The organism is Shimia sagamensis (assembly GCF_900182745.1).
Classification (GTDB): Bacteria; Pseudomonadota; Alphaproteobacteria; order Rhodobacterales; family Rhodobacteraceae; genus Shimia; species Shimia sagamensis.
Map to the genome: position 1 here is coordinate 115,344 of NZ_FXTY01000003.1, position 223,022 is coordinate 338,365.

235 protein-coding genes and 2 tRNA genes (2 of these 237 cut by a window edge) are annotated in these 223,022 nt (G+C 56.0%); 129 read left to right on the forward strand and 108 right to left on the reverse strand.

All coding sequences use genetic code 11. The features are described from left to right. Nucleotides 1-208, forward strand: the final stretch of a protein-coding gene (locus QOL67_RS08655) for an L-malyl-CoA/beta-methylmalyl-CoA lyase (protein ID WP_283425578.1). Its footprint begins 752 nt before the window's first position; the window shows 208 of its 960 coding nt (coding positions 753-960); its start codon lies beyond the left edge, outside the window; its stop codon occupies nucleotides 206-208. A gap of 78 nt (nucleotides 209-286) precedes the next feature. Here QOL67_RS08655 and QOL67_RS08660 read toward each other — a convergent pair whose 3' ends face one another. Continuing rightward, nucleotides 287-739: an Lrp/AsnC family transcriptional regulator gene (locus QOL67_RS08660; RefSeq protein WP_283425579.1), complete on the reverse strand. Its 453-nt coding sequence runs from the start codon at nucleotides 737-739 to the stop codon at nucleotides 287-289. Between the two features lie 72 nt (nucleotides 740-811). Between QOL67_RS08660 and QOL67_RS08665 the strand changes: the two genes are divergently transcribed. Beyond that, the gene (locus QOL67_RS08665; protein ID WP_283425580.1) at nucleotides 812-1,423 is read left to right on the forward strand and encodes a LysE family translocator; all 612 of its coding nucleotides are present in this window, start codon (nucleotides 812-814) and stop codon (nucleotides 1,421-1,423) included. A 112-nt stretch (nucleotides 1,424-1,535) separates the two neighbouring features. Next, on the forward strand, nucleotides 1,536-2,498 hold the full coding sequence (locus QOL67_RS08670) for an acetyl-CoA carboxylase carboxyltransferase subunit alpha (protein ID WP_283425581.1): 963 nt from the start codon (nucleotides 1,536-1,538) through the stop codon (nucleotides 2,496-2,498). 103 nt (nucleotides 2,499-2,601) lie between these two features. Here QOL67_RS08670 and QOL67_RS08675 read toward each other — a convergent pair whose 3' ends face one another. Next, a complete protein-coding gene (locus QOL67_RS08675; protein WP_283425582.1) occupies nucleotides 2,602-3,294 on the reverse strand; it encodes a COQ9 family protein in 693 nt (230 codons plus the stop codon). A gap of 122 nt (nucleotides 3,295-3,416) precedes the next feature. Here QOL67_RS08675 and rpsU point away from each other — a divergent pair, with 122 nt between their 5' ends. Then, nucleotides 3,417-3,623 carry a 30S ribosomal protein S21 gene (gene rpsU / locus QOL67_RS08680; RefSeq protein ID WP_008207378.1) on the forward strand — a complete coding sequence of 69 codons (207 nt, stop codon included), beginning with the start codon at nucleotides 3,417-3,419 and terminating at the stop codon, nucleotides 3,621-3,623. A gap of 147 nt (nucleotides 3,624-3,770) precedes the next feature. Further along, entirely contained in the window at nucleotides 3,771-4,841 is a 1,071-nt protein-coding gene (locus QOL67_RS08685) for an adenylate/guanylate cyclase domain-containing protein (protein WP_283425583.1), read from the forward strand. A gap of 3 nt (nucleotides 4,842-4,844) precedes the next feature. Here QOL67_RS08685 and QOL67_RS08690 read toward each other — a convergent pair whose 3' ends face one another. Beyond that, nucleotides 4,845-6,896: a DEAD/DEAH box helicase gene (locus QOL67_RS08690; RefSeq protein ID WP_283425584.1), complete on the reverse strand. Its 2,052-nt coding sequence runs from the start codon at nucleotides 6,894-6,896 to the stop codon at nucleotides 4,845-4,847. A 257-nt stretch (nucleotides 6,897-7,153) separates the two neighbouring features. Between QOL67_RS08690 and yghU the strand changes: the two genes are divergently transcribed. Together yghU and QOL67_RS08700 are read left to right on the forward strand one after the other, a co-directional pair. Then, complete coding sequence (gene yghU / locus QOL67_RS08695) at nucleotides 7,154-8,026, forward strand: glutathione-dependent disulfide-bond oxidoreductase (protein ID WP_283425585.1); 873 nt, start codon at nucleotides 7,154-7,156, stop codon at nucleotides 8,024-8,026. 172 nt (nucleotides 8,027-8,198) lie between these two features. Further along, on the forward strand, nucleotides 8,199-8,837 hold the full coding sequence (locus tag QOL67_RS08700; RefSeq protein ID WP_283425586.1) for a LysE family translocator: 639 nt from the start codon (nucleotides 8,199-8,201) through the stop codon (nucleotides 8,835-8,837). Between the two features lie 10 nt (nucleotides 8,838-8,847). Here the strand turns inward: QOL67_RS08700 and QOL67_RS08705 are convergent, their stop codons facing one another. Both QOL67_RS08705 and QOL67_RS08710 read right to left on the reverse strand, forming a co-directional pair. Continuing rightward, nucleotides 8,848-10,431, reverse strand: a complete 1,584-nt coding sequence (locus QOL67_RS08705) for a GMC family oxidoreductase (protein ID WP_283425587.1) — start codon at nucleotides 10,429-10,431, stop codon at nucleotides 8,848-8,850. A gap of 204 nt (nucleotides 10,432-10,635) precedes the next feature. Beyond that, nucleotides 10,636-11,094 (reverse strand): Lrp/AsnC family transcriptional regulator, encoded by a 459-nt coding sequence (locus QOL67_RS08710; protein WP_283425588.1) that lies wholly within the window; start codon nucleotides 11,092-11,094, stop codon nucleotides 10,636-10,638. A 137-nt stretch (nucleotides 11,095-11,231) separates the two neighbouring features. Here QOL67_RS08710 and ald point away from each other — a divergent pair, with 137 nt between their 5' ends. Beyond that, on the forward strand, nucleotides 11,232-12,350 hold the full coding sequence (ald, locus tag QOL67_RS08715) for an alanine dehydrogenase (RefSeq protein WP_283425589.1): 1,119 nt from the start codon (nucleotides 11,232-11,234) through the stop codon (nucleotides 12,348-12,350). Here ald and QOL67_RS08720 read toward each other — a convergent pair. Continuing rightward, nucleotides 12,347-13,222, reverse strand: coding sequence for a LysR family transcriptional regulator (locus tag QOL67_RS08720; protein WP_283425590.1), 876 nt, complete (start codon nucleotides 13,220-13,222; stop codon nucleotides 12,347-12,349). The genes ald and QOL67_RS08720 overlap by 4 nt on opposite strands. Nucleotides 13,223-13,317: 95 nt before the next feature. Between QOL67_RS08720 and QOL67_RS08725 the strand changes: the two genes are divergently transcribed. Beyond that, entirely contained in the window at nucleotides 13,318-13,599 is a 282-nt protein-coding gene (locus tag QOL67_RS08725) for a DUF1330 domain-containing protein (protein WP_283425591.1), read from the forward strand. A gap of 49 nt (nucleotides 13,600-13,648) precedes the next feature. On the opposite strand, the gene QOL67_RS08730 is transcribed toward QOL67_RS08725, so the two are convergent. Next, on the reverse strand, nucleotides 13,649-14,455 hold the full coding sequence (locus QOL67_RS08730; protein ID WP_283425592.1) for a mechanosensitive ion channel family protein: 807 nt from the start codon (nucleotides 14,453-14,455) through the stop codon (nucleotides 13,649-13,651). 159 nt (nucleotides 14,456-14,614) lie between these two features. Between QOL67_RS08730 and QOL67_RS08735 the strand changes: the two genes are divergently transcribed. Continuing rightward, on the forward strand, nucleotides 14,615-15,316 hold the full coding sequence (locus QOL67_RS08735; RefSeq protein WP_283425593.1) for a glutathione S-transferase family protein: 702 nt from the start codon (nucleotides 14,615-14,617) through the stop codon (nucleotides 15,314-15,316). 34 nt (nucleotides 15,317-15,350) lie between these two features. Here the strand turns inward: QOL67_RS08735 and QOL67_RS08740 are convergent, their stop codons facing one another. The 3 genes from QOL67_RS08740 to QOL67_RS08750 all read right to left on the reverse strand — a co-directional run bounded on the left by QOL67_RS08740 (nucleotide 15,351) and on the right by QOL67_RS08750 (nucleotide 18,224). Further along, entirely contained in the window at nucleotides 15,351-16,955 is a 1,605-nt protein-coding gene (locus tag QOL67_RS08740) for a GMC family oxidoreductase (RefSeq protein WP_283425594.1), read from the reverse strand. A gap of 92 nt (nucleotides 16,956-17,047) precedes the next feature. Continuing rightward, nucleotides 17,048-17,500: a YtoQ family protein gene (locus QOL67_RS08745; RefSeq protein ID WP_283425595.1), complete on the reverse strand. Its 453-nt coding sequence runs from the start codon at nucleotides 17,498-17,500 to the stop codon at nucleotides 17,048-17,050. 91 nt (nucleotides 17,501-17,591) lie between these two features. Further along, nucleotides 17,592-18,224, reverse strand: a complete 633-nt coding sequence (locus QOL67_RS08750; protein WP_283425596.1) for a class I SAM-dependent methyltransferase — start codon at nucleotides 18,222-18,224, stop codon at nucleotides 17,592-17,594. Between the two features lie 86 nt (nucleotides 18,225-18,310). Between QOL67_RS08750 and QOL67_RS08755 the strand changes: the two genes are divergently transcribed. Beyond that, complete coding sequence (locus QOL67_RS08755; RefSeq protein ID WP_283425597.1) at nucleotides 18,311-19,201, forward strand: LysR family transcriptional regulator; 891 nt, start codon at nucleotides 18,311-18,313, stop codon at nucleotides 19,199-19,201. Here QOL67_RS08755 and QOL67_RS08760 read toward each other — a convergent pair. After that, nucleotides 19,198-19,632 (reverse strand): GNAT family N-acetyltransferase, encoded by a 435-nt coding sequence (locus QOL67_RS08760; protein WP_283425598.1) that lies wholly within the window; start codon nucleotides 19,630-19,632, stop codon nucleotides 19,198-19,200. The genes QOL67_RS08755 and QOL67_RS08760 overlap by 4 nt on opposite strands. Then, a complete protein-coding gene (gene pheT / locus QOL67_RS08765; protein WP_283425599.1) occupies nucleotides 19,625-22,024 on the reverse strand; it encodes a phenylalanine--tRNA ligase subunit beta in 2,400 nt (799 codons plus the stop codon). Before pheT ends, QOL67_RS08760 begins: the two co-directional genes overlap by 8 nt. A 193-nt stretch (nucleotides 22,025-22,217) precedes the next feature. On the opposite strand from pheT, the gene QOL67_RS08770 reads away from it, so the two are divergent. Beyond that, entirely contained in the window at nucleotides 22,218-23,354 is a 1,137-nt protein-coding gene (locus QOL67_RS08770; protein ID WP_283425600.1) for a DUF2652 domain-containing protein, read from the forward strand. 9 nt (nucleotides 23,355-23,363) lie between these two features. Here QOL67_RS08770 and QOL67_RS08775 read toward each other — a convergent pair whose 3' ends face one another. From QOL67_RS08775 to pyk, 7 genes are all read right to left on the reverse strand, one after another. Then, nucleotides 23,364-23,696 (reverse strand): hypothetical protein, encoded by a 333-nt coding sequence (locus QOL67_RS08775; RefSeq protein WP_283425601.1) that lies wholly within the window; start codon nucleotides 23,694-23,696, stop codon nucleotides 23,364-23,366. A 25-nt stretch (nucleotides 23,697-23,721) separates the two neighbouring features. Continuing rightward, nucleotides 23,722-24,792, reverse strand: a complete 1,071-nt coding sequence (gene pheS / locus QOL67_RS08780; protein WP_283425602.1) for a phenylalanine--tRNA ligase subunit alpha — start codon at nucleotides 24,790-24,792, stop codon at nucleotides 23,722-23,724. A 104-nt stretch (nucleotides 24,793-24,896) separates the two neighbouring features. Beyond that, a complete protein-coding gene (locus tag QOL67_RS08785; RefSeq protein ID WP_283425603.1) occupies nucleotides 24,897-25,964 on the reverse strand; it encodes a Hint domain-containing protein in 1,068 nt (355 codons plus the stop codon). 196 nt (nucleotides 25,965-26,160) lie between these two features. Then, on the reverse strand, nucleotides 26,161-26,526 hold the full coding sequence (gene rplT / locus QOL67_RS08790; protein ID WP_164645948.1) for a 50S ribosomal protein L20: 366 nt from the start codon (nucleotides 26,524-26,526) through the stop codon (nucleotides 26,161-26,163). Between the two features lie 13 nt (nucleotides 26,527-26,539). Further along, a complete protein-coding gene (gene rpmI / locus QOL67_RS08795) occupies nucleotides 26,540-26,740 on the reverse strand; it encodes a 50S ribosomal protein L35 (RefSeq protein ID WP_054000659.1) in 201 nt (66 codons plus the stop codon). A gap of 134 nt (nucleotides 26,741-26,874) precedes the next feature. After that, entirely contained in the window at nucleotides 26,875-27,099 is a 225-nt protein-coding gene (locus QOL67_RS08800; protein WP_283425604.1) for a hypothetical protein, read from the reverse strand. 40 nt (nucleotides 27,100-27,139) lie between these two features. Beyond that, a complete protein-coding gene (gene pyk / locus QOL67_RS08805; RefSeq protein WP_283425605.1) occupies nucleotides 27,140-28,585 on the reverse strand; it encodes a pyruvate kinase in 1,446 nt (481 codons plus the stop codon). Between the two features lie 166 nt (nucleotides 28,586-28,751). On the opposite strand from pyk, the gene QOL67_RS08810 reads away from it, so the two are divergent. The 4 genes from QOL67_RS08810 (at nucleotide 28,752) to QOL67_RS08825 (ending at nucleotide 31,370) form a co-directional block, all read left to right on the forward strand. Then, complete coding sequence (locus QOL67_RS08810) at nucleotides 28,752-29,495, forward strand: N-formylglutamate amidohydrolase (RefSeq protein ID WP_283425606.1); 744 nt, start codon at nucleotides 28,752-28,754, stop codon at nucleotides 29,493-29,495. Nucleotides 29,496-29,594: 99 nt separating this feature from the next. Beyond that, nucleotides 29,595-29,834 carry a DUF6868 family protein gene (locus tag QOL67_RS08815; protein ID WP_283425607.1) on the forward strand — a complete coding sequence of 80 codons (240 nt, stop codon included), beginning with the start codon at nucleotides 29,595-29,597 and terminating at the stop codon, nucleotides 29,832-29,834. A gap of 66 nt (nucleotides 29,835-29,900) precedes the next feature. Beyond that, entirely contained in the window at nucleotides 29,901-30,218 is a 318-nt protein-coding gene (locus QOL67_RS08820) for a DUF1244 domain-containing protein (RefSeq protein WP_283425608.1), read from the forward strand. Nucleotides 30,219-30,368: 150 nt separating this feature from the next. Continuing rightward, nucleotides 30,369-31,370, forward strand: a complete 1,002-nt coding sequence (locus QOL67_RS08825) for a calcium-binding protein (RefSeq protein ID WP_283425609.1) — start codon at nucleotides 30,369-30,371, stop codon at nucleotides 31,368-31,370. Nucleotides 31,371-31,386: 16 nt separating this feature from the next. On the opposite strand, the gene QOL67_RS08830 is transcribed toward QOL67_RS08825, so the two are convergent. Both QOL67_RS08830 and QOL67_RS08835 read right to left on the reverse strand, forming a co-directional pair. Beyond that, nucleotides 31,387-32,154, reverse strand: coding sequence for a FadR/GntR family transcriptional regulator (locus QOL67_RS08830; RefSeq protein WP_283425610.1), 768 nt, complete (start codon nucleotides 32,152-32,154; stop codon nucleotides 31,387-31,389). Between the two features lie 107 nt (nucleotides 32,155-32,261). Next, the gene (locus tag QOL67_RS08835; RefSeq protein ID WP_283425611.1) at nucleotides 32,262-32,720 is read right to left on the reverse strand and encodes a GNAT family N-acetyltransferase; all 459 of its coding nucleotides are present in this window, start codon (nucleotides 32,718-32,720) and stop codon (nucleotides 32,262-32,264) included. 323 nt (nucleotides 32,721-33,043) lie between these two features. Here QOL67_RS08835 and smc point away from each other — a divergent pair, with 323 nt between their 5' ends. Together smc and QOL67_RS08845 are read left to right on the forward strand one after the other, a co-directional pair. Beyond that, entirely contained in the window at nucleotides 33,044-36,499 is a 3,456-nt protein-coding gene (gene smc, locus QOL67_RS08840; protein ID WP_283425612.1) for a chromosome segregation protein SMC, read from the forward strand. 64 nt (nucleotides 36,500-36,563) lie between these two features. Further along, nucleotides 36,564-36,929, forward strand: a complete 366-nt coding sequence (locus QOL67_RS08845; protein WP_283425613.1) for a hypothetical protein — start codon at nucleotides 36,564-36,566, stop codon at nucleotides 36,927-36,929. Nucleotides 36,930-36,952: 23 nt separating this feature from the next. Here the strand turns inward: QOL67_RS08845 and QOL67_RS08850 are convergent, their stop codons facing one another. The 4 genes from QOL67_RS08850 to QOL67_RS08865 form a co-directional block, all read right to left on the reverse strand. Further along, nucleotides 36,953-38,125 carry a lytic murein transglycosylase gene (locus QOL67_RS08850; RefSeq protein ID WP_283425614.1) on the reverse strand — a complete coding sequence of 391 codons (1,173 nt, stop codon included), beginning with the start codon at nucleotides 38,123-38,125 and terminating at the stop codon, nucleotides 36,953-36,955. Nucleotides 38,126-38,190: 65 nt separating this feature from the next. After that, the gene (gene cbiB, locus QOL67_RS08855) at nucleotides 38,191-39,099 is read right to left on the reverse strand and encodes an adenosylcobinamide-phosphate synthase CbiB (protein WP_283425615.1); all 909 of its coding nucleotides are present in this window, start codon (nucleotides 39,097-39,099) and stop codon (nucleotides 38,191-38,193) included. Then, nucleotides 39,096-40,076: a threonine-phosphate decarboxylase gene (locus tag QOL67_RS08860; RefSeq protein WP_283425616.1), complete on the reverse strand. Its 981-nt coding sequence runs from the start codon at nucleotides 40,074-40,076 to the stop codon at nucleotides 39,096-39,098. The genes cbiB and QOL67_RS08860 overlap by 4 nt, the downstream gene beginning before the upstream one ends. A 92-nt stretch (nucleotides 40,077-40,168) precedes the next feature. Continuing rightward, entirely contained in the window at nucleotides 40,169-41,143 is a 975-nt protein-coding gene (locus tag QOL67_RS08865) for a glutathione S-transferase family protein (protein WP_283425617.1), read from the reverse strand. A gap of 211 nt (nucleotides 41,144-41,354) precedes the next feature. Between QOL67_RS08865 and QOL67_RS08870 the strand changes: the two genes are divergently transcribed. Continuing rightward, the gene (locus tag QOL67_RS08870) at nucleotides 41,355-41,708 is read left to right on the forward strand and encodes a hypothetical protein (protein ID WP_283425618.1); all 354 of its coding nucleotides are present in this window, start codon (nucleotides 41,355-41,357) and stop codon (nucleotides 41,706-41,708) included. Between the two features lie 58 nt (nucleotides 41,709-41,766). Here QOL67_RS08870 and QOL67_RS08875 read toward each other — a convergent pair whose 3' ends face one another. After that, on the reverse strand, nucleotides 41,767-42,939 hold the full coding sequence (locus QOL67_RS08875; protein ID WP_283425619.1) for a MalY/PatB family protein: 1,173 nt from the start codon (nucleotides 42,937-42,939) through the stop codon (nucleotides 41,767-41,769). Between the two features lie 111 nt (nucleotides 42,940-43,050). Between QOL67_RS08875 and def (QOL67_RS08880) the strand changes: the two genes are divergently transcribed. Genes def (QOL67_RS08880) through QOL67_RS08895 form a run of 4 tightly spaced genes read left to right on the forward strand, consistent with a single transcriptional unit; the run spans nucleotide 43,051 to nucleotide 45,291 of the window. Next, a complete protein-coding gene (def, locus tag QOL67_RS08880; RefSeq protein ID WP_164645931.1) occupies nucleotides 43,051-43,563 on the forward strand; it encodes a peptide deformylase in 513 nt (170 codons plus the stop codon). A gap of 56 nt (nucleotides 43,564-43,619) precedes the next feature. Continuing rightward, nucleotides 43,620-44,114, forward strand: a complete 495-nt coding sequence (def, locus tag QOL67_RS08885; protein ID WP_283425620.1) for a peptide deformylase — start codon at nucleotides 43,620-43,622, stop codon at nucleotides 44,112-44,114. Nucleotides 44,115-44,137: 23 nt separating this feature from the next. Next, complete coding sequence (fmt, locus tag QOL67_RS08890; RefSeq protein ID WP_283425621.1) at nucleotides 44,138-45,043, forward strand: methionyl-tRNA formyltransferase; 906 nt, start codon at nucleotides 44,138-44,140, stop codon at nucleotides 45,041-45,043. 11 nt (nucleotides 45,044-45,054) lie between these two features. Beyond that, nucleotides 45,055-45,291 carry a hypothetical protein gene (locus QOL67_RS08895; RefSeq protein WP_283425622.1) on the forward strand — a complete coding sequence of 79 codons (237 nt, stop codon included), beginning with the start codon at nucleotides 45,055-45,057 and terminating at the stop codon, nucleotides 45,289-45,291. Nucleotides 45,292-45,294: 3 nt separating this feature from the next. Here the strand turns inward: QOL67_RS08895 and rnhA are convergent, their stop codons facing one another. The 4 genes from rnhA to ispH all read right to left on the reverse strand — a co-directional run bounded on the left by rnhA (nucleotide 45,295) and on the right by ispH (nucleotide 47,986). Then, nucleotides 45,295-45,750, reverse strand: a complete 456-nt coding sequence (gene rnhA / locus QOL67_RS08900; protein ID WP_283425623.1) for a ribonuclease HI — start codon at nucleotides 45,748-45,750, stop codon at nucleotides 45,295-45,297. Then, entirely contained in the window at nucleotides 45,743-46,348 is a 606-nt protein-coding gene (locus tag QOL67_RS08905) for a class I SAM-dependent DNA methyltransferase (RefSeq protein WP_283425624.1), read from the reverse strand. The genes rnhA and QOL67_RS08905 overlap by 8 nt, the downstream gene beginning before the upstream one ends. After that, nucleotides 46,345-46,959, reverse strand: coding sequence for a LysE family translocator (locus tag QOL67_RS08910; RefSeq protein ID WP_283425625.1), 615 nt, complete (start codon nucleotides 46,957-46,959; stop codon nucleotides 46,345-46,347). Before QOL67_RS08910 ends, QOL67_RS08905 begins: the two co-directional genes overlap by 4 nt. Nucleotides 46,960-47,032: 73 nt before the next feature. Continuing rightward, complete coding sequence (gene ispH, locus QOL67_RS08915) at nucleotides 47,033-47,986, reverse strand: 4-hydroxy-3-methylbut-2-enyl diphosphate reductase (protein WP_283425626.1); 954 nt, start codon at nucleotides 47,984-47,986, stop codon at nucleotides 47,033-47,035. Between the two features lie 121 nt (nucleotides 47,987-48,107). On the opposite strand from ispH, the gene QOL67_RS08920 reads away from it, so the two are divergent. Continuing rightward, complete coding sequence (locus QOL67_RS08920) at nucleotides 48,108-48,581, forward strand: c-type cytochrome (RefSeq protein ID WP_283425627.1); 474 nt, start codon at nucleotides 48,108-48,110, stop codon at nucleotides 48,579-48,581. A gap of 59 nt (nucleotides 48,582-48,640) precedes the next feature. Here the strand turns inward: QOL67_RS08920 and QOL67_RS08925 are convergent, their stop codons facing one another. Continuing rightward, a complete protein-coding gene (locus QOL67_RS08925) occupies nucleotides 48,641-49,216 on the reverse strand; it encodes a LabA-like NYN domain-containing protein (RefSeq protein ID WP_164645923.1) in 576 nt (191 codons plus the stop codon). Nucleotides 49,217-49,369: 153 nt separating this feature from the next. On the opposite strand from QOL67_RS08925, the gene folK reads away from it, so the two are divergent. The 12 genes from folK to era all read left to right on the forward strand — a co-directional run bounded on the left by folK (nucleotide 49,370) and on the right by era (nucleotide 58,476). After that, complete coding sequence (folK, locus tag QOL67_RS08930; RefSeq protein WP_283425628.1) at nucleotides 49,370-49,930, forward strand: 2-amino-4-hydroxy-6-hydroxymethyldihydropteridine diphosphokinase; 561 nt, start codon at nucleotides 49,370-49,372, stop codon at nucleotides 49,928-49,930. 75 nt (nucleotides 49,931-50,005) lie between these two features. Next, on the forward strand, nucleotides 50,006-50,359 hold the full coding sequence (gene rpoZ, locus QOL67_RS08935; protein WP_164645922.1) for a DNA-directed RNA polymerase subunit omega: 354 nt from the start codon (nucleotides 50,006-50,008) through the stop codon (nucleotides 50,357-50,359). A 27-nt stretch (nucleotides 50,360-50,386) separates the two neighbouring features. Further along, complete coding sequence (locus QOL67_RS08940; protein ID WP_283425629.1) at nucleotides 50,387-52,522, forward strand: RelA/SpoT family protein; 2,136 nt, start codon at nucleotides 50,387-50,389, stop codon at nucleotides 52,520-52,522. A gap of 18 nt (nucleotides 52,523-52,540) precedes the next feature. Next, nucleotides 52,541-53,197 carry a DUF2062 domain-containing protein gene (locus QOL67_RS08945; RefSeq protein WP_283425630.1) on the forward strand — a complete coding sequence of 219 codons (657 nt, stop codon included), beginning with the start codon at nucleotides 52,541-52,543 and terminating at the stop codon, nucleotides 53,195-53,197. A 109-nt stretch (nucleotides 53,198-53,306) separates the two neighbouring features. Further along, nucleotides 53,307-54,041, forward strand: a complete 735-nt coding sequence (locus tag QOL67_RS08950; protein ID WP_283425631.1) for a pyridoxine 5'-phosphate synthase — start codon at nucleotides 53,307-53,309, stop codon at nucleotides 54,039-54,041. Between the two features lie 16 nt (nucleotides 54,042-54,057). Next, a complete protein-coding gene (locus tag QOL67_RS08955; protein WP_283425632.1) occupies nucleotides 54,058-54,498 on the forward strand; it encodes an ABZJ_00895 family protein in 441 nt (146 codons plus the stop codon). Between the two features lie 8 nt (nucleotides 54,499-54,506). Next, nucleotides 54,507-55,133: a LysE family translocator gene (locus tag QOL67_RS08960; protein WP_283425633.1), complete on the forward strand. Its 627-nt coding sequence runs from the start codon at nucleotides 54,507-54,509 to the stop codon at nucleotides 55,131-55,133. Continuing rightward, nucleotides 55,130-55,441 (forward strand): Dabb family protein, encoded by a 312-nt coding sequence (locus tag QOL67_RS08965; protein WP_283425634.1) that lies wholly within the window; start codon nucleotides 55,130-55,132, stop codon nucleotides 55,439-55,441. The genes QOL67_RS08960 and QOL67_RS08965 overlap by 4 nt, the downstream gene beginning before the upstream one ends. Beyond that, nucleotides 55,438-55,860: a holo-ACP synthase gene (acpS, locus tag QOL67_RS08970; RefSeq protein ID WP_283425635.1), complete on the forward strand. Its 423-nt coding sequence runs from the start codon at nucleotides 55,438-55,440 to the stop codon at nucleotides 55,858-55,860. Before QOL67_RS08965 ends, acpS begins: the two co-directional genes overlap by 4 nt. Nucleotides 55,861-55,929: 69 nt before the next feature. After that, nucleotides 55,930-56,769 (forward strand): signal peptidase I, encoded by an 840-nt coding sequence (gene lepB, locus QOL67_RS08975; RefSeq protein ID WP_283425971.1) that lies wholly within the window; start codon nucleotides 55,930-55,932, stop codon nucleotides 56,767-56,769. A 7-nt stretch (nucleotides 56,770-56,776) separates the two neighbouring features. Next, the gene (rnc, locus tag QOL67_RS08980; protein ID WP_283425636.1) at nucleotides 56,777-57,457 is read left to right on the forward strand and encodes a ribonuclease III; all 681 of its coding nucleotides are present in this window, start codon (nucleotides 56,777-56,779) and stop codon (nucleotides 57,455-57,457) included. Nucleotides 57,458-57,567: 110 nt separating this feature from the next. Continuing rightward, a complete protein-coding gene (gene era / locus QOL67_RS08985; RefSeq protein WP_283425637.1) occupies nucleotides 57,568-58,476 on the forward strand; it encodes a GTPase Era in 909 nt (302 codons plus the stop codon). On the opposite strand, the gene QOL67_RS08990 is transcribed toward era, so the two are convergent. Then, entirely contained in the window at nucleotides 58,457-58,645 is a 189-nt protein-coding gene (locus QOL67_RS08990; RefSeq protein WP_283425638.1) for a hypothetical protein, read from the reverse strand. The genes era and QOL67_RS08990 overlap by 20 nt on opposite strands. 72 nt (nucleotides 58,646-58,717) lie before the next feature. Here QOL67_RS08990 and QOL67_RS08995 point away from each other — a divergent pair, with 72 nt between their 5' ends. Then, the gene (locus tag QOL67_RS08995) at nucleotides 58,718-59,047 is read left to right on the forward strand and encodes a DUF1491 family protein (protein ID WP_283425639.1); all 330 of its coding nucleotides are present in this window, start codon (nucleotides 58,718-58,720) and stop codon (nucleotides 59,045-59,047) included. A 60-nt stretch (nucleotides 59,048-59,107) separates the two neighbouring features. Beyond that, complete coding sequence (recO, locus tag QOL67_RS09000; protein WP_283425640.1) at nucleotides 59,108-59,839, forward strand: DNA repair protein RecO; 732 nt, start codon at nucleotides 59,108-59,110, stop codon at nucleotides 59,837-59,839. Here recO and QOL67_RS09005 read toward each other — a convergent pair. Together QOL67_RS09005 and QOL67_RS09010 are read right to left on the reverse strand one after the other, a co-directional pair. Next, nucleotides 59,826-60,218: an META domain-containing protein gene (locus QOL67_RS09005; protein WP_283425641.1), complete on the reverse strand. Its 393-nt coding sequence runs from the start codon at nucleotides 60,216-60,218 to the stop codon at nucleotides 59,826-59,828. The genes recO and QOL67_RS09005 overlap by 14 nt on opposite strands. Then, nucleotides 60,215-60,775 carry a TetR/AcrR family transcriptional regulator gene (locus tag QOL67_RS09010; protein WP_283425642.1) on the reverse strand — a complete coding sequence of 187 codons (561 nt, stop codon included), beginning with the start codon at nucleotides 60,773-60,775 and terminating at the stop codon, nucleotides 60,215-60,217. Before QOL67_RS09010 ends, QOL67_RS09005 begins: the two co-directional genes overlap by 4 nt. 86 nt (nucleotides 60,776-60,861) lie before the next feature. On the opposite strand from QOL67_RS09010, the gene QOL67_RS09015 reads away from it, so the two are divergent. Then, nucleotides 60,862-61,260, forward strand: a complete 399-nt coding sequence (locus QOL67_RS09015; RefSeq protein ID WP_283425643.1) for a hypothetical protein — start codon at nucleotides 60,862-60,864, stop codon at nucleotides 61,258-61,260. A 3-nt stretch (nucleotides 61,261-61,263) separates the two neighbouring features. Here the strand turns inward: QOL67_RS09015 and QOL67_RS09020 are convergent, their stop codons facing one another. Both QOL67_RS09020 and QOL67_RS09025 read right to left on the reverse strand, forming a co-directional pair. Further along, nucleotides 61,264-61,566 (reverse strand): hypothetical protein, encoded by a 303-nt coding sequence (locus QOL67_RS09020; protein WP_283425644.1) that lies wholly within the window; start codon nucleotides 61,564-61,566, stop codon nucleotides 61,264-61,266. A 254-nt stretch (nucleotides 61,567-61,820) separates the two neighbouring features. Continuing rightward, nucleotides 61,821-63,509 carry an acyl-CoA dehydrogenase family protein gene (locus QOL67_RS09025; protein ID WP_283425645.1) on the reverse strand — a complete coding sequence of 563 codons (1,689 nt, stop codon included), beginning with the start codon at nucleotides 63,507-63,509 and terminating at the stop codon, nucleotides 61,821-61,823. 143 nt (nucleotides 63,510-63,652) lie between these two features. Here QOL67_RS09025 and QOL67_RS09030 point away from each other — a divergent pair, with 143 nt between their 5' ends. After that, the gene (locus QOL67_RS09030) at nucleotides 63,653-64,417 is read left to right on the forward strand and encodes a sulfite exporter TauE/SafE family protein (protein ID WP_283425646.1); all 765 of its coding nucleotides are present in this window, start codon (nucleotides 63,653-63,655) and stop codon (nucleotides 64,415-64,417) included. A 72-nt stretch (nucleotides 64,418-64,489) separates the two neighbouring features. Further along, nucleotides 64,490-65,587, forward strand: coding sequence for an AI-2E family transporter (locus tag QOL67_RS09035; protein ID WP_283425647.1), 1,098 nt, complete (start codon nucleotides 64,490-64,492; stop codon nucleotides 65,585-65,587). Nucleotides 65,588-65,594: 7 nt separating this feature from the next. Here the strand turns inward: QOL67_RS09035 and QOL67_RS09040 are convergent, their stop codons facing one another. The 4 genes from QOL67_RS09040 to QOL67_RS09055 form a co-directional block, all read right to left on the reverse strand. Then, entirely contained in the window at nucleotides 65,595-66,101 is a 507-nt protein-coding gene (locus QOL67_RS09040) for a DUF2478 domain-containing protein (RefSeq protein WP_283425648.1), read from the reverse strand. A 56-nt stretch (nucleotides 66,102-66,157) separates the two neighbouring features. Then, on the reverse strand, nucleotides 66,158-66,610 hold the full coding sequence (locus QOL67_RS09045; protein WP_283425649.1) for a potassium channel family protein: 453 nt from the start codon (nucleotides 66,608-66,610) through the stop codon (nucleotides 66,158-66,160). A gap of 67 nt (nucleotides 66,611-66,677) precedes the next feature. Then, nucleotides 66,678-67,055 carry a hypothetical protein gene (locus QOL67_RS09050; protein ID WP_283425650.1) on the reverse strand — a complete coding sequence of 126 codons (378 nt, stop codon included), beginning with the start codon at nucleotides 67,053-67,055 and terminating at the stop codon, nucleotides 66,678-66,680. 23 nt (nucleotides 67,056-67,078) lie between these two features. Next, nucleotides 67,079-67,849 (reverse strand): DUF6478 family protein, encoded by a 771-nt coding sequence (locus QOL67_RS09055; RefSeq protein ID WP_283425651.1) that lies wholly within the window; start codon nucleotides 67,847-67,849, stop codon nucleotides 67,079-67,081. 302 nt (nucleotides 67,850-68,151) lie between these two features. Between QOL67_RS09055 and accD the strand changes: the two genes are divergently transcribed. From accD to QOL67_RS09075, 4 genes are all read left to right on the forward strand, one after another. Beyond that, nucleotides 68,152-69,093, forward strand: coding sequence for an acetyl-CoA carboxylase, carboxyltransferase subunit beta (accD, locus tag QOL67_RS09060; RefSeq protein ID WP_283425652.1), 942 nt, complete (start codon nucleotides 68,152-68,154; stop codon nucleotides 69,091-69,093). Nucleotides 69,094-69,185: 92 nt separating this feature from the next. Continuing rightward, on the forward strand, nucleotides 69,186-70,466 hold the full coding sequence (locus tag QOL67_RS09065; protein ID WP_283425653.1) for a bifunctional folylpolyglutamate synthase/dihydrofolate synthase: 1,281 nt from the start codon (nucleotides 69,186-69,188) through the stop codon (nucleotides 70,464-70,466). A 278-nt stretch (nucleotides 70,467-70,744) separates the two neighbouring features. Beyond that, complete coding sequence (locus tag QOL67_RS09070; protein ID WP_283425654.1) at nucleotides 70,745-72,667, forward strand: capsular polysaccharide export protein, LipB/KpsS family; 1,923 nt, start codon at nucleotides 70,745-70,747, stop codon at nucleotides 72,665-72,667. Nucleotides 72,668-72,726: 59 nt separating this feature from the next. Next, nucleotides 72,727-74,712, forward strand: a complete 1,986-nt coding sequence (locus tag QOL67_RS09075; protein ID WP_283425655.1) for a CocE/NonD family hydrolase — start codon at nucleotides 72,727-72,729, stop codon at nucleotides 74,710-74,712. A 44-nt stretch (nucleotides 74,713-74,756) separates the two neighbouring features. Here the strand turns inward: QOL67_RS09075 and QOL67_RS09080 are convergent, their stop codons facing one another. The 4 genes from QOL67_RS09080 to QOL67_RS09095 form a co-directional block, all read right to left on the reverse strand. Continuing rightward, nucleotides 74,757-75,182 carry a universal stress protein gene (locus QOL67_RS09080; RefSeq protein WP_283425656.1) on the reverse strand — a complete coding sequence of 142 codons (426 nt, stop codon included), beginning with the start codon at nucleotides 75,180-75,182 and terminating at the stop codon, nucleotides 74,757-74,759. An 11-nt stretch (nucleotides 75,183-75,193) separates the two neighbouring features. Then, nucleotides 75,194-77,827: a TRAP transporter permease gene (locus tag QOL67_RS09085; RefSeq protein WP_283425657.1), complete on the reverse strand. Its 2,634-nt coding sequence runs from the start codon at nucleotides 77,825-77,827 to the stop codon at nucleotides 75,194-75,196. Nucleotides 77,828-77,912: 85 nt separating this feature from the next. Further along, nucleotides 77,913-78,875, reverse strand: a complete 963-nt coding sequence (locus QOL67_RS09090) for a TAXI family TRAP transporter solute-binding subunit (RefSeq protein ID WP_283425658.1) — start codon at nucleotides 78,873-78,875, stop codon at nucleotides 77,913-77,915. 49 nt (nucleotides 78,876-78,924) lie between these two features. Then, nucleotides 78,925-79,791, reverse strand: coding sequence for a MurR/RpiR family transcriptional regulator (locus QOL67_RS09095; protein WP_283425659.1), 867 nt, complete (start codon nucleotides 79,789-79,791; stop codon nucleotides 78,925-78,927). A gap of 111 nt (nucleotides 79,792-79,902) precedes the next feature. Here QOL67_RS09095 and QOL67_RS09100 point away from each other — a divergent pair, with 111 nt between their 5' ends. After that, nucleotides 79,903-80,733 carry a beta-keto acid cleavage family enzyme gene (locus QOL67_RS09100; RefSeq protein WP_283425660.1) on the forward strand — a complete coding sequence of 277 codons (831 nt, stop codon included), beginning with the start codon at nucleotides 79,903-79,905 and terminating at the stop codon, nucleotides 80,731-80,733. Beyond that, nucleotides 80,730-82,052, forward strand: coding sequence for an aspartate aminotransferase family protein (locus QOL67_RS09105; protein ID WP_283425661.1), 1,323 nt, complete (start codon nucleotides 80,730-80,732; stop codon nucleotides 82,050-82,052). Before QOL67_RS09100 ends, QOL67_RS09105 begins: the two co-directional genes overlap by 4 nt. 11 nt (nucleotides 82,053-82,063) lie before the next feature. On the opposite strand, the gene QOL67_RS09110 is transcribed toward QOL67_RS09105, so the two are convergent. The 20 genes from QOL67_RS09110 to QOL67_RS09205 form a co-directional block, all read right to left on the reverse strand. Next, nucleotides 82,064-82,900, reverse strand: coding sequence for an alkaline phosphatase family protein (locus tag QOL67_RS09110; protein WP_283425972.1), 837 nt, complete (start codon nucleotides 82,898-82,900; stop codon nucleotides 82,064-82,066). A 140-nt stretch (nucleotides 82,901-83,040) separates the two neighbouring features. Further along, nucleotides 83,041-84,678 carry an ABC transporter ATP-binding protein gene (locus tag QOL67_RS09115; protein WP_283425662.1) on the reverse strand — a complete coding sequence of 546 codons (1,638 nt, stop codon included), beginning with the start codon at nucleotides 84,676-84,678 and terminating at the stop codon, nucleotides 83,041-83,043. Beyond that, complete coding sequence (locus tag QOL67_RS09120; RefSeq protein WP_283425663.1) at nucleotides 84,675-85,490, reverse strand: ABC transporter permease; 816 nt, start codon at nucleotides 85,488-85,490, stop codon at nucleotides 84,675-84,677. Before QOL67_RS09120 ends, QOL67_RS09115 begins: the two co-directional genes overlap by 4 nt. A gap of 10 nt (nucleotides 85,491-85,500) precedes the next feature. Then, a complete protein-coding gene (locus QOL67_RS09125) occupies nucleotides 85,501-86,457 on the reverse strand; it encodes an ABC transporter permease (RefSeq protein ID WP_283425664.1) in 957 nt (318 codons plus the stop codon). Nucleotide 86,458: 1 nt separating this feature from the next. Next, nucleotides 86,459-88,042 (reverse strand): ABC transporter substrate-binding protein, encoded by a 1,584-nt coding sequence (locus QOL67_RS09130; protein WP_283425665.1) that lies wholly within the window; start codon nucleotides 88,040-88,042, stop codon nucleotides 86,459-86,461. Between the two features lie 364 nt (nucleotides 88,043-88,406). Then, entirely contained in the window at nucleotides 88,407-91,037 is a 2,631-nt protein-coding gene (locus tag QOL67_RS09135) for a nitrate reductase (protein WP_283425666.1), read from the reverse strand. Next, nucleotides 91,034-91,369, reverse strand: coding sequence for a nitrite reductase small subunit NirD (gene nirD / locus QOL67_RS09140; protein ID WP_283425667.1), 336 nt, complete (start codon nucleotides 91,367-91,369; stop codon nucleotides 91,034-91,036). The genes QOL67_RS09135 and nirD overlap by 4 nt, the downstream gene beginning before the upstream one ends. After that, nucleotides 91,366-93,810: a nitrite reductase large subunit NirB gene (gene nirB / locus QOL67_RS09145; protein ID WP_283425668.1), complete on the reverse strand. Its 2,445-nt coding sequence runs from the start codon at nucleotides 93,808-93,810 to the stop codon at nucleotides 91,366-91,368. Before nirB ends, nirD begins: the two co-directional genes overlap by 4 nt. A gap of 3 nt (nucleotides 93,811-93,813) precedes the next feature. After that, complete coding sequence (locus QOL67_RS09150; protein WP_283425669.1) at nucleotides 93,814-95,493, reverse strand: ABC transporter ATP-binding protein; 1,680 nt, start codon at nucleotides 95,491-95,493, stop codon at nucleotides 93,814-93,816. 5 nt (nucleotides 95,494-95,498) lie between these two features. Next, nucleotides 95,499-96,581 (reverse strand): ABC transporter permease, encoded by a 1,083-nt coding sequence (locus QOL67_RS09155; RefSeq protein WP_283425670.1) that lies wholly within the window; start codon nucleotides 96,579-96,581, stop codon nucleotides 95,499-95,501. Nucleotides 96,582-96,744: 163 nt separating this feature from the next. After that, a complete protein-coding gene (locus tag QOL67_RS09160; protein ID WP_283425671.1) occupies nucleotides 96,745-98,109 on the reverse strand; it encodes a CmpA/NrtA family ABC transporter substrate-binding protein in 1,365 nt (454 codons plus the stop codon). 425 nt (nucleotides 98,110-98,534) lie between these two features. Continuing rightward, the gene (locus tag QOL67_RS09165; RefSeq protein WP_283425672.1) at nucleotides 98,535-99,119 is read right to left on the reverse strand and encodes an ANTAR domain-containing response regulator; all 585 of its coding nucleotides are present in this window, start codon (nucleotides 99,117-99,119) and stop codon (nucleotides 98,535-98,537) included. A gap of 252 nt (nucleotides 99,120-99,371) precedes the next feature. After that, nucleotides 99,372-100,115, reverse strand: coding sequence for an SDR family oxidoreductase (locus QOL67_RS09170; RefSeq protein ID WP_283425673.1), 744 nt, complete (start codon nucleotides 100,113-100,115; stop codon nucleotides 99,372-99,374). Nucleotides 100,116-100,131: 16 nt separating this feature from the next. Continuing rightward, a complete protein-coding gene (locus QOL67_RS09175) occupies nucleotides 100,132-101,580 on the reverse strand; it encodes an aldehyde dehydrogenase family protein (RefSeq protein ID WP_283425674.1) in 1,449 nt (482 codons plus the stop codon). Next, on the reverse strand, nucleotides 101,567-103,189 hold the full coding sequence (locus tag QOL67_RS09180; RefSeq protein WP_283425675.1) for an ABC transporter ATP-binding protein: 1,623 nt from the start codon (nucleotides 103,187-103,189) through the stop codon (nucleotides 101,567-101,569). Before QOL67_RS09180 ends, QOL67_RS09175 begins: the two co-directional genes overlap by 14 nt. Further along, complete coding sequence (locus tag QOL67_RS09185; protein ID WP_283425676.1) at nucleotides 103,186-104,007, reverse strand: ABC transporter permease; 822 nt, start codon at nucleotides 104,005-104,007, stop codon at nucleotides 103,186-103,188. The genes QOL67_RS09180 and QOL67_RS09185 overlap by 4 nt, the downstream gene beginning before the upstream one ends. Beyond that, entirely contained in the window at nucleotides 104,004-104,951 is a 948-nt protein-coding gene (locus QOL67_RS09190; RefSeq protein ID WP_283425677.1) for an ABC transporter permease, read from the reverse strand. The genes QOL67_RS09185 and QOL67_RS09190 overlap by 4 nt, the downstream gene beginning before the upstream one ends. A gap of 6 nt (nucleotides 104,952-104,957) precedes the next feature. Continuing rightward, entirely contained in the window at nucleotides 104,958-105,404 is a 447-nt protein-coding gene (locus QOL67_RS09195) for a (R)-mandelonitrile lyase (RefSeq protein ID WP_346770603.1), read from the reverse strand. 26 nt (nucleotides 105,405-105,430) lie between these two features. Beyond that, nucleotides 105,431-106,918, reverse strand: a complete 1,488-nt coding sequence (locus QOL67_RS09200; RefSeq protein WP_283425678.1) for an ABC transporter substrate-binding protein — start codon at nucleotides 106,916-106,918, stop codon at nucleotides 105,431-105,433. A 45-nt stretch (nucleotides 106,919-106,963) separates the two neighbouring features. After that, nucleotides 106,964-108,265: an acetylornithine deacetylase/succinyl-diaminopimelate desuccinylase family protein gene (locus QOL67_RS09205; protein ID WP_283425679.1), complete on the reverse strand. Its 1,302-nt coding sequence runs from the start codon at nucleotides 108,263-108,265 to the stop codon at nucleotides 106,964-106,966. Between the two features lie 147 nt (nucleotides 108,266-108,412). Here QOL67_RS09205 and QOL67_RS09210 point away from each other — a divergent pair, with 147 nt between their 5' ends. The 5 genes from QOL67_RS09210 to ilvD all read left to right on the forward strand — a co-directional run bounded on the left by QOL67_RS09210 (nucleotide 108,413) and on the right by ilvD (nucleotide 112,570). Continuing rightward, nucleotides 108,413-108,946: a PAS and helix-turn-helix domain-containing protein gene (locus tag QOL67_RS09210; RefSeq protein WP_283425680.1), complete on the forward strand. Its 534-nt coding sequence runs from the start codon at nucleotides 108,413-108,415 to the stop codon at nucleotides 108,944-108,946. Further along, nucleotides 108,943-109,734, forward strand: a complete 792-nt coding sequence (locus tag QOL67_RS09215) for a helix-turn-helix domain-containing protein (RefSeq protein WP_283425681.1) — start codon at nucleotides 108,943-108,945, stop codon at nucleotides 109,732-109,734. Before QOL67_RS09210 ends, QOL67_RS09215 begins: the two co-directional genes overlap by 4 nt. A gap of 79 nt (nucleotides 109,735-109,813) precedes the next feature. Next, nucleotides 109,814-110,209, forward strand: coding sequence for a VOC family protein (locus QOL67_RS09220; protein ID WP_283425682.1), 396 nt, complete (start codon nucleotides 109,814-109,816; stop codon nucleotides 110,207-110,209). Between the two features lies 1 nt (nucleotide 110,210). Further along, entirely contained in the window at nucleotides 110,211-110,534 is a 324-nt protein-coding gene (locus QOL67_RS09225; RefSeq protein WP_283425683.1) for a DUF1801 domain-containing protein, read from the forward strand. 182 nt (nucleotides 110,535-110,716) lie between these two features. After that, the gene (gene ilvD, locus QOL67_RS09230) at nucleotides 110,717-112,570 is read left to right on the forward strand and encodes a dihydroxy-acid dehydratase (RefSeq protein WP_283425684.1); all 1,854 of its coding nucleotides are present in this window, start codon (nucleotides 110,717-110,719) and stop codon (nucleotides 112,568-112,570) included. A 141-nt stretch (nucleotides 112,571-112,711) separates the two neighbouring features. Here ilvD and QOL67_RS09235 read toward each other — a convergent pair whose 3' ends face one another. The 16 genes from QOL67_RS09235 to QOL67_RS09310 form a co-directional block, all read right to left on the reverse strand. Beyond that, a complete protein-coding gene (locus QOL67_RS09235) occupies nucleotides 112,712-113,884 on the reverse strand; it encodes a thiolase family protein (RefSeq protein WP_283425685.1) in 1,173 nt (390 codons plus the stop codon). After that, a complete protein-coding gene (locus QOL67_RS09240; protein ID WP_283425686.1) occupies nucleotides 113,865-115,370 on the reverse strand; it encodes an AMP-binding protein in 1,506 nt (501 codons plus the stop codon). Before QOL67_RS09240 ends, QOL67_RS09235 begins: the two co-directional genes overlap by 20 nt. Before the next feature lie 8 nt (nucleotides 115,371-115,378). Beyond that, nucleotides 115,379-115,939 carry a biotin transporter BioY gene (locus tag QOL67_RS09245; protein ID WP_283425687.1) on the reverse strand — a complete coding sequence of 187 codons (561 nt, stop codon included), beginning with the start codon at nucleotides 115,937-115,939 and terminating at the stop codon, nucleotides 115,379-115,381. Between the two features lie 89 nt (nucleotides 115,940-116,028). Further along, on the reverse strand, nucleotides 116,029-116,625 hold the full coding sequence (locus tag QOL67_RS09250) for an energy-coupling factor transporter transmembrane component T family protein (protein WP_283425688.1): 597 nt from the start codon (nucleotides 116,623-116,625) through the stop codon (nucleotides 116,029-116,031). Beyond that, entirely contained in the window at nucleotides 116,625-117,299 is a 675-nt protein-coding gene (locus QOL67_RS09255; protein WP_283425689.1) for an energy-coupling factor ABC transporter ATP-binding protein, read from the reverse strand. Before QOL67_RS09255 ends, QOL67_RS09250 begins: the two co-directional genes overlap by 1 nt. 134 nt (nucleotides 117,300-117,433) lie before the next feature. Beyond that, nucleotides 117,434-118,063 (reverse strand): urease accessory protein UreG, encoded by a 630-nt coding sequence (gene ureG, locus QOL67_RS09260; protein ID WP_283425690.1) that lies wholly within the window; start codon nucleotides 118,061-118,063, stop codon nucleotides 117,434-117,436. 1 nt (nucleotide 118,064) lies between these two features. Beyond that, complete coding sequence (locus QOL67_RS09265; RefSeq protein WP_283425691.1) at nucleotides 118,065-118,475, reverse strand: DUF3995 domain-containing protein; 411 nt, start codon at nucleotides 118,473-118,475, stop codon at nucleotides 118,065-118,067. Next, nucleotides 118,472-119,116, reverse strand: a complete 645-nt coding sequence (locus QOL67_RS09270; RefSeq protein ID WP_283425692.1) for an urease accessory protein UreF — start codon at nucleotides 119,114-119,116, stop codon at nucleotides 118,472-118,474. Before QOL67_RS09270 ends, QOL67_RS09265 begins: the two co-directional genes overlap by 4 nt. Further along, nucleotides 119,106-119,627 (reverse strand): urease accessory protein UreE, encoded by a 522-nt coding sequence (ureE, locus tag QOL67_RS09275; protein WP_283425693.1) that lies wholly within the window; start codon nucleotides 119,625-119,627, stop codon nucleotides 119,106-119,108. The genes QOL67_RS09270 and ureE overlap by 11 nt, the downstream gene beginning before the upstream one ends. A gap of 25 nt (nucleotides 119,628-119,652) precedes the next feature. Beyond that, the gene (locus QOL67_RS09280; RefSeq protein WP_283425694.1) at nucleotides 119,653-119,877 is read right to left on the reverse strand and encodes a DUF1127 domain-containing protein; all 225 of its coding nucleotides are present in this window, start codon (nucleotides 119,875-119,877) and stop codon (nucleotides 119,653-119,655) included. A 130-nt stretch (nucleotides 119,878-120,007) separates the two neighbouring features. Further along, the gene (locus QOL67_RS09285) at nucleotides 120,008-120,595 is read right to left on the reverse strand and encodes a hypothetical protein (protein WP_283425695.1); all 588 of its coding nucleotides are present in this window, start codon (nucleotides 120,593-120,595) and stop codon (nucleotides 120,008-120,010) included. An 11-nt stretch (nucleotides 120,596-120,606) separates the two neighbouring features. Beyond that, nucleotides 120,607-122,319: an urease subunit alpha gene (ureC, locus tag QOL67_RS09290; RefSeq protein ID WP_283425696.1), complete on the reverse strand. Its 1,713-nt coding sequence runs from the start codon at nucleotides 122,317-122,319 to the stop codon at nucleotides 120,607-120,609. Nucleotides 122,320-122,344: 25 nt separating this feature from the next. Beyond that, on the reverse strand, nucleotides 122,345-122,920 hold the full coding sequence (locus tag QOL67_RS09295) for a hypothetical protein (protein WP_283425697.1): 576 nt from the start codon (nucleotides 122,918-122,920) through the stop codon (nucleotides 122,345-122,347). Then, nucleotides 122,920-123,228 carry an urease subunit beta gene (locus QOL67_RS09300; RefSeq protein ID WP_283425698.1) on the reverse strand — a complete coding sequence of 103 codons (309 nt, stop codon included), beginning with the start codon at nucleotides 123,226-123,228 and terminating at the stop codon, nucleotides 122,920-122,922. Before QOL67_RS09300 ends, QOL67_RS09295 begins: the two co-directional genes overlap by 1 nt. An 89-nt stretch (nucleotides 123,229-123,317) precedes the next feature. Further along, nucleotides 123,318-123,620: an urease subunit gamma gene (locus tag QOL67_RS09305; RefSeq protein ID WP_283425699.1), complete on the reverse strand. Its 303-nt coding sequence runs from the start codon at nucleotides 123,618-123,620 to the stop codon at nucleotides 123,318-123,320. A gap of 4 nt (nucleotides 123,621-123,624) precedes the next feature. Continuing rightward, a complete protein-coding gene (locus QOL67_RS09310; RefSeq protein ID WP_283425700.1) occupies nucleotides 123,625-124,506 on the reverse strand; it encodes an urease accessory protein UreD in 882 nt (293 codons plus the stop codon). A gap of 268 nt (nucleotides 124,507-124,774) precedes the next feature. Between QOL67_RS09310 and rpe the strand changes: the two genes are divergently transcribed. Beyond that, complete coding sequence (rpe, locus tag QOL67_RS09315) at nucleotides 124,775-125,464, forward strand: ribulose-phosphate 3-epimerase (RefSeq protein ID WP_283425701.1); 690 nt, start codon at nucleotides 124,775-124,777, stop codon at nucleotides 125,462-125,464. 21 nt (nucleotides 125,465-125,485) lie between these two features. Here rpe and QOL67_RS09320 read toward each other — a convergent pair whose 3' ends face one another. Next, nucleotides 125,486-126,010, reverse strand: a complete 525-nt coding sequence (locus QOL67_RS09320) for an SH3 domain-containing protein (RefSeq protein ID WP_430458945.1) — start codon at nucleotides 126,008-126,010, stop codon at nucleotides 125,486-125,488. A 110-nt stretch (nucleotides 126,011-126,120) separates the two neighbouring features. On the opposite strand from QOL67_RS09320, the gene QOL67_RS09325 reads away from it, so the two are divergent. The 4 genes from QOL67_RS09325 (at nucleotide 126,121) to QOL67_RS09340 (ending at nucleotide 130,983) form a co-directional block, all read left to right on the forward strand. Continuing rightward, nucleotides 126,121-127,107 carry a 2-hydroxyacid dehydrogenase gene (locus tag QOL67_RS09325; protein ID WP_283425703.1) on the forward strand — a complete coding sequence of 329 codons (987 nt, stop codon included), beginning with the start codon at nucleotides 126,121-126,123 and terminating at the stop codon, nucleotides 127,105-127,107. 6 nt (nucleotides 127,108-127,113) lie between these two features. Beyond that, entirely contained in the window at nucleotides 127,114-127,665 is a 552-nt protein-coding gene (gene thpR / locus QOL67_RS09330; protein ID WP_283425704.1) for an RNA 2',3'-cyclic phosphodiesterase, read from the forward strand. A 70-nt stretch (nucleotides 127,666-127,735) separates the two neighbouring features. Continuing rightward, on the forward strand, nucleotides 127,736-129,517 hold the full coding sequence (gene ggt / locus QOL67_RS09335) for a gamma-glutamyltransferase (RefSeq protein ID WP_283425705.1): 1,782 nt from the start codon (nucleotides 127,736-127,738) through the stop codon (nucleotides 129,515-129,517). Between the two features lie 68 nt (nucleotides 129,518-129,585). Continuing rightward, complete coding sequence (locus tag QOL67_RS09340) at nucleotides 129,586-130,983, forward strand: FAD-binding oxidoreductase (RefSeq protein WP_283425706.1); 1,398 nt, start codon at nucleotides 129,586-129,588, stop codon at nucleotides 130,981-130,983. 61 nt (nucleotides 130,984-131,044) lie between these two features. Here the strand turns inward: QOL67_RS09340 and panB are convergent, their stop codons facing one another. Next, a complete protein-coding gene (gene panB / locus QOL67_RS09345; RefSeq protein WP_283425707.1) occupies nucleotides 131,045-131,854 on the reverse strand; it encodes a 3-methyl-2-oxobutanoate hydroxymethyltransferase in 810 nt (269 codons plus the stop codon). Further along, complete coding sequence (gene panC, locus QOL67_RS09350; protein ID WP_283425708.1) at nucleotides 131,851-132,693, reverse strand: pantoate--beta-alanine ligase; 843 nt, start codon at nucleotides 132,691-132,693, stop codon at nucleotides 131,851-131,853. Before panC ends, panB begins: the two co-directional genes overlap by 4 nt. A 182-nt stretch (nucleotides 132,694-132,875) precedes the next feature. On the opposite strand from panC, the gene QOL67_RS09355 reads away from it, so the two are divergent. Together QOL67_RS09355 and QOL67_RS09360 are read left to right on the forward strand one after the other, a co-directional pair. Continuing rightward, nucleotides 132,876-135,383 carry a GcvT family protein gene (locus tag QOL67_RS09355; RefSeq protein WP_283425709.1) on the forward strand — a complete coding sequence of 836 codons (2,508 nt, stop codon included), beginning with the start codon at nucleotides 132,876-132,878 and terminating at the stop codon, nucleotides 135,381-135,383. Between the two features lie 268 nt (nucleotides 135,384-135,651). Further along, nucleotides 135,652-136,734, forward strand: coding sequence for a zinc ribbon domain-containing protein (locus QOL67_RS09360; RefSeq protein ID WP_283425710.1), 1,083 nt, complete (start codon nucleotides 135,652-135,654; stop codon nucleotides 136,732-136,734). 78 nt (nucleotides 136,735-136,812) lie between these two features. Here QOL67_RS09360 and QOL67_RS09365 read toward each other — a convergent pair whose 3' ends face one another. The 7 genes from QOL67_RS09365 to QOL67_RS09395 all read right to left on the reverse strand — a co-directional run bounded on the left by QOL67_RS09365 (nucleotide 136,813) and on the right by QOL67_RS09395 (nucleotide 141,921). After that, nucleotides 136,813-137,211, reverse strand: a complete 399-nt coding sequence (locus QOL67_RS09365) for an EF-hand domain-containing protein (protein WP_283425711.1) — start codon at nucleotides 137,209-137,211, stop codon at nucleotides 136,813-136,815. A gap of 59 nt (nucleotides 137,212-137,270) precedes the next feature. Continuing rightward, nucleotides 137,271-137,609, reverse strand: a complete 339-nt coding sequence (locus tag QOL67_RS09370) for a carboxymuconolactone decarboxylase family protein (protein ID WP_283425712.1) — start codon at nucleotides 137,607-137,609, stop codon at nucleotides 137,271-137,273. Nucleotides 137,610-137,707: 98 nt separating this feature from the next. Then, nucleotides 137,708-138,367, reverse strand: a complete 660-nt coding sequence (locus QOL67_RS09375; protein WP_283425713.1) for a DUF938 domain-containing protein — start codon at nucleotides 138,365-138,367, stop codon at nucleotides 137,708-137,710. After that, nucleotides 138,367-139,443, reverse strand: a complete 1,077-nt coding sequence (locus QOL67_RS09380) for an NAD(P)/FAD-dependent oxidoreductase (RefSeq protein WP_283425714.1) — start codon at nucleotides 139,441-139,443, stop codon at nucleotides 138,367-138,369. Before QOL67_RS09380 ends, QOL67_RS09375 begins: the two co-directional genes overlap by 1 nt. After that, nucleotides 139,440-140,378 carry an aldo/keto reductase gene (locus tag QOL67_RS09385; protein ID WP_283425715.1) on the reverse strand — a complete coding sequence of 313 codons (939 nt, stop codon included), beginning with the start codon at nucleotides 140,376-140,378 and terminating at the stop codon, nucleotides 139,440-139,442. The genes QOL67_RS09380 and QOL67_RS09385 overlap by 4 nt, the downstream gene beginning before the upstream one ends. Nucleotides 140,379-140,673: 295 nt before the next feature. Next, nucleotides 140,674-141,267: an NAD(P)H-dependent oxidoreductase gene (locus QOL67_RS09390; RefSeq protein ID WP_283425716.1), complete on the reverse strand. Its 594-nt coding sequence runs from the start codon at nucleotides 141,265-141,267 to the stop codon at nucleotides 140,674-140,676. Nucleotides 141,268-141,420: 153 nt separating this feature from the next. Then, nucleotides 141,421-141,921, reverse strand: coding sequence for an Lrp/AsnC family transcriptional regulator (locus tag QOL67_RS09395; RefSeq protein ID WP_164645852.1), 501 nt, complete (start codon nucleotides 141,919-141,921; stop codon nucleotides 141,421-141,423). A 218-nt stretch (nucleotides 141,922-142,139) separates the two neighbouring features. On the opposite strand from QOL67_RS09395, the gene trxB reads away from it, so the two are divergent. From trxB to QOL67_RS09410, 3 genes are all read left to right on the forward strand, one after another. Further along, nucleotides 142,140-143,081: a thioredoxin-disulfide reductase gene (gene trxB, locus QOL67_RS09400; RefSeq protein WP_283425717.1), complete on the forward strand. Its 942-nt coding sequence runs from the start codon at nucleotides 142,140-142,142 to the stop codon at nucleotides 143,079-143,081. A 151-nt stretch (nucleotides 143,082-143,232) separates the two neighbouring features. Next, the gene (locus QOL67_RS09405) at nucleotides 143,233-144,915 is read left to right on the forward strand and encodes an adenylate/guanylate cyclase domain-containing protein (protein ID WP_283425718.1); all 1,683 of its coding nucleotides are present in this window, start codon (nucleotides 143,233-143,235) and stop codon (nucleotides 144,913-144,915) included. A 123-nt stretch (nucleotides 144,916-145,038) separates the two neighbouring features. Then, entirely contained in the window at nucleotides 145,039-147,114 is a 2,076-nt protein-coding gene (locus QOL67_RS09410; protein WP_283425719.1) for a bifunctional sulfate adenylyltransferase/adenylylsulfate kinase, read from the forward strand. Nucleotides 147,115-147,188: 74 nt separating this feature from the next. Here the strand turns inward: QOL67_RS09410 and QOL67_RS09415 are convergent, their stop codons facing one another. From QOL67_RS09415 to QOL67_RS09435, 5 genes are all read right to left on the reverse strand, one after another. Further along, nucleotides 147,189-148,973 (reverse strand): amidohydrolase, encoded by a 1,785-nt coding sequence (locus QOL67_RS09415; RefSeq protein WP_283425720.1) that lies wholly within the window; start codon nucleotides 148,971-148,973, stop codon nucleotides 147,189-147,191. A gap of 136 nt (nucleotides 148,974-149,109) precedes the next feature. Beyond that, entirely contained in the window at nucleotides 149,110-150,189 is a 1,080-nt protein-coding gene (locus tag QOL67_RS09420; RefSeq protein ID WP_283425721.1) for a BMP family ABC transporter substrate-binding protein, read from the reverse strand. A gap of 43 nt (nucleotides 150,190-150,232) precedes the next feature. Further along, nucleotides 150,233-151,153, reverse strand: coding sequence for an ABC transporter permease (locus QOL67_RS09425; protein ID WP_283425722.1), 921 nt, complete (start codon nucleotides 151,151-151,153; stop codon nucleotides 150,233-150,235). Then, entirely contained in the window at nucleotides 151,153-152,232 is a 1,080-nt protein-coding gene (locus QOL67_RS09430) for an ABC transporter permease (RefSeq protein ID WP_283425723.1), read from the reverse strand. The genes QOL67_RS09425 and QOL67_RS09430 overlap by 1 nt, the downstream gene beginning before the upstream one ends. Then, complete coding sequence (locus QOL67_RS09435; RefSeq protein ID WP_283425724.1) at nucleotides 152,229-153,776, reverse strand: ABC transporter ATP-binding protein; 1,548 nt, start codon at nucleotides 153,774-153,776, stop codon at nucleotides 152,229-152,231. The genes QOL67_RS09430 and QOL67_RS09435 overlap by 4 nt, the downstream gene beginning before the upstream one ends. A 436-nt stretch (nucleotides 153,777-154,212) precedes the next feature. Between QOL67_RS09435 and QOL67_RS09440 the strand changes: the two genes are divergently transcribed. After that, nucleotides 154,213-156,189: a DUF3604 domain-containing protein gene (locus tag QOL67_RS09440; protein ID WP_283425725.1), complete on the forward strand. Its 1,977-nt coding sequence runs from the start codon at nucleotides 154,213-154,215 to the stop codon at nucleotides 156,187-156,189. A 52-nt stretch (nucleotides 156,190-156,241) separates the two neighbouring features. On the opposite strand, the gene QOL67_RS09445 is transcribed toward QOL67_RS09440, so the two are convergent. The 3 genes from QOL67_RS09445 to QOL67_RS09455 all read right to left on the reverse strand — a co-directional run bounded on the left by QOL67_RS09445 (nucleotide 156,242) and on the right by QOL67_RS09455 (nucleotide 159,942). Continuing rightward, nucleotides 156,242-157,018, reverse strand: a complete 777-nt coding sequence (locus QOL67_RS09445) for an HpcH/HpaI aldolase family protein (RefSeq protein ID WP_283425726.1) — start codon at nucleotides 157,016-157,018, stop codon at nucleotides 156,242-156,244. 142 nt (nucleotides 157,019-157,160) lie between these two features. Then, a complete protein-coding gene (locus QOL67_RS09450) occupies nucleotides 157,161-159,089 on the reverse strand; it encodes a Hint domain-containing protein (protein WP_283425727.1) in 1,929 nt (642 codons plus the stop codon). Between the two features lie 778 nt (nucleotides 159,090-159,867). Next, nucleotides 159,868-159,942 (reverse strand) — tRNA-Thr (locus tag QOL67_RS09455). Nucleotides 159,943-160,029: 87 nt separating this feature from the next. On the opposite strand from QOL67_RS09455, the gene QOL67_RS09460 reads away from it, so the two are divergent. The 5 genes from QOL67_RS09460 to hisD (QOL67_RS09480) are packed head-to-tail and all read left to right on the forward strand — an operon-like array spanning nucleotide 160,030 to nucleotide 163,794. After that, complete coding sequence (locus QOL67_RS09460; protein ID WP_283425728.1) at nucleotides 160,030-160,206, forward strand: hypothetical protein; 177 nt, start codon at nucleotides 160,030-160,032, stop codon at nucleotides 160,204-160,206. Continuing rightward, on the forward strand, nucleotides 160,207-161,475 hold the full coding sequence (murA, locus tag QOL67_RS09465) for a UDP-N-acetylglucosamine 1-carboxyvinyltransferase (RefSeq protein ID WP_283425729.1): 1,269 nt from the start codon (nucleotides 160,207-160,209) through the stop codon (nucleotides 161,473-161,475). Then, nucleotides 161,472-161,954 (forward strand): DUF2948 family protein, encoded by a 483-nt coding sequence (locus tag QOL67_RS09470; protein WP_283425730.1) that lies wholly within the window; start codon nucleotides 161,472-161,474, stop codon nucleotides 161,952-161,954. Before murA ends, QOL67_RS09470 begins: the two co-directional genes overlap by 4 nt. Then, the gene (locus tag QOL67_RS09475) at nucleotides 161,951-162,442 is read left to right on the forward strand and encodes a GNAT family N-acetyltransferase (protein ID WP_283425731.1); all 492 of its coding nucleotides are present in this window, start codon (nucleotides 161,951-161,953) and stop codon (nucleotides 162,440-162,442) included. Before QOL67_RS09470 ends, QOL67_RS09475 begins: the two co-directional genes overlap by 4 nt. Before the next feature lie 50 nt (nucleotides 162,443-162,492). Further along, entirely contained in the window at nucleotides 162,493-163,794 is a 1,302-nt protein-coding gene (gene hisD, locus QOL67_RS09480) for a histidinol dehydrogenase (protein ID WP_283425732.1), read from the forward strand. A gap of 71 nt (nucleotides 163,795-163,865) precedes the next feature. On the opposite strand, the gene QOL67_RS09485 is transcribed toward hisD (QOL67_RS09480), so the two are convergent. Then, nucleotides 163,866-164,636 carry an SDR family oxidoreductase gene (locus QOL67_RS09485; RefSeq protein WP_283425733.1) on the reverse strand — a complete coding sequence of 257 codons (771 nt, stop codon included), beginning with the start codon at nucleotides 164,634-164,636 and terminating at the stop codon, nucleotides 163,866-163,868. A 54-nt stretch (nucleotides 164,637-164,690) separates the two neighbouring features. Here QOL67_RS09485 and QOL67_RS09490 point away from each other — a divergent pair, with 54 nt between their 5' ends. From QOL67_RS09490 to QOL67_RS09530, 9 genes are all read left to right on the forward strand, one after another. Beyond that, on the forward strand, nucleotides 164,691-165,260 hold the full coding sequence (locus tag QOL67_RS09490; protein WP_283425734.1) for a UPF0262 family protein: 570 nt from the start codon (nucleotides 164,691-164,693) through the stop codon (nucleotides 165,258-165,260). A 5-nt stretch (nucleotides 165,261-165,265) separates the two neighbouring features. Then, nucleotides 165,266-165,739, forward strand: coding sequence for an arsenate-mycothiol transferase ArsC (locus QOL67_RS09495; protein WP_283425735.1), 474 nt, complete (start codon nucleotides 165,266-165,268; stop codon nucleotides 165,737-165,739). A 74-nt stretch (nucleotides 165,740-165,813) separates the two neighbouring features. Continuing rightward, a complete protein-coding gene (locus tag QOL67_RS09500; protein WP_283425736.1) occupies nucleotides 165,814-167,577 on the forward strand; it encodes a tetratricopeptide repeat-containing sulfotransferase family protein in 1,764 nt (587 codons plus the stop codon). 132 nt (nucleotides 167,578-167,709) lie between these two features. Continuing rightward, nucleotides 167,710-167,928 (forward strand): translation initiation factor IF-1, encoded by a 219-nt coding sequence (gene infA, locus QOL67_RS09505; RefSeq protein WP_007205486.1) that lies wholly within the window; start codon nucleotides 167,710-167,712, stop codon nucleotides 167,926-167,928. 65 nt (nucleotides 167,929-167,993) lie between these two features. Further along, entirely contained in the window at nucleotides 167,994-168,572 is a 579-nt protein-coding gene (locus QOL67_RS09510) for a Maf family protein (protein ID WP_283425737.1), read from the forward strand. Then, entirely contained in the window at nucleotides 168,569-169,591 is a 1,023-nt protein-coding gene (locus QOL67_RS09515) for a ribonuclease E/G (RefSeq protein ID WP_283425738.1), read from the forward strand. Before QOL67_RS09510 ends, QOL67_RS09515 begins: the two co-directional genes overlap by 4 nt. Beyond that, nucleotides 169,588-169,770: a DNA gyrase inhibitor YacG gene (locus QOL67_RS09520; RefSeq protein ID WP_283425739.1), complete on the forward strand. Its 183-nt coding sequence runs from the start codon at nucleotides 169,588-169,590 to the stop codon at nucleotides 169,768-169,770. Before QOL67_RS09515 ends, QOL67_RS09520 begins: the two co-directional genes overlap by 4 nt. Before the next feature lie 79 nt (nucleotides 169,771-169,849). Next, a tRNA-Phe gene (locus QOL67_RS09525) sits at nucleotides 169,850-169,924 on the forward strand. Nucleotides 169,925-170,089: 165 nt separating this feature from the next. Next, a complete protein-coding gene (locus QOL67_RS09530) occupies nucleotides 170,090-171,286 on the forward strand; it encodes a tyrosine-type recombinase/integrase (protein ID WP_283425740.1) in 1,197 nt (398 codons plus the stop codon). Between the two features lie 523 nt (nucleotides 171,287-171,809). Here QOL67_RS09530 and QOL67_RS09535 read toward each other — a convergent pair. Then, a complete protein-coding gene (locus tag QOL67_RS09535) occupies nucleotides 171,810-172,757 on the reverse strand; it encodes an AraC family transcriptional regulator (RefSeq protein ID WP_283425741.1) in 948 nt (315 codons plus the stop codon). 146 nt (nucleotides 172,758-172,903) lie between these two features. Between QOL67_RS09535 and QOL67_RS09540 the strand changes: the two genes are divergently transcribed. The 8 genes from QOL67_RS09540 (at nucleotide 172,904) to tal (ending at nucleotide 182,839) form a co-directional block, all read left to right on the forward strand. Continuing rightward, nucleotides 172,904-174,199: an ABC transporter substrate-binding protein gene (locus QOL67_RS09540; protein WP_283425742.1), complete on the forward strand. Its 1,296-nt coding sequence runs from the start codon at nucleotides 172,904-172,906 to the stop codon at nucleotides 174,197-174,199. A gap of 116 nt (nucleotides 174,200-174,315) precedes the next feature. Beyond that, on the forward strand, nucleotides 174,316-175,179 hold the full coding sequence (locus QOL67_RS09545; protein ID WP_283425743.1) for a carbohydrate ABC transporter permease: 864 nt from the start codon (nucleotides 174,316-174,318) through the stop codon (nucleotides 175,177-175,179). Next, nucleotides 175,176-175,985 carry a carbohydrate ABC transporter permease gene (locus tag QOL67_RS09550; RefSeq protein ID WP_283425744.1) on the forward strand — a complete coding sequence of 270 codons (810 nt, stop codon included), beginning with the start codon at nucleotides 175,176-175,178 and terminating at the stop codon, nucleotides 175,983-175,985. Before QOL67_RS09545 ends, QOL67_RS09550 begins: the two co-directional genes overlap by 4 nt. 12 nt (nucleotides 175,986-175,997) lie before the next feature. After that, nucleotides 175,998-177,044 (forward strand): NAD(P)-dependent alcohol dehydrogenase, encoded by a 1,047-nt coding sequence (locus QOL67_RS09555; RefSeq protein WP_283425745.1) that lies wholly within the window; start codon nucleotides 175,998-176,000, stop codon nucleotides 177,042-177,044. A gap of 3 nt (nucleotides 177,045-177,047) precedes the next feature. Then, the gene (locus tag QOL67_RS09560) at nucleotides 177,048-178,133 is read left to right on the forward strand and encodes an ABC transporter ATP-binding protein (protein WP_283425746.1); all 1,086 of its coding nucleotides are present in this window, start codon (nucleotides 177,048-177,050) and stop codon (nucleotides 178,131-178,133) included. A gap of 179 nt (nucleotides 178,134-178,312) precedes the next feature. Continuing rightward, complete coding sequence (gene xylB, locus QOL67_RS09565; RefSeq protein ID WP_283425747.1) at nucleotides 178,313-179,767, forward strand: xylulokinase; 1,455 nt, start codon at nucleotides 178,313-178,315, stop codon at nucleotides 179,765-179,767. 48 nt (nucleotides 179,768-179,815) lie between these two features. Then, nucleotides 179,816-181,813 (forward strand): transketolase, encoded by a 1,998-nt coding sequence (gene tkt, locus QOL67_RS09570; protein WP_283425748.1) that lies wholly within the window; start codon nucleotides 179,816-179,818, stop codon nucleotides 181,811-181,813. 75 nt (nucleotides 181,814-181,888) lie between these two features. Then, complete coding sequence (gene tal / locus QOL67_RS09575; protein ID WP_283425749.1) at nucleotides 181,889-182,839, forward strand: transaldolase; 951 nt, start codon at nucleotides 181,889-181,891, stop codon at nucleotides 182,837-182,839. Nucleotides 182,840-183,153: 314 nt separating this feature from the next. Here tal and QOL67_RS09580 read toward each other — a convergent pair whose 3' ends face one another. Next, nucleotides 183,154-183,330: a zinc-finger domain-containing protein gene (locus QOL67_RS09580; RefSeq protein WP_283425750.1), complete on the reverse strand. Its 177-nt coding sequence runs from the start codon at nucleotides 183,328-183,330 to the stop codon at nucleotides 183,154-183,156. Nucleotides 183,331-183,459: 129 nt separating this feature from the next. Between QOL67_RS09580 and QOL67_RS09585 the strand changes: the two genes are divergently transcribed. Continuing rightward, a complete protein-coding gene (locus QOL67_RS09585) occupies nucleotides 183,460-184,392 on the forward strand; it encodes an ABC transporter ATP-binding protein (RefSeq protein WP_283425751.1) in 933 nt (310 codons plus the stop codon). A 37-nt stretch (nucleotides 184,393-184,429) separates the two neighbouring features. Here the strand turns inward: QOL67_RS09585 and dnaE are convergent, their stop codons facing one another. Both dnaE and QOL67_RS09595 read right to left on the reverse strand, forming a co-directional pair. Further along, nucleotides 184,430-187,948 (reverse strand): DNA polymerase III subunit alpha, encoded by a 3,519-nt coding sequence (dnaE, locus tag QOL67_RS09590; protein ID WP_283425752.1) that lies wholly within the window; start codon nucleotides 187,946-187,948, stop codon nucleotides 184,430-184,432. A gap of 136 nt (nucleotides 187,949-188,084) precedes the next feature. Further along, on the reverse strand, nucleotides 188,085-188,279 hold the full coding sequence (locus QOL67_RS09595) for a SlyX family protein (RefSeq protein WP_164644425.1): 195 nt from the start codon (nucleotides 188,277-188,279) through the stop codon (nucleotides 188,085-188,087). A 98-nt stretch (nucleotides 188,280-188,377) separates the two neighbouring features. On the opposite strand from QOL67_RS09595, the gene QOL67_RS09600 reads away from it, so the two are divergent. Beyond that, nucleotides 188,378-189,181 carry a crotonase/enoyl-CoA hydratase family protein gene (locus QOL67_RS09600; protein ID WP_283425753.1) on the forward strand — a complete coding sequence of 268 codons (804 nt, stop codon included), beginning with the start codon at nucleotides 188,378-188,380 and terminating at the stop codon, nucleotides 189,179-189,181. A gap of 240 nt (nucleotides 189,182-189,421) precedes the next feature. After that, the gene (locus QOL67_RS09605; RefSeq protein WP_283425754.1) at nucleotides 189,422-191,449 is read left to right on the forward strand and encodes an FAD-dependent oxidoreductase; all 2,028 of its coding nucleotides are present in this window, start codon (nucleotides 189,422-189,424) and stop codon (nucleotides 191,447-191,449) included. A 129-nt stretch (nucleotides 191,450-191,578) separates the two neighbouring features. Here QOL67_RS09605 and QOL67_RS09610 read toward each other — a convergent pair whose 3' ends face one another. Next, complete coding sequence (locus QOL67_RS09610; RefSeq protein WP_283425755.1) at nucleotides 191,579-192,484, reverse strand: LysR family transcriptional regulator; 906 nt, start codon at nucleotides 192,482-192,484, stop codon at nucleotides 191,579-191,581. A 154-nt stretch (nucleotides 192,485-192,638) separates the two neighbouring features. Then, entirely contained in the window at nucleotides 192,639-193,415 is a 777-nt protein-coding gene (locus QOL67_RS09615; RefSeq protein ID WP_283425756.1) for an IclR family transcriptional regulator, read from the reverse strand. Between the two features lie 126 nt (nucleotides 193,416-193,541). On the opposite strand from QOL67_RS09615, the gene hisD (QOL67_RS09620) reads away from it, so the two are divergent. Further along, complete coding sequence (hisD, locus tag QOL67_RS09620; protein ID WP_283425757.1) at nucleotides 193,542-194,852, forward strand: histidinol dehydrogenase; 1,311 nt, start codon at nucleotides 193,542-193,544, stop codon at nucleotides 194,850-194,852. A gap of 18 nt (nucleotides 194,853-194,870) precedes the next feature. Here hisD (QOL67_RS09620) and cls read toward each other — a convergent pair whose 3' ends face one another. After that, a complete protein-coding gene (gene cls / locus QOL67_RS09625) occupies nucleotides 194,871-196,277 on the reverse strand; it encodes a cardiolipin synthase (RefSeq protein WP_283425758.1) in 1,407 nt (468 codons plus the stop codon). A 317-nt stretch (nucleotides 196,278-196,594) separates the two neighbouring features. On the opposite strand from cls, the gene rpsJ reads away from it, so the two are divergent. The 12 genes from rpsJ (at nucleotide 196,595) to rplP (ending at nucleotide 203,590) form a co-directional block, all read left to right on the forward strand. Continuing rightward, entirely contained in the window at nucleotides 196,595-196,903 is a 309-nt protein-coding gene (gene rpsJ / locus QOL67_RS09630) for a 30S ribosomal protein S10 (RefSeq protein ID WP_044028221.1), read from the forward strand. Nucleotides 196,904-196,915: 12 nt separating this feature from the next. Continuing rightward, on the forward strand, nucleotides 196,916-197,641 hold the full coding sequence (rplC, locus tag QOL67_RS09635) for a 50S ribosomal protein L3 (protein ID WP_283425759.1): 726 nt from the start codon (nucleotides 196,916-196,918) through the stop codon (nucleotides 197,639-197,641). Beyond that, nucleotides 197,638-198,255, forward strand: coding sequence for a 50S ribosomal protein L4 (gene rplD, locus QOL67_RS09640; RefSeq protein WP_283425760.1), 618 nt, complete (start codon nucleotides 197,638-197,640; stop codon nucleotides 198,253-198,255). Before rplC ends, rplD begins: the two co-directional genes overlap by 4 nt. Beyond that, entirely contained in the window at nucleotides 198,252-198,548 is a 297-nt protein-coding gene (locus tag QOL67_RS09645; RefSeq protein WP_164644437.1) for a 50S ribosomal protein L23, read from the forward strand. The genes rplD and QOL67_RS09645 overlap by 4 nt, the downstream gene beginning before the upstream one ends. Nucleotides 198,549-198,675: 127 nt before the next feature. Then, a complete protein-coding gene (locus QOL67_RS09650) occupies nucleotides 198,676-199,350 on the forward strand; it encodes a sulfotransferase family protein (RefSeq protein WP_283425761.1) in 675 nt (224 codons plus the stop codon). A 166-nt stretch (nucleotides 199,351-199,516) separates the two neighbouring features. Continuing rightward, complete coding sequence (locus QOL67_RS09655) at nucleotides 199,517-199,903, forward strand: nuclear transport factor 2 family protein (protein WP_283425762.1); 387 nt, start codon at nucleotides 199,517-199,519, stop codon at nucleotides 199,901-199,903. Continuing rightward, a complete protein-coding gene (locus QOL67_RS09660; RefSeq protein ID WP_283425763.1) occupies nucleotides 199,890-200,585 on the forward strand; it encodes a hypothetical protein in 696 nt (231 codons plus the stop codon). The genes QOL67_RS09655 and QOL67_RS09660 overlap by 14 nt, the downstream gene beginning before the upstream one ends. A 362-nt stretch (nucleotides 200,586-200,947) precedes the next feature. After that, nucleotides 200,948-201,790: a 50S ribosomal protein L2 gene (gene rplB / locus QOL67_RS09665; protein ID WP_283425764.1), complete on the forward strand. Its 843-nt coding sequence runs from the start codon at nucleotides 200,948-200,950 to the stop codon at nucleotides 201,788-201,790. A gap of 3 nt (nucleotides 201,791-201,793) precedes the next feature. After that, nucleotides 201,794-202,072 (forward strand): 30S ribosomal protein S19, encoded by a 279-nt coding sequence (rpsS, locus tag QOL67_RS09670; RefSeq protein WP_058238275.1) that lies wholly within the window; start codon nucleotides 201,794-201,796, stop codon nucleotides 202,070-202,072. A 3-nt stretch (nucleotides 202,073-202,075) separates the two neighbouring features. Next, complete coding sequence (gene rplV, locus QOL67_RS09675) at nucleotides 202,076-202,456, forward strand: 50S ribosomal protein L22 (RefSeq protein ID WP_283425765.1); 381 nt, start codon at nucleotides 202,076-202,078, stop codon at nucleotides 202,454-202,456. Next, a complete protein-coding gene (rpsC, locus tag QOL67_RS09680) occupies nucleotides 202,456-203,163 on the forward strand; it encodes a 30S ribosomal protein S3 (protein ID WP_283425766.1) in 708 nt (235 codons plus the stop codon). Before rplV ends, rpsC begins: the two co-directional genes overlap by 1 nt. Nucleotides 203,164-203,176: 13 nt before the next feature. Further along, nucleotides 203,177-203,590, forward strand: coding sequence for a 50S ribosomal protein L16 (gene rplP / locus QOL67_RS09685; protein ID WP_164644444.1), 414 nt, complete (start codon nucleotides 203,177-203,179; stop codon nucleotides 203,588-203,590). 274 nt (nucleotides 203,591-203,864) lie between these two features. Here rplP and QOL67_RS09690 read toward each other — a convergent pair whose 3' ends face one another. Then, nucleotides 203,865-206,030, reverse strand: coding sequence for a methyl-accepting chemotaxis protein (locus tag QOL67_RS09690; RefSeq protein ID WP_283425767.1), 2,166 nt, complete (start codon nucleotides 206,028-206,030; stop codon nucleotides 203,865-203,867). 203 nt (nucleotides 206,031-206,233) lie between these two features. Between QOL67_RS09690 and QOL67_RS09695 the strand changes: the two genes are divergently transcribed. The 19 genes from QOL67_RS09695 to QOL67_RS09785 all read left to right on the forward strand — a co-directional run bounded on the left by QOL67_RS09695 (nucleotide 206,234) and on the right by QOL67_RS09785 (nucleotide 215,719). Then, nucleotides 206,234-206,854 (forward strand): 2OG-Fe(II) oxygenase family protein, encoded by a 621-nt coding sequence (locus QOL67_RS09695; protein WP_283425768.1) that lies wholly within the window; start codon nucleotides 206,234-206,236, stop codon nucleotides 206,852-206,854. 296 nt (nucleotides 206,855-207,150) lie between these two features. Further along, entirely contained in the window at nucleotides 207,151-207,396 is a 246-nt protein-coding gene (locus QOL67_RS09700; protein ID WP_283425769.1) for a hypothetical protein, read from the forward strand. A 274-nt stretch (nucleotides 207,397-207,670) separates the two neighbouring features. Continuing rightward, nucleotides 207,671-207,916 (forward strand): hypothetical protein, encoded by a 246-nt coding sequence (locus QOL67_RS09705; protein ID WP_283425770.1) that lies wholly within the window; start codon nucleotides 207,671-207,673, stop codon nucleotides 207,914-207,916. A gap of 110 nt (nucleotides 207,917-208,026) precedes the next feature. Continuing rightward, the gene (locus QOL67_RS09710) at nucleotides 208,027-209,034 is read left to right on the forward strand and encodes an AraC family transcriptional regulator (RefSeq protein ID WP_283425771.1); all 1,008 of its coding nucleotides are present in this window, start codon (nucleotides 208,027-208,029) and stop codon (nucleotides 209,032-209,034) included. Between the two features lie 447 nt (nucleotides 209,035-209,481). After that, nucleotides 209,482-209,838: a type II toxin-antitoxin system death-on-curing family toxin gene (locus QOL67_RS09715; protein ID WP_283425772.1), complete on the forward strand. Its 357-nt coding sequence runs from the start codon at nucleotides 209,482-209,484 to the stop codon at nucleotides 209,836-209,838. A 159-nt stretch (nucleotides 209,839-209,997) separates the two neighbouring features. Next, entirely contained in the window at nucleotides 209,998-210,198 is a 201-nt protein-coding gene (gene rpmC / locus QOL67_RS09720) for a 50S ribosomal protein L29 (protein WP_283425773.1), read from the forward strand. Between the two features lie 14 nt (nucleotides 210,199-210,212). Then, nucleotides 210,213-210,443 (forward strand): 30S ribosomal protein S17, encoded by a 231-nt coding sequence (rpsQ, locus tag QOL67_RS09725; RefSeq protein WP_073253018.1) that lies wholly within the window; start codon nucleotides 210,213-210,215, stop codon nucleotides 210,441-210,443. A gap of 99 nt (nucleotides 210,444-210,542) precedes the next feature. Beyond that, nucleotides 210,543-210,911 (forward strand): 50S ribosomal protein L14, encoded by a 369-nt coding sequence (gene rplN / locus QOL67_RS09730; protein ID WP_044050560.1) that lies wholly within the window; start codon nucleotides 210,543-210,545, stop codon nucleotides 210,909-210,911. Nucleotide 210,912: 1 nt separating this feature from the next. Beyond that, nucleotides 210,913-211,224: a 50S ribosomal protein L24 gene (gene rplX, locus QOL67_RS09735; RefSeq protein WP_283425774.1), complete on the forward strand. Its 312-nt coding sequence runs from the start codon at nucleotides 210,913-210,915 to the stop codon at nucleotides 211,222-211,224. Further along, on the forward strand, nucleotides 211,217-211,777 hold the full coding sequence (gene rplE / locus QOL67_RS09740; protein ID WP_283425775.1) for a 50S ribosomal protein L5: 561 nt from the start codon (nucleotides 211,217-211,219) through the stop codon (nucleotides 211,775-211,777). Before rplX ends, rplE begins: the two co-directional genes overlap by 8 nt. A gap of 18 nt (nucleotides 211,778-211,795) precedes the next feature. Then, complete coding sequence (gene rpsN / locus QOL67_RS09745) at nucleotides 211,796-212,101, forward strand: 30S ribosomal protein S14 (protein ID WP_283425776.1); 306 nt, start codon at nucleotides 211,796-211,798, stop codon at nucleotides 212,099-212,101. Between the two features lie 12 nt (nucleotides 212,102-212,113). After that, on the forward strand, nucleotides 212,114-212,503 hold the full coding sequence (rpsH, locus tag QOL67_RS09750; RefSeq protein ID WP_283425777.1) for a 30S ribosomal protein S8: 390 nt from the start codon (nucleotides 212,114-212,116) through the stop codon (nucleotides 212,501-212,503). A 10-nt stretch (nucleotides 212,504-212,513) separates the two neighbouring features. After that, nucleotides 212,514-213,047, forward strand: coding sequence for a 50S ribosomal protein L6 (gene rplF, locus QOL67_RS09755; protein WP_283425778.1), 534 nt, complete (start codon nucleotides 212,514-212,516; stop codon nucleotides 213,045-213,047). A gap of 11 nt (nucleotides 213,048-213,058) precedes the next feature. Continuing rightward, complete coding sequence (rplR, locus tag QOL67_RS09760; RefSeq protein ID WP_283425779.1) at nucleotides 213,059-213,421, forward strand: 50S ribosomal protein L18; 363 nt, start codon at nucleotides 213,059-213,061, stop codon at nucleotides 213,419-213,421. Nucleotides 213,422-213,535: 114 nt separating this feature from the next. After that, nucleotides 213,536-214,102, forward strand: a complete 567-nt coding sequence (gene rpsE / locus QOL67_RS09765) for a 30S ribosomal protein S5 (protein WP_283425780.1) — start codon at nucleotides 213,536-213,538, stop codon at nucleotides 214,100-214,102. Nucleotides 214,103-214,115: 13 nt separating this feature from the next. Beyond that, complete coding sequence (rpmD, locus tag QOL67_RS09770) at nucleotides 214,116-214,304, forward strand: 50S ribosomal protein L30 (protein ID WP_209064855.1); 189 nt, start codon at nucleotides 214,116-214,118, stop codon at nucleotides 214,302-214,304. 328 nt (nucleotides 214,305-214,632) lie between these two features. Continuing rightward, nucleotides 214,633-214,848: a DUF1127 domain-containing protein gene (locus QOL67_RS09775; protein WP_283425781.1), complete on the forward strand. Its 216-nt coding sequence runs from the start codon at nucleotides 214,633-214,635 to the stop codon at nucleotides 214,846-214,848. Between the two features lie 231 nt (nucleotides 214,849-215,079). Then, complete coding sequence (locus QOL67_RS09780) at nucleotides 215,080-215,295, forward strand: DUF1127 domain-containing protein (RefSeq protein WP_283425782.1); 216 nt, start codon at nucleotides 215,080-215,082, stop codon at nucleotides 215,293-215,295. Between the two features lie 211 nt (nucleotides 215,296-215,506). Further along, entirely contained in the window at nucleotides 215,507-215,719 is a 213-nt protein-coding gene (locus QOL67_RS09785; protein ID WP_283425783.1) for a DUF1127 domain-containing protein, read from the forward strand. A gap of 57 nt (nucleotides 215,720-215,776) precedes the next feature. Here the strand turns inward: QOL67_RS09785 and QOL67_RS09790 are convergent, their stop codons facing one another. Beyond that, complete coding sequence (locus tag QOL67_RS09790) at nucleotides 215,777-216,250, reverse strand: SRPBCC family protein (RefSeq protein ID WP_283425784.1); 474 nt, start codon at nucleotides 216,248-216,250, stop codon at nucleotides 215,777-215,779. Between the two features lie 95 nt (nucleotides 216,251-216,345). Between QOL67_RS09790 and QOL67_RS09795 the strand changes: the two genes are divergently transcribed. The 9 genes from QOL67_RS09795 to rpsK all read left to right on the forward strand — a co-directional run. Beyond that, nucleotides 216,346-217,041: a helix-turn-helix transcriptional regulator gene (locus tag QOL67_RS09795; RefSeq protein ID WP_283425785.1), complete on the forward strand. Its 696-nt coding sequence runs from the start codon at nucleotides 216,346-216,348 to the stop codon at nucleotides 217,039-217,041. Between the two features lie 138 nt (nucleotides 217,042-217,179). Continuing rightward, a complete protein-coding gene (locus tag QOL67_RS09800; RefSeq protein WP_283425786.1) occupies nucleotides 217,180-218,304 on the forward strand; it encodes an amidohydrolase in 1,125 nt (374 codons plus the stop codon). A gap of 159 nt (nucleotides 218,305-218,463) precedes the next feature. Further along, a complete protein-coding gene (gene rplO, locus QOL67_RS09805; protein WP_164644468.1) occupies nucleotides 218,464-218,937 on the forward strand; it encodes a 50S ribosomal protein L15 in 474 nt (157 codons plus the stop codon). 108 nt (nucleotides 218,938-219,045) lie between these two features. Then, entirely contained in the window at nucleotides 219,046-220,410 is a 1,365-nt protein-coding gene (secY, locus tag QOL67_RS09810; RefSeq protein ID WP_283425787.1) for a preprotein translocase subunit SecY, read from the forward strand. Beyond that, nucleotides 220,407-220,982 carry an adenylate kinase gene (locus tag QOL67_RS09815; protein WP_283425788.1) on the forward strand — a complete coding sequence of 192 codons (576 nt, stop codon included), beginning with the start codon at nucleotides 220,407-220,409 and terminating at the stop codon, nucleotides 220,980-220,982. Before secY ends, QOL67_RS09815 begins: the two co-directional genes overlap by 4 nt. A gap of 123 nt (nucleotides 220,983-221,105) precedes the next feature. Continuing rightward, on the forward strand, nucleotides 221,106-221,933 hold the full coding sequence (locus tag QOL67_RS09820; protein WP_283425789.1) for a Tle-like phospholipase domain-containing protein: 828 nt from the start codon (nucleotides 221,106-221,108) through the stop codon (nucleotides 221,931-221,933). A gap of 2 nt (nucleotides 221,934-221,935) precedes the next feature. Next, a complete protein-coding gene (locus QOL67_RS09825) occupies nucleotides 221,936-222,370 on the forward strand; it encodes a hypothetical protein (protein ID WP_283425790.1) in 435 nt (144 codons plus the stop codon). Between the two features lie 265 nt (nucleotides 222,371-222,635). After that, nucleotides 222,636-223,004, forward strand: a complete 369-nt coding sequence (rpsM, locus tag QOL67_RS09830; RefSeq protein ID WP_283425791.1) for a 30S ribosomal protein S13 — start codon at nucleotides 222,636-222,638, stop codon at nucleotides 223,002-223,004. Nucleotides 223,005-223,018: 14 nt separating this feature from the next. Continuing rightward, nucleotides 223,019-223,022, forward strand: partial view of a 30S ribosomal protein S11 gene (gene rpsK, locus QOL67_RS09835; RefSeq protein ID WP_283425792.1) — the 5' end (the start) only. 386 nt of this gene lie beyond the right edge of the window; 4 of the gene's 390 nt are visible here — the first part of the coding sequence; the start codon lies at nucleotides 223,019-223,021; its stop codon lies beyond the right edge, outside the window.

Below are 223,022 nucleotides of genomic sequence, written 5' to 3' on the forward strand. Positions count from 1 at the left end.
CCACCCAAAGCAGATCGGGCTTGCCAACGAGGTCTTCACCCCATCTGAAGGTGCTGTGTCCGAAGCGCGTGAGATCCTCGCAGCGATGGAGCAAGCCAAAGCCAACGGCGAAGGTGCGACCGTTTACAAGGGGCGCTTGGTCGACATCGCGTCGATTAAGCAGGCAGAAGTGATTGTGGCTCAAGCTGAGCTCATCGCCTCTAGCTAATTTTAAGTCTCTAATATTAAGCCAAAAAAGCGCCTGCAACCATTTTGCCTGCGGGCGCTTTTTACGCCAAACGTCAGCTTAGGCGCGCTCGTCTTTGGGAGAACCCATCACCACATAACTGGTGATCGAATGCACCTGTTCCACAGTGCCCAGAACTTCGGTGTGAAAGCGCTTGTACGACGGCAAATCGGCCGCCTCAACACGCAGCAGATATTCCACCTGTCCAGTGATGTTGTGACACTCTCGGACCTCCGGCGCCAAAGCCATCGCCCGCTCAAAGGCCAGTTGCGAGTCCTTGGTGTGTTTGTTGAGGCCGACGGTGATGTAGGCGACAAACCCGGTTCCCAACGCTGCGCGGTCCAGTACCGCGCGATAGCCGGAGATGACCCCTGACCTCTCAAGCGCTGCAACCCGCCTCAAGCACGCTGATGGGGACAGCCCAACTTTCTCCGCCAGTGCCAAGTTGCTCATGCGGCCATCCTTGGAGAGTTCGCGCAATATATGTTCGTCAATCTGGTCAAGGTTCGTCATAAGTTGCAACAATACTGAACTCACGCACAAAAACGCAACTCAAATGCGCATGGTTTGCGCCAAACTTTGAGCATGACATATGATATCCTAACCGCTCTTCTCCTGTTTGCCTTTGTGTCTTCGATCACACCAGGACCAAACAATCTCATGCTTATGGCCTCCGGTGCCAACTTTGGTTTTGCCCGCACCATTCCTCACATGCTGGGCGTCGGAATTGGCTTTGTGGTGATGGTCGCCTTGGTGGGTATTGGGTTGATGCAGGTGTTTGACAACTATCCGATTGCCCACACAGTATTGGCAGTTGCGTCTGTCACATACCTTCTCTGGTTGGCCTGGAAGGTCGCTAACGCTGGCGCGCCTGACGAAGGGGAAGGGACGGGTGGCACCCCGATGACTTTTGTGCAGGCAGCTATGTTCCAATGGGTGAATCCAAAGGCGTGGACCATGGCGCTTACCGCCGTCACACTTTATGCGCCGGATCGATCGCTGACAGCTGTTCTTCTAGTGTCTGCTGCTTTTGGAGCTGTGAATCTCCCCTGTGTGTCCAGCTGGACAGTGCTAGGCCAACAAATGCGGCGTTGGTTGACGTCGCCGGCACGACTGACAGCCTTCAACTGGACCATGGCGGGTTTGCTGGTTCTGTCTCTGTACCCTGTGGTCGCACCCATAGTGGCGCAGGGGTAAACTACCTGCCGATCTGAGTTAAGCCAGACCTGCTGTTGGTCACTGCCCCGTTGCAATTCTTGCCAGTCATCGTCATATAGCCTTGTCAAGAAACCAGTGTGTGGAGTGCACAATGACCAACTATCTCGACTTCGAAAAACCGCTTGCAGAGATTGAGGGCAAGGCCGAAGAACTGCGGGCGCTTGCGCAGCAGAACGAAGAGATGGATGTCAAAGATGAAGCCGCAGCGCTGGATCGCAAAGCGGCGGAGTTGCTCGAAGAACTCTACAAAGATCTGACCCCTTGGCGGAAGTGCCAGGTGGCGCGCCACCCGGAGCGCCCGCATTGCCGTGACTACCTCAATGAGCTGTTCACAGATTACACACCACTGGCGGGTGACCGAAACTTTGCCGATGACCTTGCCGTTATGGGCGGTTTGGCGCGTTTCAACGATCAACCGGTTGTGGTGATTGGCCAGGAAAAAGGCCATGACACCAAGTCGCGAATTTCCCACAATTTTGGCATGGCGCGCCCTGAAGGCTACCGCAAAGCTGTGCGTCTGATGGAAATGGCGGATAAGTTTGGCTTGCCGGTGGTGACGCTGGTGGACACGGCTGGTGCTTACCCCGGCAAGGGCGCAGAGGAGCGCGGACAGTCTGAGGCCATCGCACGCTCAACTGAAACATGTCTGCAAATTGGTGTGCCGTTGATATCCGTGATCATTGGTGAAGGTGGCTCCGGCGGGGCTGTGGCCTTTGCCACCGCGAACCGAGTCGCAATGCTAGAGCACTCTGTTTATTCGGTGATCAGCCCAGAAGGCTGCGCGTCGATCCTGTGGAAGGACAGCACCAAGATGCGTGAAGCCGCGGAAGCATTGCGTGTAACGGCGCAGGATCTGGAACAACTGGGTGTGGCAGATCGCGTGATTGCGGAACCAAAGGGCGGGGCGCACCGTGACCGTGAGGCGACCATGCAGAGTGTTGCCACTGCAATTGAGGCTATGCTCGGTGAATTGGGTGAGATGTCTAAAGAGGACCTGGTGGCAAACCGTCGCAAAAAATTCCTCAACATTGGGTCCAAAGGCTTGGCTGCTTAAGGCCACCTCCATACCGCCATGTGCAAAGAATAGCTCCGATGAAGGATTACCTCTGTCGGGGTTTTTTTCCAGGTATTTGCGGGCGCGGCAAAATACGGAGCGCTTAACCGCGCTTCTGCCCCCAATGACCAGGCATATTGCCGGGAAAGGTCGGCGCACGTAGCTTTGACAGGGCGCCAAGTGGGCCAGACATCATCTTACCGAGGGGACTGTTGTTAAACTGCGCTTTGGTTTTTTCAAACTGCATAACATTTTCAATGCGTCGGTCCAAAAACGCCCATGTGGCCGTATGGCCGTCGCTGTCATCTCCCAACCAAAAAAGCACCGTCGCAGAGTAGACCGCAGAAAGAGTCGCGCGTTTGGAGTACCAATTGATGTCTTGCGAGGTGTCGCCAATGGCGTTCCAAATGGCATCCGCTGTGCCCCAGATAAGCTGCGCACCTGCTGCTGCGTGTTGGGGCAGGGCAAAGAGAGTGCTGCCCCGTCGCACGATTTCCCGGTCCGGGCAGAGCTCCAGCCGTGTGCGGACGGCAAAAGTGATCTTTTCGCGGATTTTCATCTCGGAAAGCGCGTCTTCAGTTAGGGCAGAAACCATCTGAGAATCACCCCGCTTGTGGTAGGCGACTGCCAGATCGACCGCCCCACGCGGGCACAGTGCCTTCCCAACGGTTGCGTCTACATCACTGTCATTGACGGCGGCCACAAATGTTGCCTCAGACCAACCATCAAAGGGCACATGCATCTCTGCAGCGTCCAAAAGGCGGGAAATGACGTCTGTCTGCGGTGTCTCTGACATGGCGGGACTCGCTTTGCGATGAGGGTGTTTTGCCCATACTAGACAAAGTGCAGGGGAGTTGCTATACGCGCGCTTCCTGCAATTTCATTGCAACTCAAACTTAGAAAGGTGGTGAAAACCACATGCAGGTTAGTGTTCGTGACAACAATGTCGATCAGGCGCTCCGCGCTCTGAAGAAAAAGCTGCAGCGTGAAGGCGTATTCCGCGAAATGAAGCTCAAGCAACATTTCGAGAAGCCGTCCGAGAAAAAAGCACGCGAAAAAGCTGAAGCGATCCGCCGTGCCCGTAAACTGGCACGTAAGAAAGCACAGCGCGAAGGTATGCTCTAAGCACATCTTTTCCAGCTTTGGACACAAGAATTGACACCCCCATGGCCCGGCCATGGGGGTTTCTCTTTTGTTGTCGCGACAGATTTTGTGCTTACATGCGTGTAACCACCGAGCAGAGGCTCACAAGAGAGCAGGACAGGAACTAAAATGAAGCGCACCTTTGGTTCGTTTGTGTTTGTGTTGGTCGCAGGCGCCATCATAGGAGCGCTCTACGGCCTCATGATGAATGAAATTCTGGACCGAAATTGGGGGCTTAAGGCGCCCATTCGTGGTGCGGTCCGTGGCATGGTCGTCGCGTCGGTCGCGGTCGTGCTTGAGGTCTGGATCAGTAACAGTGCCATCGGCCGGTGGCAGCGCAGCGTAAAATTCCGCCGCGGCGTGGCTTTGCGCGTGATCATCACCTGTTTGATCATTTATGTCGCTTTGGCAGGATCGCACCTTGTGTTGATCGCCGACAAGGAAATCTACGTGCAGTGGATCCAAAGCGGGTTTGCACCAGATTTCCTGTTTGCTCTGGGTGCAGGGGTGGTCATTCAGGTCATGTTACAGGCGCGACGTTTGATCGGCGGGCGTACACTGACCTATTTTCTGTTGGGACGATATGCGCGGCCGACAGAAGAACGCCGGATTTTTGTGCTGGCTGACCTCAAGGATTCAACATCCATAACGGAGAAGCTGGGTGATCAGAAGGCGCTGGAACTCATCACAGGGGTGTTTTTGGATATTGACCCCGCGATCAAGAAACACCGTGGTGTGATCCACAACTACGTGGGTGACGAGATAATCATGAGCTGGTTGGATCGTGGGCCAGATGGGAACATGCGGCTGCTCAAATGTATCGATGAGATTTTTCAAACTTTGTCGGTGCGTCAGGCACATTACCTTAAGAAATATGGAGTGGCGCCAACACTGCGCCTAGGGATTGCTGGCGGGCCTGTTGCTGTGGGCGAGTGTGGCTGGGAAAAACGTCAGGTGGTCTACATTGGTGACACAATCAACAAGGCCAAACGTATGCAGGAAGCCTGTAAGCGCCACGATCTCTCGGTCATTTTGGATGCGGAAACGGCGCGTGGCATCACCATGCCAATGGGCATCGGTATTGATGTGGTGGAAGAGGCCACCCTGCGTGGCCGGGCCGAGGCTACAAAAATGCTGACTCTTACCGGGCCAGACGGGACCGCTTTAGAAGCGCTCCCGTCGATGTCTGCTGCTGTCTAACAGTTATTTGCCAGACTTACCTTTGGCCGCTGCTGCACGCGCCTTGTTCTTCTTGCTGTTACTTTTGCCTTTAGGGGGCGGTGGACCTTTTTGCGCGCGAGCGGGCTTGGCTTCGCTCAAGGCACCGTCAGCCATGGCCTTGCGGCGCGGGGCTGCATCGCCACCTGGTTTGGGCTTGCTAAATTTTGCGGAGGACTTTGGCTTTTTGAAGCGCGGGGCCGCATCGTCGTTCCAGTCTGTGGGTGGAGTGGATTTCCCACGCTTGGCACCGCCAGCGGGCTTTTTGCCCTTATTATCGCCAAATTTTTCCGATTTTGGCTTGTCGTAAGTAGGCCGATCGTCCGATGATTTCCCGCGATAAGGGCGGTCCGAGTTGTCCTTTTCGAACTTACCGCCGCCGGGATGTTCTTTGCGTGGACCTTTGCTCTTGTTGTAAGGCTTGCGATCGCCACCCTCGCGTGGGGCACGAGCAGGTCCACGATCAAAGACTGGATCGCTGTTCATTTGTGCCAGTTTGGCACCCTCTTCCAACGTCATGTCTGGGCCAACTGCAGCCAAGAAACCCGCAACACTGCTTTCGAGAACTTGCACGTAACTTTCAGACTGATTGATGCGGATGGCACCAATGTCATCTTTGGTCAGATCGCCAGCTTTACACAGCATGGGCAGCAGGCGGCGAGGTTCGGCGTTTTTGTCGCGGCCACCCTCAATGGAGAACCACACGCTTTTGCCAAAGTCTTTGCGCGGCGTGGGCTTCGCGTCGGAGGCAGAGATTTCTTCCGGTGCGGAATGTTTGGAATTGTAAAGGCGCAGGTAGGCTGCAGCCACTTGCTCCGCACTAAATGTTCCAAGTAAAGATTCAATTAGAGGCGTTTCGGACTCTGTGATGTCCACAGTCCAATCGGGATCGGCAAACATGCGGGCGTGGTCTTGCGTGCTGACTTCTTCTGCGGAAGGTGCGCCAGACCATTCGGCGTCCAATTTGGCAAAGCGCAACAGGCGTTCGGCTTTATTGCGTGACTTGCGAGTCACGATCAGCGCTGAGACACCCTTGCGACCGGCACGGCCAGTGCGGCCGGAACGGTGCAGCAAGGTTTCGTGGTTGTTTGGCAGTTCCGCATGCACCACCAGATCAAGGTTGGGCAAATCGATGCCGCGGGCGGCCACATCGGTGGCGACACACACGCGCGCACGGCCATCACGCATGGCTTGCAGTGCGTTCGTGCGCTCTGATTGGGACAGTTCGCCGGACAAAGACACAACCTGAAAACCGCGATTTGAGAGGCGCGTGGTCAGGCGCGCCACCATGGCGCGGGTGTTGGCAAACACAATCGCGTTCGGGGCTTCGTAAAACCGCAAGGTGTTGATCACGGCGTTTTCGCCATCCCGATCCGTCACCGTCATGGCGCGGTATGTGATGTCGGCGTGTTGCTTTTCTTTGGATTTGGTTTCCACACGGATGGCATCGCGCTGATAGTTTTTTGCCAGCTGCGCAATCATTTTTGGCACGGTGGCAGAGAACAGCAGCGTCTGACGATCCTCAGGAACCTGTTCCAGAATGAACTCCAGCTCTTCGCGGAAACCCAGGTCCAGCATTTCGTCCGCTTCATCCAGCACGACGGCGCGGACATCAAGCAGGTCAATGGAGCCGCGATCGATATGGTCCCGAAGGCGCCCCGGCGTCGCAACAACAATGTGCGCCCCGCGTGCAAGCGCCCGACGTTCATCGCGCATGTCCATGCCACCAACGCAGGAAGCGACTTTGGCGCCAGCCTGCGCATAAAGCCAAGTGAGTTCGCGTTTCACCTGAAGCGCAAGTTCGCGGGTTGGGGCAATGATCAATGCAAGCGGTGCACCCGCTTGCGGAAAGCTATTGGCTTCGCCCAAAAGTGTGGAGGCAATGGCAAGGCCAAAGCCAATGGTTTTGCCGGAGCCGGTTTGGGCGGAAACCAGAAGGTCTTTGCCTTCTAGGTCCGGGTTCATGACGGCTTCTTGAACCGGCGTCAGTTTTTTATAGCCTTTTGCGTCCAGCGCGGCTTGGATTGCTTGTTTCACAGTGATGTCTACTTTGTATCAGAGGGGTGCCAGCGTGACGGCGTCGGCGGGCTCCCTCAAACTCTGAACCGCTCTCAACATCATATGTGGCAAGAAGCGCAGCGTTTAGCCCAATTTTTTAGGCATGTATAGGGCTGTGACAAAAAGCGTTAACAAGGATGTGAGGTGAAAGTTTCCGACATTTTGCGCCGTACGGTTTGAAACCGTCGAGAAAGCCTTAAGTTAACAGAAATCACTCATGCACAGGGCGCGATCACATGACCGACACATACACTCCTCCAAAAGTTTGGACTTGGGACTCCGAGAGCGGCGGTAAATTTGCCAACATCAACCGCCCCATAGCTGGGTCCACCCACGACAAAGACCTATCGCGTGGCAAACACCCGTTCCAACTCTATTCGCTGGCCACGCCCAACGGGGTAAAAGTCACCGTGATGTTTGAGGAGTTGCTGGAAGCGGGGCACACAGGTGCTGAGTATAACGCCTTTCTGATCAACATCGGCGAGGGAGATCAGTTTTCTTCCGGGTTTGTGGATGTGAACCCAAACTCCAAGATTCCGGCACTGATGGATGTGAGTGGCGACAAAGAAGTGCGCGTGTTTGAAAGCGGCGCGATCCTTTTGCATCTCGCCGAGAAATTTGATGCCTTCCTTGGGCCAAAAGACAATCGCGCCGAGATGATCAGTTGGCTGTTTTGGCAGATGGGCAGTGCGCCGTATCTGGGTGGTGGCTTTGGTCACTTCTACGCCTATGCCCCGGAAAAATGGCAATACCCAATCGACCGGTTCTCCATGGAAGCCAAGCGTCAGCTGGATGTGTTGGACCGTCAATTGGCAGAGAACACCTATATCTCTGGTGAAGAATACACGGTGGCCGATATGGCGATTTGGTCGTGGTATGGGCAATTGGTGCTTGGGCGACTTTACGACGCGGCGGAGTTCCTTGATGTCGCGATCTACAAAAACGTGGTGCGCTGGGCGGAAGCCATTGATGCCCGTCCAGCGGTGAAACGTGGCCGCATGGTGAACCGCGCGTGGGGGGAATTGAACGAACAACTTCGCGAGCGCCATGCTGCGGAAGACTTTGAGACACGCACTCAGGACAAGCTCGAGCCAGAGGCCGCTGAATAAGGGGCGCTGCCCCTGTCACATCGACTATGTGACACCTCCGGGATATTTGGGGAATGAGAGGAACGGCGTCGCCCAATTGGGGCGACGCCTTTTTTGTGCCCGACACAATGATTGCATTGCTGCGGTGGCACTTCTCCTTTCAGTTTGGGCGAAACATAGGAGTAGTGTGCAAATGTCGTGGTCTGAGATTTTGACGTTTTCTTTGGTGGCCAGCCTATTGGTGATGTCTCCGGGCCCCAATGGGGTTTTGATCGCCAAGACAGTGCCGACGTCCGGCCGCGCTGCAGGATTTGCGAACGTCGCGGGATTTGTCACGGCATTCTACGGGCATGGGATTCTATCCGTTCTCGGAATTTCCGTGCTGCTGGTTCAGTCCGCAGTGGCCTTTTCAGTCGTGAAATATGTGGGTGCCGCCTACCTGTTTTGGATCGGACTCAAAGCACTTATGGCCGCGTGGCGTGGCGCTGAAGTTACGCTCGAAGTCACGCCATCCAGGAGCAGACGAACCTTATGGAAAGCCTTTGGTGAAGGTGTACTGACCAATGGATTGAATCCTAAGGTGTCGATGTTTTACCTGGCGGCATTCCCGCAGTTTTTGTCCATACCAGACGCCTCTGCCGCCTCCGCTTTCACTCTGGTTACTTTACACGCCACGATCAATGTTGTGTGGTTTTGTGCGATGGTCTTGCTATTGGCGCGCCTCACAGACGTCGCAAAAAGCGGCCACTTTCAACGCGTGCTGAAAGCTGTGACCGGCGCGGTATTTGTTGGCTTTTCTGTCAAGCTGGCAACGTTGCGGGCCAGCCTTTGATGAGGTGGCTCTAACCGTCCGCTAGCATCATCTCCGCTGCCTTCTCTCCAATCATAATGCAGGGTGAGTTGGTGTTGCCGCTGGTTATTTTGGGCATCACAGACGCATCCACCACACGTAGGCCACCAACACCGCGCAGGCGCAGTTCCGCGTCCAGTGGCGCGGCGGAGTCCTTGCCCATGCGCACAGTTCCGGCCGGGTGAAAAATGGTGGTGCCGATGTCTCCTGCGACCAGCGCCAGTTCTGCATCATCTTGTGCGGCTATGCCGGGTTTCATCTCCTCCGGCGCATATTTGGCCATTGGGCCCTGCGCCATAATGCTGCGCGCTTGCCGGATCGCAGCAACGGCTGTTGCGCGGTCTCCTTCCGTGGAGAGGTAGTTGGGTGCAATTTTTGGTGCGGTGTTTGGATCGGGGGATGTGATCGCAACAGTGCCTCTGCTCTCCGGGCGCAAGTTGCAAACACTGGCTGTGATGGCCGGGTAATCGTGCAAGGGCTGTCCGAAAGCTTCCAGAGAAAGGGGCTGCACGTGGTATTCAAGGTCCGGCGTGGCCACATCGGGACGAGACTTGGTGAAGGCCCCAAGCTGACTGGGGGCCATCGACATCGGTCCGCTGCGTTTTAGAACGTATTCCATGCCAATTTTTGCTTTGCCAAATAGGGAGTTGGCCATGGTGTTGAGCGTTTTGGCTCCGTCGAGTTTCCATGCACAACGCAGCTGCAAATGGTCTTGCAGATTGTTGCCAATCTCCGGTTGATCGTGCTGAACGGCAATGCCGTGTCGCTGCAACAAGGTGCCAGATCCTAAGCCGGAGAGCTGCAAGATTTGCGGCGAATTCACAGCACCTGCCGAAAGGACAACATCCCCTCCGCAGCGTGCTTGATGCAACGTGCCGTTCTGACGATACTCCACGCCAACCACTTTGCCGCCTTCGATCAGAAGCCGCGTGGTGTGGGCGTGGGTTTCGATTTTGATGCGGCCGTCCTTTTGAGGTCGTAGGAAGGCCTTAGACGTGTTCCAACGAAACCCTTTGTGCTGGTTCACCCTAAAATAGCCAACCCCTTCATTGTTGCCGCGATTGAAGTCATTTGTGCGCGGCACGCCCATGGCTTCGGCAGCGGACATCCAATCGTCCAACACATCCCATTGCAGGCGTTGATTGTTGACGTGCCAGGGGCCGCCCACGCCGTGCATATTGGATGGGCCATCCATGTAATCTTCGGACTTCTTGAACAGCGGCAGTACATCGTCCCAGGACCACCCTGGCAATCCCATTTGTCGCCAGCCGTCATAATCCGCCGCTTGCCCGCGCAAGTACAGCATGCCGTTGATGGAAGAGCAGCCACCCAGCACTTTGCCACGCGGATAAAGTAGCTGTCGGCCATTCAAGCCTCGTTCCGGCGCCGTCTTATACATCCAATCAGTGCGAGGGTTGCCGATACAATAGAGGTAGCCCATCGGGATATGAATCCAGTGGTAGTTGTCTTTGCCGCCCGCCTCCAAAAGCAACACACGTCGCCCTCCTTGCGCAAGCCGCGCCGCGACAACACAGCCTGCGCTGCCTGCACCTACAACGATGTGATCCCAATCCATTTTGCTCTTCCCCTCGCTCCGCTGATGAGAAAACGGCGAAGCGACGGGTAAGTCAATTCATTTGTCTGACATTTGTAGTCGCGTCGTCCCTGCGGGTACGCGCGCGCGGATTTTCTGGTGCTCCAGGCGTCCAATGCCAGGCGGTGAGATCGCTTTCAGAGGGTTTCTGCGTGAAGGAATGGTGAGATTTGGTTGAATGTACGTTTAAACTGGCAACGCGGTGGTTTTGAAGACGGTCCGAAGGGCAAAACTGGATTGCATCTGTGCCACACCGGGCAATCGGGCCAGGTGTTGACGGTGGATGCGGGCAAAATCGTCGGTGTTTTCTGCCACAACTTTCAGGATGTAATCTGCTGTGCCAGCCATGAGATGACATTCCAGAACATCGGGAATGCGCGACACAGCCTTTTCAAATGCGTCGAGCACCTCATCGGCTTGACCGGAGAGCGTGATCTCGACAAACACAGTTGTGGGTACATTCAGTTTGCGCGGATCCAACAGCGCGACATAATCTTTGATGTACCCGTCTTTCTCCAACCGGTGCACGCGGCGGTGACAGGCGGACTGGGACAGGTTTACGCGCTCCGCAAGCTCGGCGTTTGAAATCCGACCTTGCTTCTGGAGAACCGTGAGTATCCGACGATCTGTTTGGTCAAGTGACATATAGCGAAAGCTCCTTGCGCGTTTGAATACAGTATTCGAAGGTTCTTGCAATCGCGAGTTCTTAAACTGCCTAAATTTCAAGCAACTTCAGGCCGAAGCTGCCTAAGCTGAACTTAGATTCAATTTGGAGACGGCGCATGAAAATCGGTTGCCCCACAGAAATCAAACCTCAGGAATTCCGCGTCGGTATGACGCCAGACGCCGCGCGGGAAGCGGTTAATCACGGTCACGAAGTGTTGATCCAGTCGGGCGCCGGTATTGGTGCCGGCTTCACGGATGAAGACTACGTCGCAGCTGGTGCCAAAATGATCGGCACCGCTGAAGAGGTCTTTGCCCAAGCCGACATGATCGTGAAGGTGAAAGAGCCACAGGCGGTGGAGCGCAAAATGCTGCGCGAAGGCCAGCTGCTGTTCACTTACCTGCACCTCGCACCAGATCCTGAGCAAACCGTGGATCTGCTGAAAAGCGGCTGCACGGCGATTGCGTATGAAACAGTGACTGACGATCGTGGTGGCTTGCCATTGCTGGCGCCTATGTCTGAAGTTGCCGGTCGTCTTGCGCCTCAGGTCGGGGCCTACACGCTGCAGAAAGCCAACGGCGGCCGTGGCGTGTTGATGGGCGGCGTGCCCGGCGTGGCCCCGGCAAAAGTTGTCGTGATCGGTGGCGGTGTTGTTGGCACCCACGCGGCAAAAATCGCTGCGGGCATGGGGGCCGATGTCACTGTATTGGATCGGTCTTTGCCACGTTTGCGGTATCTCGATGACGTTTATGGCGGCACTTTCAAAAACCAGTATTCTACTGCTGGCGCGACTGCCGATTTGGTACGTGAGGCCGACATGGTCATTGGTGCGGTTCTTATTCCTGGCGCCGCCGCTCCGAAACTTGTGTCACGTGCGCAGCTGTCTGAAATGAAGCCTGGCGCAGTGCTGGTGGATGTGGCGATTGATCAGGGTGGGTGTTTTGAAACATCCCGTGCCACCACCCATGCCGATCCGATCTACGAAGTCGATGGCATCATGCACTACTGTGTGGCCAACATGCCGGGCGCAGTTGCGCGTACGTCCACACAGGCGCTTGGCAATGCAACGCTGCCATTCTTGCTCAACCTGGCGAACAAAGGCTGGAAGCAGGCGTGTGAGGACGATCCGCATTTGCTTAACGGTTTGAACGTACACGCCGGTCAATTGACATATTATGCTGTAGGCAAAGCACTGGGCATTGACGTGATTTCGCCTTCTCTTGCGCTGAAATCCTAAGGGCTCATCCCCTCAAACAATGGCTGCAGCGCCTTTAGCCGTGCTGCAGCAAACTCTGTGAAGGCCCGCACGCGCGGGACGCGCCTCAAATCTGCGTGGGTCAAAATCCACAGTGGCGCCTGTGTAAACAACGGCAGGCCAGGCACCCGCGCCAACTGCGGATCGGTATCCCCCAAGAAGCATGCCATGCGCGTTGCGCCTATACCTGCACGGGCCGCTCCAATTGCCGCGCTCATATCATCTACTGTCAGACGTGTATTCAAGTTGGGCCGCGCTGCTTTGATCTCAGCCGGCGGACCTGGCCAATGTGCAAATCGCACCCAATCAAGTGGCTCTTCTTCACCGCCTTCGCGGGCCAGTAGATCGTGGTTGGCGTACACCGCGCCTTTGAGATCGAACAACCGCCTGCCAACCAGCGTATCCGGCGGTGTTTTTGCAAACCGTATGGCCACATCTGCTTCGCGCCGAGCGAGGTTTAATGTGTCGTTGGTGGCAATCAGAGAGAGTTCGATGTCGGGATGCTTGGTGACAAAATCCCCGACAATGCGCGCCAACACACGCTCGATGATTAACTCAGATGCGGTAACCTTCAATGTGCCGCTGATAGTTGTGTCTCGAGCGGCAATTTGACGGTCTAAACCGCGCTCCAAATCAGACATCACTTCAGCAGTGCGCACTGCCTCCAAGCCGGATTCCGTGGGCACGTAACCGCTGGCCAACCTGTCAAACAGCCGGGTTCCAAGCGCGTCCTCGGCGGAAGTAATGCGACGGGCCACGGTGGCATGGTTCACGCCCAAGGCGCGTGCAGCCCCACTGGTTCCGCCGTGTCGTGCGGTTTCCAGTACAAATTTCAGATCATCCCAGTTCAACATAGGGTGATCATATTTGCACAAGTGATGTGCGGCAATGGCCATTTTCAATCAGGGCAAGGAGCTTACTTATGCAAGCACATGTTAAGGAGACCAAAATGACCGCATACGCATTTGTGAATTTGACAATCACCAACCCAGATAGCTTTGCCGCTTACCGCGAGAAAGCTGGCGCGGCGTTGAAAAAGCACGGGGGTGCCCCCTTGGAAGTCTCCAAACAGCCAGAGGTTATCGAAGGCACAGCGCCGGCCCCGAGTGTTGCGGTGATATTAACATTTCCGGACCGTGGTGCTGCCAAAGCTTGGATTAATGATCCGGATCTGGCCGAAGTTCACGCACTGCGCGAGGGCTCTGGCACCTCCAACATAACGCTTCTCTAATCCAACAAAAAAGGCGGCCAGTTGGCCGCCTTTTCGTACGTCTTTACGCTTAAGCTTCGCGTTTGATTTCCACGGTGTGTGGGTACGGGATAGATATGCCGTCATTGTCGAAGGCTTCCTTGATCGCCTGCGTTAGGCCAAATTTCAGTTCCCAATAGTCTTCCGCAACACACCAAACGCGCATGGTAATATCGACGGAGCTGTCCCCCAGATTGGTGACACGTGCCCAGGCCTCTGGATCTTTCATCACACGCTCGTCGGCGTTGGCTGTGTCCAGAATGATCTGCTTGGCTTTGTCTGCGTCGTCACCGTAGTCAATGCCAAAGACCACGTCCACGCGGCGGGTTTCGTGCGCGGAGAAGTTGGTGATAACCGATCCCCAGGCCTGGCCATTTGGAATGATGATCTGAACGTTGTCAGGCGTTACAAGCTCGGTCACAAAAAGGTTCAAATCTACAACTGTGCCAGCTGTGCCACCCACGTCGACGTACTGTCCAATCTTGTATGGACGGAACAGGATAAGCATGAAACCTGCCGCGAGATCTGCAAGTGTGCCCTGCAAAGCGAGGCCAATGGCCAATGTCGCCGCGCCCATCATCGCCACAAGCGATGTCGCCTCGATGCCAAAGATGCCGAGAATGGCAATCAGCACCACCAATAGGATCACCCAGCGCACAATACTGGCAGCAAAATTGCCAAGTGTTGCATCAATTTCTGGCGTTTTGTTCACACGGTTACGCACCATACGGCTGATCGCGCCTGCGACCATCCAGCCGATGATCAGCACCAGCAGTGCTTTGACTGCGGTGATCAGCAAGGGACCAAAGCCCTGTGCCTGTTCTACAATGGATTCCAACGGACTTCCCCCGATTTACGTGCCCTTTTTGGGCGATTTTTTAACGTGTTGGCTCTGCGCTGACGCACAGTAACATGCACCCTATCGCACAAACAGAGCGGTAGCGGGATGGGAAAAGCTGCTTATCTATCCCCTTAGGACCGCGACAGGAGAGAAATCATGACAACTGTTACAGATCACCCAATCAACAGCCGATGGGCGGCACAAGACCCAAGTGTTTTGCAGCTTTATGCCTTTCCAACGCCAAATGGCGTGAAAGTGTCGATCATGCTGGAAGAGATTGGGCTGCCCTATGAGGCGCATTTGGTCACGTTGGGTGATGCGGATGTCAAAAGTCCGGAGTTTCTGGCTCTGAATCCTAACAACAAAATTCCGGCCATCATTGATCCTGATGGTCCGGAGGGGTCGCCACTCAGCCTGTTTGAGAGTGGTGCAATCCTGATCTACCTGGCCGAGAAAACCGGCAAGTTGATTGGCAGCACGGCAGCAGAGAAATACGAGGTCATCCAATGGGTCATGTTCCAGATGGCCGGGGTTGGCCCGATGTTTGGTCAGTTAGGGTTCTTCACTAAGTTTGCGGGCGCAGAGATCGAGGATTCACGCCCTCGTGAACGCTATCAAAATGAGTCCAAGCGCCTGTTGTCTGTTTTGGAGAAACAGCTGGAAGGCCGTGATTGGATCACGGGTTCATATTCGATTGCGGATATTGCCACCGCGCCCTGGTTGCGTGCATTGGATTACTACGGCGCCAAAGACGCAGTGGGTTGGGAACGCTATCCCAACGTGAACGCCTACCTTGAGCGGTTCTTGGCGCGCCCCGCGGTGCAGGTTGGACTGATAACGCCTGCCATTCCAGAATAAGCAGAGGAGGGGGAGCTCAGGCTCCCCCTTTTGACTAGGTCTCAGAGCGGATACTGTCTGCGATCTTTTCGCCAATCATAATGGTTGGTGCGTTGGTATTGCCGCCAATCAATGTTGGCATCACCGACGCGTCCACAACTCGTAGGCCTTCGACGCCACGTACACGGCACTCTGTGTCCACCACTGCCAAGTCATCCACGCCCATTTTGCAAGTCCCGACCGGATGGTAAATTGTATCTGCGCGCGCGCGAATGTCCGCTTCCCAGGCCGTATCAGAGCCGTCGTGTTTGTAGTAGCGCTCGCCGCGCCAACCTTCGAGTGCGCTGTCTTCCATAATGCTGTTGAGGGTCTTTATCGCTGTCTTCATCACTTGCAGATCACGGTTGTCTTGAAGAAAACAGGGGTCGATTTTGGCGGGCTTTGAAGGATCAGCTGAGCGCAAAGTCACAGTACCCCGGCTGTGTGGTCGCAGAACGCAGACATGGCAGCTATAGCCATAGGGAAGGTGCATCTTTCGGTTGTGATCATCCACAATCCCCACCACGAAGTGCAATTGAATGTCAGGTTTATCCAAACTGGGATCGGTTTTAAAAAATGCGCCACTTTCGGCAAAAGGCGAGGCAAAAAGCCCGGTGCCTGTCTTGCGCCACCGTATTGCCGCCTTGGTCATTTTTAGCAAACCGGAAGGCGTCAGCCCCAAAGTGTCTTTCTTCTTGTTGCGATAGCTTAGAATGTGGTCGAGGTGATCCTGAAGATTTTGCCCCACGCCGGGCAGATCATGCACCAACGTGATACCGTGTTTCTCGACCTCTTCGCGCGGCCCAATGCCTGACAGCAATAACAGCTGCGGGGAGCCAAACGCGCCACTGGACAGAATGACTTCTTTCCTGGCTTTAATGGTTTCGACGGTGCCGTTGCGTTCAATTTCCATGCCCGCGGCGCGGCTTTTCTCAAAAACAACCTTCCGCGCAAGCGTTTTGGTATAGACCGTTAAGTTCGGGCGATGCAGGCTCTCACGCAGGTATGCCGCTGCTGCAGAGCAGCGTTCGCCTTTGTGATCACCGTCAAAGAATTGTGTGACCTGATACTGACCTGCACCTTCCTGCTCCGGCCCGTTAAAATCCGTGTTGGTGCGAATCTGATGCGCGTTGCAGGCGGCGATGAACGCTTCGTTGATGGCCCGTGGCTCAGCCTGGTCCCCAACCTGCAGCGGCCCACCGTCGCCATGCAGGTCATCGGCCCCACGTTGGTTGCCTTCCGATATTTTGAAGTACGGCAGAACGCTGTCCCAATCCCAGCCGTCACATCCGAGTTTAGCCCAGTCATCGTAATCGGACTTATGGCCTCGGATATACAGCATGGCGTTGATTGCGGAGCTGCCACCCAACGCTTTGCCGCGCGGCTGAAACCCCCGCCGATTGTTAAGCTGCTTTTGGGGAACTGTCTTGAGCGCCCAGTTGTTGATCTTGGGGCGGCCTGAAACCATCGCTGCGATCATCGCAGGCGCGCGGATGAAGATGTCTTCGCCTTTGCCGCCTGCTTCAAGTAAACAAACTTTGGTGTTTGGATCTTCGCTGAGCCGTGCAGCAAGCACACATCCCGCAGAGCCACCGCCGACGATGATGTAGTCAAATTCCATGCCACCCTCCTATGCCAACCTTTAGCCTAGGAGGGGGCAAATTCACCAAGCAAGTCTAACGCGACGTAACCGCGCAGCAATTGCTGAACAGATTAGCCGTTTGCCAGTTCGCTTGTCAGAACGTAGCGAAGGATTTCAACAACCTGTGCAGGTTCCTCCGCCACGGCCAAAGCCGCAGCATGCACTTCCTTGAGCGCGTGTTGCTGATCTGGCAGCGACAACACAATGATCGATTTTCCGAGCGCTGCGGCATAGCCAGCATCAAAGGCCGCGTTCCATTGGCGGTATTTTTCGCCAAAGCGCACCACAACCACATCCGCGTCTTCGATGCCTTTTCGAGTGCGAATGGCATTCACCATCGCACCTTTGTGGTCGTGCCAATATTTGTTCTCTTCGGCACCGAGTATAGCAACACCGCAATCATCTGACGCGCCGTGATCGGTCACAGGGCTGTTGAAGGTGACGTTGAGACCAGCGGCGCCTTCGATGATTTGTTCGCGCCAGTCGGTGTGAATTTCGCCGGACAGGTAAACGTTTAGGCTCATGGGGTATCCTCTCTTGCTTGCGCAAGGTCATACCCTGTCCGGCGCTGCGCTCCAATCCCTCACGACTTGAAGCAGTTTCAAATGCCGCCGGTCAAAGCTTGCGTGCCACCAAGTAGCGGCTGGGTGGGTCCGCTGGAAAGTTGCCGCTCTCAATGATCCGAAATCCAGCATCCGTCACGGAGCGCTCCAGCTCAGCAATCGAGAAAAACCGTACAAACGGCGCTTTGCCAAAGAACTGCATCAATGGGATGGCAGTCTTGAGCAACCGAAATTTTAACGACTGCATGTTTTCACTCAGGCACGGCGTCTTGCTAATAAAGAGTCCACCTGGTTTTACGCGCTTGGCCACTTCTACCATTGCGATGTCTCCATCCTCCAAGAGATGGATCAGATTGTGCGCCATGACAACGTCAAACGGACCTTCCGGTGCGCTCTCCGGAGTGGCTTGTACCAGCCGGATGTTCTTGGTGCCTGCTTTGTTGACCCGTTCTCGGCCAACTTCCAACATGCCACCAGATACATCTGTCGCCACCAATTCGGCCACGTCGTCCGCCAGTTGGATGGCCGTGGCCGCTGTTCCGCACCCCAGCTCCAGGGCCACGTCGGTTTCTTTGAGGTAAGACCGTGTCCGGCCCAGCGTATACTCATACGCCTGCATATCACTGATCGGGGATTTGGCATATTTCTGCGCCGCCCCGTCCCAAAACTTCGCTGCTGCTTGCATGGTCGTTCTCCTTTCGACCCCATAGATACTTATGCGTGAATGCAATATAAATTGCCGAAATTCGCAGCATTGATATACGTATTTGCATGATCGATCCCAAGACCACCTTTGATTGGAACCATATTCGTGCGTTTTTGACCACGGCAGAAGAGGGCTCCTTGTCCGCTGCAGCGCGACAGCTTGGCCAGACACAGCCGACGTTGGGCCGCCAAGTCGCGGCCTTGGAAGAAGATCTCGGCGTCATGTTGTTTGAGCGGGTCGGGCGGACGCTTGAGTTGACCGTCGCGGGTGGTGAGCTTTTGGAGCATGTCCGTGCCATGCGGGAGGCTGCCGATCGTGTGGCGTTGGTGGCATCGGGTCAAAATCAGGATGTAGATGGCCGTGTCGCCATTACGGCATCAGATGTCTATTCAGTGCACCTTTTGCCGCCCATCCTACGGGAGCTCCGTGTAAACGCCCCTCGGCTCATTATCGATGTTGTGGCGTCAGATGACGTGCAAGATCTTATGCGACGCGAGGCCGATATTGCGATCCGACATGTGCGCCCTGAGCAGCCGGATCTAATTGCGCGACTGGTGAGAGAGGCCAAAGGGTATTTTTACGCCGCAACCGAGTATCTGGACCTGCGAGGGCGGCCCAAAACTGTGGCTGATCTCAAACACCACGATTTTGTTGGGTCGGGAGATGTGCCACGTATGTTGGAATATCTCAAACCTATGGGTTTCCCAATTGATCTGGACAACTTCCGCACCGGTTCAGACAGCGGATTGGTGGCGTGGGAGATGTGTAAACAGGGGTTTGGCATCTCGCCTATGGCTGAAGATGTGGCGGAAGCCACACCCGGAATTGAGCGAATTTTGCCCGACCTTGCTCCCATCGGTTTCCCAATTTGGCTGACCACGCACCGCGAGCTGCACACAAGTCGCCGGATACGTATGGTTTTTGACACGTTGGCCGATCATCTGACCAAAGACTAAGGAAGCGGGCGCACCATCATTACGCGGGTCTCATCGCGCTCTGTCTCGTGCCAGCCTAAATGCGCATAAAGCGCTACGTTGTCAGGCATATCCACATGTGTGGCCAATGCTATGTCTTGGCACTCAGCGTCTTGGGCCTGCTTCAAGGCAAATCGGATCAACACCCCACCAAGGCCGCGCCCCCGCGCTTGCGAGGCAACAGCCACATTCATCAGGTGCGCCGTTGGTGGTGTGGTTGAGAGCATCAGGACACCGGAAAGGTTGTCCATTACCCACACCTGCCTGTGCTCAATGGCATCAGTTACTCCACCGGAGACATCCGGCAGAGCAATGTTTAGATCGCGATAGGGTTGGTATGCGGCATCGATCAGCCGCGCGATGGCAGGGGCCTCATCGGCCCGCGCCAAACGCGGCTGTGATGCATCAGCCACGCAGCGTACCGCCGGTGGCTTTGCTGACTTTGGCGACAATCTTGGCGGCTACGGCTTCAATGTCGGCTTCCTTCAGCGTCTTGTCTGTTGGCTGCAGTCGCACTGTGATGGCGAGAGATTTCTTGCCTTCCCCAAGTGCGCCGCCGATAAACTCATCAAAGACGCGCACATCTTCGATCAGCGCCTTGTCCACGCCAGAGGCAGCATTGACCACCGTCAACGCTTCGACATCGGCATCCACTACAAAGGCAAAGTCACGCTCAACCGCCTGAAGGTCAGCCATTGTCACAGCCCCCTTGGACGCAGATTTCTTCCGCGGCATCGGAATTTCTGCGGTGTGAATGGCAAAGGCCACAACCGGTCCTTTAACGTTCAGCGTATCCAGCACTTTGGGGTGGATTTCGCCAAAGGCTCCAAGGATCTTTTTAGGGCCCAGACCCACCTTCGCACTGCGGCCGGGATGCCACCAGCCATTGGTACCGCGATTGTAAGTCAGCTTGGTTGGTGCGCCGAGCGCATTCATCACCGCTTCCATGTCTGCCTTCGCGTCATAGATGTCGACACCACGACTCTCACCGTGAATATCTTTGCCAACAGTGCGACCCACCAGAATGCCCGTCAGCAGGTTTTCCTGCTCGCCTGGCTCGCCACCGTGGAATACTGCACCGCATTCAAACAGGGCCATTTCCATAAAGCCACGTGCCTGATTGCGCGCTGCGGCTTGCAAAAGCCCAGGCAGCAGGGACGGGCGCATGTGGCTCATTTCGCTAGAAATCGGATTTTCCAGCTTGGTCGCATCGCTACCGCCGCCAAACAACACAGCTGCTGCCTTGTCGATGAAGCTGTAGGTCACACACTCGTTGTATCCGAGGGCCGCGGTTGTGCGACGCGCGATCTGTTCGCGTTTCTGCATGGGCGACAAGATTTGCTCCGGAACGCCAGCGGCGACACGTGGCAGAGGCTTGCCTTCCAATTTGGTCAGCGAAGCAATCCGTGCGACTTCTTCAACCAGGTCAGCGGAGCCACGTACATCGGGACGCCAGCTTGGCACATGGGCCATATCGCCTTCGATGGTGAAGCCAAGCGCTTCCAACGTGGCGTGTTGCGTTTCCGCTGGAATTTCCATGCCCACCAGAGACTGCACACGGTCTGTGTCGAGCTTATAAGCGCGGGACACATCTGGCACTTCACCCGCAGTCACGACCGAGCTTGGCGCACCGCCGCAAAGATCAATTATCATCTGCGTTGCGTCATCCATTGCCTGCATGTTGTAGGCTGGATCAATACCACGCTCGTTGCGATAGCGCGCGTCCGAATTGATTTTCAGACCACGGCCCGTGTAGGCGATTTGGATGTGATCCCAAACAGCGGCTTCAAGGAAGACATTGGTGGTTTCTTCAGTACAGCCGGTGGGCAAACCTCCCATGATGCCGCCGATGGATTCGACACCCGTGTCGTCGGAGATGACAACCATGCCCTCTTGGAGGGAGTACTCTTTCTCATCAAGACCAACGAGAGTTTCGCCACCTGCCGTGCGGTGAACGCGCAGGTTGCCGTTGACTTTGTCGGCGTCAAATACGTGCAGAGGGCGGTTGCGGTCAAAGGTGAAAAAGTTGGTGATATCCACCAGTGCCGAGATCGGCCGTAGGCCAATTGCTGTCAGGCGGTCCTGCAACCATTGTGGCGACGGGCCGTTTTTCACACCTTTGATCAGGCGACCGGCAAAGACCTCGCAGCCTTCAGTGGCGGCACTTTCATCAATAGTGATGTTGATCGGACTCTCATACCCACCTTCGATTGAGGCGGTCTTGGCAGGTTTCATTTTGCCCAAGCCTCGTGCGGCCAAGTCCAATGCAATACCACGCACACCCAGCGCATCCGGGCGGTTAGGCGTGATCGCAATCTCGATCATGGTGTCGACTTTGGACGGATCGTTTTCCGCCAACCAATCGATAAACCGGTCACCCACTTCGCCAGACGGCAGTTCAATGATCCCATCATGTTCATCAGACAGCTCCAGCTCACGCTCAGACGCCATCATGCCGTAGCTTTCCACGCCACGGATCTTGCCGACGGAAATAGTGATATCCAGCCCCGGAATATACATGCCCGGTTTACAGACCACGACGGTGATGCCTTCACGAGCGTTGGGCGCGCCACAGATAATCTGCAGCTCGCCTTCGTCGGTAGCAACTGTACAAACGCGCAGCTTGTCCGCATCTGGATGTTTCTCGGCGTGAACCACTTTGCCAAGTTTAAACTCGGCCAGCCGCTCTGCTGGATTGGAAACGTCTTCCACCTCAAGGCCAAGGTCAGTCAGGACCTCAACAATCTCATCAACGCTTGCGTCGGTCTCAAGGTGATCTTTCAGCCAGGAAAGAGTGAATTTCATCGCGTCGGTCCGCCAATCAAATAAGGGTCAGAAAGCCGTTTAACGGATTAGCGCCATAGGGGAAAGACTACATTGAATGCAAACCTTCGAAAGCGGACCGCAGAAGAGGCGGTTTCTCCACCACTGTCAGCCCAGTTTTGTAATTTTAGGTTTCTGGCGCATAGTGGGGGATGACGCATTAGAGGAGATTGAAATGGCACCGCAGGATAGCGGCATTAAAACTGCCTTTTTTGTGATCGCGGATATTTCCGGCTACACAAAATTTATGGCTGAAACGCCAATTGAACATGCCAAAGGTATTTTGGAAGCGCTGTTTGGGGAATTGGTCCCAGCAATCCGGGCGCCACTTGAGGTCTCCGGTTTGCAAGGCGATGCTGTCTTTGCCTATGCCTTTGAAAGCGATGTGATGACCAAGCAGTTCATCCTCGACTTTTCCGAACAGCTCTACTGTGTGTTTGCTCGGGCAAAAGAAAAGATGGTCCTCAACACCAGTTGTCCCTGTGACGCCTGCGCCAACCTGGATGACCTGGAGCTTAAGATTGTTGTTCACCACGGCGAATGCGTGATTCAAGACACCGGAGGGCGTCAGGAACTGGCGGGACAGGATGTGATTACCGCATTTCGCCTTTTGAAGAATTCCGTCAAAGAAAACACGGGTATGAATGCCTACACGTTGATTTCCTGCAAGGCTCTCAAGGCGATGGATCTTGTAGATTATTTTGACGAGACAGAATTCTTTTCTGAGGACATCGAACACATTGGAGAAATCGAATATGTTGTGCGAGACATGCGCGCTGCGTGGTCCCGTCGTCGGCAAACCAAGCGCACTTTTGTCGAGCCCAGTGATGATCTGTTGATCGACGAATGGATGGTGCCTTTACCTGTGTCCCCGGAGGTGGCTTTTACCATCATGACGCGGCCGGATTTACGCGCGGAATGGATTGGGGCGGATAAGGTGGACATGCTCAACACCAACAAAGGCAAGATTGAACCCGGCACGCTGTATCACTGCTATCACGGGGATGATGTCTTCCCGTTTGAGGTTTTGGATTGGAACCCCGGTGAATATGTCACCGGGCGCTACAACATGCCCATGGGCATGTCGATGCTGGAAACCATTGAAATGGCTGAGATGGGAGCCGGAACAATGGTGAAACTACGCTATGCCAAAGTGACATCCAAAAAACTCATGGGGAAGTTGATGTCGGGGTCAGCGAGCAAAAAGGTGCGTGGGATCATCGAGCCGGACAAGGAAAATCGGGTCAAAAAGATGACCGCGCTGAGCAAAAAGTTAGTGATGCCTGAGGAGGGCGCAGCTCAACTTAGCTGAGCCGCAGAGTCACTTTTTGCCTTGCCCGCGCTCAATGAGTTTCTTTGTTTTACGGGGCTGGTTCACTTGATCCGCAAGCAGTTCGTGGGCGCGATGTCTTTTTTTGCCTGCAAGGATCAGCCCTGGCAGCACCGTCACCCAACCAATTGGGTAAAACACAAGCGCCCAGGCGCCCGCCCATGCGGGAAGGAACGTGAAAATGACCGCGACAGCGGTGAGGGACAACACCCAAGCCTTCGGATATTCTGAGACTTTGGTGTCCCGCCAATCCCAATGCGCCGCCAAATAAACTTGAAACAGATACATCAGCACGGTGTCTTCAAAGTAAAAAGGCGAGGCCATGTTGACCTCGCCGCAAGTGTTCTTGTTACCGGTTCAATCCACCGTGCAGGGTCGGCTGATCCAAGCTTGCAAAACCGTAGTGACGCAACCAACGCAAGTCGCTGTCAAAGAAGGCGCGCAGATCCGGGATGCCGTACTTCAGCATCGCCAAACGGTCGATGCCCATGCCAAACGCAAAACCTTGGTACTCGTCCGGATCAATCCCACCTGCCTTGAGCACGTTGGGGTGCACCATGCCGGAGCCCAGAACTTCAAGCCAATCGTCGCCTTCGCCAACCTTCACCGTGCCACCTTCCCAACTGCACTGGATGTCCACTTCGGCAGACGGTTCCGTGAACGGGAAGTGGGACGCGCGGAAGCGGGTTTTTACATCAGTGCCAAAGAAGGCAGAGAAGAACTCTTCGAGCACCCATTTGAGGTTCGCCATGGAGATGTCTTTGCCCAATGCAAGACCCTCAACCTGGTGGAACATTGGAGTGTGGGTTTGGTCATAATCGGCACGATATACGCGACCCGGACAAATGATGCGGATTGGCGCACCGTCTTTTTCCATCGTGCGGATTTGTACCGGGCTAGTGTGGGTGCGAAGCACATGCGGTCGGCGCTCATCATCCTCGGCACGGTGAGTGTAAAATGTGTCCATCTCCGCGCGTGCGGGGTGGTGCCCCGGAATGTTCAGCGCGTCAAAATTATACCAATCGGTTTCGATCTGCGGGCCTTCGGCCACGGCAAATCCCATGTCAGCGAAGATCGCGGTGACCTCTTCGGTGACTTGGCTGATAGGGTGGATCGAGCCCACGCGGCGGGTGCGGGACGGCAGCGTCACATCCAGCCATTCAGTGGCCAGGCGGGCATCCAGCGCAGCATCCGAAAGCGCCACTTTCTTGGCGGCCAGCGCCGAGTTGATCTCGTTTTTCAACGCGTTGAGTGCTGGGCCAGCGACCTGGCGTTCTTCAGGAGTCATTTTGCCCAGCTCGCGCATTTTCAGGCTGATTTCGCCTTTCTTGCCAACGGCCCGAACCCGCAGTTCTTCAAGGGTGGCTTCGTCCGCTGCTGCGGCGATGGCTTCGATATATTTGGTGCGCAGTTCGTCCATGGCAGGGCCGTCCCAGATGAGAAATTACCGCAGACCTCCTACCACACGCCCCTTTGATTGCAAGCATACAGAGTAGCGCCGCCGTGAAATCCACCCGTTTGCCATCAATTGCGCATCAGCAATGGCCCAAGGCTAGCGGGCGCAACGGGGCGTGCGGTGTGGCTGTGGACGCGCACGCCTGTGGCAAGCTCGGGGAAAAGGGCAAACATTTCACGCTGCGTGCCGCAATCCACCGCGTTCATGGCTTCCGCGCCGGGGAAGAAGCTCTCGCTCAATACGCCGTCACCGCTGACAATCTGGTGGTCGTCAAACAGCAGGTGAAAATAGGTGATGGAGCCACATTCACAAATTCGAACGTCGCAATCATCCACCAGCGCCTTGGCGGGGACCAAAATTTCGTCTTCTCCAAACATGAGTTGCGCCCGCCAACCGGTCAAAAACATCCGATGGTTTTGGGACACCTGGTGCGGTTTCAATGCGCCAAATGTCTCTGGCGAAAACTGTACCGGCGCATATTTTCCTTTGCCGGGTACCGTTCTGCACCCGATCCAACGCACTGGTTGCAGCCCATTGTCTCGGGTCCAGATCAAATCGCCTTCGCAGAGCGTTCCAATCAGCTGGTGACCAACTTCCGTGCGAATGCGTGTGCCCTCCGCAAAACAGGCAACGCCAGTATCTCCGGCGCCAACTGGCGCATTGGTGAGATGTGTTGGTGCAGGCTGATTAAGCTGCAAGCTGGTGGTGGTGCTGTTTGGGGATGCTGCAACCGGCAAGTTCTCAGAAGTGGCTCCAGCAGCGGCCCCGTCAAAGGCGAGGATGTTCTGCGTGCCACCGCCGATATCGTAATAATCGATCACAGTGTTTGCGGTGGTATTGGTGAGCGCATAAGCCTCATAGTTTCCGGTGCCGTGGCTATCTGGATCTGTGAGCAGGACAGGAAAATGCGATGCGGAAATCACAAAGACCTGCTCATTTGTATCCGGGTCTATGACGGCAGAGACGTCGGGGTGGGAGAGCGGGATCTCAACGCCAACACTGCCATCTGCCTGATAAAACGACACCACAAAATCACGTGGGTTTTCGTCGTGGGCTAAGGCAGTTTCCAAAAACTCCTCAACACCTGAGCTTCGCGCATAGGCGTTGGAATAATGCAGCTCGCTGATACGGGCCATTCTAACCTCCAAATCACTGGTACATCTCACGGCAAACACACGCCGCGCTGGCATCATGGGGCTGGAATGGTAAATAAAACGTAACTAGTTTCCTATTTGTTCCACCTTTGTCCTTGGTGTGATCTTGGCGTGTTCTGGATTTGGACAAAAAAGCCCGCGTCAAAAACGCGGGCTTCTTCAATTCGGTTGCTGGGGCTTAAGCAGCCAGAGCAGCTTTTGCTTGATCCACAATCGCGGTGAACGCGTCTGGTTCATGCACGGCCAGGTCGGCCAGAACTTTACGGTCCACTTCGATACCGGCCAGTGTCAGGCCGTTGATGAAGCGGCTGTAAGTCAGCGCTTCGTCGTGGGCGCGCACAGCAGCGTTGATCCGCTGAATCCACAGCGCGCGGAAATTGCGCTTACGATTCTTGCGGTCGCGTGTTGCGTACTGGTTCGCCTTATCGACGGCCTGTGATGCAACGCGGAATGTATTCTTGCGACGACCATAATAACCTTTGGCGGCTTTGATGATCTTCTTGTGACGGGCGTGGGTTACGGTACCACCTTTAACGCGGGACATATCTTATCTCCTCTTAGCGGTCGTAGGGCATGAAGCCCTTGACGATCTTAGCGTCGGGGGCGGACAGGGTCGTAGTGCCACGGGCGTTACGAATGAATTTGCGGGTGCGTTTGATCATGCCGTGGCGTTTACCAGCTTGGCCAGCAAGTACTTTGCCGGTGGCAGTGACCTTAAAGCGCTTTTTGGCGCTCGACTTAGTCTTCATCTTAGGCATTTCCGTCTCCTTTATATTCGGTCGGTGACAAACGCGACTCGGCATGCCTTCTAGCCGGTCGCGCGAATAGAGGCGCCGTATAGAGCGCATAAGTCAGGCACGCAAGGCCTAATCGACTCATTTTAGTGGTGTCTCTAGTCGATAATGGTGGCGATCACCCGGATCACCACATTAGGCAAATCCGCCACGCTATAACGCGCCGGATGTAGGATGATCACCATCGCGATCACCGCAGCAGAGAGGACAAAGGCCCCCATTGCGGTGCGCGGCATGCGGTTGTCAGCATAAGCAGCCAGCATGGCCGGAATGGAGAAAAGCCCCACAACCAGTCCAATGGTGATCAGATAGTCCGTTGCCATGCCTGCCTTTGGCCCTTCTTGGGGATGCCCTTGGCTGACGCTACTCTGACTCGAGGTTGAAAATCAAACGCTCGTCACAGGGGGACACCCGCAGAATGTTGGTGGTGCCTGGCACGTTGAACGGCAGGCCCGCGGTCACAACAATCTGATCCTGCTCCTCCGCATAGCCAAGGTCACGCGCTGCACGGGCCGCGGCAACAACAGCCATTTTAAAGCGGCTGACGTTGGAGGTGATCACACAGTTTGTGCCCCAGCTCAGCGCGAGGCGACGCGCGGTGCCACGCAAGGAGGTCATCGCGATGATTGGCACGCGAGGGCGTTCTCGTGCAATCAACAACGCCGTTGTGCCGGATTGGCTGAAGCAACAGATTGCGGACACTTGTGTGGTCTCCGCAATTTCACGGGCGGCGGCAACAATCGCGTCTGCAACACCAGAGCGCGGCAGCGTGCGGCTCGCCTCAATGATCTCGCGATAAGTTGGATCGTTTTCCACCTCAATTGCGACGTTGTTCATGGTGGTCACGGCTTCAATCGGGAAGCTGCCTGCCGCTGATTCCGCCGACAACATGATCGCGTCGGAGCCTTCATAAATCGCAGTTGCAACATCAGAGACCTCGGCGCGGGTTGGCATTGGGCTGTCAATCATGCTTTCAAGCATTTGAGTTGCCACAATCACGGGCTTCGCCACATTACGGCATTTCCGGACAAGGCGTTTTTGAATTGGGGGCACAGCGCTAACCGGCAACTCCACGCCAAGATCGCCGCGGGCCACCATAATGCCGTCAGAGGCCGCGAGAATTTCATCGAAAGCTTCCACTGCTGCGGGCTTTTCGATCTTGGAAATCAACGCTGCGCGGCCTTGGGCCAATTCACGGGCTTCCTGAACATCTTCTGGCCGCTGCACAAACGACAGCGCGAGCCAGTCCACACCCAGTCCGCAGACAAACTCCAAATCATCCCGGTCTTTTGCGGACAGCGCCGCCAACGGCAATACAACGTCTGGAACGTTCACACCTTTACGGTTTGAAATTGTGCCGCCGGTTGTGACCACGCAGTTGGCAAAGTCAGCACCACAACTCTCCACCTTCAGGCGGATTTTGCCGTCATTCACCAGCAAGTTTGAGCCATCTTTGAGGGCGGCAAAAATCTCGGAATGTGGCAGGCACACACGATTTACGTCGCCTTCAGCCGGGTTTAGGTCGAGACGAAATTTGGCTCCATCAACCAATTCTTCTTCACCATTGGCAAACACACCAACGCGCAATTTTGGGCCTTGCAGATCCGCCAGAATGGCAATCGGGCTTTGCAAGTCTTTCTCTACCTGGCGGATGATCCGGTGTTTTTCTCGGATCTCGTCATGGCTGCCGTGGCTCATGTTCAGACGGAACACATCGGCGCCAGCTTCGTGCAGGCTGCGGATCATGTCGTAGGTTTCGGAAGCTGGGCCCAATGTGGCCACGATTTTCACGTTTCTCAGTCGTCTCATGATCCGTCTTTCTTTGCCTTTGCTCGTCTGGCTATCCGGTAAATGACCCGGTGGCACCTTGCGTGTCACCTGCTACATGTTAACGCTAACAAATACAAGGCGAACCTTGTGCATTCCATTTGCGGCACAACTGACCTAAGTCTGATCAGAAAGCAATGACAGGCCCATGACATATACTCCGTTTTCGATCTATGGCGCAGAGCGCCGCTCCCGCTGGCTCATCACCTGTGACCATGCCTCCAATTATGTACCCGACGATATCAGTGGCGGCGATCTGGGGCTCGACCCGTCAGACATGCAGCGCCACATCGCTTATGACGTTGGTGCGCGTGGCACATCTCTGCGATTAGGCGAGCTTCTGGATGCGCCCGTGATTTGCGCCAACTGGTCCCGCCTCTGCATCGACCCAAACCGGGGCGCAGACGACCCGACGCTGGTCATGCGGCTCTATGATGGCACGATCATTCCGGGCAACCGGGACGTGGGCGACGCGGAAATCGAACGTCGTAAGCTGGCACATTACCAACCGTACCACGCCGCGTTGGAAAGCCTCGCGGTGGACCGCAAAGATGTGGTGATCATCGCCATGCACAGCTTTTCGCCCAAACTTAACGGCCGCGCGCCGCGCCCTTGGGAAGTTGGTATCCTACATGCCCCACAAGAAGATCGCTTTGGGAAGGCGTTGATAGCGAAGCTGGAACAGGAGCCAGATCTGACGGTTGGCGACAACGAGCCGTATGACGGCTATTTGCCCGGGGACAGCATTGACCAACACGCTCTAAGATCCGGCCGATTGAACGCGCTGATTGAGTTGCGCAGCGACGAAATCGACACTCCAGAAACGCAAAATGCCTGGGCGGAACGATTGGCGCCGATTCTTCAAGACACATTAGTGAAAAATGACCTTTGAGTCATTTTTCCGCGTGATTTCTTGGAGATGGCGCTAGTATGACGCGTTCCCACTGCCCATATATGCAGTGGGAAAAACAACAGCTGAAAGGAGGCTGACATGACCCAAGCAGCCCTTACTGCCTTCTTTGGATGGATGGCCGTCCTTCACATTGGAGTTCTGCTCTTTGCAACTTGCATGATATTCGGTCTACGCGGCTGGATCACTGATGTGCACGCAAAGCTTACCGGTGTTGAAAAAGACACTTTGGCGCCGCTCTATTTCCAGTGGCTTGGCACCTACAAGCTGTTGATCTTTGTGTTCGCGCTGGTTCCGTGGCTCGCTCTCACGATCATGTGACGCGCTTGCTCAACGCCCCTCCGGTTGCTACCCATTGCCCAAAGCAATTGCTCCCGGAGGACAGCCATGGATAAGCAAACTCAGATCGAACTCGAAGCGGCCGCCTTTCGCACCCTGCGCGAGCACCTGATGGAAAAGCGCACGGATGTGCAAAACATCGACATGATGAATCTCGCAGGGTTCTGTCGCAATTGCCTGTCCCGCTGGTATCAGGAAGCGGCCAATGAACGCGGTATCGAGATGGACAAAAACGAGGCACGCGAGATCTACTATGGCATGACCATGGACGAGTGGAAGGCCAACTATCAAACGGACGCCAGCCCAGAAAAACAAAAAGACTTTGAAAAGGCTTTTGCGGAAAACGTCGGAGCAGACAAAAGCTGAGTGCAAATCCGCTAGAATCAAAGAACCAAAGGTCGCTTCGGCGGCCTTTTTTGTTGCGCCAGAAACGAGCACATCCACGCCCCAATCCCGCCAAACTTGGTTAATAACATCCTATCAAAGCCGTTAGAGTTTTGTGTGAGGATAAGAGCAATGTTGGCCCTTTTGGCATTAACCGCGATTTTTGGCGTCGGCATGGTGGCCGACGTGTTGAATGATTTTGACGAGCCAGACCTGGGCGCCAGTGTGCCCGATGATGCGGATGTTGAGGCCGAGGAGGGTGAGGTCACACCAAAACAACTGCTCGACGTATCCGAAGCGGTTACCCTCTCCGATGGTAATGACACATTTGAAGGTGATGACGGCAGCGACACGGTGACCGGTGGCGCTGGTGACGATTACCTGCGCGGCAACAATGGCGAAGACTGGCTTCATGGCGCTGAAGGCAACGACACACTGCACGGTGGAGCAAGTGGTGACGGCATCAGTGGCGGCGAGGGCGCGGACTATATCCTTGGCGGTGCGGGTGAAGACACTGTCTCTGGTGGTAGCGGCGATGACACCATTGCCATGGGCGATGGCAACGACCTTTATGACGCCACCCTTGTCGAAGAACTGGGTCTAGAAGGTCTTGGTTTTGAAAATGGCGGCAATGATCTGGTGCGCGGCGGCACCGGGAATGACGTGCTGCGCGATTATGAGGGTGCCGACACATTGTTGGGCGGCACAGGCAACGACACTTTGAATGGCAGCCACCCGACCTTAGACGACGTATCGGCTGATATGCTCGGCGGCGGCTTTGGTGACGATGTGCTTGTGGGAGACAACGGTGATACGCTTGAGGGAGGTGAAGGTGTCGATGAGTTCACCATTGCTTTCGAGTTTGATGACAATCGTGAAGAGGTGGTTATTGCCGATCTCGATGCTGCGACGGAAACCGTGACCTTTTCTGCCAGTGACTTTGGCAATGATGCCGTAATGGAATGGGAAGCCAGTTATGATCCCGACACTCAATCCATCACCATTTTATTGTCCGGCTCTCATACAGTTGACGGATCGGTTGTGACGCTTGATCAAGAGCCTGCAGTGATCCTGGAGAACATGACCGCGGACGATGTGGATCTTCTAAAAGTGACCCTAGACTACGCGGCATAACGGGAGCGGGCGTCTCTCAGCGGTTCAACTCATGTTCATAGCGCTGTTTGGCAACGGCCTCATTCTGTGCCGACTTTCGGAAGTCGGTCAGCGCTGTTTCCACATAATCCAAATGCACTTTAACCGCTTTGCGGGAGCCCTCTGCGTCCCGCGCCTGCAACGCTGTATTGATGTCGCGGTGTTGTTCCAACAGTTCACTACGGGTGGTGCGCTGTTTAAACATGATCATGCGGTTGTAAAACACACCTTCGCGCAACAGCTGATACATCGATCGCATCATATGCAACATGATCACATTGTGACTCGCCTCAATAATGGCGAGGTGAAAATCCGCATCCAGCTGCGCCTCATCGTTCGGGTTGCGCTTGGGATGCACCGCCTCCATCTTGTCAAAAACCGCTTGGATCACTTGCAAATCCGTGTCGCTCGCAAAGGTTGCCGCGCGCTCGGCAGCCAAACCCTCCATGTCACGGCGAAACGCAATATAATCAAACACCGCCTCGTCATGGGCGGAAAACAACTGCACCAGCGAGTCAGAAAAGGCGCTGCCAAGAACGTCTGCCACAAAAATTCCGGCACCGGCCTTCGGTGTCAGCAGACCTTTGTCCTGCAAGTTGGCAATTGCCTCCCGCAAACTGGGCCGGGACACTCCCAGTCGTTCACTCAATTCGCGCTCCGCAGGCAGCCGCTCGCCAGGGCGTAAAATGCCGCGCAAAATCAACAACTCGATTTGGCGCATCACCGAGATAGAAAGTTTTTCCGGCTGTACTTTTTGAAATGGCATAGAGGCTGGCCCTGCGTAACTGGTCACATAATTTGACCACGCGGTGTCCCAACGTGCAAGCCCTCGCAATGCAATCTAAGTTGGACTGTTCGATTTGCGCCTTTGGATTACACCAGCGTCTTGGCCATAAAAAGTGAGGCAGGGCTCTCCCTATAATCACCAAATGGGCCACAATCGACATAGCCATGTGCCCGATACAAGCTGTGCGCCTGATGTAGGCTATCGCCGGTTTCCAGCTTCAGGACGGAAATGCCATGGGTCCGCACCTCTGCCTCAATGGCTTGCATCAACTTATGAGCAATGCCTTTGCCACGCGCGTCGGGATGCACAAACATCGATTTGATTTCGGCATAATCACCTTTAAAGGCCAGCGCCACACATCCCAGAGAGGTGTTTTCTTCTTTGGCCACAAAAAACCGCACATTGGGCTCACAGAGATCGTCAATCGACAAGAAATGATTGTCTTCTTCACTGAACAAAGCCTGCATCAAGGCATGGCTGGCTCGCAAAAGTGCAGTAGCCTGTGCGTCCCGTGGATTTCCTGGCGCGACTCTAATGGTGCTCATGACGTCCTCCTTTCTTTCCTTCTGCAAAAGATGTGTCATTCCAACCTAGGTCTGTCCAGCCGCCAGAGCGCAGATGCAAAAATGTTGTGAAAAAGAGTGGAGGTGGTGCTTAAGAAAAAGGCAGCTGCCGGTTTTGGGGTCTTGAATGTCTGCAAGTTCTCAAGGGCACAGAGCCGCCGTGCGTCCTTTGTTTGGCTCGAATTCGCCAATATCTTGTGGATAACTCTGCGCCAAATGGCACATCCTGTGGTTTGTCGTTGACTCACCACAAGTGGGCTTTGCAGAGTCTCTAAATCAGAAGGAATCACAGGACCACCCGCACTTTGCGCTTCTCTAAACTCAGACTGACAGGCTTCAAAAGCTTTGTGGACCCTACGGATCTGATCATCGCAGATGGTTTGACCGGTGTTGTAGGGCCCAACGGCTGTGGCAAGTCCAACCTGCTAGAAGCGCTTCGCTGGGTGATGGGGGAAAACCGTCCCAAGGCGATGCGCGGCGGTGGCATGGAAGATGTGATCTTTGCCGGAACATCGACCCGGCCAGCCCGCAATTTTGCCGAAGTGTCTTTGCAAATCGACAACTCGGAGCGCCTTGCGCCCGCTGGGTTCAACGATGACGACGCGCTGGAGATTGTGCGTCGCATTACACGCGACATCGGCAGCGCTTATAAGGTCAATGTCAATGATGTGCGTGCTCGGGACGTGCAGATGTTGTTTGCAGATGCGTCAACCGGTGCACATTCGCCGGCTTTGGTTCGTCAGGGCCAAATTGCGGAGCTGATTAACGCCAAACCCAAGGCCCGTCGTCGTATCCTTGAGGAAGCAGCAGGTATTTCCGGCCTTTACCAACGCCGCCATGAAGCGGAACTAAAACTCAAAGGCGCCGAGACCAATCTGGCCCGTGTGGACGACGTGATCGAACAATTGGCAAGCCAATTGGCCCAGCTTTCACGCCAAGCCCGTCAGGCCGCCCGCTACCGTGCCATTGGGGACGAGCTGCGCCAGGCCGAAGGCATGCTGCTCTACCGTCGTTGGCGGGACGCGGATGACGCGCGCGCGACGGCGGATGATGAACTCAAGACTCGGACAACTCAAGCGGCCCAGGCTGAAATCCTTGCGCGGACAGCGGCCAAAGAGCGCCAGGCCCGTGACGAGGTTCTGCCTGGTAAGCGAGAAGAAGAAGCGATTGCCTCTGCGGTACTTCAACGTTTGCAAGTGCAACGAGACAGTTTGAATGACCAAGAAGCGCATGCGCTGCAAGTCATCGAAACCCTGAAAAACCGCATCCTGCAGTTGGCCCGCGACATGGAGCGCGAGGCCGGATTGAACCGTGATGCCGAAGAAACCATCGAACGTTTGGAATGGGAGCAGCGCGAACTTGCCAAGGCAAGTGAGGGTCATGAAGACAAACTTGAAGCCGCACAGGACGAAAGCCGTGAGGCGGCCAGCGTCTTGCAGGAGCGCGAAGCCGACCTGTCTCAGCTGACCGAAGATGTTGCGCGGCTGTCTGCGCGCCATCAATCCGCGCAGCGCTTGTTGGATGACAGTCAAAAGACGCAAGATAAGAGCGAATCAGAGGCCGAAAAGGCCCGCGCGGCCGTGGCCGAGTCCAACGAGGCATTGACCCGTGCCGGAGAAGAGCTCGAGCTGGCCCGGGAGGCCGAAGAAGAGGCCATAGAGGCTGCCCAAGATGCCGAAGAGCGTCTAGCCGAAGTCGAAGAAGAACGCGCCGAAACCCAATCCCGTGAGGCCGATGCCCGCGCCGAGCGTTCTGAGGCCGAAGGTGAACTCAACGCTTTACGAGCCGAGACCACGGCGCTGGCCAAGCTGGTTGAACGCGATACGGCCGAAGGCGGTCAAATCCTCGACCGCCTACAAGTGCAACAGGGGTTTGAAAAGGCGCTGGGTGCAGCCATGGCTGACGATCTGCGTGCACCGGAGGTTGAAGAGGATGGTCCTTCCGGCTGGTACGTTTTGCCCCAATATGGCGAGGTTCAACCGCTGCCTGAAGGTGTGACCTCTTTGGTGCAACACGTCTCTGTGCCAGAGGTGCTGGAGCGCCGTATGAGCCAAATTGGCCTGGTGTCCAATGAAGATGCGCTGAGCTTGCAGCCGCTCCTCAAACCTGGCCAACGCCTTGTCTCCCTTGAGGGCGACCTCTGGCGTTGGGATGGATTTCGGGCTTGGGCCGAAGATGCGCCAAGCGCAGCGGCGCTGCGCTTGCAACAGCTCAACCGGCTGGAAGAGCTCAAACAGGCCATGGCCCGTGCCACTGCCCGCGCCGATGGGGCCGTGGACGCCCATGAGGTGCTGCAAACGCGCTTGAGAGAGTTGGCCAGCGTTGATCAATCCGCCCGCGAGGCCCGACGCGCCGCCGATCGCGCTGTGGCAGATGCCAATCGCGCCTTGTCTCGCGCAGAAGCCGATCGGAATCTGGCCGAAGGTCGGCTGGAAAGTCTCGGCTTGGCCGTGACACGCCACGAAGAAGAGGCCATGGCCGCGCGCCAGCAATTCCAAGAGGCACAGCGCGCGTTGTCTGACTTGGGTGATCTGGATGCCGCGCGTCAGGAAGTTGAAGACATCAAGATGACCGTCGAAGGCGCGCGCATCATGATGATGTCACGCCGTTCTTCCCATGACGAGGTGCGCCGCGAAGGCGAAGCGCGCCTGAAGCGTACTCAAGAGGTCATGAAAGAGGTCAGCGGCTGGCGTCACCGTCTGGAAACGGCCGAAAAACGTATGAACGAACTGGCAGAGCGCAAAGACACCTCGGAAGATGAGTTGATCGAAGCGGGCGCCGCACCAGAAGAAATTTCAGAGAAGCGCGAAGAGCTCACCGAAGCCATTGAGGCCGCAGAAGAGCGCCGCCGGGCCGCGTCAGATGTACTTGCCGAGGCCGAGGCTGCCTTACGTGAAGCAGAGCATAACGAGCGCGATGCGGAACGCCTTGCCAGTGAAGCGCGTGAAGCCCGTGCCCGCTCGGAAGCCCGCGCTGATGCCGCCCGAGAAACCGTGGCCTATGCGGCGGAACGCATCATGGAAGAACAGGAGGTTGCGCCTGCCGATCTCCTTGAAAGCCTCGATGTCGATCCGGACAAAATGCCGGATTCCGAAACGGTTGAAAACGATGTGAACCGCTTGAAACGCCAACGCGACAGCCTTGGCGCCGTGAACCTGCGTGCGGAAGAAGACATCAAAGAAGTTCAAGAAGAGCACGACGGCTTGGTCAGTGAAAAGGCCGACCTTGAGGAGGCCATCCGTACCTTGCGTAACGGCATTGCCAGTTTGAACAAAGAAGGCCGCGAACGCCTGCTCACAGCCTTTGAGCAAGTGAATTCCAACTTCACTCTGCTGTTCCGCCACCTCTTTGGCGGCGGTGAAGCCAACTTGGAACTGGTGGAAAGTGACGACCCGCTGGAAGCTGGCCTGGAAATCATGTGCCAACCTCCGGGTAAGAAACTCAGCACCCTATCGCTGCTGTCCGGTGGCGAGCAAACCCTGACTGCGATGGCGCTGATCTTTGCGGTTTTCCTCGCCAACCCGGCCCCGATCTGTGTGCTGGACGAGGTTGATGCCCCGCTGGACGACGCCAACGTGACGCGGTTTTGTGACTTGTTGGATGAAATGTGCCGCCGCACCAACACGCGCTTCCTGATCATCACCCACCATGCTGTGACTATGGCGCGCATGGACCGTCTGTTTGGGGTGACCATGGTGGAGCAGGGGGTGAGCCAGCTTGTTTCCGTGGACCTCAAGGCGGCAGAAACTTTGGTGGCCTAATCACCGCAACGTGACGCCTTACAATTCAAAAACCACATAATCTCTGTCAAAACAGGAGACCCTCATGTGGAAGCTCACCCCGATTCTTGCGCTCATTGCTACGCCAGTACTGGCTCAAAACTGGAAAACCGCCACCGGAGACAACCCGTTTGCCTCCGCCGCCCTCGCTGAACGGCTCTCAGGTCAAACTCTGATCTTTTTTGATAACGGCCAGTCGGTGTTCGAAAACAACGGGCAATATCAATACATATATGGTGGCGGGGGTACGTGGTATGGGCATTGGAAAGTTGCCGACAACAGCACGGTTTGCGTGACCTTCGTGACGGGTGTTGAACGCTGCGATCGGATTGTGGAAAACGGCGGGCGTTTGGTGATGCAAACCGCCGACGGTTTGCGTTTTCCTGTGCGGGACATTGAGGCGCACTCTTAAAGGAGCGCACCTCAACCAAATAGTTAGAGCGCGTTCAAAAGCTGTGCGGTTGGCCAGGCATCTGCAGGCAATCCCAAGCGCACTTGCTCAGCTTGCACGGCACGGCGCGTGAGTTTGCCCAAGATGCCGTCCACTTTACCAACATCATGTCCGCGTGCTTTTAGTTTTTTCTGCAATTGCTTCATCTGATTGCCGGACAGACCGGGATCAGGGTTACCCGCGTCATAGCGCTTTGCGCCTTCCAAGCGGTTGGCGAAATAGGCCGCCGTGGTCACATAGACGAAGCTCTTGTTCCACTCAAAGTAGACGCTGTAATTTGGATAGGCCAAAAATGCCGGCCCCTTGCGCCCCTGAGGCAGCAGCAGTGAGGCGGGCAGGTTGGCCAGTTTGCCTTCGCGTGGTTTCACACCCATCTTTGCCCACTGTTTTGCGGATAGCGTGGTGTCCAATCCGGACTTGGACCAATCTAAGTTGCTGGGTACCACAACCTCTTGTAGCCACGGCTCATTTTTGCGCCAGCCAAGATGGGACAGCATCTTGCCACCGGACATCAGTGCATCCTGTGGCGAGGTCTTCAGGCTGACTTTGCCGTCCCCGTCCCCGTCGACACCGTTTTCGATGATGTCGGCAGGCAGCATCTGCACCATGCCAATTTCACCCGCCCAGGCACCTGTGGTTTTGGTGGGGCTGAAGTTGCCGCGCTTGTACAGCTCCAGTGCTGCAAACACCTGTGGGCGGAACAGTTCTGGGCGGCGACAGTCATGCGCCAGCGTGACCAGAGAATTCAGCGTGTTAAAATCGCCTTGGAAGGCGCCGTAATCGGTCTCAAACGCCCAAAACGCCAAAAGCACACCGCGTGACACGCCGTATTGCTTTTCGATCCGACTAAAAGTCGAGGCATATTGTTTGGCTTTCTTGCGGCCCACGTCAATCCGGTTCTGACTGATCAAACGCTGTGAGAAATCCAGAAACGGCATCTGGAATACGCCTTGGGAGCGGTCCGCCTTGATGGTTTTGGGGTCCTGTCGCGCGCTGGAAAAAAACTTGTCTACCGTGCCTTTGGAATAGCCCTTGGACATGGCTTCTTTTTTCAAGCCATTGACAAAGCTGTTAAAAGACCCGCCGCATTGCGCGGCTGCGGTGGTGGCTGTGCTGACGGTCAAAAACGCCGCAGTCAGCGCTGGCAAAAGACGCATACAAATACCCTCATGGTGCAAAATGTTGCCCAGACATAGCCAGAGCCTGCCCCGCGGGCAAGCATCTAGAAAATCGCCAGCATCACAACAATGGCCAATCCCGCCGCCCAAGTCAGCCACAACGCGCGGCAACAAGCATCCACATCATCCGCAGTAAGTGTCTTGCGTCCCTTGGGGTTCACGTAGGGAAATTCCTGCATCACACCATCGTAAGACCGTGGTCCGGCGACCGAAATATCCAATGCGCGGGACATGGCCGCCTCCGGCCAACCGGCGTTGGGGGAACGGTGCAATCCTGCATCCGCTCGGATGGCCCGCCACTGTGTCAGACCAGCATGTGTTACGGCGATCAACAGCGCAGTCAGCCGGGCCGGCACCCAATTGAGCACATCGTCCAGTCGCGCCGCCGCCCAACCAAAGTCTTTGTACCGCTCGGTTTTGTAGCCAATCATGCTGTCGGCAGTGTTGACAATTTTGTAGATCAACAGCCCGGGTAAGCCACCAATCAGGAACCAGAACGCTGGTGCAATCACACCGTCGCTCAGGTTCTCGGCGCCGCTTTCAATGGCGGATCTGGCCACGGCACTCGTGTCCATGTCTTTGGTGTCTCGACTGACAATTCGGCTAACCATGACCCGCCCGTCACCCAACGACAGGCGCAACGCGTCACCCACCGCTTGCACGTGCTGCACCAAGGAGCGCTGGGCCAGCAGGATCGCCGCCAGAAGCATCTGTGGCACCCAACCAAATAGACTTATCAATGAGCCAAGTAACCATGCCGCCAGAACAAGCCCGATCACCACAATCACGCCTTTTGCTTTGCGATTGATGCCTTCGTTGTAGTCCTGATCCGCGCGGCCAATCACCTTGCCCATAACCACAGCCGGGTGTGGCACACGCTGCCAAAGCCAACGTGGCTCGCCAAATATGGCGTCGAGCAATAGTGCGCCTACCAGAATGCCTGCTGTGCTCAAAACTCATGCTCCGTCATACGCAATGCGTGTTCCACCTGCTCCCAACGATCGGGGGCCGGAAGGCCCAGCCGCAAATAGGTTTTCGAGTAGGGGAAAATCCGGGTCCATATATGGTAGCGCGCAAGGTGATTTTGCCACTTGGCAGCATCATCCACCTCATACAATCGAAACAGGCTGGTGCCACCAGACAGGTTTGCACCGGCAATCTGCATCATCTGGTCCATCCGGGTGCTGTCTTTGCGCAACCGCTCGCGTGTTTCGAGCGCCCAGCCCGTTTCGCGGAGCGCGGCGGTGCCAATGGTCAGGGCTGGACCAGACACGGCCCAAGGGCCGGTCAAATCGGCCAATCGCGCAATCAAGCCCGGTTCGCCAATGGCAAAGCCAAGACGCACGCCTGCCAATCCCCAAAACTTGCCAAAGCTTTTGAGCACAATCCGGCCGGGTTGGTCCGTCACGCGGATCATGCTCCAGTCTGGCGTGACATCGCAAAAGCTCTCGTCAATCACGGCAAACGATGCGGTGAGGTCATCCACAGACCAAAGTCGTCCGGTTGGATTGTTCGGGTGAACCACCACCTGCGCATTAGGTGCTTCACTGCCCAGCTGCCATCCTTGGGCCGCAAAGGCGGCCGCGTGCTCGTTGTAGGTTGGTGCCTCAATCTGCACTGTGCCTTGATCTAGCAGAGACGGAATGCGGGCGATCAGCGCCGACGCGCCCGGCGCGGCCAAAATGCCGGCCCCATCCGGCACCTTCCAAAATTCTCTCGCTGCGTTCAACAATCCGTTTTGGGCAACCTTGTCGGGTAGGCGTGCCCAATCGTCCATAAGGATATGCGGCATGGTGTAGGGCACCGGATTGATCCCGGTGGACAAATCCAGCCAACTGTCGCGGCTGCCGCCCCAATGATCCCTCGCGGCGTCAAGTCCACCGCCGTGGTCGCGTTGTTCCGGAGTTGCTGTTTGGGGGGAGGTGGTCATGTCGCGCCCTGCTGTGATCCTGCAAGGCGCGCGTACCGCATATGATGTTCACTGCGCAAGCTTTCTTGCCTGCGCAGCAAGGATTTCCCAAGTTAGCCCCGCCCGTGTGGCGCGTCGTAATCAATCACCGGATTGATGGGCACAATCTGATGTGGGTTGATGCTGGTGTGGCTGCGCAGGTAGTGATCGACAATGTGCTTGAAGTTTACGGTCTCCGCCACTCCGGGCACCTGATAGAGCTCACGCGTGTAAGCCCAGAGGTTGGGGTAATCCACAATCCGCTTCCGGTTACATTTGAAATGCAGATGATACACGGGATCAAACCGGATCAGGGTGGTGAACAAACGCCAGTCCGCCTCGGTGATCTGATCTTCCATCAGATAGCGGTTCTCCGACAGATGCTCCTCAAGCCAGTCCAGCGTGTCAAACAGCGGATAGATGGCTGCGTCATAGGCCTCTTGTGTGGTCGCAAATCCGCTCTTGTACACGCCGTTGTTCAGCGTGTCATAAATCCGCTGGTTGACCTCTTCAATCGCGTCCCGCTCTTCTTCGGGCCAGAAGTCCAACGTGTTGCCGGTCACGCCGTCAAACGCGCTGTTGAACATGCGAATGATTTCAGAGCTTTCATTGCTTACAATGGTTTGCTGCTGCTTGTCCCAGAGGATTGGTACGGTCACGCGGCCAGAATACGTTGGGTCCGCTTTGGTGTAGACGCTATGGGCGTGACTCAGCCCATACAGCGTGTCGCCAGTCGCGCCATGATCATCCGTCTCAAACGTCCAGCCTTCGCTGAACATGTCTGGATGCACGGCAGACACAGTGATGTGCTCTTCCAAGCCCTTTAATGTGCGGAAGATCAGTGTACGGTGCGCCCAAGGACAAGCATAAGACACATAGAGGTGATACCGCCCACTCGCGGCCTGAAAACCTGCCTTCCCACTTGGCCCCGCGCTGCCATCAGCGGTGATCCAGTTGCGGAACTGCGCAGCGGAGCGCACAAATTTGCCGCCGTGTGATTTGGTGTCATACCACTGGTCGGTCCATGTTCCGTCTACAAGCAAACCCATCGCGCATTCCTTTGTGCCTAACTTGACCTCAACCTAGGCCGGGTTTGCCTCTCAAAAAACCAACATACGCGCGCGAGTGTTGCGCGTTTTTGCACAGCTCACGTTGGGAGCCGTTCCTTAGGCTACCGCTAAGGAACCAGACTGTTTACCAAATCTTCGCTTGACCGGTGCAGCATGGTGGGATGCAGTGAGACGAACGATGGAGAATCCCATGAGCACTTATTTATCTGCCGAAGTGCAGGCCGGCTTTGATGCCGCGCGCAAAAAGGCGTTGAAACAAAGGCACCGTCTTCGTGTAGAGGCCGATGGTTTGAGCGTCCGGGTTGTGCGCTTTCTGGATGACGGTTTTACGCTGGATGCCGAAACCGCACCACGTCTACCGGGGCTTGTGAACCTCTATGACGGGTCAAAACACATTTCGCAGTGCTTGGTCGTCGCGACCGACGAAGAAGATGGTGAAATGCACTATGAATTCAAACGCGCCACACCAGTCACGGATCAGGCGCCGGTGGACTATTATCAAAGTGAGCCAACCCCTGCCGGATTGCTCGGGCGTCCGCACTAGAGCGCCCCACGAACGCGCCATAGGCAACGAAAGGGCGGGGAAATCCCCGCCCTTGTTTTTATTGAAGGTCTGAAAACGCCTTAGCCAACCGCGAGGCCGCTTCTTCAACCCGTGCCCGCGGCGTGGCGATGTTGAACCGCAGGAAGTCATCGCCGCCTTTGCCAAAAGTTGGACCGTGGTTCACGCAAACACGTGCCCCTTGTTCCACGCGCCCGGTGAAATCCTCTCGGCTCATGCCTGTGCCGGAGAAATCCACCCAGCTCAGATAGGTCGCTTCCAGTGGCATTGATGACAGGCCGGGAATGCTTTGGATCGCTGCGTCCAAAATCTTGCGGTTGCCGTCGAGATATTCGATCAACCCATCAACCCAGGCTGCGCCTTCCGGCGAGTAAGCCGCCTCCGCCATGAACAGACCAAAGCTGTTTGGCGACATTCCAAGCGCCCCCATGCGGGCCGCGAACTTCGCCCGTAGAGCCTCATCGGGAATGATCACATTGCCGGTCAGACCACCCGCAAGGTTAAATGTCTTGGTGGTGGCGGTCATCATCACCAAACGGTCCAGAATGCTAGGGTCGACATTGACCATCGGGATATGCGTTTTGCCCGGATACACAAGATCATGGTGGATCTCGTCGCTCACAAGAATGAGGTCATGGCGCTTACAGAAGTCAGCCACGCCTTGCAGCTCTTCACGAGACCACACACGCCCACCCGGATTGTGCGGTGAGCAGAGGATGAACATGGTCTCATGCCCCTTCATCTGCGCATCCCAGGCGTCAAAATCCATTTCATAGTGGCCGTTGTTGTTGACGAGTTCGCATTCCACAACTTCGCGGCCCGCGGCCTTAATGACGCGCGCAAAGGCGTGATACACCGGCGTGGTCAACACAACACCGTCGCCAACCGCGCTAAACGCGTCCACACAAAGGCCCGTGCCATTCACCAGCCCATGTGTGCTGAAAATCTCGTCGCGCTCCACAGACCAGTTATGGCGCTCCTTCATCCACCAACGGATTGCGTCTCGATAGGCCGCATCGTCGCCGTAATAGCCAAACACACCGGTGTTGATCATGCCTTTGACCGCATTGGTCACGCAGGCCGGCGGGCGGAAATCCATATCAGCCACCCACATCGCGATCCCATCGTCGGCAGACACACCATAGATTTTCTCCATCATGTCCCATTTCACGGAATGGGAGCCAAAGCGGTCGATGTTCTCGTCGAAATTCATCTGTGTGTCCTTTGCTTAACAACGCAACCGCACGCTAGCGAATTGCGCCTCATGTGCAACCCCGCAAGCTACCCCGTTGCGCAGAAGGCGCGACTGTCCTAGATGGGGGCCATGATCAAACCTATTCTTATCCACCCCGATCCGCGCCTGAAAAAGGTCTGTGCACCCGTGTCTGATCTCTCCGACGATCTGCGCAATTTGGCCAAAGACATGCTGGAAACCATGTATGACGCGCCGGGCATTGGCCTGGCCGCGCCGCAGGTTGGCGTGCTTGACCGTTTGATCGTGATGGATTGTATCAAAGACGGCGATCCTGAACCGGTGGTGATGTTCAACCCCGAGGTGCTCTCGAGCTCCGAAGATCTGAACGTCTATGAGGAAGGCTGCCTGTCCATTCCGGAACAGTTTGCCGAGGTGACCCGTCCTGAATCCGTCCGTGTTGGCTGGATCGACATGGAGGGCAATCCTCAGGAAAAAGACTTCGACGGCCTCTGGGCGACCTGCGTGCAGCATGAGATTGATCACCTCAATGGCAAGCTGTTCATCGACTACCTAGGCCCGATGAAACGTCAGATGATGACCCGCAAGAGCCAGAAAATGAAACGCGAGCTGGCCCGCGGATAACGCGTGACCGGATCAACCGGTTGGGTTACCGATACTTTGTCGCTGGAGCACATAAAATGACTGTTCGAACTTGTATTCCGTGGCCTGACAAACGCCTGCGCACCGTATCGGACCCTGTGGACGCAATCACCGATGAGGTGCGTCAGGTCTGGGACGATCTGATCGATACCATGTATGCCATGCCGGGTGTAGGCATGGGGGCCAACCAGATTGGTGTACTGCTGCGGCTGATCGTTGTGGACGCCACCGAGGACGGTAAATCGGCTGTCCGCATGGCCAACCCGGAAATCCTGCACGCCTCCGCACAGCCACGCGAGCACGAAGAGGCCAGCCCAAATCTGGTGGGCGTCTCCGCCAAGATCGAGCGCCCGCGCGCCGTGACCGTGCGTTACGTGGATGAGAACGGTGAGACCGTTGAAAAAGACTTTGTGGGCCTCTGGGCCACTTCGGTTCAGCATCAGATCGACCACATCAACGGTAAGATGTACTTCGATCACCTCAGCAAAACCAAACGGTCTATGTTGATCAAGAAGGCGCAAAAGCGCCGCTAAACACGAGAGCAGGAGACACCCCTATGCGCATTTTATTTATGGGCACCCCCGAGTTTTCTGTCTCCGTCCTCGACGCATTGGTCGAAGCAGGCCACGAAATTGTTGCCGTGTTCAGCCAGCCGCCGCGACCAGCCGGGCGCGGCAAAAAAGACCGCCCAACACCGGTACACGCCCGCGCGCTGGAGTTGGGGCTAACGGTGCATCACCCCAAAAGTCTGCGCACAGATGAGGCCAAAGAGCTTATCGCGAGTATTGACGCGGATGTGGGTGTGGTGGTCGCCTACGGTCTGATCCTGCCGCAATATGTGCTGGATACCCCTGCGCACGGGTGCCTCAACATCCACGCGAGCTTGCTGCCACGCTGGCGCGGCGCAGCGCCAATCCATCGCGCGATCATGGCCGGTGACGCCCAAACGGGTGTTTGCATCATGCAAATGGACGCTGGTTTAGACACCGGGCCCGTGCTGTTGGAGCGCGCGCTTGAGATTGGTGCGGCAGAAACCACCGCGCAACTGCACGACCGCCTCGCCGGGCTGGGTTCCACCGCCATCGTCGACACGTTGGCAGACCTAACCAACCTGACCGCCACACCTCAGCCTGCCGAGGGTGTCACTTACGCCGAAAAAATCGACAAGGCAGAATCCCGCATCGATTGGTCGGCACCTGCCGCCGAAGTGGACCGTAAAATCCGAGGTCTTTCTCCATTCCCTGGCGCCTGGACCGAAATCGACGGTCAGCGTGTGAAACTGCTCGCTTCACGTCTCGTAGACGGCAACGGCCAAGCCGGTGAATTGCTGGATGACACACTAACCGTGGCCTGTGGCGACGGCGCCGTGCAGCTCTTGCGCTTGCAACGTGCGGGCAAAGGCGCGCAAGACGCGGACATCTTCCTGCGAGGCTTCCCGCTCACCAAAGGTCAGCAATTGTAAGGAGCCTCCAGGTGTTTTTCTCCTTCTTCGGCACCGTTATCATTGCCGGCATTGTTGGCTACCTGTCAGAGCGCAGCGGTTTCACCCGCAATGGCTATCTCCCGTCGATCATCATCTGTATCGGCGGTGCGTTCCTGTTCTTCATGATAAGCCGCATGTTTCACATCGGGTTTGGCAGCCCGGGCCTCAACGCGATCCTGTCCTCGGTTGGCGCGTTGATCATCGTACCAACACACTACCGAAAATGAGCTTCAGCCCTTCTTAAACGGCGCCATTCCCGCGCGGGCCAGTTCGTCCGCGCGTTCGTTTTCCGGATGCCCTGCATGGCCCTTGACCCATTCCCAAGTCACCTGATGCCGCGCCTGTGCCGCGTCCAAACGCTGCCACAGCTCAACATTTTTGACCGGCTTCTTTGCGGCTGTCTTCCAGCCGTTTTTCTTCCAACCAAAAATCCACCCGGTCACGCCATTTTTCACATAGGTGCTGTCGGTCACAACCGTGATGGTGCTGGGTCGTTCCAGCGTCTCAAGCGCCATGATTGCCGCCATCAACTCCATCTTGTTGTTGGTGGTGTCTGCCGCGCCGCCTTTGAGCTCACGCTCTTTCATGACGGTGCCGCCTTCTTTCGCTTGCATGAGGGTGCCCCAGCCTCCTGGGCCAGGGTTTCCGGAACACGCGCCATCGGTATATGCAATCAAATCAGCCATGGGCGGTCAGTATGACAAATGTGTCGTCACTGCCAGCCAATCCAACCGCACTACCGGTTCTTTTTCGCGTCACCGTGAAGCCTGCGGACTCCAGAAGTCCAATCAACTCGTCCTCGCGGTAGTAGCCGTAGAACCGTCCCAGGTGGTCGCGCCTTTCGCCATCTCCCAGTTTGGTGCCAATGTGAAAGGCACCACCAGGTTTTAGCGCGCAGTGAATGCGTTTGAGGTGGTCCGGCATCTCCGTCTTGCGGGCGTGCAACAGACTAAAGTTAGCCCAGATGCCGTCATAGGTGCCAGCCACGTCGAGCTGATCAAAGGTTGCCACGGTCACGTCTATGTCAAAGTGCTCTTTGGCCAACGCTGCCATTTCCGATGACGCGTCCATAGCATCAACAGTGTATCCCGCGTCGCGAATTTTTGCAGCCCATTGCCCGGGGCCACAGCCCAAATCCAACACTAGGCCAGTGTCTGGCAACAGGTCAAAAAATGCCGTTAAGTCGCTGAACTGATCAACATCCGAGTCATCAACCCGGGTAAACCGTTTGGCATAGTCACCTGCGGCTTTGGCGTAGACCGCAAGTGTTTCTTTGTCGCTCATGCCCGCTCCATCGCCAGGCGTCCCGCCAGCGCAACAAAAATTGTCGCAAAGCTGCGGTTGAGCCATGTCATCACGCGTTCACTGCCCAGAAGTAGATCACGCGCCTTGGCTGCGAACAGCCCATAGAGCACAAACACGACAAAGGTCAGCACCATAAACACACCGCCCAGCACGGTCATTTCCAGGGTTGCCGTCGTCGCATTTCCGCTCAGGAACGGCGGTAGCAGCGCAAGGAAAAAGACCGAGAGTTTCGGGTTCAAAATGTTGATCAACGCCCCCCGCCGCGCAATTACAAAACCAGCTTGCGCCTGCCGCTCAGCCTTGACTGCCAGTGCTCCGTCGCTGCGCAGCGCTTGCCAGGCGAGGTAAAGCAGATAGGCCACACCGGCAAATTTCACAACGTTGAACAAAACAGCTGACGTATGCAGTACCGCCGCCAACCCCAAAGTGGCCGCCAGCAGGTGGGGCACAATTCCAAAGGTGCAGCCCAATGCCGCCCAAAGCGCGGCACGCGGGCCTTGGCCCAAGCCCATCGCAAGCGTGTAAATGACCCCAGTCCCGGGCGCGATCACCACCACAAAGGCGGTGACAAGAAATTGCAAAGACAGCACGTCATACTCCTCAATTTGGGTTGTTATCGCCCCGTCAGCGTGGGGCAGAATAGGCTTGTGGGAGGCAGCACACCTAAACTGACACATCCCGCAACACGCGCGGCACTTTGAAGTTCACCCGTTCCACTGCAGTTTCGACGACTTCAACTGTCACTTCGAACTTATCCCGAAACGCGTCGATCACTTCATTGACCAGCACTTCAGGTGCACTGGCACCCGCCGTAATGCCCAGTGACGAAATCCCTTCAAGGGCACGCCAATCAATATCTTTGCCGCGCTGCACCAACTGCGAATAGCGGCACCCGTTATTGGCGCCTACTTCCACCAACCTCTTTGAATTGGACGAGTTTGGTGCGCCCACCACCAGCATGGCGTCAACTTTGGGAGCCACCTCTTTCACCGCTTCTTGGCGGTTGGTGGTGGCGTAACAGATGTCCTCTTTGTGAGGGCCGACAATCTCCGGAAAGCGGGTGTTTAGTGCAGCCACAATGCCTTTGGTGTCATCCACCGACAGGGTTGTTTGAGTTACAAAGGCAAGCTTGCTTGGATCGCGCACGTCGACGGTGATCACATCCGCTTCGGTTTCCACAAGCAGCACTTCGCCGTCGGTCAACTGTCCCATGGTGCCAATGGTCTCTGGGTGGCCGGCATGGCCAATCATAATGATTTGCAACCCGTTTTCGCTATGGCGCTCCGCCTCGATATGCACCTTGCTGACCAACGGACAGGTCGCGTCCACATAGATCATTTCGCGACGTTGCGCCTCTGCAGGCACAACTTTAGCGACCCCATGGGCCGAGAAAATCACCGGACGGTCATCCGGGCATTCATCCAGTTCTTCGACAAACACCGCGCCTTTGTCCCGCAGTCCGTCCACCACATATTTGTTGTGCACAATTTCGTGGCGCACATAGACAGGCGCCCCCCATTTGAGGAGGGCCATCTCCACAATCTTGATGGCGCGATCGACTCCGGCACAAAACCCACGCGGGGCCGCAAGATGGATGGTCAGGGGGGGCTTGCTCATAGCTGTGGTCTCCACGATGATCCTGCGGCAACAGGTAGTGATTTCACGCGCCAACGTCCAGAGCTTGACCTTCTAGTGGGGCAGGGTGGTAACGCGAACGCACTTCAAAATGGGAGAGAGCATGGCGTTTTCAAAACTAGGCTGGGCGGCGCTTGGCATTGCGATTGTCGGAGGGTTTATTGTGCAATCGGTGGTCAATCCAATTGAAACAACCGTGGCCAACCAGCGGCTGCCTTACGACAACACTGGTAGTGTTGCAAAAGGCAAGTCGCTCTATGCGGAAAATTGCGCCTCTTGTCATGGCAGTAACCTGCAGGGTGAGCCCAACTGGAAGCAGCGCACGCCTGATGGCCTGATGCCCGCGCCGCCCCATGACGAAACCGGCCACACCTGGCACCACCCGGATGCGATGCTCTTTGCGATTACGAAACAAGGCAGCGCCGCTGTTGTGGGGCAGGGGTACGAAAGCAACATGCCTGGGTTTGAAGGCAGTCTAACTGATCAGCAGATTTTGGATGTGCTAGGCTACATCAAAAGCACCTGGCCAGATAGGGTGATCAAAATGCACAATGACATGAATGATCAACAGGGCTGACCACAACGCAAAAAAGCCGAGGCATCAGCCCCGGCTTTTCGAATTTGTCGTGTTGCGAGTCAGTCGTCTGCCATCTCTGCTTCGCGATTGTGTTCTGGCAGTGGGTCGCGCGGCGGGCGGCCAATCACTTCGCGCAAGCCATCCAGCTCGATGAAGTTATCAGCCTGACGGCGCAGCTCATCGGAAATCATCGGCGGCTGACTGCGGATGGTAGACACCACCGACACACGCACACCTTGGCGTTGCAGGCTTTCAACCAGCGGACGGAAATCCCCATCTCCCGAGAACAAAACGATGTGGTCCACATGTGGCGCCAGTTCCATCGCGTTCACCGCCAGCTCAATGTCCATGTTCCCCTTGACCTTACGACGCCCCTGGGAGTCTGTGTACTCCTTCGCCGCTTTGGTCACCATGGTGAAGCCGTTGTAATGTAGCCAATCTACCAGCGGGCGGATCGGCGAATATTCGTCGTTCTCCAGCAACGCTGTGTAGTAAAAGGCCCGAAGCAGCTTACCACGGCGCATAAATTCCTGCCGCAAAAGCTTATAGTCGATATCGAACCCGAGCGACTTCGCAGCCGCATACAGATTCGAACCGTCTATGAACAGCGCGAGCCGTTCGTCTTTGTAAAACATCAAAATGTCCTTTCTAACTCTGCCGCGCCTGGAATGTCCCGTGAGTGAAAAATTGGAGTGAGCGTGACAGCACGTTCAAAATAGTCATATTTACGGGGGTCGCAAGCATTTGCGGTAAGTTCTGTCCAACTAGGAAATTAGATAGGGATTAAAGTGAGTAGTTTTGGTCTATTAGCTCTTGGTGGTAATTTACCATCTCAATTTGGTTCACCAATTCAAACACTGCAAGAAGCTTTAATTCATTTGAACCGGAATGCTGTTCATATTCGCGCAGTTAGCCGATTCTTTCAAACCCCTTGTTTTCCAAAAGGTGCGGGGCCGGATTTTATTAATGCCGCAGTGACTATAGAAACGGAGCTTTCCGCCCAGGACCTGATCACGGAGTTGCACAAGATTGAGAGCACCTTTGGGCGGCAGCGTTTGACACGCTGGGGCACCCGTCCGCTGGACATTGACTTGATTGGATTTGAAACGGAAGTGCTGCCAAACGCCTCGATTTGGACGCATTGGCGAGACTTGCCAGCTGAGCAACAGGCCCAAATGGCGCCGGCAGAGCTGATTCTGCCGCATCCGCGATTGCAGGACCGTGCCTTTGTGCTGGCGCCGCTGTTGGACATTGCGCCGGACTGGAAACACCCGGTAACGGGGCGCTCCGTGGCCCAAATGTTTGGGGATTTACCGAATTTCGCTCAGAAAGAGCCGCGGCCCCTTTGAAACCTGCTTGTCAAGGGGTACAATCCCCCTTACACACTCGATTTCTGACTCGATCCATAACAATTGGAGTACCCGATGGCCCGCGTGACCGTTGAAGACTGCGTAGACAAAGTTCAAAACCGCTTTGAGCTGGTGATGCTTGCGTCCCACCGTGCCCGTGAGGTGTCTGCTGGTGCCGCAATCACTCTGGATCGTGATAACGACAAAAATCCAGTTGTTGCTCTGCGTGAGATTGCTGAGGAAACTCAGACAGCAGATGAACTGCGTGAGCGTCTGATCGAGGCGAACCAGAGCCAGATCGAAGTTGACGAACCAGAAGAAGACCGCATGGCGCTTCTTATGGGCTCAGAGCCGGACACACCTCAAGAGGACGACATGTCCGAAGAAAAACTGCTGCGTGCCCTGATGGAAGCGCAAGGTCAGGGCTAAGCCCTCAAGGACTATGGGTGGGCGCAAATGATCCCTGCGGACGATCTCGTAAATCTCATTCGCGCCTACAATCCCAAGACCAATGAAGACTTGATTCGCGCGGCCTATGACTATGGCCGCGAGATGCATGATGGTCAGTTTCGCCACTCTGGCGAACCCTATTACACTCACCCCATTGAAGTGGCCTGGATTCTGGCCGAACAGCACCTGGATGATGCCTCCATCATCACGGCGCTTTTGCACGACACCATCGAGGATACCAAAGCCTCCTATGAGTCCGTAGAAGAACTGTTCGGCGGGGAGATCGCGGGCTTGGTCGACGGTGTGACCAAGCTGACCAACCTGCAACTGTCGTCGTCTGAAACCAAACAGGCGGAAAACTTCCGCAAGCTGTTCATGGCCATGTCCAAAGACCTGCGGGTGATTTTGGTCAAACTGGCTGACCGTCTGCACAATATGCGCACTATCAAAGCCATGCGCCCTGACAAACAGGGTCAAAAGGCGCGTGAAACCATGGATATCTATGCGCCACTTGCGGGCCGCATGGGGATGCAATGGATGCGAGACGAACTCGAAGATCTTGCGTTCAAGGTACTCAACCCGGATGGACGGGCCTCCATCATGCGTCGTTTCATCACGCTGCAAAAAGAAACCGGCGATGTGATCGAACGCACCACCGCGGACATGCGTCTGGTGCTGGGGGAAAATGGTGTTGAAGGCGAAGTCTTTGGCCGTGCCAAAAAACCCTATTCCATTTGGCGCAAGATGCAGGAGAAGGACCAAGGCTTTTCTCGCCTGTCCGACATATATGGGTTTCGCATCATTACCGATACCGAAGACAGCTGTTACCGCGCATTAGGCATGATTCACCAGCGCTGGCGTGCGGTGCCTGGACGGTTCAAAGATTACATCAGCCAGCCAAAATCCAACGGATACCGCTCTATTCACACCACTGTGTCTGGCCGCAATGGCCGCCGTGTCGAAGTGCAAATCCGCACTCGCCAAATGCATGACGTGGCGGAATCCGGTGTCGCGGCCCACTGGTCTTACAAAGATGGTGTGCGTGGCGAAAACCCTTTTGCGGTTGATCCGGTGAAATGGATTTCCGGCCTGACTGAACAATTTGATGCGGAAGAAGACCACGAAGACTTCCTCGAAGCTGTTAAGCTAGAGATGTATTCGGATCAGGTTTTCTGCTTCACGCCCAAAGGCGAAGTGGTGAAGCTGCCGCGCGGTGCAACCCCTATTGATTTTGCCTATGCGATCCACACGCGCATTGGCCACGCTTGTGTTGGTGCCAAGGTCGACCATCGTCGTGTACCACTCTGGACCCGGATCAAAAATGGTCAATCGGTTGAAGTCATCACCGCTGAAGGACAGATGCCGCAGGCCACGTGGCTCGATATTGCCAAGACCGGCAAGGCTCGCACTGCTATTCGCCGCGCCCTGCGCGAGATGGATCGAGACCGCTATGTGCGCTTGGGGGCGGAATTGGCCCGATCCGCCTTTGAGCATGTGGGTAAGAAATCCACTGACAAGGCGCTTGGTCTCGCGGCCAAGCATTTGCGTCTGAAAAACAAGGACGAAGTGTTGGCGCGTTTGGGGTCCGCTGAACTCACGGCGCAAGAAGTGTTGCAAACCGTCTACCCTGACCTGGCTCCTGCGGAGACCGACGAAGTGGCGTCAGAACGGGCTGTGATCGGCCTGTCTGTGGATCAGAGCTTTCAGCGTGCCCTGTGTTGTCAGCCGCTCCCTGGAGAGCGCATTGTAGGCATCACTTACCGTGGCCAAGGGGTGGTGGTGCACGCCATCGACTGTGACGCGCTGTCCAACTACGAAGACCAGCCGGAACGCTGGCTTGATTTGCATTGGCACGCAGGCAAACACAAGCCGATCTATACGGTTCAACTGTTGATCACGATCGGGAATGATTCTGGGGTTCTGGGGCGACTTTGCACATTGATTGGCGAGAACAAGGCCAATATCTCTGACATGGTGTTCTTGGACCGGAAACCGGATTTTTACAGACTTCTGATCAGTGTGGATCTTGGTGACGCCGAGCATCTGCACAAGCTGATGCTGGCCTTGGAAGCAGAAACCGACGTGGCCGAAATCGAACGCTACAGAAACCCAGATTTGGTCCGCAGTCCGCTCGCGACCTGACAAATTCGAGGAACCCCCGTGGTATTTAAGCGCCGCGATAGAAGACCGTTTCTCCGCATCATTGGAGAGTTTTTCTATCCCCGCGGCGGCTGGGGACGGGCGGCACGATACGTGCAACACCGCCTGCACCGTTTGCCAGGATCCGCGGAAACCATCGGGCGTGGTATCTGGGCGGGGGTCTTCACCACTTTTACGCCGTTTTATACTATGCACTTTGTGGTCGCGGCGCTGTTGGCGCGTATCCTTGGCGGCAATTTTCTGGCCGCCTTGCTGGCCACCTTCTTTGGCAATCCACTGACCTATCTGCCGATTGGCGTGGTGTCTCTCAAGACCGGGCACTTCCTGCTTGGCACCGAGTTTGAAGAGGGTGACAAAGGCACGTTGGCCGGAAAATTTGCCAACGCGGGTGCGGATCTTTGGTACAACTTCTGGGCCATGTTCACGGATGATGTGGCGGATTGGCATGGCTTGCGCATCTTCTTTGACGAGGTGTTTTACCCCTACATGATTGGTGGCATCATTCCGGGCATCATCACCGCAACCGTGATGTATTACCTCTCTGTGCCGGTGATCCGCGCGTATCAAAAACGCCGGTCCGCCAAATTTGCCAAACGCATCGCAAAAGCCCGCGCCCTTGCTGAAGAGCAAGCTGCCAATATCCAGCAGGACAGCTGACCACCTCGGTTGCCCCGAAATTGTACCCACACAAAAAATCGGTTTTCCTTGCGTCGCACTGCCCGTAGTCTCGCCTCAAATTTGATCAAACGAACCTGGAGAATGTGCGATGCTGCGTTTGGGAGTGAATATTGACCACGTGGCCACAGTGCGCAACGCACGTGGCTCAGCTTATCCGGATCCCGTGCGTGCCGCCAAACTCGCCGAAGAGGCCGGTGCTGACGGCATCACCGCCCACCTGCGCGAAGATCGCCGCCATATCGCAGATGCAGATATCGACGCGTTGATGGAGGCCCTCTCCGTACCTCTCAACTTTGAGATGGCAGCGACCGACGAGATGCAGGCCATTGCTCTGCGCCACAAACCACATGCGGTCTGCATCGTGCCGGAGAAGCGTGAGGAGCGCACCACCGAGGGCGGCCTCGAAGTGGCCCGTGAGGAAAACAAACTTGCGCATTTCATCGCTCCACTGCGGGACGCCGGGTGCCGTGTGTCGATTTTCATTGCGGCGGATGAAGCCCAAATTGAAGCAGCCAATCGCATCGGGGCTCAGGTCATTGAACTGCACACCGGCGCCTATTGTGATTTTCACGCCGAAGGTCGGTTTGAAGAGCGCGATGCTGAGTTGGCTCGCCTGACTAATATGGCCAGTTTTGCCCACGCTCTCGGCCTCGAAGTGCACGCCGGCCACGGTCTGACTTACGAGACCGTGCAACCCATCGCAGCACAGCCAGAGGTGATGGAACTCAACATCGGGCACTTCCTGATTGGTGAGTCGATTTTCCGCGGTCTTGCCCCTGCAATTGAAGAAATGCGCCGCCTCATGGATGATGCACGGGCATGACCCTGAAAGGACTTCCATGGAACTAAATTTGCGGCGTTACGCATACTTTTATGGCGCGATTATGCTGGTTGTAACAGCGGTTGATATGGCCTTGGCCCAATGGACAAGCACCGATCTGCCTGCTGGTATGAGTGTCTGGTTGCCTGCGATAACGGCGGCGCAAGACTTGGGCATGCGCCACGGAAAACTCACTCAAACACCTTTGCCCAAGGCGATGGCCTGGCGTCTCGCTTGGCCGCTGACGGCCGTGGCCGCAGGTATTCAGCTGGTCTATGCAGGCCTTTCGATTGGCGTGATGTCGGCTTTGGGATATGATATGTTGTCAGTTCTTTCGGTGATCAGCCTGCAAGTCTGGGCGCTGGTGATCGTGGGATTGGTTGTGTTGGTCTACGTCACCAACCGGATATTTCTTGGGATGGGTGTGCGCGGCGGCATAAAGGCCGCGAGCAAGGTTTAGGCTCTCTTATGATCACTCCGGAGTTCATCGCAATTTGGATTGCATGGCTCATGGCCGGCGGCTCCCCTGGGCCCGCGACCATGGGCATCGCCGGCACCGCCATGTCCGAAGGTCGTCGGTCCGCTTTGGCTTTTGCGCTGGGCATTCTCGCTGGGTCTGCCAGTTGGGGTATCGCCGCTGCCCTGGGCCTCTCCGCCGTTATGTTGGCCAATGTCTGGATATTTGAGCTCCTGCGATATGCCGGTGCAGCTTATCTTGGCTGGCTGGCGGTCAAAGCCCTCCAGCGTGCCATTGCCAAAGACACAACCGCCGCTGCAGGCACGCCTTTTAAAGGGAACTTCCAAACGCTGTTTGCCAAAGGCGCGGCGGTGCACATCACCAACCCCAAAGCCATTCTCAGCTGGGCGTCAATCTATGCAATCGTAGCTCCGGCAGATGCCACCCCGGCCACATTGTTTGGTTACTTTGCCGCGCTGTTTGCGGGCTCAATTCTGATCTTCATCGGTTACGCCTTCCTATTCTCCTCTCCTGCCATTGTGCGGGGATATCGCCGCGCCAGCCGCGCTTTTGACTTCGCCTTTGCGGGCTTTTTTGGCTTTGCGGGTTACAAAATCCTGACAGCGAGGCTGCAATGATCCGCCACTGCGTGATGCTGAATGTGCCGGCGGGTGCTCAAGAGGAGTTGAAAGCTGTCCTGGCGGGATTGGCTGACCTTGTGCAGGCGCTGGATGGCTGTTGTGGGTTTGCTGCTGGCCCAAACCGGGATTTTGAAGGCAAATCTCCCAATCATCCTTTTGGCTTCATGTTTGACGCCAAAGATGAAGCGGCATTGCAAGCTTATGCGGACCATCCAGAGCACAAGGCTCTTGGCGCAAAACTTGTCAGCCTGTGCCAAGACGGTGCAGATGGCATCGTCGTTTATGATATAGAGGTGTCCGCATGATCCTCGGAATAGGCTCCGATCTCGCCAACATCGACCGCATCGCGGGCACAATCGACCGGTTTGGGGATCGCTTCAAAAATCGCGTGTTCACCGACATTGAACAGGCCAAAGCTGAACGGCGCCGTGATTCCGTTGGCACGTACGCGAAGCGCTGGGCAGCCAAAGAAGCGTGCTCAAAGGCGCTCGGTACGGGTCTTGCAATGGGCATCAGCTGGAAAGACATGGCCGTGTCCAATCTGCGCTCTGGCCAACCTGTTATGGAAGTCACCGGTTGGGCCAAGGAGCGTTTGGAGAAAATGACCCCCCCCGGGCATGAGGCGATTATTCACGTCACTTTGACCGATGATCACCCCTGGGCGCAGGCGTTTGTGGTGATTGAAGCCCGTGCAATCACAGAAGAGTCCACGCCGTCGGGTTGACAGTAAGGCCGCGCGCCCGCATGTAACCTCAGACCAAAAATGGCTGTAAATCGAGCGGAGACAGACCCTATGGCGGAAAAAGCCAAAAGCGACAGCGGCATCGTCGAGACCATCAAAACGATCTTCTGGGCGCTCTTGATCGCCGGTGTGTTCCGCACCCTGTTCTTTCAGCCATTCTGGATTCCATCAGGCTCCATGAAAGACACTCTGCTGATTGGGGATTTCTTGTTTGTGAACAAGATGACCTATGGCTACTCCTATTCATCTTGTCCTTCGGTGCGTATCCCGGCCATTGGCGTGAATGTGGATGCCAAAGATCTTTGCGGCTGGATGGGCAAAGGCAGCAATGATCGCTTTATGGGCGGCGAGCCTGAGCGTGGCGATGTTGTGGTGTTCCGCCATCCAGTGACCGGTTTTGATTTCATCAAACGTTTGATCGGTTTGCCCGGCGACAAAGTACAGATCAAGAATGGCGTTGTGCATCTCAACGGTGTTGCGGTGAAACGTGAAGACGGCGGCGTGTTCCGCGAGGAATATGGCCCGCAAGGTCCCCAAGGCCATCGCCCACGTTGCGAAAACGGTCCGGTTGGCAATGGTGGTGTTTGCGCCAAGTCTCGGATCATTGAGACCCTGCCAAACGGGGTGAGCTACAGCACACTGAACATCACGGATCAGCAATCGGATCACACCGGTGTCTATACCGTGCCCGAAGGCCACTTCTTCTTTATGGGCGACAACCGCGACAACTCCACTGACAGCCGTGTGCCACAAGCCGCGCGCGGCGTGGGCTTTGTGCCATATGAAAACTTGATTGGTCGTGCGGACCGCATCATGTTCTCTTCGGCTGGCCGGTCGATGTTTGCCTTCTGGACGTGGCGCAGTGATCGGTTCTTCAAAGGCGTGGAGTGATTAGGCCGTGAAGCTCTCTGCAGATTTAAAAGCGCTTGAAGCGCGGCTGGGACACACTTTTTCCCGCCCCGATCTGTTGGTGCGCGCGGTCACGCATTCCTCGATGTCCTCTCCCACACGCCAGGACAACCAACGCCTGGAATTTCTGGGCGATCGGGTGCTTGGATTGGTGATGTCAGAAGCGCTTTTGGAACACGACAAATCCGCCGCCGAAGGTACCTTGGCCCCTCGTTTTAACGCGCTGGTGCGCAAAGAGGCCTGCGCGGACGTGGCCCGCGAGATTGATCTTGGTGAGGCTCTCAAGCTGGGGCGTTCCGAAATGATGTCTGGCGGACGCCGCAAAGAGGCGCTGCTGGGCGACGCAATGGAAGCTGTGTTGGCGGCTGTCTACCGCGATGCCGGCTTTGACGTTGCGAAGGCATTGATCTTGCGTCTTTGGGGCGCTCGTGTGCACACCGTTGACGCCGACGCGCGCGATCCTAAAACTTCGCTGCAGGAATGGGCGCAAGCTCGAAAACTACCGCCCCCCAAGTACGAATTGGTCAAACGCTCTGGTCCGGATCACGCACCAGTGTTCACCATTGCTGCAAAGCTTGAAAACGGTGCTTCTGCACAAGCCACGGACAATTCCAAACGCAAAGCGGAGCAAGCTGCCGCCAGCGCACTATTGGCGCAAGTGAACAGTTAAGTACAAGGTAGTTGCATAGCGCCCTTGCAAAGCTAACCCTAGCCCTACTTGGCAAAGTAAGCTACAGACGCGCCTTAACTCGTAAAATGGCTGACACAAAGGCAGACCCTATGACCAAACGCGCCGGATTCGTTGCCCTAATCGGAGAGCCCAACGCGGGCAAATCCACGCTCACCAACCAAATGGTGGGGGCAAAGGTCTCGATCGTGACTCATAAGGTGCAAACCACCCGCTCCCGCATCCGTGGTGTGGCCATGGAAGGTGAGAGCCAGCTGGTGTTTGTGGATACACCCGGTCTGTTCGCCCCACGCCGTCGTTTGGACCGCGCCATGGTGGCGGCCGCTTGGGGTGGCGCGGCAGATGCCGATGTGATTGTGATGATGGTCGAGGCGCATCGTGGCGTGACCAAAGGTGTCGAAGCCATTCTGGAGCGCCTACAAGAGTTTGGTGAAGGACGCCGGGTCGCGCTGGCAATCAACAAAATTGACCGCGTGAAATCCGATGTGCTTTTGGCACTGACCCAAGATCTGAACGAGCGCTATCCCTTCATCGAAACCTTTATGATCTCGGCTGAAAAAGGCTTTGGTTGTGCTGATCTGCGCACTTGGTTGGCCAAGGAGCTGCCAGAAGGCCCATGGTTGTATCCGGAAGATCAGATCGCTGATCTGCCAATGCGCATGATTGCTGCCGAAATCACCCGTGAAAAGCTGACCCTGCGCCTGCATCAGGAACTGCCGTATCAGATGACGGTGGAAACCGAGAGCTGGGATGAGCGCAAAGACGGCTCCGCCCGCGTTGATCAGATGATCTATGTGATGCGCGATGGCCATAAAGGCATTGTGCTGGGCAACAAAGGTGAGACCATCAAGGCAGTCTCAAAGGCTGCGCGTGAAGAGCTTGAAGAATTCATGGGGCGCCGCATCCACCTATTCTTGCAGGTAAAAGTCCGCCCGAACTGGCTCGAAGAGAAAGAACGATATTCCGAAATGGGACTTAAGTTCAGCGACGGAAACGCATGACGGCTATCAAGCCCCAAACGATTGCAGCCACGGCAAACAGCGCGATCGCAATGTGGTTTGCGGACATTTTTTCGGACGGGATCAATCCTGCGGCCTCAAGCCCAATAAGTACCAACGCAGCCAAAAACATAAGCCGCACCGTCCATGGAATTTTGAGTTCCGGGCGCATTTTTCAAAGTCCTTGCATACCAATTACCCGCAAGGCGGGTGTGATCTACTACCATAGGTTTAATGAGTTGTCATGCGGTTAACAGCGGAGTTTTGGGTGCACGCCTATTTGGCGCGTTTACGGTTGACCGATATACCCGCCTTTGTCGTGGCGCATGGTGACGACACTGCCGGTGCGGTATTGGTGAAGCTCAATACACTGGACGGCAACGCCATTGTTTTTCAGCGCAGCTTTGACCTTATGACTGGAGATCGCAAATGGGTTACTCTCGCTGAAGGTGAAGAGGCCGAGGTCGATGCTGCCCTGGCTCGGCAACGCAGTTTTGATACCGATGTTTGGGTGATCGAGGTTGAAGATCGCCAAGGTCGCCATTTGTTGGACGAACCAGGGCTGTCAGATTAAGATAATAATCTGCTTTCCTTTCCGCCAACCAAAGGCTTTTCTGCATACAAAGGAGAGGCCATGGACTGGCGCGATCAGGGCTTTGTGCTCAGCACACGCAAACACGGAGAAACCTCGGTGATCTTGGAGGTTTTTACGGCAGATCACGGTCGCCATGCAGGTGTGGTACGTGGCGGCGTGAGCCGAAAGATGACCCCTATTCTCCAGCCGGGTGGACAGCTTGACCTCGCCTGGCGGGCGCGTTTGGCGGATCACATTGGCAGTTTCACTGTTGAACCGATGCGATCGCGTGCGGCGGCCCTATCAGACAGATTTGCGCTTGCAGGCCTCAATGCCGTAACAGCCTTACTGGCTTTCTGTTTGCCGGATCGTGAGCCGCATTCAGAACTTTACGCCAAAAGCAGTCAACTGCTTGATCTCTTGGGGCAAAATGACCTCTGGCCACTTGCCTATTTGAAATGGGAAATAGCGCTTTTGACGGAGCTTGGCTATGGCCTTGATCTCACCGAATGTGCGGTCACAGGCAGCACCCAAGACCTGATCTATGTGTCCCCAAAATCCGGCCGCGCGGTGTCCTCAAAGGGGGCGGGGGAGTGGGCAGACCGCCTTTTGCCTCTTCCGCCAATTCTGCGAGATGAAGGGGATGCGCCTGACGGCGAAATCCTTCAAGCGCTCTCAACCACTGGCTATTTTCTATCCGAAAAACTGGCTCCGGACCTTGGCAACAAGCCTTTGCCAGAGGCCCGCGCCCGTTTTGTGGATCTCTTTCGGCGGCGGCTTAATGCCCCCTAAACGCCATCTCGCGTCCGGCATCATTGCTCATTAGCAAGCGGTCGCCAGACACCTCCACCAAAGTCATTTCCATCATAGAGGTCAAAAAGGCTTCTTCGTCGTCGATGTCGGAGCAGTACAGCTCCTCAACGAAGTCAACTTGTATCGCAATCCAAGGGTACGGTTTTCTTTGTGAACCGGAAAATCCATTACACGGCCCCATGCCATTAACGCTGCCATGTGGGCCAAACGCAACCACCGCCGAATAGTCAACGGGCGCGCCGTCTACTTCGCTTAATTGCCAGTCGTAGTTCATGCCACCGTGTTTTGTGAGCGTATCTGTTGGGTCACACGCGGCCAATCCCAAGATTGCCGTTACAGCAAGAAATCCAAATCTCATCTATCCGCCTCATATAATGCCAATATCAAATCCACTAGAGTTCCCAGCGCCGGTCCATTTGCGATCCCGTCATGTGTGGAAAGCTCTTCCATACCTACCAAGGCGGCATAAAACACGCGCGTCAACTCTGGATTGCTCAATCCAATCTCTTCAAACAATTCCTGCACATAGGTCATGCGCTTTATATCCACCTGTGCAACAGCTTCTGCGACATCTGTATTGTCGCGCGCCCAGGCTCTGATAGATGGTTCCGCTGCAATGCCGCCAAAATCCTCCGGTGGTCCTGCTGCGGCAATTTGCACCAATTCGCGCAATTTTCGCACCGCCGATCCCTGTTGATCAACCAGCGTTACGATCTCAGCAAATGCACGGGTTTCCCATGTCTCCATCATCGCTGCATGAAATGTCGGGACATCGTCAAAATGCCAGTAAAATGAACCCTTTGTAGCTTCAAGGCGCCGCGCCAATGGTTCCGCCTTGAGGGCCTTGGGGCCTGCTTCTGTCAAAGCCAGGAAACCAGCTTTGATCCAATCATCTTTTGAAAGTCGTTTTGCCATGCCTAAACATACGGCAGCGTATTGACTCCTGCAAGTAAAGGAGTCACTCCTGACCATACGATGGCGTATGGATTTTGGAGGCTGTAATGAACAAGTGGATGATGACTGCGGCGGGGCTATTATTTTTGACAACCGGCGTGCATGTGTTTTTGGGAGGGCCGGAAATACACGTACCGATTCAGGAGAGCGATCTGCACCCGGCTGTCCGCGCCGTTGGGGCGGTGGTCTGGCACGCCGTGACTGTGATGTTGTTGGTCTTTGGCGCGGGCTGTGCTTGGCTCTCACGCAATCCCAACGCGCCGCTCGCTTGGCTGATGATTGCAACACAACTTGGATTTGTCGGGCTTTTCGTAGCCTACGGCATGGCGTTACTTGGCAACCTCACGGTCATGCCGCAGTGGATTATTTTCGGGCTTATCTCAGCCGTAATTGCAATGGGTATCCGTGCGGACAACACCCCGGCACGACGCGCGGCTACTGCCTGACCGTCACCAATTGCTGGTGTGGTCGCGTGGTGTCGCGACCACCGCATTTGGGGCGCCGTCGGCAAACTCTTTCACACGCGCTGCGAATGTGGCGAAATACTCTTGGCTCTGAACGTGCTTCAGGGTTGCCTCGCTGTCCCAACGTCCCCAATGAATGCGTGTTACGCCATTGTCGGCCACGGCCACTTGGTAGGAGAACCCCTGAGCTGCGGGATCATTGCCCACTGCATTGATGAAGGCTTCGCAGGTGGCCACCCACACCATGTCGTCCCCGTCGTAGTCATATGTGATGGTGATACAGCGCATGTGGGGCTTCCTTCTATTGTGTCGGTGCACGCAGTTTGTGGCACAAATCGCCGCAACAGCGCACGTTGCGTTCATTTCTCTCGGGACAGTCTGCCTTGAAATACGCACCACCGCAAAACAGTCGCGATACCGACGTAATACCGACGTAGATTTCGGCGGATTTTAGCTGCCGATTCCTTGTTAATATGTGAAAAATGAAAAACGCGGCCCCCGAAGGAGCCGCGCAAAGTCTGCTGTCTAACTGAGAGCGGGTGTCAGCTCAGCAAACGTCTCGCAATCACCTGTGCCTGAATTTCCGCTGCACCTTCAAAGATGTTGAGGATGCGCGCGTCACACAGGATGCGGCTCACGCTGTATTCCAACGCAAAGCCGTTACCGCCATGAATTTGCAGGGCATTATCCGCTGCGGCCCAGGCCACACGGGCGCCCAGAAGTTTGGCCATGCCGGCTTCAAGATCACACCGGTGTCCATGGTCCTTTTCCCAAGCAGAGAAGTACGTCAGCTGGCGGGCGATCATGATTTCTACCGCCATCATGGCCAATTTTCCGGCCACCCGTGGGAAGTTGATCAGCGATTTTCCAAATTGCTTACGGTCGATGCCATACTGCATGCCCACGTCCAGCGCAGACTGCGCAACACCAATCGCACGCGCCGCGGTTTGGATGCGAGCCGACTCGAAGGTTTCCATCAACTGCTTGAAACCTTTGCCTTCTTCGCCGCCAAGCAGATTCTCACCTTTGACTTTAAAACCGTCAAAGGCCAGCTCGTATTCTTTCATGCCTCGATAGCCGAGCACCTCGATTTCGCCGCCGGTCATGCCCTCTGTTGGGAAGGGGTTCTCCTCAGAGCCGGGAGTTTTTTCAGCCAGGAACATGGACAGTCCGCGGTGATCGGGAGAGTCTGGATTGGTGCGGGCCAAAAGGGTCATCACTTGTGTGCGGGCCGCGTGAGTAATCCAGGTTTTGTTGCCTGTTACCTCCCAGTTGCCGTCCTCAGTTTTCACAGCGCGCGTGCGCAATGAACCAAGATCAGAGCCAGTGTTTGGCTCTGTAAAGACAGCCGTCGGCAAGATTTCCGCACTGGAGAGTTTTGGCAGCCACTGTTGTTTTTGCTCTTCCGTACCGCCGCAAAGAATCAACTCCGCCGCGATCTCAGAGCGGGTGCCCAAGGAACCCACACCGATATAGCCGCGGGACAGCTCCTCGGAGACCACAACCATGGAGGCTTTGGAAAGGCCAAATCCGCCGTATTCCTCTGGAATGGTCAGGCCAAACACGCCCATTTCCGCAAGCTCTTCAATGATTTCCATTGGAATGAGCTCGTCCTTGAGGTGCCACTCATGGGCATTGGGCTCTACGCGATCCACTGCAAACCGGCGGAACTGTTCGCGGATCATTTCAAGCTCGTCGTCAAGGCCGCTCTGGCCCACAGTGATGTTGGCCGCCTGCTCCTGCATCAACTCTACAAGACGCATGCGCGCGGCTTGGGAGTTGCCTTTGTCACACAACGTCATGACCTCTGCCGCCATCAGGCCGCGGGTTTCATCTTGCGTGAGACCAAGATCCTGCAAGCGCACAATCTCACCCTGGCTCATTGGAATGCCGCCATAGACTTGCCAGAGGTATTCTCCAAAAGCGATTTGGTGAATGATCTGTTCGATCTCCCCAAATTTGCCTTCGCCATCCAGCTTTTCTGCCCAAGCCTGCATTTGCTTTAACGACTGGGCATATGTGGCCAACCAGCTCAGGCCATGGGCCGCCGTTTGGTTTTGCTCGATGAGCTTCCCCGAAACCCGGCCATTTTCAGAGACAGTCTCTTTCACCCGCGCAATCGCGGCCTCCAGAATACTCTCCATCGGCGCAACAGCCGCTCCGGTCAATTTCAGAAGATCAGGAAGAATCACTGAGTTTGTCATAGCCAAGTCCTGTCCATCATGCGCCATACGTCAAAAGCCCTCAAATGCTGCAGTGTGACATAATCCCTTTGCAGGTGCAGCGCAACAAAAATACGAATTGCGCGCCAACTTTGGTCGTTTGTTTCGCGTGAAGTCTTTGTTGGTGTGTGCTTTGAGGCCTATAGCAAGGTATGGATTCTCTGTTTCTGGACTATGCACCTCAAGTTTTGGTTTTCTGTGCGAGCGTTGGGCTGCTTGCAGGGATTATCAAAGGCATGGTTGGCTTTGGCATGCCTATGGTCTTGATTTCAGGGCTAAGTACATTTCTTTCTCCCGAAATTGCCCTGGCGGGTCTTATCTTTCCAACATTGGCCAGCAATGGCTTTCAAGCCTTCAGGCATGGCGCAGGGGCGGCATGGCAATCCTTAAAGCGTTTCCGGCGCTTTCTGATTGCGGGGGGCATCGTCATGGGTGTCAGCGCCCAGTTTGTCCGCTGGGTACCAGAAAATGTGTTGTTGGTCATGATTGGTGCGCCAGTTGCCATGTTTGTTGTTTTGCAACTGTTTGGCCGTCCGCTGCGCATCGCAAAACCCACTGCGCGAGGTGAAGTTGCGGTTGGCGCATTTGCGGGAGCAATTGGCGGCGTGTCAGGCGTTTGGGGACCTCCCACGGTCTCATATCTAACTGCAATTGGCACGGAGAAGACGGAGCAAATCAGAATCCAGGGTGTAATCTATGGCCTGGGAGCAGTGGCACTTTTATTTGCTCATTTGGGTTCTGGTGTGCTGAACGTCAAAACGGCGCCCTTGTCGTTTTTTCTGGTAATTCCCGCCATGTTAGGCATGTGGGTGGGAACAAAGGTTTCGGATAGAATTGACCAGAAAATGTTTCGGCGCATGACGCTTGTGGTGTTGCTGCTTGCTTCCCTAAACCTCATTCGCCGGGCATTTTTCTAGGCGCCTTTTCTCAGCTTGCTCCTGCCTGCCTGAGCGGTAGGATAACGCGGACGTGCAAGGAGTATATCAACGGTGTCACAGATCAACACATCCCTGCGCGTGGCTTCTCTGAGCCTTGCCATTTTGGCCGCTATTGCCACCGGCTGGTTTCTAAATGCTGCTCAGGCAATCCTTGTGCCCATCGTGCTGGGAGCTCTGCTGGCCTTCCTGATGGATGGCATTTCCCGCTTCATGGGCCGCATCCCTCTTTACTCAAAATATGTGCCAGGTTGGCTGCGCACGATGCTGACAACCGTTGTGCTCTTTATTGTGCTTGCTGGTTTGATCAGTTTTTTTGCGAGAAACTTAGACCCGGTTGTGCGGGCAATGCCAGATTATTTGGAGCGCCTGTCTCATACGTCGTCCGAGGTGGCTGCCCGCTTCGATGTGGAGTTTGAACTGACGTGGCAATCGTTGGATCGCCTGTTGTTTGACAATATCGACATTCAGCGGCTCATCCGTATGACGGTAAATTCGGTCAGCTACTCAGCCGGATACCTGGCGCTTGTCTTTCTATACGCCATCTTATTTCTGATTGAACGGGACAGTATTCCAAAAAAAGTCGCCGCAATCGTTCCGGATCACCAATCGCAGTCCAATGTGTGGCAAACCATCGATTTGATTACCGCGCAAATTGGCACCTATTTTACCACCAAGACCTTGATCAACGTGGTGCTCGGCGTTCTGTGCTGGGTGATCTTTCTGTTCTTTGGGCTAGAATTTGCCGCCTTCTTTGCTGTGACCACAGCGATCTTCAACTACATCCCTTACGTTGGGTCATGGATTGCGATGGCGTTGCCCATGCTTTTTGCGGTTGGTGATTGGGGGCTAAATATGGACGTCGTGCTGTTGTTTGCTGCGCTCAGCGGCGCGCAATTTGGTGTTGGGTATTTCTGGGAACCGCGTCTCATGGGGCGATCCATGAACTTGAGCCCTGTGATTGTGATGGTGTCGTTGGCATCGTGGGCTGCGGTCTGGGGCCTGATTGGTGCCATCCTGTCAGTCATATTAACCTCTGGAATTATGACCATCATGTCATTTTTCCGTGCCACCAGACCCGTGGCAATTCTGCTAACCAATGATGGAGAGATACCCTGGTTGCAAGAGATTGATGTTGGTGAAGAGGCCTGACCTCGACCTATTGGTTTACCTGATCATACCAGGCCAGTAAGGACTCGATGTCAGCTGACACATTGGTCGCCATGCCGCCTGAAAACTCCTCAAACACCTCAGCATTTAAAGGGTTTGTACCCGCAATAACCGTCGCATCTTTTTCCAGCGCATCCGCCAGTAAATCCCGAAATCCACCGCCTTCTGTTTCCTGCTTGCCAAATTTGTTGAGCAGGAAAACGTCAAAGTCGGCTTGCATGGATTGTCCAACAGCCGTTATCGCAGTTGCCATTGCATCCGGATCAAGTCGGCAGCCTTGTGCTTCTTTGCCCAAATTTTGCGAAATGCGAATGGTCGGACCATTTGGCAAAATACGTACATCCATGTCACATCCTTGCGCAGTGCCGCATTCGGTGTTGGTTTGTACGATCCCACGCGTCTTAAGACCGCGTGCTTCCAAGCGTTCTGCCAAATCGGACAACAGAAGGTCCAACTCTCCGCGTCCATGCGCCATGGTGTATGCAATTTTCATCATGACTTTGAAAATAGGTCGGTGTTTTCAGAAAGCAAATACCATCTTGCCCCAAGATCTTAGTCCAGAGACTTGGGGAGCAGCTTGTTTATGAGAGAAACTAGGAATGCGGTGGAAATACCAAAGCACAAAATGCCGGTTACTCCGCCAAACGCGCCAAAAACGCGAAATTCGACGGGTAAAACAACGTCGCCATATCCCACGGTCGTATAGGTTACGAGTGAGAAATAGAGTGCGTCGTAAAGGTAATCAAAGGCTTTCATATTGAGCAGTACCGCCGCCCAGAGCCAAACCTGAATGGTGTGTGAACTCACGATCATGACAAAGGCCGCACCAACAACAACGGTTGTTCTTAGCATGCGAGACCGATTTTTGACCCAGCGGCCAATATGAGCCAGCGCCTCAATCATCGCGGCCAGCAGGCCGACATGAATGAGGGCACACACGCTAAGAACTACGGATCCCCACAACAGCTGATCGTGTTGGCTCATCGCTAGTGTGTCTGGTGTCATGGAGTCGCTCTCGTTGCTCGACGCAAAACTTGCACGCGATCAGGCGAAGAACAAGCCTGCCAAATGGTCACATCGTCTCAACGCAATGACGTCTAAACGCCCGCTTCAACATGTCCAACTCCGCGCGCAGGAGGTCGATTTCTGCACGTAGATCACCTGCCAAGGCTTCGCCGGCAATAAAGCTGACGGTGTCGAGCCGTTTTTCGGTTGTGTGTTCAGTAATGACCACAGTTTGAACGCCGTCTGAGATGCTTTCTTTCGGAATAGGAAAACGCAGTCGCCAGAGACCAGGCTCATCTGCTAGATCAACCGAAACATCCTGAACCGGCTCGCCCAAGTAAGTGACGTCAATCCGCGGCTTCGCGCGGGTGCCTTCCGAACATTTTAGAACCCCTTCCCAGATGCCCTCAAATAGGCGGGTTTTTGTCAGCGTTAGTTCGCTCATGTGGCCATCCCTTTGTGTTTGTTTCAGAACTCTGCTCGTGGACGGCGGGAGAATGTGACGTCCCGGAGGACAACCTGGTTCATCTCGGGGCCCTCAAAAATCAGGTCGATCCACATTTTCTCGACCCTCTTTTCGTTGAGGTTTGAATACGCCAAATCAAACTCGACCCGAATGTCTTCGGCCTGAAGCGGCAGTTCGCGCACGATTTGTTCTGTGTTTGGCCCATGGCGGATATTCAAGCGTGCAAATATTTCGAGCGGTTTTTCCATCTCAACAATTGTGTCCATCCGCACAACATGTTCCCGCTTAAGGCCTGAAACTGCTTCCTGTGGCATGTCGATCACCAAAGATAGAAACGAGCCGTCAAACCGAAAAACGTCCATACGCAGGCCAAACGGTGCGAGGTCTTTTTCCCTGTGGTTTCTGAGCTGTCGCAGGGTGAGCTCAGAAATGCGACAGTCATGGAAGAGCGTGACTTCCTCGCCCAGCATTTCTTTGTTTTCCACCGCGGCACGGCCTTTTGCTGGAATAGGCTCTCGCCACAGAGCCGGGCGCCACGACCAATCTGTCCCATGGGGCTTGGGAAAGGCGTTGGAGCCAATGATGGGCAGAGCCAAACGGCTTTCGGAAACCGCAATCACAGTATCCAGATATTGACGAAGGGTTCTGGCTCTGCGCCGTTGCGCCCGTAAGGTGGCAATATCCGCTTCAGAGGCCTTGCGAGCATTGCGCGCCCAATACCGTGACAATCCGCTTTGTAGCGCCTGCTGAAAAAAACGTCTGCTTTTTGCCATTTGGCTTGGAACCATGTCTCATTGTTGCTGGCGGCGAAACGATCTGCGGCCTTCGTTATGATTATTTAGCGAAATGGTTGCGATAGGACAAATGTCCATTCAGTCCTATCCCCATGAATTTTCAGTGTGTTGCCCAGTGTCTGTTCCGTAAATGAAGTACTTCGGTTGTAAGTGACGTTGAAATGTACCTTTCAAAGGAGCCAAAAAGGGATATGGGGACGCCACTGGAGCATGACTGAGATTGCATTTTCTGACGTAGCGTCTTATCTCATCCGAGATTGGAACCAGAGGACACTGATCACATGAACTGGATCACCAACTACGTCCGTCCGCGGATCAACTCGATCTTTTCTCGTAGAGAAGTTCCAGACAATCTCTGGACCAAGTGCGATGAATGCGGGACGATGTTGTTTCACCGTGAATTGAAGGGCAACCAAAACGTTTGCACGCAATGCGACCATCATATGTCGATTTCCCCACGAGATCGCTTTGAGGCATTGTTTGATGGAGGCGTGTTTGTCGAGGTGGATGTACCAGAACCGGTAGCTGATCCTCTGCAGTTCCGAGATCAGAAAAAATATCCAGAGCGCATGAAGGCCGCGCAGAAAAAGACGGGCGAGGCAGAAGCCATGTTGGTGGCTGAAGGCGATATCGGTCGAACCCCAATTGTGGCCGCGTGTCAGGACTTCTCCTTTATGGGCGGCTCCATGGGGATGTATGTCGGTAACGCGATTATTGCCGCTGCGGAGCGTGCCATCGCACTGAATCGTCCGCTTGTGTTGTTTTCGGCCGCAGGTGGCGCGCGGATGCAGGAAGGCATTCTTTCTTTGATGCAGATGCCCCGCACAACCGTTGCGGTGCAGATGCTCAAAGAAGCAGGCTTGCCGTATATCGTTGTTCTCACACATCCGACAACCGGTGGTGTAACGGCGTCTTATGCGATGCTGGGCGATGTACAGATTTCCGAACCCAATGCGCTGATCTGTTTTGCTGGCCCACGGGTGATTCAGCAGACCATCGGAGAGAAGTTGCCTGAAGGTTTTCAGCGCGCCGAGTATCTGCTGGACCACGGTATGCTTGATCGCGTGACAAAGCGGACCGAGCTCAAAGCCGAGTTGGTGTTGATTATCCGAATGCTTATGGGCATGCCTCCTGCGGTAGCGGGCGACCTGCCTGCACCTCAAAAGGAAGAAACTGCAACTGAGACGCCGGACGAAAAACCCGAAGAGGCGAAAACGGAATAAATCAGTCGCTTACGCGTCGAGAGAAATGGGCTTTCGGAACATAAACCGAGGGCCCGTTTTGTTTAACAGCCCCTTTTTTGATGGAGTGCTTCATGGTCGCTCAATATGATACGTCGGACACAATCCTCGCCCGTATGATGGCGCTTCACCCAAAAATTATTGATCTGACCTTGGATCGTATGTGGCGCCTTCTGGACGTACTGGACAACCCCCAAAAAAAGATGGCTCCGGTTGTGCATCTGGCGGGGACCAATGGTAAAGGCAGCACACAGGCCATGATCCGCGCTGGTCTTGAAGGCCGAGGGGATAAGGTTCATGCCTATACCAGCCCGCACTTGGCGCGATTTCACGAACGCATCCGCTTGGCGGGCGAGCTTATTGATGAAGCGCATTTAGCGGCGGTTTTGGACGAGTGTTGGGAAGCTAATAACAGGCAGAACATCACCTACTTTGAGATCACCACCTGTGCCGCCATTCTGGCGTTTTCACGCACGTCTGCCGACTACACGTTGCTGGAGGTTGGTTTGGGTGGGCGCTTGGATGCGACAAATGTGATCACCGCACCTGAATTAACCGTCATCACGCCTGTTTCCAAAGATCATGAACAGTTCTTGGGGGAAACCGTCGCTGAAATTGCGGCGGAAAAAGCAGGTATCATCAAGCGTGGCGTTCCCTGTGTTGTTGGTCCACAATCTGTTGAGGCCATGGATGTGATTGAACATGCTGCGATGCGTCTTAGTGCGCCGTTGATTGCTTACGGCCAGCACTGGCACGTGTCTGAAGAACGCGGGCGTCTCGTTTTTCAAGATGAGCGCGGATTGCTGGATCTTCCTCTTCCTGCGCTGGCTGGCGCACATCAGGTACAAAATGCAGGCGCTGCGCTGGCGGCATTGCGCCACTTAGGTGCAGATGAGGTGGCTTGCGAAGCCGCCATGACAAAGGTCTCTTGGCCCGCGCGTATGCAGCGATTGAACGGCGGACCTTTGGTTGACGCTGCGGCTGGCGCAGAGGTTTGGCTCGACGGGGGGCATAACGCGGCTGCAGGCAAGGCGTTGGCAGACGTTATCTCAACTTTGCCAAAGCGGCCGACCCATCTCATCTGTGGGATGTTGAACACCAAGGATATTCTTGGGTATCTGACACCGCTCGCAAAGATTTCCGAAGGTTTGACTGCGGTTTCCATTCCCGGCGAGAGCAATACGCTTCCGGCCTCTCAAACGGCGCAATCTGCACGGCAAGCGGGTATGCAGGCAACCGAGAGTGTCAGTGTCCTGGCCGCGCTTAAGGACATTGTGTCCAAGTCGCCTGAAAGTCGCATATTGATTTGCGGATCGCTTTATCTTGCTGGCGCAGTGCTCCGAGAAAACAGTTAAGTCGGAGACGCCTCTTAAGGTCGGTCGGTTGAAACGGGATCATCCAGTTGACGGAAGCGAATCAGTGCACGTATAGTTCTACGGAACGTCTCTTTCGCCCAAATACCACTACAATCAGCGAAGCGATCTACGGACAGGCAGGCAGGAAAATGGGGGGCAATCGGCCCCCCTTATAATGCCGGCCGCAGATGCCCTCTGTGCCGCCTGATGGAATGTGGAGTGGACACCAGCGCTCGTATGGTTGGTATGAGATATGGCTTTTGTTTATGGAGGCAAGTTTGGCCGCCAAGGTTGTGTTTCATCTGCCCAAGCAGTTCCATGAGAACTATCTGGAACTGACCCATTTGGCTCTTTTTCATAAGATTCATGCGTTAATTGTGCCTCGAGGAGGCGAGGTCGAAGTGCGTCGCCGCCACGAAACGCTACGGTCGATGGAACGGTCGGATTGGTCCGACCGTTTAGAATCTGAGAACTTACATGTCATTGAAAATGGCATGGTTCAGCAAGACAACGCCCTGAATACGGCGCTGGCTTATTTACCACCTTATTTCCACCTCGATCCGCAAGGTGTGTTGGCGGAAAGTATGGCCGGTGACGCCAAGTTTTCTGAAACTGAGGTGAATGCTGTACTCGCCAATTCGAAGTTCCGAGGATTGCATGACCGCTTGGTGAAAAAACGTCGGTCACGGTACGGCCCAAAAGATGAAGTGACTGAAATTCCTGACGGGTGCATTGCCGTCTTTCTTCAGGGCGATAATCCGCACCGACAAGGCACAGCATATTGCGATAATGAGACGTTGTTGCGTACTGTTGCGGAGAATGCAGGCGGGCGAACTGTTGTGGTCAAGGCGCACCCGGTGAGCAAACAGCTTGATGATGCTCAGTTAATCCTAAATCTCCTTCAGGATGGGTTGCCGGTTGAGCCAACCGACGCCAATGTACATGACATTCTCCGCCAATGTTCTGTGACCGTCAGCTATAATTCCGCAGTTGCCATGGAAGGGTTCATGCATGGAAAACCGGCGATCCTTTTTGGAAAATCCGATTTCCACCACGTTGTTGAAACAGTGTGCAATCCCAACGATTTTCCAACAGCGCTGCATGCAGCTTTGGTCAGCCAGCATGACTACGCAAAGTATTTGCACTGGTACTTTTCAAACTATGCCGTGTCTGTCGAGGATTGGTTGTTGGAAGACAAGCTTCTTCAGATCTTTGAGAAGATGGGGTTCGCTGAGGATCGGTTAGGGCTCCGGGAGGTCAGCGGTGCGACATCGGAAAACCAGGTAGGGCCCAGGAGCAAACAGGCAATTGACGAAACGCAACGGTTGTTCCGAGGGCTCACCGAGGCAAAATCTGTAAAACTTCGGCGCAGTTTGATAATCGATGAAGACTATCATGAATTTATTGGGGCAATCGGTGACCAGAAGGTGCGTGTTTGTCGGCACCTATCGGCAGAAGGCCAGCGGGACGTACGCGCGCGTGTCGCTGAGACAAGCTACTTGCAAGACATCATGGTCTCAGAGCAGTTTTTTGCTGAAAAAGCTATTTTCGCCCATGAAGAGTATGGTGTCTTGTGCGTGAGCCAAGTGCCGGGTGTACCTTTAGCGCAAAAGATTGCAGGGGCCTCAGGCCCTCGTCGATCCAAGTTTGTACGCATGGGTGCAGAGTGGCTTGAAGCCGCAACGCAGGCTCGGATTAAGCAAACAGAACTGGCATCGCTGTTCCGACTGAAGAATCTAAAAGAGTGGTCTTTGGACAATATCGAAGACGATGGGGATTGCTCTTTATTGGAAAGGCTGCTGTCTGACCTGACCAAACGCGCTCGTTTGATCAAGGGCATGGAAATCAAACAAATTCATGGACAGGCATGGTTCTCGGCTGAAAACCTTGTGTTCAAAGACACCACCTTGTGTGGGATCAACATCCGGGGGGCGCATTGGACGTCGGTGTCACGCGCAGCCGCGCAATACCTCGTCGACTTGCAATTGGTCGCGCCTGCGATATCTGGCAAAACTCGGTTTGGCATTGCGCAGGACGATTGGCGTGCGTTTTTGTCAATTGATTTGGTTCCTGAAGGCGAGCGCCGCACGGCTTTACCATTCTTCATAGGTGAGCAATTGTTTCGGCGCTTCGTAACTGATTATCGGAGCCAAGAGAAACGCGAGCGTGGGCGCCAATCGATACGCGTTTTTTTGGAATAATTTTTCCTGACAATTTGGGTGGAATCCCTGCAAAGTGGCAGCAGTGCAGGGAGGCGCCAATGCAGATTGTCGATGAGTTTCCATTTGGGGTTCGGGAGGAACCCCACGTATGGATCGAAATGCCGGATGGAGTGCGCCTGTCCGCGCGAATGTGGTTTCCTAAGACCACGGAGCCTGTACCCGCAATCTTGGAGTATCTCCCTTATCGAAAGCGGGACGGGACCGCGGAAAGAGATGCGTTGACGCATCCTTACCTTGCAGGGCACGGCTACGTGTGTGTCCGCGTTGACATGCGTGGGTGTGGCGACAGCGAAGGTCTTTTCCAGGACGAGTACTCACAGCAAGAGTTGGATGACGGAGTTGCTGTAATAGAGTGGCTGGCTCAGCAAGAGTGGAGCAACGGCAATGTCGGGATGATGGGTATCAGCTGGGGCGGATTCAACGGGTTACAAATTGCGGCTCTAGCGCCTCCCGCATTAAAAGCAGTTGCTAGTTTGTGCTCAACGGTAGATCGATATGCCGACGATATTCACTACAAGGGCGGTGTCATGCTTGGGGAGAACCCGGCCTGGGCTGCGACTGTTTTGGGATGGTTTGCATTGCCGCCAGATCCCCAAATTGTTGGACCCAAATGGCGCGAGATGTGGTTGGAGCGGCTCCAAAACACGCCGTTTTTGGCTGAGACTTGGATCAAGCACCAAAATCGAGATGCTTACTGGAAGCACGGATCGGTTTGTGAGGATTATAGTGCAATCAAAGCAGCGGTTTTAAGTGTCGGCGGCTGGCACGATGGATATCGAAACACCATTTCCCATTTGGTTGAAAACTTGGCGGCTCCGGTAAAGGGATTGGTCGGTCCTTGGAACCACAAATACCCACATTTTGCCGTTCCGGGTCCACAGATCGACTTTCTCGGAGAATTGCTTTTGTGGTGGGACCACTGGTTGAAGGGCGAGGAGAACGAAGTTGGGTCTTTACCAGACATGCGCCGCTGGCTCATGTACAGTGTACCGCCCCAAGTGACCTATGATCATCGTCCAGGGCGGTGGATTGCGGACGGTGTTGGCTCCAAGGGGTGCGTTCTGACTCTTCACCTGGTTGGGGAGACCCTCTCGGAGATTCCCGCACCGACAGAACAGAAAATTCTGCCGGATATTACTGTAGGGCAAGCGGCGGGAGAGTTTTTTCCATTTGGGTTTGGTCCAGGGGAGCTTCCAGACGATCAACGCGCCGATGACGTACTTTGCAGTTGCTTTGATGGGAAGCCAATAGGAGAAGGACTGGACTTGGTTGGGGCGCCAAAGCTACGGCTGCGACTTCGCTCTAACACGCCCAAAGCACAGATTGCGGTGCGGCTGTGTGATGTACATCCAAATGGCGAAAGCACGTTGATAACCCACGGATTTTTGAATCTCAGGCACCGGGATGGGCATGAAACCCTCATTGACGTGCCTTTAGGAGAAAACTTCGATGCAGTCGTCACTCTGGATCAATGTGCTTATCGCGTCCCTCAAGGACATAAGCTACGTGTTGCCCTGTCGACGAGCTACTGGCCTTTTGTGTGGCCAGAACCGGAGCTGACGACACTCAATGTTGTTTTGGGTACGATTGAGCTTCCAATCCGAAATGTGTCAAAGGGTGACGAGTGGCGGTTTGAGACGCCAAAATCGGCACGCCCTCGGCCAACAGAGCGGTTGAGTGTTAGCGACGAGAGCAAGCGCATCATACGCAACGTTGGCAAACGTTTGACGCGCCAGGAAATTCAAAGCGATGATGGGGTGTTGAGGGATCTGGAAACTGGTTTGGAAAGCAGAACCAGACACAGGGAGGTGTTTTCAATTGCCGAAACAGATCCAAACTCTGCAGTCGCCAGTTTTGTTTGGGAACGAGACATGTCGCGTGGTGGGTGGTGCGTGGCGGTCAAGGCTGAGCTGAAAATGAGCGCTGATGCAGACAATTTCTTCATCAAGGGCCACTTACAGGCCAAAGAGGGAGAATATGTGGTGTTTCAAAGAGAATGGGACGTTTCCGTCCCTAGACAGTAACTAGTAGCAAAAAGAAGCCCGCTTTTTGGCGGGCTTCTTTTGTTTCAGCGTACGACAAAGACCGATTGTTTGGCATGCCTCGATATTCGAGCGGCGTTGGGGCCGATCAAATAGTCTTTCAGCTGTGACTTATGTGCGCCCACAATAATCGCATCGGCAGAAACACTTTCAGCCTCTTTCAACACCAGATCGTAAATGGTGCCTTGATCGACATGCAGGCGTACTTTTGGTAGGCCCGCAAAGCGCTCACCAGCCCAGGTTTCCAATGCAACCTTGGCCTCCTGAAGAATGGCTTTGTTGTGATCTGCGCTAAAAAACGAACCAACAATCGACATGCCGTAGTCTGGCACGACATTCATGATGTGCAACTCGGCATCGTCTCGCTCTGCCATGGTTTTGGCAACTTCGGCCGGGCGCTCCGACCCTTTCAGATCGTTCACGTCCACAGTCAGTAGTAGGGTCTTAAACATATCACATCTCCCTAGAATGCAGGCTGCGTGGCGCGAGGCCGCTGAATCAGCATCAATCCGGCAAGCAGCAACAGAGCTGGAATGAAGAACAGCTCTTTGGGCATGCGCTCATTTTCGACTTCAACCTGTGAAATCACCACTGGGTTGTCGCCGTAGTAGTCATATTCTGTGCCAAGCGATCCAAAGTAGGGCGAACCAGGGAACGGTTCTTCCAAAAGCAGTTTCCCGTCTTCTTCAAGAACCGACAACCCATTGTCCGACATAGCAGCCCCCGGCTCTCCACCAGGATACACCATGGTGATGGTCGTGGCGCGGTTGTCTCCCGTGTCAAAATCCGGACCTTCAACCTTAAAGCGGATCAGGCTGCCCTCCGGTTGCTCTCCAACAAGCTGTACAGCTGCAGGGCCTGTTACGCTCTGGTACTTCTCTGTCACAAGATCGAGGAAGAAGTCAGGTCGGAACAACATAAATGCAATGAACAGCAAGGCAACGCTTTCCCAACGTTTAGACTTGGCTATGAAGTAGCCCTGAGTGGCCGCTGCAAATATGAGCATCGCGATTAAGCTTATGAAGAATACCAGGATGGCTTTCCCTAAACTCACGTCAATCAACAGCAAGTCTGTGTTGAATATGAACATGAACGGCAGCAAGGCGGTACGGATGTCGTAAGCGAAGCCCTGGATACCAGTTTTGATCGGATCACCACGAGAGATTGCCGCGGCTGCATAAGCTGCAAGCCCAACCGGAGGCGTGTCGTCGGCAAGGATGCCAAAGTAGAACACAAACATGTGTACCGCGATCAATGGCACAACAAGGCCCGCCTGAGCACCAACACTCACGATGACCGGCGCCATGAGAGAGCTCACCACGATGTAGTTCGCAGTAGTTGGAAGCCCCATACCCAGTATCAGCGACAAAATCGCAACCAAAACCAGCAGGAGGATCAAATTGCCGCCAGAGATCACTTCGATGACCTGACCGATCACTTGGTGTGCACCAGTCAGGCTGATGGTACCAACAATGATACCGGCAGCACCCGTTGCCACACCAATCCCGATCATGTTGCGTGCGCCCATGATCAGGCCTTGCACAAAGTCAGACCATCCCGTTGAGAAGGCCGCGTTCAGAGCCGTCTCGCCACGGAAAAACGCTTTGATTGGACGATGTGTGAGAGCAACGATAATCATAAAGATGGTTGCCCAGAATGCAGACAGCGCCGGTGAGAGACGGTCCAACGTATCCGTTTTCACCATCAAGTTCCAAACCAAGATAAAGATTGGCAATGAGTAGTACGCGCCGCCAAGAAGCGTTGGCGTTAGCCGTGGCGCCTCCAGTGGTGCATTGGGGTCATCCATAGCGACATCGGGATATTTCGACGCGAGATAGAGCAAAGCAATGTACATGATCGTCAGCAAGACAATTGCCGCATAAATGCTGTCAGCCATCATTGGATCAAGTAGGTTGCGGATACCAATCATCAGGAAGGTGATGGCGGCCAAACCCAAGAAACCTGTCAAAAACAGCACCATGATCATGATGGGGCCAATGTGGCGACCGGCTTTCTTGAGGCCTTTCATCTCCATTTTTAGTGCTTCGAGGTGCACAATGTACAAGAGAGCGATGTATGAAATGACGGCAGGCAAGAACGCGTGTTTTACCACGTCGATGTAGGGAATATTGACATATTCCACCATCAGGAAGGCTGCTGCACCCATCACAGGAGGAGTCAGCTGACCATTGGTGGAGGAAGCCACCTCTACCGCACCAGCTTTTTCAGCCGGAAAACCAATACGCTTCATCAAGGGAATGGTAAAAGTCCCTGTTGTCACAGTATTGGCAATTGAGCTCCCAGAGATCATTCCGGTCATCATCGAGCTTAGCACCGAAGCTTTCGCTGGTCCGCCGCGTAGGGCGCCAAGCAGAGCAATCGCAACTTTGATAAACCAGTTGCCGCCGCCAGCGCGATCAAGAAGAGCGCCAAACAGCACAAACAAGAAGATCATCGAGGTAGACACACCAAGGGCAACACCGAAGACTCCCTCGGTTTGCATCCAGTAATGTCCAAGCGCCTTAGAAAACGATGCGCCACCATAGTTAGTGATATCTCGTACCCACTCGGAATTTCCGCCAAAGAAGGCAAAAAGGACAAAGGACCCAGCAATGATGACAAGCGGCAAACCTAGCGAACGATACACGCAGATCATCAGAACCATCATGCCAATCGCAGACATCGTGATGTCTGTCGTCGTCCAAAGACCTGGGCGGTCCGCAATCTGATAGCGGAACACAACGAGGTACAAACAGGCACCAACACCCAGTGCAATCAGCGCCCAATCGTAAAGCGGAATACGATCGCGCGGTGACGATTTGAACATCGGGAAAGCGAGAATTGCCAAGGCGATCGCGAAGGCAAGGTGAATGTAACGCGCTTGCCCCACAATGTTTGCAAATCCGGAAAAACCAGTTGTTTGCGCTAGAACTCCTGGAAGTTTTGAAGCGATGTAAAGCTGAAAAAGCGACCAGATAATACAGATCGCGATGATCAATTGACCTTGAAAACCGTCGGCGTTGCGTGCGCCTGTATCGACTTCTGCAACAAGTGCGTCGGCTTTGGCGGTGCCATCATTTTGATGATCTTGAGCCATAATTTTCCCCGTTGAACCCCTTTGTTGAAAAGCGCCCCGAAGTGCATTTCGGGGCGCTTCCTATTCTTGTAAACTCAGACTGAACTTACTTCAGGCCCAGTTCCATGTAGGCTTTCTCAGCACCTGGGTGCAGAGGCGCACTCAGGCCATCTTTGACCATTTCAGCTGGGTCCAGGTTTGCGAAAGCAGGGTGCAACTTGCGGAAATCTTCAACATTTTCCATCACCGATTTTGCTACGATGTAGACAACTTCGTCAGGAACGGTTGCGCTGGTGACAAAAGTTGCGCCCACACCAAAGGTGGTGGTGTCGCCATCTGTGCCTTTGTACATGCCGCCCGGAATAGTTGCGACGCGGTAGAATGGGTTATCAGCAACCAGTTTTTCCACTTCGGGACCAGTTACGCTCACCAGGGTTGCATCACAGGTGGTGGTGGCTTCTTTGATTGCAGCGGCAGGGTGACCAATAGTGTAGATCATCGCGTCGATGTTGCCGTCACAAAGCTGTTTCGCCATCTCGGAGCCTTTGTACTCGGTCGCCAGAGCAAAGTCGTCCATGCCAATGCCATAAGCGTCCATCACCACTTCCATGGTTGCTCGTTGGCCAGAGCCAGGGTTGCCGACGTTAACACGTTTGCCTTTGAGGTCGGCAAAGCTGTTCACACCTGCGTCAGAGCGGGCGATCACAGTGAACGGCTCTGGGTGTACGGAGAATACCGCGCGAATATCTGGAAATGGGTTGTCTGCGAATTTGGAAGTGCCGTTGTAGGCGTGGTACTGCCAATCAGATTGGGCAACGCCAAATTCCAATTCGCCCGCTTTGATGGTGTTGATGTTGTATACAGACCCGCCTGTGGATTCCACTGCGCAGCGGATGCCGTGCTCTTTGCGACCTTTGTTGACCAAACGGCAAATTGCACCACCTGTCGGGTAGTAAACGCCGGTTACGCCACCGGTACCGATGGAGATAAACTCCTGAGCAGAAGCGCCCGCAGAAATGCCCATGGAGGCAATAATGGCCGCACCGGCCAGTTTCAGTTTCGAAATCATCTTAGGCTCCCTAGTTGATGATAGTATTGAAATTTCAGTCTTTTTGTCCTTAGTCCACCCAGAAATCACCCAGGTCTTGATTGCGCCGCTCAACCTCTCGGATGCGGTCGCTTGTGCCTTCGCCAGATTGTGCGACAAGCATGGCAATCATCGACTCCATCAATGCCAGAGTCGCCGCATAAGACGAGAAGAATTGTGGACTATCTGACGGAACAATAAAGGGAAAAGTTGCAAATTTGATCGCGGGACAGGTGTGACTGTCGCTTATCACGATGGTTTTTGCCCCAATACCCTGAGCGGCTTGAGCAGCCCGCACCGCTCTGTCGGCATAGGGGCGCTTGGTGATCACGAGTAAAACGTCCTCTGAAGTTAAGGATGCCAATGATGCACCCAAAGAGGCTCCCATGCGCCCGGCCAATGTCCAATTGGTTGAAAAATAGTTGGCCAAGTAGGCCATGTATTCAACGATTCCAGTTGAGCCAAAGGCGCCAAACAGCACAACTGACCGCGCATCCCCTAAAGCGATCACTGCATTTTGAAGTCGGTCTCTGTCAAGTGAGTCCGCGAGACTTGAGATGTTTGAAATACAGGCCGTCGCTTGTCGTTCATACATTGAATCCGTGGAGTTCGCAGCCGTTTTGAGCTGTTGGGCCCGTTCAGAAAACGAACTTGTGCGCCCTCCGACAGATTTTCGGCAAACTTCGCGAAGTTCCTCATAGGTTTCATATCCCAGGGCCCGTGCAAGTCGTGAAAGTGTGGCAGGGGATACGCCACTCGCCGAAGAAATTGAGCGCAGGGATCTTGCCGCCACGTCCATTTCATTAGCCACAACAAAATCTGCCGCTTCCCGAAGCTTGACGCTCAGGTCGGCATAATTCCCCGCAACCCGCTCTTGAAGACGGTCTGTGTTGTTCACGAATCCCTCCACTTGACAGGGATTATTCATATGTTTTAGCTCAGGTCAAGATTCGGAACATTCGTTTCACCTTGAACGTTACAGCGTAGCTGACCGGAGAAAGAAACAGGGATGCCAAAAGACAGCATCAAGCCTCAATTGAAGTGTGAAGCATTGGCGCCCTTAAAGGTGACCATTGCCCCCAATGGTGCCCGAAAGACCAAAAAAGATCACCCGAAGCTGCCCGTTTCCATTGAGGACATTGCCTGCACAGCGCGGCAGTGCTTTGTCGCAGGAGCGCATGAGCTTCATTTGCATATTCGTGATGGCAATGGACAGCATACCTTGGATCCTGCGCGGTACCAGGAGGCAATGACTGCGGTGTCTGAAGCTGCACCGGACATGCAAATTCAGATCACAACAGAAGCTGCTGGGCTATTTGACGTGGCGGACCAATTTGAAACATTGAAACAGTTGGTGCCCTCCGCTGCGAGTGTGTCAGTCCGTGAAATGGCGCGGGATGAAATTCTTGCGCAAAAGCTGTATGCTTTCGCGAACGACGCTGCTGTCGACATCCAGCATATCCTCTATGACGTGCAAGACATTTCGCTATATCGATCTTGGCTTTCTGATGCAGTGATCGCGCCTTCACAACGAGATGTTCTGCTGGTTGTTGGACAATATAACCCTCCTAAAACAGGTGAAGTGGCGGAGATTTCACCGCTTCTGAGCGCTTTGGCTGGGGAAATGTCCTCTTGGACCGTGTGTGCTTTTGGAAAAAGTGAACAAGCCGTTTTACAGTCCGCAATCCGCCTAGGCGGCCATGTTAGGGTTGGGTTTGAAAACAATATCCACCGAGCTGACGGGCATTTACTTAAGGACAATGCAGAAAGCGTATCCGGTGTTGTTCAATACGCCAATCGTTTGCGGCGCTCGATGTTAGGAAAGGTGCATGATCGATGAGCCACGTATTCCCAAGGCATAGCCGAAAAGAATTGCCCGTCGTTTCGCGGGGGGAGGGGCCTTTTCTTTACGACACGTCTGGCAAAGCGTATTTTGATGGGTCCGGCGGCGCTGCAGTGAGCTGTTTGGGCCATTCTGACCCTGCCGTGCTGACAGCCATAAAGGCGCAAGTAGATGCAGTTGCCTTTGCGCATACGGGATTTTTTACGTCAGAACCGGCTGAACGATTGGCAGACAAGTTAATTGAAAATGCTCCCGGAAATCTGGATCGCGTGTACTTGGTGTCGGGCGGATCCGAGGCTACAGAGAGCGCCTTGAAACTGGCCCGGCAATATGTGTTTGAAAAAGGCGAAACGAAGCGTCGGCATGTGATTGCTCGGCGTCAAAGCTATCATGGCAACACCCTTGGAGCACTCGCAACTGGCGGTAATCTTTGGCGACGCGAGCCGTTTTCTCCTTTGCTGATGGAAACGCACCATATTTCGCCGTGCTACGCGTATCGCGGGCAAAAACCCGACGAGACAAGTTTCGACTATGGGCAACGTGTGGCGCAGGAGTTGGAAGACAAAATTCTCGAACTGGGGCCACAAGACGTTCTGGCCTTTGTGGTGGAGCCGGTAGTGGGCGCAACGTCAGGCGCAGTACCGCCTGTTGAAGGTTACTTCAAAAGGGTGCGGGAGATTTGTGACAAGTACGGTGTCTTGCTCATTTTGGATGAGGTGATGTGTGGCATGGGACGTACCGGGAGCTTGTTTGCCTATGAGAAAGAAGGAATTTCTCCGGATATATGCGCCGTCGCAAAAGGACTTGGCGCGGGGTATCAGCCTATTGGCGCCATGCTCTGCACGTCCGAAATTTATGATGTGATCAAGCAGGGATCAGGTTTTTTCCAACACGGACACACTTATAATGGACACCCAACTGCGGCTGCGGCAGCTCTAGCCGTCGCAAAGCGCTTGATCGATGATGGCGTCGCTGCGAGCGTTGCTCCAATGGGCGCCAAACTCGTGGATGAGTTGAAAACTGTGTTTGGCCACCATCCGAATATTGGAGATGTACGCGGTCGTGGTCTGTTTCTAGGGCTGGAAATAGTGAAGAACCGCGAAACCAAAGAGCCTTTTGAAACTGAGCTCGCAATACCCGCGCGGCTGAAGTCAGCAGCGTTCGAAGCCGGTCTGATTTGTTATCCAATGGGGGGTACCATAGACGGCAAGTTGGGGGCTCACGTCTTGTTGGCACCGCCGTTCATTATGGAGACGTCCCATATTGATCTCATTGTTGGTACGCTAGAGAAAGCACTCTCCAAAGTGCTTCCTTAGGTTCACGCGTGTCACGCTAGGAAGGTCGCCGCCTTCATCGAGGTGGGTGCCTTGATGCCGAGGCGACCAAGAATAGTTGGAGCGAGTTGGAGCTGCGAAAGAACAACATCAGCCTTTGGGCCTTTAGCATCTCCGAAGTAATAGAGCGCAAAGTCTTGCTGCATGGGGTCATGACCACCATGGTGCCCGCGCGCGTCTTGTCCGTGATCAGCTGTGACAATCACCTCAAAGCCAAGTTGGCGCCATCTCGGAATGAAAGGCGCCAACATCTCGTCCATCACAAAACACGCGTGATCCATTTCGTGACTGTCGTGCTGAAATCGATGGCCCATGCTGTCCAACGTGCATGTGTGTAAAATGCCGTAATCAAGCCCATGGTTGAGGCAGAGATTGGTAAGCGTTGCGAACAGATCAACATCTGACGGCGTCATTTGGTTGGCCGCGCCATACCCGGTCATTGTGTGGAATCGACCGTGGTTGATGGTTCGGCTATCAGCTTCGTCATACTCGATATCACGGACATAATCGAATGGATGCCGATTGAAAAACTCAGACCAGAAAGAATGGGCGACAGCTCCGGTTTTGCCTCCACCCTTGCGTACTTCAGAGAAGATATCAGGCTGTTTGATCCGAAATACGTTTCCATTGCCGGTGCAGCCATGTTCTTGCGGCGTGACACCCGTGTGAATTGAAGCGTAACAGCTGGCAGAAATAGATGGCAGAACGGAGGTCATTTTCCACTTTTGGGCGGTGCCTTCAGCAACCCATCCTTCCAAGTTGCCAAAAAGACGCGACCAGTTCCGCCAGGGCACGCCATCCAGAATGATGAGAAGCAATTTGTTGTCCAGCATACCGTCCTCCGATGTTGTGAAAACCGTAGACCAAGATTTTACAATTGAAAGCACAAGACCGACCTTTTTGGTCTGATAGCGCGTAAAAACGGCGGCGCCCCTGCGAACGCCACCGTCAGGTCCGGTTGGTTAGGGTTTTAGTTCCCCGCGCTTTCCATTTTACGGTTTGCGATGACATCCTCGAGCCAACCCAGCTTCATCTCAGGAACAGAGCTGAGAAGCAGATCGGTGTAATCATCAAATGGCGGCGACAGAACGTCGGATTTTCCTCCGTACCGAACGACTTCCCCTTGATACATCACAGCAATTGAGTCCGCGATGGCCTTCACTGTTGCCAAGTCATGCGTGATGAATAGGTATGCCACATCCTCAATCTTTTGCAGATCAAGCAGGAGTTTTAGAATGCCATCTGCCACCAGTGGATCAAGCGCGCTTGTTACCTCGTCACAAATGATCATTTTGGGCTTGGCAGCCAAGGCCCGCGCGATACAAACGCGTTGTTTTTGCCCACCAGAAAGCTCAGCCGGATAGCGGTCAATAAAGGCCTCGCCCATCTCGATCTCGTCAAGGAGTTCAATGATCCTTTTGTGTTTCTCGGCGCCCTTTAAGCCAAAGTAGAATTCGAGCGGCCTGCCGATGATTGTGCCAACGGTCTGACGTGGGTTCATCGCAACGTCTGCCATCTGATAGATCATCTGCAACTCGCGCAAGTCGTCCTTTTTACGCCCCGCAAGGTCTTTGCTCAAATCGCGCCCTGCGAAATGCACGCTGCCGTTGCTCTGAGGCAGCAAACCCGTGATCACGCGCGCTAATGTGGACTTACCCGAACCACTTTCGCCGACAACAGCCAAAGTTTGTCCGGGGTGAAGCTCTACATTGATGTTTTTGAGAACATCAAAGTTGGTGCCTTTATACCGAGCGGTGATGTTCTGTACCTTGAGAACAGGTTCAGGCGTCGGTTCTTTTTCTTCATGCTCGATTGAGCGAACCGACACCAACGCTTTGGTGTAATCTTCTTGCGGATCATTGATGATCTGATTCACAGTACCGTACTCGACCATGTCACCCATCTTGAGCACAAGAATGTCGTCGCTGACTTGTGCCACAACCGCGAGATCGTGTGTGATGTAGAGAGCGGCAACGCCAGTGTCCCGGATGGCTTCCTTAATGGCCATGAGAACGTCGATTTGTGTAGTTACGTCTAGCGCGGTTGTCGGCTCGTCAAAGACAACCAGATCGGGTTCCGGACACAGGGCCAAAGCGGTCATACAGCGTTGTAGTTGGCCACCGGATACCTGGTGCGGATAGCGATTGCCGATGGTCTCCGGATCTGGGAGGCCAAGCTTCCGGAATAATTCAATGGCCCGGCCTACCGCTTCTTTGCTGGAGAACTTACCTTGAAGAATGGCCGCTTCAGTGACCTGATCCATGATTTTTTTGGCGGGGTTAAACGAAGCCGCGGCCGATTGGCTTACATAAGTCACTTCGCCGCCACGCAGCGCGCGGACGTCAGTGTGGCTGGTTTTCAGGATGTCTCGGCCATTGACCCAGACCTCACCACCGGTGATTTTTACGCCGCCACGCCCATAAGCCATGGAGGCCAAGCCAATAGTGGACTTACCTGCACCAGACTCGCCAATAAGGCCGAGCACTTTGCCTTTTTCAACTTCAAAGCTCACACCATGCACAATCTCAATGTCATGCGGTTTTTCCCCAGGGGGATAAACGGTGGCGCCAATTTTGAGGTCGCGAACTTTCAGAAGATTGTCGCTCATCCGCGGCCCCCTTTCAGTGATGTCGTGCGGTTGAGGACCCAATCCGCAACAAGGTTCACGGAGATCGCCAGTGTCGCGATTGCTACGGCTGGGTAAAGTGCCGCGCCAATGCCGTATACGATGCCATCAGCGTTCTCTTTTACGATGCCACCCCAATCAGCTTGCGGTGGTTGAACGCCCAGACCAAGGAAAGAAAGGGTGGACACAAACAGAACCATAAAGATAAACCGCAGACCCATTTCTGCAACAAGCGGGCTAAGCGCATTGGGTAAAATTTCCCGGAAGATAATCCAGCCACGGCCTTCACCGCGAAGTTTCGCAGCTTCGACGTAGTCCATGACATTGATGTCTACGGCCACGGCGCGTGCCAAGCGATAAACCCGCGTACTGTCCAACAGCCCCATAACAAGGATTAGAACGGGAACAGTTACTGGCATCACAGACAGCACAACCAGCGCAAAGATCAAAGACGGGATTGACATGATCAGGTCAACAAACCGGCTCATGGCTTGGTCTGCCCAACCGCCTAAGACAGCGGCGAGGAAGCCAAGTATGGATCCTGTCGTGAAGCTGAGGATGGTTGCGGCTGTGGCAATGAAAATGGTGGTCCGTCCACCGTAGATCATACGGCTGAGCAGGTCGCGCCCGAGGTTGTCAGTGCCAAGAAGAAACTCGGATGACGGTGGCAGCCAAACATCGCGGCTGACAACCTCCGCCATGTCGTAGGGTGCAATCCATGGCGCGAAAATCGCGACAAAGAAGTATGCACCGGTGAAGAAAAGCCCGATCAGGGCAGCTATGGGTATTCTCATAACGTGTTCCCTATTTCGGATGCCGCAAACGCGGATTGGCAATAATGGATACGATGTCAGCCACCATATTGAGGCCGATGTAGACCGCTGCAAAGATCAGCCCACAGGCTTGCACCACCGGAATGTCACGTTTGGACACGTGGTCGACCAAATATTGCCCCATGCCAGGATAAGTGAAGACCACTTCGATCACCACAACCCCCACAACCAAGTAGGCCATATTGAGCATGACAACGTTGATGACGGGCGCCACGGAGTTTGGCAGCGCGTGTTTCCAAATAATGGTGAACATGCGCAGGCCTTTTAGCTCTGCGGTCTCGATGTATGCAGATTGCATCACATTCAAAATCGCAGCGCGGGTCATACGCATCATATGCGCGAGGACAACTAGTGTCAGAACTGCAATGGGAATGGAGATCGTATGAAGTTTCTCACCCAGGCTCATGCTGTCATTAATCGTTGTGACAGAAGGGGCCCAACGAAGTCGGACGGACACAACAAAAATCGCGACATAGGCAATAAGAAACTCAGGTACGGAGATAGATGCTAACGTTACCGCTGAGATCAATTTGTCCGGCCAGCGTTCGCGATAGCGTACGGCAATCAAACCAAGCAAAATCGCAAGAGGCACGGAGATGATCGCGGCCCAAAAGGCCAAGAAAAGAGTGTTCCCAAGTCGCTTCCCGATAGATTCGGCGATATCTTTCCCGCTGGTCAGGGCAGTACCTAGATCGCCTTGAAGTAGCCCGCCAAGCCAATTGAAGTAGCGTTGGACCGGTGGTTCATTCAGCCCAAGGTCGCGGCGCATGTTGGCTAGCGCTTCGGGGGTAGCTGATTGTCCAAGGATGGATTGGGCCACGTCACCCGGCAGAATAATGGTGCCGGCAAAGATCAGAATCGAGACGAGGAAGAGCAAAAGGAGACCCAGCGCGATGCGCTGGGTCAATAGTTTCAAAAGGAGCGACATATCAGCCTGTCACCCACATACGCTGTGCGGCGTAACCGTTCATCAGTGAGAAGCCGGCAACACCTTCGACCCAACCACCGATCTTGTCGGTGTGGGCGTCGACAAAGTCGTTGAACATAGGGCAGATCAGGCCGCTTTCATTGCGCACCATCATGCCCATATCGGCATACATCTTTTTGCGCTTGTCTTGATCAAGTTCCGCACGTGCAGCGATGAGCAGCTTGTCAAAGCTCTCGCTGCTGTAACGTGTGTCATTCCAGTCGGCCGTGGACAGATACGCGGTTGTGAACATCTGGTCCTGTGTTGAGCGGCCACCCCAATAGCTGGTGCAGAACGGTTTGTTGTTCCACACTTCAGACCAGTAGCCATCGTTTGGCTCGCGTTTGATTTCGAGCTCGATGCCCGCCGCTTTGAGGGACTGCTGGAACAGTGCGGCCGCATCCGGCGCACCAGGGAATGAGTTATCGGAAGTGCGCAGAAGAACCGGGCCTTCGTGGCCTGATTTCTTAAAGTACTCAGCCGCTTTTTCCGGATCGTACTCGCGTTGCTCCATTTCCTCATACATCGGATAGGCCGCATTGATAGGTGAATCGTTACCCACAGAACCGTAGCCAAACAGGATCTTGTCGACCATTTCCTGACGGTTGATGCCATACTTCAGCGCCATCATCAGATCAGGGTTGTCAAACGGAGCAGTGTTCACATGCGCGATAAACACATAGTGGCCTGGGCCTGCAGTGGAGGACACTGTGACGCCTGGCGCGCGCGCCACAAGACCCGCTGTGCGAGGTGGCACGCGGTCGATGATGTCAACTTGACCGGATTGTAGTGCGGCAACACGGGCGGTGTTGTCGTTGATCACCAGCATTTCGATGGTCTCGGCATGGCCGATGTCACCCCAGTAGTTGGGGTTTTTCTCAGCCACAAAGCGCACACCCATATCAACGTCTTTCATGATATAGGGGCCAGTACCGATTGCCGCATCCGGCGCATCTTTGCCGCCGTTTGGCTGAATAATCAGGTGATAGTCGCTCATCAGGTAGGGAAGATCGGCGTTGCCGTTGTTGAGCTCGATGATCACATCACGGCCGTTGGTGCTGACGTTTTTGATGTCGCGCAACAGGCCTAGCGCACCAGACTTGGACTCTTCACCGGCGTGACGATCAAGCGTAGCTGCTGCGTCTGCTGCTGTTACTTCTTGACCATTGGAAAAGGTGATGCCTTTGCGGATAGTGAAGGTCCATGTCGTTGCATCGGCAGAGGCTTCAAAGCTCTCGGCGACTTTGCCTTGCAGGCCGCCGTCGTCGGTCAATTCTACAAGTGGTTCACCCCACATGCGGATAAGGTTCACAGAGGTAGTGTTTGCTGCTGTCGCTGGATCAAGGCTGTCGGTGGTCGAACCACCTTGTAGACCGATACGCAATGTGCCGCCTTTTTGCGGACCTGCGGCGTGAACAGCGCCAGCGAGCATGGTGCTTGCGGCTGCTGCCGAAACGCCAAGCGCTCCAGCGCGGCCGAGGAACTTGCGGCGTGAAATTGTACCCAAAGCAGCCTGACGGCTCAGGAACTTAAGCTCTTCGTTCATTTGGAAACTCCCATGTTGAATATTTTTGTTTTCGTTATGCTGCGGCTCGCCTGCGACACAAATCAAGGAAAATGTGCCTAAGCCCACAAAGTTTTCGTCGACTCCGCTCGCGATTGGGGTCGCCACAGTGGTGCCTTCAGGAAACCGTCATATCATGGTTCAAAACCGACAAACACGGCGTTTTTGGACTTTGCCAAAATTGCGTGCTTCCGGCGGCATTTCGCGCTATGGGGGTTTTACTTGAGGGGAAACGCCTAGAAGGTGTGTGCATTTCCAGCATGACCTTACGGCAAATTAGCCAAAAATTGGCCGCATGTTTCAATATAGCCGGTTCCCGGATTTCACGAATGGGATTGCCAGCGTACTATTCAGCAGCCAGTTGTCGGCGCGCTTCGCTCAAAAGTGCAGCGAGTTCAGGTCTACATGATCCACAATTGGAACCCGCGGACAACGTTGTGGCAATTTGTTCTACCGACACGAGATTGTTGTCTTCGATGGCTGCTAGAATGGTGTTCACACCGACATTGAAACACGCACAAACCGTGGGGCCGGGATCTAGCTGTGTGGTTCTCGGACGTCCAGCCAACACGTCGAGACCGCTTTGATGAAGCGTCATTCCGGCAAAGTTCCGCGACACTTGAACTGGGGCCTGATCTACAAACAAGGCTCCGACCAATTGTTCGCCACTATGAAAGGCCATACGAACACGGCCTTTATGAGTGTCTATTAGGCTGGAGCACTGAGCCTTTCCGGTTTGCAGTAGTGTCCGCGCAAAGCCTTCCCAACTTTCCGGTGTGCTGACGTCTGCTAGCTCAAGTTGCCAACCGTCGACAAGCTTGGCTTTGGCCCAATAGTTTGTAGTTGCATGCGGTTGCTCTACGCCCACCGCGTAGCCGTACCAGACCGCGTCAAATTTGGAGAGGCTGACGTAGGCTGATTTGCTGTCTGGCTGGCCGGACACCGGGTCCACGTCAGGGGCGACCAAGTCAGACACCACAGAATTGGCCGCTGTTTCGCCAGTCCAGTGAATTGGTGCAAACACTTGCCCTTGCGAGATGCGATCCGTCACCAACGCACGCAGTACCACTGAGCCAAACGGATTTGAGACCTTCACTAAATCGGCCTCAACGAGCCCAAGCTGGATCGCGTCGGATGGGTGGATTTCCAGAAAAGGTTCGCCGTAATGTTGGTTGAGGCGGGGAGATTGTCCAGTGCGAGACATGGTGTGCCACTGATCCCGAATTCGCCCCGTGTTCAGGCGAAACTGTGGAGGTTCAAGCATTTGTGGCAAATGAGGTTGCCTAACAGGGATCATTTTGGCGCGTCGGTCCGGGGTGAAAAATTGGCCGTCAGAGAAAAACCTCTGATTGGGCGTTTTTCCTCGGGAGCTTACGGGCCACTTAACGGGCTTCATACTTTGGTATTCCACATCTGAAATCTGCGCCAAGCCAGAGATGTCAAAGTCCTTACCCAGCTTTGCAGCCAAACCAGACAACGCGGCGTGCTCACGAAAGATGTCGAGTGGGCTGGAAAATCTGAAGCCTTCAGTAAACCCCATGTATTTGGCAACATCGCAAATGATCTGCCAATCATGCCGCGCGTCACTAGGCACAGGTAAAATGGCGCGTTGACGACTGATTGTGCGATCAGAATTTGTGACAGTTCCTTCTTTTTCGCCCCATCCGGTAGCGGGCAAAACAACGTCCGCCAAGCGTGCCGTATCTGTTGTACCAAACATGTCCGACACCACGACAAAATCGCAATTTGACATCGCCGCGCGCACTTTGGACGCATTAGGCATGCTGACCGCAGGGTTTGTGCCCATCACCCAAAGGGCTTTGATCTTTCCTGTGCCGACTGCTTCGAACATATCGACTGCTTTGAGCCCCTGACTCTCTGCGATAGTCGGTGCGTTCCAAAAGGATTGCACGCTTACGCGATGGACTGGATTTTCGATATCGAGGTGGCACGCAAGTGTGTTGGCAAGACCACCAACCTCACGCCCGCCCATCGCGTTAGGCTGCCCGGTCACTGAAAAAGGCCCGCATCCAGGTTTGCCAATTCGGCCTGTCGCCAAGTGGCAGTTGATGATGGCGTTAACTTTGTCAGCGCCATGATCGGATTGGTTTACACCTTGCGAGAACACAGTCACGCTTTTCTCTGTGCTAACCCACAAATTGGAAAATTCGGAAAGCTGTTCTTGGTTAAGGCCGGTAACAGCCACGTCGGTTTTGTTTGCTGTGTCCAACGCCTCTGCAAATCCTGAGAGGCTTTGAGAAATAAACGTTAGGTCTGTGGCACCCTTAGCGTGCGATTGGGTGAGCAAGTGGTTGAACAACGCCACATCTGTACCGGGTTGGATCGCAAGGTGCATATCCGAGAGGTCACAGGTGGCTGTGCGCCGCGGATCGATGACCACCACTTGCATTGTGGGGCGGGCAGCCTTCGCTGCGGCGATACGTTGATACAGCACCGGATGACACCAAGCGAGATTTGAGCCTGTTAGAATGACCAAATCGGCCAGTTCCAAATCTTCGTAGGCGCCAGGCACCGTGTCTGTACCAAAGGCTCGTTTGTGGCCCGCAACGGTGGACGCCATGCAAAGCCTTGAGTTTGTATCGATGTTGCCGGACCCAATATACCCCTTCATCAGTTTATTGGCGACATAGTAATCCTCTGTCAGCAATTGCCCTGAGACGTAAAATGCAACTGAGTCAGGTCCATGATCATCGGCTGCGATACGGAACTTCTCAGCAACCAATGAGAGTGCCTCGTCCCAGCTGGCTGAGCTGTCGCCGATCTGCGGCGCGAGCAGCCGATGGTCTGTCGAGACGGTTTCTCCGAGAGCAGAACCTTTGGAACAGAGCCGCCCGAAGTTGGCAGGATGCTCCGGATCGCCTGTTACAGTGAGCCCACCGGCACCGTTTGGTGTGGCAAGGACGCCGCAACCGGTACCGCAATAAGGACAGGTGGTACAGGTGGATTGAGAAGTCATTCTGCGGCGACCCCAGTAGCCAGTTCTGACGCGTCGAGCAGCACCCGGTCTTCGATAATTTGCGTCGCAAATGTTGCGATCTGGCCTTCATCCGGTCCTTGGGCCTTGCCCGTCTCCAGAGAGAAGACCCAATTGTGGAGCGGACAGGTGACCGCCTTCCCGTGCACGATACCCTCGGACAGCGGGCCGCCCTTGTGTGGGCACCGATTAGAGGTGGCGAAGACCTCGTTATCGCTTGTTCGGAAGACTGCGACGCAACCCACTGCTGTTTTCACAATGCGCGCGCCGCGCAGAGGGATGTCGGTGACGGAACAGATATCGATCCAGTTCATTCTGCTGCCTCCAGTGCAAGGTTGGCGACCGGTTGATAGATTTCAGACTTTTTTGATGCGTGTTCGGCCCAGGGGTCGGTGCGATAAACCGATTGAGAAATCTCAAATCTTTCGGCGAGGGCTTGGCGGGTCTCTAGGTCCTCCACAACCTGTTCCTTGACCCAGTCCAGCCCCACCTTGTCGACCCACTTCCAAATACGATCGAGATACTTGGCATTTTCGCGGTAGATCTGCGTCATGGCAGAGATCACCTCCATGGCCTCTTCTTCAGTGGCAACTTTGCAGAGGAACTGGGTTTCTTTGACTTCCATACCCGCCGCGCCCGCAACAGAAATTTCGTAGCCTGAGTCCACACAGATCACACCGATGTCCTTGCACGTTGCTTCGGCGCAGTTGCGCGGGCAGCCGGACACGCCGAGTTTTAACTTATGTGGTGTCCATGACCCCCACATGTGTTTTTCTAGCTTTACGCCAAGACCAGTGGAGTCCTGTGTTCCAAAACGACAATGGTCAGAGCCTACACAGGTTTTCACCGTGCGCAGGCCTTTGGAATAAGCATGACCAGAGACCAATCCTGCTTGGTTCAGGTCGAACCAAATCGCGGGAAGATCTTCCTTTTTCACTCCCAAAAGGTCGATGCGCTGACCTCCGGTGACTTTAACCGTTGGTATGTCAAATTTGTCTGCCGCGTTTGCAATTGCACGCAACTCATCCGGAGTGGTGATCCCGCCCCACATGCGTGGCACAACGGAATAAGTACCGTCTTTCTGAATATTGGCGTGGTTGCGTTCGTTCACAAAGCGGCTTTGCGCGTCGTCCTGATACTCCAGTGGCCAATCGGCCAGCAGGTAGTAGTTGATCGCCGGACGGCAAACATGACACCCGTTTGAGGTCGTCCAACCAAGTTCTTGCCAGACGGCTGGCTGCGACTTCAGCTGTTTGGATTTGATCAAGCGCCGCACGTCTTCATGCGTCAGATCTGTACAGCCACACACAGATTTCGCGGCAGGTACGATAAAGTCATCGCCAAGCGTGACCGCGAGAACTTGTTCCACCAAATTTGTACAAGTCCCACAGGACGCCGAGGCTTTGGTGGTTGCCTTGATGTCATCAAGCGTTGTGGCGCCGTTGCCAATGGCGTCCTCGATCTGACCTTTGCATACGCCGTTGCAGCCGCAGATTTCTGCGTCAGCCGGTAAGGCTGCAACGGCTGCCATAGGGTCCAAGGGGGACCCTCCTTGAAAGGCAGGACCAAAGATGAGCGTATCGCGCATCTCAGAGATGTCCTCGCGGTCTTTGATCAAACCAAAGAACCAATTCCCGTCTGCCGTATCGCCATACATAACGACACCCACGATGCGGTTGTTTTTGATCACGAGGCGTTTGTAGACGCCCCGAGCCGGGTCCCGATAGACGATATCTTCGTGGCCTTCACCCTCAGCAAAGTCACCGGCGGAGAAGAGATCACAGCCAGTTACTTTTAACTTGGTTGCCACTTCTTTGTTCTCAAAGACAGCCTCTTCACCGATCAGCGTTTTAGCGATTACCTTGGCCTGATCAAAGATCGGCGCAACAAGGCCAAAGACGTTGCCGTTGTGTTCCACGCATTCACCCAGCGACAGGATGTTTTCATCCGATGTGACCATCTGGTCGTCCACATGGATGCCGCGACCAGTGGCGAGGCCAGCCTCAGCTGCCAAAGCCACGGACGGGCGAATGCCCACAGCCATAACCAATAAGTTGCACGGCAACTCCGTACCGTCGTCCAGTATCAGCGCTTTGACTTTGCCATCTTCGCCAAGGATTTCCTTAGAGTTGGCGGAGCATTTCACGGAAATGCCTTTGTTCACCAGCGCTTTGCGCAGCAGATATCCTGCGGCATCATCGAGCTGGCGCTCCATCAAGTGGCCCATGATATGCACCACAGTCACGTCCACGCCACGTAGCGCGAGGCCAGCTGCGGCTTCAAGACCTAGCAAGCCACCGCCGATCACGACGGCTTTGGCGTCTGGTTCATCTCCAAGGGAGATCATTGCGTTGGTATCTTCGAGATCACGGTATGCGATTACGCCGTCCAGATCATGCCCCGGCAGCGGGATGATAAAAGGGGTGGAACCAGTGGCGATTATCAGCTTGTCGTAAGCCAGAATGTCGCCGCTGTCGGACGTCACCGTTTGCGCGGAGCGGTCAATGTTCACAACCTTTTCGCCGAAGCGCGTGGTCACGCCCTTCCCCTCGTACCACTCCGCTGAATGGGTGACGATCTCGTCAAAACTCTTGTCTCCTGATAGAACAGGGGAGAGCATAATCCGGTTGTAGGTGCCGCGTGGTTCAGCGTTGAACAGCGTGACATCGTAGGTGTCGGGGGCCTCTTCAAAGAGATGTTCCAAGGCGCGCCCTGCGGCCATCCCGGCCCCAATTATGATAAGTTTCTGTGTCATGTCTTACTCCGCGGCAATGGCTTTGGCGGGTTTCGGCTTGGGCTTGGCGCCATGTTCGTATTCCTCAAGGAAATCGAGCACATCTTGGCGGTAGCGGTAATAGTCGGCGTGCTCGAGCAGGGCTTTTCGTGTGCGCGGACGTGGCAGGTCGACGTCCACAATTTTGCCAATTGTCGCCTGTGGACCATTGGTCATCATGACCACTCGATCGGCTAACAGAATGGCTTCGTCCACGTCATGCGTCACGCAGATTGCTGTCACTTTTGTTCGGTCCCAGACCTCCATCAAAACTTCCTGCAACTCCCAGCGCGTGAGGCTGTCGAGCATCCCAAAGGGTTCATCCAAAAGGAGAAGTTTCGGCGAGAGTGCAAAGGCGCGGGCGATGCCGACCCGTTGCTTCATGCCGTTGGACATGGAGTGCGCTGAGCGGTCCATTGCGTCAGCAAGACCAACGCGCTCCAGATAGTGTTCGACCACATCTTGGCGCTCGCCTTGGGACGCCTTCGGATAAACTTTGTCCACTCCGATGGCGACGTTTTCCTTGGCGCTGAGCCAAGGGAAGAGGTTTGGCGATTGGAACACCACAGCGCGTTCCGGATCAGCCCCTTCAACGTGGCGACCATCTAGACGAATACCGCCTTTGGAGATGCCATTGAGGCCCGCCGCCATGGTAAGCACCGTGGACTTTCCACAACCGGAATGGCCGATCAGAGAGATAAACTCGCCGCGTTGTACTTTGAGATCAAAATCCTCCACCACAGTGAGCGGACCTTTGGGCGTTGGGTAGATCTTGTGTAGCTGCGAAAAGTCCAAGAAATTATGGTCAATCATACCTTTCTGGGCATCCTTGACCGCAGCAGGCACATCGTGGATTGGGGTCACGTCAGGCAGTGTTTTGGTACCTTCAGCTTTGGCGGCGATGCCCACGTCCATCAGGTATTTGGTGACCTGTGCACGCAGCTTTTTGAAACCCTCATGGTGGTTCATTTCCATGCGGTCGCGGCGGCGCGGGATGTCGACTTTGAACTCCTGGCCCAAGGTGCCGTCTGGGTTCAGAGCGATGATGCGGTCAGCGAGGAGGATCGCTTCGTCCACATCATTTGTGATCAGCACGCAGGTCTTCTTCTCGGCATCCCAGATCGCCTCGATCTCGTCGGCTAGGTTGGCGCGGGTGAGGGCGTCTAGGGCGCTAAGAGGTTCATCCAGAAGCAAAACTTCGGGGTTCATCGCCAAGGCGCGAGCGACGTTCACACGTTGGCGCATGCCGCCGGAGAGTTCGGCTGGGCGACGTGTGGCGGCGTGGGAGAGGCCGACCACTTTGATGTAGTGGTCAACGCGGTCTTCTTTCTCGGATTTGGGCATATTTGGGAAAACGCTGTCGAGCGCGAGGCGCACGTTTCCGTTCACCGTGAGCCAAGGCATCAGCGAATAGGACTGGAAGATCACACCGCACTCTGGGCCCGGTTGGGTGATCTTTTTGCCCTTGAAAGTCACACTGCCAGAGGTGGGCATTTCGAGGCCCGCCATCAGGTTGATCAGCGTGGTTTTACCGGAGCCGGAGAAGCCCAAAAGAACGAGGAACTCTCCCTCCTGAACTTCCAGGTTGATGTTTTTCAGAACATCGGTCTTGGCGGCGCCTTCCCCGAAGCTCTTGGAGACATTGTTAAATTTCAGAACACTCATGGCGGTCACCGGTTTGAGGAGAATGTGAAGAGCGACTGGATGGCGTACATCAGGCGGTCCAAAAGGAAGCCGATGATGCCGATGGTGAAGACCGCGACCATGATCTTGGCGAGGGAGCTGGAAGAGCCGTTTTGGAACTCGTCCCAGACAAATTTGCCCAAGCCCGGGTTTTGCGCCAGCATTTCGGCGGCGATCAGAACCATCCAGCCAACGCCCAAGGACAAACGCAGGCCGGTGAAGATCAATGGCAGAGCGGACGGAAGCACCAGCTTGGTGATTTTGGTCCAGGTGTTCATCTTCAAAACCTTGGAGACGTTCACCAGATCCTTGTCGATGGAGGCCACGCCAAGTGAAGTGTTGATCAAAGTTGGCCATAAGGAACAAAGAGTTACGGTGATGGCGGAGGTCAGAAAAGACTTGGAAAACAATCCGTCATCCACCGTGTAGGTGGCAGAAACCACCATGGTCACAATAGGCAGCCATGCCAGCGGTGAGACCGGTTTGAAGATTTGGATCAGCGGGTTCACGGCGGCGTTGGCATATGGCGAGAGGCCCGCCATGATGCCAATTGGCACGGCAATTGCGGTGCCAATCAGGAAGCCGAAGAACACTGTTTTGATCGAAGTCCAGATCTGATTGTAGTAGCTGGGACTGCCTGTGTACTTGATATCTTTGACTTTTTCCGGCTGGCCGTTGGCTATGAACTTGGCGTTGCGGGCCTCTACACGCTCGTTGAATTTTGCCTTTTTTGCAGCTTTGGCCTGCGCATCTTCGTGCAGCAGAACGGCCTCGGTCCAGACGTCCTGGGGGCCGGGAACCGCGCCGAGGGAGGTTTGCACCTTGGGTGCAAGGTTGGCCCAGAGCATCAAAAAGACGGTGATGGCCAACAGCGGCACGCCCAAAAGACGCCAAATTTCAACAGCTTGCGACTTTGGGTTGTCGCCAGCGGCGGCTTTCAAAATTGGGGTGAGGAAGCTGAGACCGAGGACTTGGAACCAAGTGTCGGCCTTGTTGATGCGGGTGAAGAGGCGGGCGCGGCGGGCTTCGCGTTCTTCATCTGCGATGTTTTGCGGGTCGATTGTGGTCATTGGTCTGTCCGTGGCTCTAAGCGCTGTTGCAGTATTGGTTAATGCCGGGGCGCGGCTGATTTTGGCGTCGGTATAACGTCGGTATCGCGGCTGTTTTGCGGAGGTGCGGTTTTGCGGGACGGGCGCGTGTTAACGGCCCGTCCGTTGCGTCCCACGGTTGGGCTCAGCCTTGCACCTCCGTGCCCACCACTCGCTGATCGCCCTTCAGGCCAATTGGCAGGCTGTCGAGGTAGGCGTTGGGCGTGCGGCCGTCGTAGGCGATGCCGTCGATGATGTCCTCAGACGGGGTTGGCGCTTTGTAGCCGTCGCTGTCCCATGGGAAATCCGCTTCGTTGGCGAGACCTTCGTCCACCAGCAGACGGGCGGCTTCCAGATAGATCGCGGGCTTGTAGACGGATTTTGCCACCTCGTCATACCAGCTGTCCGGCTTGGCCTCGGCGATCTGGCCCCAGCGGCGCATCTGGGTCAGGTACCAGATGGCGTCGGAGTAGAAGGGGTAGGTGGCGTGGTAGCGGAAGAACACGTTGAAGTCGGGCACGTCCCGCTTGTCACCCTTTTCGTATTCAAAGGTGCCGGTCATGGAGGCTGCAATCACGTCGTAATCCGCGCCGACATAGTCTGGCTGGCTCAGAATGCGCACCGCTTCGGCGCGGTTGGCGTTGTCGTTTTCATCGAGCCACTGCGCCGCACGGATCAGCGCCTTGGTCACGGCGAGTGTTGTGTTTGGGTATTGCTCGGCAAAATCAGCATTCAGGCCGAAGACTTTCTCAGGGTTGTTCTTCCAGAGTTCGTAGTCGGTGATCACAGGCACGCCGATGCCTTTGGCAACTGCCTGTTGGTTCCAGGGCTCACCCACGCTGTAGCCGTAGATTGTGCCAGCTTCCATGGTGCTGGGCATCTGTGGCGGCGGGGTTACGGAGAGCAGCACATCGGCGCCGATCTGACCGGTGATGTTTTCAGGGGAGTAGTAGCCCGGTTGCAGACCACCAGCAGCGAGCCAGTAGCGCAGCTCGTAGTTGTGGGTGGAGACCGGGAAGACCATGCCCATGTTAAACGGCTTGCCTTCGTTGGCGTAGGTCGCAACCACCGGCTTCAGCGCGGAGGCGGAGATCGGGTGTTGCGGGCGGCCATCGTCCATCAGCGGCACATGCGGCTTCATCTCTTCCCAGATCTGGTTGGAGACGGTGATGCCGTTGCCGTTCAGGTCCATGGAGAATGGCGTGATGATGTGCGCTTTGGTGCCGTAGCCGATGGTGGCGGCGAGTGGCTGGCCGGCGAGCATGTGGGCGCCGTCCAGTTGGCCGTCGATCACGCCGTCGAGCAGCACTTTCCAATTGGCTTGAGCCTCCAGAGTGACAAACAGGCCCTCGTCATCAAAGTAGCCCTGCTCATAGGCCACGGCCAGCGGGGCCATGTCGGTCAGTTTGATGAAGCCAAAGGTCAGTTCATCTTTTTCTAGGTCAAGTTCGGCTGCTGCTGGCGCGGCGAGAGCGGTGGTCGCGGCAAGAAGGGCGGCGAAACGATGCATTTGTGGCGTTCCTTTTGGTGTGCCCTGAATTGGAGGAGAGGGCAGGAAAACAAAAAAGCCGCGCGACCAGCGCCGAAGGAGGAGGTTCGGCGGGGTCGAGCGGCTTTGCTCAAAATTTCCCTGGTCGTTCAGGGTCAAAACAGAACGTCGTTGTCCTGTGTTGATGTCATTAGGAAGGGCGTTGATGCGAGTCTCAAGCGGGATGTGAGAGAAAATGCTGCGATGCCGCATTTCTCGGGGTTGGCGCTCAATTTTTAGGCATAAATGGTGGGGAGAGTCGCATTCCTGCTCAAAAATGAACCGAAAAGGTCTGATGTGGGCGACAGGCGTTAGGGTCATCGAAGGGGTGAAGAACCGCGTGTGACGAAAGGCGGTCCTCACTTGGGTCTGTCACATGTGAGGTGGGAGAGACGCAGGCAGGGTGGTCAGGACAAGAGATCAGACGCGGTGACCAAAGCCTGTGCCACGCGTGCCATTTTCTTGCCTTCGTGCATCGCGGTTTTGCGCAGCAAGGCATAAGCCTCATCTTCCGGGATGTTACGCGCCTGCATTAAGATGCCTTTTGCACGGTCGATGATTTTACGATCTTCGAGTGCACGTTTGGTTTCAGCCAATTCGCTGCGAATGCCCGAAACCAAATGAAAGCGGGTAATGGCGGCCTCCAGGATCGGTTTGATCCGATCTGGGTGCATGCCGTCGACAACGTAAGCTGAGATACCGGCTTCAATGGCGGCTTTGGAGAGGCCGTCGTCGGAGCGGTCGACAAACAGGGCAACCGGTCGATCCAGCGGCGCAACAGCCCGCGTGAGCGCGTTAATGTCGTTGCGGTTTGGATTGGTGATGTCGACTAGGACCAGATCAGGGTTCAGCTCTGCTACAGAACTGGCGAGGCCAGTGAAGTTTGTGAGCACACGGATGTGGTGATCACCGGTGGCAACAAGGCTGTCGATGATTGCTTCAGTGCGGGTTTTGTCGGGTTCGACAATCAGGATGGTGAGGATGGCGGTCACGGCGCGTTGAACTCCGCTGGCTGGCGTTGGCGTGAGCTAACGCTGCGCTGCGGCAAAGGGCCAGAGGGTCTGTCGGGGGAGGGTGTAGCGCAATCGCCCAAGGTGATGAAAATTTGGGCGGTTGCGGTGGCTGTGCTTGATTGTGGGGCGTTTTTAGTAGTTTGCGTTTGAATTGAATCGCTTGTTCGCTGCCTCTCCCATGTGGTCGAACGCTAAAAGCGATCCGCTTGCTCCTGTAAAGCGCAAACTGCTTTAGATACAGCGCCCGCCGTCAACTTCCATCAGCGTGCCGGTGATCATGCTGGCTTCGTCGGAGCACAGGAAAGCGGCGGCGTTGCCCATGTCTTCGGGTTGGGAGAAGCGGCCCAAGGGGATGGAGGACAGGAACTTGGCGCGGATTTCCGGGGTGTCTTCGCCCATGAAAGACGCGAGGAGTGGGGTTTCACCGGCAACCGGGTTGATGGCGTTCACGCGGATGCCGTGGGGGGCAAGTTCGACAGCCATGGCTTTGGTCGCGGTATTCACCCAACCTTTGGAGGCGTTGTACCAGTTGAGGTTGGGCCGCGGGGAGAGGCCTGCGGTGGAGGAGACGTTGAGGATGGCGCCAGTGTTGCGGGATTTCATGTGCGGCACCAGCGACTGGGCAATCAGGTAGATAGATTTGCAGTTCACCGCAAAGACGCGGTCAAAATCAGCCTCGGTGACGGTCTCCATCGGGGCAGGCAGGTGGGTGACGCCAGCGTTGTTCACGATGATGTCGATGTGGCCCCATGTCGTCACGGCGGTGTTGATCATGGCCTGTACACTTGCGGCATCAGCCACATCAACGGTGCTGGGGACGGCGTTTTTGTGTTCGGCGGCTTTGGTTTCGGCCATGTCGCCGTTGATGTCGGCGACAAGCACGCGGGCGCCTTCGGCGAGGAATTTGTCGACAATGCCCGCGCCGAAGCCCTGAGCGCCGCCGGTGATGATGGCTGTTTTGTTATTGAGACGCATAATGAAGTCCTTTGCGTTAGCCGTGCAGGGCGGCGACGGTTTTGAGTTGGCTGAAGTGGAACAGGGCCTCAAAGCCTTTTTCGCGGCCGTGACCGGAGTGGCCAGTGCCACCAAAGGGCAATTCGACACCGCCACCGGCGCCGTAGTTGTTGAGGAAGACCTGACCCGCCTTCAGCGCCTTGGCGAGGCGCATCTGGCGGGCGCCGTTTTGGCTCCAGATGGACGCGACAAGGCCAAATTTTGTGCCATTGGCGATGGCGAGTGCTTCGTCTTCGCTGTCAAACGGGATCAGAGCCTGCACCGGGCCGAAGATTTCGTCTTGGGCCAGAGTGTGATCCGGCGGGACGTCTGCGAAGAGGGTTGGCGCGACGTAGTGGCCGGGGGCGTCGGTGATGATTTGACCTTGGGCGGCGGTTTGCAGGTCTGCGCCTTTGGTGAGGAAGCCGGAGACAAGCTCTTTCTGGCGACCAGAGATCAGTGGGCCGAGGGTGGCGTCCTCCAGAGCTGGGGCGACGCGCATATTTTGGTATGCCGCGGCCATGCGGGTGGTGACTTCGTCATAGACAGAGCGCTCCACAAGGATGCGCGAGGAGGCGGAGCAGGTTTGACCAGCGTTCTGGATACCTGTGTTCACGAGGAAGGGCAGGGCGGCGTCGAGGTCAGCGTCTGCAAACACCAGTTGCGGGCTTTTGCCGCCGAGTTCCAGCGTAACAGGGACAACATTTTGTGCGGCGGCGGTTTGTACCAGACGGCCGGTGTTCACGGAGCCAGTGAAGGAGATGTGTTGGATGTCGGAGTGGCCTGCAAGGGCGGCACCCGCTTCGGCACCAAGGCCGGGTACCACGTTGAGGGCACCGGCGGGCAGGCCTGCTTGTTGGGCCAGCTCTGCAAAGGCTAAGGCGGTGAGGCAGGCTTCTTCCGCCGGTTTCAGGACACAGGCGTTGCCCATGGCGAGCGCCGCGCCAACCGAGCGGCCAATGATCTGCATGGGATAGTTCCACGGCACGATATGGCCGGTCACGCCAAAGGGTTCGCGCAGGGTGTAGACGGTGTAGCCATCCATATAGGGAATGGTTTCGCCGTGCACTTTGTCAGCGGCGCCGCCGTAGAATTCCATATAACGAGCCAGCGCGATCACGTCGTTGCGGGCTTGGGTCAGGGGTTTGCCAACATCCATGGCTTCGAGTTTTGCTAGCGTGTCGGTGTGCTCCAACACCAGCTGACCAATGCGGGTGAGGATGCGGCCCCTTTCCACGGCGGTGGCACGGCCCCAGTCTCCTGCAAGGGCGGCATGGGCGGCGGCGACCGCGGCGTCAACGTCGGCAGATGTGCCACGGGCGATTGCGGCCAAATGCGTGCCGTCCGACGGGTTGGTCAAATCCAGTGTGTCGCCGGAACTGGCGGGTTGCCAGTGGCCGCCAATCAGGCATTTGGACGGGTCAAAAAACAGATCAGGCAGGGGCATGGGCGGTCTCAGTATTGTCACTCAACGCGGCCAGATCCGGTAGCACCGGCGCGGCGTTGATCAGGGTTTGGGTGTAGGGGTGTTGTGGCGCGGTGAAGACCGTCTCGGTCTCGCCTTGCTCCACAATCTCACCGTTTTGCATGACCAGCACACGGTCAGTCACAGAGCGCACCACGGAGAGATCGTGGGAGATAAACAGATAAGCCAGGTTGTGACGGCGGGAGAGATCGGCAATCAGGTCAAGGATTTGCGCACGGATAGACACGTCGAGCGCGGAGACGGCTTCGTCAAAGATGATCAACTCAGGTTTGGTAATCAGGGCGCGGGCGATGGCGATGCGCTGCCGCTGACCGCCGGAGAACTCATGGATGTATTTCTGCGCGTCAGATGGTTGCAAGCCAACGTCGGTGAGCACCTCGCCAATGACCTGCGTCAGTGCCACGCCGGTGGGGGGCGTGTCGACCAGATGGAAGGGTTCGGTCAGGATGCGCCCAACTTTGTGCCGTGGGTTGAAGCTGCTGTAGGGGTCTTGGAACACCACCTGCGTTTTGATGCGGGCCTGTGCCGGCATGTCAGGGGCCACGGGGGTGCCAAAGGCGGCGATGCTGCCGTCTTGCAGCGGCTCAAGGCCCAAGATAGCCCGTGTTAGGGTCGATTTTCCGCAACCGGATTCGCCGACCAGTCCAACCCGCTCACCCTTGTGGATGTCAAAACTGATGCCTTTGACGGCGCGGTGAAAGCTGCGTGGCGCAAAGAGTTTTGTGCGCGGCAGAGCGTAGTCGCGGACCGCGTTTTGCACAGACAGGATGGCGGCGTGTCCGTCTTCAGCGTTGGGCAGGTCAACTTGATGGCGGGAGGCGGCAAACAGAGCTTTGGTGTAGGGGTGCTGCATGTGGGCAAGCAGGTGTTTGGTGTCGCCTTGTTCGACCACTTCGCCTTTGCGCATGACCACAATGCGATCCGCCATGTCAGCCACCACGGCAAGGTCGTGGGTGATCATCAACAGGCCCATGTCGAATTCTTCGACGAGGTCTTTCAGCAGATCGAGGATCTTGGCCTGAGTGGTGACGTCGAGTGCGGTTGTGGGTTCGTCAGCAATCAACAGACGCGGGCGGCGGGCGATGGCCATGGCGATCACAACGCGTTGACGCTGGCCGCCGGAGAGCTCATGCGGATAGCGCGACAGGGGGAAGCGGTCTTCTGGCAAGCCCACGCGGGTGAGCATGGCAGCGGCTTGTGCCTCGGCTTCGGCTTTGGACATGACGGCGTGCATGCGGATGGTCTCGGCCACCTGTTTGCCAATGGTGTGCAGCGGGTTGAGGGCGGTCATCGGCTCCTGAAACACCATGCCAATGCAGTTGCCGCGCATGGCGCAGAGGGATTTTTCCGACTGCGCGGTGAGCTCTTCGTCGCGCAGCATGATGTGGCCACTGGTGCGGGCGCTGTCGGGCAGGAGCTGCATCACCGCCAGCGCGGTCATGGATTTGCCGGAGCCGCTTTCGCCAGTCACGGCCACGATCTCGCCCGGAGCAATGGAGAAGGTGACGTCTTTCAGGATTGAAAGTGGTCCGATCGAGAGGGAGAGGTTCTGGACAGAGAGTAAAGTCATGAGCGCATCACCCGGATTTTGGGGTCAAGGTAGTCACGCAACCCGTCACCCAAGAGGTTGAGGCCCAGAACCGAGGTGATGATGGCAAGGCCGGGGATCAACGCGAGGTGCGGTGCGAAGGACACCATGGTTTGGGCGTCGGCCAACATGCGGCCCCACGAGGGGGTTGGGGGTTGTGCGCCAAGGCCAACGTAGCTCAGGCCCGCTTCTGCCAAAATGCCGAGGGAGAACTGGATGGTGCCTTGCACGATCAGCAGGTTGGCGACGTTGGGCAGGATGTGTTCTGCCGAGATGCGGGCGTGAGATTTGCCTGCAACCCGCGCGGCGAGGATGAAGTCGCGTTGCCATAAGGGAAGGGCGCCTGCACGGGTGAGGCGGGCGAAGACCGGGATGTTGAAAATGCCGATGGCGAGGATGGCATTGACCGCACTGGGGCCAAGGATGGCGGTGATCAGGATGGCAATCACAAGTGATGGGAAGGCAAAGATCAGATCGTTGCCGCGCATGATCAGCTCGTCGAGCCAGCTGCCGGAATTGGCGGCGGCCCAGAGACCTAGAGGGATGCCAAGACCCATGCCGATGCCAACGGCAACAAGGGCGACGGCCAGCGAGGTGCGGGCGCCAACCATGATCATCGAAAAGATGTCGCGGCCAAAGTGGTCGGTGCCAAACCAGTGGATGGCACCGGGCTTTTGCAGTTTGTTGGGGATGTCCATCTGCGTGATGTCAAATGGCGTCCAGAGGAAGCTGATCAGGGCTGCGGCAATCACAAGCAGGCAAAGCACACCGCCAAAGAGGATATTGCGGGAAAGCATCATGTGCGGGACCTCAGGCGGGGGTCAACAGCGGCATAGGCGAGATCCACGAGGAAGGTCACGAGGATCACCATGAAAACCAGAAGCATGACCACGCTCTCCACCACAATCAGGTCGCGGGCGGAGATGGATTGGAAGATCAGGCGGCCGAGGCCGGGCAGGAAGAAGACCTGTTCTATGATGATCGCACCGGCAAGCAGGAAGGAGAACTGCATGCCGATGATGGTCAGTACGGGGATCAGGGCGTTGCGCAAGCCATGGCGCATCAGGGCTTGGCGACGGGTCAAGCCTTTGGCGCGGGCGGTGCGCATGAAGTCTTCGCCCAAAACATCCAGCAGGGCTGAGCGCATGACACGGGCAAGGATGGCGGATTGCGGCAGGGCCAGTGCGATGGCGGGCAGGGTCAGGGATTTCATCGCCGCCGGGATGCCTTTTTCCCAACCAACAAAGCCGCCCGCAGAGAACCAGCGCAGGTTGATGGCAAAGATCAGCACCAGCATCATCGCAAACCAGAAGTTGGGTACGGCGACGCCCAGTTGCGTGGCGCCCATCACAGCCATGTCGCCCGGTTTGCCGCGGCGGGAGGCGGCATAGATGCCAGCGGGGAAGGCAATCAGCGTGGAGAGCATGAGTGCGTAGAGGGCCAGAGGCAGGGAGACCCAAATGCGGTCGCCAATCATCTCGGTCACGGGGGTGCGATAGGTGTATGAGGTGCCAAAGTCGCCCTGCACCATGCCGCCCACCCAAGCGAGGTAACGTTCCAGTTTGGAGACATCGAGGCCCAGTTCGCTGCGCAGGGCGGCAACGGTGTCGGGTTGGGCGTTGAGACCCAACATGAAGCTTGCGGGATCGCCGGGCACCACTTCGATCACGAAGAAGATCACCAGCGAGGCAACCACCAGGCTTAGACCCAGAGACAGGGCGCGTTTGAGAGTGTAGCGGAGCATGGGCGGTCAGGTCGCTAGTTTCAGGTAGTCTGGGTCGGTGACATGTTCGAGCCAAGTGGCGCCAGAGCCGTCTTCGACTTGTTGGATGGCCATGTGGGACATGGCGGTGTCAGGCGTTGCGCCGTGCCAGTGTTCGACGCCCGGTTCGATCCAGATGCTATCACCGGGGCGGATGGTGCGCGGGGCCTCGCCGCGCAGGGCGATCAGGCCAACGCCGGAGAGCACATGCAGGATTTGGCCCACGGGATGGGTGTGCCATGCGGTGCGCGCGCCGGGTTCAAAGGTGACACGGGCAGCAAACACTTGGGACGGTGGGCGGCTTTCGGTGATCAGGTCCATCCGGACATCGCCGGTGAAGTATTCAGGCGGAGCTTTGCGGCTGGGCAGGGTGCCAGCGGGGATGTGGTCAATCATGGCGGCGGCTTTCGGTAAGTCGATTTGCGCCGGAGCCACAGTGTGTGGCCCCAGCGCGGGGGGTGTTATTCTGACCAGCTCACGGTGGTCAGGTCAGTCGCTTGGGTTGGGGCGTTGAGCCAGAGGCCCTGCACGCCAGCCTTGGCCACAGTTGGGTAGGCCAGTTGGAACAGGTAGCCGTTCACATAGTCCTCAGCGATCATAGTCTGGGCCACTTTGCGCAGGGCGGTGCGCTCTGCCGGGAGGGTGGCTTTGTTCAACGTGTCCATGATTTGCTGGAACTGCGGATTGTCATACTGGAAGTAGTAATCCGGGCGGGCATAGATGCCGATGTCATTGGGTTCGGTGTGGCTGACGATGGTCAGGCCGAAGTCCTTGCCGCGGAACACCTGCTCGAGCCATTGCGCCCACTCCAGATTGGAGATTTCGGTATTGATGCCGACAGCACGCAATTGCGCCGCGATGATCTCACCGCCGCGACGGGCATAAGAGGGCGGGGGCAGTTTTAACGTGGTGGTGAAGCCATCCGGATAGCCCGCTTCCGCGAGCAGTTTCTTGGACAGCTCGGGATCATAAGCCGAGTTGCCTGTCAGATCGACATAGTCGGGATGGTGCGGGGCAAAGTGGGTGCCAATTGGGGTGCCGAGGCCAAACATCGCGCCGTCGATGATCGCCTGACGGTCAATCGCGTGGGCAATGGCCTTGCGCACTTTTACGTCGTCCAGTGGCGGCATCTTGTTGTTGGTCGACAGGATGGTTTCACCTTCTGAGTTGCCCACCAGAACCTGGAACCGCGGATCTGCTTCGAACTGTGGCAGCGCCTCAGGCGTTGGGAAACCGGCAAACACATCAATGTCTTCGGCCATCATGGCGGACATGGCTGCGGTTGGGTCGGAGATGAATTTGAATGTCACATAGGTCAGCGTCGCTGGTGTGCCCCAATACGCGTCGTTGCGTGTGAGTGTGATTTTGTCACCCTGCACCCAGTCCGTAAACTTGAAGGCGCCGGTGCCGATGGGCGTGGTTTTGATGTCGTCGATGCTCTCAGAAGCGACAATCACGGCGTCGCCCCAGGCCATATTGAACAGAAAGTCTCCGTTGGGGCCGTCCAGCGTGACTTTCACGGTCATCGGATCAACCACGGTGACGTCAGCAATACCTTCGAAAAGGGCTTTTTGTGCGTTGGCGCTGTCCTCAGAACGGGCGCGGTCCAACGAAAATTTCACGTCTTCGCCGTCCATGGCGGACCCATCATGAAAGGTCACACCGTCGTTCAGCATGAAGGTGTAGGTCAGCCCGTCTTCCGAGATGTCCCAGCTTTTGGCGAGGCCCGGTGTGACAGAGCCGTCAGAGGCAAAGCGGGTCAGACCCTCAAAAACGTTGGAGTACAGGACGCTGTCGATGGCCCCGGCGGCGGCCGAGGTTGGGTCCAAATGAGGTGGCTCCAGCTGCATGGCAACCGTGATGTCGGTTTGGGCAGCGTGTGCAGAAAGTGTCCCGGCAATCAGAGCAGCGGCGCTGGCACTGGCTAGCTTCGACGTGAAAAATGTCATTGTGTCTCTCTCCCTTAACTGTTTGATTTTTATTGTTATTGGGCCTTAGGCCGGGTCGTTTGGTTGAGGCAAAAGCAGCTGCGTCAGGCTGTGCGCCATGACCTTGGCGCTGTCGATCATGTCGTCGATACCGATGTATTCGTCAGGCTTGTGGGCCATTTCCAAAATTCCCGGCCCATAGGCGATACAGTTGCTGAGCTTGCCGATACGATCAATGTGTTTTTGGTCGTAAGTGCCGGGGCTTGCGACATAATCCGGAGTTTTTCCTAGGACATCCTGAATGGCGCGGTCCACCGTGGTCACAACCGGCGCTCCACGATCCGTCATCGATGGCGCCACGTGGTTGAGCTCACGCATGTCATAGCGGAAGTTCTCGCGGTTGGTGGACAGATCATCCAATAGGGAGCGGACTTCACCTTCGACTTCGGCGTGGGATTCCTCATCTAGATAACGGCGGTCGATTACGATGCGGCAGCTGTCCGGCACACAGTGGGCTGGCAAGCCGTCAAAGTCATCCGCTTGTTCCGCTTGGCCGCCATGGATCGAGTTGATGTTCATGGTCGAGCTGCGCGCGCCTTCAGGCACCACCGGCATATCGGTGCGGCGTGCGGCCATGGCCGGGTAGAGGTCACTTTCAAACTTGTCGATCACCGCGCCCATGTGGCGCACGGCGCAGTCGCCAAGGAACGGCATGGAGCCGTGGGCAATTTCGCCAAAAGTTTCGATCTCTGCCCACCAGCCGCCGCGATGGCCCAAACAAATGCGGTCTTTGTGCAGCGGTTCGGGAATGATCACGTGCTGCACGCGTTCGGGGGCAAAGAAGCCTTTCTCGGCCAAATACGCCACGCCGCCGTAACCGCCGGATTCCTCATCAGCCGTGCCAGAGATTTCGATGCTGCCATGGAAATCGGGAAACTCGGCGATAAAAGCTTCGGCAGCGATTATGGAAGCGGCGAGGCCGCCTTTCATGTCGCAGGCTCCGCGGCCGTAGATGTTACCGTCTTTGATCTCACCGCCAAACGGATCAAAGGTCCAGCCAAGGCCCACCTCGACCACATCAGTGTGGCTGTTGAAATGCACACATTCGCCGGGGTGATGCCCGGATTTATGTGCCACGATATTCCAACGCGGGTATTTGTCGCTGTCCCCCGGAGCGCCGTGGGCGCGGACCAGTTGGGTGTCAAAGCCATGGCGGGTCAGACGTTTGTCGAGATAGTCGCAGATCTCGCGGTAGTTCTCGCCCGGTGGGTTGAGCGTTGGGATGCGGATCAGGTCTTGGGTCAGCTGCACCAGATCGTCGCGCATCGACTCGATGCGGGTCATCAGGCGGTCTGTGTCGATGGACATGTCTTTGAACCTCTTGCGCGGCACGGTGGTTGTCTGGGTGGTCGTCGACGGAACGTCATTGGAGAACGCACAGACGAAGTTGTGGTCAGAGTGGCGCGGGACGGGCTACGGTATCAATACCGTAGGATTACGGTTGGGGAGGCGTAGATGAATTGGGATCAGCTGGCGTTTGAGGCTGCACCGGTGGGAATTGTGATGACCGAGCACCGGGTTATTCGCGCGTGCAATCAGGGGTTTGCGCGTTTGGTTGGCTATGAAAAAGAGGGGTTGATGGGGCAGTCGTTTCGCTTGCTCTATGACAGCACCGAAGAATTTGATCAGGTGCGCGACATTGGTTTGAAACCGTTGAAGCAAGATCACGCCTATAGCGATGAGCGCATGGTGCGGCGGCGGGATGGTGGGCAAGTGTGGTGCCGATTCCGGGCGCAAACCCTGACGCCGGACGATCCTTTGGCGCAGTTGGTGATGAGCTTTGCGGCGATCCATGACGGGCCGCCTGTGTCGCTTACGGTGCGGGAACGGCAGGTTGTCGGCGGCTTGGGGCGCGGGTTGACCAGCAAGGAGATTGCGCGAGAATTGGGCCTGTCACCGCGTACGATTGAGGATGTGCGGGCGCGGTTGCACAAGCGGTTTCAGGTGAAAAATGCCACGGAATTGTTGGCGCGGTTGACGATTGGATGAGGCTACCTGAGGGATATCACGAGCGGATTTATACGCCGCAACAGGCGCGCAGCGTTGAGGCGGTGTGGCGCCATGAGGAGCCGCAGGCCGGGCGCAGTTTGATCCTGCCAGACGGGCGGTGTGACGTGATTGTGCGCTACAACGCGGATCGAACCGTGGTGCCAAAGTTGGTGGTGACCGGGCCAGCGACGCAGCCTTATTGGGTGGCGTTTGAGGCGGGAGATCGGTGGATTGGCGTGCGGTTGCGGCCAGAGCGCGGCGGTGTGTTGTGGGGCGATGCGTTGGGGACAGCTCGGGATCAGGTGGCGCTGGGTGCGCAGGCTGAAGACTTGGTGCCGGAACTGGCGGGGCTTTGTGTGGCAGGCATTGGTGAAGACGTTTTGCGCCAAGCGTTGGTGCGGTTTGTTGAGGGAAGGGCGCTGACACCGGAGGGGCATCGCGCGGGCGAGAGCGTACGGCGGATACATTTGGCGGGCGGTCGGTTTTCTGTGACGGAACTGGCCGCGCGGGCGGAGTGCTCGACGCGGCATCTCAACCGGCTTTTTGGCGGCACGGTGGGGCTGTCGGTGAAGGCCTATGCGTCGTTGGTGCAGTTTCATCGGGCGTTGCGGTTGGTCTGTGACGTGGGCGGGTTGCTATCAGACGCAGCGTTTGAGGCGGGTTATGCCGATCAGGCGCATATGACGCGGGCCATGCGGCGGTTTGGCGGGTTTGTGCCGTCAGACATTCCGGAGGGGTTGATCCGGCCGGATGTATCCGGTGGGCTGTGGGGACGGCGCGCAGTTTAGTGAGGCGGTGTCCGATTTCTTCAAGCGCAGCCTGTTGGATGTGTCCTAGGTCTAGGGCACCCAAAGTGAGGTGTTTGTTATGAAACTTGGATACACAACTATTTACGTGAAAAACGTCCCGGAGACGGTGGCGTTTTATGAGGCGGCTTTTGGTCTGACCCAGAGATTTATGCATGAAAGCACGCTTTATGCGGAGATGGAGACTGGGGACACAGTGCTGTCGTTTTCCGCCGAAGAGGTGATTGAGCTGGATGGGTTGGCCTTTGCGCCCAATGAAAAGAGCGCCATTCCGGCGGGGTGGGAAATTTGTTTCATCACCGAGGATGTGGATGCGGCTTTTGAGAAAGCGGTGGCGGCGGGATGTACGCCGGTCAGCAAGCCGCATGGCGTGCCATGGGGGCAGACGATATCTTATGTGCGAGACTTAAACGGGTGTTTGGTGGAGATTGCCACGCCAATGAACTTGGAGGGCTAAGATGGACGAGACCACACAAGCCGCGATCATTGACGCATTGGAGGAGATGGTGGCCGAGGTGGCGCCTGATTTGCATGGGCGCAGCATGTACGGCGGGCAGATGTTGGAGCATGAGGCGGGGGTGGCCGCCTCAGCTGTGGGTGGCTATTTTGCCTACAAGAACCATGTCTCGTTTGAGTTTTCCAATGGGGCGCAGTTGCGTGATCCGGCAGGGCATCTGGAGGGCAAAGGCAAGGCGCGGCGGCATGTGAAGCTGCGCAGTGTGGCCGATATTGCCGAGAAGGATGTGGCAGGGTTTCTTGCTGAGGCAGCGGCGCAAAGCTGATTTTGCGGGACAGATTACGTCAAAGTCGTGCGCGTCGTTCTTTGTGAAAGCTTTGCGCGCGATTTTGAGTAACATTCTTTCCGGACTCTCTTGCATTCCCCTCTGTTGAATGGCACCCGTTCTGTCCAGACACGCAAGGGGCGCGGCTGTGCGCGCCCAAGCCATCCGCAGGAGTGCACCAGATGCCTGATCTTCGTTCCAAGACGTCCACCTTTGGTCGCCGTATGGCGGCGGCGCGCGCGCTATGGCGGGCGACCGGTATGAAAACCGAAGATTTTGGCAAACCTATTGTGGCGGTGGTCAACTCCTTCACCGAGTTTGTGCCGGGACACGTGCACCTCAAGGACATGGGCCAGCTGGTGGCACGTGAGATTGAGAAAGCCGGTGGCGTGGCCAAAGAGATGAACACCATAGCGGTGGATGATGGCATTGCCATGGGCCACGACGGGATGTTGTATTCCTTGCCATCCCGCGAAGTGATCGCCGATTCCGTTGAGTATATGGCAAACGCCCATTGTGCCGACGCGCTGGTCTGTATCTCCAACTGTGACAAGATCACGCCCGGCATGTTGATGGCGGCGATGCGCCTGAACATTCCAGCCGTGTTTGTCTCCGGTGGTCCGATGGAAGCCGGTAAGGTGATCCTGCAGGATGGCGAACACAAAGCTGACCTCGTGACCGCAATTGTGGGTGCAACGGATGAAGATCGCTCGCAGGACGAAGTGGACAAGCTGGAACGCTCGGCCTGCCCAACCTGTGGTTCTTGTTCCGGTATGTTCACGGCGAACTCAATGAACTGTTTGGCGGAAGCGCTGGGCTTGGCATTGCCGGGCAACGGCTCGCTGCTGGCGACACATTCCAAGCGGCGTGGGCTTTTTGAAGAAGCTGGTCATAAGATCGTCGAGCTGTGTGACCGCTGGTACAAAGAAGGTGACGAAACTGCGCTGCCGCGCGGTATTGCTAATTTCAAAGCTTTTGAGAACGCCATGGCGTTGGATATCGCCATGGGTGGCTCCACCAATACTGTGCTGCACCTTCTGGCAATTGCGCATGAAGGTGAGGTCAATTTCACCATGGCGGATATGGACCGCATGAGCCGTCAAATTCCGCACCTGTGCAAAGTGGCGCCATCAACGCCGGAATATCACATGGAAGACGTGCACCGCGCTGGTGGTATCGCGCGTATCCTTGGTGAGTTGGATCGCGAAGGCAAAATTCACCGTGATTGTGCCACCGTGCACGAGCGCACAGTTGGTGAGTTCATCGACAAATGGGATGTACGTCGAGAAAGCGCGGGCAACGAGGCGCGTGACATGTTTATCGCCGCGCCGGGTGGCGTGCGTACAACAGAAGCATTTAGCCAATCGCGCATGTATACCGACCTTGATCTGGATATTTCCGGTGGATGTGTGCGTGACTTTGAAAATGCCTATTCGGAAGAAGGCGGGTTGTGTGTGTTGTTTGGCAACATTGCAGAGCAGGGCTGTATTCTGAAGACAGCCGGTGTGATCAAACAAATGTATGAGTTCGAAGGCACCGCAAAGGTCTTTGAATCTATGGATGACGCGATGCACGGCATTCTGCAAAATGAGGTGCAGCCCTATTCCGTGGTGGTGATCCGCTATGAAGGGCCAAAAGGCGGACCGGGTATGCAGGAAATGCTGTATCCAACGGCCTACCTGAAATCCAAAAAGCTCGACACCACTTGTGCGTTGCTGACCGATGGGCGCTTCTCTGGCGGCACCGCGGGTCTGTCGATTGGCCACGCGTCACCCGAAGCGGCGGAGAAAGGCGTGATTGGTCTGGTGGAAGATGGCGATAAGATCCGGATTTCCGTGCGCAACCGCTCGATCCATTTGGATGTGAGTGATGAGGTTTTGGCGGAGCGCCGTGCCAACCACCCGCAGGCGGACAAGAAGGTCTGGAAAGCGGAAGGGCGGCCACGGGCAGTGTCCAAGGCGCTGAAAGTCTATGCGCAGCACGTGTCCAATGCCTCGCTTGGTGCGGTGCGGGTGCTGGATGAAGACGACGAATAAGTCTGTTATCTGGTGAGAGATTGAAACGGGGTCGCAGAGGCGGCCCCGTTTTGCGTTTGAGGCGTTGATGGCGGGGAGGGGCCAGCCCCTCCGGCACAGCGACTGTGCCTCCTCCCCGGGATACTTGGGGAATGAGAAAGCTTAGAGCGTGACGGGTGCGAAGGCCGCAGTGAGGCCTTGGCCGCCGCCGATACCGATCATGGCCATGGCAAGGGCGTTTGTCGGTGCGTCTTGACGGACCAACTGGCTGAAGAGTCGGGTGACGAGGATGGTGCCAGAGGCGCCAAACGGGTGGCCGAGCGCAATGGCGCCGCCGTCTTGGTTGGGCAGGGTTTCGTCGATGTTCAATGCATCCAGGCTGGCGAGGACTTGGGCGGCAAAAGCTTCGTTGAACTCAAGGTGGCTGAGCTTGGCAAGCGAGAGGCTTGGGTGTTGTTTCAGGAGTTTCTGGGTGCTCGCGACAGGACCAACACCAAGGATGTTAGGATCAACACCGGCAGACGCGCCGCCGAGGTAGGCGAGGGCGCGAGGGTAGCCGAGCGCGCGGGCGTTTTTGGCGGTTGTCACAAGGACGGAGGCTGCGCCGTCGTTGAGCGGGCAGGCGTTGCCAACGGTGACGGTGCCGTCTTTGGTGAAGGCTGGGCGCAGGCGGGTGAGGCGCTTGGCAGTCATGGCCTCGCGGATGCATTCGTCGGTGGTGTGGCTTGTGATGGGCACAACTTCGGTGGCAAACGCCCCTGCGGCACGGGCTTGCGCGGCGCGCTGCTGGGAGCGCAGGGCGAAGGCGTCTTGCCGTTCGCGGGAGATGTTGAATTGTTTTGCGACGGTGTCGGCGGCGGCGCCCATCTCTGGATCGCCGATGGCCTCTGGGGCGAAGTGGGCGCGTTCGTAGCTGTGCTCGGGCAGGTCTCCGCTGGCAGGCAAAGTGCGCAGGGGCGCGCGGGATTGGCTTTCGACGCCGCCTGCGAGGTAAGTGGTGCCAGCGCCCGCCATGATCAGGTGGCAGGCCATCGTCACCGCCTCAAGGCCTGAGCCGCATTGGCGATCCACTGTCACACCGGGGAGGGATGTGGGAAAGCCCGCGTGTAAGGCAGAAAGACGGGCGATATTGCCGCCGGGGCCTGCGGCGTTGCCGAGGATCACATCGTCAAGTTGGTCTGGGGGGATGTTGGCGTCTGCCAGCGTGGCGCGCATCACTGGTGCGGCGAGGTTTTCAACGTCTAGGCTGGCAAACATGCCGCCTGCGCGGCCAATGGCGCTGCGCCTTGCGGCAATGATCACCGGTTGGCGGTCTTCAGGCAGCAGCGGGGACAAGGCGCGGATCCTTTTTGTGCAACCACGACATTAGGCGGCCTCTGTCTGGTTTTCCAGAGGTGGTCAGGGGCCAATCAGTGAGGCGGTAGAAATGGCGCGGCAGTTTGTAGCGTGGCAGGCGGATGGCGAGCTGCGACTTGATCTCGTCCAGCGGTGTGTCACCGTTGAGGATGGCAACCAGCTCCTGACCGCGCGATTGATGGGCGACGCCCAAAACAGCGGCACCGGTGATGCCGGGGATTTCGGCCAGCGCGGTTTCGATTTCTTGGGGGTAGACGTTGTGGCCTGCGGTGATGACCATGCCGCCTTCGCGCCCCAGAAGGCTGAGACTGCCGTCATTGTTGAGCTTGCCTACATCACCCACCGTGGCCCAGGGACCTTCGCGGCGGAAGCCGGAGTTGCGGCCGCCCCAGAGGTAGCCGTCAATTGCCAGGTCTCCGCGTACAAATATTGTGCCGGGCTCGCCTTGAGGGACCTCCTGGCCGTTTTGGCGCAGGGAGAGTTCAACGTGGGGGAAAGGACGGCCGACAGAGTACGCTGGCGCGGAGGAGCTTTCGCGGCCATGGGTGTTGAGGCTGACAAAACCCAGTTCCGAGGCGCCGTAGTATTCGTGGATGCGGGCCCGGGGGAAAAAGCTGCGGGCTTTCTCCAGCAGGGCGGGATCAAGTTTGGCGCCAGCAGTGGTGATTTCGACAATTTGCTCCAGTGGTTTGTCGCGACAGAGCGCACCAAGCAGGCTGGGTACGGCCACAATGCGGCGGGTGTGGGCCATGGCGCGGTGGGCCTCAGCCAGGTCGAATTTTGGCAAGGCGTGGAAGGCCGCGCCAAGTTCGAGAGTCTCCGCTAAGGCATAGAGCGTGATGCCGTGGGACAGCGGGCCGGGCACAAAGGTGTGGCTCTGTTCAGTTAGGGCAAAGGCAAGGCGGCTGGCCTCCAATGAGGCGCGCCAGCTGTGCCGGGCGCGGGCGAAGGCTTTGGGCTCAGACGTTGTGCCGGAGGTGAAACCCACCATGAAGATGGCGCGAGGATCGGTGAAAGGGATGTCTTCGGGCGCTGTGAGAAAGGTCTCGAAGGCGTTGGTGTCGACCGTGATGGCGGGAATGCCGAGACGTTTGGCCGCTTCGATCAGGCCCGTTTGCGAGGACAGGCAAAACAGCGCGTCCGGGGGCAGTTTGGCCAGCACACGTTGGTGCAGGGCGTCAGGCCAATGTGGGTCTAGTAGGGTGACGGCATGGGGGGTGGCTAGGGCAGTGGCCAGTAGTGTGGGCGCTTGTGCGTGGTTGCCGATGGAGAGGGCAAAGTTTCGGGCACCCTCCGGCAAAAGCAGATCGGGGCGGGTTTGGAGAGGGAGCGCGGCCAACGCGGCGTGTAGGCGTTTGAGCCGGTCATAGAGCGCGCTGTAGGTGAGGCGTGTATCTGAAATAGCAACCGCCAGCGCGTCGGGGCGCTGGCGTGCGTGGTGATCTAATGCGTGGCGTAACGGCAAACGCGTCCTCAGAGATTGGGGTAAGCGCGGCGTAGACCGCGGGCGATGACTGTCGCCAGACCCACCTTTACCAGATCGCCGGGGACATAGGCCACCATGATGGTGAGAGATTTGGGCAGGCCCAGTTTGCCAATGAAAGCCATCCATGGGATGCCTGCCGCATACATGACGACGATGCCCCCAAAGGCCACATAGAGGCCGGTTTTAATCGGGCTGGCCGCGGTGTCTTTTTCCATCAGGTAACCGATGATGTAGGCGCAGAGAGGCCATGCTAGCAGGAAGCCACCAGAGGTGCCGATCAACACACCAAAACCGCCGCGACCGCCGGAGAGCAGGGGCAAGCCAACTGCGACCAGAGCGATGAACAGCAGGAGCGCAAGGCCGCCACGTTTGGAGCCGAGCACAGCACCGGCCAGCATCACGCCCAGAGACTGCGCGGAAATTGGAGGCAGGGCTGCGCCGGCAAAGTGGATTGGTGGCATGAGGCCAAGTGCGGCGGTGAGGGCTGCGAAGAGTGCGATGTAGACGATGTCTTTGGTGGCGAGGCCACGTGGTGCGGTGGTGTCCATGGGTCCGTCCCTTTTGGTCTTTTCGGTTGATGGACGGGTAGGAAAAAGCGCCTAGGTGTCTCAAGCCGAAGCCGGAATGTTAGCGCAACTCAGGAACGATATCCTCGGGAATCGATGGCGTCAGAAATATCGTCCGCCATCTTAATGGCACGGATGGCCATGGGCATGGCGACGGCAATGACTGAGCGCTCTAAGCCTCGGGTCTTTTGCGCCTCGCGGACCTCGCGGGTGATCTGCGCCAAAACAGGGATGAAACGCAGGGCGAGCGAGATTGCGAGGCTAACCTTTTCCGGATTCACGCCGATCGGTTTGAGGTAACTCAGCCCGTGGGTCATGGTGTCGATCATGTCGCTGCTGCGGGTGGTCAAAGTAACAAGACTGGCCAGCAGGATCAGCGCAGCGAGGCGCAGGACCACATAGGCGGCCAGCTCGAGGCCTGAGAAGTACCATTGCACCACAAAGAACAGCACAAAAATGATCAACAGGGGGCGGATCTGGGCAAAGGCCTGTTTCAGGGTGAGCTGCGCGACCGGGTAGAGCGCAAATATCACCAGTGTCGCGGCGATGGTGACAGGCAGGCTTTGGTTGATGAACAACAGCGTCGCGCCAAGCATCATCGCCAGCATTTTGGGCGCAGGCGGCAATCGGTGCAGGAACGAGCTGCCGGGGGTGTAAAGATCCAGCATCAGGACATCAGCTTTTCATAGGCAGGGATGACATCTGGTGGGGTGCCGTCCGCAAAGATGCGGCCTTCGTCAATGGCAATCACGCGGTCGTAGTCTGTGATCAGGTCGAGGTCATGGGTGACGGTGATGACCATTTGGTCCAGCGCGGCGACAGCGCGGGCAATGCGGCGCTTGTTGCGCAGATCCAGAAGCGTGGTGGGCTCGTCCATCACCACGATGTCTGGGGCCATCACCAACACGCCGGAGATGGCCAGAAGTTGTTTTTGGCCACCCGACAGGAGGTGTGCCGGGTGTTCGCGCAAATCGCTCATGTTGTAACGAGCGAGGACTTCATCGGTTTTGGTGGCGATGTCATCTTTGGAGAATCCGAGGTTCTTCATGCCAAAGGCGAGGTCTTCTTCGACCACGGGCATGACAATCTGATTGTCGGGGTTTTGGAAAACAAAACCCACCTTACGGCGCACGTCACGGCCCTTTTTGCGTGTGTTGAGCCCGTGCACCAGAACTTCGCCAGAGGTGGGCAAAGCTAGGCCGTTCAGAAGGCGAGCGAAGGTGGATTTGCCTGAGCCATTGGCGCCAATGATCGCAATGCGGCGCTCGGTCAAATCAAGGGAGAGGGAGTTTAAAACGGTGCGCTCACCAAAGGAGACACTGACGTCATGAAGCTTGATCATAGGCTGGCCCGCCGGTTGCTGTTTGCGCGCTCTTAGCGCCTTTGCGGCGCTGGTTGAAGCGGCCGTAGCCTCCGGCGGGGATATTTTGGGAATGAGAAGACCTCTGGAGGCACTTTGGTGGGAAACTGTTCCGTTTACTTGACCATTAGCTCAGATACACCACCGATTTCGCCAATGAGCGTCAGCAGCGCGTCGAGGCCGTGATCCTGGCGCAGAGAGGTGAAGAGGAATGGGCGTGTGCCGCGCATTTTTTTGGCATCACGTTCCATAACCTCCAGTGAGGCCCCCACGTAGGGTGCCAGGTCGGTTTTGTTGATGACCAGGATGTCGGAGCGGGTAATCGCTGGGCCACCCTTGCGGGGAATTTCTTCGCCAGCCGCTGTATCGATCACATAGATGGTGAGGTCTGCAAGTTCGGGACTGAAGGTGGCGGAGAGGTTGTCGCCGCCGGATTCGATCAAGACGATATCGAGGTCAGGGATTTCGCGGGTCAGCTCATCAATGGCGGCGAGGTTGATTGAGGCGTCTTCGCGGATAGCGGTGTGGGGACAGCCGCCGGTTTCGACGCCTTTGATGCGTTCGAGCGGCAAGACCTGCTGGCGCATGAGCTCTTCGGCATCTTCGCGGGTGTAGATGTCGTTAGTGACCACGGCGATGGACAGCTTGTCGCGCAGGGCACGGCAGAGGTTGGCGGTGAGCGTGGTTTTGCCAGCGCCCACCGGGCCGCCGATGCCTATGCGCAAAGGGCCGTTTGGAGAAGTCATGTCAGGCTCCTGTGAGTGTGAAGAGGAGGAAGCTTGCGCCCACAACAATGCAGAGCGGGCCGTAGTAGCGTTGATCCAGCCTGGAGAAAGGCTGTTCAGGTACCAGTTTGCGCCAAGCGGGGAGGTAGGCGGCGACGCCGCGCAGCAGAAAGACAGCGGCGATGGCCAGCAGAAGCGGGGTGCGCAGCGGGAAGGTGGTGAGATGCGGCAGAGCGGCAGCAAATAAGAGCGCAACAAAGACCAGAGCGCAGGGGATTGGGCCGGGCATTCGGGTGATCCCAGGCGCGCCGACCGTGGCGCGGGCGAGCGCGGCTTCGTCGCGGATCGGCACCCAGGCGCCGATGGCCCAGAGCAGGTGCAGGGCGGCGGGAACAAACAGAAGGGCGGAAATCAGGACGGCGAGCCAGGTCATGAGCGAAAGAGCCTCGAATATTGGGTTTCATGGCGCATTGAGGCGATGTCGGACACAAAAGTCGATGCGGCAATGTCATCCAGTGACAGGGTGAGGGCGCGGTCAGCCATCTCTTGGCACAGAGGAGTGACGGCGGCGAGCGTGGCCTGCGCCTGTGTTTGGCCCAACGGTACCAGACGAGCGGCGGCTGAGGTCAGGTTGGCGGCAAAGGCGTGCAGGAAAAGGCGTGCGGTGTCGCGCAAAGGCAGGTTTTGCAGGCGGGCCGCGCGCCCAACGGCCACCGGATAGGTCAGGGCGGTCAGGTCGAGGTCGTGGATGGCAGCTGCGGTGCGCGCAAAGGCGGCGCCCTGTTGGTCGGTTTCCAGCAGCCGTTCGGCAGACAGTGCAAGGGCGCGGGCGAGGTTGTCGATCTTGGTGAGCGCGTCGACGTTTTCTGCGTTGTAGGCGTGGGCCAGCAGGACCCCATCGTTTTGGCCTGCACCGTGTTGGATTGTGTCGGTCAGCCACGCTGAAAAACTGGCGGTGTCATGGACGGTTCCCATATCCACCAGAGCTTCGAGGCCATGGCTGTAGGTGAACGCGCCCACCGGAAAGGCGGGCGAGAGCCATTGTGCCAGCGTCAGGATCGGATCAGTGGTCATGACCGTGGTCGCGGTTGTGATCAGCCGGGTGGGCCATGGTGTGGTCGTGGGCGTGCGGGTGGCTGTGATCGTGGCTATGGGTGCGGCCGTGGCCGTAAGCACCACCTTCGGGTGTGAAGGGTTCTGTGACTTCGGTGACGATTGCGCCAAGCAGTTCCAGCATCTCCTTGATCACATGATCGCGCTGTATGAGCAGACGCGTGTCTTCGATCTGACAGGGGGTGTGGCGGTTGCCGATGTGCCAGGCGATGCGCGGCAAATGCTCTGCGGTGACCTGGAGAAGCGGCTCCGGCGCAGCGATCACAGTGATTTCGCCGCCGTCTTGCAACAAAAGAACGCCACCGTGATTCAGCGAAGTGGTTTTGGGCAGGTCGACCAGAATGCGGCTGCCGTCCTCAAGCCGCAGGGTTTTGCGGCGTAGAAAACGGTCTTCGTAGGTTAGGGCGACACGTCCCTGTTCCGGGGCGTGGCCGTGGGTGTGGTAGCCATGTGCGGTGGGAAGGGCGCTCATGTCAGGCGCCCCCCAGATGCACAGATTACAGGTGCATATAGTCGCGGAAGACGTGTTGCACGATTTCGTCGCGCTTGAGGCCTTTGGCTTCCAGTTGCTCGTCGGTCATCGCGTTCAGGCGATCGACGTATTGTACGCGGCTGTTGCTTTCCATGATTGCGATCAGGGCGTTGCCGATGACGCGGAAAGGGGCTGCCAGGATGTGACCCAGCGAGTGGTGTTCGGTTGTGTGTGTAGCTGTCAGTGCCATTTTGAACCTCAGTTTCAGATAAACCTTTGGTCCTCCCTTGGCGCTGAATATGGGTCAAAGCGGTTGCCATGTGCAGTCTGTCTTTCGTCATATCTGTCTTGCGTCTGACGCAAGGCAAGTCAGAGTTTGTTTATTTTTCAACGGCTTCAATGCGGATGTACGTATATCGTTCGGCGGCTTCGTTTTGGGGGCGGGTTTCAACCAGATAAGAGAACCCAAGTTCCGGCAGGTAATACATGGTTTCTTCATAACCATCGTCATCGTGGTAGATACCGATGATGGGCATCATCTCGTAAGAGCAGCCGCCAATCGTGACTTGGGTGCTGGGACCAAAAATGTGGGTTTCCCGCGTGGTGTGTGTGCCCTCATAATCCAGAGTGATCACCTCCGTGTCCCAGCGACCGTCCGCCACAGGGATTGGCGCATCGGCAGGTTTGAGTGGATAGACGTGTGTGCTGCGCGATCCGGTCATAAGATCGCCGTCTTCGGTGTCAAACTGCTCCACCACATAGATGCCTTTAAGTAACAAAAAGCGCGATCCGAAGTGCTCGCCATCATCCCATTCGCCCCGAATGAAGTGTGCGCCGTCCCGTGTGTAGGTTTCGGTGATGCCGTCCAGATCAGTCAGGCGCACGCCTGTCTCCATGTCCGCATAGGTGGGACATTGGGAAAAAGCAGGTGTTGCAAGAAAAGTAAGGGCAAAAAGGGTCGTGCGCATAGGGCCTCCGGTCAGAACATGAAGTACCGCTGTGCCATGGGCAGCACCTCGGCGGGCTGACAGGTCAGGAGTTCACCATCGGCGCGTACTTCGTAAGTCTCTGGATGGACTTCGATGTGCGGTGTCGCGGCGTTGAGTTTCAGGTCTGACTTGCCAATGGTGCGGGTATTCTGAACAGCAACGGTTTGTTTTGCCAAGCCCAAGCTGTTGCCGATGCCCTCAGACTGGGCAGCGTCCGACACAAACACCACAGCGGCGTTTTCGACTGCGCGGCCATAAGCGCCAAACATGGGGCGGGAATAGACCGGTTGCGGCGTTGGGATGGATGCGTTTGGGTCGCCCATTTGGGCGCAGACGATTGAGCCACCGATGAGCACCATTTCGGGCTTCACGCCAAAGAAGGCGGGCGACCACAGCACAAGGTCGGCGCGTTTGCCTGCCTCAATGGAGCCAATTTGATGGCTGATGCCATGGGCGATGGCCGGGTTGATCGTATATTTGGCGATGTAGCGGCGGACACGGAAATTGTCGTTTTCACCGGTTTCATCAGGCAAGCGACCGCGTTGTTTCTTCATCTTGTCAGCGGTCTGCCAGGTGCGGATCAGTACTTCGCCAACGCGGCCCATGGCCTGACTGTCGGATGCGATGATCGAAAATGCGCCCATGTCGTGCAGGATGTCCTCAGCGGCAATGGTCTCGCGGCGGATGCGGCTTTCGGCAAAGGCGACGTCTTCGGGGATTGATTTGTCGAGGTGGTGGCAGACCATGAGCATGTCGAGATGCTCATCCACGGTGTTCACGGTGAACGGGCGGGTTGGGTTGGTGGAGGAGGGCAAAACGTGCTCTTCGCCACAGATTTTGATGATGTCCGGGGCGTGGCCGCCACCCGCGCCTTCGGTGTGGAAGGCGTGAATAGTCCGGCCTTTCATGGCGGTAACCGTGTTTTCGACAAAGCCGGACTCGTTGAGCGTGTCGGTGTGGATCATGACCTGCACGTCCATTGCGTCTGCCACAGAGAGGCAGCAGTCGATGGCGGCAGGGGTTGTGCCCCAGTCCTCGTGTAGTTTCAGCGCGCAGGCGCCGCCTTTGATTTGCTCTTCTAGCGCGGCTGGCAAGCTGGCGTTGCCTTTCCCCGCAAACGCAAGGTTCATCGGGAAGGCATCAGCCGATTGCAGCATGCGGCCAATATGCCAAGGGCCGGGGGTGCAGGTGGTCGCCAATGTGCCGTGCGCGGGGCCGGTGCCGCCGCCCAGCATGGTGGTCAGGCCGGAGTGCAGCGCGTCCTCGATCTGTTGTGGGCAGATGTAGTGGATGTGGCTGTCAAAGCCGCCAGCGGTGAGGATTTTGCCCTCGCCAGCAATGGCTTCGGTGCCGGGGCCAACGATGATGTCGACATTGGGTTGCGTATCCGGGTTGCCGGCTTTGCCAATTTTATGGATGCGCCCGTCTTTGAGGCCGACGTCGGCTTTGTAGATGCCACTGTGATCGACAATCAGCGCGTTGGTGATGACTGTGTCCACAGCCCCCTCGGCACGTGTGGTTTGCGCCTGGCCCATGCCGTCGCGGATAACTTTGCCGCCTCCAAATTTGACCTCTTCGCCGTAAGGGCCGGTCAGGTCGCGCTCGACCTCGATCACAAGGTCCGTGTCCGCCAAGCGAAGTTTGTCCCCAACGGTGGGGCCAAACATGGCGGCGTAGTCGGAGCGGGAGATTCTGGCGGGCATGGTGGTGGTCCTTGGAGGGGCAGTTTTAGGTGGGGTCAGAAGTGTTGTGCCGAAGCGCTCGGTAGCCGTCCGTTGTGATAGACCACAATTTGTTGCCGGACTTTGGGCCAACCGTCATCTGTACCAGGTTGCGGGATTGGAGATCCTCGAGAAGGACCAATGTCTCGGGTTTGTTTTGCAATTTGGCGTCGGTCTTGATGCCGGACCAAGATCGTAGTGCAAACCTTGAAGATGTCAGGGCGTTCAGAATGCGAACATCAGTTTCCGTCAATTCTACGACGGTTGCAGTTGCGGCTAGTTCTTGCTCGACTTCTGGCTCAGCAGCAGCTTCCACAACGGTCTCAAGCTTTTGCTCAAGCGCTTTGAAGTCTGCTTCCAAACCCGACGCGGACAGCTTGAACGAGTTAAGGAATTGTCCGGCCCATGGCAGAATGGCCAACGCAATAAGCACAATGTGTGGAGTGGTGAGCCTGCTTTCGCCTTTGCAGGTCAAATCCCAGATCAGGATCAACATCAGCGATATCGAAATACATAACGCAACCCGAAAACTGGACCTCTGCTTGGCTTCGTTTTCGGAAAGTTTTTTTTGAGACTGGCCCATTAATCCAATGCTCCCATAACATTTTGGTTGAATCCAAAAACGTTACGGGCGCCGGAGATCGCGATCAAGTTCACTTCACGCCGCTGGCCCGGTTCAAAGCGTACAGCGGTGCCCGCGGCTATGTCCAAGCGCAGGCCGTGGGCCGCTGCGCGGTCAAAATCAAGCGCGGGGTTGGTTTCGGCAAAGTGATAGTGGCTACCCACTTGGATCGGGCGGTCGCCGGTATTGGCCACCATGAGCGTTGTCACTTTTGCGTTGCCGTTCAAGACCAGCTCACCCTCTGCCGGGATCAACTCGCCGGGGATCATGATAGTTTCCACCCCAAAAAGGTCAGCGCCGGACCTGAGGCTGTTACTGACTTGGCGGCAATGACAGAGCGTTGCATCAAAAGACTCCTTTAGCGGATGGGGTTGTGCACGGTGACAAGTTTGGTGCCATCCGGGAAGGTGGCTTCAACCTGCACTTCGTGGATCATCTCGGGGATTCCCTGCATGCACTGATCGCGGCAAATCACGCGGGCGCCGGATTGCATCAGGTCAGCCACGGATTTGCCGTCGCGGGCGCCTTCGACCACGGCGTCGGTGATCAGAGCGATCGCTTCCGGGTGATTGAGTTTCACCCCACGCGCGAGGCGCTTGCGGGCCACTTCGGCGGCCATGGAAATCAGCAGTTTGTCTTTTTCACGCGGGGTCAGTTGCATCGTGTCAGAGCATCCATGTTCGAGGGAGGTCAGCGCCGTTGAGGTAAGTCAGTGTGGGCAAAAGGGATTGGCGCAAGGCGTGGCCGTCGCTCGCGAGGATGCGGGCAAACAGCAGGCCGTCGCGGATCATGCTGGCGCCAGCGGTTTGTGGCAGATAGCTGCGCAATGTGTCCAGGTAGCGGTCCGCATCTGGCGCGGCCAGCAGGAGCGTGGCCATGGCGCGGGCGCCGCCGGCGATGGCGGCTCGGTTGAGGTGGTTTTGTGCGTGGCCGCAGAGCTTCACGCGGTCTGCAAACAGCAGCTCGCCGTCGCGTTTCACGGTGATGCGGTCAAACAGCTCCATTGATTGAACAGTTTCCCCCATGGCCGTGCGGCCAAAGATCATTGGCTCGACCATCAGAAACCGCGATGTGCTGTGCATTTCTACAGTCAGGCTGCGCGACAGGGCGGCACCGTCAAACAGGATGGTTTCTTGTGGCAACCAATCCAGACGGGCGTTGGGCGAGATGTGTAGCGAGCTATCCAAACGTCCCATGTGCGCATCAATGCTGCGATAGGCGCGTTCGGCGGCCTGTGTGGTCAGGGTCAGGTGGCTGCCTTCACCTGTGTGTGTCGTGATGTCAAACTGGTCACCGCCAGTGATGCCACCTGCGGTGTTCAGGAGCACCGCTTGCAGGGCGGCGGTGCGCCCGTTGGGGTAATTGGCATTTGGGAACAGAACGCGGCTGGAGCCTGACAGACGCAGGTCATCCAGCACCGACATGCCATCGCGCAGTTTGCTTCGGATGTCCGCTGCTCCAATGGCGCGGGGTTGCTGCGACTGAGCTGGCGTGGATATGGGGGCTATAGCTGTTATGGCGTTGGTCCGTGGCCTGGCGTTTTTCAATCGCTCGCACCGTAGGTTGCTGCCCAAAAGATGTGCTGCCCAAAAACTAAGCAAGATGAAGCTGTGCGCCTGAAATTCAGACAGAATTGCCGTAACTGCCAAAAGAACGAGCAAAATTGGAACGCGTCGTCGCGTGTCCGTGCCCAATTGTATTTTGGCGTGACAAAGGCCATTTTGCCGCCAGTTTCGAATCGCCTGACATCAGGTGTTTGGTGCCCCCGCAAGGGTCACATTCAAAGCCGGCGCAGGTCCGGAAAAGGAGCCCAACATGAGCTTTGATCGCAAAATCAAAATTGCCCCATCCATTCTCTCTGCGGATTTTGCCAACTTTGGCCAAGAGATCCGCGCGATTGAGGATCAGGGTGCGGATTGGGTGCATGTGGATGTGATGGATGGGCATTTTGTGCCAAACCTGACGTTTGGACCGCCGGCGGTGAAAGCGTTCCGTCCGCATGTGAAAACCTTCATGGACGTGCATCTGATGATCGCGCCAGTGGACCCATATATCGAAGACTATGCTGAGGCTGGTGCGGACATGATCACCGCGCATGTTGAGGCAGGGCCCCACATTCACCGCACCATCCAAGCGATCAAAGCACAAGGTGTGAAGGCCGGTGTGAGCCTGAACCCAGGCACGCCGCTGGAAAGCATTGAGCATGTGCTGGATCTGGTCGACATGGTGCTGATCATGACCGTGAACCCCGGCTTTGGTGGGCAGAAGTTCATCCACTCCGGTGTCGAGAAAACCCGCCGTCTGCGTCAGATGATCGGGGATCGGGAAATCCACATTCAGATCGATGGCGGCGTGACCACAGAAACCGCGCCTTTGGTGGCCGAAGCCGGTGCTGACGTGTTGGTGGCAGGCTCTGCTGTGTTCAAAGGTGGCTCTGTTGATAAAGCCGACGTTTATGGTGACAACATGCGCGCCATCCGGGCGGCTGCTGAAGCGGCGCAATAATACAAATCATTTGGGGCGGGATCAGTCGCGGATCTCGCCGGCCTCCACGCCCCAAAGCTCTTCTTTCAAAACCCAGCCTTTGTAGCCGCCTGCATTGAGGCGGCACCAGTCTGGATTGCACTCTTCCAGCTTTGCGATCACGCCATGTTCCAGATGCGCCGCGGCGGCGACTTTTTCGCCCGGGCGCACCGCCAGTGGCAGCATGTCTTTCTGCACAATCACAGTGCGCACACCCGAGAGCAGGGAGTAGTGTATCCAGCCGCCAGCGCCCTCGATGTCTCGCACCCGGCGCCAGTGGCCGTATTCGGCTGTGATCTGTAAAGGCATGGATTTTCGGGTAAACACCCAGTCAATGCGATGGGTGCGTGAGGGGCCGCGCCGCACGTTGGCTTTGGTCGCTTTCAACGATACGTATCGTGGCAGTGGTAGGTTTGTGACCGGACCACGCTTTTTCGCCGCCGGTGCCTCTGCTGCAGCGAAGGTTGCAAGGAGCAACAGAATAACTGCGCCCAAGCTCACGAGAGATTTTCGACCCAAGGTGACCATTTTGCCTGATTTTTTCTGCTCTGGTGGCGCTCGCAGGTTCTTGTGCCTGACTGACCTGTGGGGCAGTGTGGCAGCAACGCGCTGAATTGAAAAGCATTGGGAGGCCCTGCATGCCAAAGCAACGTCTGAGTGTTGTCGTTACGCGACGCTTACCGGAAGCCGTCGAAACACGACTGTCAGAACTCTTTGATGTGCGCCTGCGCCATGATGATACGCCGATGAGCCGTGAGCAGCTGGCTGACGCGATGAAAGAAGCGGATGTTCTGGTCCCAACGCTGAGCGACAAGATTGACGCCAGTCTGATTGCCCAATCCGGTGAGCGGTTGAAGCTGATTGCCAACTACGGCGCCGGTGTGGACCACATCGATGTGGCTTCCGCGCGCCAGCGTGGTGTGCTTGTTTCCAACACGCCAGGCGTGTCGGCTGATGACACGGCTGATATGGCGCTGGCGCTGATCCTGGGGGTGACCCGGCGGGTTGGCGAAGGTGTGCAGCGCATGCAGTCTGGCGAATGGGATGGCTGGGCGCCAACCGCGCTTTTGGGTGGCCGGGTCAGCGGCAAGCGGCTTGGTATTTTGGGCATGGGGCGCGTGGGTACGGCCGTTGCGCGGCGGGCGCAGGCCTGTGGCATGCAGATCCATTACCACAACCGCCGCCGTCTGCGGCCCGAGATCGAAGAACAATATGAGGCAACCTATTGGGAGAGCCTTGACCAGATGCTGGCCCGCATGGATGTGGTGTCGGTGAACTGCCCGCATACGCCGTCGACGTTCCATTTGTTGAACGCACGTCGGTTGAAGCTGATGAAGCCGGGCTCGGTGATGATCAACACGTCTCGTGGTGAGGTGATTGACGAAAACGCTATGGTGCGCCTTCTCAAATCTGGCGAAATCGCTGGCGCGGGGCTGGATGTGTATGAGCACGGGCATGAGGTGCATCCCGACTTACGTGGGCATCCAAATGTGGTGCTGATGCCGCATATGGGGTCGGCCACCGTGGAAGGGCGGATCGAGATGGGAGAGAAAGTTCTCATCAACATCAAGACCTTCGATGATGGACACCGTCCGCCCGACCTTGTGGTTCCGGCGATGCTCTAAGCCATCATGCGCGCTTTCGTTGGCATTCCGTTGGACGGGCCAGAAGCGGAAGCGCTTTTGGATGTGCAAGGGCGGATTGCCGTGGGGCGCGAGGTGCCCGCAAACAATCTGCATCTAACGTTGGCGTTTCTGGATGATCTTCCGGTGGAGACGCTGGAAGCGTTGCACGAAGAGCTGGAGCTGATCCGGCAGTCGCAGTTTGAGTTGCACCTCAAAGGCATGGATATCTTGGGCGCGCCGCGCAGCCGGTCGTTTGGTCTGTTGGCGGCGCCGGATCCCACGCTCATGGCCTTGCAAGCGGATGTGGCGCAGGCGGCGCGGCGTTTGGGGATTGGGCTCGAGAAACGTCGGTTTCGGCCCCATGTGACGCTGACGCGATTTCGTGATGGCCGGCAACCGCCCGAACGGGTGCAAGCGGCCTTGTCGCGGGGCGCCTCACTGGAAATTGATCCAATCATGGTGAGCGAAATTGCCCTATATCGTTCGTCTTTGACCTCCGAGGGCGCGGTCTATGAGATCCTGAGCAGCTATCCGTTATTGGTGCAGGGGCTGTCCTGACCTAAGCTGATTTTCAAATGGTGGCCAAAACTTAGGTTGCCGGTTTTGTCTTTGGGTTTGGGAGTGTGTCATGAAGCGATTTTTATCAGCGGTTTCCGTCACTTGTTTGGTGGCATCCGTGTCTTGGGCGCAAGAGGCTGCGGATGGCGTGGCACCGGAAATGGGATCCGTGCTGAGTATGCAGGTGCCAGAAAGCCTGCAAAATTCTCTGAAATCGAAGATCAGCGGCGAGCCGACCAAAGCCAAAGATTGGATGGTGGCCGCGGCGCATCCTTTGGCGGTTGAGGCTGGCGCCGCAGTGCTGCGCGATGGTGGCACGGCGGCGGATGCGATGGTGGCGGTGCAGGCGGTGCTGGGGCTGGTCGAGCCGCAAAGCTCAGGTCTGGGTGGTGGCGCGTTTCTGGTTTGGTATGATGCGCAGACGGGCGAAGTGACGACGTTGGATGGGCGTGAAATGGCACCTTTGGCGGCGACGCCGCGGCTGTTTCTGGGGCGCGATGGTGAGCCGCTGAAGTTCTTTGAAGCGGTTGTTGGCGGGCGATCCGTAGGCGTGCCGGGCACGCCGATGTTGATGCAGGAAGCACATCGCAAATGGGGGCGCAGCCAGTGGCCAAGTCTGTTTGACGCAGCGATCACCCATGCGGAGGAGGGGTTTACGGTTACGCCACGTATGGCAGCTTCGGTGGCGCGGGATGCAGAGCGGTTGGCGTCTCATCCGGTGACGGCGGACTATTTCATACCAAATGGTGCACCGCTTGCGGAAGGCAGGCAGCTGGACAATCCCGAATACGCAGCAAGCTTGAAGATGATGGCCGCGCAGGGGGCCGCGCCGTTTTACACTGGTAAGATTGCCGCTGACATTGTGGATGCTGTGCAAAATGCCAGCAACCCGGGCGTTCTGACTGGCGTGGATCTGGCGTTGTATCAGGTTAAAGAGCGTCCGGCAGTTTGCATGGACTACCGCGCGCATGATGTCTGTGGCATGGGTCCACCATCCTCTGGCGGGCTGACCGTGGGGCAAATTCTTGGTCTGATTCAGCCTTATGACATTGCAGGGCTTGGACCAGACAGCGCGGAGGCTTGGCGGCTGATTGGGGATGCGTCGCGGCTCGCCTTTGCCGATCGGGGCCGCTACATGGCGGACAACGACTATGTGCCGGTGCCAAGCGTGGGGCTGCTGGCGGCTGACTATCTGGCGGAGCGGGCAAAACTGTTGGACGGCAGTGCAGCTTTGGAGAGCGTGGCGCCGGGTGCGCCGGAGTTTGATCACGCGTTGCACTATGCGGATGGCGAAAGCTATGCGCAGCCCTCTACGTCGCACATCTCCATTGTCGACAGCTACGGCAACGCGTTGTCGATGACGACGACGATCGAAAACGGCTTTGGCAGCCGGGTGATGACCAATGGATTCTTGCTGAACAACGAGTTGACGGATTTCTCCTTCCGCTCACATCGCGATGGCGTGCCGGTGGCCAATCGGGTGGAACCGGGCAAGCGGCCGCGCTCCTCCATGGCGCCAACCATTGTGCTGAAAGATGGCAAACCGTCACTGGTGGTGGGCAGTCCGGGGGGCAGCCGGATTATTGGTTATGTCGCCAAAACCATCATTGCCCATGTGGATTGGGGGTTGGATGTGCAGCAGGCGATTGATCTGCCGCATCTGGTGAATCGCTTTGGCACCTATGACATTGAGAGCGAAAGCGCAGCGATGGAGTTTGGCGAACCGTTGACCGGCATGGGCTACAAGGTGAATGCGCGCGACCTCAATTCCGGATTGCATGCCATCTCTGTGGGGCGGCGTTTGCAAGGTGGTGCGGACAACCGGCGAGAGGGCTTGGCCTATGGCGAATAGTCACGCTTGACCCAGGGAGAGGCACACCATAGCCATGTCACAAATCATCATGGAAAAGGGGAGTGCCCATGGGACTGGCAGTGGATTTGCCGCGCAATGAAGATGGTATTGCGGCGGCTCTAGGTGTGTTGAAGCAGCAGTTTGGCGAGGCGTTTCACACCGGCCAGTCAATGCGTGAGCAGCATGGGCACACCACCACATGGATCAAGACGCAGGCGCCGGATGCGGTGGTTTTTGCTAAGTCCACCCAAGAGGTGAGCGACATTGTCAAAACCTGCGCCACGCATAAGGTGCCGGTGATTGCTTATGGCACCGGCACCTCGCTTGAGGGGCACGTGAACGCGCCTGCTGGGGGCGTGTGTATTGACCTGACCGAGATGAACGCGGTTGTTGCGGTGAATGCCGAGGACCTTGATTGTGTGGTGCAGCCTGGGGTGACGCGGGAGCAGTTGAATCTGGAACTTCGCGACCAAGGCCTGTTTTTCCCAATTGATCCGGGGGCAAATGCGTCTTTGGGCGGTATGGCGTCTACCCGGGCCAGCGGCACCAATGCGGTGCGCTATGGCACGATGAAGGATAACATCCTGAGCCTTGAGGTGGTGCTGCCGTCCGGTGAGGTGATCCGCACCGCGAGCCGTGCCAAGAAATCCAGCGCGGGCTACGATCTGACCCGGTTGATGATCGGTTCAGAAGGCACGTTGGGCATCATCACTGAGATCACGCTGAAATTGCAAGGTATTCCAGAGGCAATGTCCTCAGCCCGCTGTTCGTTTGAAACCATCGATGCGGCTTGTCAGGCGGTGATGATGACCATTCAGTATGGCATCCCGGTGGCGCGGATTGAGCTGCTGGACTCTTTGGCTGTGAAGGCCGCGAATGATTACTCGAAGTTGGACTTGCCGGAGCAGCATCTGTTGTTGCTGGAGTTCCATGGTTCGGAGACCGGTGTGGCTGAGCAGGCAGAGATGTTTGGTCACATTGCCGAAGAGGTGGGTGGCACCGGGTTTGAGTGGACGCAGAAGGCCGAAGACCGCAACAAGCTGTGGCAGGCGCGCCATGACATGTATTGGGCAGCGTTGGCGCTGCGCCCCGGTGCCAAAGGCATTTCCACCGATGTCTGCGTGCCAATCTCGCGGCTGGCGGAATGTGTGACTTTGGCCAAAGGCAAGGCGGATGAGCTGGGACTGATTTCCACCGTGGTGGGCCACGTGGGCGATGGCAATTTCCATATGCTGCCTTTGGTGGATATGGACAATCCGGATGAGGTCGCGGCGGCGCAAGGCTATGTCAGCTGGCTTAACGATGTGGCGATTGAGATGGGCGGCACCTGTACCGGTGAGCATGGTATTGGGCAGGGTAAAAAGCCCTATCTGCGCAAGGAACTTGGTGGGGCTGTAGATGTGATGGCAGCGATCAAAACGGCGATTGACCCGGATGGGATCATGAATCCCGGGAAGATATTCTAAGCCTGCGTTGTTTAGAGTTAAAAACGCAAAGCCCCGGTGCAGGACCGGGGCTTTGTTGTCTTTAGCGGTAGACTTCGTCTTCGCTTGGGAAGCTGCGGTCCTTGACGTCTTCGGCGTATTGGCTGACCGCGCGCTCGATAGCTGGGCCAAGGTCGCCGTAGACTTTCACAAACTTGGGTGTCCATTCGTTGAGGCCAAGCATGTCTTCCAGCACCAGAATTTGGCCGTCGCATTCCGCAGAGGCGCCAATGCCGATGGTGGGGATAGGCACCTGTTTGGTGATCTTGGCGGCGAGTGGTTCAACCATGCCTTCGAGCACGATGGCAAAGGCGCCGGCCTCGGACACCGCTTGCGCATCTTCTTCATGGATCGCCCAAGTGTCCTCGTCTCGGCCTTGGGTTTTGAAACCGCCCATGACGTGGCTGGACTGAGGCGTCAAGCCGATGTGGGCCATCACTGGGATGCCGCGTTCGGTCAGGAAGCGGATGGTTTCAGCCATACGTTTGCCGCCTTCAAGTTTCACCGCGCCGCAGCTGGTTTCTTTCATGATCTTGGCGGCATTGCGGAAGGCCACGGCAGGGCTTTCCTCATAGGTGCCAAAGGGCATGTCCACGACGATCAGGGCTTTTTGGGTGCCGCGCACCACGGCTTTGCCGTGCATGATCATCAGGTCCAGCGGCACACCGACGGTGCTTTCCATGCCGTGCATGACCATGCCAAGGCTGTCACCCACCAGGATGAAGTCGGCGTATTTGTCGACGATGGCGGCGGTGTGCGCGTGGTAGCTGGTGAGGCTCACAATTGGCTCGCCACCTTTGCGGTTGGCAATCTGTGGCACGGTGGTGCGGCGGATGGGGGTCTGTGTGCTCATGGTGTGACAACCCTTTGGTCAATCAGAAGAATGTCGCCAAAGGCAACGGAGATCATGATGGCGGTGGGGCCGGTGAGCGGCCCGTCTATGTCATTGAGCGTTTCGGCTGCAACGATGTCTAGCCCGGTGAGGATGGCGCGAGGCTCTGTCGCGATGGTGTCGACGATAGCTTTGTGCAGGTCAGCAACGGTCGCACCAGTCGCGGCAGCTTCGGCGGCGGTGAGGGATTGATTGAGCACCAAGGCTGCCTGCCGATCCTCAGCCGAGAGGCGGACATTGCGCGACGACATGGCGAGACCATCCTCATCGCGCACAGTGGGGGATCCAACAATGGTGAGCGGCATGTGCAGGTCGGCCACCATGCGCTTGATGACCTGAAGCTGCTGGTAGTCTTTTTCGCCAAAGACAGCCACGTCAGGTTGAACGATGTTGAAAAGGCGTGTGACCACTGTGGTCACACCGCGGAAGTGGCCCGGTCGGACCTTGCCGTGCAGCATGTTGGCAAGACGGGTGGTTTCCACAATGGTTTCGTCGCCCGCCGGATACATGGTTTCCACGTCGGGCATGAAGACCACGGCGACGCCAGCTTTGCGTAACATGTCCAAGTCGCGCGCCTCGTCACGCGGATAGGCATCCAGATCGGCGCTTTCGCCAAATTGTGTGGGGTTCACAAAAATGGACACAACCACATGGTCGGCCTCTGCCTTGGCGGTGTGCACAAGTGACATGTGCCCTGCGTGCAGAAAGCCCATGGTTGGCACCATCGCGACAGTTTTGTCGGTGGCGCAAAGCTCTTTGACTGCGGCGCGGCAGTCTGAAATCGAGCGGCAAATACGCATTTCTTGCCTGTCTCCCTTCAAGGTGGTTGTGGGGTGTAATGCCCCCGCTGCGATGCAGCAAGGCTTTTTGCGCCAACGTCGCGTCGCAATTGTGCAATCAAGCGTCGGCTGGACCGTGCGTAAAATCGCCAATCCAGTACAGTTTGCGCAAAAGACCTATGCTCAGGGGAGTCGCCTGTCTCATGAAAACCAACGTAAAAGCCCTTGTTGTTGGCGGCGGTGCCGTCGGCACCTCGATTGCCTATCACCTTGCCAAAGCGGGCTGGGATGATGTGATGCTGATTGAGCGAGATGAGCTGACATCCGGCTCAACCTGGCACGCGGCGGGCCTGTTGCCGCTGTTTAACATGTCATATGCGACCACGCATATTCACCAATACTCGGTGGATTTCTACAAACAGCTGGAAGAAGAAACCGGCTTGAACGCTGGGTTTGCCGTGGTGGGTAACCTGCGCATGGCGCAGACGCAGGAGCGCATGGATGAGTTTATGCTCTACGCGTCAACTGCGGAGACCTGCGGCGTGGCTTACGAGTGGTTGACCCCGGATGAGATCAAAAGCCGTTGGCCACTCATTCGTACCGACGACCTAAAAGGCGCGATTTATCACACTGAGGACGGCTATATTAACCCGGCGGATGTGACCATGGCGATGGCCAAAGGCGCGCGTCAACGGGGTGTGGAAATTGTGCGCAAGATGCAGGCGGATTCGTTCCATTGGACTGGCACCCACTGGGAAGTCAGCTGCACCAAGATGGTGGAAAAAGGCGGCAACCTGGTTGAGAGCGACGAGAAGGTTGTGATTACGGCAGAGCATGTGGTGACCGCCTCTGGCAACCACGCGCAGCGCACAGCCAAAATGCTGGGCATCAAAATGCCAGCCATCCCGGTGGAGCACACCTTCATTGTGATGGATCAGGATCCGGAGCTGGTGAAGTGGCGGGAAGCGGGCAATCCTGAGCATCCTGTGGTGCGGGATGCGGACTCGGAATCTTATGCGCGTGAGGAGCGTGGCGGTTGGATTTTGGGCATCTACGAGCACGGCGCCCCAGCGCGGTTTGAGCACGGCGTGCCAGACAGCTTTCGCGCGGACCTGTTCCCGCTCGATCTCGACCGGATTGCGGAACAGTATATGGCGATGACGGAGCGCGTGCCGTCCTGTGCTGACTCGGGTTTGAAAGACGATTTCAACGGGCCGATTTGTTACACGCCGGATGGTAACCCGTTGGTTGGCCCTGCGCCTGGGCTGCGCAACATGTGGCTGGCTGAGGGCTTCAGCTTTGGAATCACCGCTGCGGGTGGCACCGGTTACTATTTGGCGCAGATGATGGTCGATGGCGAAGCTGAAATCGACATGGCGAGCCTTGATCCCAAACGCTACAGCAGCAATTGGATGACCACCGAATTTGCCGCGCGCAAAAACGAAGAGTGCTATGAGCACGTGTATATCCTGCACCACCCAGATGAGGAACGCCCTGCGGCGCGTCCATTGCGGACTTCACCGGCGTTTGACCGTCAGAAAGCCAAAGGCGCGCAGTTTGGTTGGGTCAATGGCTGGGAACGTCCAAACTACTACGGCCCTCTGGACGCACCCTCTAACTTTGACGAGGAGGCGCGTAGCTTCCGCCGCGGTGGCTGGTGGCAACATGCTGTGGATGAGGCCAAGGCAATCCGCGAAAATGTGGGTCTGATCGACGCAACAGCCTTTACCAAACATGTGGTCAAAGGCCCCGGTGCCACCCAGTTCCTCGACTGGTTCACCTGCAACAAGCTGCCAAAGGTTGGCCGCATCAACCTGACTTATGCACTGACGGCGGCGGGCACCACACGCACTGAATACACCATCGTGCGCAATGGCGAGGACAACTATTATCTTGTCTCCGCAGGGGCTTGGACCGAATACGACGCGGACTTCCTGCGCAAGGCGGCCGAGGACAAGATGGAAGAGTTTGGCTACATCGAGATCCAGGATGTGACCACCCAGTGGGGCGTGTTTGCCATTGCGGGGCCAAAATCGCGCGATGTGCTGAAGAAAGTTATCAGTGATGCGGAGCCAGAGACTGCGTTGACCAACAAGCGGTTCCCATGGCTGTCGGCGCGTCAGATTGAGCTGGGCATGTGTCCGGTGAATGCGATCCGTGTGGCTTACACGGGCGAACTGGGCTGGGAGCTGCACCATCCAATTGAGATGCAAAACTACCTGTGGGATCTGCTGACCGAGGCAGGGGCAGAGTTTGATATGAAGCTGGTTGGCGCGCGGGCGCAGAACTGGCTGCGTCAGGAGAAGAGCTATCGTGCCTTTGGCACCGAGCTGGGCCGGGATGCCACACCAGCGGAGGCTGACCTGCCGCGCTTTATCGACCTGTCCAAAGACTTCCATGGCAAAGCTGAGATGGAAGCGCTGGGCGTGCGGGTGAAGTGCTGCACCTTGCTGATCGATGGGCCGGAAGATGCAGACCCATGGGGCCGCGAGGTGCTTTACACGCCGGAAGGTGAACGCGTTGGTCGTTTGACGTCTGGCGGGTACTCGGTGGCTTTTGAGAAGAGCATTGGCATGGGCTACGTGAAGCCCGATCTGGCGGTGGAAGGCACCAAATTAAAGGTCAAAATGCTGGATCAATTGTGGGATGCCACTGTGACCTGTGACAGCCCGTATGATCCGAAAAACGAGACCATCCGGCAGAACGGCTAAGTCCCTAAACAAAAAAGAAAACGCCTCGCCCATGTGCGGGGCGTTTTTACGTAAAGGGAACAATCCAACTTCTCCCGAAACCATCGACAAGGGCCAGCCTTTGCACCAAGCCGTTGATGTCGGGCCAAAGCCACGGCCGTTGCCAAGCGTTGGATGGTCCGGTGTCTTAACCAGTTGCCCTTTGAGGTATTATGGAATTCCTTCCTTGCGCACGGCCTCACAAACACACTAGTTCGGAAGGCATGCCAAACACTTAGCAGGATCTATTATGAAAGCAGTTCGTCGCCCGCAGTTCTGGTTCAATCTGGCCATGTGGGTCATGACCCTCGTGATTTCGTCTTTGCTCATCCAGTTGGGCGCATTGGTCATGTCCGATGTGCCGACCGCCGGCAAACGTATTAGCCAGGCCGATTTTGTGAATGCCGACCAACTTGCGGATGTTGAACATCGCATCGTGAGCAATGATAAGGCCCTGCTCAACACGCAAAGAGATATTGAGGACGCGGAGTTTGTTCTGTCCTCTCGGACGCTTGATTATACCAACCAACGCGCCTCTTTCGAAAACTGGGTCAAGACGCGCTCTGCGACGGAAGCGGACAGCCAGAATGCTGAAGTGGTGGCACGTGCCCAAGGTATCGAAGAGTTGAAAATCGCCGAGCGTGATGCCCAGCGAATAATCGAAGACTTGCGCGTGACCGAACGGTCTTTGCTCCGCACCCAGCAAGACCTGCGCACCGAAGAATACGCCATTAACGATGCCTCATTTGAGCCTTATCAGAAGGCCCGTAGCCGTGAGGTTTTAAAGGTGTTTGGCCTGCGCCTTGCGCTCACGTTGCCGCTACTGTTGATATCGGGTTGGTTTGTCGCCAAAAAGCGCGGTTCCCAATATTGGCCAGTCTATCGCGGTTTTGTGGTGTTTTCCCTCTTCGCCTTCTTTGTCGAGCTTGTCCCCTACCTGCCGTCCTATGGCGGCTACGTCCGCAATGTTGTGGGCATCCTCTTGGCGCTTCTGTTTGCGCATTTTGTGATCAAGGGCATGAACCGTTATCTGGCCCGGAAGCGGTCCGAAGAACAACGGCCTGAAAGTGAAAAGCGCAAAGCCATCGCTTATGAAACGGCGGTCAAGAAGATCTCCGAAGGGGTCTGTCCGAGTTGTGACCGTCGTTTTGGGGCGGTTAAATTGCGTAAGGGAGAAAAACCGGATGAGGATCCGGTTGATTTCTGCGTGCACTGTGGATTTTGTCTGTTTGATCGATGCACAAATTGCAACACGCGCGAAAACTCTTTTTTCAAGTTCTGCGGGTCTTGCGGGACGCCATCGGAAAACGATCCATCTGCTCAGGTAAGCTAGGACGGCAGTCTTGGCACCGCGGTCAGAGCATCCTCAAAGAACAAAAAACGCCCCGCTCTTGAGTAGGGCGTTTTGGGTTTAGTATTCGCCTTTTGTTATGACGCCGTCTTTGTTGGTGTCCACACGTTCAAACCATGTGCGCAGCGCAGTTTCCATCTCAGAACGTGTCACGGACCCATCAAGGTTCAGATCGGTGTTTTCGCGTCCCAAGCCAGACACGGCGCGCAGCAGCAGAGAGGATGCATCTTTGCCTGCTGCCTCTGCGCGGGCTTTGTCAAAGGCGGTGTATTCTTCGTTGCTCAATGCACCGTCGCCGTCTGTGTCAAAGGTTTCAAAGATTGTTTTGCGCAGGTCTTCTACGTCGCCCCAGGTGATGGTTCCATCGGAGCCAAAGCTCCAGCTGGAGATGTCAGAGGCCTGTGCTGAAAAGGCGGAGGTGCAAGCCAGAAAGCTGGCCAAGGCAAGGGTGCGTCGCATGGTGGGTCCAATGTGTAGCGGATCAATTGAACCCACCATAGGTGGCGTGCAACAGAGTGTCAGCCCGCGGACAGCTCTTCAAAACACTCCTGTGCTTTTGCGGCATACATCATGGCGGGGCCTCCGCCCATTTGGATGGCCATGGCCAGAACATCGGCCACTTCTTCTTTGGTGGCACCTGCCCGAACCAGCGCGTCGCAGTGCAGAGAAATGCAGGGTTCACAGCGGCTGACAACCGCCATGCCAAGCGCGACAAACTCCTTGGTTTTGACATCTAGCACGCCGCCTTCTTTCACCGATTTGCTCAATCCGCCAAAGGCGCGAGCGGTGTCGGGGATGGCTTTGTTCAGGCCGCGCAGTTGGGTGCGGGTTTCAGAAATCTTGTCAGTCCAGCTCATGGGAATCTCCTATTTTCACGCAGATCATATTCCATTGGGGGAATGTGAATTTGATTTTGATCATGTGGCGTCGAAAAAGAGGATATGACGTGGCGTAGTTAGGAGGACGCCTGCCATGTCAGGAGCAGATTGTTGGCGGGCATCTCAACGGTTTGGGTGTTTACGAGGCCACAGGATTCGCCGAAGGCTTGGATGGCGGTGTCGGATTTGTACCCGAGCTCAGGATCTTGGTCCCGCAAGCTGGCATCAAATTGAATGTCTCCGTCGCTGATAAGTAAGCCGTCGCGTGAGAATGGACCATAGATTACAAGGCATCCGCGTGGTGCCAATGCTTGTGCCGCTTCTGAAAGCAGAACTTCGGCTTCGGTTTGGCTGACCAGATGCAGCAGGTTGCTGAGCAAGATCAGATCAACGGAGCCGGTCTGTGCGCCCCATCCAGGCGTGGTGGCGTCAAGTTGTATAGGCGCTTGAACATTGGGTAGGGAGGCCTCGGCCAGATAAGTGGCAATGCTGTTGATCCGGTCCAACGCAATTTCCGTTGGTTGCCACTGGGTGTCCGGGTAAGCCTGTGCGTAGGCGACCACATGTTGCCCGGTGCCGCTGGCAATTTCCAACGCGCGGCCTTGGGGTGGCACAAAGGGTGCAAGAGCTTTTGTTAGCGGTTCGCTGTTACGTGCGGCAGAGGGGGCAAAAAGTTTACCATCCGCCTCTGGCGTCGCAACGGAGGCGCTGTCTGGCAGGTTGAGGCGGCGGGGCATTAGGCGTACCTCGCTGGGTCAAGGGCTTGTATGACCTTTCGGTCGATGGTGGGGGCTTGGCCAGCGATCATATCTGCGACCAGTTGAGAGGCGGCAGGGCAGGATTGGAAACCGTAGCCGCCTTGACAGGCCACCCAGAAGAAACTGGGGTCTGCCGCGTCTGGCCCAATCACCAGATTGCGGTCTGGTGAGAACGTGCGCAGTCCCGCCCAGATGGCTTCAACGCGGGTGACCTCTTCGGTGACAAATTCTTGATACCGCGCAAGGCCTTCGGCGATGACCATATCGTCAGGCCAGGCGTCAAACGGTTGCATCGGGTCCTCTTCGGCTGGAGACACGATCAAGCTGCCAGCATCAGGTTTGGCGTACCAGTTTTCATGGATGTCCAACAACATGGGCCACTGGGAGACGTCATGCCCACCTGGCGCGGGGATTCGTGCCATGGAGCGACGCAGTGGATTGACGTTGAGAGGGGGGATGCCGGCCAGAATGGCAATCTCATCGACCCAAGCACCAGCGGCGTTGAGGAGCATCTTGGCGGTGTAGGCCTCGCCGTTTGCCACCACTTCCCAACCATTGGACTGTTTGGTGATTTTGGTGACCTCTTGACCGGTGTGCACGTCACCACCGTAAGCACGGCAGGATTTGGCAAACCATTGGATCAACCGGTCGGTGTCGATGTCTTCACCGGAATGGTGGTGTGCGATATTACCAATGGCGTCAACGTTGAGGATTGGCACCATGTCGACGGCTTGTTGCAGCTCCATCGGGGCGGCGTCAAAGCTTTCACAGCTGCGTTTGAAAGCCTCGTCTTCGCCTTTGGCGGCGAGGAACATCACCCCGCGTGGAGAGAGAAAACCACCGTCTTCCTGTTTGAAAAGCTCGCCACTGGCGTGGCTGAGTTCGACGGTGCTGGGCGCGCCGTAATTGGGCTCAAACATCGCAGCCGAGCGACCGGAGGCGTGGTAACCAAGGGCAGATTCCCGTTCCAAAACAACGGTTTTACCCAGAGGTGCAAGACGGGCTGCGGTGGAGATGCCGCCAATGCCACCGCCGATGATAAGAAAATCAATCATGCTTCGTCCAATCGATCTGTTGCGGGCGCGGGCGTTTGGCTGAGTGCGGTGATGCCTGCGTAGAGGGCGTCGTCCATGTCAAAGCTGGTGGCCGCAAGAGATGGTTCGAGTTGAGCAAGGTTGCGAGCTGAGAGAATGGGGCTAGGCGCAGCCTTGTGCTTGGCGACCCAAGCGGCGGCCAAGGTGGCGGGATGCAGGCCGCGAGAGGCGGCCAATTCAGACAGTTGCACGGCGGTTCTGTGCATCCAATCAACATCATAGCGGGCTGCGTAGCGCTCATCCGTGGCTAAGCGGCCTTGCGCATCTTGGGCGCTGTACTTGCCGGTGAGCAGCCCGCCGCCAAGCGGGGAATAGGTGGCGGGCAGGATGCCAAGATCAGCACACATGGGCAGAATTTCGACCTCGGCCTGACGTTTCACAAGGCTGTACATCGGTTGCAACAGATCGATTGTGAGGTCCAGTTTTGACGCAGCCCAAGCGGCTTTCACCACCTGCCAAGCGGCAAAGTTTGAGAGGCCAACATGTGAAATTTTTCCGTCCGCCTTGAATTTCGCAAAGGTTTCAAGGGTTTCTTCAATGGGGGTCTCTGCATCAAAGCGGTGCAGATAGAGGATGTCGACGTGATCCATGTTCAAGCGTTTGCGGGACACATCGAATTGTGAGCGAAGATTTTCGGCACCTGCGCCACCCCTGTAGCCAACTTTGGTGGCGATCACCAAATCATCGCGATTGGGGGCGGCGAGTGTGCCTAGAATCTCTTCGCTGCGTCCATCTGTATATAGGAAAGCAGTGTCAAAATGGGTGATGCCAGCGGCAAGGCAGGCGTCAAACATCTCAATGCTGTCGCGCTCGGAGGCGGTGCCGCCAAATTGCATGGTGCCAAAGGCATAGCGACTGATCGGGGTGCCGTTCGGGCTGGTGATGGTCTGCGTCATGGCGCGACGTTGCCATGATGGCGCGTGGGTTGGAAGAGGGAATGGGCAGGCCGCGGATTTGCTGTGTGAAGCGAAGGTAAGCGTGCATGTCGTGTTGCCCAATTAACTTGCGCGCAGGGCCTTGGCGCCAGCTAAAACCAACGTCGGTTTTACGTTGGTATCGCGGCTGTATTGCGGAGGTGGGTTTTGGACCCATCGTGCGCTTTCGTAGATGTTTGAGCGCTGAACCCGGTGGTCGCCGCGCGACGACCGAAAAGTGGCGCAGGGCGGGTTTTGAGGCGGGCTGCAGACGGACCTATGCCGGAGTAGGTGGTGGCAGGGTGAGGCCGCAAGTGTAGCTCTGTTCCAAAAGCGCCTTGCGCCGGGCTTCGGAGCCTTTGGAGCCGTAAAGAAGTTCCATACGGCGGGGTGAGAAGCCAAAAAAACCAAACGTGCCTTGTGTCCAGCAGGTGTCGAGTGCGGCGCGATAGCCTTTGCCTTCCACTTCATCAGAGCGTGCGCCCGCAGGGATCAACAACAGACCGCTGCGGTTGCGTTGCATGGATTGTTCGGGGTCCCCCAGCTGGTCATAAGCCCAGCCCCAGCTCCAAACCCGATCCACCCAGCCTTTGGTCATGGCGGGCATGCCCCACCAGAATAACGGGAAGATCAGACAGATGGCATCAGCGCGGGCAATGCGGGCCTGTTCGCGAACCACATCCGATGGCACGTTGCTGTGCCCGTCACTTTCGTTGTCTGCCATCGTCCACAACGGATTGAAGCCTTCGGCGTGCAGATCTGCCAGCTCGGTTGTGTGACCTGCTGCCTCTGCTCCCATCATGAAGTGGTGTGCTGCTGCGTGGCTGAATGACTTGGGGTTGGGGTGATCCAGTACGGTGAGTACGTGCATTGAGACTTTGCCTGTTTTGTAGTGTTGGAGAACTTTAAGATCTCAAGTTCCCTTGAAGTCAAAGGCAAAGAATTGTTTGGTTGTAACAGGATGTAAAAAAACCGCCTGGCCAATTTTGGAGGCGGCTTTGAATTTGGCGCATGGAAAGGCGTTTTATGCGTCGCGGCTCAGTCGCTCTTCGAGCACTTCAAAAGGCACGCCTGGCGCGTCTTTGGCACCGCGGATCACCAGTGAAGTTTTCACGCTGGCAACGTTGGGCGCGGAGGTCAGGTCTTCGGTGAGGAAGGTCTGGAAAGTGCTCAGGTCTGGTGCGACACACTTCAAGACAAAGTCGACCTCGCCGTTGAGCATGTGGCACTCACGCACCAAGGGCCAATCGCGGCAACGATCTTCAAACGCCGACAGATCTGCTTCGGCCTGACTGACAAGCCCAACCATGGCAAAGACCTGCACCTCAAAGCCCAAAGCGCGGCTATCGACATCGGCGTGATAGCCACGAATGTAGCCTGCATCCTCAAGCGTGCGCACGCGGCGCAGGCACGGTGGTGCGGAGATGCCGACTCGTTTGGCAAGCTCGACATTGGTCATGCGACCGTCAGCCTGAAGTTCTGCGAGGATTTTGCGATCGATGGGGTCTAGCCGGTGTCCGGGCATGTAGCTCGTCTCGTTGGTCGGTTTTGCGGTTGTTATATCACTTAAGGTCGTATGCGCAATAATGTTTCGTGTTAGCGCAATATCCTTTTACGGATTTCCGCGCATTGGCACTTTGGGAGACCATACGTTTCACTTTTTTGTCTTGGGCTTTTCCTGATGCACGGGGAGGGCTATATCGGCTAGCGACTAAGACTTTGCAACGCGGAAAGGTGCCTTTCATGGCCGACACTAAACACACCAAGGTTCTGATTATTGGGTCCGGGCCTGCGGGCTACACCGCGGGCGTCTACGCCAGCCGCGCGATGTTGGAGCCGGTGCTGGTGCAGGGCATCGAGCCGGGTGGGCAATTGACCACCACAACTGAGGTCGAGAACTACCCATCGTTTGTGGAAGTGCAGGGGCCGGAGCTCATGATGAAGATGGAAGAGCACGCCAAGGCCATGGGGTGTGAGATCATTGGTGATATCATCACGGATCTGGATCTGAGTGAGCGTCCGTTTAAAGCCAAAGGCGACAGCGGCACGTTGTACACCGCGGATGCGGTTATTCTGGCAACCGGTGCGCGGGCCAAGTGGCTGGGGCTGGAGAGCGAAGAAGCCTTTAAAGGCTTTGGTGTCTCGGCCTGTGCCACCTGTGACGGGTTCTTCTATCGCGGTCAGGAGATTGTGGTTGTGGGTGGCGGCAACACGGCCGTTGAGGAAGCGCTGTTTTTGACCAACTTTGCCTCCAAAGTGACCTTGATCCACCGTCGCGATGAGCTGCGGGCGGAGAAAATTCTGCAGGATCGCCTGTTCAAGAATGAGAAGATCGAGACTCTTTGGTTCCATCAGCTGGAAGAGGTGGTTGGTGACGACATGCCCAAGGGTGTGACCGGCGTGAAAGTGAAGCACGTGGAAACCGGTGAGATCAGCGAGATCCCGGCGAAAGGTGTGTTCATTGCGATTGGCCATGCGCCAGCCAGCGAGTTGGTGAAAGACCAGTTGGAGCTGCACAACGGTGGCTATGTGAAGGTTGAGGCGGGCACGTCCAAGACATCCATTCCAGGTGTGTTTGCTGCGGGTGACTTGACGGACCACGTTTATCGTCAGGCGGTCACGTCGGCGGGCATGGGCTGTATGGCGGCACTGGATGCGGAACGGTTTATCGCTGAAACCGAGTGAGTTCTTGCGTAAGTGAGATTGAGACGGGGTCGCTTGGGCGGCCCCGTTTTTGTTTGGGGTTGTGCGATAATGCGCAGAGCGCTGCGCCTTGACCGCGGGGGTGGGGTTGGTCAGTCTCTGAGCCAGGGACACCAGGTAAAGGACGGCACCGTTGAACAGATTGTGGCAGGGCAATTGGCGCACCAAGGCGCGCATTGTGTCGGGGTTGATCCTGTTTTGCTATGTGCTGTGGCACTTCACCAATGTGGGGCTCGGGTTGTTTTCGCTCGAATTGATGCATGGTGGACAGGAACTTCTGGAAGAGCTCACTGAGGGACCTTTGGGTGGCGTTGTGCTTTATGGGGCTTTGCTGACCCATATGGGGTTGGCGCTCTATCGGTTGGCGCGCAAGCGGACGTTGCGCATGCCTGCCTCGGAAGCGGGGCAGGTGATTTTGGGGCTGACGATCCCGTTGTTGCTGATGACCCATATTGTGCACACGCGGGTGGCGGAGAACCGGTTTGAGGTGGAGCCGGAGATGGGTTTCATAGCTGGGCTGATCTGGAACTCACCCAGTGGATGGCAGCAGGCGACCCTATTGTTGGTGGTCTGGATTCACGCCTGTATTGGCCTGCATATGTGGCTGCGGGTGCTGCCCGGCTGGCGACGGGTGCTGCCGGTGATGCTGTCGTTGGCGACTTTAATACCCGCCTTTGCCCTGGCCGGGTTTCTGGTGCAGGGGCGGTTGCAGAATGCACGGCTGTTTGACCCGGAGGGTGGCGCGGCGTTGCGTGAGAGTTACGGTTTTCCGACAGCGGAGACCTTTGCGCGGTTGGCGGAGATCAATCGTGGCATGCTGGGAATTTTTGTCGGCCTCGTTGGGGTCACGATGATGGTGCACTACGGACGGCGCTTTATCGGCGCGCGGCGGGCGGTGCGTATTCGCTATGTCGATGGGCCGGAGATTTCGGGACAGCCGGGCATGACACTTTTGGAGATGTCGCGGGTGGCTGGCGTGCCGCATATGGCGCTGTGCGGTGGGCGTGGCCGTTGCACGACATGTCGGGTGATTGTTGAAGAGGGAGGCGGCTTATTACATCCTCCGGAAAAGGCAGAGGCAGACAGTCTGGCGGCCGTCAACGCCCCGCCCAATGCGCGGTTGGCATGTCAGTTGCGGCCCAGAGAGCCAGCCACCGTTCTGCGGGTGTTTCGCAGTGACGGGCAGCAGGCGCGGGCGCACCAAAGTCTGGGGCAAGAGCGGCGCTTGGCGATCTTGTTTCTGGATATGCGCAGCTTTACGGCACGTACCACCGGGCAGCTGCCGTACGATGTGGTGTTTCTGTTGAACCGGTTCTTTGATGCCATTGTGCCGTCGATAACAGGGGCAGGGGGCACGGTGGATAAGTATCTCGGTGACGGATTGCTGGCGGTGTTTGAGCTGGACAGTGAAGAGGCTTCGGCCAAGGCGGCGATTGAGGCAGCGGCGGGGATCAGTTCGGCGTTGCAAGTGTTTAACCAGGCCCTGAAGGCGGAGAATGCGCAGCCAGTGGCGATTGGTATGGGGCTGCATCTGGGGGATTTGGTGTTGGGTGAGATTGGTGCGGCCAATTTGGCGCCACGCACCATTATTGGCGACACGGTGAATGCGGCGAGCCGCCTGGAAGGGCAGACCAAGGCGCTGGGCGTGGAAGTGCTGGTGTCCGAAGCAGTTCTTGCGGCGGCGGGACATGATCCGGAGGTGCATCATCTCGAGGTGCTGGAGTTGCGTGGTGTGGCGCAGCCAGTGCGGGCTTTGGCGTTGAAGCGCGCGGCGGCCTTGCCTGCGGTGCTGTCCAAGCAGGCTGAGATGGTGTGATGTCGCGCTGCGTTGCAGCATTGCAACGGCAGCATGTTTGCTATGCAAATGCCAAATAGGGCTTTGAGATTTCACCAAATCACCCTATGTGTTCACGCGTGAACACACTTTGAGTCGTTTGTAATGTCGTTTCAGACCGCCAAACCCACATCAGATGAGGAAGACGTGCTCTTCCGCCTTCTGCGCCAGCTTGATCAGGCGCCGGACGCATCTCAGCGCGCCACTGCGGCGGCTGTCGGGATTTCTTTGGGGCGTCTGAATGCGCAACTGCGTGCTGCGGCAGAAGCCGGGTTGATTACTATTAGTGATCGCGCAGGCCCGGACAAACGACAGAGGTTTGCCTATTCGCTCACCCGGCGTGGTGCAGTGGAGAAAGTGCGGCTCACCGATCAATTCCTCGCCCGCAAGCTCGCAGACTACAACGCGCTGCACGCGGAACTGACAGGCTCGGCAAGCGGCCTGGTCCCTATCAAACACAGGACACATCCAATGCAAAACAACCTGGCTCCTATTCCTGAGCTCTATGTTTCTTACGAGAGCGCTCAGAAACTGAAAACTGAAGCGGCTGATCTGGTCAGCTGGGATCTGACACCGCGTCAGATCTGCGATCTTGAGCTGTTGATGAACGGTGGTTTCAACCCACTCAAGGGCTTCCTGACCGAGGAAGACTACACCGGTGTGGTGGAAAACATGCGTCTGGCAGACGGCTCGCTGTGGCCAATGCCCATCAACCTGGATGTGTCCGAAGAGTTCGCGGCCGACCTACAAGACGGCCAGGACATCGCGCTGCGCGACCAAGAGGGTGTGATCCTCGCAACCATGACTGTGACCGACAACTTTGTACCAAACAAAGCGCGCGAAGCGGAAATGGTGTTTGGTGCAGATGACGATGCGCACCCTGCTGTGAACTACCTGCACAACCAAGCGGGCAAAGTGTACCTCGGCGGTCCGGTGACTGGCATTCAACAACCGGTGCACTATGATTTCCGTGCCCGTCGCGACACACCAAATGAGCTGCGCGCCTACTTCCGCAAAATGGGCTGGCGCAAAGTGGTTGCGTTCCAAACCCGCAACCCGCTGCACCGCGCGCACCAGGAACTGACCTTCCGCGCCGCAAAAGAAGCGCAGGCCAACCTGCTGATCCACCCGGTTGTAGGTTTGACCAAGCCAGGTGACGTGGACCACTTCACCCGCGTGCGTTGCTATGAAGCTGTGTTAGACAAGTATCCTCAGTCGACCACCTCTATGTCATTGCTGAACCTCGCCATGCGTATGGCAGGTCCACGCGAAGCGGTTTGGCACGGTCTGATCCGCGCCAACCACGGCTGCACCCACTTCATCGTTGGCCGTGACCACGCTGGCCCCGGCAAAAATTCTGCAGGCGAAGACTTCTACGGCCCGTATGACGCACAGGAATTGTTCCGTGCGAACGAAGAAGAAATCGGCATCACTATGGTCGACTTCAAACACATGGTTTGGGTGCAAGAGCGCGCGCAGTATGAGCCAATGGATGAAATTCAGGACAAAGACGACGTCACCATCCTGAACATTTCCGGCACCGAGCTGCGCCGCCGTTTGGCTGAAGGTTTGGAAATTCCTGAGTGGTTCTCCTTCCCAGAAGTTGTGAAAGAGCTGCGCAAAACCCGTCCACCACGGGCACAGCAGGGTTTCACCGTGTTCTTCACAGGTTTCTCCGGCTCCGGTAAATCCACCATTGCAAACGCGCTGATGGTCAAGCTGATGGAAATGGGTGGCCGCCCTGTGACTCTGCTGGATGGCGACATTGTGCGGAAGAACCTGTCCTCCGAGCTGGGTTTCTCCAAAGAGCACCGTGATCTGAACATTCGTCGTATTGGCTATGTGGCGTCCGAGATCACCAAAAACGGTGGTATCGCCATCTGTGCGCCGATCGCGCCTTATGCCACCACCCGTCGCGCGGTGCGTGAAGACGTTGAAGCCTTTGGTGCCTTTGTTGAAGTGCACGTTGCGACCTCGATTGACGAATGTGAACGCCGCGACCGCAAAGGCCTCTACAAGCTGGCGCGCGAAGGCAAGATCAAAGAGTTTACCGGTATTTCTGACCCATACGACGTGCCGGCCAACCCTGAGCTGAGCGTGGAAACCGAAGGTGCGGACGTGGACAACTGTGCCCACCAGGTGATCCTGAAGCTGGAAAGCCTGGGTTTGATCTCCGGCTAAGTCTGCTGGACAGTCGAAATAGGAAAAGGCTCGCTTTTGGCGGGCCTTTTTGGTTTTTTGGAAGTTTAGCGTGTCTAGTTTCTACGTGTGGCCGCGTGGGCCACGTCCAGAATATGGTGGCCCATAGGTGCAAGAAAATCAGCTTTCTGGGGGCCATCTGGCGCGCGATAGATTTCTTTGTCGTGTTTGATGGTGACCTGCACCTTGATGTCAGCCAGCGTTTCCGGGTCCACGGCAGTTGGGTCGTCGGACAGGATCACAAAATCCGCCACTTTACCCACTTCGATGCTGCCTTTTGTGCTCTCCTCGAAGTGTTGGTAGGCAGGCCAAAGCGTCATAGCCTTGAGCGCAGTCATCACATCAACACGGTGGTGTGGGCCCAGGATGTCGCCGGAACGGGTGCGGCGGGTCACAGTTGCTGACAACACCCGCATGCTGTTGGGGAAAGCAACAGGGGCGTCGTGATGGGTGCCAAACATCATACCGCGCTCGCGCACCCAGCCGGTCGGGGAGATATTGTCTGCGTTGATCGGGCCGACAGTGTGATCGCGGTGCCAATCCCCCCAATAAAACGTGTGCATCGGGAACAGGGACGGGAAGACGTTGAGCTGGTTCATCTCCGCCACTTGGTCTTCGCGCAGGAACTGGCCGTGGATCAGCACGGGCCGGCGGTCCGCCGTGCCGTGTTTGGCTTCTGCGGCTTTGATGGCAGCAAGCAGCATGTCGGAGGCGCCTTCGCCATTGGAGTGTGTCAGAATTTGGATGTTGTTTTCAAACGCCCACTCGATGGCGGCGTTGACCTGATTTTCGCTGGCGGCCGAATAGCCCTTGTAGCCGGGGGGATAGCTGCCCACCGGGTCATAATAGGGGCGGTCACGCAGGGCGGTGAAGCCTTGTGGTGAGCCGTCGATGGTGAGTTTTGCGCCAGCGATGCGCACGCCGTTTTCATAGGTGTCTGATTGGTTGGCGAGGATGTAGTCCCGGTCGACCAGCACGTCAGGATAGATTGCTAAGTCGACGGGTATATCCCCAGCCGCGGCCACGGCGCGGGCGATTCCTGCAACTTGTGGCGTGGCCCGGCCTTCTTGCGCGGTGGTGTAGCCAAAGCTGGCCCAGAGTTGTGTGCCTGCGCGGGCAAAGGCCTTGAAGCCCTCCTCACCAACCCCGCCCATGAGCTTACCTAAGACGAGGAAGAAGGCGTTTTCTTCGAGCACGCCGTTGGGCGTGCCGTCGCTGGCGTAGCGGATCACCCCACCGGACGGTGTGGGGGTCTCGCGGGTGATGTCGGCGGCGGCCAAGGCGGCAGAGTTGGCCGCGCCAAAGTGGCCGGATTGGTGCACAATGATGATGGGCACGTCCTTGGAGACCGCGTCGAGGTCTTCCTTGGTGGGGTGGCGCAGTTCAGCCAGTTGGGATTGGTCATAGCCAAAACCCACAATCAGGTTGGCGGCGTCAATAGCGGGCTGGTTGTTGGCGATCCAGTCACGCAGGGTGTCTTGCAGGGAGGCGATGTCCTGCACCTCGCCGTCCGGGGGGGCGAGCAGGTTGGCGGAGAGGGCTTGCAGACCGCCCATCACCGCGTGGCCGTGGCTGTCAACAAAACCGGGCAACATGGTGCCGCCGTCCAGATCAAAGACTTTGGTGGTGTCGCCCTGGTGGGCGAGCATGTCGGAGAGGGTTCCCACGGCAAGGATGCGCCCGTCTTTCACGGCCACAGCTTCTGCATGAGGGGCGGCGTCGTTGATGGTTAGAATGGGGCCGCCAGAATAAATTGTGTCGGCAATCTCCTCGGCAACAAGGGGCGCGGATAGAAAAGTGGAAAGCACAAGTCCGCCAAACGTGGCTGTCAAACGAGTCATCACAAAATCCTTCTGGGTTATGAGATGACTGTGCGGGGTGGGCTAAAGCCTGTCAATCGTCGGTTGAGTACGGGGCTGCAAAAGGAAAAGGCCCGCCGAGGGGGCGGGCCTTTGTAGCAATCAAATAAAGATCAGCTTAGTTTGGGATCTCGGCTGTGATGCCTTCAACATAGAAGTTCAGACCGGCCAGACCGTTGTCGCCATAGTCAGCTGCGGTTTCACCTTCTGCCAACCATGCGGAGCCGTCCTGCTTGTTCAGCGGGCCGGTGAAGGCGTGGTAGGAACCGTCTGCGAGGGACTCTTTCAGAGCCAGCGCGGAGGCTTTGACGTCCGCTGGAACCGCGTCGGAAATTTCACCGATGCCAACCATGCCAGCGCCGATGCCGTCCCATGTGGACACGGATTCCCATGTGCCATCCATGACGGCTTGGGTGCGGGCCACGTAGTAAGGTGCCCAGTCATCGATGATGGAGGACACGCGTGGGAATGGAGCGTATTCGCCCATGTCAGACGCCTGACCAAAAGTGATCACGTTGCCAGCGGCCTGAGCGGCGGCCTGTGGTGCGGTGGAGTCGGTGTGCTGCAGGATCACGTCAGCACCTTGCTCGATCAGAGCTTTGGCAGCGTCAGCTTCCTTGGCTGGATCAAACCATGTGTAGGCCCAGATCACGGAGAACTCGATGTCCGGGTTCACTTTCTTGGCGTGGATATAGGCAGAGTTGATGCCACGGATCACTTCCGGAATTGGGAAAGACGCGATGTAGCCAACTTTGTTGGTTTTGCTCATGTGGCCCGCGATGTGGCCCTGAACAGCGCGGCCTTCGTAGAAGCGTGCGGAGTAAACGGATACGTTGTCAGCCTGCTTGTAGCCGGTGGCGTGCTCGAACTTCACCTTTGGGAATTTTTTGGCAACGTTGATGGTTGGGTCCATGTAGCCAAAGGAGGTGGTGAAGATCAGGTCTGCGCCTTGCAAAGCCATCTGAGTGATCACGCGTTCAGCGTCGGCACCTTCTGGCACGCTTTCAACAAAGGTGGTTTCCACTTTGTCGCCAAATTTGGCTTCTACAGCCTGACGGCCTTTGTCGTGTTCATAGGTCCAGCCGCCGTCGCCCACTGGGCCAACGTAGACAAAGCCCACTTTGGTGGTGTCAGCCATGGCGGTGGTTGCCAGACCCAGCGCAACAGCTGCGCTTGTGAAAAGTTTGGTCAGTTTCATTTTGGGAAGTCCCCCTGTTGGTGGCAGTTTTTTATGTGTTGCCTCATTGTGAGGCGTGGAAGGTGCGGCCAAGAGAGGCGGGTGCACCGCTTTTGTCAGCCGACATAATAACCAGAACGAGGATGGTTATCAGATAGGGCGACATTGCCAAGTATTCGACTGGGATGGCAATACCCGCCGCCTGTAGATTGAGCTGTAAAACATTGATTCCGCCGAAAAGATAGGCACCCAGCAGCACACGCCATGGCTTCCAGCTTGCGAACACCACCAGTGCCAGTGCGATCCAGCCGATCCCGGCGGTCATGCCTTCGGTCCACTGTGGGACGCGGATCAAGGAAATATAAGCCCCGCCGAGACCAGCACAGGCGCCGCCAAACATGATGGCAAGGATGCGCACGCGGATCACGTTGTAGCCAAGCGCGTGGGCGGCATCATGGCTTTCACCCACCGCCCGCAGGATCAGACCTCCGCGGGATTTCTTCAGAAACCAGTAGACCGCTCCGGTCAAGGCGATGCCAAGGTAGAGAACCGGGTCGTGGCTAAACAGGATCGGGCCAAGCACCGGGATGTCCGACAGCACCGGGATGTCGAGCTTGGCCATCGCGGGTGGTTTGATGCCCACGTAAGACTGGCCCATGAGCGCGGAGAGGCCGAGGCCAAACAGGGTGAGCGCCAAACCGGAAGCCACTTGGTTGGCCAAGGCAAACTGTGTGAGGAAGGCAAACAGCAGTGACAGTACAGCGCCTGCGAGCATGGCGGCCACAAGGCCCAGCATTGGTGAGGTGGTTTCCACCGAAATGGCAAAGCCTGCGATGGCGCCGATGATCATCATGCCCTCGACGCCGAGGTTCAGAACCCCAGCGCGTTCGACCACAAGTTCACCAATGGCGGCCAGCAGGAGCGGGGTGGCTGCGACCATCAGAGAGGCGATCAGCAGGACGGGGTTGATAGCGGAAAGATCCATTATGCGGCTCCCTTAGATTTAAGCACCACGCGGTAGTTGGTGAGCAGGTCGAGGGCGAGCAGGAAAAACAACAACATGCCCTGAAAGACCTGAATGGCGGCGGACGGAAGACCAAGGTTGCCTTGGGCCAGATCGCCACCCACATAGGTCAGCGCCATCAGCAAAGCTGCGAGCAGAATGCCGACCGGGTGTAGGCGACCCAAGAAGGCCACGATGATGGCGGTGAAGCCATAGCCAGACGCGAAGTCGATGTTGATCTGGCCGGAGGGGCCGGTGACTTCGAAAAATCCAGCCAACCCAGCCAATGCACCGGAGGTGCCGAGGCAGAACAGGATCAGGCGGGTGGGGTTCACCCCTGCAAAACGCGCCGCGCGCGGGGCTTCGCCGGTGAGGCGGATGTTGAAGCCAAGGATGTGGCGGTTGAGCAGAATGTAGGAGAAAATCACTGCGATGAAGGCAAAAGCCATGCCCCAGTGCAAACCTGCGGCCTCGTTGATCCAGCTGCTGCCGGCGGGGAAGTCAGAGAAGTTGCGCGAGCCGGGGAAGCCCATGCCTTCGGGGTTGCGCAACAGGCCCAGCGACATGGAGGCCAGCAGTTGGTCTGCGACATAGACCAGCATCAGCGAGACAAGGATCTCATTGGTGCCAAAACGGACTTTTAGGAGCGCGGGGATCATGCCCCAGGCCCAGCCACCCAACGCACCAGCAATGATCATCAAGGGGAAGATCAGGCGGCTTTCCGTGGGATAGAAGGCCAGGCCCACGGCGGCGCCACAGATCGCGCCCATGATGTATTGGCCTTCGGCCCCAATGTTCCAGATGCCCGCTTTAAAGCCAAGAGACAGGCCAATGGCGATCAGCACCAGAGGTGCGGCTTTCACCAGAAGCTGGGGGCGGTAATAGAAGGCAAATTCGCCAAACACCGGATCCCAGAAGATGGTGCGGATGGCTTCAATCGGGTTTTTGCCCAGCACAGAAAACAGCAAACCACCCATGATCATGGTAATGATCACCGCGATCAGCGGGGTGGAGAGCGACAGGGCGCGGGACGGTGTGGGGCGTTTCTCCAGCGCGATCATGCGCTTGCTCCTTCTTTTTCTTCATCGCCAACATGGGCGACTTCCATGCCGTGGGCACCGCCCATCATCAGGCCAATTTCATCAATCGAGAGGCCCGCAGCCGGGCGGAGGTCGGACAAGCGACCTTCGTTGAGCGCACCAAAACGATCAGAGATTTCCATAAGTTCGTCGAGGTCTTGAGAGATCACCACAATTGCGGCACCCCCTGCGGCCAGATCCAGCAAAGCTTGGCGGATCGAAGCGGCGGCAGCGGCGTCCACACCCCATGTGGGCTGGTTCACCACCAGCACTTCGGGGCGTTGCAGCACTTCGCGGCCAATCACAAATTTTTGCAGGTTACCGCCAGAGAGGGCGCGGGCTGCCACGTGGTTGCCGGGTGTGCGCACGTCAAACTCTTTGATGATGGTGTCGGCGAACTCGGTGGTTTTGGACCAGTTCACAAAGCCATTGTTGGTCAATCCTTCGCGGATCGCACCGGTGAGTAAGGCGTTTTCCGTCAGGCTCAGATCAGGTGCGGCTGCGTGGCCAAGACGCTCTTCTGGCGCGGCAAGGATACCCATCCCGCGGCGGGCATTGGGGCCGAGATTGGCCACATCTTGGCCGTTGACCTTGATTGAGTCGGGCCAGGTGAGGGATTCACCGGAGAGCGCAGAAAGCAGCTCGTCCTGACCGTTGCCCGCGACACCGCCGATGCCAAGGATCTCGCCAGCGCGCACCGTGAAGTGGATGTTCTTGAGTGTCGTGCCATAGTCGTTGGTTGGCTCAAGTGTGAGGCCGGACACATCCAAAACAACGGCACCAGCTTTCTCGGTGGTGCGTGTTGGGGTTTGCAAGGTGTCGCCCACCATCAATTCCGCCATGTCCCGCGCGGAGGTGTCCGCGGGCACACATTCGCCAACGTTTTTACCAAGACGCAGAATAGTAGCGTGGTCACACAGGGCGCGAATTTCTTCGAGCTTGTGGGAGATGTAAAGGATCGAGGTACCTTCGGCTTTCAGCTTGTTCAGCGTCTGGAACAGGATCTCGACTTCTTGTGGAGTCAGAACCGAGGTGGGTTCGTCCATGATCAAAAGCTTGGGGTCTTGGAGCAGGCAGCGGATGATCTCCACACGCTGGCGTTCACCAGCGGAGAGGTCACCCACAGTGCGGTTTGGATCAAGCGGCAGGCCGTAGGTTTCAGAGACACGGCGGATGCGGCGGGCGAGGTCGCGCATGGCTGGCGGGTTCTCCATGCCAAGTGCCACGTTCTCCGCAACCGACAGCGCGTCAAACAGCGAGAAGTGCTGAAACACCATCGCCACGCCTGAGGCGCGGGCGGCTTTGGGTTCGGGTGGGGCAAAGAGTTGCCCGTTCCACGTCATGGTGCCGCTGTCCGGTTTCACCAGGCCGTAGATCATTTTCACAAGCGTGGATTTACCGGCGCCATTTTCGCCAAGCAGGGCGTGCACTTCATTGGTGCCGATGTCGAACGAGACATCGTCATTGGCCACCACGCCGGGGTAGGTCTTCGTCAACCCCTTGATGGAGAGTAGTGGTGTGCTCATATCTGTCCCCTTGGCTGCAGGTCTTGCGCTCCGCAAAACGCAAAACCGCTGAAATTCTTACGCATTCACCCTAGAAACTGGCCTGCCGTGTCTGCAAGATAAACTTCGGCGACGCCTTTCCCTCAGGCCGTTAACAGCCCGTACGGCATTTGCTGGATACCCTCCATATCCTTGGTTTTTAAGGGTTAGGCCAGAGTATTTTCAATGATTTGTAGAAAGAGTTGCAGGGCTGAACGCCAAGCAGTTGCCTAAGATTTGCACTGACATTGAGGCGTTTGAGAGCGCGACTCTGCAATCAAGAGGGGACACAGGGAGTCGTTTTTGCTTGGTTTGTGCCAAAATTGCGGTAGCGTGACAGCATAATACACCGATCACATTTCAATTCTCGCAGTCCCGTATGCTTGGGCTGTTCTGATTTCTATTTGGGAGTAGTTGAATGACGCATGTTGGTTCCGCATTTTACCCCGTAACCCTGTCTCGCGCGAAAACCTGTGTGGCTGCACTGAGTACCGCCACCCTGCTATTGGCCGCGCCGGGCAATGCCCAGGTTGTGCCGTCTGAAGAGGCGGCGGAAAGTGGGTTTGCCGACGCGCCGTATTCCCCCTATGCCAACCGGTCTTTCCCGACGTTTCCGTTGTGGGGTGAGACCCATTTGCACACCGGTCTGTCACTGGATGCGGGGGCCTTTGGCAACATCCTTGGACCCGACGATGCCTGGCGGTTTGCCAAGGGTGAACAGGTGGTGTCCTCCACCGGTCAGCCAGTAAAGCTCAGCCGCCCGCTGGATTGGATGGTGCTGACAGATCACACCGACCTGATGGGTTTTGCGCCAGATTTGCAGGCGGGAAAACCAGGTGTTTTGGCCGACCCCAAAGGGCGCGAATGGTATGAGGGCTATAAAAAGGGCGGGGCCGAGGCCGGGAAGACGGCTTTTGACCTGATCACCAACTTCGCGCAGATGACGTTGCCTGAATTGCTGGTGGAGAGTTACAGCCCCGGTGCTGACCCATTTGCCTTTACCTGGGAAAAAATTGTGAATGCGGCTGAAGAGCACAATGATCCGGGGCGGTTCACAGCCTTTATTGGCTTTGAATGGACCTCCGTGCCCAAGGGCTTCAACCTGCACCGCAATGTGATGCTGCGCGACGGGCCAACGCGCGCCTTGCAGGTGGTGCCGCCGGTCACACAGCCGCCCATGGGGGACACCGACCCGTTCCACCTTTGGGATTGGCTAGAAACATATCAGGAAAAAACCGGCGGACGTGCTGTGGCCTTTGCGCACAATGGCAACCTGTCCAATGGCTGGATGTTCCCAACCGAAGACACCTACCACGGCGGTAAGGTGGATGAGCAATACGTGCAGTTGCGGGCCAAATGGGAGCCGCATTATGAGATCACGCAGATTAAAGGCGACGGCGAGGCGCACCCTTTCCTAAGCCCTGATGATGAGTTTGCGGACTATGAGAACTGGGACACCGGCAACCTCGATCTGACTGAGTTAAAAACCGAAGACATGCTTGGCCGCGAGTATGCCCGAGAGGCCCTGAAGCAGGGTCTTGCTCTGGAAAAGAAACTCGGCGTGAACCCGTATAAATTTGGCATTGGTGGGGCCACAGACAGCCACACAGGGCTGGCCACTGCTGAGGAAGAGAACTTCTTCTCCAAGTCGGTGAGTGTGGAACCATCGCCAACGCGGATTGATCACCCGTTTATTGCCAGCGATCTGGGCAGAATCGAAGGCCACCAGCTTGTGGCGTCAGGGTACACAGCGGTTTGGGCGACAGAAAACACACGCTCCGCGATCTTTGATGCTTTCAAGCGCCGCGAAACTTATGCCACCACCGGCCCACGCATGGGTTTGCGGTTCTTTGGCGGCTGGGAGTTTGACGAAAATGACATGCGCACCCGCAACCCTGCGGTTGTTGGCTATGCCAAGGGTGTTCCGATGGGGGGCGATCTACAAGCCAATGAAGGTGGTGGCAGTGCGCCAAGCTTCTTGCTGGCAGCATTGCGTGATCCCATTGGGGCCAACCTCGACCGGATGCAGGTGATCAAGGGTTGGATGGATGCGGACGGAGGTTTGCACGAAAAGGTCTATGATGTCGCGTGGTCAGGTGATCGCGAGATGGATGCCAACGGCAAAGTGCCCGAGGTGGGCAACACTGTTGATCTGGAAACCGCCAGTTGGGCCAATACCATTGGTGCGTCAGAGTTGACCTCGGTGTGGACGGACCCGGATTTTGATCCTGCGCAACCGGCGTTCTACTATGTGCGGGTGCTGGAGATTCCAACCCCGCGCTGGGTGGTCTACGACAAACTTCGGTTTGGGATCGACCTGCCTGCGGAGGCGCAGCTGATCCATCAGGAGCGGGCGTATTCGTCACCAATCTGGTACACACCGCCGAAGGGGTAAGGCTCTTTATCGCAAGGTCATTGGGGGCGCCTGAGTAGGCGCCCCTTTTTTGTTATGAGATCAGAGCCTTGGCGTCTTTGCTCAGTGCCCGCGCCGCGGTGGCCAGAATCACCGTGTCGATACCCACTGCCACAAAAGTCGCACCCAAATCGAGGTAGGTTTTGGCGGCCTCTATTGAGAACGTCAGTATGCCCGGCGCTTTACGGGCTGCCGCGATGCGGGTGATGGCGTCTTTGATGATCGCCTGCATCTCGGGTGCTTCGGGTTGGCCGGGGAAGCCCATGTCAGCCGAAAGGTCGGCGGGGCCGACGAAAACGCCATCCACACCCTCAACAGCCAGAATGTCATCGAGGTTCTCGATGGCGGTGCGGGTTTCGGCTTGCACCAGCACGCAGATTTCTGCGTTGGCGGTGGTGGCGTAGTCTGAAATGGCAGCAAATTGGGTCACGCGCGATCCGTAGCCGCCCATACCTCGCACGCCGTCGGGCGCATAGCGGCAGGCGCGCACAATGGCGGCTGCCTGAGCGCCGGTGTCAATCATCGGCACCAGCACTGTTTGCGCACCTGCATCCAGAACCTGTTTGAGCACCCAATCCTCACCAATCGGCACACGAACGACCGCGTGGCTGTTTGTGGGTTCCAAGGCACGGACTTGGTCGGTGATTGAGCGCAGATCGTTGGGGCCGTGTTCACCATCCACCACCAGCCAGTCAAAACCGGTGGTGCTCATCAGCTCGGCCGCAATGGTCTCACCAAAACTCATCCAACACCCAATTTGGGGCTGTTTGGCGGCAAGGGCGGCTTTGAAAGGGTTGTGAGGCGCTGGCATAAGAGGCTCCGGTCAGAACTTTGCGTGTTAAGCAAATTGACGGCATTCCTCCGCGACTGTCCAGCCTTGGTTTGTCATCCCAAAAACGAGAAAGGCCGACCCGAAGGTCGACCTCTCCCATAGCGAACTTTTGACTGTGGGGTTAGCCCAGCAGTTTGGCCTCGTGACGCTTCAGCGACAGGCGGGCGGCGGTGTAACCCACCAGACCGTCACGTTGCTGCAGCTCGGGGAACAGAGCGTAGATTTCGTCGCGCTGTTCTTTGCCGATGCCGTTCATAGAGTATTCACCTGGCTGGAAGCTTTCGCTCCATGCGCCGTCTGCGAGCACCACTTCGTGGTTGTCACAGAGGAAGTGAATGTAGTCCACGCCAACCACGTCGATCTGCTCCACACCATCAAGGTGGGTCAGGTGCTTCGCCGCCACCAGAACTTCGCGCTCTTCAAAGAGCAGCTCGGCTTGCTCGGACACCAGCAACATGCGGTGAGATGGGGAGACCATCATGTCGCGCTCTGGCTGATTTGGACCCAGCGCACCCTGTTTGATCAGGATCGGACGCAGTTCAGCACGTGCCATCAGGTCGCGGCCAGAGACATGCTTGCGGCCAGCCCAGCGGATGGTTTGCAGACCATTGTCGCGGGTCACCACTTGGTCGCCTTCGCTCAGGTTTTCAACCGCCACTTCGCCCATTGGGGTCAGGATGCGGGTGCCTGGTGTGAAGCACACAATCTCTTCGATGTTCTCAAACGTTGCGGTGCCAGTCACATAAGGTTCGTCACCGGTGCTGTCGAGGAACTCGACCGTGCCGTCGATGCCATTACCGTCGCTGTCGGTGGTCTCGTCCACGATGCGCCAGTCGACACCTTCGGTGCCTTCAATCTGCAGCACGTCGTGGTCGTCACCGGTGGAGCCGCCGCGGATGACGTCGCCGTCACCCTCTTCGCCGGAGCCAATGATAAAGCGGTCTGCGTCTTCGCCGCCTTCCATGGTGTCGGCGCCTGCGCCACCGTCGATGGTGTCGTCGCCTTGCTGGCCGTAAATGACGTCATCGCCATCTTCGCCCATTAGCGAGTCGTCAGCCTCAAAGATCGAGGTCGGTGCAACGCCGTCAAAGAACACGTCAGACACAACAACGTCAGATGGCTCACCATCCAGGTTGACGTTGATGATCTCCATCCGCGCCACTGGGCCAGGAATGGCAACCAGAACGGAGTTGTCGATGTCTTCGGCGTCGCTTGGGTTGGTGCCGTCAGAAATGGCAGCTTCGGTTGTACCGTCACCGTTGATGTCCACCAAGTGCAAGTTGGTGTCACCGCTGGCATACATGGTCACTTCGATTTCGTTACCGTTAGCGTCCCATGCGCGGACCTTAACAACGGCGGACTCGTCAATGTCGCTGATGCGGAACAGCACGTTCTCAACGGGTTCGGAGAAATCCACACCCTTGGTCACGGTGGCATTGGTGCCGGTGCCGGTGGTCAGATTTGCGCCGGAGTTGACGTTGGCGTCTTCGTCGCCTGTGTCCACGTCCGTAAGCAGTTGTGTAGTTGTCGCAAAGCTGGTGTCGCCGCCGCCAGAAGTTGTGGTTGATATGGACACGCTCACAGAGCCGGTGTCCTGTGAATAGCCGGTTGGCACTGCTGCGCCATCCGCAAAGCCAGTCACTTCGCTCCAGTTGAAGCTTTCGCGGGCTCCCTCAGGGCTGGCGCCATCCGGATTGATGTCCCCAAAGATGGTGTCGTTGCCACCACCGCCATATACTGTGTCATTGCCTGCGTCACCGGTGATGAAGTCGTCACCTGGTTCGCTGCCGTCAGCAGGGCCTTCGGCGTGGTCGGTTTCATCACCGTATACCACATCGTCGCCGCCGCCAGCGCTGACGTCATCGGCGCCATCACCCGCATAGATGGTGTCGTCGCCATTGCCTGCGGTGATTTCATCATCGCCGTCTTGGGCACTGATGACGTTGCCGCTGTTATCAATTGTATCGCCGTCAACGTCTACATAGCCAACCGACATGGTGTCGTCGTTCTCTGTACCGTCAACAATTCCCGGACCGTTTGGATCAGCCATTGTACCCTCTTTCTCATCATGCAAGCCGCGGGCGTCGCCAACCTAGCCAAAAACCCAAAAATCGGGTTCGCAGCGCCGTTTGGCGTTCATCACGCGGCATCGCTGGATGCCCTCTACATGTCGTTTGGCTGCCCCAAGCCAGAACTCGTCCCCCAGTTGGACTTGCTACAAATATGATGCAATCGAGGCGAGGAAGAAACAAAAACCTGAAAAATTTGACGAAAAGCGCCGCAATTACGGCGCCATTGAGTGTTAAATTTTGGTTAATGCCCGTTGGGGTGCTGGCGCTATTGTTTCCGAATTTGGGCGCAATCATGGCATGAAATGAGGCTTTTGTCTGCCGGAGGGGAACATATTTGAGCCTTTATTGGCTTGGGCTTCCCTGAGGTCACTTCGTTGGGCAAGTTGTCGTTTCCAAGTGTGAACCAATGGCGGAAGGTTAAGCCGAAAATCGGTTGTGGTACGCCAGACACAGGCGGGCGTTTGGGATTGTTGATTAAATGAGGACAAGCTGAGGTTAGGTGAGTAATTGACCCCGGATTGGGAACGATGTCGCTCGAATCGCCGGGCGAAAAATCAGGAGATGGCGCGGTCTATTGCCACATAAGAGCGAATCTCATGTTGGGCGATTCTGTCCGTGGTTTTTCCGTTGATCTGACAAGCGTCACGAGATCTCAAAGCGGTGCGGAAAAGGTGGTGGCCCGGCGGCGCCGACGCAAGTGCGCCAACGCAAACTCTGCCGAAGCATGTGTTGTGTGTTACCAGTATTGGGGACCGGTGGTGCTGTGAGGGAGGATCGAACTCCCGACCTCACCCTTACCAAGGGTGTGCTCTACCACTGAGCTACCACAGCATGACCGTGGCGCGGTGTTTAGGACCAAACTTCATCATGTGCAAGCGCAATCTGGACCCTTTTTTGCGGGTCATGTAAAGAAACTGCATGGAACGTAAAACGACCCCAGTAAATAAAGCCAAAAAATCTGCCAACAGCCGTGACGATCGGCTAAAGGCAGCGTTAAAAGCGAATATGGGTCGCCGCAAAGCGCAGGCCAAAGCGCGTGCGCAAAGCGATGCGTCCGACTCAAATGAGGCAGTGAAGAGTGAAGGGCAGGATTAAATGGATTCGATAGTTGTACGCGGCAACGGGCCGCTAAAGGGGCAAATCCCAATTGCGGGGGCCAAAAACGCCTGTCTGACGCTGATGCCGGCCACGTTGCTGAGCGAAGAACCGCTGACGCTGACCAACGCGCCACGGCTGAGTGACATCAAGACCATGAGCGAGTTGCTTGGCTCATTGGGTGCGGAAGTGACCAGCTTGCAGGATGGCAAGGTGTTGGCCATGTCGAGCCATGACATCAACAACCACATCGCTGACTATGACATCGTACGCAAGATGCGCGCCTCCAACCTTGTGCTTGGCCCGATGCTGGCGCGTCTGGGCCATGCGGTTGTGTCGCTGCCCGGCGGGTGTGCCATTGGCGCCCGTCCGATGGATTTGCACATCTTTGGTCTGGAGAAGCTGGGCGCAGAGATTGAGCTGAAAGATGGATACCTGCATGCCAAGGCGCCAAACGGCCTCAAAGGTGCGGTGATCGAACTGGCCTTTGCCTCTGTTGGGGCAACCGAAAATATCCTGATGGCGGCCACGCTGGCCAAGGGCACAACAGTGATCAAAAACGCCGCGCGGGAGCCGGAGATTGTTGATCTGGCGACCTGCCTGCGCGCGATGGGCGCACAAATTGAGGGTGACGGCACCTCTGACATCACCATTCAGGGTGTCGATCGTCTGCATGGTGCAACGCACCCTGTTGTGACCGATCGGATTGAGCTGGGCACCTTTATGTTGGCGCCAGCGTTCTGTGGCGGCGAAGTGGAATTGCTGGGCGGACGTCTGGATCTGGTGGAGAGCTTTGTCGCCAAGCTGCACGAAGCGGGGATCGACGTGGAAGAGACCGATAAAGGTCTCAAGGTGGCCCGCAAGAACGGCCGCGTGAAGGCTGTGGATGTGACCACCGAGCCGTTCCCGGGTTTCCCGACCGATCTGCAGGCGCAGTTCATGGCGATGATGTGTACGGCCGCAGGTACGTCGGTGCTGGAAGAGAAGATTTTTGAGAACCGCTTTATGCACGCCCCTGAACTTATTCGTATGGGCGCCAATATTGAGGTGCACGGCGGCACCGCAACAGTGCATGGTGTGGAGAAGCTCAAAGGCGCGCGCGTTATGGCGACTGATTTGCGCGCCTCTGTTTCGTTGATCCTGGCTGGGTTGGCGGCGGAAGGCGAAACCATTGTCAGCCGGGTGTATCATCTGGATCGCGGGTATGAGCGCATTGAAGAGAAGCTGGGCGGCGTTGGTGCCCATATTGAAAGGGTACAGGAACAGTGACGCAGCAGGATGCACGGTTTGAAGATGGCGGCGATCACCCGCTCAATCTCGGCGCGTTGGATGCGGAGGATCCGCAAGTCCTCTCCACGCTGGCGCAGGATGCCGTTTTTCCGGCGTCCGAGATGCAGTGGCTGGCCAAAGAGCGCCGCTTTGCCGTGTTGCTGAATCGGTTCCGCTGGGAAGACCAAACAGCAGCAAATCGCCGCAAACGTTCGGTGGAGCGGGTGCAGAGCCTGATGGTGGTGGACAATGTTGTGCGCGTCGCATCCCAGGGTGTGGAGCGCGGTGATGCGGACACCATCCTGTCGGTTTTGTCTGTGACATTTGAGCCGGGCGAAGACGCCGACGGCGCGGTGATTCTAACTTTGGCAGGCGACGGGGCGATCCGGTTGCAAGTGGAAGCGCTTGAAGTGTCCCTAAAAGACGTGACGCGGCCTTATATTGCACCTTCCAGATCCACGCCAAACCATCCAGAATGATCCGCGCTCTTACGGCCGGTAATTTGAATGCCTACCGCAGTCTTTGGCTGCACGGGCTGAGCGCCGATCCATCAGCGTTTCTGCTGACCGCGGCTGAAGCGGTGGCCACAGCTGACAGCGCTCTGGTGGCCAAGCTTTCTGCGGGTGAGGTGATTGGTGCGTTTGATAGCGAGGCGCTTGTAGGCTTTGTGGCGCTGCGGCGGGGTGGGCCCGAACGTATGCGACATATGGCAGATGTTGGCCCTTTATATGTGCATCCGTCTGCGCGGCGGCGCGGATTGGCGCGGGCGTTGTTAGATGCCGCTGTGGACGCGGCCTTGCAAATGGGCGTGTTGCAACTGGAGCTCTGCGTCGACAGCCAGAACCTTGGCGCGCAGGTGCTTTATCAGGCCTGTGGCTTTGAGCAGATTGGTCTGCGACCTCGCTCAGTGATTGTGGATGGCGTGGCGCGCAATGATCTGTTGATGCTGAGACAGCTTGACGCTTGAGCCTCCAAGGGGCGCGGTCTAAGAAGGCGTGACCTTTACGGAGAGACCAAATGCCCGTTTTTCTTGATGCGCAAGCTGCTGATTTTGAAGCCGCCTTCACCACCCTTTTGGGGGCGAAACGTGAAGACAGCCCGGATGTCGACGCCATTGTGGCAGACATCATCGCAGACGTGCGCCATCGCGGGGACGCGGCGGTTATTGAGCTGACGGCGAAGTTTGATCGTCTGGAGCTGACACCGGAGACGCTGCGGTTTTCTGAGGACGAGATCGAAGCCTACTGTGCACAAGTGAGTGACGCCGATCGCGCCGCATTGGAGTTGGCGGCGGAGCGGGTGACAGCCTACCATGCACGTCAAATGCCAAGTGACGAGAGCTGGACCGATGAAAGTGGCGCCACACTTGGGTGGCGTTGGACACCGGTGTCCGCTGCAGGGCTTTATGTGCCTGGTGGTTTGGCGAGCTACCCGTCGTCCGTGCTGATGAACGCGATCCCGGCCAAAGTTGCCGGTGTGGAACGGTTGGCGATTGTGGTTCCAACACCGGATGGCGTGGCCAATCCGCTGGTCTTGCTGGCGGCACGGTTAGCCGGGGTGGACGAAGTTTATCGCATTGGGGGCGCGCAGGCCGTGGCCGCGCTGGCGTATGGCACCGACACAATTGCACCGGTGGATAAGATCACCGGGCCGGGCAACGCCTTTGTGGCAGCAGCCAAACGGCGCGTGTTTGGCAAGGTGGGTATTGATATGATTGCCGGACCAAGTGAAATTCTGGTGATCGCGGACAAAGATAATAACGCGGATTGGATTGCGCTCGACCTGCTAAGTCAGGCGGAGCACGACGAAAGTGCGCAGTCACTGTTGATCACCGACGATGCCGACTTTGGTCAGGCGGTTGCTGCGGCCGTTGATAAACGTTTGGAAACGCTGGAGCGGCGTGAGATTGCCGGGGCCAGTTGGCGTGACTTTGGTGCGGTGATCACCGTAGCGGATTTGGATGAGGCGGCGGCTCTGTCGAACCGGATTGCGCCGGAGCACCTGGAGCTCTGCGTGGCGGACCCAGATGCGCTGTGTGAAAAAATCACCCACGCGGGTGCGATTTTTCTGGGTCAATTCACGCCGGAGGCGATAGGCGATTATGTTGGCGGGCCGAACCACGTGCTGCCCACCGCCCGCTCTGCGCGGTTCAGCTCCGGCCTGTCGGTGATGGATTTTATAAAACGCACCACCCTGTCGAAGATGACACCGGAGGCCTTGAAGGCGATTGGTCCGGCGGCAGAGGCGCTGGCAATTTCTGAGAGCCTTGAGGCGCATGGTCTAAGTGTGCGTGCGCGTTTGGATGCATTGAACAAGTAAGAGGGGGCGTTGCCCCGTCACAGCCATCTGTGATCCCCCAGGATATTGGGGGAATATGAATGTGATTAGCCTCAATAATGGCTGGTGTAGCCGCCATCCACGGCCCAGACCTGTCCCGTCACATAGCTGGCAGCGGCGCTGGCGAGGAAGAGGATGGTGGGGGCAAGCTCTTCGGGATTGCCCCAGCGTTTGAGAGCGGTGGCGTTTTGTAGTTTCTCCAAAAGAGCAGGGTCTTCGGCCGCCGCCGCGTTGGGCTCAGTTTTGAAGAAGCCTGGTGCCACAGCGTTCACGTTTATGCCATCTGTCCCAAGTTCGGCAGCCAAAGCTTTGGTCATTCCGTTTATGCCCGCTTTGGCCGATGTATACGCCGCGTCGCCGGATTGCGCGATGAGGCCCGCTATGGATGAGATGTTCACGATGCGCCCATACCCGTTGGCGCGCATTTGGTCCGCGGCGCGTTGGGACAGGCGAAAAGGCGAGATCAGGTCGACGTTCAGCAGGGATTGTAAGTCGTTGCGAGTGAACTTTGGTAGAGTCCGACGGTCGCGTTGCCCAACATTGTTCACCAGGATGGAGAGCCCTCCGGCGGTGGCCAGTGTTTGAAATGCCAGTTCAGCGGCAGTTTCATCCGCAACATCAAAGGGCAGGGATGTGGCTTTTAGACCTGCCTTGCGCAACTTGGCCGCAACTTGGTCGCAACGTGTTTCGCTGCGTCCGTTGATCCAGACGTGTGCGCCGGCTTGTGCGAGCAGTTCAGCGGCGGCCTTGCCGAGCCCATCGGTGCTGCCGGTGATCAAGGCGTTTTGATTATTGAGATCAAAGGCGGGCAGGGGCGACGGCATGGCGTGTCCTTTCAGTGGGTTGGGCATGGATTGCGCAGGGCACGCTGTCTGTCAATGCGCCGTAAGTGCGACCGTGGCAACCGATGGACAAAGCGGGGGGTGGTGCGCTACTCATGCTGCATCGCAAAAACGCAAGAGACTGACATGTCCCGGATCAGCCACATCCAAATTGACGACCGCAACCTGCCGCCTCCCACGCCGGAGATTGATCAGGAGCGCAAGGTGGCGATTTTTGATCTGTTGGAGGAGAATAGTTTCTCACTACCCAAGCGCGATGATCGTGTGGTCCCGGACGGGCCATTTTCCGTCGATCTGTCGATCCGCGAAAAACGGTTGGTGTTTGATGTGACCAGCGAAGGGGGCGACAAGGCGGCGGAGTTTCATTTGAGCCTGTCGCCGTTCCGCCAGGTGGTGAAAGACTATTGGGCCATTTGTGAGAGCTATTTCGATGCTGTGAAAAACCTGCCGCCAAGTCAGATTGAGACTATCGATATGGCGCGACGCGGCATTCACAACGAAGGGGCGCGGGTGTTGCAGGAACGGCTGGAAGGTAAGGCTGAAATTGACACAGATACGGCGCGCCGTTTGTTTACCTTGATCTGCGTTCTGCACTTCGGGGGCTGAGCTAAGTGGCGGATCCCGATCAGAAGCAGGTTTTGCCACAATCGGTGCTGTTCTGTTGTGACCAGAACGCGGTGCGCTCCCCCATGGCGGAGGGCATCATGAAGAAGTTCTATGGCCAGGACGTCTATGTGCAATCGGCCGGGATTCGCAGTGATCTGGAAATTGACGGCTTTGCCATTGCGGTGTGTTCCGAGATTGGCGTGGAGCTGGACCGGCACCGCACCCGCAGCTTTGAAGAGATGGAAAAGCTGGGCGATGAGCTGTCCAGTTTTGACATGGTGGTGGCACTCACGCCGGCCAGCCGCAGCCAGGCAGAGGAACTGACGCGGTTTGATCATCTTGAGCTGGAGTATTGGCCAGTGACGGATCCCAGCGGGGCGCAAGCCGGAGATGGGCGTGAGGCGAAGTTGGCTGCATACCGCGTCGCGCGGGATGAGATTGTGACCTATCTGCAAGGCCGCTGGGGTCCCCCGAGTTAAGAATTTGTGTGCCTGCTAACTTTTTGTTTGCCATAATTGGCGATGCTTGCGGTGGTTTCAGCAAAGGACTCACCATGCGGCAGAATTCGCCAAACGTTTCGAAGACCCAAGCAATGGATCTTGGTGTGATCCAATCGCTTTATGATAAAGGTGAGTTTCGCAAAGTTGTGTTTCGTGCGCAAAAGGCCCTAAAGATACGCCCGGGTCATGTGGGTTTGCACGCGCTGGCTGGGTTTTCGGCGCAGCAATTGGGCGATGATGGGATCGCCGAGACTCTGCTGTTCAAGGCCGCGCAGCTAGCGCAAGAGGAGGGAAATACCTCCCTTGAGTTGCCGTTAGGGCTTGTGCAGGCAGGGCGCCATGCGCTGGCCGTGCCGCTTTTTGTTGCGTGCCTGAAAGAAACACCAGAACACGCAGCGGCTCTCAATGGTCTTGGTCGGTCCTTGCTTGCACTGGGTGAGGTGGAAAACGCGATTGTTCTGCTTGGCGATGCGCTTAAACATGGTGCCGATCAGCCGAGATACGCAGCTGATCTTGGCGCCGCGTTTGAAGCCTCGGGCCAGCCGGTTTTGGCGTTGGAGTGTTATGAAATTGCGAGAAAACTGGCCCCCAAGCTGGGCCGTTTTACGCGTTCTGCGAAGGTGATGTACGGCCTGGGGCAGTTTGGTAAAGCGGTTGAGTGTTTGGAAGAAGGGCTTGCTCTTTGGCCGGATGATCCTGCGCTGTTGAGCAATTATGCGTCGGTCCTAAATGCGCTCGGGCGCCGCGCCGACGCCTTGACGCAGTGGCAAAAGGTGCTGGAGGCACACCCTTCCTACAGCATTGCCTATTCGAACTTTGCCAACAGTCAGAAGCCGTCCTTGATTGAGGGGTTTGAGGATCGGATTGACGCCCAATTGAAGCGCAACTCCGCCAAAACCGATGTGCTCAAGTTTCGCTATGCCAAAGTTGCCGTGCTTGAAGAGCGCGGTGACTATGAGGTGGCCTATCGCAATTTGTTGACCGCAAATGCGCTTCGATTTGAAGAAGCCGGTTTTGATATCGAGGCAGAGGCGCGTCTGTTTGATCAAATTAAGCAGCAGTTTGAGGATCAGCCCGAGCTTGAGCTTGCTGTCGGAGAATCCGAGGCCACACCGATCTTTATTCTTGGCATGCCGCGGGCTGGGTCGTCTTTGACGGAAACCATTATTGGCCGGCATTCTGAGGTCGAACAAAAAGGTGAATTGGATTACCTTGCATTGCTGGTCAATCAGCTGGGGCTGCTCGGCAACCCATTTGACAGCGCGCAAGCCAACTTGTTTCGGCAAACTTATTTGTCCCGTCTGACCCAAACCGGCGGAGGCGCTTTCATCACCGACAAAATGCCACAAAACTTTCGTCTGATTGGGCATATCGCGACGGCTATGCCCATGGCGCGAATCGTGCATGTGCACCGCGATCCCAAAGCCTGTTGCTGGTCCAATTTCCGTCATTTCTTTGCCAGCGACAGCCTTGGCTTTACCAACGATGTTGACTGTCTGATCCGCTACTATGACATGTATTGTGACATGATGAGGTTCTGGTCTGAGCGGTTTCCTGGGCGGATTATTGATGTCAATTATGAGAACTTAGTTGCGGATCCAGGAGCGCAGATTCCCGTTTTAATTCAATCACTTGGCTTGGAGTGGCAGGAAGAATGCCTTGCGCCGCAAGACAGTGCCACAGTGGTGCGCACAGCCTCTCAGGATCAGGTGCGTCAGAAAATCTACAAGGGCAGCGCCCAAGGTTGGCGCAAGTATGAAGCGCAAGCTGGTAAATGGCTTGACCGCCTCCCATCACATCAGCCAATTGGCGGGTAATATGATGGTTTCGCTGGAGTATCTTCGGATAATTCGGCTTCTTTTGGTTTTGGCCCTTGAAAAAAAGGGAAAAAGCCCTCATTTAGGCGCACGTCCTGCAACATGCTGCAGGTGCTAATCAAAGGAGAGACCATGGCGAAGGAAGAACTGCTCGAATTTCCCGGTGTTGTGAAGGAACTCCTGCCCAATGCGACGTTTCGGGTCGAGCTGGAAAACGGCCATGAGATCATCGCACATACGGCAGGCAAGATGCGCAAAAACCGCATCCGTGTTCTGGCTGGCGACAAGGTTCAAGTCGAGATGACACCTTATGATTTGACCAAAGGTCGGATCAACTACCGCTTCAAATAAGCGAACTACATCAAGACACTGCGCGGCCCCAAGCGGGCCGCCTTTTCGCATTTAAGAGGTCCGGCATGCGGTTGATACTTGGCTCGGGCAGTCCGCGCCGCAAAGAATTGTTGGCGCAGATTGGGGTGGTGGCAGATGCTGTTTGCCCGCCTGACATCAACGAAGACCCCGATAAGAATGAGTTGCCGCGCCCGTATTGTGTGCGTATCGCGCGTGAGAAAGCACTGGCGGTTGAGGCTGCGGCCTCTGACGTTGTGCTGTGCGCGGATACAACGGTGGCCTTGGGGCGCCGCATTATGGGCAAGCCGCGTGATTCTGATGAAGCGGCCGCGTTTCTCAGGGCGCTGTCGGGCCGTCGCCATCGGGTGATCACCGCCGTTGCTCTGCGCAAGGGCGATCAGCTGTTTGAGCGCGATGTGGTCAGCGCGGTGAAAATGAAACGCCTGTCCACCGAAGAGCTCAACGCCTACCTTGCCACCAATGATTGGCAGGGCAAGGCAGGCGGATATGCTATTCAAGGCCCGGCCGGGGCTTTCATCCCGTGGATTTCCGGCTCGTTTACCGGCATTGTTGGCCTGCCCGTGGCCGAAACCGCTGGCCTGCTGCAAGCGGCCGGCTACCCGCTTTACAAGGAGCGCACATGAACGGACGTCAGATCATTTTGGACCACATTGAGGGGCGCGAAGCCGCCGCCTTGATGGTGGATGGCCAGCTCGATGACCTGCTGATTGACAGCGATATGCCACGCCCCGGTACAATCTACCGCGCGGTGGCGGATCGGCCTGTCAAAGGGCAGGGCGGGATGTTCTTAAAAACCCCGGATGGCATGGCTTTTTTGCGCCAGGTCAAAGGCCTTGCACCCGGCGATGTGCTGTTGGTGCAGGCGACTGGTCTGGCCGAGCCGGGCAAGGCAATCCCGGTGACGCAGAAAGTGCTGTTCAAAAGCCGCTATGCCATTGTTACCCCGGGGGCGCCGGGAGTGAATGTGAGCCGCTCCATCCGTGAGGAGGAGCGCCGTGACGCCCTTCTCGGGGTGGCCCATGGGGTGGTGGAAACACCGGATGCCGGGATCATCCTGCGATCTGCCTGTGCCGAGGCGGATGATGCAGATGTGGCCGAAGACATTGCCGCCATGCTCGATCTGGCGGAGCAGGTTTTGGCGGACGCCGACGGCCCTGCGGAGAAACTGATCGACGGCGACGGTCCGCATGTCGCAGCTTGGCGGGATTGGTCTGAGCCTGCTGAGGTGGTGACCGAGGCTGGCAGTTTTAACACCCACGGTGTGCTTGATGCGCTGGAGGCGGCACAAGGCGCGCAGGTGTCCTTGGGCGGCGGTGCCTATATGTATGTCGAACCCACCCGCGCGCTTGTTGCGGTGGATGTGAACACCGGCAAAGACACCTCGCCTGCGGCAGGCACAAAAACAAATTTTGCCGTCGCCAAAGCGCTGCCGCGGGCCTTACGCGTGCGCGGACTAGGCGGGCAAATTGTGCTGGATCTTGCGCCCATGCCCAAGAAAGACCGCCGCGGCTTTGAGAGCACGCTGCGCGCGGCGTTCAAGCGGGACACGATTGACACCGCTTTGGTGGGCTGGACCCCTTTGGGGCACTTTGAATTGCAACGCAAAAACGCCCGTGTGCCTCTTGCGGAGTTGCTAAATTGAGCTGCCCGATCTGTAAGAAATTCACGGTGCAAAGCTATCGTCCGTTCTGCTCCAAGCGCTGTGCGGACATTGATCTGGGCAAGTGGTTTGGCGGCGACTATGCGGTCCCCTCACACGATCCGGAAGAGGCGATTGAGGCTTTGGAAGCGATTGAAAAGCAGTCATCGCGATTGCATTGAATTTTTTGTCGAATCCCTCTGGACAGCCCTTGTTGGCTGTCATAGAAGGCCTGCACCCAAGGCGAACAAGCCTTCCCGTGCCCGGGTAGCTCAGGGGTAGAGCAGTGGATTGAAAATCCTCGTGTCGGTGGTTCGATTCCGCCCCTGGGCACCACTATTACTTCCAAGATAATCTATCGTGGTCCTGAAAACGTCAGGGTATATGGACTTATTGCACTTTGGTCGTCCAGAATAGTGCATTGCAGTCCATCGGTATCTACCCCCATTGAGGGTGCATTTGGGGGTACCGCTGGCTAAGTTCAGAAAGGATACCCCCACGTTGTCCAACTTGACCGATGCGAAGATTCGCGCACTCAAGCCAAGAGAGAAGAGTTTTAAGGTTTCTGACTTTGATGGCCTCTATGTGCTCGTGGCAAAATCTGGCTCCAAGCTGTGGCGATTCAAGTACAGAATTCACGGCAAAGAGAAGTTGCTCGCGTTTGGCCGGTACCCTGAAATTGGGTTAAAGCAAGCCCGAGCAATGCGTGATGCCGCTAGGGAGGCTGTTGCCCAAGGATTGGATCCCTCCGAGCTTCGTAAGGAAAGTGCATGGCTAGAGCAGGAGGCTCAGGGGCTGACATTTGCAGCGATTGCTAAAGAAGTGCTCGAGAAAAAGGTTAAAGAGGGTAAGGCGCCAGCGACTTTGAGTAAAACTGAGTGGTTGCATGGACTTCTTTGCGCAGACCTTGGCGGGCGTCCAATTGGTAAGATCACACCGCGGGAAGTGCTGGTTCCCTTGAAGAGGCAAGAGAGCCGCGGAAAGTTCGAAACCGCCCTGCGTATGCGTGCTGCCGCGAGCGCTGTCTTCCGGTATGCGATTGCAGTTGGCCATCTGGACAACGACCCGACCTACGCGCTCAAGGCTGCGCTCGTCAGGCCGCAGGTAAAGCATCGGTCTGCGATCACGGATCCTGCGAAGGTAGGCGGCCTTCTGCGCGCGATAGATGGGTATGAGGGGGATCCCTTAACCCGGATCGCTCTTTCCTTACTTGCCTATACAGCGTTGCGTCCGGGAGAAGTGCGTTTTGCCGAGTGGAACCACATAAACTTGAGTGCGGCGGTTTGGACTGTACCTGAGAAACTGGCGAAAACTCGGCGCGAACATACAATACCTTTGTCAAAGCAGGCCTTGGATCTGCTGGTTGAATTGCAGGCCTATACCGCAGGGCGGACCGAACTCCTGTACTCATCGAGATCGAAGAGTAGGGTCATGAGTGAAAACACTCTGAACGCTGCGTTACGCACGATGGGTTACAGCGGTAACAGAATGACTTCACACGGCTTTCGATCAACATTCTCCACCTTGGCCAACGAAAGCGGAATGTGGCACCCGGATGCGGTTGAACGTGCTTTGGCTCATGTCGAAAGCAATGAGGTTCGCAAGGCTTACGCGCGCGGAGCGCATTGGGAGGAGCGAGTGAGGATGGCGCAGTGGTGGGGGAACTACCTAGATGAACTCAAGGCACCTGGTGCCTGAAGACACGAAAAGAAGTCTGCTACCCAATCGCCAAAAAAATTCGCAGATTCGCAGATTCGCAAGGCGTATGCTGTATTTCCATTTGAAGAGTTTGACGAAGCAATGCCAAAAGGGTCGCCTTCCTGCCTGGCCGTCGGGAGGGATTGATGAATTTGACCTCGTTGTCGAAGTGGGGTGTAAGGCGGTATCTCGCTGCCTTCATTCTCAGAGTTTCATCTGCTCTGTTATTGGCTTGAAAATTGGGGTTGCCGCGCCTGTCTTTCGACCGTGAACGGCCCACAAGAGACATTCATCACAATCGATGTTGACGCAGTGCGGCTTCACCAGACCGGACTTTCTCTGCGGCTGCATGATCCGGGGGCTCTTGAACTTGCAGTCTGCGGGTTTTGCTGCCTTTCAGACAACATCTTCAATGGCGGATTTTCGAAACTACTTGCGTTCTGCCCTTGGAATTGGCCAGCCGTTAGTGGGATTACTAAGTAATAAAGCCGTCGGGCAACTTGTCTTCTCATCGTGCCTTAACCTAGTCGCGGGCGAATGTAGAAAGACTCCGTTCTTGTTGTTTGGACAAGTTGCGTTGTCGAGAAGCTTTGCGATATTTCGAGGGAGTCATTCCTGTCTTTCGCAAGAACGTTCTATTGAAGTTGGCGATATTGTTGAAACCTGCTTCGAAACAGATCGAGGTGATCGCGTCGTCGGTTTCGAGCAACAGCTTCCCGGCCATCCAAAGGCGCAGCGAGGTCATGTGCTCTGAGAAAGTATTGCCTGTCTTGCTTTTGAAGAAGCGCGAAAAGGCGCTTTCTGACATGCCTACGACCTCAGCCACCTCTTTGAGGGAAGGGGAGTCCAGAAAGTTTCGCTGCAGGTAGTCAAGAGCCGCTTCGATCACCTTGTGATCTTTGACCCCTTTGATGTGGTCTTCGACGCTGAAGGCCTCGGAAGAGAGCACCGACACGTCTTCCGAGCGGGACAACACTGAAAGCAGTTCAATCATTTTGGACAAATCGGCCAGACTCCCGGACCCATCCATGCTTTCCAGGATTCTCCGTCCGACGTCTCGCGTATCGCCAATGAACTCCAGACCCCGAGCAGCCTTTGCAAACATCTCTTCGACCCGTTTTAGTTCCGGAAACCCATTTGCAGCATTCAAAAAGACATGAGGGTCAAACTGCAGCACGATATCCCGCGCTTCGAGGAGTTCGTCGCCGATATAGGGCGTAATCCAATTGTGCGGCAGGTCTGATCCGACCAAATAGAGGTGTCCTGCTTCGAACTGGCCGATGTGATCACCAACATAGGCAAGCCCCGAGGAATGGCGAATCAAGTGAATCTCGAACTCGGGATGATAGTTCCAAACGTTCCTCTCCCAAGGATAGTCATCAACGCGCCAGAGAAAGCTGTGACCGGGCTGGATTTCGACCTGTTCAAAAAACGCATGTGTTTCAGTTGGGTTTATGGGTTCTGGCCGCATGGAAAACTCCAGTTAGAATCAATCTGTCTGTCTTGTAGTGCGGAAGTGATTTCCGCAAAATAGTATAGAAGTGTCGCATGGGGAACTGTAGTCTTGGAATTCGCAAGCACGCATAGTCTAGGTCAAGCCCGATCGGAGGAGAGGGCATGAAAAACCTTTGGGAGGAATACCTAGTGAAAATTAAGAGCCACCTCAAAACCACTGCGACTTCCGTTGCCGTGATTCTTGCAAGTCAGGCTGCTTTGGCAGCTGGTGTTTGTACTGATGACGTGCGCATCCTTGCGCAGCCTCAGGCGGGGCTGACGACCACTGAAGGTTTCGCAAGCGAGTTTGAAGAACTGGCAGGTGTCGGCTTTCAGATCGACTACCTGAACGAGAACGACCGCCGCGCGAAATCTCGTGCCGACGCGTCTGTCATCGGCAAGTACAATGTGTACTATGTTGACGAGGCTAATCTGGCACAATTCGCATCAACAGGTTGGATTGCGCCACTTCTCGACCACTACCCCGCAGAATACGACTTCGAAGATTTCGATTCCGGTCGTCAGACGACTGCGACATTTGACGGTAAAGTCTGGTTCGCCCCGATCACCGGCGGTGGCGACCTGATGGTTTACCGTACAGACGTCTTCGAGGCTGCTGGTGTTGAGCCTCCGAAAACCCTCGAAGAGCTGTTCGAAGTGGTCGAAAAAATCCACGATCCAGAGAATGGCATTTACGGATATGCCCTTCGTGGCCAGCGCGGTTCGGGTGCAAACGTATGGCGTTGGATGCCTTACTTCCGTGGCTTCGGCGGTGAGTGGTTCAACGAAGACGGCACACCAGCGTTCAACAGCGAGGCAGCTGTCAAAGCCACTGAAACCTACCTGAAGCTGTTCGAATACTCCCCTCCCGGCACACGTACCGGCAGCTGGGATGAATCGACCGGTGCTTTCAATTCTGGCCAAGTTGCTCTGATCGTTGAATCCGCGCCATTGGGCGGCATGTCGTTGAACCCTGACAACTCAAACGTTTCAGACAAAGTTGCCTTTGGCACACCTCCTGCGCCTTTGACTGGCGGCGGTTATGCGCACGGTTTCGCCATTGGTTCCAAAGCCAACGAAACAGATGCGGAGCGTGACTGTGCTGCACTTTGGATCGCTTGGGCGACATCGAAAGAGAACGAGTTGCGCCGTCTGGAAGCTGGTCAATCCGGCGAGCTGAACCGCGTCAGCGTGTTCAACAGCCCCGAGTTTGCGGAGGCATTCGGCGAGGAGCTTCCTGCTGCTCTCGAAGCAACCGCTCCGTTCACGCGTGTGAACTTCTGGCAGAATGAAAAATGGCCTGATCTGGGCAACCGATGGGGTATCATTCTGGAAGAGCTGATCACGGGTCAGCGTACGGACATCAACGAAGCTCTCGCCGAGTTGGAAGCCTACGCAATCGAACTGAACTCAGACTAAGTACTTCCTCCCTACTGCAGTACGTCTGCAGTGCCACCCGGGTAGCTGCGAGGTTACCCGGGCAAGCGTACACGATTAGATTTTTGAAATCCTGGGAGCACATGAAGGGGGGCGAAATGAACCGCCGCAGTTCACTGCCATATACATTCCTGATACCGACAGTTGCATTGCTTGCAATTCTTGCACTGACACCAACGATTTACGCGTTGAATGTGTCATTCACTGACAGAACTCTGTTCTCGAGCAGCTCAAACTACATCGGCTTCGAGAACTACATCGACCTGCTGAGCGACCGTCGCTTCGTAAACTCTGCATACGTTTCTTTGAAGTGGGAGATCATGACTGTCACAACGACGATGATCATGGCGGTCGGGCTAGGTGTCTTGATGTTCGAATGCGCATCTCCAAAGATGCGAAACCTCTATTGTCTGATCTTTTTGATCCCCGTCTTGTTGCCCCGGGTTTGTGCGGCTTTCGTCTGGAAGTTTGCCTTTCACCCGCTGTACGGCATCGTGACCTATCCCTATCGGGCAATCACAGGCCAACCTCTGGACTTGCTCGCGGACCCGACAACCGCGCTGATGGTTGTTGGCTTTGTCGACGTCTGGCAGTGGGGATTCTTCTTCGCCGTCATTATCGTGAAACTCCTGGAATCTCTGCCACCTCAACCGATCGAAGCGGCCCGTCTGGACAACGCCAAGCCGTGGCAGATCCACTTCTATGTGACGATCCCGATGCTGAAAGCGCCGTTGATCAGTCTGGCGTTGGTGAAAGCAATTGAGTCGTTGCGTTCCTTTGACCTGATCTACGTCATGACACGCGGTGGCCCGGGTATCGCGACCGAAACCCTGGATATGTACGCCTTTTCCCAAGGCTTCATCGAAGCTGGGAAGATTGGCTATGCCTCCAGTATCGCCGTGATCATGCTGTTGACGACGATCATTACCTTCACAATCATCTGGAAAAGGGTGAATAAATGATCACGCGTTTTCTCGGGAAATCCCTTCTGGTGTTCTGTGCGGCTTGCGTCCTGGTTCCCTTGCTCTGGACCTTGATGAATGCCTTCAAAGTCAACGCAGACCTGCTCACGCCTGTGCCGCAGTTCTTCTTCGACCCGACCTTTGAGAACATCACTTATGTATTGAGCCGGCAGAGCGTTTTCGGCGCACTCTATAACTCGCTCATCATCTGCCTGTCCGCGGTGGGGCTGGGGCTGGTTCTCGGGCTGCCGGCGGCCTACGCCATTGCGCGGAACCCGAACCGGATTACACAAGAGATCCAGTTCTTTGTCCTGTCGCTGCGGTTCTTGCCCCCGGTCGCAGTCGCGATCCCGTTCATGGTGATTTGGCTGAACCTCGGCATGTATGACACCCGCTGGTCGATGATCATCACCTATTCGCTGATCACGATCTCCATCACGATTTGGCTGTCGATCCCGGGATTCCAGCAGGTTCCCAAGGAGATAGAAGAGGCCGCACGTGTCGATGGTTATGGACCCTATGCGGTGTTTGCGAAAGTGGCTCTGCCCGTTGCAATGAAATCGCTCCTTGGCGCGCTGGCCTTCAGTTTTGTGCTGGTCTGGAACGAGTTCATGCTCGCCCTGATGCTCACGACAAGTGACGCAAAAACACTTCCGATCGTGGCATCCGAAATGTCGCAACAGGGCCTGAACGTGCCCTGGGGCATCCTGAACGCCGCTGTTGTTTTACTCAGCATCCCACCTCTTTTGCTCCTCGGCCTCCTGAGCAGTTTCCTGAACCGCTCCTTCGCCCAGAAAAATCGGTAGAAAGTTATCACCATGAAAGCACTTGTTTTAGAGCGGGTCGGAGAGCTGTCGATCAGAGACATCGATCTTCCCGATACGGTTGGAGCCAACGACGTAAAGATTGCAATCGATACAGTTGGTGTCTGCGGGAGCGATGTCCATTATTACACACACGGCCGGATTGGCGATTTTGTCGTCAAGGACCCTATGGTCCTTGGCCACGAAGGGGCAGGGACAGTCATTGAGGTTGGCGGTGCTGTTAAACACCTCGAGGTTGGAGACCGTGTCTGTATGGAGCCAGGGGTCCCCGATCCAACATCCCGCGCTTCAAAGCTAGGGATCTACAATGTTGACCCCGCGGTGACCTTCTGGGCGACGCCACCAGACCACGGTATCTTGACAAATGAAGTAGTGCATCCCGCCGCCTTCACATACCGGTTGCCTGACGCAGTCAGCTTCGCCGAAGGTGCGATGGTCGAACCATTTGCGATCGGCATGCAGGCTGCCGCACGGGCAAAGATCACTCCCGGCGATGTTGCAGTCGTCACTGGCTGCGGAACCATCGGGATCATGGTCGCTTTGGCTGCACTTGCGGGTGGGTGTAGCAAAGTGATTATCTCTGATGTCAGCGCAGAAAAACTTGAAATCGCTGTTCGGTATGACGGCGTTATTCCGGTCAACGTCGCTGAAGGTACACTCCAAGCTGCTGTCGACGAACACACGTCGGGCTGGGGCGCCGATGTTGTGTTCGAGGCGAGCGGCGCGCCTAGCGTGTTGAACGATGCGGTGCGCGCCGTGCGACCCGGTGGATGCCTGGTTATGGTCGGCATGCCGCCCAGTGAAATCCCATTCGATTTGAACGCGGCAATCGCGCGGGAAATCCGTATCGAAACCGTGTTTCGCTATGCCAACGTCTTTGATCGCGCGCTGGAGCTGATCGCCTCCGGCAAGGTCGATTTGAAGCCTCTGATTTCGGAGACTTTTTCTTTCGACCAGAGCATCGAGGCGTTTGAACGAGCCGCAAAAGGCTTGCCCACTGATATTAAACTGCAAATCAAAATTGCAGTTTCAGGAGACTAAGTTATGGCTGAGATCGTGTGCCAAAATATAAAGAAAAACTATGGTGCGGTCGAGGTTGTTCCCGACTTCAGCCTGCATGTGGAAGACCATGAGTTCATCGTCTTCCTAGGCCCGTCTGGTTGCGGGAAATCAACGATGCTGCGCATGTTGGCTGGCCTTGAGGAAATCACCGGCGGCCAACTCATGATTGGCGGCAAGGTTGTTAATGATCTTGAACCGCGGGATCGTGGCATCGCGATGGTGTTCCAGAACTATGCGCTCTATCCGCATATGACGATCCGTGACAACATCGCGTTCGGACTGCGTCGCATCAAGGTGCCTGAACACGAAATCAAATCACGAACCGAGGACGTGACATCGGTCTTGGGTTTGGGGCCCTATCTGGACCGAAAGCCCACGGAACTGTCTGGTGGTCAGCAGCAGCGTGTCGCCATTGCACGTGCTATGATCAAAACGCCTGACGTGTTCCTCTTTGATGAACCTTTGTCCAACCTTGACGCAAAACTACGTGCAACAATGCGTGAAGAGATCGCGCGGCTACACAAGAAGCTGCGCACAACGACCGTCTACGTGACTCATGACCAGATGGAAGCCATGACACTCGCCGATCGCATCGTCTTGATGAAAGACGGTCAAATTGAGCAGGTCGGAAGTCCTGAAGAAATATACGAGCGCCCGGTTTCGCGCTTTGTTGCGAGCTTCATCGGCACGCCGGCTATGAACTTCATAGAATTGAAGGTCGAGCAGTCCGGCACAGAATGGTTCGTGGTCGGCGAAGGTGTGAAGTTAACATTCGATTCGTCGCGCTTCGATGTCTCAGTTGGGCAGCAAGTCACGCTGGGTGTGCGGCCAAGTGATTTCGAGGCAGTCAGTGAAGTCACTGATCGGACTTTGGCCGGTGAATGCGACTTGATTGAATATCATGGCGATCAGGCTCTTGTCAGCTTCAGGGTCGGCAGTGTTCACCTTCATGCTCTCGTTGCTGCACGGCAAAGGCCGTCTGAGGACGAGCATGTTTTGTTCCAGATCCGTCAGAACACCTCGCATCTGTTTGACGCGACAACGGGGCGGTCTTTGCTTAAGCAATGATCCCTTAATGTACCAACAGATTGGTCGGGCACTCCGACCAATCGCTCTGACTGGGGGGCGTGCGGCATGAGACATCAGCGCCGCTGGCGCAGAAACAATAAAAGGTTTCGCTCGCTGAGCCACTCAATCCGCCCACCACCGACTGAACGACAACGGCACCATAAACTGCGGAGTATCATATGAGTTATCTTGGGGTTGACCTTGGTACGTCTGGCTTGCGGGCTTTGTTGGTTGATGCCGACGGCGCCCCTATTGGCTCCGCGGAAAGCTACTATGCGGTATCCAATCCTGCTTCTGGATGGTCTGAGCAAGACCCGTCTGACTGGCTTGCTGCACTAGACGAGGTTGTCGCGAAGTTGAGCTCCAACCACAGCGCAGCCTTCAAGGCATTGCGCGGCATTGGCGTCGCTGGGCACATGCATGGTGCAACGCTTTTAGATGATGCTGGCGATGTTTTGCGACCTTGTATACTTTGGAATGACACACGATCTGAAGCCGAGGCCGCTGAACTCGATCAGACCACTGAAGTAAGAGAACTTTCTGCCAATATTGTCTTTCCCGGATTTACGGCACCCAAACTTGTTTGGGTCAAAAATAATGAATCCGAAACCTTTGAAAAAGTGGCCAAAGTGCTGCTGCCTGCCGCTTACCTCAACTATCATCTTACCGGCGAATATGTGGCCGATAGGTCCGACAGCTCAGGCACGTCTTGGCTGGATGTCAAACAACGCGCTTGGTCGGATCTTTTGTTGAAAGCAAGTACGATGTCTCTGGACCAAATGCCGAACTTGGTAGAAGGCAGCGAGACAGCGGGTGTTTTGCGGTCCGAACTGAAAAGCCGATGGGGCCTGACCGGAGAAGTTGTCGTCTGTGGCGGAGCGGGAGACAACGCCGCCGCCGCCTGTGGAATAGGGGCGCTGCGCGAAGGCGACGGATTTGTGTCCTTGGGCACCTCAGGCGTTGTTCTCGCTGCACGAGACAGTTTTAACCCTGCGCCAGACACAGCTCTGCATACGTTTTGTCACGCCGTGCCCGACCAGTGGTATCAGATGGGCGTGATGCTATCTGCGACTGACAGTTTGAATTGGCTCTCGCGCATCATGGCGACACCGCCCGCGGATCTGACAAAGGCGCTCGGTACGGACCTCAAAGCGCCGGGAGATGTGCGGTTCCTGCCATATCTGTCAGGAGAGCGCACGCCACACAATGACGCCCGCATTCGCGGAGCCTTCACAGGTCTGTCGATGAATAGTGACAAAGAGGAACTTACGCGTGCGGTCATAGAGGGCGTCAGTTTCGGCCTGAAAGATTCACTCGACGCGCTCAAATCGACAGGCGCGAAAATTGACGCTCTGACGGCCATTGGTGGGGGAAGCGCGTCGGGCTACTGGCTGAACCTTTTGGCTACAGTGCTTGATGTGCCACTTAAGATTCCAACAGGGCGAGAGTTCGGCGCCGCCCTTGGTGCGGCGCGTCTGGCGATGATCGCGGCCACCGGTGCATCGCCCAGCGACATTGTCGCCGCCCCTGAAACGGGTTTTGTTATGCAGCCGAATTCCGACCTTACCGCAGCATTCGCAGACGCATATCAAGCGTTCCGTACCGCTTATCCAGCTGTGAAAAACATTCAATAGCGCGCTTTTCGAGCGTGACGACGAAGCTTTAACAGGACGTTTTATCAGATGACCAATCTTTCAAAAAATCTGGAGCCACTCGCAAATGTAATCCGTGGCCTTGCGATCGACGCCGTTGAAACGGCTGGGCATGGTCACCCCGGTGCTGCGATGGGAATGGCCGATATCGCAACCGTTCTTTATGCGAACCATCTCAAATTTTTAGGGACCTCCCCTGACTGGCATGATCGTGACAGAGTTGTTCTCTCGAACGGTCATGCCTCCATTCTTCACTATTCGCTGCTCTACTTGACGGGCGTGCCGGGGGTTGAACTGGATGATATCAAGGCGTTTCGAAAGAGCGGGTCGATTACACCCGGCCACCCAGAAGTCGGGCATACCCCCGGTATCGAGGTAACGACCGGCCCACTTGGTCAAGGGCTTGGCATGTCTGTCGGCTTGGCGCTCGCGGAACAACGTCTTCGCGACGAGTTCGGTTCTGATGTTTGCAACCACAGAACTTGGGTGTTCGCAGGCGATGGGTGCTTAATGGAAGGTGTCGGACAAGAGGCCGCATCCCTTGCGGGGCATCTTGGTTTGGGACACCTGAACGTGCTTTACGATAGCAACCAAATCACAATTGATGGCAGCACTGCAATCTCGTTCACAGAAGATACCGCAGCCAAATTCAAGGCTATTGGGTGGCACGTCTTGGAAGCCTGCGGGCATACCCATGCTGAAATTAACGAGGCTCTATCGTCTGCGAAAGCCGAAGTCTCCAAGCCGTCATTGGTGATCCTGCGCACCACAATTGGCTATGGTGCGCCGACGAAATCAGGAACGTCAGGTATTCACGGATCCAAGCTTGGAGGCGAAGAAGCGGCTGCGGCCAAAGGCGCGCTTGGGTTGCCACCCAAACCATTCGAAATCCCTGCCGAGCATTTGAAAGCCTGGCGCACGTTCGGAGCGCAAGGCGCAGCAGCACATAAGGCCTGGCAGGCACGCATCTCGAAACTCAAGGCCGACGTTGCGAAAGACTATGCGCGCCGTATGCAGGGTGACCTGCCTATGGGCCTTCACGATGCTCTTGAGAAAACGAAGCACTTCTATTTCTTAGAACCCAAGACGCTCGCAACGCGAAAAGCCAGTCAGCTTGCTCTTGAGGTATTCACAGAAAAGATGCCGGAAATGATCGGCGGATCGGCTGATTTGACTGGCTCAAATCTGACAAAAACATCTGCGACAGACACAGTCTTTTCTGCTGCTGCGAGTGGGCGTTACGTCAATTATGGTGTGCGCGAATTCGCGATGGCCGCTGCCATGAACGGCTTGGCGCTTCACGGGGGGATCATACCCTATGGTGGAACGTTCCTCGTCTTCTCTGACTATATGCGCAACGCGATCCGGCTTGCGGCTTTGATGAAAGCCAAGACACTTTTCGTGATGACACACGATTCCATCGGGCTTGGTGAAGACGGGCCGACCCACCAACCTGTCGAACATTTGGCCAGCTTGCGTGCCATTCCAGGTCTCCATGTTTTCCGTCCGGCTGACGTCATAGAGACGATCGAAGCCTATGAGGCCGCAATGACAGCAAACGGCCCGTCGCTCTTTGCCTTTTCTCGACAGGGGGTTGCGCAAGTTCGGTTGAGGCAAAGCACTGAAAATCTGACATCCAAAGGAGGCTACGTTCTTGTTAAACCGGATGCGCCGCGTGATGTCACACTCATCGCAACCGGCACCGAAGTGACGCTTGCGGTCGAAGCGGCGAAGATACTGGCTGAACGTGGCGTCCACGCCGCAGTTGTGTCCTTACCATGCTGGTCTTTGTTTGATCGCCAAGGGAAAGACTACCGAGATAGCGTGCTGGGAGATGTGCCACGTATCGCCGTAGAAGCGGCCAGCACCTTCGGTTGGACGCGATATGTAAACAGCGAAGAGGATGTTCTCGGCGTTGCGGAGTTTGGCGCGTCGGCTAGCGACAAAGAGCTATATGCAAAGTTTGGGCTGACACCCGAGAATATCGCTCGGCAGGCACACAAAAAAGTCGAGGCCAGCTTCGTTTGAGGCCAGTAGGGAAATGTCCCCAAAGTCTGCCTTTTCTCTCCTTGTGTCCCAGAATACTGAAATCTTATACGAAAGATGGTTCCTTTGATTAGCGCACTCCAACAGCTTGAACAGATGACTATGATTGTCGCCGATACTGGTGACGCCGGCCTTGTGAAAAAGCACAAGCCTCTAGATTGCACAACCAACCCGTCCCTTGTGCTTGCCGCATTGAACAGTCCAGACTCACAAGATCTTATTGAGCAGGAAATTTCAGCGGCACGTAGTGCGTCCATGGATGCTGCGGCCCTGTGTGACACGCTGACCGTGTCCATCGGTGCGAACCTGACAACTTTGGTGCCGGGCCGTGTTTCAACTGAGGTCGACGCACGATTGTCGTTTGACGTCGATGCCTCAGTGCGTAGGGCGCATGCGATTGTTGAGGACTATGCCAAGCGCGGAGTTTCAAAGGGTCGCATCCTGATCAAGCTTGCCTCAACTTGGGAAGGTATTCGCGCAGCTGAAGTGTTAGAGCGCGAAGGGATCAACTGTAACCTCACGCTGCTATTTACCTTAGAGCAAGCCAAGGCATGTGCAGATGCTGGCGCATTTTTGATTTCGCCGTTTGTGGGCCGGATCACGGATTGGTACAAAAAAGCCGAAGGTGTTTCTGAATACGCACCCGAAGAGGACCCAGGCGTCAAATCTGTCCGTGAAATCTATACCTATTTCAAAGAGCATGGGATCGAAACAGTTGTGATGGGCGCATCGTTCCGCCACATTGGCCAGATCAAAGCTCTGGCGGGTTGCGATAGGCTCACGATCTCTCCTGATCTCCTTACTGAGCTGGCGGATGACACCAGTATCGTTGACCGCGCCTTGTTGCCTGTCGACGGCAGTAAACGAACGCCTGTTGCAATCTCAGAAGAGGACTTCCGCTGGGACATGAACCAAAATGCCATGGGAACCGAAAAGCTAGCAGAAGGTATCCGAAAATTCGATGCAGATCACCTGATGCTGCTCAATATACTGGCGGACCGCATATAGTCATTCAGTGGACCATCTGCTCGTTCTTAGAGCTTGAGCAATCAGATCATTTTTGACCTGTTTCTCAAAGTGCCGGGCGTTGCTCCGCAGGCAGAAACTTGAATTTCTACTCATCTGTCTTGGTGCGCATCTTGGCACTGCCTTGAATGGGTGTGAGGTGGAGTTTTCCGAAAATCAGCCGTTCGTTCCTCGTACCGCCTTCAGCGATTTGGGCTCATTGCGGACATTCTCTGCAGGCGCGTGAACTGTCCCCCCCAACAAAAAAAACCGCCCCACCGGACGGTCTTCCCAATCTCTCAATCCAATGGCGACCCTCAAGCCACCTTGTCTTTGAAATCCTCGTGGATGAACTTGCAGTCACAATACGGGCACTCCACCCAGCCGTGCTCATTTGGGATTTGCAGGTACACGCGCGGGTGGCCGCCCTCACCGCCGTCACAAGACACTCGGTAGCTGTCCACAATCTTGGTTTCTGGGGCGTCAATTGTCATCTGCGATGTCCTTTTTGGCTTCGGAGGTGCCCTCCGATGGCGGTGTTTTCTGTCGGCTGTGGTTGAGCTTCACATCCGCATTGATTAGGGCGAATAATAGGCATTGCGCAGCGGGGAGCAAGAGTGGCCATGACCAACAACGCGATTGAAATTCGAGGGTTGCAAAAGACCTACAAAGGTGGCCGCGGCACCCCCGCCAAACACGCACTCAAAGGCGTCGATCTGACGGTGCCTGCAGGCAAGATTTTTGGCCTGCTTGGGCCCAACGGTGCGGGCAAATCGACCATGATCAACATCATGGCGGGTCTTGTGAACAAGTCGTCCGGTACCGTGAAAATCTGGGGCTTTGATCAGGATGAAAACCCCCGCCAATCCCGCGCCGCGATCGGTGTGATGCCCCAAGAATTGAATCTTGATCCATTCTTCACGCCGCGCGGTGCGCTGGAAGTACAGGCTGGTCTTTACGGCGTGCCCAAACACCAGCGCCAAAGTGACGACATCCTGCGCATGGTGGGCCTGTCAGACAAAGCTGAGGCTTACGCCCGCACACTTTCCGGTGGCATGCAGCGCCGGTTGCTGCTTGGCAAAGCGCTGGTGCACCAACCGCAGGTATTGGTTCTGGATGAGCCCACCGCTGGTGTGGATATTGAACTGCGCCAGATGCTGTGGTCCAACATTCGTCGCCTGAATGAGGAACGCGGCGTGACCGTGATCCTGACTACCCACTACCTCGAAGAGGCGGAGGAGATGTGTGATGAGATTGCCATCATCAACCACGGCGAGGTGGTCGCGCGGGACAGCACCGCAAACCTGCTGGGACAGGTGGACAGCAAATGTATGGTGATTGATCCGGTTGCGCCGGTGGAGACATTGCCATCCGCGCCCGGTATCGAGGTCACGCGCCGCGGTGACGGCCGCATCGCGCTGACCTATCAGGCGCGCGAAACCTCAGCGGAGGATGTGCTTGGCGCGGTACGAGCTGCGGGCATCGCCATTGCTGATGTGAAAACAGAGCAGGCTGATCTGGAAGATGTATTTCTACAGCTGACCAAATCCACCTAGATCAAAAGGGGCAGGGCGGTGCCACGCCGCCCGCGCCTTAAATTTCCTCAACCGCCATCACGCCTTCAACAGACTTCAGCGCGCTTTTGATTTGGGGGTTCACCGGGAAGCCCACACCCGCATCAATCTCCACCTCGCCGGGCAGTTCCATATTGGTCAGGCAGAACCAGATCGGCCCCTTGGGCAAGTTCTTCATGGTCTCTTTTGCGCCCTCAAGGATATTGGCCACCGGCCCCACCGCACTGGCATCATCCAGATAGATTTTCAGCCCCGTGTTGCCCGCATCCGCAACAATGGTCTCCACTGGCGTCATGGATTGCGCCAACAGCTTGAGCTGATCGCTCTCCATCTCCGCTTTCACGGTCACCACCACCTTGGAACCGGTCTCGAGATGCTCGCGGCATTTCTCCAGCGTGTCCGAAAAGATTGTGACCTCATAAGCCCCTGTTGGATCAGACAGCTGCGCAAAGGCAAACCGGTTCCCCCGCGCCGATTTCCGCTCCTGCCGCCCGGAAACCCGCCCGGCGAGTTTGGCAATGCACGGCCCGCCGCGCGCCTTGTCGGTCAGCTCATCCAATGTCAGCACGTTCTTGCGCTTCAGCGGCGCCATAAAGTCCTCAAGCGGGTGACCCGACAGGAAGAACCCAATCGCTTTGGCCTCCTCATCGAGCCGCTCCGCCTGCAGCCAATCTCCGGCTGGTGACAGCCGTGGCTCCGGCAAATCGTCCCCAGCTTCGCCAAACAGCGACACCTGATTGGAACTCTTCTGTTCATGAATTGCAGCGGAGTAGTTCACCAGCCCATCCAGACTTTCCATCACCCGCCGCCGGTTGCCATCCAGCTGATCAAACCCCCCGGACCGCGCCAGCATCTCCAAAGGCCGCTTGCCCACCTTTTTCAGATCCACCCGGCGGGCCATGTCAAACAGCGTGGCAAACGGCTTGTCCACACCGTGCACCTTGCGCCCCTCGGTCACCAGCTTCATCGCTTCCAAACCAACGTTTTTCAACGCGCCAAGCGCATAGACCAGCGCGCCATCCACCACCTTAAACGTCGCATCCGAGCGGTTCACACAAGGCGGCACATAAGGCAGTTTCAGCGCCTTCTTCACTTCTTCAAAATACACCGCCAACTTATCGGTCAGGTGAATATCGCAGTTCATCACGCCGGCCATAAACTCCACCGGATGGTTCGCTTTCAGCCATGCGGTCTGGTAACTCACCACCGCATAGGCCGCCGCGTGCGATTTGTTAAAGCCGTAGTTCGCAAACTTCTCCAGAAGGTCAAACACCTCGCTGGCTTTCTTCGCCGGAACCCCGTTCTCGGCGGCGCCTTTCTCAAACTTCGGACGCTCCGCGTCCATCGCCTCTTTGATCTTCTTACCCATCGCCCGGCGCAACAGGTCCGCGCCGCCAAGCGAATAGCCCGCCATGACTTGCGCAATCTGCATCACCTGTTCCTGATAAACGATGATACCCTGTGTTTCTTCCAGAATGTGGTCAATCAGCGGGTGCACCGACTCGATCTCTTTGAGCCCGTTTTTCACCTCACAATAGGTTGGGATGTTCTCCATCGGCCCCGGACGGTAGAGCGCCACAAGCGCAACAATATCCTCGATGCAGTTGGGCTTCATACGCTTCAGCGCGTCCATCATGCCGGTGGATTCCACCTGGAACACCGCCACGGTTTTGGCCGCGGAATATAGCTTATAGGTCGGCTCATCATCCAGCGGGATGGCGTTGATCTGGTTCTCCGCACCCTCTGCTGGCTCATACAGCTGCGTGCCATCGGCGGCCACATGCAGCGGTCGGTTTGAACTGTGGATTTGTTCAATCGCGTTCTGAATGACGGTCAGGGTTTTCAGGCCCAAGAAGTCAAACTTCACCAGCCCCGCCTGTTCCACCCATTTCATGTTGAACTGGGTGGCTGGCATGTCGGAGCGCGGATCCTGATAAAGTGGCACCAGCGCATCCAAGGGCCGGTCGCCAATCACCACACCCGCCGCGTGGGTCGAGGCGTTCCGCAAAAGCCCCTCCACCTGCTGCCCATAGGTCAGCAATCGGTCCACCACCTCTTCGTTTTTGGCTTCTTCGCGCAGACGCGGTTCTTCTTTCAAAGAATCCGCAATCGACATCGGTTTCACGCCTTCGACCGGGATCAGCTTGGACAACCGGTCGACTTGGCCATACGGCATCTGCAACACCCGTCCAATGTCGCGTACGGCGGCTTTGGACAGCAGCGCACCAAAGGTGATGATCTGCCCCACCTTGTCGCGGCCGTATTTCTGCTGCACAAACTTGATCACCTCTTCCCGGCGATCCATGCAGAAGTCGATGTCAAAGTCAGGCATCGACACCCGTTCCGGGTTTAGAAAACGTTCAAACAACAGGGAATAACGCAACGGGTCCAAGTCGGTGATGGTCAGCGCATAGGCCACCAGCGAGCCCGCCCCGGAGCCCCGGCCTGGACCAACCGGAATGTCGTTGTCTTTGCTCCACTGGATGAAGTCCGCAACAATCAAAAAGTAGCCCGGGAACCCCATGCCCTCAATGATGCCCAACTCAAAATCAAGCCGTTCCTGGTATTCCTCTACGGACACCGCATGGGGGATCACGGCCAATCGGTTTTGCAGGCCCTCATTTGCTATTCGGCGCAGTTCGGAAACCTCGTCGTCGGCAAACTTAGGCAAAATTGGATCGCGCAGATAGGTGGCAAAGGCACAGCGTCTGGCAATCTCAACGGTGTTTTCAATCGCCTCTGGCAGATCAGCAAACAGTGTGATCATCTCTTCTTGAGATTTGAAATAGTGCTGAGGCGTCAAACGCCGCCGCCCGTCCTGCTGATCGACATAAGCGCCCTCAGAGATACAGATCAGCGCGTCATGTGCCTCATACATTTCGGTGGCCGGGAAATAGACGTCATTGGTCGCCACCAATGGCAGGTCCATGGCATAGGCCATTTCAATGAACCCGCGTTCGGTCAGCTGTTCCGCTTCGGGCAAGCCGTTCTCGCCGGGGTGCCGCTGCAACTCGACGTACAGCCGGTCGCCAAAAATTTGCTTTAGGCGTGTCATCATGGCTTGGGCAGTCTCATGCTGCCCATCGCGCATCATCCGCCCCATTGGGCCATCTGGTCCACCGGTCAGACAGATCAAGCCGGCAGAGCGCTCTGCCAATTCTTCGAGCGTGACCTGCGGTACCTGCCCACCATTGTCCACGTACAGGCAGGACGACAGTTTCATCAGGTTCTCGTAGCCCTCTTCGCGCTGGGACAGCAGCACAATGGGGGCTGGTTTTGGTGGTAACGTGCGGCCAGATGGGTCGTCGTGCGGCATCCGCATGTCAACCTGACAGCCAACGATGGGCTGAATGCCCGCGCCTTGAGCGGTGACCGAGAACTCCAGCGCCGCAAACAAGCTATTGGTGTCGGTGATCGCCACAGCTGGCATGCCCATATCGGCACACATGCCGGGCAGCTTTTTACAGCGCACCGCCCCCTCTAGCAGAGAGTATTCGGTGTGGGTGCGGAGGTGGATGAATCGAGGTGCGTTGGTCATCCCGATAAGCTATCTCAGCCGCTCTGGGGAAGAAACTGCTCTCGGCTTCATTTGGCCAAAAACTTCTTGGCGACACCACATCGTTGATGGGAAGGGGCGTTGCCCCTTGCGCGATACTGTGCGGGGTGTTGTGCGCTCAATAATGTGGCGGACGTTCGTCACCTACCACAATACCGCCGCCGCCGTCTTTCTCGCGACCGGCTTCTCGTTCCATCAACATCTGCACGCGCCGGGTCAAAAGCGCGATTTCTGTGTCCTGACGGGCGACAACGTCACTCAACTCCTCGACAGTGCGAGTCAGATGGGCAATCTTTTCTTCAAGCTGTTCCATAGGGGCGGCATAGGCTGCGGCCCCTTGCGGGTCAAGCGACGCCGTGTCTTTCTTGCTTTGCATATCAAGGTGCGGTCTGTGATCTAAGGAGGCGTCTCATGTCGGTTATGGTTCAAACCAGAGGTCGAGTCAGGGTAGTGAGCATCAACCGCCCTGCTGTGCGCAACGCTGTGAACCCCGAAACGGCGCGGCTGTTGTTTGATGCCTTCATGGATTTTGAGACAGATGACTCTGTGGATGTGGCGATCCTAACCGGTGGCCAAGCGGGCTTCTGTGCGGGGTTTGATTTGAAAGCAGCGGCCAACATTCTTGGGAGCGATTGGCAAGACACTGTGGCAATCCCCGCCAATTGGCAGGACGCTCAGGCGCAGCCCATCCTTGGCCCGATGGGACCATCGCGCCTGATGTTGTCTAAACCTGTGATTGCGGCAGTTGAAGGCCATGCTGTGGCGGGGGGGCTTGAGCTGGCGGCATGGTGTGACATGCGGGTTGCATCGACGACCGCGGTGATGGGTGTTTTCTGTCGCCGCTGGGGCGTGCCACTGATTGACGGCGGCACCGTACGATTGCCGCGCATTCTTGGACAAGGTCGCGCAAATGATCTCATTCTGACAGGGCGTCCAGTGTCCGGTGACGAAGCGCATCGTATTGGTTTGGTGGATCGTCTTTGCCCCGAAGGCCACGCCATGGAAGAAGCGCTGATCTTGGCCGATAGTCTAACGCGGTTTCCACAAAACTGCATGCGGGCTGATTTCTTATCTGCACGCCCGAGCGGCATTAAACTGGCGGCCGCTTTACATCGTGAATGGGCGTCGTTTGAGAGCTTTGTCGCTGAAGGTCAGAAAGGCGCAGCCAGCTTTGTGGCGGGGAAAGGCCGTGGTGGCGGCTTCTCTGACATATGATCTGCCCGGCAACAGTGTCGCACCTTGTGGTAAGGTTTTCTGTGAACACAAATCATGGTCCGAGACAAAACCGTCGTGTTACCGACATGATACCGACGTCGGATTCCTGAGGTTAACAGGCCAAAATCCGACGCAACGGCACGCGGGAGTTCTAACCAGTTTGACGCCGCGTCGGGCGTGACAAATGCGTTGCTTTACGTTTTGGTCAACTCAACTGAGGAGGCACCTTTGGAGGCACCTATGACCCAATATCCGCACATGCTCGCCCCGCTTGATCTGGGCTTTACCACCTTGAAAAATCGCGTCCTTATGGGCTCCATGCACACCGGACTTGAGGAAACCAAAGACTGGAACCGTGTGGCGGAATTCTACGGCGAACGCGCCCGCGGCGGCGTCGCCTTGATTGTCACCGGCGGCATGGCTCCAAGCCGCGAAGGTGGCGTGTTTCCAGGTGCCGCTGGCCTCTTCACAGACGAGGACATCGCCAACCACAAGATCGTAACAGACCGCGTCCACGCTGGCGGCGGCAAGATCGCCATGCAGATTTTGCACGCCGGTCGCTATGCCTATGGACCAGAGTGCGTGTCGTCCTCCGCCATCAAGTCTCCGATCTCTCCCTTTCCACCAAAGGAGTTGGATGAAGATGGAATTGAGAAACAAATTCAAGATTTTGTCACTGCCACAGTGCGCGCCCGCGAGGCCGGATACGACGGTGTCGAGATCATGGGCTCGGAAGGCTACTTCCTCAATCAATTCATTGTCACACACGTGAACAAGCGCACAGATCGCTGGGGCGGCTCTTACGAAAACCGCATCCGCCTGCCCATCGAAGTGGTGCGTCGCTGTCGCGAAGCCGTGGGGGAAGACTTTATCATCATCTACCGCCTGTCGATGATTGATCTGGTGCCAAACGGCTCCACCCACGACGAGGTGGTGCAACTGGCGCAAGAGGTCGAGAAAGCCGGTGCCACAATTATCAACACTGGTATTGGATGGCACGAAGCGCGCATCCCCACCATCGCCACCTCTGTGCCTCGTCGCGCGTTTGCTTGGGTCACCAAAAAACTGATGGGCAAAGTGGGAATCCCTGTGATCACCTCCAACCGCATCAACACGCCTGAAGTGGCAGAAGATGTGCTCGCCGAAGGCTGTGCCGACATGATCTCAATGGCGCGTCCGTTCCTGGCCGACGCTGATTTTGTGAATAAAGCCGCCAACGGCAATGCAAAACAAATCGCCCCATGCATCGGCTGCAATCAAGCTTGTCTCGACCACACCTTTGGCGGCAAACTCACCTCCTGTCTGGTAAATCCGCGGGCCTGCCATGAAACCGAACTGGATATTCCTGCCGCAAAAGCGGCTAAGAAAATCGCGGTTGTCGGTGCGGGCCCGGCAGGTTTGTCCGCTGCAATAACTGCGGCGCAACGCGGCCTCAAAGTCACTCTGATTGATCGGGCAGACAAACTTGGTGGACAGCTAAATGTGGCCAAGCAAATTCCCGGAAAAGAAGAATTCTGGGGGCTGGTTGATTGGTATGAATCGATGGTCGCGGCGCTGGACATCGAGGTGCAACTAAATACCGAAGCAACAGCAAACACTCTTGCGGGCTACGACGATGTCATCATCGCTTCCGGTATCGTTCCGCGCGATCCGGGCATACCAGGGCAGGACCGCCCTGAAGTGTTGTCTTACCTCGATGTGTTGCGTGATAAGAAACCAGTTGGCAAAAAGGTTGCAGTTATTGGGGCAGGAGGCATTGGTTTTGATGTCTCGGAGTTCCTTGTGCATGAGGGCGAGAGCCTGACCGAAAACCTGCCAGAGTGGATGGCGGAATGGGGGGTCACCGATCCAGCCTGCCATCGCGGTGGCTTGGCACCGGAAGGCCCGCAGCCCCATCCTGCGGCGCGTCAGGTCACGTTGATGCAGCGGAAAGCCAAGGCGCTGGGCAAAGGTCTGGGCAAAACCACCGGATGGATTCACCGTGCCGCTTTGAAAATGAAAAATGTCGAGATGCTTGGCGGGGTGAACTACGAGAAGATCGACGACGATGGTCTGCACATCTCCTTTGGCGAAGCGCGGGAAAATCCGCGGGTGTTGCCTGTGGACAATGTAGTGATCTGCGCCGGTCAGGTCAGCGACCGGAGTTTGGCGGACGCGCTGGAAGCGGAAGGTGTGACTTGCCACGTGATTGGTGGGGCAGATGTGGCGGCTGAACTCGATGCCAAACGCGCCATTAATCAAGGCACACGCCTCGCGGCCACGCTTTAAGCTTTATCGCAATGAGAAACGCGAAGGGGCGCCAGAGGCGCCCTTTTTCCTTTTCCGCAAAAAAGAAGGCCCGGACAAAACTGCCGGGCCAAGGTGCTTTCTCTTAGAAAGCCAGGGGAAAAATCAAATTCACCATTCGGTGGGGCCTTTTTCAGCAAAGGCGTGCACCAGGAAGTCAATGAACGCGCGGACCTTTGGCTGGGTGAAGCGTCCGGGCGGGTAGACGGCATAGATGCCTTGTGTCTCAACCGGCAGATCCGGAATGGCTTCTTCAACCAAACCCTGTTCCAGCGCGTCAGCATAGAGGAAGCTTGGCAGATACGCGATGCCAAGACCCGCTTGTGCGGCGTTCAGCAAGGATTGTCCGTCATTTACCGACAGCCAGCCAGCGGTGCGCACTTGGCGCTTCTCACCGGATGGGGCGGTCAGCTTCCACACCGCGCCATTGGACTGGCTCGAGTAGTGCAGCAGCTTATGGTGGTTCAGGTCGTCAATCTTCTCTGGGCGACCGTATTTCTCAAAATAGCCCGGGGAGGCGATCATGCGTTTGGTGGTCTCGGTCAGCTTGCGGGCCCGTAGGGTGCTGTCTTCCAGCTCCCCAATTCGAATGGCCATGTCAAAGCCTTCGGAGATCAGCTCCACATACCGGTTGTTCAGCACCATATTCACTGTGATGTCTGGGAACTCGCTTAAGAAGTCCCCCAACACAGGTGATAGGTGGTTCACGCCAAAGTCGGTGGCCACGGAGATGCGCAGCAAACCGGACGGTGCGGACTGCATGGACGTGACCAGTGCGTCTGCTTCCCCTGCGTCATTGAGAACGCGGCGGGCACGGTCGTAATAGGCTAGGCCAATTTCGGTTGGCGACACGCGGCGTGTTGTTCGGTTGAGTAGGCGTGCGCCCAGACGGGCCTCTAGCGAGGACACATGTTTGGAAACGGCAGATTTTGAGATGCCCATCTTTCGTGCGGCATCTGTAAATCCCCCCTGATCCACCACAGTGGCGAATGCTTCCATTTCGGTCAGGCGATCCATGTTTTGATCCTCTAATGTCTTCCTTGGAGACTAGATATGCCGGTGAAATCGGGCAGGAAGAGGGCAGGGGCCGGACAATGTTGGGGTTTTGGAGGGATCGTTTTTATCTTGGAAACGCGGAAACGAAGTGTTTCTCTTCCGGGCATGTGCATTTCTAAGGCAGGATCTCCTGCTCAAACAGCGCATCACCCAGCCGTTGCGCCGAGGTTTGTAAAAACTCCACTTGTGACATTGCGTCTGTCAACGTCATTCGGGGTTTCGGGCCGTGAAAGGCAAGTGCTGCAAAGAACCGTCCACGTGAATCGGTCACTGGCACAGCAATTGCCACCATTCCTTCCATGAACTCTTCGCGGTCCAAGGCAAAGCCGTCTCGGGTGATCTGTGCAAGCTCTGCTAGGAGATCTTCTGGAGACACATGGGTCGCACTGGTGCGCGCGTCCAGTTTAAGTGACGCAACCATCTTTTTACGCGCGGTGGGCCCCAGGCTTGCGAGAAAGCACTTGCCACTCGCGGAGCAGTGGAACGGTACTTGGGTGCCGATCGGAAGCTGAATGCGGAAAGCCCAGTCGGTCTCTACACGATCCAGATACGTCATTCCTGTATCTTGCGGGACCACATAGTTCACGCTTTCGCCGACGGTGCGCGCAACGTCTTTAAGAATCTGATGGCGAAACAAATGGTCTCTTGAGTTGTAGAGCAGACCAGCGCCCATTTCCCGCAGGCGTCGTGCAACTTGATACCGACGCGATGTGCCGCGCCGGGTGAGAAAGCCGTTCTCCTCAAGCGTTGCGCAAAGACGGTGCACGGTCTGTTTCGGCAATTGTAAGGATTCATTGATCTCTGTTGCGGTCATTGCTCGGTCACTTTTTCCCAGAATTTCAAGGATCAGAAGTGTGCGAAGATTGGTGGGGATCCTCTCAGGGATTGTCATGACATGGGCACTCTAAGTTTTGTTTTGAAATGGCTTGGAAACATTGTAGCGCCAAATTTCGCAAAAAATAGGATACTTAGTCTCATTTTTTGACAAAAATCGCAATTTGGGATGCTGGAGCAAAGGATGCGGACATATCTAAAGGGAGCCCGCCGGAAGGTTGAAGCTGACACTCCTGACGTTCAGATCGCGGTTGCGAAAATTCTCGAAGATATCGAGCAGGGCGGGAATTCTGCGGCTTTGGCATACGCCGCCAAATTTGACAAATTCTCAGGTCAGACTTTGGTGTCTCGGGAAGAGATCGAGCGTGCCTCACGAAGCCTGTCTCAGGAACTCAAAGATGATATCCATTTTGCACACGACAATGTGCGTCGATTTGCGGAGCTGCAAAAAACCACCGTGCAAGATTTCGAAACAGAAATTCTGCCGGGCTTTATCACGGGTCAAAAATCCATCCCGGTGGATTGCGCCGGATGTTACGTGCCGGGCGGACGCTATAGTCACATCTCAAGTGCCATTATGACGGTCACAACCGCCAAGGTGGCGGGGTGCCGCAAGATCACCGCGTGTTCACCACCGCACTCAACCGAAGGCATGCCGCCCGCAATCATCTATGCGGCGCATGTCTGCGGAGCGGACCAAATTCTTGCCATGGGTGGGGTTCAGGGCGTTGCAGCAATGACCTTTGGTTTGTTTGGCTTGCCAAAAGCCAATATTCTGGTTGGGCCGGGCAACCAATTTGTAGCAGAAGCCAAACGCCAGCTCTTTGGTCGGGTTGGCATCGACATGGTGGCCGGCCCAACCGACAGTCTGATCTTGGCAGATGAAACGGCTGATGCGCATCTTGTGGCCACGGATTTGGTGAGCCAAGCGGAACACGGCTACAACTCACCAGTGTGGCTGGTCACGAACAGTCTGGAGTTGGCAAAGAAGGTGCTCACTGCGGTTCCGGACTTGATCGCAGCCCTGCCGGATTTGAACCGCGTCAACGCTGAGGCGGCCTGGCGCGACTATGCGGAAGTAGTGCTGTGCTCCACACGCGAAGAGATGGCCGCGACCTCGGACGAATATGCGCCGGAGCATCTTACCGTACAAGCCGAAGATCTGGATTGGTGGCTGTCGCGACTAACGGCGTATGGCTCTCTATTCTTAGGTGAAGAGACAACCGTCTCTTATGGCGATAAAGCGGCAGGGACCAACCACGTTCTGCCAACTTCGCGAGCCGCGCACTACACCGGCGGGCTATCAGTGCACAAATTCATGAAAATTGTTACGTGGCAACGCACCTCGCGTGAGGGATCCAAAGCTGTCGCACGAGCTACATCTCGCCTGTCGCGCCTGGAAGGTATGGAAGGGCACGCGCGTGCTGCGGATGCGCGTTTGGCTAAATATTTTCCGACGGAAACCTCCGATTTGTCCGCCAGTGATCGTCCATAAGGCTTTGCGGTTTGAATTTTAGAGAAGCGGTGAAAACAGCCGCGTAATTGGCGCACCAATCTGAATGCGGAGCGGTTGCTCATTCAGGGTCTTTTCCAGCAGGAAAGACTTAGCAAAATCGGTCTTGAACATGTCTTCAAGATCATTCGCGGCTCGCGCATCAAACATCACTGCCATCGTTTCGAAATTTAGAATAAAAGAACGGTTGTCCATGTTTGTGGTGCCAACGGCGGCCAGAGTGTCATCAACTAGAACCACTTTTTGGTGCATGAACCCATCTGTGTAGCGCCAGATCGTTGCGCCGGCCTCACGTACTTCGTCAAAATAGGCGAAGGCGGCCAGCCATACCATTTTGTGGTCAATGTTGTCCGGTACCAAAATCCGAACATCGACACCATTGAGCGCGGCATGCTTGATGGCCGTCAGCACATGCACGTCTGGAACAAAATAGGGGGAGGCAATCCATACGCGGTCCTTGGCATTAGCCAAAGCGGAGAAAAAGAACATCGCCCCGGTTTCGAGTTTATCGCCCGGTCCTGTTGGGACAACGAGGCCGGACATGTCTTCCTCCGCCCGTCCACTTTTCCAGTTGAGAACAGTGAGGAGATTTTCTTCTGTGGTCCAGTGCCAGTCTTCGGCGAAGATCAGCTGTAGCTGGCTCACCACAGGCCCTTTGAGTTGCACATGTGTATCTCGCCACTTGCCGAAGTAGGGGCTCAGCCCGAGGTATTCGTCGCCAACATTCAGGCCCCCGGTAAATGCGGTGGTGCCATCAATGACCACTGTCTTTCGGTGGTTTCGAAAGTTGAGTTGAAACCGATTCTTAGGCACGCGCATTTGAGATGGTTCGACAATCTGAACCCCTGCATCTCGCAGCGTTTGGCGGTAGGAGTGGGGCATTTTTACGCACCCGATAGGGTCATATAGCACACGGACAACAACCCCACGATCCGCCGCCGCAATCAGATGGTTTTGCAGGCGTCGCCCTAATCCGTCGTCGTGAATGATGTAGAATTGCAGCAAAACATAGTGCTGCGCACCATCAATGGCTGCGAAGATCGTGTCAAATGTCTCTTCGCCATCAATCAGCAATTCCATCGCATTGCCGCGCGTAACAGGCAGGTCGGAAATTGCTTCCAGTGCTTTGGTTGGAAATTCTGGCGGAACGTCCGGCTTGAGCGCTTCCTTGACCTCCTGAATGCGCTCAATCACATCTTCGCTGTCCCGCCGCCCGGTGACGTAATGCTGAAACTTGTGATGTCCCAAGAACAGATAGGCGGGAACAGAGATGTAGGGTGCGGCAATCAGGAAGACTACCCATCCAACCGCACCCTGAGGGGTGCGGGAGTGTTGGACTGCGCGCCAAGCCATTACCAGAGCGGTCAACTCCAATATGACGAGGAAGATCGCCAAAAATGTGCCCAATTGTGTCTCCTGGTACCGCGCTGGATAAAGGCCAGCATGCTCACAAAAAGCCTATCTCACAGATGCAGGTTGCGCCAACTGTGAAGTTTTTGTCGTCTTCTTCAAGCGCAGAGGTCGGGTTCAATAGGAGGTGTCGGGTGTGGTAACGTGTTTTATCTTTTCCAAAATGCTTGCCAGTTGTCGGAATCGTCTGTAAAGGGCGCGAGTTCCTTACTGGAATCTTGAGGCGGGGTGATTCCCGCCTTGTGGGTTCGACGAGGGTTTGCGGTGGTCGCGGATCCTCCTCTCAACTCCAACGCCTATACAAGGCTGACGAAATGCAAAGTCAAAACATTCGCATTCGGCTGAAGGCTTTTGATTACCGTGTACTGGATGCCAGCACACAGGAAATCGTGAACACTGCAAAGCGCACCGGCGCGCAGGTTCGTGGCCCGATCCCACTTCCCAACAAGATTGAGAAGTTCACCGTTCTGCGTGGCCCACACGTAGACAAAAAATCCCGCGATCAGTTCGAGATCCGTACGCACAAGCGTCTTCTCGACATCGTAGATCCGACCCCGCAGACCGTAGACGCGCTGATGAAGCTCGATCTGGCGGCCGGCGTGGACGTCCAGATCTCTGTTTAAGGAGAGTATCTGATGCGTTCCGGTATTATCGCGAAGAAAGTGGGCATGACCCGCTTGTTCCTGGAAGACGGCAAACAGATTCCTGTTACCGTGCTTTCACTCGACGGCCTTCAGGTTGTTGCACAGCGCACAGAAGAGAAAGACGGCTACACAGCTGTTCAACTCGGTGCTGGCACAGCTAAGGCTAAACGCACCTCCAAAGCCATGCGTGGCCACTTCGCAAATGCGAAAGTGGAACCTAAGCGCAAGCTGGTTGAGTTCCGCGTTCCATCTGAAGGCCTGATTGAAGTTGGCGCGGAAATCTCCGCCGAACACTTCCTTGAAGGTCAGAAAGTGGACGTTGCGGGCACCTCGATTGGTAAAGGTTTTGCCGGTGCTATGAAACGCCACAACTTCGGCGGCCTGCGCGCGACACACGGTGTCTCGATCAGCCACCGTTCGCACGGCTCCACAGGTCAATGTCAGGATCCCGGTAAGGTTTTCAAAGGCAAGAAAATGGCCGGCCACATGGGTGCCGTTCGCGTCACCACACAGAACCTCGAAGTTGTCAAAACTGACGCCGATCGTGGTCTGCTGTTCATCAAAGGTGCCGTACCTGGCTCCAAAGGTGGCTGGGTCTCCGTTAAGGATGCCGTGAAGAAGAAAGCTCCAGAAGGTCTGCCTTTCCCGGCCGGTCTGAAAGCAGCAGCGACCGAAGCTCCGGCTGAAGAAGCACCTGCGGAAGGTGGTGAAGCATGAAACTTGACGTGATCAAACTTGACGGCTCCAACGCCGGTTCTGTTGAACTGTCTGAAGACCTGTTCGGTCAGGAGCCGCGCGCGGACATCCTGCACCGTGTGGTACGCTGGCAGCGTAACAACGCCCAGGCTGGTACTCACAAAGTGAAAACCCGTTCGGAAGTGTCCTACTCAACAAAGAAGATCTATCGCCAAAAAGGCACCGGTGGCGCACGCCACGGCGCTCGCTCGGCACCGATCTTCCGCGGTGGTGGTGTTTACAAAGGTCCAGTTGTGCGTTCGCACGGCCACGACCTGACCAAGAAGTTCCGCAAGCTGGGTCTGAAGCACGCCCTGTCCGCCAAAGCGAAAGCTGGCGAACTGGTTGTGATCGAAGATGCAGCCACCGAGGGCAAGACTGCCGCTCTGGCCAAACAGGTTGCAAACCTAGGCTGGAAACGCGCTCTTATCATCGACGGCGCTTCCGTAAACGAAGACTTCCTGAAAGCATCGCGCAACATTGAAGGTTTGGATATCCTGCCGACAATGGGTGCGAACGTTTATGACATCCTCAAGCGTGACACTCTTGTGATCACCAAAGCGGGGATCGAAGCACTGGAGGCTCGCCTGAAATGAGCGCTAAAGCAGAACACTACGATGTGATCCGCGCGCCGGTCATCACCGAGAAATCCACAATGGCATCTGAAAATGGCGCCGTGGTTTTTGAAGTGGCGATCGACAGCAACAAACCTCAGATCAAAGAAGCTGTTGAAGCGCTCTTTGGTGTGAAGGTCAAAGCGGTCAACACCACCATCACTAAGGGTAAAGTCAAACGTTTCCGCGGCCAGCTTGGCAAGCGTAAAGACGTGAAAAAGGCTTACGTGACCTTGGAAGAAGGCAACACGATCGACGTGTCCACTGGACTCTAAGATCCGCCTGAAAATTTGGGGCCGTCCGAGAAATCGGGCGGCCCTTTTTCTTTTTTGTTGAGATTTTTGCGCATCCGCTTACTTGTGGGACGGTGCAGGCCATATTTGAAACCAGCAGGGTAATGCCGTGTATTCACACACAATCTCTTTTCGGGACGACGAAGCTTCGCGTACCAACAAGCAACGGACGTTTCTGATTTTTGGGGTCAACCGTGGCGGCACAACTGCGACCGCGGGTGCCATTCGACGGCTTGGCGTTTTTCTGGGAGACGATATTGGCGGCAACCTCGAGGATAAGCTGTTTCGCAAGCGCCTCGGGTTGGACAGCATTCGTTCCACGATTGCGGACCGCAACGCTAACTACGATGTATGGGGATGGAAACACCCACATCCACATCAATACATCGATGACCTTCTGCCAGATATGCGCAATCCACGTCTGATCCTTGTTACACGGGATCTGACGGCCAATACACTGGGCGTGTCGTCCTGGGATCGGGAAGAGGTCGACAAAGCGCTGGCCATGTATTTGACGCAGACCCAAAAGAACGCAGATATGATTCAGCGGGTCGACTTTCCGGTTTTGTTGGTGAGCTATGAGAAACTGCTGGTGAAACCTGACCTTGTGCTACGCGACGTTGCCCATTTTTGTGGTCTAAAGCCGCCGGCGTCAAAGCTTGATCATGCCGTACAGTTCGTTCAGCCCGGCTCCTACCAACCTGGCGAAGCACAAAATTTGACCCTCAAGGAAAAGCTGCGCCATCGTGGCAGCCGGATCAAGCGGATGATCTTGCGGCGCTAAAATGCGCTCGTAGCCTGATGAAGGGATTGCAAAGGCAGATCACCCCCATCAGTTTCCGTGAATAATTCACCGCTCGCAATGACGTTCACTACATCTCTTCATTGGGGTGTTGGAGGAGGTATCGCTATGTCTGCTGCAAGGAAACATGACTTGCGAGGATAAAGAAATGAATGCACACGCAGAATTGTTTGAGGCAGTACAGATCTATTTTGAAGGGCTGTTCTATTGCGACGAGGAGAAGCTCGATGCGGTGTTTCACCCCACGGCCAGCCTGTTTGACGTTGAGAAGGGTGAAATATTCGCGGAGTCGATTGCGAGCTTTAACCCCGATGTGGGTGCAAATGCGGCCAACTCTCCCTATGCGCTGGGGCAGCAGATGGACGCGGAAATTTTGATGGTGGATTACATGTCACCCAAAGCCGCCCTGGTGAAAATCCGCTTCCGCGCGCGGCGCAATGTGTATCAGGATCACCTGTCGATGCTGAAGGGCGAGAATGGCTGGCAGATCGTGGCGAAGGTTTGGATGCTGGAGACTGTGATTGAAGATATTTGAGGGAGAAATGATCCCGCCTAGTGCAACTTATTCGTGGAAATTCAGTCGAGAACCAGTAATTGTCTGGCTATCAACCACAAAGCACCGCCTGAAGGACGAAATGTCAAAATATTTGGTCTCCGCCATCTTTCTATCGCTTTCTCTTTCCGCCTGCTCGACGGCCGATCCGAAAAACAGATATTCAGTAACGTACGGAAAAACCGAGGTGTTTTGGAGTGATCTATTGGAAGTCAGCAATTTGGAGCGTTCCAGTTTCAACTTATCTGCTGATGAAAGTCTCTACATCGCCACTGCTGTAACGTCTTTGGACGTCGCGGTTTCTATGGGAAATGGAAAGACCGCTTCAACGGTTGCTCAGTGCGCGGAACATTCAACGGACTACAGCGGTCGAAAGACGATCAATGCCGGTACACCAAATCAAATTAACGTTGGTGTCCCGAAAATGGACAGCAAAAAATACATGGACTGCGAGCAGCGTTTAAAGAAGGCAAAGTACAAGGAGAACAATCGGAGTTTCGAGGAGCTTATAGCGCTAGCTGAGCGCGCAGTCCGTGACGACGGGCGCTGTGAATGGTCCGGTTATGATAAGTCATTTGATCAATTTGCACGGGCTCGAGGGTCTTTGGCTCGAATGGACGACACACGAATGTTCTTTGCGAAAATGAGTTGTCCAGCGCATTAACTCAGAGTGTTTGAGCATTTGGGCAGGCAGAGCAGACGCATTCCCTTCGTTGAATAAGGTGTGAAGCACTTCGGGCTCCATTGCACGGGGGCGTTTGTATTTTTTTTGAGTTGGTTCCCTGATGATGCTTTACCCCAATAAAAACAAGCCCTCCTATAGACACTGCCCCCCATCCCCGTTATATCGCGCAAGTCGTGTGGCCTCAGATTCGTTCTGGGGCTGCTCACTTTTGAGAGTCGGGCACCTACGGGGGCCTATATCCTTGGCACCTTAGTAGTTGGGTTTGAGATCAAAACCAGCGAGCAGGGGCCTTCATCTACGCAGAGAGCACGCTCTTTGCATGCACACGGAAGACAGAAAGCATGGCACTTAAGTCGTATAAGCCGACGACGCCGGGCCAACGTGGGTTGGTGCTGATCGACCGTTCGGAACTTTGGAAAGGACGCCCTGTCAAAGCCCTCACTGAGGGTCTGACAAAGTCGGGCGGCCGGAACAACACCGGACGGATCACATCGCGTCGCCGCGGTGGTGGGGCAAAACGCCTCTACCGGATCGTTGATTTCAAACGCAACAAATTGGATGTCGCAGCCACCGTTGAACGGATCGAATATGACCCGAACCGGACTGCATTCATCGCACTCGTAAAATATGAAGACGGCGAGCAGGCCTACATCCTTGCACCACAGCGTTTGGCTGTAGGTGATCAGGTTGTGGCGTCCGCGAAAGCTGACATCAAGCCGGGCAACGCAATGCCGTTCTCTGGCATGCCAATTGGTACGATCATTCACAACATCGAGCTGAAACCAGGCAAAGGCGGCCAGATCGCCCGTGCAGCTGGTACCTACGCTCAGTTTGTTGGTCGTGACGGTGGCTACGCTCAGATCCGCCTGTCCTCTGGCGAACTGCGCCTCGTGCGTCAGGAATGCATGGCCACCGTTGGTGCTGTGTCCAACCCTGACAACTCCAACCAGAACTACGGTAAAGCCGGTCGTATGCGCCACAAAGGCAAGCGTCCGTCTGTTCGTGGTGTGGTCATGAACCCGATCGATCACCCACACGGTGGTGGTGAAGGTCGTACTTCCGGTGGTCGTCACCCAGTGACACCATGGGGTAAGCCGACCAAAGGTGCACGTACCCGCAACAAAAACAAAGCGTCGCAAAAGCTTATTATCCGCTCGCGTCACGCCAAGAAGAAGGGACGTTAATCTATGTCTCGCTCTGTATGGAAAGGTCCTTTCGTCGATGCTTACGTGCTTAAAAAAGCCGAAGCAGTGCGCGAATCCGGCCGCAATGAAGTGATCAAAATCTGGTCCCGTCGTTCCACCATCCTGCCCCAGTTCGTGGGTCTGACTTTTGGTGTGTACAACGGCAAGAAACACATCCCTGTCAACGTCACTGAAGACATGATTGGTCAGAAGTTTGGTGAATATTCGCCAACTCGCACCTATTACGGTCACGCAGCTGACAAAAAAGCGAAACGGAAGTAAGTCATGGGCAAGGTAAAGAACCCCCGCCGCGTGGCTGAAAACGAAGCAATGGCGAAAACTCGCATGCTTCGCACCAGCCCGCAGAAATTGAACCTGGTAGCCGGCATGATCCGCGGCAAGAAAGTTGAGAAGGCGTTGACCGACCTGACTTTCTCCAACAAGCGGATCGCTGCAGACGTGAAGAAATGTCTTCAGTCCGCAATTGCCAACGCCGAGAACAACCACAATCTGGACGTCGACAGCCTGGTCGTTGCCGAAGCCTATGTGGGTAAGAACCTGACGCTGAAACGCGGTCGCCCTCGCGCCCGTGGTCGTTTCGGCAAGATCATCAAGCCGTTCTCGGAACTCACTATCAAGGTGCGTCAGATTGAGGAGCAAGCCTAATGGGTAACAAAGTCAATCCAATTGGCATGCGCCTTCAGGTGAACCGCACCTGGGACAGCCGCTGGTACGCGGACACCAAAGATTTTGGTGATCTTCTTCTGGAAGACATCAAGATCCGTGAGTTCATCAAAACCGAGTGCAAACAAGCTGGTATCGCACGTGTGATCATCGAGCGTCCTCACAAGAAGTGCCGTGTGACTGTTCACACTGCGCGTCCGGGCGTGATCATCGGCAAAAAAGGCGCGGACATCGAGACCCTTCGCAAGAAGATCGCCGAGATGACCGACTCCGAGCTGCACCTCAACATTGTTGAAGTGCGCAAGCCGGAACTCGACGCAACGCTGGTTGGCGAGTCCATCGCTCAGCAGCTGGAGCGCCGTGTGTCTTTCCGTCGCGCAATGAAGCGTGCTGTTCAGAACGCAATGCGGATGGGCGCCCTGGGTATCCGGGTGAACGTCGCTGGCCGTCTGGGTGGTGCCGAGATCGCACGTACCGAATGGTATCGTGAAGGTCGCGTGCCATTGCACACACTGCGTGCCGACATCGATTACGCTCACGTGGAAGCCACGACCGCTTACGGGATCATTGGTATCAAAACCTGGATCTTCAAAGGCGAGATCATGGAACATGATCCACAAGCACGTGATCGTCGCGCTCAAGAAGTCCAGGATGGCCCAGCACCTCGCGGTGCAGGCGGTCGTCGCTAAGGGAGACTGATCAATGCTTCAACCAAAGCGTACTAAATTCCGCAAGATGCACAAAGGCCGCATCAAGGGTCTGGCAAAGGGTGGTTCCACCCTGAACTTTGGCTCCTTTGGCCTGAAGGCAACCACGCCGGAGCGTGTGACTGCTCGCCAAATCGAGGCCGCACGTCGCGCAATGACCCGTCACATGAAACGTCAAGGCCGTGTTTGGATCCGTATCTTCCCAGACACACCTGTGACCTCGAAGCCAACCGAAGTCCGTATGGGTAAAGGTAAAGGCTCCGTGGACTACTGGGCGTGCAAAGTGAAACCAGGTCGCGTGATGTTCGAAATCGACGGTGTTGACGAAGACATCGCACGTGAGGCCCTACGTCTCGCCGCGATGAAACTTCCGGTCAAAACCCGCGTCGTGGTTCGCGAAGACTGGTAAGGGCTTGGTGAGCTCGTCTCACTACACCTGACAAAATTGACCCTCCGCTGGGAAACTGGCGGAGGGTTTTATTGTTCATGTATCTGAATTTCGTGAACCACTTTGCCTCGGCGTTCTAGCGTAGAGGCATGTTTGATGGCGTGTGAGATATGCCAGAAAGGTGTCCACCATCCAAAATCACGGCGTGGTGAAAGGCTGGCAGGTAAGAACACTAACGTTGAAAAGGCCCCACGAGATCGTGAGGCCCTTCAGGAAAACGATGTTTTAGAATGTGTTAGGCAGCATCCCAAGCATCGTCTAAGTCATCTTCCGCGGTCCGGTTCGAACTTTGGTCTTTTAGAGTAAACCCATCAACAGCCCGGACGAGGTTCTCAGCTTCGCCTCGCAGAACTTGGCCAGAGGCGGCGGTTTCTTCAAGCATGGCCGCACTCTTCTGGCTGTCGCTGTCCAGACTTTCAACCGCTGCGCTGACTTCTTTCAGCCCGGTGGACTGATCGACTGCGTTTTCGGCAATCTCACGTACTTTTCCGACAACTTGTTCGACCGCTTGCATGATCTCACCCAAGGAATTTCCAGTTTCATCCATCAGGTTCACACCGTTCGCGACTTCGGTTTGTGAGCTGGAAATCAACGTGTTTATCTCATGGGCCGCTTCTGAGGAGCGTTGCGCAAGGGCGCGCACCTCAGAGGCCACAACCGCAAACCCACGTCCTGCATCGCCGGCACGCGCCGCTTCAACACCGGCGTTTAGGGCCAACAAGTTGGTTTGGAACGCAACATCTTCAATCAAGCCGCTGATCTGTGAAATTGCATCGGAGCTTTCCTTGATTTTTTGAATCGCGGCAACAGTCTGATCGGCAACTTCACGTGTGGATTCGGCCTTCTTCTGCGCGTTGTTGACGTGCGAACGGGCTTCCTGCGCGCTCTTCGCGGTATCGTTGACAGTTTGAGCAACGGTCTGCAGCGAGGAGGAGGTCTCCTCCAAAGAAGCAGCAGAGATTTCACCACGGCGGGAGGCGTCATCCACGGATGAGGAAATTTCTTGGGACGTATGGTTCAAGACTTTGCCGGAGGCGGAGAGCTGGCGAACCATTCCATCTAAGCTGTCGGTCAGGTGGGTGATGGTGTTCGAGATATCCTTAAACACACCTTTTTGTCCCTCGGGCATCTCGTGAGTAAGGTCGCCTGTAGCAAGGATTTCAAGTGTCTCTTGTACGTCGCCAAGACCTTTCTGAGCCACTTCACCAATTGCGTTAACACCCTGGCCAAGGTCTTTGAAAACTCCCTCGGATCCAGCAGTATCAATCCGACGAGAAAAGTCACCGTCGCCGCAAGCTTCAATCACTTTGGAGATCTCGCGGGTCATGTGTACTTTGGTTTCTTCCTGTTTACGGAAATCGCCAACCGCCTCAGAAATGGCGGAAAGTTCACGGATGCCAGAATTGGGCATTTCCTTGGAGAAGTCTTCGTTCATCATATCCTTGAGCACAGCGTCAATGCGCTTGAGTGGACGAGAAATACCACGAGCCAGGATCAGTGCGAAAATTGCGAAAATCGATGCGCCACCGATCGCAGCCCATTGAGAGCTCAATTGTGCCTTTTGGCTTACCACTTCACTCTCGTGTAGGACTGCGTCCAATGCCGCTGTGACGTCTTCGAGGATGGTATCCATATAGGGCGATGCGTTTGCGTAACTTTTGGACATGTCTTTACGGAAACCGCGTTCTTTTAGTGTCTCATTCACCAGGGCTTCAAAGGCGGTCTTGTATGCGGTCATCACCGGGAGGATTGCTTCACGCTGTTCTGCACTGTCATAGAAAAAGACAGGGAAACCTTCGAACTCCTTTATGCGGGCATTTACTTCATCCAACCATTTTGTGTCGGAGGAAATGATGAAATCCTTCTCGTGCTGACGCATTGTCAAAACGTTGACCTTCAGCACTGGGATCGCCACATCTTTCAGGCTCTCATTTACAGTTTCTGCAGCGGCTTCAAGTTCGCCGCGGAGCCCGTCGGAATTCGTCAATCCAAGCCTTTCATTGCTGGCAACCACATCTTTGAAGCGGTCCTGATAGTCGTGTGCAAATTGGATGAGCGGCGCCATGTTTTGTGCAGTCTCGGTCAAATCTGAAACCTGCCCCAGAATGCCCTCCATCACTGCCAAATGTCCCCACATTTTCTCCATAATGCCGGCATGGCGGTCTGAATATTTTGGATCAAGCCTCAGGAGGAAGTCTTTTTCCGCCCGGCGTGCCATAAGAAACTCGATCTTCAGATTTTCAATTGCAATGGCGGATTCTTCGATCACTTTGACACGATGCTGCATGTCATCTCGCATTTTGTGGGAGTAAAGTGAAATTCCGGCCAAGCCGCCCATGACACCAATAGCCATGACAATGATAGTGATGATCGCAAACGAGACTGTTATTTTCCGTTTCATGGTCTTTACTGCTCCTGGGCAGGCCGATTTCGAGTGTGACTATGAGAAGTAGCAAGCAGGAGTTAATAGAGTGTGGCCTTATAAAATTGGGGGTTTGCTCAAAAAATGGGCGATTCTTTTTGCCAATGTTTCGAGGTGATTAGTCGTGGGTTTCTACCACTGCGTGTCTCGCCAAATAAAACTAACTACGATAGGAAGTTGACATGTCGACCATCGAATCTCTTTTTGTGACCCGCCTTTATCGTGCGCGCCTAACTGAATTTGGCACGCCTGTTGATGCTGATGAGCTCGAGGCCTCCTGCTTTTCGATTGCCGAAGATGATGAGGCAGGACAGGAGTGGTGTGAGGCCAATGCCTATCCTGGCTATACGTCTTATGCGTCGCTGACGGATTTGCCGTGGCGCTTCCCGATCTTTGCCGATGTTGTGGCGTCTTTGGATCAACATGTGGCTGCTTTTGCCAAAGACCTGGAGTTTGATCTGGATGGCAAGTCTTTGAAATTAGAAGACTTGTGGATCAATATACTTCCTGAAGGCGGGATGCATGCGTCACATATTCACCCGCATTCCGTGATCAGTGGGACCACCTATGTGGCCATGCCGGATGGGGCGAGTGCGCTTAAACTGGAAGATCCGCGCTCGGGGCGGATGATGGCGTCCCCGGTGCGGACCAAAGATGCGCGGCGGGATTTGCAGTCGTTTATCTACATGAAACCAGAGGTTGGCGATGTGCTGCTCTGGGAAAGCTGGCTGCGCCACGAAGTGCCGATGAACATGTCTGAGGACGAACGGGTCAGCGTAAGCTTCAACTATATCTGGGAATAAGTGCTGCGCCGTTAACCCGCAAAAATCACGTCGGTATCGCGTCGGTAAAACGACTGTATCGCGGTGGTGCGGATTTTGGGACGGCGCAATGTGTAAAGCGGCCGTGCGCATCTGTTGCGTGATCTGCTGATTGAGGGCCGCCTTCAGGGGCGGCTTTCCTGTTTTGAGAGCTGCTTTTCGAAATGTCCCAAAGTCCAATGACCCTTTCCCAAATTCCAATGCTACCTGCAGAGAAGGCCCCCATATCCATTTCATCAAAGGAACACAGAAAACCCCAAACAAAAGGAAACACCCCCATGTTCACCAAATTCGCTTCCGCCGCCGTTGTTGTTGCTCTCACCGCGCCTTTGGCTTTTGCCTACCCAGTGACTTCCGCACCTGGCCCAACTGAGCCAGTGATGACGCAAAGCTATGAGGTTGCTGGCACAGTGGGAATGGACCGCCGTCAGGACCGTCGCGGCGACCGTCAGGACTGCCGCCAGGGTGAAGGAATTGTGGGCGCCGACAAACGGGACTGCAAACAAGACAGCCGCAACGGTTAAGCAACGCTGCTTTACTTACGACGCAAGAGCCTCGACCCGACAGGGTGGGGGCTTTTTTGTCATCAAGGGGTTTCAAAATGGGTGTGCAGGCAGGCACAGGGAGCCCCTTGGACAATTGTCTTGTCCCAGCAATTTGGGCCTGTGCGAGGGAATTGGGGGGATGTCCCAAAGTCCAATGACCCTTTCCCAAATTCCAATGCTACCTGCAGAGAAGGCCCCCATATCCATTTCATCAAAGGAACACAGAAAACCCCAAACAAAAGGAAACACCCCCATGTTCACCAAATTCGCTTCCGCCGCCGTTGTTGTTGCTCTCACCGCGCCTCTGGCTTTTGCCTACCCAGTGACTTCCGCACCTGGCCCAACCGAGCCTGTGATGACGCAAAGCTATGAGGTTGCTGACACTGTGGGAATGGACAATCGTGACGATCGTCGCGGGGACCGTCAGGATTGTCGGCAGGTTGAAGGGGTCGCGGGTTCTGACAAGCGGGACTGCAAACAAGACAGCCGCAACGGTTAAGTCCTTCTGCCTCGGATTGATCTTGCCCTCCAAGACCCCAACCCTCTGTGGTTGGGGTCTCATTGTATTGAGGGGCTTCCAACACGGTGCTGGCGGGCTACAGTGCAGGTATGGAACAAGTAAGAAGTGTGCGGTTTGCATATGTCAGTGAGACGCTGAAGCGAGAGCTGGGCCAACAAGTGGCGGACCGGCTAATGCGCAAAGTTGGCCGGTTTCCAGGCACTAAGTCGTTGGCTACGGTCAACCAGGAAGCGACGTTGATCCGGACGGCTTGTTTGGAGATGAATGACCCAGCCTTGGGGGCAAAGATCGGGATAGGCTATCGGGACGCACCGACGTTGTCATCCTACATCGCCGCCAGTTCCAAGACGTTGCGCGAAGCGGTAGAGGGGGCGGCCAAGTTTTACACGTTGGCCGATCCAACAACCGCACTTCAGCTTGAGGATCGTGACGGCGGGGATGCGTTGACTGTGATGTCGACGGATGCTGCGTTGCGGTCGAACGATCGGTTTCAGGAGTTTTTGGTCTTTGGTGCTTTGGCGCGCATTCACAGCATTACGCGGCGAGGGACCCGGCCGACGCAGGTGGTCTTTCGACATAAGGCACTGGGAGACATCCGGACCTATGAGCGCATTGCAGGGTGTGCCGTGCGGTTTGGCGGATCCTTCAATGGTGTGCAGTTTGCAGCTGGCGTGCCGGAAGTTCGGCTGGAAACCCATGATCCCGTGTTGGTGTCGCACTTGCAGAACCTGGCAGAAACGCAATTGACGGCGCGGGACGAGGGGGCAGCCACGGTTCGGGACCAAGTGGAGCGCCTGTTGGTGGAAGCGCTACCTGGGCGGTTTCTAACGGCTGATCAGGTTGCGGAACAGTTCGGAGTCACACGGCGGACTCTAACCCGCAGGTTGGGGACCGAGGGGCTGAACTTTCGTGCGCTGTGCAATGACTTGAGATTTCGTTTGGCCAAGGCGCATTTGCAGGATGGGCGCACGGTGACGGAGACGGCTTTTCTGCTTGGCTACGGGGATCAGGCGACGTTCTCGACCGCGTTCAAGGTGTGGAGCGGGGGGGCGCCCAGCGAGTATGTAGCAGGACAGCACGGCGCAGAAGCCGTTTAGGGCTCTCCTGTGAACAGCATCATCACATCCACAGGGAACCTGTCACTCCTCCCAAAGTGCGCTTTGGCAGGGAGGCTGAGTGCGGTGGTTGTAGATGTTTAGGGGAGTTAATGGGGAGGGACAGGGGATGTGTTGGTCGGGCCAATTGGATGCGCGGCAAAATTGGCTTTCAAACTCGGTTGTGAAACTTGCGTGTAGTATCTTGATAACCCATATTGATGGGATAGGAGAGCGAAATGGCCGCGAAGACGAAGACGAAGACAACGAAGGTAAAGGGCGGAGTAATTGGGCGATCTGCCAAGACAGGCCGTTTTATCAGCGTGACTACTTACGCTGGGCGCAAATTGGCGTCCGCAAAAACTCAGACGGTGGTTAAAGAAATTTCGAGCAAGCGAAGGTCTGCATTGCAGAGATTAGCTGATCGGTAGTCGTCATTATCGAGTAACATTGGCTGATGCAATTGAAGCGCACGATGAAGCACTAACAATGGGTGGGCGTGACGGCATCAGCAGCCTGGATTTAATTGAGTCGGCTTTAGGGCGGCCGTATTCTGGGTACCATCGCAGCATTGCAAGAAAGGCAGCGGCGCTGCTTGAGAGTATGGTTGGCAATCACGGGTTTGTAGATGGGAACAAGCGCACATCGTGGTTCTTGGTGGAAATCCTTATTGCACGTAGCGGCTTTGAGCTCGCAATTGCAGATGATGAGCCAATTGATGATTTGGTTGTTGCTGTAGCTGAAGGTGCACTGAAGTTCGACGATCTGCGCGAATGGTTTGACGAGCGCATCATTAGAGCAGAATAGCCCACCTTTCCCTTGCCATCCCTCCGACTCCCCCGTATAGAGCGCCATCTCATGGATTCCGTGTATGCGGGATTCGTGTGTTTTGTATTTGTCCATCAGGCAAAAGGGTCACCCCGCACATACTCGGGCGCCCTCTGATGTATGAGAAAGGAAAAGGCGATGAACGCCAACGAACTGCGTGAAAAAACGCCGGACCAGCTTCGTGAGGAGTTGTCCAATCTAAAGAAAGCTTCGTTCAACCTACGTTTTCAAGCGGCCACTGGTCAGCTCGAAAACGCGGCCAAAATCCGTGAGGCACGTCGTGACGCTGCTCGGGTTAAGACCATCCTGAACGAAAAAGCCAAAGCTGCAGCTGAGTAAGAGGAGCCTGATAGATGCCCAAACGTATCCTGACTGGCACCGTGACCAGCGATGCCAACGCCCAAACAGTAACTGTGTCTGTGGAACGTCGTTTCACACACCCGGTTCTGAAGAAAACCATTCGTAAGTCCAAAAAATACCGGGCGCACGATGAACAGAACGCTTTCAAGGTCGGCGACCAAGTACGCATCATCGAATGCGCGCCGAAATCGAAAACGAAACGCTGGGAAGTTCTGGAAGCCTAAGAGTCTCACTATGAGACTCCTGGCGACTAGACTTAACAGTCAGTCGAAACCCTGGGGGATACACCACGCATCGGTGCCCCATAGGTCGGGAGAAACCACATGATCCAGATGCAAACAAACCTGGATGTTGCTGACAACAGCGGCGCTCGCCGTGTTCAGTGCATTAAGGTTCTGGGTGGTTCCAAGCGTAAGTACGCATCCGTAGGCGACATCATTGTTGTCTCGGTTAAGGAAGCCATTCCACGCGGTCGCGTTAAAAAAGGGGACGTCCGTAAGGCCGTCGTCGTACGCACTGCTAAAGAAGTCCGTCGTGAAGATGGCACTGCGATCCGTTTTGATCGCAACGCAGCTGTAATTCTGAACAACGCCAATGAGCCAGTCGGTACTCGTATCTTCGGCCCAGTTGTTCGTGAGCTGCGCGCCAAGAACTTCATGAAGATCATCTCGCTCGCGCCGGAGGTGCTGTAAGATGGCTGCTAAGCTGAAAAAAGGCGACAAAGTTGTCGTACTTGCCGGTAAGGACAAAGGCAAAGAGGGCACTATCTCCTCTGTTGACCCCAAAGCCGGCAAAGCTGTTGTGGACGGCATCAACATCGCCATCCGCCACACAAAACAGAGCCAAACCGCACAGGGCGGTCGCATCCCTCAGGCGATGCCGATCGAACTGTCCAACCTGGCATTTCTGGACAAAAACGGCAAAGCAACCCGTGTTGGCTTCCGCATGGAAGGTGACAAGAAGGTTCGCTTCGCTAAGACTACAGGGGACGTGATTGATGCTTGATAATGCAGATTACACACCACGTCTGAAGTCGCTCTATGCGGATTCCATCCGCGCCGCTCTGAAAGAAGAGTTCGGTTACAAGAACGACATGCAGATCCCTAAGCTGGAAAAGATCGTGCTGAACATCGGCTGTGGCCGTGCAGCCGTGAAAGACAGCAAGAAAGCCAAGTCAGCACAGGCTGATCTGACCGCGATTGCGGGCCAGAAAGCTCTGACCACCATTGCAAAGAACTCCATTGCCGGCTTCCGCGTTCGCGAAGGCATGCCAATGGGTGCAAAGGTGACCCTGCGTGGCGACCGTATGTACGAATTCCTCGATCGTCTGATCACCGTTGCGATGCCCCGCATCCGCGACTTCCGTGGTGTGAAGCCGAGCTTTGATGGCCGTGGCAACTTCGCCACCGGTTTGAAAGAGCACATCGTGTTCCCAGAAATCGACTTTGATAAAGTTGATGAGAACTGGGGCATGGATATCGTCATCGCCACCGATGCTGAAACCGACGCCGAAGCGCAGAGCCTGTTGAAGCATTTCAACATGCCCTTCATCGCGTAAGGCTGAGAGGATTACGACATGGCTAAAAAAGCAATGATCGAACGCGAAAAGAAGCGGGAACGTCTGGTCGCGAAATACGCCGCCAAACGCGCCGCGCTGAAAGAAATCGCAGCCGATGAGTCCAAGCCAATGGAAGAGCGTTTCACAGCGCGTCTGAAACTGGCCAAACTGCCGCGCAACAGCTCGGCAACCCGTCTTCACAACCGGTGCCAGCTCACCGGCCGTCCTCACGCTTACTACCGTAAGCTGAAGGTCAGCCGTATTGCGCTGCGCGAGCTGGGTTCTGCAGGTCAGATCCCCGGCATGGTCAAATCTAGCTGGTAAGGAGAGAGAATTATGAACGATCCTATCGGTGATATGCTGACCCGTATCCGTAACGGCCAGATGCGCGGCAAGTCGGTGATTTCTACACCTGCTTCCAAATTGCGCGGCTGGGTTCTGGATGTGCTGGCCGACGAAGGCTACATCCGCGGCTACGAAGCAGCTGAAGAGAACGGCCACCCGGCCTTCGAAATCAGCCTGAAGTACTACGAAGGCACCCCTGTTATTCGCGAGCTGAAACGGGTTTCAAAACCTGGTCGTCGTGTGTACATGGGCGCTGAAGACATCCCAACCGTCCGTCAGGGCCTGGGTGTGTCGATTGTCTCCACCTCTAAGGGTGTGATGTCGGATGCAAGCGCTCGCTCCAATAAGGTTGGTGGCGAAGTACTTTGCACGGTCTTCTAAGGAGAGCTTGATGTCTCGTATTGGTAAAAAACCGGTCGAGCTGCCCAGTGGCGTTAGCGCTTCTGTCTCCGGCCAGACCATCGAAATCAAAGGTCCGAAGGACACCCAGTCTTTCACTGCAACTGACGACGTCAATATTGTAGTTGAAGACAACATTGTGAAAGTGACACCGCGCGGCTCGTCCAAGCGTGCACGTCAGCAATGGGGCATGTCCCGCACTGTCATCGCCAACATGGTGACCGGTGTGACTCAGGGCTTCAAAAAAGAACTCGAGATCAACGGTGTTGGTTATCGTGCGCAGATGCAGGGTGCCACCCTGAAACTGTCGCTCGGTCTCTCTCACGAGGTGAACTTCGAAGTGCCAGCGGGTATCACCGTGACCACACCGAAGAACACTCAGATCGTTGTCGAGGGCACTGATAGCCAGCTTGTAGGCCAGGTTGCGGCGAACATCCGCGAATGGCGTAAGCCCGAGCCCTATAAAGGCAAAGGTATCAAGTACGTTGATGAATATATCTTCCGCAAGGAAGGTAAGAAGAAGTAAGGACCAGTTAGATGGCAAACAGCAAACGGGATCTGTTCCTCAAGCGCCGCCTGCGCGTCCGGAACAAACTTCGCAAGGTCAATGGCGATCGCAAGATGCGCCTGTCCGTGCACCGCAGCAACAAGAACATCAGCGTTCAGCTGATCGACGATCGCAACGGTGTTACAGTCGCATCCGCTTCCACATTGGAAAAGGATCTCGGCCTTGTCGGCAAGAACACAATCGAAGCAGCCACCAAAGTGGGTGCAACGATTGCCGAACGTGCGAGCAAAGCAGGCGTGACCGAAGCATACTTCGATCGCGGTGGCTTCCTCTTCCACGGCAAAGTGAAGGCTCTGGCCGACGCTGCGCGTGAAGGCGGCCTGAAAGTATAAGACTTGAGGGGGACGTTCGCGTCCCCCCGATGATCCGGGAGGTCGGGCTTCGGTCCGGCTTCACTGGGATCGAGTGATTCAGGCGCCAAGCGCCAGTAGATAAAGGAATGCCAAATGGCAGAACGTGATAACCGTCGGGGCCGTGGTCGCAACCGCGAAGACGAGACCCCGGAATTCGCAGATCGTCTCGTCGCGATCAACCGTGTTTCCAAGACCACCAAAGGTGGTAAGAACTTTGGCTTCGCAGCTCTGGTTGTTGTTGGTGACCAAAAAGGCCGTGTAGGCTTTGGTAAAGGTAAAGCGAAAGAGGTCCCTGAGGCCATCCGCAAAGCCACCGAACAAGCCAAGCGTCAAATGATCCGCGTGCCACTGCGCGAAGGTCGTACCCTGCACCACGATATCGAAGGCCGTCACGGCGCCGGTAAAGTGGTTATGCGCACCGCGCCAGAAGGTACTGGTATCATCGCGGGTGGTCCAATGCGTGCTGTTTTCGAAATGCTCGGCGTCAAAGACGTTGTTTCGAAATCCATCGGTTCGCAGAACCCCTACAACATGATCCGCGCCACCATCGACGGGCTGAACAAAGAAGCCAGCCCACGTCAGGTTGCGGCTCGCCGTGGCAAGAAAGTTGCTGACATCCTGCGCAAGGATGAAGCACCTTCCGAAGCCGCAGACGCGTAAGGAGTAACGACCAATGGCAAAAACCATCGTTGTAAAACAGGTCGGTTCGCCGATCCGTCGCCCACAAGACCAGCGTGCTACGCTGATCGGTCTGGGTCTGAACAAAATGAACCGGACCCGCGAGCTGGAGGACACTCCTTCGGTACGCGGCATGATTCGCAAGGTTTCCCACATGGTGGAGATCATCGAAGAGCGCGACTAAGCCCTTTTTGATCGAAAAGTTAGAAACGCCCTCGGATTTTCCGGGGGCGTTTTTGTTTGCATTGTCTGGAAATTGTTAAAGCTTTGGCAGTGATTGGGAACGTGGCGCAAGACCCAGGCTAAATGTTGGGGATGGGACGGGGGTAAGCCCAAAATGTATCATTCCAAAATCGAATGATTAACATCTCTCCCATCGATATTCGCGAGATGCATATCTGGCTTGCTGTCTTGTGCCTACCACGATGCAAATTTGGGCACTAAATGGGCAGCATGAACAGATAAACGCGCTAGAGCCGAGGTGGCGCATCGGCAAATGAAGGATTTTACTCATGCAACATGCACCATCACTGCACATCGAAGCCGTAGACATCGTTGGCCGCTTCACCCGTATCGTTGAAAGCTGGACACTGAACCGTAAGCGCGAAGCGTCGTACGCCAAGACCGTCAAAGAGCTGAACAGCCTGACAAGCCGTGAATTGGCTGACATTGGTCTGAACCGCGGCGACATCGAAGATGTAGCCCGCAAAGGCGCGCTGGCCCTGTAAAGTACAGGATAACTAGACACTCCTCAAAAGCCTCGGAGATTGCTCCGGGGCTTTTTGCGTTTTGGCGTGTTCTCCAAAGAAGTTGTCTTGTGTGCATAGGAGATAGTCGGTTGCCTTTGTTGAAAGGCGTCGCTGGAAAACCTTTATCAGTAGAGTAACGCAAACCACACATTCCCGACACACAGCAGCGCTAACCAAAGGTAGGTAAGCGCCTTAAGGAGGACTTGTCCGATGGCTTATTTGAACACACCACACTCGCGCGGCATTGGTATGGGCGCACGTATCTATGATGCTTGGTCCACCTACCGTGCGGAGCGGCAGCACAACGCCCTGTATCGTGAGACAACGCGCCAGTTGGGCGGGTTGAGCGAACGCCAATTGGAAGACATTGGCGTGTCCCGCCATGACATAGAGATTCTGGCCCGGGACCAAACCGTGTCGCGATGAGAGTGACCAGGACATGAGTTGGAAAGCCTCGGCACTTGCCGGGGCTTTTTGGTTACTAGCAGGTAAAGAGCCATGACAAAGATGCATATCGGGAAGATCAATTGGGCAATTGTTGGCGCTAACAGTGGAGCCTATATTGAAGGCACCAGAAGGTAAAACAAGAGAACGCCGGAAAATACGTTTCGGCACAGATAGATAAGGAGCCATCATCATGGCATTTGTTCAAACCGCCCAGTCCGCCCGCATCGATCTAATTGCAACTCTGCGTGCGTCGATTGAAGATTTCAAAGCAGCGCGAGTGCTGCGTCAGAAATATAACACCACTGTTCGGGAATTGGCTCGCATGAGTGATCGTGAATTGAACGACATTGGTGTTGATCGCTACGACATTCACAGCATTGCCACTCAGCATGTTTATGGCTGAGTGATCTATGAGAAAAATGGAACGCCCCTGCCTGACCCGCAGGGGCGTTTTTGTTTGTCAGGCCGGCTGCGGCACGGCTGAGGCATGGCCCGCCACGTGGTCTTCCAGGCCTTGCAGATTGCCGTTTAGCACCTTGCGCAGTTGCGGCTTCATCAACGTCGCGCCCATCAACCAGCCAAGCGGGCCAAATTTTGGCTGATAATCGATGCACCAATGGACATGGGTTTTGCCGTCGCTTGTTGGTGTAAGTCGAATTTCTGCCTGAGCTGTCTTGAACGGGATCTTGCCCATCTCTTGCATGTCAGCCCGGTAGCCACGGCCTTCGGTCCAAGTGACGGCTTCTTCCACCAAGGAGGTGCCATTGGGGAAATGGCAGCGACGTTTGGCACCAAGGCCAGTGGTGTTTGTGGAGAGAACATCCACTTTGACAACTTCCGGGGCAATGACATCAATCGACATATAGTCGCTTAGAGCGGCCCAGACGGTGGCAGGCGCAGCGTTGATTATGTGGGAGCTTTCTACGTGCATCATTTGAGGGTCTTTCAGACAAAGTGGTTGCGTTGAAACCTGTCTAAACTTGCCCTGCTGACAACGGTATGTCAGCAGTGTGTCAGCAGGAGGCAAAAATGCGTCGCACGGAACGGCTATTCCAGATTATCCAAGTATTGCGGGCGGCGCGCACCCCCGTGACCGGGCAGTCATTGGCCGACGAGTTGGAGGTTTCGCTGCGCACGCTCTATCGCGACATGGCGGAGTTGATTGCGCAGCGGGTGCCCATCACTGGCGAGGCCGGGATGGGCTACGTGCTGGATGAGGGCTACGACATGCCACCCTTAATGCTGACTGCGGATGAATTGGAAGCGGCTGTGCTGGGCGCTGGTCTGGTGGCGGGGCAGGCGGATCCAACGTTGGCACGGGCGGCGCGAGACTTGGTGGCCAAGTTGACCGAGGCGATTCCCGAGGAGCTACGGCCGGTGGTGCTGGATGCCAGTTCGCGGGCGATTGTGGCCAAAGGTCCAAAGGCGGAACGGTTTGACGGGGCGCGTCTGCGTGTTGCCATTCGAGAACGGTTCAAGCTGCGGGTTGTTTATCAGGATGGCGGGGGACGTGAGAGCTGTCGCGTAATCTGGCCCCTGTTGATCGCCTACTTTGTGGGTGAGCGTTACATCGTGGCCTGGTGTGAGACGCGGCAGGACTACCGCCATTTTCGCACGGATCGGGTTGCCGCGTTGGATGTGCTGAATGAGGGTTATCCGGGGCGGCGTGCAGAGTTGATCAAGGGATGGGAAGAGGTGATGGCGAAGCGGAAAGGGGCGACTTGAGCCTTTTCCTTTTTGGCTATCGATCCTCGCGACAGCTGCTCACAATATCCAGAAATTCGGGTAAAATGACCGCTTGGCTTTGCTATGTCTTTTTGTAGGGCGCATTGCCACAACACGACATTATAAGGAGCGCTTCTGGTGCTGGATCTCACATCGTTTCGACGCGACTTGCACAGCCACCCTGAGACAGGATTCGACTTGGAGCGCACGCCGCGCTTGATTGCAGAAGTTTTGGAAGGTGCGGGCCTTGAAGTTGTGCGTGGCGTTGGCAAGTGCGGTGTTGTGGCCACCCTGCGGCGTGGCCCGGACGAAACTGCAATTGGGTTGCGGGCCGATATGGACGCGCTCCCCATTCAGGAAGCCAATAGCTTCTCCTATTGTTCGAAACAGGATGGGTACTTCCATGGCTGTGGGCATGACGGACACAGTACTATGTTGCTCGGCGCGGCGCTCAAATTGGCGGCTGATCCAACCTTAAAGAGGACTGTACACTTTATCTTTCAGCCGGATGAAGAAAACGGCAACGGAGCTGCGGCGATGATTGCCGACGGATTGTTTGAGCGGTTTCCGATGGCGGCGATTTATGGGCTGCACAACATGCCAGGTATGGCGCTTGGGCATTTTGCCACGCAGTCTGGTCCGTTTTGCGCGTTTGAAGATAATTTTGAGATCAGGATTGAGGGGCAGGGTGGGCATGCCTCGATGCCGGAGAAAGGTGTTGATCCGATTGTGGTTGGCTCGGCCATCGTGATGCAGTTGCAGTCCATCATTTCACGCAATGTGCCGCCGCGCGAGCATGCTGTTGTCTCCGTCACAGAGTTTTTGACGGATGGGGCACGCAATATCTTACCTAGCAATGTGACGTTGCGCGGCGATTGCAGGGGGTTTTCACAAGACGTCTCCCAAACCATAGAGAGTCGTGCGCGAGCCATTGTGGAGGGGATTTGTACCGCTCAAGGTGCAAAGGGGCAGGTCGCCTATTCGACTTCTTTCCGGCCATTGGTGAATGATGACCGTGCCACTGACATTATTGCCGAGGCGGCACGCAGCGTCGGGAAGATTGATGTGAATTATGGTCGGGTCGGGTTTTCTGAGGATTTTGCGGAGTTCCTGGCTCATCGCCCGGGCGCCTTCATTTTGATGGGCAATGGGCTGGAGGGGAGCAACGCCATGCCGCTGCACAATCCGTCTTATGATTTTAATGATGACGCCGTTGCGCATGGTGTTGCGTTTTGGGCGCGGCTTGCGCACCAAAAACTATAGGATCGAAGATGAGGGTCGGGCCCATCTTCCACATTGCAAACCTTTCCCCAAGGGTCTATACGCCCCCGGTGGCGCTTTGCGTTATGAGAATCAAAATCAAGAAAAGCCGTGTTTGGCCCGAAGACGCTTCGTGGGTCAGTTCCGGCAAGGAGAAGCGATATGAAACTGCACGAACTGAGCGACAATCCTGGCGCAACCAAAAAACGCATGCGCGTTGGCCGTGGCCCTGGCTCCGGCAAGGGTAAAATGGGTGGCCGAGGTATCAAAGGTCAAAAATCCCGTTCGGGTGTGGCGATCAACGGCTACGAAGGTGGCCAGATGCCATTGTACCAGCGCCTGCCAAAGCGTGGCTTCAACAAGCCAAACCGCAAGGCATTTGCTGTGATCAACCTGGGCCTGATCCAGAAATTTGTTGATGAGAAAAAACTGGACGCCTCTGCTGCGATCACCGAGGACGCACTGATCGCGTCCGGTCTGGTCCGTCGCAAAAAAGACGGCATCCGTGTTCTGGCAAAAGGCGACGTTTCCGCCAAGCTGAACATCGAAGTGACCGGTGCTTCCAAGGCTGCGGTTGAAGCAGTTGAAAAAGCGGGTGGCTCTCTGACAGTCAAATCCGCGCCAGCGGCTGAATAAGAGGTTGTGAGCGGGCAAAGACCCGCTTACATATCCTTCCAAGTTTTCCTAACGCCGCCAAACCGGAAAACGGTTCTGGCGGCGTTTTTAGTCTAAGAGAGATCCTAAATGGTATCTGCAGCAGAGCAAATGGCGGCCAACACCAGCTGGTCCGCACTTGGAAAAGCCACCGATCTGCGCAATCGCATCCTGTTCACACTGGGTTTGCTGATTGTGTATCGCCTTGGCACATGGATTCCGGTTCCGGGCATCGACGGTGTCGCGCTTCGTGAATTTATGGAAGAAGCGGGCGCAGGCATTGGCGGCATCCTTTCCATGTTCACCGGCGGCGCGCTGGGACGGATGGGTATTTTTGCTCTGGGCATTATGCCGTATATCTCCGCGAGCATTATCGTTCAGCTTCTGGGGTCGATGGTGCCCTATCTTGAGCAGCTCAAGAAAGAAGGCGAGCAAGGCCGCAAAAAGATGAACCAATACACCCGCTACGGCACGGTGGCATTGGCAACGTTGCAGGCTTATGGCCTCGCGGTGAGCCTGGAGGCCGGTGAGCTGGTCACCGATCCGGGCCTGTTCTTCCGCTTCAGCTGTCTGGTGACGCTGGTCGGCGGCACCATGTTCCTGATGTGGCTGGGTGAGCAGATCACCGCACGCGGCATCGGCAACGGTATCTCTTTGATCATCTTTGTCGGCATTGTGGCCGAACTTCCTGCTGCGCTGGCTCAGTTCTTTGTGTCCGGTCGGACCGGTGCGATCAGCGAGGCAGTGATTGTCGCAGTGATTGTGATGGTGATTGCCACCATCGCCTTTGTGGTCTTCATGGAGCGGGCGCTGCGTAAGATCCATATTCAGTATCCCCGTCGTCAGGTGGGCATGAAAGTCTATGACGGTGGCTCCTCTCACCTGCCGGTGAAAGTGAACCCAGCCGGCGTGATCCCGGCGATCTTTGCCAGCTCCCTGCTGTTGTTGCCAACCACCATTGCGACCTTCTCTGGTGGCCAAACCGGCCCAATCATGTCGACCCTTTTGGCTTACTTTGGTCCGGGACAGCCGCTGTACCTGCTGTTCTTTGTCTCCATGATTGTGTTCTTTGCCTACTTCTACACCTTCAATGTCAGCTTCAAACCTGACGAAGTTGCGGACAACCTGAAGAACCAGAATGGCTTTGTGCCGGGTATTCGTCCGGGTAAGCGCACCGCTGAGTATCTGGAATATGTTGTGAACCGGATTTTGGTTTTGGGGTCTGCGTACCTTGCGGCAGTTTGTCTCCTTCCAGAGATTCTACGTGGTCAGTTTGCGATCCCGTTCTACTTTGGCGGCACCTCGGTTTTGATTGTGGTTTCTGTGACCATGGACACCATTCAGCAAGTTCAGAACCATTTGCTGGCCCACCAGTACGAAGGGCTTATTGAAAAGTCGCAGCTGTCTGGCAAAGGTCGGAACAAACGCAAACGCAAAGGACCTGCTCGTCGATGAATATTATTCTGCTTGGCCCGCCCGGTGCCGGTAAAGGAACCCAGGCTGGCCGTCTCGTCGAGAAGCGCGACATGATCCAGCTTTCTACGGGTGACATGCTGCGCGCCGCTAAGACATCCGGTACGGAAATGGGCAATAAGGTTGCCGCCGTCATGGACCGCGGCGAGCTTGTCACCGACGAAATTGTGATCGGGCTGATCCGGGAGCAGTTGGAAGGTGACAAAAAGGGTGGCTTTATCTTTGATGGCTTCCCGCGCACCTTGGCTCAAGCGGATGCATTGGCGGAACTGCTGGAAGACTGCGGTGAAAAGCTCGACGCTGTGATTGAGATGCAGGTGAATGATGATGTGCTTGTTGAGCGCATCGTGAACCGTGCCAAAGAGGCTGTGGCCAATGGTGGCGCAGCTCGTGCAGATGACAATGAGGAAAGCCTGAAGGTGCGCTTGATGGCGTACTACAAACAGACTTCGCCATTGATCGGGTATTACCACGCCAAAGGCAATCTGACATCGATTGATGGTCTGGCCTCGATGGATGAGGTGGAAGCCTCTGTGGCAGGCGTTTTGGGGTAAGGAAAACCTTAGACGGAATTGAATGACGCCCGACATCGCAGGATGTGGGGCGTTTTTTTTGCGCTGCACATCTTTTGCATGAATTGAGTGCGGCAATTGCACGACAGATTTGGACGTCTCAAAATGCCTTCGCTCTCCGCGCTTTTGCAAAAGCTGCTGCTTTCCCTGACATTTGCCCTTGTTGCCAACGCTGCCTCGGCGATGTTCATCCAGCCGGACTGGCTTGACCCATCCGAGCCGGGGGTGGGGACGAACAGGTATGCGTATAGTTTTAATGATCCGGTAAATTTTCGCGACCCAAGTGGTAACTTGGCTGAGGAAGATGCTGTAAGCTTTTCCAGTGCCACCTACGAGGACAATCCGGCGGAAATAGACGGATGGGAGCACTTGGAACGGGATCAGGATGACGATATTGGTTTCCTTGCCGATGTATATAGAAATAGCGAAACTGGCGAGATAGCTGTCGCAGTTCGGGGAACCGACGATCTTAAAGACGTAAACAATGGCTGGGGACTAATAAGTTCTCCTCAGCACAGGGCAGTAAAGGAACTCTATTCGCGGATTAAGACGGAACACGCGCAGTCCAAACTGTCCGGTACAGGGCATTCCATGGGCGGTGGATTAGTTACTGCGGGAGGGGTGTCTGCCGGCGAATTGAATGGCGGAGACTTTATCGTATTCAACTCTATGGGTAAGTTAGGGGCCAAGCCCGACAACACGATAAATATTGTTTCGGCGGTAAGAGTGACTATCAAGGCCGGGTCGTATTTTGGATACCCTAAAGAGGACGCGACAGTATTGAAACTTGTCGATCCGCTGAACAGTTCGCCGGCTGGTATGATTAACAACATGAGACTGCTGGATGTAACGGATTTTCCCAACCCCGGGACAATGCCTGATGTTTTATGGAATCACTCGATTGCGCGGCAAAGACGAGCGTTGGGTCGGTAAACATGAATTGGGAAAAAAATCGCATAGCTTTTTGGGTGATTTCGTTTGTTGCCTTTGCTTCGTTGCTACTTCTGTATGTTTTGTCTCAAATAGTAATTATTACAAAAGTCTTCACCACAGACATGCAGGTTGCTCTTGGTGATGCAGCTTTCACACGCGTTGAACTCTTCGCTGTGCTTAATCAAATAGAGGAAATTCGGGACGACAAAAGTGCCTGCCCCGATAAGCTTGGTTCATGTTGGTCGGGCGGCGGCGAAATTCGACTAGTTTCTCCGCATTCAACAGATCATCTAAAGATGTTGAGGTTGGTTACAACGGAAGGCAGGAATCTCTGGTCATCCGATATTACCTCTTCCCGTCATGATGCGTTTGTTAAAAGAATAGCGGGCGCATTTCTGTCTGAGGGTTTTTCCATTGAAAAGGTTAATACTGACTAGAAAGTTGATGAGGCGCTGAAGAAAATGGGAAGCAAAAGTGACCAAACACTGCCTAGATCGGTTCTTTTGTCGCGCCTCTTGACACCCCCCTCAATCCCCCCTATTTCACCCCATCTCTTAACGGAGAATCAATTCTTTGCGCGTGGGTCGCCCCCATGTGCAAGACCACCTGATCAGCTGAGGCCCGGTTGCTTGATTGCGTCGGGCTTACGTTGTGAAAAAAGGTTCCGGAGCTACGGAACCGCAACGAAAAGGAAAGTGACACGTGGCACGTATTGCCGGCGTAAACATCCCGACCCACAAACGGGTCCCGATCGCCCTGACTTATATCACTGGTATTGGCCCAACTTCGGCCCAAGAAATCTGCGAAAGCGTTAAGATCGACGTCACACGTCGCATCAACGAGCTGTCGGACGCAGAAGTTCTGGCCATCCGTGAGCACATCGATGCGACCTACACCGTTGAAGGTGACCTGCGTCGTGAAGTGCAGATGAACATCAAGCGTCTGATGGACCTTGGCTGCTACCGTGGCCTGCGCCACCGTCGCAACCTGCCGGTTCGCGGTCAGCGTACCCACACCAACGCTCGCACACGCAAAGGCCCTGCGAAGGCCATTGCTGGCAAGAAGAAATAAGGGGGTACTGATCAATGG

Coding starts and splice junctions, on each gene's coding strand:
- QOL67_RS08720 (WP_283425590.1), bottom strand. CDS start 13,222: ATGTTGAACTGGGATGATCTGAAATTTGTACTGGAAACCGCACGACAC.
- rpe (WP_283425701.1), top strand. CDS start 124,775: ATGAGCTTTGATCGCAAAATCAAAATTGCCCCATCCATTCTCTCTGCG.
- nirB (WP_283425668.1), bottom strand. CDS start 93,810: ATGACACAGAAACTTATCATAATTGGGGCCGGGATGGCCGCAGGGCGC.
- QOL67_RS08950 (WP_283425631.1), top strand. CDS start 53,307: ATGCTGCGTTTGGGAGTGAATATTGACCACGTGGCCACAGTGCGCAAC.
- rnhA (WP_283425623.1), bottom strand. CDS start 45,750: ATGGCTGATTTGATTGCATATACCGATGGCGCGTGTTCCGGAAACCCT.
- QOL67_RS09370 (WP_283425712.1), bottom strand. CDS start 137,609: ATGAGCTGGACTGACAAGATTTCTGAAACCCGCACCCAACTGCGCGGC.
- QOL67_RS09130 (WP_283425665.1), bottom strand. CDS start 88,042: ATGAACGAAGAGCTTAAGTTCCTGAGCCGTCAGGCTGCTTTGGGTACA.
- rpsS (WP_058238275.1), top strand. CDS start 201,794: ATGTCTCGCTCTGTATGGAAAGGTCCTTTCGTCGATGCTTACGTGCTT.
- QOL67_RS09395 (WP_164645852.1), bottom strand. CDS start 141,921: ATGCCCGGACACCGGCTAGACCCCATCGATCGCAAAATCCTCGCAGAA.
- QOL67_RS09560 (WP_283425746.1), top strand. CDS start 177,048: ATGGCTGAGATCGTGTGCCAAAATATAAAGAAAAACTATGGTGCGGTC.
- QOL67_RS09295 (WP_283425697.1), bottom strand. CDS start 122,920: ATGGGCCAGTCTCAAAAAAAACTTTCCGAAAACGAAGCCAAGCAGAGG.
- QOL67_RS08875 (WP_283425619.1), bottom strand. CDS start 42,939: ATGAATTTCGACGAGAACATCGACCGCTTTGGCTCCCATTCCGTGAAA.
- QOL67_RS08725 (WP_283425591.1), top strand. CDS start 13,318: ATGACCGCATACGCATTTGTGAATTTGACAATCACCAACCCAGATAGC.
- rplD (WP_283425760.1), top strand. CDS start 197,638: ATGAAACTTGACGTGATCAAACTTGACGGCTCCAACGCCGGTTCTGTT.
- QOL67_RS09120 (WP_283425663.1), bottom strand. CDS start 85,490: ATGAGAATACCCATAGCTGCCCTGATCGGGCTTTTCTTCACCGGTGCA.
- QOL67_RS08850 (WP_283425614.1), bottom strand. CDS start 38,125: ATGCGTCTTTTGCCAGCGCTGACTGCGGCGTTTTTGACCGTCAGCACA.
- rplB (WP_283425764.1), top strand. CDS start 200,948: ATGGCACTTAAGTCGTATAAGCCGACGACGCCGGGCCAACGTGGGTTG.
- panB (WP_283425707.1), bottom strand. CDS start 131,854: ATGAGCACACAGACCCCCATCCGCCGCACCACCGTGCCACAGATTGCC.
- QOL67_RS09690 (WP_283425767.1), bottom strand. CDS start 206,030: ATGAAACGGAAAATAACAGTCTCGTTTGCGATCATCACTATCATTGTC.
- QOL67_RS09190 (WP_283425677.1), bottom strand. CDS start 104,951: ATGCTCCGCTACACTCTCAAACGCGCCCTGTCTCTGGGTCTAAGCCTG.
- QOL67_RS08865 (WP_283425617.1), bottom strand. CDS start 41,143: ATGGGTTTGCTTGTAGACGGAACATGGACCGACCAGTGGTATGACACC.
- ilvD (WP_283425684.1), top strand. CDS start 110,717: ATGCCTGATCTTCGTTCCAAGACGTCCACCTTTGGTCGCCGTATGGCG.
- QOL67_RS08785 (WP_283425603.1), bottom strand. CDS start 25,964: ATGGCCCGTATCAGCGAGCTGCATTATTCCAACGCCTATGCGCGAAGC.
- QOL67_RS09245 (WP_283425687.1), bottom strand. CDS start 115,939: ATGGACACCACCGCACCACGTGGCCTCGCCACCAAAGACATCGTCTAC.
- QOL67_RS08835 (WP_283425611.1), bottom strand. CDS start 32,720: ATGAGCACCATTAGAGTCGCGCCAGGAAATCCACGGGACGCACAGGCT.
- QOL67_RS09785 (WP_283425783.1), top strand. CDS start 215,507: ATGGCATTTGTTCAAACCGCCCAGTCCGCCCGCATCGATCTAATTGCA.
- QOL67_RS09385 (WP_283425715.1), bottom strand. CDS start 140,378: ATGACGCAGACCATCACCAGCCCGAACGGCACCCCGATCAGTCGCTAT.
- QOL67_RS09135 (WP_283425666.1), bottom strand. CDS start 91,037: ATGACTTCTCAATCCACCTGTACCACCTGTCCTTATTGCGGTACCGGT.
- QOL67_RS09325 (WP_283425703.1), top strand. CDS start 126,121: ATGCCAAAGCAACGTCTGAGTGTTGTCGTTACGCGACGCTTACCGGAA.
- QOL67_RS09285 (WP_283425695.1), bottom strand. CDS start 120,595: ATGCGCACGACCCTTTTTGCCCTTACTTTTCTTGCAACACCTGCTTTT.
- QOL67_RS09030 (WP_283425646.1), top strand. CDS start 63,653: ATGGATTCTCTGTTTCTGGACTATGCACCTCAAGTTTTGGTTTTCTGT.
- QOL67_RS09045 (WP_283425649.1), bottom strand. CDS start 66,610: ATGACACCAGACACACTAGCGATGAGCCAACACGATCAGCTGTTGTGG.
- QOL67_RS09515 (WP_283425738.1), top strand. CDS start 168,569: ATGAACGGACGTCAGATCATTTTGGACCACATTGAGGGGCGCGAAGCC.
- QOL67_RS09025 (WP_283425645.1), bottom strand. CDS start 63,509: ATGGCGCATGATGGACAGGACTTGGCTATGACAAACTCAGTGATTCTT.
- trxB (WP_283425717.1), top strand. CDS start 142,140: ATGGCCGACACTAAACACACCAAGGTTCTGATTATTGGGTCCGGGCCT.
- pheS (WP_283425602.1), bottom strand. CDS start 24,792: ATGGACGAACTGCGCACCAAATATATCGAAGCCATCGCCGCAGCAGCG.
- rplV (WP_283425765.1), top strand. CDS start 202,076: ATGGGCAAGGTAAAGAACCCCCGCCGCGTGGCTGAAAACGAAGCAATG.
- QOL67_RS09150 (WP_283425669.1), bottom strand. CDS start 95,493: ATGAGTGTTCTGAAATTTAACAATGTCTCCAAGAGCTTCGGGGAAGGC.
- QOL67_RS09450 (WP_283425727.1), bottom strand. CDS start 159,089: ATGGCTGATCCAAACGGTCCGGGAATTGTTGACGGTACAGAGAACGAC.
- QOL67_RS09435 (WP_283425724.1), bottom strand. CDS start 153,776: ATGAGCACACCACTACTCTCCATCAAGGGGTTGACGAAGACCTACCCC.
- rpmD (WP_209064855.1), top strand. CDS start 214,116: ATGGCAAAAACCATCGTTGTAAAACAGGTCGGTTCGCCGATCCGTCGC.
- QOL67_RS08990 (WP_283425638.1), bottom strand. CDS start 58,645: ATGCGCCCGGAACTCAAAATTCCATGGACGGTGCGGCTTATGTTTTTG.
- QOL67_RS09485 (WP_283425733.1), bottom strand. CDS start 164,636: ATGCCGTCGCCCCTGCCCGCCTTTGATCTCAATAATCAAAACGCCTTG.
- QOL67_RS09415 (WP_283425720.1), bottom strand. CDS start 148,973: ATGACTCGTTTGACAGCCACGTTTGGCGGACTTGTGCTTTCCACTTTT.
- rplP (WP_164644444.1), top strand. CDS start 203,177: ATGCTTCAACCAAAGCGTACTAAATTCCGCAAGATGCACAAAGGCCGC.
- QOL67_RS09220 (WP_283425682.1), top strand. CDS start 109,814: ATGAAACTTGGATACACAACTATTTACGTGAAAAACGTCCCGGAGACG.
- QOL67_RS08940 (WP_283425629.1), top strand. CDS start 50,387: ATGATCCCTGCGGACGATCTCGTAAATCTCATTCGCGCCTACAATCCC.
- QOL67_RS09535 (WP_283425741.1), bottom strand. CDS start 172,757: ATGCGGCCAGAACCCATAAACCCAACTGAAACACATGCGTTTTTTGAA.
- QOL67_RS09015 (WP_283425643.1), top strand. CDS start 60,862: ATGAACAAGTGGATGATGACTGCGGCGGGGCTATTATTTTTGACAACC.
- QOL67_RS08665 (WP_283425580.1), top strand. CDS start 812: ATGACATATGATATCCTAACCGCTCTTCTCCTGTTTGCCTTTGTGTCT.
- QOL67_RS08770 (WP_283425600.1), top strand. CDS start 22,218: ATGGCACCGCAGGATAGCGGCATTAAAACTGCCTTTTTTGTGATCGCG.
- panC (WP_283425708.1), bottom strand. CDS start 132,693: ATGCGTATTTGCCGCTCGATTTCAGACTGCCGCGCCGCAGTCAAAGAG.
- QOL67_RS09460 (WP_283425728.1), top strand. CDS start 160,030: ATGGAACGTAAAACGACCCCAGTAAATAAAGCCAAAAAATCTGCCAAC.
- rplO (WP_164644468.1), top strand. CDS start 218,464: ATGAAACTGCACGAACTGAGCGACAATCCTGGCGCAACCAAAAAACGC.
- QOL67_RS09250 (WP_283425688.1), bottom strand. CDS start 116,625: ATGCTGGATCTTTACACCCCCGGCAGCTCGTTCCTGCACCGATTGCCG.
- QOL67_RS09365 (WP_283425711.1), bottom strand. CDS start 137,211: ATGCGACGCACCCTTGCCTTGGCCAGCTTTCTGGCTTGCACCTCCGCC.
- QOL67_RS09180 (WP_283425675.1), bottom strand. CDS start 103,189: ATGACTTTACTCTCTGTCCAGAACCTCTCCCTCTCGATCGGACCACTT.
- QOL67_RS09270 (WP_283425692.1), bottom strand. CDS start 119,116: ATGACCACTGATCCGATCCTGACGCTGGCACAATGGCTCTCGCCCGCC.
- QOL67_RS09655 (WP_283425762.1), top strand. CDS start 199,517: ATGAATGCACACGCAGAATTGTTTGAGGCAGTACAGATCTATTTTGAA.
- QOL67_RS08705 (WP_283425587.1), bottom strand. CDS start 10,431: ATGGATTGGGATCACATCGTTGTAGGTGCAGGCAGCGCAGGCTGTGTT.
- QOL67_RS09200 (WP_283425678.1), bottom strand. CDS start 106,918: ATGACATTTTTCACGTCGAAGCTAGCCAGTGCCAGCGCCGCTGCTCTG.
- QOL67_RS09540 (WP_283425742.1), top strand. CDS start 172,904: ATGAAAAACCTTTGGGAGGAATACCTAGTGAAAATTAAGAGCCACCTC.
- acpS (WP_283425635.1), top strand. CDS start 55,438: ATGATCCTCGGAATAGGCTCCGATCTCGCCAACATCGACCGCATCGCG.
- pyk (WP_283425605.1), bottom strand. CDS start 28,585: ATGAGACGACTGAGAAACGTGAAAATCGTGGCCACATTGGGCCCAGCT.
- QOL67_RS09390 (WP_283425716.1), bottom strand. CDS start 141,267: ATGCACGTACTCACCGTACTGGATCACCCCAACCCCAAGTCATTCAGC.
- QOL67_RS08700 (WP_283425586.1), top strand. CDS start 8,199: ATGTCGTGGTCTGAGATTTTGACGTTTTCTTTGGTGGCCAGCCTATTG.
- QOL67_RS08905 (WP_283425624.1), bottom strand. CDS start 46,348: ATGAGCGACAAAGAAACACTTGCGGTCTACGCCAAAGCCGCAGGTGAC.
- QOL67_RS09445 (WP_283425726.1), bottom strand. CDS start 157,018: ATGCCAGCGCCTCACAACCCTTTCAAAGCCGCCCTTGCCGCCAAACAG.
- QOL67_RS08710 (WP_283425588.1), bottom strand. CDS start 11,094: ATGTCACTTGACCAAACAGATCGTCGGATACTCACGGTTCTCCAGAAG.
- QOL67_RS08675 (WP_283425582.1), bottom strand. CDS start 3,294: ATGTCAGAGACACCGCAGACAGACGTCATTTCCCGCCTTTTGGACGCT.
- rpsN (WP_283425776.1), top strand. CDS start 211,796: ATGGCTAAAAAAGCAATGATCGAACGCGAAAAGAAGCGGGAACGTCTG.
- QOL67_RS09510 (WP_283425737.1), top strand. CDS start 167,994: ATGCGGTTGATACTTGGCTCGGGCAGTCCGCGCCGCAAAGAATTGTTG.
- QOL67_RS09600 (WP_283425753.1), top strand. CDS start 188,378: ATGTCGGTTATGGTTCAAACCAGAGGTCGAGTCAGGGTAGTGAGCATC.
- ureC (WP_283425696.1), bottom strand. CDS start 122,319: ATGCCCGCCAGAATCTCCCGCTCCGACTACGCCGCCATGTTTGGCCCC.
- QOL67_RS09075 (WP_283425655.1), top strand. CDS start 72,727: ATGCAGATTGTCGATGAGTTTCCATTTGGGGTTCGGGAGGAACCCCAC.
- QOL67_RS08920 (WP_283425627.1), top strand. CDS start 48,108: ATGGCGTTTTCAAAACTAGGCTGGGCGGCGCTTGGCATTGCGATTGTC.
- def (WP_283425620.1), top strand. CDS start 43,620: ATGACTGTTCGAACTTGTATTCCGTGGCCTGACAAACGCCTGCGCACC.
- hisD (WP_283425732.1), top strand. CDS start 162,493: ATGCCCGTTTTTCTTGATGCGCAAGCTGCTGATTTTGAAGCCGCCTTC.
- QOL67_RS09585 (WP_283425751.1), top strand. CDS start 183,460: ATGACCAACAACGCGATTGAAATTCGAGGGTTGCAAAAGACCTACAAA.
- rplN (WP_044050560.1), top strand. CDS start 210,543: ATGATCCAGATGCAAACAAACCTGGATGTTGCTGACAACAGCGGCGCT.
- QOL67_RS08995 (WP_283425639.1), top strand. CDS start 58,718: ATGCGGTTAACAGCGGAGTTTTGGGTGCACGCCTATTTGGCGCGTTTA.
- lepB (WP_283425971.1), top strand. CDS start 55,930: ATGGCGGAAAAAGCCAAAAGCGACAGCGGCATCGTCGAGACCATCAAA.
- QOL67_RS09425 (WP_283425722.1), bottom strand. CDS start 151,153: ATGGATCTTTCCGCTATCAACCCCGTCCTGCTGATCGCCTCTCTGATG.
- rpsE (WP_283425780.1), top strand. CDS start 213,536: ATGGCAGAACGTGATAACCGTCGGGGCCGTGGTCGCAACCGCGAAGAC.
- rplE (WP_283425775.1), top strand. CDS start 211,217: ATGCTTGATAATGCAGATTACACACCACGTCTGAAGTCGCTCTATGCG.
- pheT (WP_283425599.1), bottom strand. CDS start 22,024: ATGAAATTCACTCTTTCCTGGCTGAAAGATCACCTTGAGACCGACGCA.
- rpmI (WP_054000659.1), bottom strand. CDS start 26,740: ATGCCTAAGATGAAGACTAAGTCGAGCGCCAAAAAGCGCTTTAAGGTC.
- accD (WP_283425652.1), top strand. CDS start 68,152: ATGAACTGGATCACCAACTACGTCCGTCCGCGGATCAACTCGATCTTT.
- QOL67_RS09500 (WP_283425736.1), top strand. CDS start 165,814: ATGCGGCAGAATTCGCCAAACGTTTCGAAGACCCAAGCAATGGATCTT.
- QOL67_RS09340 (WP_283425706.1), top strand. CDS start 129,586: ATGGGACTGGCAGTGGATTTGCCGCGCAATGAAGATGGTATTGCGGCG.
- QOL67_RS08740 (WP_283425594.1), bottom strand. CDS start 16,955: ATGGAATTTGACTACATCATCGTCGGCGGTGGCTCTGCGGGATGTGTG.
- QOL67_RS09700 (WP_283425769.1), top strand. CDS start 207,151: ATGTTCACCAAATTCGCTTCCGCCGCCGTTGTTGTTGCTCTCACCGCG.
- secY (WP_283425787.1), top strand. CDS start 219,046: ATGGTATCTGCAGCAGAGCAAATGGCGGCCAACACCAGCTGGTCCGCA.
- rpmC (WP_283425773.1), top strand. CDS start 209,998: ATGAACGCCAACGAACTGCGTGAAAAAACGCCGGACCAGCTTCGTGAG.
- infA (WP_007205486.1), top strand. CDS start 167,710: ATGGCGAAGGAAGAACTGCTCGAATTTCCCGGTGTTGTGAAGGAACTC.
- QOL67_RS09780 (WP_283425782.1), top strand. CDS start 215,080: ATGGCTTATTTGAACACACCACACTCGCGCGGCATTGGTATGGGCGCA.
- QOL67_RS09710 (WP_283425771.1), top strand. CDS start 208,027: ATGGAACAAGTAAGAAGTGTGCGGTTTGCATATGTCAGTGAGACGCTG.
- QOL67_RS09595 (WP_164644425.1), bottom strand. CDS start 188,279: ATGGAACAGCTTGAAGAAAAGATTGCCCATCTGACTCGCACTGTCGAG.
- QOL67_RS08745 (WP_283425595.1), bottom strand. CDS start 17,500: ATGAGCCTAAACGTTTACCTGTCCGGCGAAATTCACACCGACTGGCGC.
- ureG (WP_283425690.1), bottom strand. CDS start 118,063: ATGACTTCTCCAAACGGCCCTTTGCGCATAGGCATCGGCGGCCCGGTG.
- QOL67_RS09010 (WP_283425642.1), bottom strand. CDS start 60,775: ATGGCAAAACGACTTTCAAAAGATGATTGGATCAAAGCTGGTTTCCTG.
- era (WP_283425637.1), top strand. CDS start 57,568: ATGACCAAACGCGCCGGATTCGTTGCCCTAATCGGAGAGCCCAACGCG.
- hisD (WP_283425757.1), top strand. CDS start 193,542: ATGCGGACATATCTAAAGGGAGCCCGCCGGAAGGTTGAAGCTGACACT.
- rplX (WP_283425774.1), top strand. CDS start 210,913: ATGGCTGCTAAGCTGAAAAAAGGCGACAAAGTTGTCGTACTTGCCGGT.
- QOL67_RS09170 (WP_283425673.1), bottom strand. CDS start 100,115: ATGCGTCTCAATAACAAAACAGCCATCATCACCGGCGGCGCTCAGGGC.
- QOL67_RS09215 (WP_283425681.1), top strand. CDS start 108,943: ATGAGGCTACCTGAGGGATATCACGAGCGGATTTATACGCCGCAACAG.
- QOL67_RS09265 (WP_283425691.1), bottom strand. CDS start 118,475: ATGACCTGGCTCGCCGTCCTGATTTCCGCCCTTCTGTTTGTTCCCGCC.
- QOL67_RS09615 (WP_283425756.1), bottom strand. CDS start 193,415: ATGACAATCCCTGAGAGGATCCCCACCAATCTTCGCACACTTCTGATC.
- rpsQ (WP_073253018.1), top strand. CDS start 210,213: ATGCCCAAACGTATCCTGACTGGCACCGTGACCAGCGATGCCAACGCC.
- QOL67_RS09545 (WP_283425743.1), top strand. CDS start 174,316: ATGAACCGCCGCAGTTCACTGCCATATACATTCCTGATACCGACAGTT.
- QOL67_RS08870 (WP_283425618.1), top strand. CDS start 41,355: ATGAGCACTTATTTATCTGCCGAAGTGCAGGCCGGCTTTGATGCCGCG.
- QOL67_RS08660 (WP_283425579.1), bottom strand. CDS start 739: ATGACGAACCTTGACCAGATTGACGAACATATATTGCGCGAACTCTCC.
- murA (WP_283425729.1), top strand. CDS start 160,207: ATGGATTCGATAGTTGTACGCGGCAACGGGCCGCTAAAGGGGCAAATC.
- QOL67_RS09555 (WP_283425745.1), top strand. CDS start 175,998: ATGAAAGCACTTGTTTTAGAGCGGGTCGGAGAGCTGTCGATCAGAGAC.
- QOL67_RS09300 (WP_283425698.1), bottom strand. CDS start 123,228: ATGATCCCCGGCGAGTTGATCCCGGCAGAGGGTGAGCTGGTCTTGAAC.
- QOL67_RS09305 (WP_283425699.1), bottom strand. CDS start 123,620: ATGCAACTGACCCCGCGTGAAAAAGACAAACTGCTGATTTCCATGGCC.
- QOL67_RS09705 (WP_283425770.1), top strand. CDS start 207,671: ATGTTCACCAAATTCGCTTCCGCCGCCGTTGTTGTTGCTCTCACCGCG.
- QOL67_RS09355 (WP_283425709.1), top strand. CDS start 132,876: ATGAAAACCAACGTAAAAGCCCTTGTTGTTGGCGGCGGTGCCGTCGGC.
- QOL67_RS08830 (WP_283425610.1), bottom strand. CDS start 32,154: ATGCCATTTCAAAAAGTACAGCCGGAAAAACTTTCTATCTCGGTGATG.
- QOL67_RS09605 (WP_283425754.1), top strand. CDS start 189,422: ATGACCCAATATCCGCACATGCTCGCCCCGCTTGATCTGGGCTTTACC.
- QOL67_RS09115 (WP_283425662.1), bottom strand. CDS start 84,678: ATGAGCGACAATCTTCTGAAAGTTCGCGACCTCAAAATTGGCGCCACC.
- QOL67_RS08825 (WP_283425609.1), top strand. CDS start 30,369: ATGTTGGCCCTTTTGGCATTAACCGCGATTTTTGGCGTCGGCATGGTG.
- QOL67_RS09255 (WP_283425689.1), bottom strand. CDS start 117,299: ATGATCAAGCTTCATGACGTCAGTGTCTCCTTTGGTGAGCGCACCGTT.
- QOL67_RS09205 (WP_283425679.1), bottom strand. CDS start 108,265: ATGTCCATCGACACAGACCGCCTGATGACCCGCATCGAGTCGATGCGC.
- ureE (WP_283425693.1), bottom strand. CDS start 119,627: ATGAGCGCCCTTCCCACCGCACATGGCTACCACACCCACGGCCACGCC.
- fmt (WP_283425621.1), top strand. CDS start 44,138: ATGCGCATTTTATTTATGGGCACCCCCGAGTTTTCTGTCTCCGTCCTC.
- QOL67_RS09105 (WP_283425661.1), top strand. CDS start 80,730: ATGAGCCACGTATTCCCAAGGCATAGCCGAAAAGAATTGCCCGTCGTT.
- QOL67_RS08800 (WP_283425604.1), bottom strand. CDS start 27,099: ATGGCAACGGACTATCTGATCACCATTGGACTGGTTGTGGGGCTTTTC.
- QOL67_RS09040 (WP_283425648.1), bottom strand. CDS start 66,101: ATGATGAAAATTGCATACACCATGGCGCATGGACGCGGAGAGTTGGAC.
- QOL67_RS09820 (WP_283425789.1), top strand. CDS start 221,106: ATGCCTTCGCTCTCCGCGCTTTTGCAAAAGCTGCTGCTTTCCCTGACA.
- QOL67_RS09790 (WP_283425784.1), bottom strand. CDS start 216,250: ATGATGCACGTAGAAAGCTCCCACATAATCAACGCTGCGCCTGCCACC.
- rpsU (WP_008207378.1), top strand. CDS start 3,417: ATGCAGGTTAGTGTTCGTGACAACAATGTCGATCAGGCGCTCCGCGCT.
- QOL67_RS09320 (WP_430458945.1), bottom strand. CDS start 126,010: ATGGTCACCTTGGGTCGAAAATCTCTCGTGAGCTTGGGCGCAGTTATT.
- QOL67_RS08815 (WP_283425607.1), top strand. CDS start 29,595: ATGACCCAAGCAGCCCTTACTGCCTTCTTTGGATGGATGGCCGTCCTT.
- rplT (WP_164645948.1), bottom strand. CDS start 26,526: ATGTCCCGCGTTAAAGGTGGTACCGTAACCCACGCCCGTCACAAGAAG.
- rpsH (WP_283425777.1), top strand. CDS start 212,114: ATGAACGATCCTATCGGTGATATGCTGACCCGTATCCGTAACGGCCAG.
- QOL67_RS09160 (WP_283425671.1), bottom strand. CDS start 98,109: ATGCATCGTTTCGCCGCCCTTCTTGCCGCGACCACCGCTCTCGCCGCG.
- nirD (WP_283425667.1), bottom strand. CDS start 91,369: ATGAACTGGATCGATATCTGTTCCGTCACCGACATCCCTCTGCGCGGC.
- ald (WP_283425589.1), top strand. CDS start 11,232: ATGAAAATCGGTTGCCCCACAGAAATCAAACCTCAGGAATTCCGCGTC.
- QOL67_RS08670 (WP_283425581.1), top strand. CDS start 1,536: ATGACCAACTATCTCGACTTCGAAAAACCGCTTGCAGAGATTGAGGGC.
- QOL67_RS09825 (WP_283425790.1), top strand. CDS start 221,936: ATGAATTGGGAAAAAAATCGCATAGCTTTTTGGGTGATTTCGTTTGTT.
- QOL67_RS09085 (WP_283425657.1), bottom strand. CDS start 77,827: ATGGCTCAAGATCATCAAAATGATGGCACCGCCAAAGCCGACGCACTT.
- QOL67_RS09420 (WP_283425721.1), bottom strand. CDS start 150,189: ATGAAACTGACCAAACTTTTCACAAGCGCAGCTGTTGCGCTGGGTCTG.
- QOL67_RS09410 (WP_283425719.1), top strand. CDS start 145,039: ATGTCGTTTCAGACCGCCAAACCCACATCAGATGAGGAAGACGTGCTC.
- QOL67_RS09090 (WP_283425658.1), bottom strand. CDS start 78,875: ATGATTTCGAAACTGAAACTGGCCGGTGCGGCCATTATTGCCTCCATG.
- QOL67_RS09360 (WP_283425710.1), top strand. CDS start 135,652: ATGAAAGCAGTTCGTCGCCCGCAGTTCTGGTTCAATCTGGCCATGTGG.
- QOL67_RS09100 (WP_283425660.1), top strand. CDS start 79,903: ATGCCAAAAGACAGCATCAAGCCTCAATTGAAGTGTGAAGCATTGGCG.
- QOL67_RS09375 (WP_283425713.1), bottom strand. CDS start 138,367: ATGCCCCGCCGCCTCAACCTGCCAGACAGCGCCTCCGTTGCGACGCCA.
- QOL67_RS09080 (WP_283425656.1), bottom strand. CDS start 75,182: ATGTTTAAGACCCTACTACTGACTGTGGACGTGAACGATCTGAAAGGG.
- QOL67_RS09125 (WP_283425664.1), bottom strand. CDS start 86,457: ATGTCGCTCCTTTTGAAACTATTGACCCAGCGCATCGCGCTGGGTCTC.
- ggt (WP_283425705.1), top strand. CDS start 127,736: ATGAAGCGATTTTTATCAGCGGTTTCCGTCACTTGTTTGGTGGCATCC.
- rplC (WP_283425759.1), top strand. CDS start 196,916: ATGCGTTCCGGTATTATCGCGAAGAAAGTGGGCATGACCCGCTTGTTC.
- thpR (WP_283425704.1), top strand. CDS start 127,114: ATGCGCGCTTTCGTTGGCATTCCGTTGGACGGGCCAGAAGCGGAAGCG.
- QOL67_RS09020 (WP_283425644.1), bottom strand. CDS start 61,566: ATGCGCTGTATCACCATCACATATGACTACGACGGGGACGACATGGTG.
- QOL67_RS09430 (WP_283425723.1), bottom strand. CDS start 152,232: ATGATCGCGCTGGAGAAACGCCCCACACCGTCCCGCGCCCTGTCGCTC.
- QOL67_RS08860 (WP_283425616.1), bottom strand. CDS start 40,076: ATGACCACCTCCCCCCAAACAGCAACTCCGGAACAACGCGACCACGGC.
- QOL67_RS08820 (WP_283425608.1), top strand. CDS start 29,901: ATGGATAAGCAAACTCAGATCGAACTCGAAGCGGCCGCCTTTCGCACC.
- QOL67_RS09280 (WP_283425694.1), bottom strand. CDS start 119,877: ATGGCACTGACAGCTACACACACAACCGAACACCACTCGCTGGGTCAC.
- QOL67_RS09380 (WP_283425714.1), bottom strand. CDS start 139,443: ATGATTGATTTTCTTATCATCGGCGGTGGCATTGGCGGCATCTCCACC.
- yghU (WP_283425585.1), top strand. CDS start 7,154: ATGACCGACACATACACTCCTCCAAAAGTTTGGACTTGGGACTCCGAG.
- dnaE (WP_283425752.1), bottom strand. CDS start 187,948: ATGACCAACGCACCTCGATTCATCCACCTCCGCACCCACACCGAATAC.
- QOL67_RS09065 (WP_283425653.1), top strand. CDS start 69,186: ATGGTCGCTCAATATGATACGTCGGACACAATCCTCGCCCGTATGATG.
- tkt (WP_283425748.1), top strand. CDS start 179,816: ATGACCAATCTTTCAAAAAATCTGGAGCCACTCGCAAATGTAATCCGT.
- QOL67_RS08960 (WP_283425633.1), top strand. CDS start 54,507: ATGATCACTCCGGAGTTCATCGCAATTTGGATTGCATGGCTCATGGCC.
- QOL67_RS09185 (WP_283425676.1), bottom strand. CDS start 104,007: ATGATGCTTTCCCGCAATATCCTCTTTGGCGGTGTGCTTTGCCTGCTT.
- QOL67_RS09155 (WP_283425670.1), bottom strand. CDS start 96,581: ATGACCACAATCGACCCGCAAAACATCGCAGATGAAGAACGCGAAGCC.
- QOL67_RS09550 (WP_283425744.1), top strand. CDS start 175,176: ATGATCACGCGTTTTCTCGGGAAATCCCTTCTGGTGTTCTGTGCGGCT.
- QOL67_RS09795 (WP_283425785.1), top strand. CDS start 216,346: ATGCGTCGCACGGAACGGCTATTCCAGATTATCCAAGTATTGCGGGCG.
- rplR (WP_283425779.1), top strand. CDS start 213,059: ATGGCAAACAGCAAACGGGATCTGTTCCTCAAGCGCCGCCTGCGCGTC.
- QOL67_RS09775 (WP_283425781.1), top strand. CDS start 214,633: ATGCAACATGCACCATCACTGCACATCGAAGCCGTAGACATCGTTGGC.
- QOL67_RS09815 (WP_283425788.1), top strand. CDS start 220,407: ATGAATATTATTCTGCTTGGCCCGCCCGGTGCCGGTAAAGGAACCCAG.
- QOL67_RS08845 (WP_283425613.1), top strand. CDS start 36,564: ATGTGGAAGCTCACCCCGATTCTTGCGCTCATTGCTACGCCAGTACTG.
- QOL67_RS08775 (WP_283425601.1), bottom strand. CDS start 23,696: ATGGCCTCGCCTTTTTACTTTGAAGACACCGTGCTGATGTATCTGTTT.
- def (WP_164645931.1), top strand. CDS start 43,051: ATGATCAAACCTATTCTTATCCACCCCGATCCGCGCCTGAAAAAGGTC.
- QOL67_RS09005 (WP_283425641.1), bottom strand. CDS start 60,218: ATGAGATTTGGATTTCTTGCTGTAACGGCAATCTTGGGATTGGCCGCG.
- rpsJ (WP_044028221.1), top strand. CDS start 196,595: ATGCAAAGTCAAAACATTCGCATTCGGCTGAAGGCTTTTGATTACCGT.
- QOL67_RS09440 (WP_283425725.1), top strand. CDS start 154,213: ATGACGCATGTTGGTTCCGCATTTTACCCCGTAACCCTGTCTCGCGCG.
- QOL67_RS08925 (WP_164645923.1), bottom strand. CDS start 49,216: ATGTTTTACAAAGACGAACGGCTCGCGCTGTTCATAGACGGTTCGAAT.
- QOL67_RS08750 (WP_283425596.1), bottom strand. CDS start 18,224: ATGCAAGCAGCAGCGAAGTTTTGGGACGGGGCGGCGCAGAAATATGCC.
- ispH (WP_283425626.1), bottom strand. CDS start 47,986: ATGAGCAAGCCCCCCCTGACCATCCATCTTGCGGCCCCGCGTGGGTTT.
- QOL67_RS09225 (WP_283425683.1), top strand. CDS start 110,211: ATGGACGAGACCACACAAGCCGCGATCATTGACGCATTGGAGGAGATG.
- QOL67_RS08955 (WP_283425632.1), top strand. CDS start 54,058: ATGGAACTAAATTTGCGGCGTTACGCATACTTTTATGGCGCGATTATG.
- QOL67_RS09475 (WP_283425731.1), top strand. CDS start 161,951: ATGATCCGCGCTCTTACGGCCGGTAATTTGAATGCCTACCGCAGTCTT.
- QOL67_RS09175 (WP_283425674.1), bottom strand. CDS start 101,580: ATGCCCCTGCCTGATCTGTTTTTTGACCCGTCCAAATGCCTGATTGGC.
- tal (WP_283425749.1), top strand. CDS start 181,889: ATGGTTCCTTTGATTAGCGCACTCCAACAGCTTGAACAGATGACTATG.
- QOL67_RS08685 (WP_283425583.1), top strand. CDS start 3,771: ATGAAGCGCACCTTTGGTTCGTTTGTGTTTGTGTTGGTCGCAGGCGCC.
- QOL67_RS09055 (WP_283425651.1), bottom strand. CDS start 67,849: ATGGCAAAAAGCAGACGTTTTTTTCAGCAGGCGCTACAAAGCGGATTG.
- QOL67_RS08965 (WP_283425634.1), top strand. CDS start 55,130: ATGATCCGCCACTGCGTGATGCTGAATGTGCCGGCGGGTGCTCAAGAG.
- recO (WP_283425640.1), top strand. CDS start 59,108: ATGGACTGGCGCGATCAGGGCTTTGTGCTCAGCACACGCAAACACGGA.
- xylB (WP_283425747.1), top strand. CDS start 178,313: ATGAGTTATCTTGGGGTTGACCTTGGTACGTCTGGCTTGCGGGCTTTG.
- QOL67_RS09210 (WP_283425680.1), top strand. CDS start 108,413: ATGAATTGGGATCAGCTGGCGTTTGAGGCTGCACCGGTGGGAATTGTG.
- QOL67_RS09645 (WP_164644437.1), top strand. CDS start 198,252: ATGAGCGCTAAAGCAGAACACTACGATGTGATCCGCGCGCCGGTCATC.
- QOL67_RS09050 (WP_283425650.1), bottom strand. CDS start 67,055: ATGAGCGAACTAACGCTGACAAAAACCCGCCTATTTGAGGGCATCTGG.
- rpoZ (WP_164645922.1), top strand. CDS start 50,006: ATGGCCCGCGTGACCGTTGAAGACTGCGTAGACAAAGTTCAAAACCGC.
- QOL67_RS08735 (WP_283425593.1), top strand. CDS start 14,615: ATGACAACTGTTACAGATCACCCAATCAACAGCCGATGGGCGGCACAA.
- QOL67_RS09610 (WP_283425755.1), bottom strand. CDS start 192,484: ATGGATCGCCTGACCGAAATGGAAGCATTCGCCACTGTGGTGGATCAG.
- QOL67_RS08755 (WP_283425597.1), top strand. CDS start 18,311: ATGATCGATCCCAAGACCACCTTTGATTGGAACCATATTCGTGCGTTT.
- QOL67_RS09580 (WP_283425750.1), bottom strand. CDS start 183,330: ATGACAATTGACGCCCCAGAAACCAAGATTGTGGACAGCTACCGAGTG.
- rpsC (WP_283425766.1), top strand. CDS start 202,456: ATGGGTAACAAAGTCAATCCAATTGGCATGCGCCTTCAGGTGAACCGC.
- QOL67_RS09695 (WP_283425768.1), top strand. CDS start 206,234: ATGTCGACCATCGAATCTCTTTTTGTGACCCGCCTTTATCGTGCGCGC.
- rplF (WP_283425778.1), top strand. CDS start 212,514: ATGTCTCGTATTGGTAAAAAACCGGTCGAGCTGCCCAGTGGCGTTAGC.
- QOL67_RS08810 (WP_283425606.1), top strand. CDS start 28,752: ATGACATATACTCCGTTTTCGATCTATGGCGCAGAGCGCCGCTCCCGC.
- QOL67_RS09490 (WP_283425734.1), top strand. CDS start 164,691: ATGCGCCGTAAGTGCGACCGTGGCAACCGATGGACAAAGCGGGGGGTG.